Raw genomic sequence first — 230,686 nt, 5'->3', positions numbered from 1 at the left:
GATTAACGTTTGCCTCCACGGTCAGCCAAGGAAAAAGGCGGTGATCCTGAAACACCATGCCGACCCTCGCGGGGGCGGCGCCCTTCGACCCTCGAATGATAGAGCCGTGAAAGTCCGTGTCCAGGCCCACTATCAGCCTCAGGAGCGTCGACTTACCACAGCCGGAGGCGCCGATGATCGCCACAATCTCGTTACGTCGGACGTGGAGGGTGATGTCCTTGAGAACCGGACGTGCCGCGCCGTCGAGAGTGTACGACTTGCTGACATGCTCGATGGAGAGCGAGTGCATTAACGTTTCCTGTTCCAGGGAGAGAGTTTGGTTGTGATCCGCTCTACGACCGCGGATAGCAATACCCCGCCGCCCGCCAAAGCGAACACCCCCGCGATGACGATATCCATGCGAAATTGGTCTCGGGCGCTTGCGATGTAGCTGCCGAGGCCGCGACCGTTTCCAATCGCATATTCCGCCCCGATCGTACCGATCCAAGCCGAAAGCGCCGCAATTTGCAGCCCGACGTAAATGCTGGGCAGCGCGGCAGGAAGATAAAGCCGGTGGATGCGGGTCCAACGACGAAGGGAAAGGGTGTGTGCCACTTCGATAAGGTCAACGGGCGTCCGGCGGATGCCCTGTTCTGTCGCCAAAAAGAGGGGAAAGAACGTCGAAAGCGCCGTGAAAACCAACTTTGTGCTCTCGCCATTGCCGAACCATGCGGTCAGCAGCGGTATCCAGGCAAACAAGGCGACCTGGCGCGCCGTGTGGATCGTTGGCGCAAGCCCCAATCCGGCGAGACGATACATCCCTGCAAGGTAGCCGAGAACCAGTCCGATCAGGCCTCCCACGACGCCACCGGCGAGAACTCTGACTGCGCTGGCAAGAAGCGACGCCCACAGCTCGCGTCCGGAGACATCAAGGAAGGGCGCCTGGATAACTTGCAGGGGAGTGACGGCCATCGGACCGTACAACAGACCTCCAGACGACGAAATCCACCACAAAGCCGCGGCGACAAGCGGAACCAGCGCGCCTCGAGGCAACCTATCCCTCAGACTCTGACGTTCAGCCATTTGCTGCACTCCCGGCGCGGAAGAAAGCTTCCGCACGCTTGAGCAAGAGGTCGAGCAGAAACCCGACCGCCCCGACGACGATCATGCCGACAATGACGATGTCGAGTTGAAATAGGGTTCGCCCCCAGACCATCATATATCCGAGACCGTCCGTGCCAGCGAGCATCTCTACGACTATGAGGGATACGAATGCTTGGCTGAGCGATAGTCGGACGCCGCTCGCAATGAAGGGCGCCATTGCCGGGATGGTGAGCTTGAGGAACCGGGTTTTTGCTCGAAGGCCGAGTACATCAGCGACCTCATTCAAGCCCGCCGGTATGTTTCTGGCACCCTCTGCCGTGCTGATGGCCATTGGGACGAAGCACGCCTTTGCAAGGATCACGATCTTAAGACTTTCCTCGATACCAAGGAGAAGGATCAGGATCGGCAGCCAGCCAAGGGATGGGACGGCTGCCAGTGCGCGAAAGGTTGGCCCCATATAGGCGTCGGCCGCAGGCGAGCGGCCGATCAGGAGTCCGAACAAAAAGCCAAGCGTGGCGCCGATGACGAAGCCTTCCGCAATACGTCGGAAGCTGACGACGGCCGCGCTGAGAATATCGCCACTCGCCAAAAGGTCGAGGAATGTCTGAAGAACCCAGTCCGGTTGGGGCAGCACCTGCGGTGACACCCAACCGTTTACCGATGCGATCCACCACAAAGCCAGCAATGCGGCAGGTCCGATCAGTACGAGCAGGCTGTTGGAGACAAAAGCCCCGGCCCTCGCGGCCCGTACGTTCGGAGCGCGATGCGCGACGCGAAAGTCGTCCTCGGCACCGAACGTTGCCATAACTCTCTCCGTCAGTTCTGGAGGCTGCCCGTGGCTGATCGATCAGGCCACAGTGCTTGAAGTTTCAACGACGAAACGGCGTTGTCCACGAAGCTGCGATCCACCCAGGCGTCGAGATCGACATCCCGGCGGATGAGCTTTTGTTCGCGGTCGAAGGCGATGCCGCTCTGATATCGTGCAACAAAGAAGCCATCGAGACGCGGATTGTACTTCGCGCCAAGGAGGCTGCCGGCATTCGACTTGCGAATGATCTCGATCGGAGTTCCGGCCCGCGCCCAGATCTTGAATGCCTCCTCGCGGTTGTTATCGTCGGCAAGCCACTGCGCTGCCTTCACGAAGCCCGTGACGACTTTCTGGGTTGCTTCGGGATAGGCCTTGCGGAATTTGTCTGTGACCAGGAACGCACCGAAGCCATCGCCTGTCGCACCCGCGTCGGAGGACTTGTAGAAGATCTTGGCTACGCCCTTGTCTTCCAGGGGAAGAACGAAGTCAGCACCGAAGACGGCATCGACGCTTTTCGCCGCGATGGCGGCGAGCTGATCGGCGTTTTTGAGATCGACTATCGTGATGTCTTTTTCGGAGAGACCCGCATTCTTGAGTGCACTAATAAGGCCCCAGTGGATGATGGTTGCTTTCTGGATTGCAACCTTTTTCCCCTTGAGGTCCGCGATGGATTTGATGTCGAGGTCCGGTCGAGCGGCGCCGAAGATCGTCGTGCCGCCATAGGATGCCAGGATCACGGTATCGAGGCCGTTCGCCTTGCCGATTATGTTTGGAACGGCTCCATAGGAGGCGAAGTCGAGCTGTCCGTTCGAGAGCGCCTCATTGATCGCCGGTCCCGTTCCAGTGAAGTAGGTGAACTCCAGCTTCGTGGGCGTTCCCTTGAACTCCTCGGCAATGAAACCCTTCGCGTCGGCAATGGCCTGGAGACCGACGCCAAACGGCGTGCCGAAGCCGAAGCCGACGTCTCCGAACTTGATCGTGGCGGGTGCGTCTTCGGCGTGCGAGGGAGCTGCTGTGAAAGCAACGGTTGCCGCCATCAGCAGGGTCGAAAGAAGTCGTCTCATTGGTTTCTCCAGTTAGGGTATAATCGTGCCGGTCTCGAAGATCCGGTAGCTCATGTCGCTGGCAGTTCCGCGCGGCTTGGCGTTCTTCCAGCCCATCTCGCGACGGAAACTGCCCATGACCCCTCGCGCGACGAGTTCGTGTTCATGTGAACCCTCGATCGCTTCTGACAGCGGCGACACGTAGAGTGCGTCGGTCGGACAGAAGAGTTCGCACAGAAAACACGTCTGGCAGTCCGATTGTCGGGCAATGACAGGGATCCCGTCTGGAACGGCGTCGAACACATTGTCGGGGCAGGCTTCGACGCAAAGGTCGCATTTGACGCAGCGATCCTCGCTGACAATTTCAATCATGATGCTGCACTCACTTGATTTTCGGACTGAAACGCTGCCCAGAAACTTTCACTACTCCCCGAATCGATCGGTCGTGCCAGAGCGGGGTTCGCGTCGGGGAAATCTGTCCGTCGTTGGAGGCCACGGCTTTCTTTTCGCAGAATCGCGCTCTCCGTTGCCCAGCGCGCCGTCGCAATTAGCGCCTCCGCCTCGCGGACCTTCGCCGTGCGCTTTGATCGCCAGCTTTGGTCCTGCCAAAGGTCAGCCAGTTTGCGCGATGCTTCCGACAGTGTGGCCCTGTCCCTGAAGAAGCCGCCGTTCAGCGGAAGAATCTGCTGCTTGGCGATCTCCAAGACTTCATGGACGTCGCTCGGGTTGCGAACAGGGTTCACATTCGAATGTTCGTTTGCGGAGTGTATTTTTCGCCCGCGCCGATTCGCACCGAGGGAGCGCACGAACTTCGCGGCGTCCTCGCCGGCCCATGAACCCGTCGCCATCGCCCAGCTTGAATTCGGCCCGCCGCCGCCGGTTGTCGCTCCCGACATGCCTTGACGGGTCGCTGCGTCGCCGGCCGCAAACAGACCTTGCACTGTGGTTGTCGCGCGATCGTCGATCTTCAGGCCGCCGGTTCCGCGAACGGTACCTTCATGGCGAAGAGTTATGGGAAAGCGCTGCGTGAACGGATCGATGCCCAAGCGGTCGAATGGAACGAAGATGTTTGGCTGGCCACGGCGAAAACCTTCTTGCAGGCGAGGAGAGGCCTTGTCCAGAATTGCGTAGACGGGGCCGCTGATCAGTTCCCTCGCAACGACGATTTGCCGATCGCCCTGTTCTGGTAGGACATTGCCTTGCTCATCGCTGAACGTGCCCCAGAAATAGACGACACCCTTGGTGACGCTCGAGTATGAAGGCGAGATGCCATACTGAGCGGAAAATTCCATTCCGGAGAGGACAGCCCCAGCTTCTGCAGCCATCAGGTAGCCGTCGCCGGTCAGGTTGTTGGTTCCAAGCGCGCCGCTGAGGAACGCGCAGCCGCCCGTGGCAATGACAACAGCACCGGCGCTAATCTGCAGCGTCTCGCCGGTACGCCTGTACCTTGCGAGCGCGCCGGCAACTACGCCATCCGAAACGAGAAGTTCTTCCACAGGACAGTGATCGATGACCTTGACGCGCGCCTTGATAAGCTTTTGGCGCATGAAGCGCAGATAGTCCGGCCCACGAAGCATTCCCCGGTAAGGTCGACCGTCTTCGTAGCTCGGAAACTCATAGCCCCATTCGGCAAGCAGATCGAGGTTCTGACATGTGCGGTCAAGGACGCGCTCGATGCGTTCGGCTTCAGAAAAGCCGTGTCCCAGGCGCACGCGCTGAGCCACAGTAGCTGCCCGTTCTGCCGTGCCACGACGTGTGTAAATCGTGGTCGTATTTCCCGCGGCGGTGGCGCCGCTCGTCCCGACATAGCCCTTCTCGATAAGCACGACATTCATGCCGTTCAAAGCGGCGTTCCAGGCCGCCCAGCAACCAGCCGGACCTCCGCCAACGACGAGAACGTCCGTTTCGACCTGCATTGCTGAATTGCTCATAGTCCCTCGCTTCGGTGGAAAGACTACAAATATTATAGAGTTAATCGAGAAAAGTTTCTCCCGAGTGCAATGCTGTCGTCGGAATAGTTTTTCCTAACGGGAGGCTTGCATGCAAAGCCATCTCGGTTCTGAACTTGCGTCTCTGTAAGCCAGCTCAGATAACCAGCGGGGCGCAACTGCTGTGGCGCGCGCAGGGCGTTGACCAACTCAGTGCGTTGACTGACCAGCTGCTTCCATGGTGTTGCGTTCTACGGAGGTCGAATTGCCAAATTCTGCATGGGACGTACCAGTGAACGTAAATTTTCCGCACCAAGATAGTCAGGTCGTGCGTGGCCATTTGAAGCCATGACGTGCCTTACGGATCGGTGGCCAAACATGAGTGGCCTGAAGTTCCTTCGCGCAAGGATGGCATGCAAGGCGGCTTTGGATGGCAGGCTGTCCGCCAACGATGCTCGGGCCGTATTCGTCGAAGCGGTCGGAGAGGCGGGCGGTAACGCTCGCTGACATCGGGGTGAGACAGATAGCGTTCGTTATCCGAGCGGGAACATCATTGATAGCGTTGAAGCCGTCAGCCTGCTCAGCGCTCCATGCCGTTGTCGTCAATGCGGGTTATGTCCGCTAGGGAATTCGCCGACTTGAGCCTGGCGCAGGGCGATTGGCAAGTTTGTTTGCAGCATGTGATCAGGCATTCGACCGCGCAGATAACGGCAGCTTTGGTCTTTCATCCGCTCGAGACTGCTGGGTCGACGTGACCGCCAGAACTGCGGCGGCTGTTGAGGAAGATGCGAGGGCGCGCTCGCAGCGCGCTCGACACGATCAACCGAGAGAGTTCGGGGCATGGAGATCTCTCAGCTGAGGATGGCCGAATGAGGGGAACGCGACGATCGAAGCTCGACCGGACCCAGGCCCCCATCGGAAACGGGAGCCGTTCTTGTTCTCACTTACCGCTGCTATCCCTTTCCCATCGCCTGCTGCTGCAGAAAATACTGATTGGCATCTGGCTCTCTCGTGAAAAACCGTTCCTGAACCAAGACACCGTTGCAATTGTAGGTGACAATGCTCCATCCGTCGTCGGTCTGCTTTTTGACGATTGACGGTTTTGTGTCTTTGGGAAAGTCCATGCCGTCCTCCAATCGTTGTCAGATGCTGCCGGCGTTGAGGCTCAATGCCGAAGCGATTATAGTTGCCGCAGTTGATCCGGCCCGCGGTCGCAAACCTTTGGTGGTTATCGCAGCGGAGCAATGGCAAAAAAGGGGGGAGACCTGTTGCCGCCCCCAAAAACTCGAGAGCGCCTAACTACCCGAGTCATGCCATGGAGTGGCTGACAGCAAGCTGTCGCTGCCTCCATTTATACTCTACCATATTACTGGATTATTGCCAGCCCGTTTCGTCGAGCTCCCAATTGTAGGAGTTCACAAAGCCGCCGTGCAACTGCTTGTGACGGACGTGCCGGTGTAATCTTCAAGGGGCCTTGAACGTCGAGGCGGTTGTCCTGCTGCGGCCGATGCTCAGCGTGCGATCCCGTTGCCGAAGGATCTCAACACCTACGAGCGCGCGGCGCATGAGGCGTCGTTGAGGGCGACAAAGGCCAAGATGGCTGTCGGGCTTTCGATGTCGGCGGTGAATCGTCCACCCAGTGGGAGTAAATCTCGATCGCCACGGGCGCAACGCGAGAACGATCGCCTCGCATATCCTGTTCCTTACAAATCGCTTGCGTTGGCTGTCACGAGCTGAATGGCCTCGATCTGAGGAAGAAGGGTCGCTTCGAGACAAAGAACGCAGGAAGCCTGTTGGCTGACCGAGACTTGATGGCCCGGGGGGCAGCCTGTTGAACGGCCGCCGGATTTTTTTTCTCACTTCGCCGCGATAATCGCAACGATCGGACCTGATGAAAGACCAGGCTGCGGAGTAAGTTGCTCTTGCTAGCGTGCGGCGCTCTGCCGGGTTCAACGCGCATATAAAATATAATCAGGAGACTAAAATGTTGCTGCAATCTTGGCGGGGAGCGCTTCTTGGCGCCGTATTCAGCCTTGCGCTCGGCCCGCTTGCCGCTCACGCCGAAACCCCGAACGACACGCTCGTCGTTGCCCAGTCGATCGATGACGCGACGAGTTTCGATCCGGCCGAGGGTTTCGAGCTGACGACGGTGCAGTCCTTCAACAACCTCTATCAGCGCCTCGTGCAGTCCAACCGCGACGATGGCACGAAGATCGAGCCGGCCCTTGCCGCTTCCTGGAAAGCCGGTAGCGATGGCAAGAGCCTGACCTTTGCGCTCGCCGATGCCAAATTCGCATCCGGCAATCCGGTTCGTCCCGAAGACGTGATCTTCTCGCTGACACGCGCCGTCAAGCTCAACAAGTCTCCGGCCTTCATCCTCAACGAACTCGGCTGGAAGGCCGACAATGTCGACAGCGCCGTGACTAAGGCTGACGACAAGCACGTGAAGCTGACCTGGAGCGCCGATGTCGGTGCCGGTTTTGCGCTTTCGCTGCTAACCGCGCCGATCGCCTCGGTCGTCGACGAACAGACTGTCTCTGCAAACGTCAAGGACAACGACTTCGGCAATGGCTGGCTGAAGACCAATTCGGCCGGCAGTGGAGCCTATTCGATTGCCGCCTACACGCCCCATGAAGCGCTCGTGCTGCAGGCTAATGCCAATTCGTCGGACAAGCCGAAGCTCGAAAACGTCATCATCCGCAACGTACCTGACGTCGGCGCCCGCCGCCTGCTCGTCGAGCAGGGTGATGCCGATATTGCCCGCGGCTTGTCTGCGGATCAGATCGAAGCGCTGAAGGACAAGAGCGGCATCAAGGTTCTCTCGGTACCTTCTGCCCGCACCGACTATATCCTGCTCAATACCAAGGCGAACCCGACGCTCGGCAACCCGGCTTTCTGGGAAGCTGCACGCTATCTGGTCGACTATGACGGTATCGCCAAGAACCTTTTGCGCGGCCAGAGCAGCGTCCACCAGTCCTTCCTTCCGGTTGGCTTCCCGGGCGCGCTGACCGATACGCCGTTCAAGCTCGATCCGGAAAAGGCGAAGAAGATCCTGGCCGACGCCGGCATCAAGACGCCTTTCAAGATCGAATTCATCGTCTTCAACGATCAGCCCTATCTCTCGATCGCCCAGTCGCTGCAGTCGACCTTCGCCGAAGGCGGCATCTCGCTCGACATCCAGCCGGGCGTGGCGAGCGATATCTACGCCCGCGGCCGTTCCGGCAAGTTCGAGATGACACTACGCTATTGGATCCCGGATTATTTCGATCCGCATTCGAACGCCAGCGCCTTTGCGATCAACAAGGACAACTCCACCAACACCGCGGCGAAATATGCCGGCTGGGTTATCCCGGAACTGACGGACGAGACGCTCGCTGCCGTCAAGGAACAGGATCCGGCCAAGCGCATCGCGCTCTATCAGGATCTGCAGAAGAAGGTCCAGACGAGCTCGCCCTTCATCTTTACGCTTCAAGGCAACGATCCGGTCGTGCTAAGCGACAAGGTGAAGAACTATGCGCAGGGTCTGAATGCAGACCAGGTCTATTACGACAAGGTAGAAAAATAAGTGCCGCAAACGGCAACGAACAATAGTGCCGGCATGACCGACTCCCGTCAGCGAAATAGCTGGCGGGAGTTGTCTTTGATCTTGCCTCTTTTCAAGTGGTTCTGGTCATTCGCGTTGACCCTGTTCGGTCTGGCGCTGGTGACGTTCGCGATGACGCGGCTTTCGCCGATCGACCCGGCGCTGCAGCTCGTCGGCGATCATGCGAGCAAGTCGACCTACGAGCAGGCGCGTGTCGAACTCGGGCTCGACAAGCCGCTGCCGCTGCAGTTCCTGCGTTATGTCGAGACGGCGCTGTCGGGCAATTTCGGGCTGTCGATCTCTACGGGCCAGCCCGTCGCCAAGGATATCGCCCGCACCTTTCCCGCAACGATCGAGCTAGCGACAGCGGCCATCGTCATCGGGGCCGTCGTCGGACTATCGCTCGGGATCGCGGCCGCCATGCGGCGGGGGACGTGGGTGGATAGCCTGGTGCGCTTCGTCTCGCTCTTCGGCTACTCCGTGCCGATCTTCTGGCTTGGGCTGCTGATGCTGCTCCTGTTCTACGCTCGGCTGCATTGGGCGCCGGGACCCGGCCGGGCCGACGTCGTCTTTCAATATACTGTTAAGCCGGTCACTGGTTTTGCCCTGATCGACACATGGATGTCAGGCAAAGCGGGCGCCTTTCGCGATGCGCTCGCGCATCTTGTGCTGCCTGCGACAGTACTTGCCTTCCATGCGCTTGCCGCCATTTCGCGGCTGACGCGGGCTGCCGTGCTGACCGAGCTTGGCCAGGAATATGTGACGACTGCACGCGCCAAGGGTGCAAGCCTGCGCCGGATCGTCTTCGTCCATATCCTCCCGAACATCTCAGGAACGCTGCTGACTGTGATTGCTCTTTCCTATGCCAGCCTCCTCGAAGGCGCGGTGCTGACCGAAACCGTCTTTGCCTGGCCCGGTATCGGCCGCTATCTGACGACGGCGATGTTCTCCGGCGACATGCCGGCCATCCTCGGTGCCACTCTTATCGTCGGTGCATCCTTCGTGCTGCTAAACGCGCTGACCGATCTCGGTGTGGCAAGACTGGAAGCGGGTAAGAAGCGATGAGCGAAGCCGTTCAACTGCCGCCTGGCGGATCCGTCTTTTTCCAGCGCGTTCTGCGCTCGCCTGCTGCTGCCACCGGGTGTCTGGTCGTCATTGTCATCTTGGGGCTTGCTCTCTTCGCGCCGTGGATCGCCCCCTACGATCCGAACTTGCAGGAGACCGCCAACCGGCTGATGCCGCCGAATTCGGCGCATTGGCTTGGCACCGATGGTTTCGGCCGGGATATCCTTTCGCGCATCATCTACGGCGCGCGCCCGACACTGTTGCTCGTGCTCGTCGTTGTGCTGCTGATGGCGCCGCTCGGCATCCTTGTCGGCATTCTCGCGGGTTTCTTTGGGGGCATCACCGAGCGCGTCCTGATGCGGCTGACCGACATCGTCATGTCCTTCCCGCGGCTGCTGCTTGCCTTTGCCTTCGTTGCGATCATGGGGCCGGGGCTCATCAACGGCGCACTTGCGCTGGCGCTGACGAGCTGGCCCGCCTATGCGCGTCAGGCCCGCGTCGAGACGGCGGCGTTGAGGCGCAGCGATTACCTGGCCGCCGCCGAGATGGTCGGCATCCGCGGTACCAGGTTGCTTTGGGGACATATCCTGCCGCTCGTCCTGCCATCGGCCATCATCCGCCTGGCTCTCGATCTCTCGGGCATCATCCTCGCTGCCGCGGGCCTCGGCTTCCTCGGTCTCGGTGTGCGTCCGCCGACGGCGGAATGGGGGTCGATGGTTTCCGAGGGCACGCAGGTGATTTTCGACCAGTGGTGGGTGGCCGCCGTGCCCGGCATCGCTATCCTCATTACCTCTTTTGCCTTCAATTTGCTGGCCGATGGCCTGCGCGACATTCTGGATCCCCGCCATGACTGAACCCTTGCTTCAGGTCGAGGATCTGTCGATCTCCTTTCCGTCGGCAATGGGGCTGGTGCGGATCGTCGATGATATTTCCTTCTCGGTTGGCCGCGAGGTAGTAGCACTCGTTGGAGAGTCCGGTTCCGGTAAATCGATGACAGGCCGGGCCATCATGGGGCTGCTGCCGTCACGGGCAAAGGTCGCGGCAGCGCGCCTGTCATTCGATGGTCACGACTTGACGGCGGAAAAGGGCTGGAACAGCCTGCGCGGCAGCGGCCTGGGGCTGATCCTGCAGGACCCGAAATACTCGCTGAACCCTGCACACCGGATCGGCCGCCAGGTCGAGGAAACCCTACTTCTTCATACCAGACTCTCGGCCGCCGAGCGCCGGGAACGGGCACTCGACATGCTCGACAAGGTCGGTCTGCCGGATGCAAGCCGCATCTATTCCAGTTATCCCGCAGCACTCTCCGGCGGTATGGGGCAGCGCGTGATGATCGCTGCCATGCTGATCAACCGCCCGAAGCTCCTGATTGCCGACGAGCCGACTTCTGCGCTCGATCGCGAGCTGCAGGATCAGATCCTCACCTTGCTGCGTTCGCTGAGCGAGGAGCTCGGCATGGGGCTGTTGTTGATCAGCCACGACCTGCAGCAGGTCTCGCGCTACGCCGATCGTGTGATGGTGATGCGTCGCGGGCGGATCGACGAACAGATGGCTTCCGCCGATCTGGCAAATGCCAGGTCGGATTATACACGCGCCCTTTGGGCTGCCCGTCCATCGGCCGCGACCTACGGAACGAGATTGCCCGTCTACGGAGAACAGCCATGAGCGCGCTGTCCGTTTCCAATCTCTCCGTGACGTTTCAGGGTCGCGATAAAGGCTTTTCCGCGGTGCGCGACGTCAGCTTCGATGTCGGCGTGGGCGAGACGTTTGGGTTGATCGGCCCATCGGGTTGCGGCAAGACGACGGTGCTCCGCGCCGTCGCCGGTCTCAACACCGCCTGGCAGGGCACGATTTCGGTTTCCGACGAGCCGCTTCAGCCGGGTCGGAAAATCACCGGCGCTCTCCGCTCCAGTGTCCAGATGGTGTTTCAGGATCCCTATTCGTCGCTTCATCCGCGCCACCGGATTTTCCGCATCCTCGGCGAGCCGCTGTCGCTGCGCGGCGAGCGCAATGTGGACGGGGAGGTGCGGACCGCGCTCGATCGGGTCGGTCTTCCGGCGGCTGTCTCGGACCGCTATCCGCATCAGCTTTCCGGCGGCCAACGTCAGCGTGTAGCGATCGCCCGGGCCCTGCTACTGAAACCGAAGCTGCTTCTGCTGGACGAGCCGACCTCGGCGCTCGACGTTTCCGTACAGGCCGGAATCCTGAATCTGCTGAATGATCTCAAGTCATCCGAGGGCATGACATTCGTCCTCGTCAGCCACGATCCAGGCGTGGTCGCGCATATGTGCGACCGGGCCGTCATCATGGATGCGGGGCGCATTGCCCGCGCGATGGACCGGGCGCAGATCGCTGCATGCTGGAGCGACGCTGCGACGGCTGGATAGAGAGGCTGGCGGCTGTCGCTCTCGCCGTCGCGTGGCAGAAAATCATGAAGGCTGATGCTTCGTGATCATCGGTCTCGATGCGCATGTCGCCCATGGGGAGCGCTATGAGCGTGCCCGCGAATTCTACGGTGTCGTGACCGGCTTGTGGGACAGTTTCGACGATGACGCCTTCATCCGCGACGTAGAGAGCGGCGCTTTCTTCGATCCTACGAAGATGCATACCCTGAACCACAAAGGTCGCGAGTTGTCCGTGCGGGGGCCGCTCAACATCGCTCGCCCGCCTCAAGGCTGGCCCGTCATCGTTCAAGCCGGTCAATCAGAGCCGGGCCGTCAGCTTGCAGCCGAAACAGCCGAAGTCGTCTTCTGTTCGCGCGCGACCTTCCCTCCGGACGGGCGCTCTATGCCGACATCAAGGGACGGATGGGCAAGGCCGGACGTGACCCTGAGCATCTGAAGATGCTGCCAGCGGCATTCGTGGTGATCGGAGATACGCTGGAGGAAGCGAGGGCGAAGCGTTCTCGTCTCGACAGCCTTGTGCATTACGACAGTGCCATTGCGTCGCTATCAATCGCGCTCGGTCAGGACGCCTCGAAATTCGATCCCGATCAGCCGCTTCCCTATGTTCCTGAGACCAACGCCAGCAAGACCGGCCGCGAGCAGGTGCTGCGGCTTGCTGAGCAGGAGCGGCTGACCGTTCGCCAGCTCGCACAGCGCTATGGCGGCTATTCAGGGCTGGCTTTCGTCGGAACGCCGCAGCAGATTGCCGACGAAATAGCCGAGTGGCTTCACGAGAAGGGTTCCGACGGCTTCAATGTCGTCTTCCCCTACCTGCCACAAGGCCTTGATGATGTCGCCGAGCGGTTAATTCCGGAGCTCCAGCGGCGGAGGCTGTTCCGCACTGACTATCAGGGAACAACGCTGCGCGACCATCTCGGGCTGCCCCGGCCGAAAAGCCGCTATACTTAAAGCGCCGTCGCGAAAACCTGATCCTGTCCGGGGCGTGTTTGCCTTGCGCATGCGAAGGATACGAAGATCTACGATGCGCTACTGGTTGGGCGCGGCTTATCGGCGATCGCGAAGCTTTACAATCTGATCGAGATTCGTCCCACATCAGCGGCCGTTGCCACCATCGGTGACGAACCGCGCTTCGGCAATGCCGGGTGGGCCAGACCGCGAGGACACTTACGCCTCCACTGATCCTCCGGACGATAATTTCGCCGCCGTGGTTTAATTGACCAACCGGAAGGCGCCTCGATTTGTGAAGGCGTAATCCCTTCTAGCAGAAGCCTTGCAGCGAATCGCCCGTCGCACCATGTTCATCCGATGGACCAGCCAGAGCGATATTTCTCGAAGTGGACGCCTTACACGCACAGGGTCTTTCCAGGAGACTTGGCTGAGCAGGTAGGGGCGCTTTGCTACCGGAAAGCTCTCCGCGGTATCGAGATACTTCTCATTACGACCCGTCAAACTAAACGGTGGGCCATTCCGAAGGGATGGCCCTGTGCCGATCTAAAGCTGTATGAGGCCGCGGAACGCGAAGCGTGGGAAGAGGCTGGCGTCAGGGGAAAGATCAAGAAAAAGGCCTTTGGTCATTTCACCTATACGAAGTACCTCAAGGACAACGAGCATGTGACTTCAATCGTCAGCGTTTATCTGCTCGAGGTAAGACGCGAGCGTTTGCAGTTTCCAGAGCGGCACCAACGAGAGTTGATTTGGCGGCATCCGAGAGAAGCGGCCATCCTGGTGAAAGAGCCAGAACTGAAGAGCTTGATCTTAAAGCTGGGGCGGAAGTGGAAGGCCTAAACCAGCCGCAGTTTTTAAGGTGCGACCGCCTTCAAGTCCCCCGGCTCAGTGAATCGGGTCGGTCTCAGCCTAGCGTAGTCAGCTTAGCCGGTTCCAACCACACTTCTCTCAAAATGTGCCGCCAGGCGGCGCCGAAAAAACCACTGTCTGCTTGAGGCACTTTTGATTATGACCGATGCACAAGGGAAATCGCGCACGGGTCGCTGCCGCGACGCCAGCCGGGGATATAACTCTGTCGTCGCGCGGAGGTACTGCAAACCTGGCCTGGTGATCAACCTGCGAATTTCCAGCATTGGGTAGCAAAAGCCATCAAACCTGAAATGGGATCCCGACTACCCTGGTTCCGGTGAGAACGGAGCCTCGAATGAGTGTAGCGTACGAGTTGAAGCGTAAGCGGGTCGCGTTGGTCGAGAGGTTGCAGCAGATTGCGACGATGCGATCCTCGGTCTTGTTTTCAGGACGGATGTGGCCGCCAGCGTACTTGCCGTCAATCTTGCCTCGCCATCGAGCACCATCTCCTCCCTGCGCCATGCGATGGCCTCGCGCAGCTTCATCAGGAGGACCCAGGCGGTCTTGTATTGGACGCCGATCTCGCGCGAGAGTTGGAGCGCCGCCTTGCCTTTCACCGAGTTCGCCGAAAACCAGATGGCGATGAGCATCTTCTTGAAGCTCAGCTTGCGTGCATGGAACACCGTGCCGGAGCGACATTGAACACGGCCTTGCAGTGAGCTTCCGGCCGAGGTTCGTCATCCAAACTTCACAAGGTTGAGTGCGGGGAGCGGACCGCCGGGAAACTGCACCAGCTTTCCACCGATCGAGACCGGACCCAGATCGATCCCCGCGAAGCCCAGCTTGGCGATCAGTGCGCCCACTTCGGCCTTCGACCGCACTTCGTCTCCCGAATAGAAGAGGACTCGGCTGCCACCTTCGGCGCGTGGATCACCAGAAAGCAGATGCGGAGGGAGATGGTTGAACGCCTTCACGACACGGGCACCTGACACCAGACTTGTGAAGACTTCCGTCGACAGTCGGCCATTGAGTTCGGCCGGCCGGAAAAGCGGACGCTCGATCGGGTTGTTGGCGTCGATCACGATGCGACCGGCCCATTCGGGAAGCCCCACCAATGCCTTCGGCAACTTCGACCAGGGTACGGCGACCAGCACGAGATCGGCCTTGGCCGCTTCTTCGATCGTGCCTGCCGTGATGTGTGGCGTAAGTTCCTGCGCGAAGTCCCGAAGCGTGTCTGGACCGCGGCTGTTGGAGATCGTCGCGGCGATCTCGTTCCGGGCAAGCGCGCGGGCGAATGCGGAGCCGATCTCGCCGGCTCCAATGATGCCAATAGACATTGGTGGTCTCCAGGTTGGATTGATGATCAGGCGGTGAAGCCGCCATCGGCGACGATGTCAGCACCTGTCACGAAGGCGGCCTCGGGGCTGGCGAGATAAGCCACGACACTGGCGACCTCGTAGTCCTTGCCGTAGCGGCCGATCGCCATGCCGGGGCCGACGATCTTCGAGACAGGACCCCCATCGGGATTCATATCAGTGTCGGTCGGGCCGGGGTGCACGGTGTTCACGGTGATCCCCTTGGGGCCGAGGTCGCGAACAAGGCTGCGGTTGAAGCCGGCGACCGCTCCCTTCGTCAGCGTGTAGAGAGAGGCCGTCGGAAACGCTGCATAGCGGACCATCGACGAGCCGATATGGATGATGCGACCGCCCGACTTCATGCGGCGTGCAGCCTCCTGCGTGCCGACGAACACACCGGTCACGTTGACTGCGATCATCCGCTCGTAGTCTTCGAACTTGATGTCCTCGATCGGACCACCGAGTGCTATGCCTGCATTGTTGACGAGGATATCCAGGGAGCCGAAGGTTTCCTCAGTCTTGGCCACGGCGGCCCGAACCGATTCAGGATTTCCGGAGTCGGCATGGACGGCGATGGCACGTCCGCCTGCGTTTTTGATTTCCTCTACGACTGAGGCTGCTTTTTCAGGCGAGGCGCTGTACGTGATGGCGATTGCGGCTCCATCTGCCGCGAGGCGCTTTGCGATGGCGGCACCGATCGAGCGCGAACCGCCTGTGACGAGAGCGGTCTTGCCGGAGAGTTTCAGAGAGATGTTGGTCATTGTGGTCACTCCATTGCTTGGTTTCGATTGGAGTGAATATCGCCCTCCTATTCCCCTATTATTAGACAGTATTGGCTGTTATCAATTTCAAGCAATCATTGAAAGATGCGTCATGGAAACACTGGCTAATCTGGAATCCTTCGTCCGCAGTGCCGAGCTTGGAAGCTTCTCTTCAGCGGCCCGAAGGCTGGGGTTGACCCCAGCAGCGGTCAGCAGGAACGTCGCGATGCTCGAATCCAACCTGAAGCTCAGGCTCTTCCAGCGCAGCACGCGAAGTTTGACGCTTACTGAGGCTGGCGAGCGCTTCCTTCATTCTGTTCGTGATCACGTGGAGAGCCTTCAAGGAGCGATCGCCGAGGCATCCAATGGCCAGAGCGAGCCGACAGGCGTGCTGAGACTCAGCATGAGTCCTACGTTTGGGGTTGAATACATTCTTCCGACATTGCCAGAATTCATGCGTCGATACCCGCTGATCAGGCCTGAATGGATGTTTGAAAACCGTCAGGTGGATCTGATCGCCGAGGGGTACGATGCGGCAATCGGTGGTGGCTTCGAACTGACACCGGGCATCATCGCGAAGACGTTAGCCTCGGCCCACATCATCGCGGTTGCCTCGCCTTCCTATTTGGAGGGTCGTATTTCTCCTCATGACCCGTCTGGCCTCGTCGAGTTGGACGGCATCGTCATGCGTTCGATGCGGACAGGTCGAATTCGACAATGGCAGATGCGAGACGTTGCAGGTGAAGAGCAGCCCGCAACGTTAAAAGAAAGGATTGTTGTCAACGATCCATCCGCAATGCGGTCCGCAGCGGTTCTCGGGCTTGGCGTCGCCATGATCGCCAAACCTGACGCACTACCTTACCTCGAGAAAGGCGAACTGGTCCGGCTGATACCTGCATGGTACGCAGACGCCGGGCCGATTTCGATCTACTACGCGAACCGGACCTTCCTACCAGAAAAAACTCGCCTGTTTGTTGATTTCATCAGCGAGGCTTTTCAACGTGAGAGGTGGCCAGAGCGGTTCGCAGGAACACTGGGATAATCTCCACTGTCGGCTGCGCTCTTCGCACGAGGTCCGGCTGTAAGCGAGGGCTGCAATTAAACGCGGACGACGTCTGCACCACTTCGCAAGTTAGGGAATCTCTGGAATTGCTCTTTTAATTCCGTGGCGTAGGACAACTTTGGTGGACTTTTCTACCCAATGCCGCGAATTTCACGCCGATCACCCTGCAAGAATAAGGGCGATACAGAGAATTCTCGCCATCGCGACGGGATCCCAAGCGAGCCGATGCATCGACATATCAGTATGTGAGGCACCGGCGTCGAGATCATACCGCATCACCGTATCGCGCGATTCCGGCGCTTGCAAAGATCGCTGGATAGACAGTGTCCGCCGCGACGGGAAACTGTCGCATTGTTTTGCCGGCACGCCGAACCAGCCTGCAGATCAACCGAACGACGAAAAACGGACCCGGGAGAATAGCCGGTCAAGGTCAGAGCCACGTGTCGAATCCAGCGTCACGAACAGCTTCATCGCAACTGCGCACAGCTCTCCGGCTCCTACTCGCCCGCCAGCTGGGCCCGAAACGACCGTTAGGCCCGAGAGAGCCTTCTTTCAGCTCGGAACACGAGCGCCCTTGAGGGAGCCATTCCGTCTCTTTGGCGACGCTCACACGAACCAGTATTTCTCAGACCCGCATCTGCCAAAGGGGATACCTAATTAGGCAAATCGTTAATGTCCTGTATGGGTCGCACGGGATGGCTTTTTCACCGTTCGCCCAAAATGAGCACCTTGTTCTTTATGATAGTCTATAAAATAGATAGATTAAATGCATAACGACAGGCGATCCAAAAATGAGCTTTTCACTGAGCCTCCTCGACAAAAGCCCCATTCCCCATGGGAAGTCCGGCGCGGATGCATTTCAAAATACGCTCAGCCTAGCGAGGCGAGCAGAGGAGCTTGGCTTCAAGCGATATTGGGTCGCTGAGCATCACGACATGCCGAACCTGGCGAGTTCCGCGCCGGAAGCGCTGATCGCGTTCCTTGCAGCGAAAACCAACCGGATCCGAATTGGCTCGGGCGGGATCATGCTACAGCATTACAGTGCTTACAAGGTCGCAGAAACCTTCAACGTGTTGTCGTCTTTGGCGCCGGGTCGCATTGATCTTGGTGTCGGTAAGGCTCCCGGCGGCTTTCCATCAAGCACAAGAGCTCTGCAGGCGCGATTCGATGCTGGCCGCAAGCCGAGCTTCGCGGAGCAGCTTGAGGATCTGAGGACTTACCTCGACGCCGACGGCGATCGCGATCGCCCGCACGCTTTGCCCCGGCCTCCATTTGCGCCGGAACGCTTTCTTTTGGGCGCATCGCCTGACAGCGCAATCCTTGCGGCCGAAAAGGGATGGAAGTTTGTCTTTGCCGGTCACTTGAATGGCGATCCCGACAACCTTCGGCATTCTTTCGATGCGTACCAGCGCGCCACGGGTGGCGGCACCCCAATCCTGGCGCTCAACGCTTTTGCCGCCGGATCTGAAGAGCAGGCGAGGGAGCGGATCGGGGATCTTCGTATCGTGAAGGTTTTCCTTCCGGGCGGCCAGACCGTAAGTGTCGGAAGTGAGGAGCAGGCCGCGGAATTCGCGCGCCAGGCAGGCGTTTCCGATTACCGCACGGAAGAGAAAATACCCAGTGTTCTTCATGGAACCCCTGCGACCATCCATCACGAACTCGAGAAGTTTCACCGCCTCTACGGCGTTGAAGAGTTCATCCTCGAGACCCCCGCGCTATCGCCAGAGGAAAGATTGACCTCGATCGAGCTGATCGGAACGACGGCAGCCGAGGCTGGCCTCCTGATCAAGGCTGCATAAGGAGAAAGACATGTCGAAAAACGTTACTTTCGGGGTCATGTTGCAGGGACCGGGAGGTCACATGAACGCCTGGAAGCATCCAAGCGGTCCGGCAGATGCTAGCACGAACTTCGATTTTTTCGTGAAGACCGCAAAGAAGGCAGAGGACGGTGGTATCGCCTTTGCGTTTGTCGCAGATGGGCTCTACATCAACGAACAGTCGATCCCGCATTTTCTCAATCGTTTCGAACCGATTTCGATCCTTTCGGCGCTGGCGGCTTCCACGTCCAAAATCGGGCTCGTCGGCACCGTTTCCACCTCGTACAGCGATCCTTTCACCGTCGCGAGGCAGTTTGCAACGCTCGACCTGATTTCAGGCGGACGGGCAGGGTGGAACGCAGTGACCTCCCCGCTGGAAGGCTCCGGGCGCAACTACAGCCGCGAGCATCCGGAACACGAACTGCGTTACGAAATTGCAGAAGAGCATATCGACATCACCAAGGGGCTTTGGGACTCCTGGGATGATGACGCCTTTGTTCGTGACCGCGAAAAAGGCGTCTACGTCGACAAGGAGAAAATGCATCGGCTGGATCATCGCGGTCGCTTCTTCCGCGTCGAGGGGCCGCTAAACATCGGCCGGTCAAAGCAGGGGCAACCTGTCGTGTTCCAGGCGGGTTCGTCGGATTCCGGGATACGGCTGGCCGGTAAGCACGCAGATGCAGTGTTTACGAACGGTGGACCCTTCGATGATGCGCAGATCTTCTATAAACGAGTGAAGCAGAGCGCGATCGCCCAGGGCCGTTCATCGGACGAGGTGCGCATTTTCCCAGGAATCGGACCGATCGTCGGCAAAACAACTGGCGAAGCCGAGGAAAAGTATCAAGCAATACGGAACCTGGTAACGATTGAAGAGGCACTCCTCTATCTCGGTCGCTTTTTCGATCACCACGACTTCAGCCAATACCCGCTCGACCAGCAGTTCCCTGACATCGGCGACGTTGGTCGCAACAGTTTTCGCGCGACCACGGATCGGATTAAGAAGACAGCGCGAGAAAAGAACCTCACGCTGCGAGAGATCGCGCTCGACGTGGCAACACCCCGAACTGCCTTTATCGGGACGCCGGAACACATCGCGGACGAGATCATCCGGTGGATCGATGGCGATGCTGCCGATGGTTTTATCCTCGGGTTTCCCGTCATCGCCGAAGGTCTGGACGATTTCATCGAACATGTACTTCCTGTCCTTCGCCGCAGGGGCTACTTCGATGACTATCTGAAGGGCGAAACCCTTCGCGACCACCTCGGGCTGCCTTTCCACGCCAGCCGCTATGCGCCATCGACAGGGCAGAATGCTGCCTCCAAGACCGTTGGTACCTGATATCCGATGGACACTCTGGACCTCACAAGCGCTGAGCGAGTGGAAGGAGGAATCGGCGCCTTCCTGGATGAATTCGTTCAACTCAGGCGCGACCTCCACCAAAATCCCGAACTCGCATTTCAGGAGCACCGAACGAGCAAGCTCGTCGCGTCCAAGCTCGCCGCATGGGGATACGATGTCGCCACCGGCATAGCCGGCACGGGTGTGGTGGCAACGCTCAAGAGAGGGCAGGGCGGCAGCAGGATTGGCGTCAGGGCCGACATGGATGCGCTTCCGATCGAAGAGCAGACAGGACTTCCGCATGCCAGTCGCAACCCCGGCGTAATGCACGCATGTGGTCACGACGGTCACACGGCGATCCTCCTTGCTGCAGCCCGGTATCTGGCAGAGGCAGGCGAATTCAACGGTACCCTTCGCCTGATCTTTCAGCCAGCCGAGGAAATCGGCGCGGGCGCGCGCAAGATGATTGCTGATGGCCTCTTTGAACGGTTTCCCGTGGATGCGGTGTTCGGTCTGCACAACTGGCCGTCCGAACCGACCGGAAGCTTTGGGTTTGTTTCGGGCCCGGCAATGGCGTCAGTCGATCTTGCTCTCATAAACATTGTTGGTAGAGGCGGCCACGGCGCGGAGCCCCATCGAGGCGTCGATCCGGTCCTCGCTTCTGCGTCGTTTATCACCGCGCTTCAAAGCGTGGTGTCGCGCAATGTCGATCCGCAGGAAATGGCGGTGGCGACCGTTGGTTCGATCCATGCAGGCTCGGCCTCGAACGTCATTCCGGAAAGCGTCGAAATGAAGCTCACGATGCGAGCCTTTTCTGAAGGGGTCCGTCAGCAGCTCAAGGAGCGAATTCCAGCAATTGCACGTGCGCAAGCCGAAAGCTTCGGCGCTCGCGCCGTTGTCGATTACCGCCTCGGCTTTCCAGCACTCATCAATCATGCCGCAGAAACCGAATTTGCTCGCGAGGTTGCACTTTCGACGTTCGGGCAGAAGCGCGTCGCCGAGACGTTCCGGCCAAGAACTGCCAGCGAGGACTTCGCATTCATGCTGCAGGAGCGTCCTGGCAGCTACCTCTTTGTCGGCAATGGCGACAGTGCCCCACTGCACAGCGCGAACTACGACTTCAACGACGAAATAATTGCACCGGCTGCCCGCTACTGGGTTCGGTTGGTCGAGACATACCTAAGCGAAACCAGGTGAACACGATATGAGCGATACGTTCCTCTATACGACGCCCCTCGATAAGCGCTCCAAACCACTCATCGACGATCTGATCCACGAGTACGATAGCCGGTACGGAACTTACTTCAGTCAAGAGGGCGCGGCGGAACTCAACCGGTATCCCGCTGAAGCATTTGCACCGCCCGTCGGCAACTTCGTTCTGTTGATACGCAACGGCGAAACGATCGGCGGCGGTGCGTTCATGCAATACGATGAACGGACGGCCGAATTCAAACGGATCTGGACGCGTTCCGACCTTCGACGGCAGGGCCTTGCGCGAAAGATCCTGGTCGAGCTTGAAATTCAGGCGGCGCGTCAAGGCTATTCACGCGTCTATCTTACGACCGGATTTCGGCAGCCGGAAGCCGTGGGACTCTACCTGAACAACGGCTACACAGCGCTTTTTGATACAAACGTCGATCCGGAAATCTACAAGACGTTGCCGTTCGAAAAAGACATCGGCCTTCTCGGTATCGCCGATCGGCCGTCGCGTGAAAACGCGGCCTAATGGGCCAGTCTTCGTCCCAAAAGCTAAGGGGAAACCACCATGGCAGCAACGATCGACTTCCGCGACAGCGATGAACGAGGACGAGCCGGGCCGGCTAACGAATACGCCAATTTCAGGATTGTGCCTGCCCGTCATCCCGGTCGGACGCTCGGAACGATCTTCGCCGCTCTTGTCATTGCAGGGGTGCTCTATTCCGTCCTGACCAATGAGCGCTGGGGATGGAGCGTATTCGCGGAGTGGTTCTTTTCCGAACCCGTTCTTGCAGGTCTTTCCAGAACATTGCTTTTGACCGCATTGGCGACTGTGTCCGGATCGATCCTGGGGACGGGATTGGCTCTCGCAAGGGTGTCGCGGTCGCCGCTGCTGGGAGGTCTCTCCTTTGGCTACATCTGGCTCCTGCGGTCAATTCCACTGATTGTCCTTTTGCTGGTGCTCAACAATCTGGGTTATCTTTATGAAACCATCTCGCTGACGGTGCCGTTCGCAGGCAAAACGGTTTTCAGTTATCCGACCACGCAGCTTCTCACCCCCTTTGCGGCCGCGTTCATCGGCCTGACATTAAACCAGTCGGCATTCTTCGCAGAGATCGTTCGCGGTGGCATTCTCGCTGTCGACCAGGGTCAGTTGGAAGCAGCGGCCGCACTTGGACTGCCCAGCAGGCGCCAGGCATTCCGCATCGTGCTGCCGCAGGCCATGCGTTCCATTTTGCCGACGGGCTTCAATGAGATCATTGGTCTGGCCAAGAGCACCTCGATGGTCTACGTCCTGGCGCTCCCCGAGCTCTTCTATACGGTTCAGGTTATCTACCGTCGCAATCTGGAAGTCATTCCCCTGCTGATGGTGGCGACGGCCTGGTACCTTGTGATCATGACTGTGCTGTCGATCGCTCAGCACTACATCGAGCGTTATTTCTCGAAAGGTGCCTTGCGCAATCCGAAGCTCCTTCCGCTACAGGCCTATTTCAACCGCCTTAGGGCAAGCAAAGCGACAAATGTTCCGGTTGCCAAGGCTGCGGTATCGGTTGGGTTCAAAGATGTCGCGCGGCTCCGGGAAGGCGGCAGCGTCCGCATTCATGGTGTGTCGAAGAGCTTTGGATCTCACAAGGTGCTCGACAACGTCGATCTGACACTTGCCGCAGGCAGTGTCACTGCAATCCTTGGGCCGTCGGGTTCGGGAAAATCCACACTGTTGCGATCAATCAACCACTTGGAAAGAGTCGACAGCGGCTTCATTTCGGTAGACGGCGAATTCGTGGGTTATTCAAAGCATGGTGATACGCTCTACGAACTGAAAGAGAAGGACGTCCTCAAGCGGCGCGCCGACATCGGCATGGTGTTTCAGAACTTCAATCTCTTTCCCCATCTCACAGTGCTTGAAAACCTTATCGAAGCACCGATCCAGGTTCGGGGCGCTGACAGGCAAGAGGCGGCAGTTGAGGCTACCGAATTGCTGGTCAGAGTGGGACTTCAGGACAAGCTTCATGCCTATCCACGCCAACTTTCAGGAGGCCAGCAGCAGCGCGTGGCAATTGCTCGCGCACTCGCCCTTCGCCCCAAGGTCATCCTGTTTGACGAGCCAACCTCTGCGCTCGATCCGGAGCTTGTTGGCGAGGTGTTGGACGTCATTAAGGAACTGGCGCGCACGGGCACGACCCTGGTCGTCGTAACCCATGAGGTTGGGTTCGCACGGGAGGTCTCCGATACTGTTGTCTTCATGGAAGGTGGTCGCGTGCTCGAGGTAGGATCGCCAGACCAGGTCTTCTCCCAGCCGAAGCATTCGCGAACAAAGGAATTCCTCGCCAAGGTACTCTGACGGCGAAGGGCAATGCCGGGCCGCAGCGGCTGCCTGCGGAAATGTCCACAATCACAGATTGAATAGGAGAGAGAAAATGTCCCGTCTTAGTGTTTTTGGCACGGTGGTTGCCGCTACGATCGTCGCCGGTTTGCTGCTTGGTAGCGCTTCGGCAGCAGAAAAATTCAGCCTGAGCCCCGATATCTCGAACAGGGTCCGGGCGTCGAAAGACGAGGCCGCAATCAAAGCAATCTCACCCGATTTCAAGTTCGTCACCCCAGGCAAGTTCACGGTTGCAAACAATCCGTGGGATCCTCCGATCGCGACCTATGCCACTGACGCAAAGACGGTGGTTGGAGCCGATCCGGACCTTGCCCAACTGATTGCGGATGCCCTCGGTCTTCAGTTGGAACTGGTGCCTGTTGCGTGGGAGGACTGGCCGCTTGGCGTGTCGTCTGGAAAGTACGATGCGGTCCTTTCGAATGTCACCGTCACGGAAGCGCGCAAGGAGAAGTTCGATTTCTCCACGTATCGCCGAGACGTCCTCGGCTTCTACGTGAAGTCCGACAGCAAGATTGGCTCGATCAAGGAGCCCAAGGACGTAGCCGGACTGAAGGTCATAACCGGAGCAGGCACCAATCAGGAAAAAATCATCCTCGAGTGGGATCGCCAGAACGTAGCGGCCGGTTTGAAGCCGATCGAAGTGCAGTACTATGACGACCGGGCGGCTGCAGACCTTGCGCTGCAACCCGGACGTGCAGATGTCGAGTTCAATCCGAATGCGACCCTTTCCTACAGTTCAGCTATCAAGGGCGGGACCAAGCTCGTCGGCACCGTCAGCGGCGGATGGCCTCTGACGGCGGAGATTGCGGTAACCACCAGGAAGGGCGCAGGCCTCGCCGACGCCGTCACCATCGCCATCAACGATCTGATCAAGGACGGGAAGTACGGCGAGGTTCTCAAGCGTTGGAACCTCGAAGCAGAGGCTGTCGAGCAGTCGGCCACCAATCCGGCAGGCCTTCCGAAGAGCGGATCCTAATTGTTCCCTCGGCCCCGCGACCATGCGGGGCCGCAATCCAATTCGGTCGCGGAGTATTTTCGTTGAGCATCAAACATAGTCAGAAACTGGCACTTGCCGCCGTAACAGCGGTCATGGTGTCGGCACCTGCGGTCAAGGCAGATGGCTTTGACCTCTCTCCCGAACAACCCAACCGCGTTCACGTGGAACGGAGCGGGCCTGCCGCAAAGGCCATCCCTGATGGCTTCAGGTTTGTGACGCCAGGTACCTTCACCGTTGCCGTCAGCCCCGGTGGGCCGCCACTGGCAACCTACGCAACCGATGCCAAAACAGTGGTCGGTGCAGATCCCGAATATGCATCGGCCATCGCAGAGACGCTCGGCCTGAAGCTGGAACTGGTGCCGGTTGCCTGGGCCGACTGGCCACTCGGGCTGACCTCCGGCAAGTATGATGCCGTCATCTCGAATGTTGGCGTGACAGAGCAACGAAAGGAAAAGTTTGACTTTTCAACCTACCGTAAGGGCCTTCACGGGTTTTTCGTCAAATCGGATAGCCAGGTCAAATCCATTGTCGAGCCCAAGGACGCCGCCGGATTGCGGATCATCGTGGGTGCAGGGACCAACCAGGAACGGATCCTCTTGAAGTGGAGCGATCAGGATGTTTCTGCCGGTCTGAAGCCGATTGAACTGCAATACTATGACGACGACGCAGCAAGCTTGGTGGCGCTTCAGTCCGGACGGGCCGATGTTATCGTTCAGCCGCACGCCCAACTCGTTTTTATTGCCGAGCGGGACAAGAACATCAGGAGGGTAGGGACGCTAAGTGCCGGTTGGCCCGACCGTTCCGATGTTGCAATCACTACCCGCAAGGGAAGTGGTTTGGCCGATGCCCTGAGCCTTGCAACCAACGAACTGATCAGGGACGGCGCCTACGCAAAAATCCTCGCGCGCTGGCGTTTGTCGGAGGAGGCGCTGCCTGCTTCAGAGACGAATCCTCCAGGCCTACCGAAGTTTTAGGTTGCAGATGGGCTCGCTTGCAATAACCCATATAGGGTTCCTGTCCCCGGGGAACTACGCGCACGACAATCCGTTCGACGGATTGGACGAAACGTTGAAGCTTTTCGAGTTCGCCGAGGCGCTTGGCTTTGATAGCGGATGGGTTCGCCAGCGCCATCTCGAGCCTGGTATTTCCTCAGCGGCCGCCTTTCTGGGCGCCGCAACCCAACGCACCAGGAGGATCCAACTTGGAACGGCGGTCATTCCAATCGGTTACGAGAGCCCGTTTCGGCTTGCCGAGGATCTTTCGACCGTTGACGTGCTTTCGAAGGGTCGACTGAATGTCGGCTTGAGTGCCGGGCGTCCGCTGCATGCCGATCTCATGGGCGCCCTGGTGTTCGACGGCGAGTGGGAAAAGCACGATTTTTCGCACGAAAGAGTTCGCCGTTTCGTGGCAAATCTTCAAGGGGAATTCCTGGGAGCTGATGACAGGCGGATCGCCACGCCCTTTGGTCCCCAGAGGCCGCGTCTGCAACCTTTCGCGAAGGGGCTTCACGAGCGCGTATGGTATGGAGGAGGATCGCAGCGATCGGCTGCCTGGGCGGGCGAGCAGGGCCTCAATCTTCTGACCGGAAACGTCATAAGTGGAGAAGACACTGATGATTTCTTCACCGCCCAAGTTCGGCTGATCGAGACATATAGGCGGGCGGGCAACGGCGGCCGGCGCATTGCACTTGGACGCGTCATCGTCCCGTTCGATGGGGCCGACGAGGCGACGAGGCGACGGTACAGCGCCTACGCGGCAGAACGCGACGTTCGCACGCTTCGACCCACCGGTGAGAAGAGGACACTGTTCGCAAAGGATCTCGCAGGGACATCGGCAGAAATCCTGGAGCAGCTCTACGCAGATCCGGTGCTGCCGCATGTTAACGAACTGAGGCTCGAACTGCCCTACGAGTTCGAACCCCAACAATACCGCCAGATACTCACCGACTTTTCGAGGAACATCGCTCCACGCCTTGGCTTTGTCGATAAATCAAAGACCAAGTAAGCCTCTAGCGATTGCCCTCTTGATTGCGGTGGCCTGTCGGTCTTTTCCCGGAGATTTTTTTCCTTCGCTTGCCTTCGGAAAGATCCTCATTTCTGTAGTGCATAATTTTTATAGACAATAGTGTCGCAGAGATTCCGGATGGGTAGCGACATGCCAAATCAGAGCAGACATACATCACCAGGTGGTCCAATGACGCTGACGCAGGAACTGGTGTTGCTAAGCGTTCGAACGGAGGAAGACCCGGGTGCAGATCCGACACGAGTGCCTCTCAGTGAAGAGCAGTTGTCTGAGTTGGCCAAGCGACTCCACGATGAAGCTGCAGATGAACCCCTGTGGATCTTTGCCTATGGATCACTGATCTGGAAACCTGATTTCGATGCCATTCTCTGGCGCAGGGGACGCGTCAGGGGGTGGCATCGCTCTTTCTGCCTTCGAATGACGCGCTGGCGCGGTTCGGAAAAACAGCCAGGTCTGATGATGGCGTTGCGTCGGGGCGGGCAATGTAACGGAATTGCATACAGGCTGGCCGACAGTGATCGGATAGGCCAGATCCGCCGAATGATCCGAAGGGAAGTCGGAACGCTGGAAGACGCGTCTACGATCCGCTGGATAACCGTTGAGACCGACGACGGCCCGCTGCGCGCATTGGTTTTCTGGGCAGGTCCAAAAGGCGAGCGAGTTGTTGCCAACCAATCACTTTCAAACGTCGCAAAGATACTTGCGCGCGCTTGCGGACATATGGGGTCATGCGCCGAGTATCTTTACCTTACCGTCCACCACCTGGAAATGAAGGGGATCCGGGATCGTAACCTCTGGCGCCTTCAGGAAATGGTAGCAGCCGAGATCAAGCGCATTCATGGCATCCCCGAACTAGCTTGACTGACAAGACACATATTCGCCTGGAGATTTGATGTCCGAAACCGAACGCCCCTCTCTTTCGCTTGGAGAAAACACACGGCTGGTACGAGCCGGCTACGACCCTTTCGATCATCACGGGTTCATCAATCCCCCGGTCGTACACGCGTCAACGGTCCTGTTTCCAGATGCCGAGACGATGGCCAAGCATGATCAGAAGTACACCTATGCCACGCGCGGCACGCCAACAAGCGATGCGTTGACGGATGCCATCAACGAGTTGGAAGGGGCGACGGGAACCGTCCTTGTTCCGAGCGGGCTGGCAGCGGTCACGGTAGCACTTCTGGCGTACCTATCGCCCGGCGATCATGCGCTAATCGTGGACTCGGTCTATGGCAACGTAAGGCACTTTTGCGACACGATGCTGGTGCGATTCGGTGTCCAGGTGGAGTATTACAACCCGGCTATCGGCTCCGAGATCGAGAAAATGTTCCGTCCGAACACTCGGCTCGTTCATCTGGAGGCGCCCGGCTCGAACACGTTCGAGATGCAGGATGTGCCGGCAATAGTTGCGGTTGCGCGCCGGCACGAGGCGGTTGTGACGATGGACAACACCTGGGCAACCCCACTTTTCTTCAAGCCACTCGATTTCGGCGTCGATGTCTCCATCCAGGCATCCACCAAATATCCGGCTGGACATGCAGACATCCTACTGGGCTCGATTTCTGCCAACGAACGCACCTGGAAAAGGCTGAAGCAGGCAAATGGGGCTCTTGGTTTCTGCGCCGCACCTGATGATATCTACCAGGTCCTGCGCGGGCTGCGCACGATGGGCGTCAGACTCGAACGGCATCAGTCAAGCGCACTCGCAATCGCCGAATGGCTCGAAGCGCAAGCAGAGGTCGAACAAGTTCTATATCCGGCGCTACCAAGCTTTGCTGGCCATTCGCTCTGGGCGCGCGACTTCAAGGGCGCGAGCGGGGTACTATCGTTCGTGTTATCGACCGCGGGCGAGAAATCTGCCCGGCGAAAGTCTCATGCCTTCCTTGACGGGCTGAGACTGTTCGGGCTGGGTTATTCCTGGGGAGGGTTCCAAAGCTTGGCGCTTGAAGTTGATCTGTCTGATCGCACGGTCCTTGCGAATTCATATGGGGGACTACTCATTCGACTCCAGGTTGGACTTGAGGATGTCAAGGACTTGATCAACGACCTAAAGCGGGCCTTTGAAGCGGCAAAGGGAGCATAGGCCTGCCGACCCGCGCCATACAAGTTACCATAGGCTTTCCGATGGACCGAATAGATCGTAAAATCCTGCGCATTTCCTGCAAGATGACGTGACGCTTACGGTATCCGATATCGGACGGTTGGTTGGGCTGAGCACGACGCCGTGCTGGCGAAGGATCCAGAAGCTGGAGGAGGATCGCGGTAATCCAGAGAAGGGTCGTCATCCTCGACCCGGCGAAGGTCAACGCCAATATGACCCTCTTCGTCTCAATCCAAACCGCTTCACATTCGGTCGAGCGGCTCAAGCGCTTGTCTGAGGCTGTGGCAGAATTCAATGAGGTCATTGAGGTTTATCGAATAAGCGGAGATGTCGATTACCTTATGCGCGTGGTCGTCTCCGATATACCCGCATGCATGCCTTCCATCGACGGTTGATTGCCAAAATTGAGGTTCTCAATGCTATTCCGGCATTTGCCATGGAGCATCAAATATACGACCACACTGCCACTCGAACACATGCCGCTCTCACGGCACAACAACGACGGCTAGCCAGGAAGGAGGCTAGCGGCCTATTCGCTACCGTGGCGGGGGAAACGCTTTTCGAATCGCGATCGTGCTTTAGTCTTGCGTGCCTATAGTCCATAAGTTTTATGGAGTAATATTGCAAAGTTCGCGAGATGAAGGAGACAGGCAGTGAGCGCCTCAAGACATTGCGCGCGGCTTTCGCAGATTCGAGACCAACTCGAAGGCCAGCTTCTCTTGCACGAAGCCAGACATTGTTTCGATGAGCACGATTGCGACGGCGGGACCGAAGCGGACCTGCGCAATCGCATAATCGAAATCGGCAACGAAATCGCCATCATTTGCGGAGGGCCTGATTATCGCCATCGCCGTCACATTGAAAATCTTGAGCCCAGACCCGGCTTGATCCAACGCGCCCTGTTGTCGTTGACCGCGTTCAAACCAATGAGCTTCCCCACGAAGTGAAAGGAAAAGCAATGCTGCGATCACTTACACGCTGGCTTTGGTTGCATCCCACAAAAACCAAAGAGATTCGCCAGTCGTTGAACCACCGGGATTGTTCAATCAACGCCTATGAAGACGAGCGGCATTTGGCTCGATCCTACGAGCTTTATTACTGGGGCGCGGTGCCCGGACCGTGGTACTAGCGCCAACCGCGCGGGTTCCATTTACGCTGTAAGAGACCATGGACATTCCCGACCATCGAGAGACACTGACGGCCGAGGAGCTTATCCAGGCGTCCGCTCATCTAGCGGAAACGGACTCCAAACAACGGCGCATGCTTGTCACGCGGTTGGTCAAATCGCTTCTCGAATACACCGTCGTGCTGGAGGATGCGCCGTCACAGCAGTCGGCGGTCGCGCATCTCTGCCAGACACTTCAGGCAATGGCGGAAAGCGTCGCGAACGCCGATGACGCCACGTTTGCAGCGATGCTGTTGGAGGCGGCCATTCTTTTGCGGAAGCTCGACGTACTCGGCGCACGCCGTACGCCGCTTTTGCCGCATTGAACGATAGTCAACGCGGCGACTGAGCGACGCTGGGTGACTGCAGATCAGTCTATTCGAATCCTGAATCTTGGATAGTCGGGGAAACAGTTTGGAGGGAAGGCAACCTGCCGGCTGGCGACACATCGCATGAACCCATCCGATATTGCCTAGCCGGCCATAGCATTATGGGCGCACGTTGTGACCTGCCACTGAACTTTCATCCAGTGGCTATTAGAGCCCCGGCGGTTTTGAATACGCCAAGTGGCGCGGTGTGAGCAACCGGCGGAAACGCGAAGCTTTCAATTTGCGCAGCGTTGGAGCCGGTTGCGGCGATGGACCCGGCATAGTCGGCCGGGGTCTGATATCCGAGCGATGAGTGCGGCCGGAAATTGTTGTAATCTTCAGCCCATTCAGCGATGGCGCTGCGGGCATGATCGAGGCCGAAGAACAGACTTTCGTTGAGCAGTTCGTCACGCATTCGCCCGTTGAAGCTCTCGACATAGCCGTTTTGTCATGGGCATTCCCGGCGCGATGTAATGCCACTCGACCTTGTGATCCTTCGACCAGGCAAGGATGGCATTCGAGGCGAGTTCGGTGCCGTTATCGGGGACAATCACTCCGGGCTTGCCGCGTCGTTCGATCAGCATCGTCAGCTCCCGTGCGACACGGCGGCCGGAGATCGAGGTGTCTGGAATTGCTGCCAGGCATTCACGCGCCACATCATCGACGATGTTGAGCACCCGAAACCTCCGTCCGCAGGCGAACTGGTCGTGGACGAAATCCAGCGACCAGCGGGCGTTTGCCTTCGCTTCGACCAGGATCGGAGCACGCGTGCCGACAGCACGGCGTCGGGCCTTCCGCTTGCGTACTGAAAGCCCTTCCTCGCGATACAGCCGATAGATGCGATTGACGCCGGACGGCTCTCCCTCCCGGCGAAGCAGGACGAACAGTCGACGGTAGCCGAAACGCCGTCGCTCATTAGCCAACTCGCGCAGCCTTGCTCGCAACCCGGTCTCCACCGGTCGGTTCGACTGGTAACGGATCGTCTTGCGATCGGCAGATATGATCTGGCAGGCCCGCCGTTCCGAAAGCCCCATGACGGTCTTCAGGTGCGTGACGGCTTCACGCTTGGCGGCGGGCCCTACCATTTTTTTTGGAGCTCGCGGAGTGCGGCCGCATCAAGCATCTGTTCGGCGAGCAGCTTCTTCAGCCTGGCGTTCTCGTCCTCAAGCGCCTTCAGCCGCTTCGCCTCAGAGACCTCCATGCCGCCGTATTTGGCTTTCCAGTTGTAAAACGTTGCTTCTGAAATTCCATGTCTGCGGCAAAGGTCGGCCGCCTTCGCGCCAGCCTCCTGCTCCTTCAATACCGCAATAATCTGCTCTTCCGTAAATCGCTGCTTCTTCATGCGTCCGTCCTTTAATGGGCCGGACTCTAATCCATTCTGGAGGAAATGCGCAGTGGCAGGTCAGTTGGCCTAGCATTCGTGCCTCTCCACAACCGGGTTTGGCTGCCTTGGTCCACAGGCGGGAGATCGTCGCCGGGGACATACGCGCGGCTTTTCAAGATTGGACCGATCCGTCGGTAGTCGCCAAGGCCGTGAATAATGCTTTGAAATTGTGAGGCGGCAGTTCCCGGCATGCGGCGATAAATGCGGCCATATGCGTCGGATTCCCGTCCCGGAATAACAAATCACGCGTGCCTGCGGAGGCGGCGATTCGGTTATAGCCACGGTGTCGTTTATGGGCGTCGGTGGAAATCTTGGGGCTATTGCATCTTGAGCGCCGCGAGGCGCAGTAGATGGACTACATTGCGCTTTTTATCTTTTATGCGTGCATCATACCCTGGGCAAACCGAGTAGCGCAAATATCATGACCGCAAGCATGCAGGACAATTTGCGCTATTGGCGAACTTCACTGGCCGACGGCGCGCTTGGTGAAGGAAAATTCACTCGGTCTGATCGCAAACGATTTGTTGAAATCCCCACGGCGGCGCTGAAAACCGGCTTGTTGCCCGAAGAGGTCTTGGATCAAGTGTTCCGGGGCCAGACCTCGGTCAAGGCGGTCGCCATTCGGTTCTGGCCTCTAATTACGGCGCGAAAGTCCTCACACGGGGCAGCGCGAGCGGGCGGGTTGCCGGATATTGTTGCGCCTGTCGTGACAGAGGCGACAGTTGATCGGGGCGGGCAGATCACACCTCTGCGCAATGCGCTTGCTCGGGATCTGTTGACGCCCCTTCTATCTGGTGAGTTTGCTATCGGGTCGGTTGATGCCTTGGATGCATTCCTAACCGAAACGCCTCTTCCTGATATGTCGGGTGACGACGCCTGGGAAAATTACCTTGGGCATTGCCGCAAGATGGTGGATGCCGTTTCGCATGGCTGGCCGCGCGGGGATGCAGACTATCAGCCGATCGGTTCCGGATTTCTGGAATTGGCCGAGGATGCGAATGCGACAGTCCGGGCGATCCTCGACCTCTATGACAAGCTTCTGGCCGAGCAACCCGACACGCCTTTGCTAAAGCAGATTGCACAGCCTGAGTTAACTGTCGCGGACCCAGACCATCGGATTGAGCAGGAGTTTTCCCGGCGACTTGGTCACTCAAATCCAAACTTCCCATTGGCTCAACAGCAAAGGCAGGTTCTGGCTTGGCTGGATGCCTCAGCGCCGGGAGAGGTGATCGCCGTGAACGGTCCACCTGGGACCGGCAAGACCACCATGCTGTTGCCGGCCGTTGCGGGCCTCTGGGTGCGTGCAGCGCTTCGTGGTGAAGTCTCGCCGGAATCGTGGCGGCGGCGCCTGCATGGCGAGCCGCCGCTACCCCGGCACTTAGCGTAGGAGCGTCTTGCCGAGGCGGTGGATATGGGCAGCACCGATGCCGCAGCAGCCGCCAATGATCGTAGCGCCAGCCTCGGCCCAGGAGCAGGCAAAACGCGAATAGGCGTCGTCATTCAGGTCATCGCGAGTCTCGTGCAGCCCCTCATTGGCAGCCGTCTCGCCCTGGTCTCCTTCAAAAGCATTGGCATATACGCCGATTTCGATCTGGGCGTCTGTCTTTCGGAACACCCTCGCTGCCGTCTCCACCGCTGCCTGCATGACCTCGGGCTTGCTGCAATTGAACAAGAAGGCCTCCGCACCCGATGACGCCGCCCAGGATGCCGCGTCCTCGACCCTTTCGCTGGAGCGGAGCCTCGGTTCGCCGCCCTCTATGGCTGCCTCGTCATCCGCCACCGTGAAGGAAATCCAGAACGGCTTGCCCGATGTCGCCACCGCCTCACGGACAGCCTCTGCCTCGTCAATCAGGCTCAGTGTCTCACCGAGCCATACATCGACGAAGGGGCCGAGGTTTTCGACAAGCACGTGCAGATAGTCCTGTACCCGCGACGGCTGAAAATTTTGCGGCTCGTAAGAGCCGAAGATCGGCGGCAGTGAACCCGCGACCAGCACCTTGCGATCGGCAATGGAATTGGCCGCCTCGCGCGCCAGGCGGCCTGCAAGACGGATCAGCGCCGGCCCTTCCTTCCAAAACCGGTCTTCGCCAATATGGAACGGCACCAGCGCATAGCTGTTCGTCGTTATGACCTGCGAGCCGACGGCGATGAATTCCTTATGAACCTCACGTACGATATCCGGCGAATTGATCAGCGCCAGGGCCGACCATTCCGGCTGTTTCAACTCGGCGCCTAGCCGCATCAGCTCGCGACTCATGCCGCCGTCAAGAATTCGCATAGTGCTCATGAAGAGGTCTCCATTCGGGCGCCGCGCCGTCACCAGCAGGCGGTATTTCGTTACAAAAGGTGAGGTGTGCTTTGTTCGCTTCGACAACTCTTTCCGATCGGCCTAACGACGAACCGGCACCTGCGCTTCGAGACCTCGAAAGACGCGGGCAATGACTGCGGTCAGGGCGAGATAGAAGAGTGTGACGACAAGTAAAGGCTCATAGACTAGCAGCGTGTCCTGGCGAACCTTGTTCGCAACGGCATAGAGATCTATCACCGTGACCGTGAAGGCAAGCGGCGTCGCCTTGAGCTGCATGACGATCTCACCGGCAATGGTCGGCAGGGCGATACGGATGGCGCGCGGCAGCCAGATACGGCGGATCAGCTTCCAGGGTGACAGGCCGAAGGCCCGGCCTGCTTCAAGCTCGCCCTTGGGCACGGCAAGTAGAGCACCGCGCAAAACTTCCGCCTCATAGGCCGCATAGTTCAGCGTGAAGCTTACGGTAGCGAAAAAGAAGCCTTCGCGCAGGATCGGCCAGAAGAGGCTCTGGCGGATGCCGGGGACCATAGGCAGCAGCGAGCCGACGCCGTAATAGAGAAGCCACAGCTGGATCAGCAGCGGCGTGCCGCGGAAGAAGGTGCAATAGCCGCGGGCCAGCAGCCGCGTCAGCCTGCGGCCGCTGACCTGCGCGAAGGCGAGACCGACGGCGATCACGAAGCCGAACGCGACGGAGATGACCAGCAGCGACACGGTCTGCCAGGCGCCGGTCAGAAGAAGCAGCCAGTAGGAGGAGATCCAGGTGAAACTCATGGGGCGCTTTCTTCAGGCAAGGCGCGGCTGCCCCCGCCGCACCCGCCCTTCGATCAGCTTGAAGGCGACGTTAGAAACGAGCGTAATGGCGAGGTAGAGAAAGGCCGAAGCGAGGAAAAACACGAAATAGTGTTTGGTGCTTGCCCCGGCGAGGCGGGTGGCGAGCGCCAGCTCCTGGTAGCCGACGACCGCGACCAGCGCGCTGTCCTTGGTGATCGACATCCACAGATTGGCAAGCCCCGGCAGCGCGTTTGGCAAGAGCGCCGGCAGCAGGACGCGGCGAAACCGCAGCGCGGGCCCCATGCCGAAGGCCTTGGCCGCCTCCATCTGACCGGTGGGAATGGCGAGAATCGCGCCGCGAAGCACCTCCGTCATGTAAGCACCCTGAACGAAGCCCAGCACCGCGACGGCCGCGATGAAACCGTTCACATTGACCGGCGGCAGTTCCAATGCCGCCAGCAGCCGGTTGAGGCCATCGGTGCCGGCATAATAAAGCCCAACGATCAGGATCAGCTCCGGAACGGCGCGGATCAGCGTGGTATAGAGATCGAGCAGAAGGCGGAGCATGCGATTGCCCGAAAGCTTTCCAAGCGCACCGCCCGTCCCGAGCAGCAGGCCGATCGCGAAGGCGCAAGCCGAGATGGCGACCGTGGAAACCGCCCCTGCCAGAAGAACGCCGCCCCATCCCGGAGGATAAGGAGACAGCAGCTCCAGAATATCTTGTTGGGCGGTCGCCATTGTCAGGACTGCTTACTTCGCGCCGTAGATGTCGAAATCGAAGTACTTCTTGGTAATGGCGCCATACTGGCCACTGGCCTGGACTGCTGCGATGGCCGAGTTCAGCTTGGCTTTCAGCTCCGTGTCTTCCTTGCGCAGACCACCCGAAACGCCGGCTCCAAGAATTTCCTTGTCGTCGGCGACGTCACCCATCTTGGCGCAGCAATCCTTGCCGCCATCGCTCTTGAGGAAAGCGTCAAGCGCCAATGAATCGCCAAAGACATAGTCGATACGGCCGGAGGCGAGATCCTGAAACGCCTCGTCGAGCGTCTGGTAGGTTTTTTCTTCCGCAGCTACGGAAAAATACTTCTTGTAGTACTCCGATTGGATCGTCGACACCTGAATGCCGATGGTTTTGCCTTTCACGTCGTCGGCAGTGGCGCCCGGCTTCTGGTCCTTTCGACCGATCAAGGTGCTCGGCGTGTTGTAATATTTGTCGGTGAAGTCGATCACCTTCGAGCGTTCCGCAGTGTTCGACATCGACGACCAGATAACGTCGAACTTTTTGCTCTGGAGAGCCGGAATGAGACCATCCCACGAAACGTCGACGATCGAGCATTTCTCCTTCATCTCCTCGCATACGGCATTCATCAGGTCGATTTCCCATCCCTGCCACTGGCCCGACGCGTCCTTGGCGAAGAAGGGCGGATAGGATTCGTTCATGACGCCGAAGCGAACTTCGGCCTGTGCGGCAACAGCGGAAAGCACAAATGCAACGCCGGCGAAAAGGGTAGGGATCAGCTTCATTCGCAGGATTCTCCTGGTTTGTGTTGTCGATGAGACTTCGGGCGTCAGCGGGCGCTGAGACCGGTAAATTCGCGGCAGCGGGCGCTGACCGGCGCCCCGAATACCTGGTCCGGTGGACCCTCCTCCTCGATCCGTCCTTGATGCAGGAAGAGAACACGGCTCGAAACATCCCGGGCGAAGCGCATTTCATGTGTGACGATCAGCATGGTCCGCCCTTCTTCCGCGAGATCACGGATGACTTTCAGAACCTCGCCGACCAGCTCTGGATCAAGCGCCGATGTTGGCTCGTCAAACAGCATGACATCAGGGTCCACGCAGAGGGCTCTTGCGATTGCCGCCCGCTGTTGCTGACCACCGGATAAGAAAGCGGGATAGGCGTCGCGTTTGTCGAAGAGCCCGACTTTATGAAGCAGGGCCTCTCCCTTCTCGATGGCCTCGCGCCGCGAAATGCCCATGACGTGGACCGGCGACTCGATGATGTTTTCCAGCACCGTCCGATGAGCCCAGAGATTGAAACTCTGGAAGACCATCCCGAGCCCGGTCCGCAGCCGCTCAATCTGCCGCCAGCTGCGCGGCTGCAGCCGTCCTGCCCGCCCCGTCTTCAGGGCGATCTCCTCGCCGTTTACGGTGATCCGGCCGCGATCCGGAATTTCCAGGAAATTGATGCATCTGAGGAAGGTGCTCTTGCCGGAGCCCGACGAACCGATGATCGAAATAACATCGGACTTGCGGGCCTCAGTCGAAATGCCCTTGAGAACCTGTTGCGTGCCGAAGCTTTTATGGAGATCTTCGACACGAAGAGCAGGAAAGGGTTGATCCGACATGCTTGGTTCCGACTGGATGAATTTGCGAAGGATAATGATAAAATAGCGCGAGTTTTTCGCGCAATTTTCATCTATTCTGCATATTTCATGCAAAATAATCTTTTCCGCGCGGCGAATGCGGCAGAATGCCGCCGCGCGGATAGTTCGAATTTGGACAGGACAATGCAACAACTGGATCGTTTTGACCGCGACATTCTCGATATCGTTCAGCGCGACTCCCAGCTGAAGGCCGAAGCGATTGCCGAGCGAATCGGCCTGTCGGTCTCGGCAGTGCAGCGGCGGTTGAAGCGGCTGCGCGAGGATGCGATCATCAAGGCCGAGGTTGCCGTCGTCGACAGGAAGGCGACGGGTACATCGATGGTGTTCATCGTCGGCCTGGAGATCGAGCGGGACAATTACGACGCGCTCGCGAAGTTTCGTGTTTGGGCGGAGAAGCAGGATCATATCCAGCAGGTTTATTACGTCACCGGTGCGGTCGATCTGATCGCGATCGTCACAGCCCGCGACGTCGAGCATTATGACGACATCGCCGCCCTAATCATGGCGGAAAACCCGCAGATCCGGCGCATGCATACCAATGTGGTGCTTCGGGACATTAAGCTCGGCTTGTTCGTGCCCCTAGCCGCGGATCCTTAAAGCTAAAAGGTTCGGCTGATGTCTGGGCCAGGTTCGTTATGGAAGGTGTCGAGGCTCGCATTACAGATCAACGAGAGGAGCGCGACTATGGTGTCCACGGCCGTATACATCCAGGCGGGAATCGCGTGAATGTTCTTGCGCAGATCCAGGATGATTGCCGGGTCTAGAGGACGAGGTTCACTATCGGCGTTCGGACGTCTATCGCTGGGAGGAAGCTTGATCCACCGATAAGGCGCCCAACCGCATTTGACCGCTTCAAGGCGTGACGACGGTAGTGTAACGCTGGTGTTGCAGGGGCCACCGTTCGATTCCCATATGTGGACGGCCCCCGACTCGCAAGATATTTCGAGATAATTTGATCTGATCGCTTGCGTTCATATGTCCGGCCTGTTGTTGCGTTCGCACATGAACGCTGGCCAAGATGGTTTCCGCGACACAGGTCCCAAACATCAAGGCGGCCTTGACGGGCCAATGGGAATCTCGGATCGATCGATCATACCATCTGCTATTATCTTGCAAGTTGTAGTAATGCCAACACGTGGTGAAGATCAGGATACCCTGGTTCTTGAGTGCGACAGCTGCCAGTTTAGGCGGCTTGCGCTTGAGCAGTTCCGCCAACCATCGAGAAGCCTTGCCAGATCGCCGCGCGTGATGAATGACAGCGGTTGCTCCATTCACCAGGATGGCCCGCAGAGCTTCATCGCCGGCTCGCGTGATACCACCGAGCCTGAGCTTGCCGCCGGTCGAGTGATCTTTCGGCGTCAGCCCTATCCAAGCTGCGAACTGGCGGCCGGATTTGAAGAGCTCTGGAGCGGGAGTCTTTCATTATCAAAAGAGCCGAGCCGATTGGTCCAATGCCGGGAATGGTGTTGAGACGTATGCTGCGTTCGTCGTTACGCTGCCATGCCTTTACCTTGGCCTCCACATCCGCAATCTTCTTCTCCAGTTCAGCGTATTCCTCGGCCTGGCTTATGAACAATTCCTGTGCGAGCTCTGGCACATTTTTCTCAGCTTGCACCCTCTCGAGCAGCATCGGAATATGTGCTAGCCCCTTAGCGGCGGAAATGCCGAATTCATTGGCGTAACCCCGTATAGCGTTGGCGAGTTGGGTTCGGTTGGGTATCAGACGGGTACGGACGCTGATCAGCATGAGTGCTGCTTGCTCATCAACTGTCTTGGAACAAACCGCATCGTTGGGCGGCTTATAGCCTCGCACAGCCCTTCGGCGTCGGCAGCGTCATTCTTGCCGCGTTTGACATAAGGCTTGGCGAGCTGTGGTGCGATCAACTTCACTTCATGTCCAAATGAGGTGAGTAAGCGCGCCCAATGATGCGAACCACCACAGGCCTCGATCGCGACCAAAGTGGGCGGGCAGGTCGTGAAGAAGTCGATCATCTCCCGACGTCGGATTCTCTTACGCAAGACCGGCTTCTCTCCTGCATTCACGCCGTGCAACTGAAAGACATGCTTTGACGTATCCATGCCAATACGAATAATCTTGTCCATGGGCGGCCCCCTTCGATTGAGATCTTAACAGCTCATTCTGGCACATTTCGATGCCGTTCAGGGCCGTCCAACATCAAGGCGAGAGACTTTCCCTTGCGCTTAGCGCGACAACTCGGCGAGATCATAGACGCGAGGAATAAAGTAATCTATATTAGCGACAGGTATTACCGTTGACTAAGGAACTGATATGGCATCACCTACCTCGCTCAAGCTCGATGACGAGCTAAAAGGCCGCGTCCAACACTTGGCCGAAGTTCGTCGCCGCTCGTCCCACTGGATCATGCGCGAAGCGATTGAGCAATATGTGGAACGTGAAGAGAAGCGCGAGGCGCTGCGGAGTGAGACCCTCAACGCCTGGGATGAATTTCAGACGACTGGTCTGCATGTGACGGCGGAAGAGGTCGAAAAATGGCTTACGACGTGGGGCACCGACGACGAGCGCGCTGCACCTGAATGCCACAAATAATCTTCTCCCCGGCCGCCATTCGTGATCTCGATAGGCTTCGGAAGTTCTTGCGACCGAAGAACCCCTTGGCGGCCAAGCGAGCGAGCGAAGCCATTCTCAAAGGTCTACGAGCACTCGGCTCGCATCCCCAAATGGGACGGCTCGTTGAAGATCTGCCCGATCAGTATCGGGAATGGCTCATTGAATTCGGTGACAGCGGATATATTGCGCGCTACCGTCTCGATGAGGATATCTTGACGGTCCTCGCGGTGCGCCATCAGAAAGAGGTTGGCTTCTGATGGCACCGTAGTTATCGGTTTCCGGCAATGCTCATACAGCCAGAAGCTTCAGTTTGCGACATAGCGGGGTCGTCGGCGGTTCATCTCCTGTCGACCGCAGCATCATCCTCAAGTTGGCGGCGGCGGCAGCCGCAGCCGGACAGTCACCGGTCACGGCGTTTGTCGCGACTTCCGATGGCACCTATCTCGTCGCTGCCGGAGCGATTCAGCCCTACACCAGCGAGCCCACCGATGCAGCGCTCAATACGCTGATATTCGCCAAGCTGTTGAGCCAGGATGTCGTCGCAGAGCTCGACGATACCATCGATATCGAGGGGCTGAAACTGGTTGCCTTGCCTGAACGTACTTGGCTGAGCACACCCCTTTTAGGCCTGGATGGCCGGGCCGTAGCCTATCTCGAGTGGCCGAGCCGGACCCCCCGGCACACACATTTTCCAAGCAGTCCACAGCTACCTGTTGTCAGCCGCGGCCCTGCTCGTCATCTTCCTGGTTGCCATCATCATGACGGGTGTTGCCCTCATTCGCGGTCTTCAGCGCGATACGGCGATCGCGCACCACAAAGCGACCCATGATGCTCTCAGCGGACTCCTGAACCGAACTGGCCTTCTCGAGGTCATCGGCACGTCGCCCCCCAGTCGGTCGCGGCCTTGCTCTCGGAATGATCGACCTCGATGGTTTCAAGGATGTCAATGACGCCTGGGGTCACGCGATCGGGGATGAACTGATCATGAGCACCCACATCACCTGGTGATCTCAGACTTCAATATGCCGAAGATGGACGGGCTCGGCTTCCTCAAGGCAGTATGTGCCAACCCATCGACGAAAAAGGCTGCCTTCATTATTCTCACGTCACACGGCGACAGGGCGCTTGTTCAGAAAGCAGCCCAGCTGGGAGCTAACAACGTGCTTTCGAAGCCCTTCACAATCGAGAAGATGAGGGCGTCGATCGAGGCGGTTTTTGGACCCTTAGGCTAAGGCTAGATATGTCGCTAGGCTCCTGATCTAGGACCTTTGTCTGCGGACTACCTTTGCGCGTGAGCAAAGCGTCACAACCTTCGGGGAGGGACACGGTGAGAGGCTTCGAATACGGACTGCAAGAGGACGTGCCGACAGGGACACTGAACACATAGGCGATCAGGGAAAGACCGGTCCCCAGGTAGATGAGACCTACGACGAGATCCTGAAGGAGGCGCGCATCCCGTGGCTTGCGTTCAAAAATGAGGAACAAGTGAACACAGCTGATCAAGACCATCGCTCCGCCGACCCACCAGACGGCCTTGGCGAGCCCGATGAAAATGCGCCGCGATAGATCTCCGGCCCGCGTGTCCGGCGCATAGGGCTGGATACCGTAGTAAAGGAGTAGCGCCGTGAGGGCAATCAAGAATACGATGTGAGCAATCAACCGCCAGACGGGATGCCCCCGAAGTACCAGCCGACTGACCAGCAGGCCCAGAACGGCGAGAACAAAAAGCTGGACAATCGGATCGGTCCAAAAAAGCGGAATTCATTGGTTCACCGTCCCAGGTCGGCCACGTCTCAGGGCGGACGCGGTCAAGCCGCACACCGGGCGCTGTCATGACGCGACCGTCGACTGCCTGCTCCTAGTTTCGAGCAGGATCGCGATTGCTGTCAACGCCAGCGCCCACAATATCAAGAAGGGTTGGCGAACATACAAAGCCATTCTCGCCTTGCTGACCCACGACGTCCGATAAGGCAAGCTTATCAGTCATTTTAAGACGATAACATGCGGTGCAGTTTGGTGCGCCACTGGCAAAAGACCGCATGTTTTAAAATGCTTGGGAAAGGTACTCCTATCTCCCCGACCGGCAAATTAGTATTTGTTGCGAGGGCGTGCGCGACCCAGCCTGCCGACGACTGCGGGTAATTGAAAAGCTGGCGGCGTCCGGCTGGATATGTTGCCACCGGTCCTGTAGGTGACTCTGCCGCGTATTGGATAATCGTTAGCGATAGCAGTCCGAAAGGGAGACCGCACCGGTTTAAGAACAATCACCAGACTTGTGGACTGGATTTCGGTTGGAGCGACGTGTCAAATCCCCCAAAAGCACGGGTTCTCGCCTCCAGGCCATCCGCCAACTGCTCGGCCAGCCTCAATCCGGCGCGGAGTTCGGAATTGGCGAAATACGTCAACATCCCGGCCGCGAGATCCGCTTGACTGGCATCGAGTAGCATGGACGCTACCTTTTGCATGTTTTCGGCGAGCGCCATCAGCCGCGCTTCATGGGCAACGAAGATGCGCGCGAGTTCGGGAAGGCTGGTCTCCGCATCGCGAAGCGCCAGATAGAGAAGCCGCTTGCAAATCGCCACGGCCGAGCGCGACGCTTCGACCCCCTGCGGTACAATGGAAACCTCGTCGGCTTGCCCCCCGAGCGCATGGCGCATGTCCATGAATCGGGCATGCTCGCCCGATGTCAAATAGCGGTGCTGACGATATTCCTCGGCGATTTCGGTCATGCCAAGGAACACGGGCATGAAAGGGGCGGCTACGGCGCCGACTGGCGCATGCCAGAGCATCCTCAGAGCTGGATGTGCCGGGTGGACCAGCGGCACGACCTGGCCGTAGCCGGCGGTATCGCCGGTCAGCTTCGGCGTGCGGATGGCCCAAATCACGTCTTCAAGGGTGATCTTAGCTGGCGTTTCGGCGCGGCGCGCCATTTCCGCTTCGATCCAGCGCGCGCCCTCCCATGGGCCGCGGCCGTCGCCGTAGACCATGTTGACATTGAACTTGTCGCCATCACGGTGCCAGCCTTGGCTGACTGCGAACTCGATGAAATGGTCCGGGAACAGGAAATCCTTGTCGGGCGTACCTGGAATTTCGCCGATATAGCCCGGCCGGGATGCGCGGATACTATTTTCCCCGAGCCTCTCGGCCACCCATAATTTTTGCCCGCCGGCGCATTCGATGACCACCCAGGCCTCCTGCGGATCGGCGACGATGTGGGAATTGCCGCCATAGGTCGAATAGCCGTAACGGGCGATCAACTGGGCGATCAGTTCGACGCCCTCGCGGGCGGTCCTCGCGCGCTCCAGCACCAGTTTGGCCAGATCGCTGTAATTGGGTCCGGTTTGACCGGCGGGAGTAAGGGCGATCAATTCGGCCCGGGAGGTCGACCAGATGTCGCGCACCGCCACTCCATGCTCGTTGAGGCCGCCATTGCTCAGGGGGGCGGGCACGCCCTTGTAATGGGAATAACAGACGCGGACATGTCTCGCCGTCACCGGCGCTTGCGGGACTTCGCTCAGCTTGCCCGGTAGATCGGCTTCCGGTGTGACACCAACCGTGATCGTCGATCCGGCCGCATGATGGGTTTCGGCGATGATTTCGAGCCAATGGCTCGAAGGCTCGTCGCCGTAGCCCGCCAGATAGGCGTGGCCGGTGGCCGTCAGGTTCTTGCCAATGTAAAGGCCGTAGCTCAATGTCTGCCTCGTCGCATGTTTTGGTGATACCGGCGAGAGGCTGTGTTCCATCCGCCGGTGAATTGTCGAGGAACATATCGCAAGATTGAGGCCGGTGCTCGCGGAACGCGCCCCGTTCGCGTCGGATTTCGGCCATGTGCAACCCGCGGCTGGAAGAGCATTCGGTCAATGAGAACGTGCAACAGAACGCCTTCACCAAACGGCTTTGAGGATTTTATGAACCCGGCTCTCCCCATTGCGAAGCGGAACCAACCAACGCCTCCGCAAGCTGGAAGGTGGCCGGTAATGCACGGGCTGGGTCGGCGCCAGAGCCGCCGTCCCAGGTTCCTCTAGGGTGGCGTCAAACCTGTCGTCATTGCCCCTCGCCAGTAGATCGGCCGTTGCGGCTAAGTGAATCTGACGAAACGGGCAGGGAGTGATCTCGCGCAATGCAACCGCGATCCTGTCAATGGTTCCATAAAAACGACGAAGCGATCACGTCCGCGCGTAGGTTTTTCGAATTATCGGCCGCCGCGGCACCCCCATGACTACCTCATGACGACGGGAGGAGCCATTGGATGCGGGATACCTCTCGCCACTGGCGCGGCAATCGCATGTCCGGGCCGGAACGTAATCAATCCACAGGCCGACGGAAGCGCGATGTATACGATCCAAGGTCTCTGGACCCAGGCCCGCGAGAACCTCGATGTGGTGACCATCATATTCGCCAACCGCGCATACGCTATCCTCAACGCGGAGATGAGGAATGTTGGCGTTGGACCAATCGGAACAAACGCTCGGAGGATGTTGAACCTTGATAACCCGGCTTGGAATTGGGTGGCAGTTGCAAGAGGAATGGGGGTCGAAGCTGCGCGGGCGCATCCTTCGAGGAGTTCAGCGATCTCCTCGACAACGCGTTGCTGCGCAGCGGTCCGTTTCTTATTGAGGCAGAAACGGCAGAAGAATGATGCCGCCGATGCGGAGGTAGTCGTCATTGCGGCTCGTCAACCCGAAATGCGCTTTGTCGAGCCAAAGACTTGATCAGCAAGCTCGAGCGGTCCTGTTCTGGCGCGTGAGCGTATTGTTCATCAGCGAACAGATTGGTGAACCCTCTGCGCGCCATTCTCTGCGAACATGGACCGGTGATTCCCCGCCGGTTGCGACGTTCCTGGTCTGATGAGTTTCAGGTCGACGCTGTTGAGGAGGCTTTCAAGCCACGAGGGAACATCACCGATGTTGATCGCTTGCCGAGGAGGCCCGCACAGCCGTATATGGCGCGATGACGTCTGATTCAAAAATTTTCGTTGGCTTGCGCTCGATCCGCAAAAAACCTGTTCAACATCGGGAAGCGACCGGCCCGAAGTGCCAATGGGAGGGCTGCGAGGCGCAAGGCAGCTATCATGCCCCCGTCGGAGCCGGTGCGGAAGGACTATATCTGCTTTTTTGTGCCAAACATGTCAGTGAATACAGCAGAGGCTACAATTTCGTGACGAAGCACTCCGACCCCGTAACGGCCCGCTATCAAAGGGAAGCCGCAAATGGCAGCCGCCCGACCTGGGGAACACGGATCGATGAGGTTTCTGCAACGCCGCTTCCGTCTTCGGTTCGCTCTGGGACCGCAAAGGCGGTCAATGCACAGAAGAATGCGGCCCAGCGCCAGGCAACAAAAGCGGATCTTAAACGGCGCAAACTCAGGGTCCTGGAGGCAAAAGCCTTTGAAACTCTCGGCCTGTCAGAAGATGCAACGCCCGAGGAGATAAAGAGCCGCTACAAGGAGCGGCTTAAAATGCACCACCCTGACGCCAATCAAGGCGATCGCGCATCAGAGGAACATCTTCGCGCAGCGATAGACGCTCACAAGATCCTTAAACTCAATGGCTTTTGCTAGGCGATCGCGTCGTCGCACGGTAGCTGCGCCGATGGCTCGCACCATGAGCGAGCTTCTTGGGACTCCAGGGAGCGTTACCCTGGCATCGAGCTTGCGATCGGTCTCAACGACCGACGTGTGGATCTAGTCCAGGAAGGTGTCGATGGTGTCATTCGAACAGGTCCACTTGCCGACTCCACTCTAATCGCGAGGAAGCTCGGTTCCTATCGTTGGGTAACGTGCGCCGCGCCGACGTACATCGCGGAACATGGAACGCCTGTTGAACCTTCTGATCTCACCCGGCGTCTCGTTGTTGGTTATTTTTCCGGAAGCCCCGGGCAGGAGCGATGGTCGTTTGGCCAGGAGGGTGAAGCGCAAGAAACGGTCATGGTATCGAGCGAGATATCGGTGAACGAGACGTCTGCGTATCTCAAAGTTGGCCTTGATGGCTTTGGCATAATTCGTCTGCCGGACGATATCGTAGATCCCTTCATTCGGTATGGACGTTTAATTGAGATAATGGGCGATCGGATCAGGTCCCGATTTCGCTCCTCTATCCCACCTCGCGGCATCTCTCGCAGGCCGTTATCCAAGCACGGATCTTATGGCGTGTACTGCATTCGTTACAATAATGTCCGCTTCATCCTTTGTCAGACACAGCGGTGGCGCGAAGCCGAGGATATCGCCCTGCGGCATAGCACGGCCGATGACGCCGCGCTCGAGCAATGCAGCGGCGATTTGCGGCCCGATCTTTCGGGAGACGTCGAAGAACTTGCGGTCGTCCTTATCCTCGACGAACTCGATCGCCGCCATCAGGCCGTCGCCGCGCACCTCGCCGACATGCTTGTGATAGCCGACAGCCTTGGCGAGCTCGCTGCGGAAATAGGCGCCGGTCTTGCCGGCATTCTTCACGAGATCGAGCTCGTCGACCAGTTCGAGATTGGCAATACCGGCCGCCGCGCAGATCGGGTGCGCCGCATAGGTCCAGCCATGGCCGATCGCGCCCATCTGGTCGGAGCCCTGGATCAGCACCTGCCAGACCTTGTCGGAAACGATGGTGCCGGAGAGCGGCGCGTAGGCCGAGGTCAGACCTTTGGCGATGGTGATGAGGCCGGGCTTCATGCCGTAATGGTCGGAGCCGAACATGGTGCCGAGGCGGCCGAAGCCGGTGACGACTTCGTCGGCGACGAGCATCACATCATACTTGTAGAGAACCGCTTGGATCTTCTCCCAGTAGCCCTTCGGCGGCGGCACGATTCCGCCCGTGCCGAGGATCGGCTCGCCGATGAAGGCGGCAACGGTATCCGGGCCCTCGGCGAGGATCATCTTTTCCAGCTTGTCGGCGCAATATTGCGAGAACTGCTCCTCATCCATCGAGCGGTCAGGGCGGCGGAAGTAATAGGGCGCTTCGGTGTGCAGAACCTGCGCACGCGGTAGGTCGAAAGCCTTGTGGAAGAGCTCGAGCCCGGTCAGCGAGCCGGTCATGACGCCAGAGCCGTGATAGCCGCGCCAGCGTGAGATGATCTTCTTCTTCTCCGGACGGCCGAGGATGTTGTTGTAGTACCAGATCAGCTTGATGTTGGTCTCGTTAGCATCCGAACCCGACAGGCCGAAATAGACGCGGCTCATGCCTTCAGGCGCCCGGTCGATGATCATCTTCGACAGCGTGATCGAGGCTTGGGTGCCGTGGCCGACATAGGCGTGGTAATAGGCTAGGTTCTTCGCCTGGTTAGCGATTGCATCGGCGATTTTCTGGCGGCCATAGCCGACATTGACGCAATAGAGACCGGCGAACGCATCTAGACTGGTGCGGCCGTTAGTATCGGTTATGTAGACGCCTTCGCCGGACGAGATGACGCGCGTCGGCGTCTCGCCTCGGGCATGCATGCCCATATGCGTCGAGGGATGGAAGAAGTGGTTGCGGTCCCAGGCGTTGAGTTCGTTGCTTCTGTCGAGCATGGCTGATGTCCTTGATGTCTTGATTGGGAGGGCCGCGTCAGGCGGCGGTGTCGATGCAGAGATATTTGAGTTCGGTGAAAGCCTCGATACCGTGGCGCGAGCCCTCGCGGCCGACGCCGGATTGCTTCCAGCCGCCGAAGGGAATCGGCCCGCCGGTGATCTTCACACGGTTGATGGCGACCATGCCGTATTCGAGCGCCCGGGCGAGCCGCATCTGGCGCGCGCCATTGGCGGTAACGACATAGGCAACGAGGCCATATTCGGTATCGTTCGCCCTTGCGATGACTTCCTCTTCGGTACCGAAAACCACAATGCCGGCGACCGGGCCGAAGGTTTCCTCGCGCATGATCAGCGCGTCGGCGGGAATGTTCGAAAGCAGCGTCGGCTCATAAAACAGTTTACCCGCCTTGTGGCGCTTGCCGCCGGTGACGAGCTTGGCTCCGCGCTCCACGGCGTCCTTGACCTGCTCTTCGACCTTGGCGACTGCGCGCTCATGCATGAGGGGACCGATCGCCGCATCTGCCGAGAAGCCGTTACCGACCTTCAGCTGGCGGATGCGCGATGCGAAAGCCTGCTCGAAACGCGGGGCGATGGAGTGATGCACGAAGATCCGGTTGGCGGCGAGGCAATCCTGGCCTGACGTCGCGAACTTGGCATCGATGGCGATCTTCACCGCTTGCTCGATATCGGCGTCCTCGAAGATGATCAGCGGCGCATGGCCCCCGAGCTCCATGACCAGCCGCTTCATCGTCGGCGCGCATTGCGCCGCGATCAGCCGGCCGATGCAAGTCGAGCCGGTGAAGCTGACGGCCCGCACGCGCTCGTCTTCGCAGAGGCGTCCGACGATGGTAGCGGCATCTCCCGTGACGACGTTGAAGACGCCGGCAGGAATGCCGGCACGCTCGCCGAGCTCGGCAAGTGCTAGCGCCGAAAGCGGCGTCTCCGAAGAGGGGTGGGCGACGACGGTGCAGCCTGCGGCAAGTGCTGCTGCTGCCTTGCGGGTGACCATGGCAGAGGGGAAATTCCAGGGGGTGACGATCGCGGTGACGCCGAGCGCCTCGCGCCACACGATCATCTCGGCGCCTGGAAGGTGGCTCGTGACATTCTCGGCATTCAGCCGTTTGCCTTCCTCGGCATACCACTCGACGAAGGATGCAGCATATTCGATCTCGCCGAGAGATTCGGCGAACGGCTTGCCCTGCTCGAGTGTCATGATCAGCGCCAGATCATCCTTGGCGGCGAGCATCAGCTCATACCATTTTCTGAGGATGCGGGCACGCTCCTGCGGCAGCAGTCCGCGCCAGGCGGGCAGCGCTTGGGAGGCGGCATCGATTGCCGTGGTGGTGTCACCGGTGCCGAGGCTTGCGACCCAGGCAACGGTTGCGCCGCTTGCCGGATCGGTGACCTCGAGGCTCTTGTTATCGGCAGCGGACGTCCAGCGCCCATCGCAATAGGCGAGGTCGCGCAGAAGATGCCTGTCCTTGAGGCGCGAAAGCGCCTGATGAAAATCGGGGCGGGCAAAAACCGCGGTCATGTCCTGTCTCCTCGTTATCGACACCGAAGTCTTTCACGGGAGTGGGCGAGATCTTGTCTTTTCGGGGCGGTTCAAATAGAGAGATTGTCTAAGGCCGAGCGCCCGGCCGTATGATCTCTCTATGCGTCTTTCGAGGCCTCGCCGGGCTGTACGAGAGCGGCGACCGGCAGCACGGTCTCATCCTTGACTGTCTTGGTGACGATATAGGTGAAATAGCGCTCGATCCCGAGTTCGCGGTCGAGCAGACCATCGATCAGGCGCTGGTAGGCATCGATATCAGGTGCGGCGATCCGCAGGAAATAATCGACACCACCGCCGACGGACCAGCAGCCGACGATCTCAGGGATACCCGCGATTGCGCGCTCGAAGCGCTCGAAATCGCTCTGCCGATGGTTGGCAAGTGTGACCTCGACCATGACGCTGGCGACCGGGGCGATTTTGCGAAGCGCGATGCGGGCATGATAGCCTGTGACGATCCCTGCCTTCTCGAGCTTGCGCAGCCGCATCCAGCAGGGGGTCGGCGAAAGGCCGGCCTTTTCTGCCAAGGCAAGTTTGGTAATGCGGCCATCGCGCTGAATCGCATCGAGAATTCTGAAGTCGATGGCGTCTAACTTCATTGTCCTAGCCCTTGGCGGCCTTTTCGGCTTCCATTTCGGCAATATCCTGGAAACGATCGGCGATGCGGGCATGCGCCCGGCCGCCATCGGCGGCGCCGATCGCCACGACTATCTCGTCCAGGCCGGGTGCATCAGCAATCAGGAAATTAGCGGTCAGGAAATGCGAGCGCTTGCCGCTCTCGCTCTTGTGCATCATCGGCAACGACAGAAGCGCTCCCGGACCGTTGCGGGTATTGGCGAATTCGAGGTAGTTGGTACCGCCGATCGCTTCGCGGAACGGATTGCCGAAGCGCAGCGTGTGGATCATTGCCGACGCGTGTTCGATCTCGCCGTTGATGCCGACCGCTGCAGCCTTGCCACAGGCCTCGATCTTCTCGGCATCCATCTGGCGCAGCAGCCGCGCTGTCATCTCATGGCTGAGGTCGCCGGCGATGCGGATGATCTCCGGCCGGAGGTCCTCGACGAAGCCTCGTCCGGCCCAAGGGTTCTGGATGACGGCCGCGACGACGACCATGGTCACCGGCCGGGGCGCCGCCTTGCCGCCTTCGACGTGCATTTCTTCGAGGAAGGTGGAAATCTTTCTGATGCCGAGTGTCATGCCTTGCGCCGATACGAAATGTTGAAACTCGCAAAAGCCTAGCGGCTAAACGGCGAACGTCTTCCTCCGATCGGAGGAATGGCACGGCTCCGGCTTCCATCAAAACGGAGTAGATTTCCGCCGAATGCGCACGCATGATGCGGGCCGCTGGAGGAGCGAAGCAGTTGGATCAGAAGTCTCAGATATTGGCGCTCCGCGACATCGCAAGCCAGATCAATAGTGGTGGCGATCTACAGACCGTGCTGCAGCATTTGATCGTGGCGGCCTGCCGCCATGCCCATTGGTCGCTCGGCTCGATCATGGGGATCGATGCGGCGCATGGCTATGCATATGTCATCGTCCGCTATGATCCGACGCTGATCGAGCGGCAGCTTCCGGACAGGTGGGAGTTGGCAACCAGCCCGTCGCTGATCGCCCTGCAGCGCAACGAGCCCGTCTATATCCGCGACGCCCGCGAGTCCGTCGAGTTTCCCGGCTACCGCAAGGAAGCGTTCGAGCGTGATTACCGCACCGTTGTCGTCATGCCGATGAACTGCAAGGACGCCGAGGGCCGGCCGATGGTGCTGAGCGTCATCTCGCGCCAGATCACCGAAGTCTCCGAGGACGACCTCGCCTTTCTCGGCGCCATCATCCATATGGGTGCTATCGCCGTCGAGCGCGAACACCGGCTGGAGGTCCAGAAGCTTGCGGCGCAGCGGCTCGAACGGGCGCTGCAGGCGCATACCTCGCTGCTCGAACATGTGTTGAGTGACGGTGCCGTCGCGCCGCTTTCGGCGATGGTCGGCATGATGCTGCCCAACCCGACCGTCGTCGTCGATTTCACCTCCAATCAGGTCATCGCAGGGCGTCCGCCGAATGCACTTTATGATGAGGCCTCCTGGCATGAGGCGGCAGCCACGACGCTCGCCCGGCCGCTGATGAAGGCGGCCCGCGATGCGATCGAGCGCGGCACGACGGATGCCGCCAGCCTGTTTTTCGATGACGGCGCGCAACGCTTCAAGATCTCTGCGCGTATCCAGCCGCTGACGGTCGACAATCATCTGGTCGGCGCATTGATCATCTTCCCGACTTCGCGCGAATTCAGTGATCTCGATCTGCTGATGCTCGACAGCGCCAAGTTCGCGCTCAGCGTCCAGATGATGCGGAGCTTCATCCGCTTCCGGTTTGAGACCCGCACCCAGACCGAACTGTTCTTCGAGATCGTCGAGGCCCGTTGGCGCAATGCCGGCGATGTCGCCCAGCGCGCCCAGCGGCTGGGGCTGAATTTCTCGGTGCCTCAGCAGATGATCGTCGTCGATTTTCCCGACAAGACGAAGGCTTTCGGCGGCGCTTCCGTCGATGTCGAGCATACGCTTGCCCGCATCATGCAGCAGGCTTCGCTGCAGGCAAATTTCATCGCCATTGATGGAGGCGTCGTTTGCCTCGTGCCTCATGATGCCAGCAAAAGGCAGGAGCGGACGGTCAAGCTAACACGGCGCATCGCCGAAGAGCTCGGCCGCTATTTCGACGAACCGCCCGTCGTTGTCGCTGGCAATCGCTGCGCGGCACTTTCCGATTATCCGGCCTCCTGGGAACGCTGCAGCCGGATGATCCGCATCGGCCGTTCCTTCGGACTGACGGGCGCCGTCTCCGCCCAGGATTTCGGACCGCTGCCGATGCTGGTTGCCGCGTCCGAGGCAGGTGACGTGCGCAACTTTGTGCAGGAAAGCGTCGGCGCCATCGCCGAGCATGATCGCGAGAACGGCACGCCTTATCTGGAAACGCTCTCCACCTATCTGCAGCAAGGTTGCCGCAGCCAGGCCTGTGCCGATACGATGGGTCTGCATGTGACGACACTGCGCTATCGCCTGGCGCGCATCCAAGAGCTTTTCGGCGTTGATGTCGAGACGCCCGAGAAGCGCTTTGCCGTCGAGCTTGCCATCCGCCTGCACGGCGTCATCGACAATCGCGTCAGCGCCCAAAAGTAGCCTCCGACAGCCGGTATCCGCGGTTTTATAGCGCATGCTGCCGGCCGTTTTTCATCTCCTACGGATCGCAGCAGAAGTTTTCCGCTCGCTCCGTCGAAGCCAAGGAAGAACCACCGGGCGGGCAGCGATAGCCTCCTCCTCAACAAATGGAGGAGGCACGAAAGCATGGCGGAGACAGCGGCAAAGGCGGATGCGCCGATCGACCCCATCGCCCTACGCCGGGCATTTGGTACCTTCGTGACGGGCGTCACCGTCATCACCACCCGTGACGAGGACGGAACGCCGCGCGGCATGACCGCGAACTCCTTCACCTCTGTGTCGCTCGACCCTCCGCTGCTTCTGGTCTGCATTGCAAAGTCGGCATCCAGCTATCAGGCCTTCACCGGTGCCGGTTGTTTCGCCGTCAATATCCTCCACGAGGGGCAGGTCGGCGTATCTGCGACCTTCGCCTCGAAGTCGCCGGACAAGTTCCAGTCCGTTACCCACGATCACATCCATACCGGCGCACCGGTGCTCACCGACAGCCTCACCTGGTTCGACTGCACGACCTACAATACTGTCGACGCAGGCGATCATGCGGTGCTGATCGGCGAAGTCCGGGCTTTCGGCACCAGCCCGACCGCGCCGCTCGGTTTCTGCCGCGGCCGCTACGCCAGCGTCAAGGATCCGCTGCCATCAGGCTGGCTTGCTTCACACGGGATGATCATCGGCTATCTCATCGAAGCCGGCGATGGCCTGCTGCTGCGGTCGGATGGCAAGGGTGGCTGGGTGCTCCCCTCGGCACGCCGCCGCAAGGCCGACAGCCAGCTCGTTGTCGAAGGCGGCGAGGCGCTGAGCCTCATGCCGGAGGAAACCTTCCTCTACTCGGTCTTCGACGTCGCCGACAGCGATCCCGGCTATCTCGTCTATCGTGCTCGGCTAGCTGGCGAGGGTGCGGGTGTCAACCTGCCTGCTGACCTCCGCTTCTTCGCCATCGACGATCTGCCCTACGAGGCGATCTCCACCCACGAACTGCGTTCGATGCTGCGCCGCTACCTGCGCGAGCGGCAGGCCGGCCGGTTCGGCATCTATATGGATTCAGACGACGGCGGCCGCGTCGCGATGATCGACGGCGAAGCCCGCGCCTGGATCCAAGCCTCCCAAGACCAAGGACAGTGACATGAAGACGACAGTGAGCTCCATCGAAGGTTCGCGCCAGGGCTTGTTTATCAACGGCGAATTCGTGGCGCCTAAGAATGGCAACTATATCGCCAGCTACGATCCGACCACCGGCACGCCCTGGTACAAATTCGTGGAGGCCGACGCTGATGACGTCGCGGCAGCCGTGGCGGCCGCAAATGCCGCCTTCCGCAATCCGACCTGGCGGCGCATGACGCAGACAGACCGCGGCGTGCTGCTTCGTAAGCTCGCAGAACTCGTCCGCGCCAATGCCGATACGCTTGCCGAGATCGAGACGCGCGATAACGGCAAGCTGCTCAAGGAAACCCGGGCGCAGATGGGCTCGATGCCGGACAGCTATCATTATTTCGCCGGCATGGCCGACAAGCTGCAGGGGGACACCATCCCGATTAACCGGATGGATACGCTAAACATCAATCTGCGCGAACCGCTCGGCGTCGTCGGCATGATCACGCCGTGGAATTCGCCGCTGATGCTTCTGACCGGTACGCTGGCGCCGTGCCTGGCGATCGGCAACACCGTCGTCATCAAGCCGTCGGAACACGCGACTGCCTCTACGCTGGCGCTGGCCGAACTCATTCATCAAGCCGGCTTCCCCGCAGGCGTCGTCAATGTCGTCACCGGCACCGGCAAGAGCGCCGGCGAAGCGCTGACCCGCCATCCGGGCGTCGCCAAATATGTCTTCACCGGCAGCACGGCGACGGGCCGCCGCATCGCCGGAAATGCGGCGCAGAACCTCGTGCCCTGCTCGATGGAGCTCGGCGGAAAGTCGCCGCATGTGGTCTTCGGCGACGTTGAGATCGAGCATGCCGTCAACGGCGTCGTCTCCGGCGTCTTTGCCGCTGCCGGACAGACCTGCGTTGCCGGTTCGCGCTGCTTCGTCGAGGCCAGCATCTACGACAAGTTCATCGACGCATTGATTGCCCGCACCGCCCGCATCCGCGTCGGCCTGCCGACGGTCGATGATACCGATATCGGTCCGCTGGCGCTCGCCGACCAGCTTTCCAAGGTCGAGGGCTACGTCACTTCTGGCGTCAAGGAAGGCGCCAAGGTCGCAGCCGGTGGCCGCCGTCCGCAGAAGGAAGGTCTTTCGAGCGGCGGCTGGTACTACGAACCAACAGTGATGGTCGATGCGCAAAACGACATGGGCTTCATGCGCGACGAGATTTTTGGCCCCGTGGTCGGCGTCATGCCGTTCCGCGATGAAGCGGAGATGATCGCACTCGCCAATGACAGCCATTACGGCCTCGCCTCCGGCATCTGGACCAAGGATATCGATCGTGCCCTGCGCTTCGCCAGCCAGATCGAAGCCGGCACCGTCTGGGTCAATACCTATCGTTCGGCCTCCTTCATGTCCGCTAATGGCGGCTTCAAGGAGAGCGGCTACGGACGGCGCGGCGGCTTCGAGGTGATGCATGAATTCTCGCGGTTGAAGAACGTGATCATCGATTACTCCGGCGCCATGCAGGACCCCTTCGTCATCCGTCTGAAGTGACGGAACGCAAAGAACTGAACCCGCAAGGGAGGCAAACAAATGAAATTCGCAGTATCGCTGACCATGGAACGCTTCTCGCCCGATGTTCCGATGTCGAAGGTCAAGAACAACCTGCTGGAACTGGCCCGCATGGCCGACGAAGGCGGTTTCGAGGCTTTGTGGACCGCCGAGCACCACACGATCGAGTGCACGATTTCTCCCAATCCATTCCAGACGCTGGTCTGGTTGGCGCAGCATACCCAGCATATCCGCCTGGGCACCTCGACGCTGGTCGCGCCCTACTGGAGCCCGATCCGGCTCGCCGGGGAATCCGCGCTCTGTGATCATCTGACCAACGGCCGCCTGGAATTCGGCATCGCCCGCGGCTCTTACCAGTACGAGTTCGACCGGATGGCTGGCGGCATGCCGCAGCAGGAAGGCGTCGCCTACATGAAGGAGATCGTCCCGGCCGTGAAGAAGCTCTGGGCCGGCGATTACGCCCATGACGGGCAATACTGGAAATTCCCGGCCGCGACCTCGGTGCCGAAGCCGCTGCAGCAGCCGCATCCGCCGATCTGGGTCGCTGCCCGCGATCCCGGCTCCTTCGACTGGGCGATCGCCAATGGCGCCAGCATTCTCTCAACGCCGCTTTCGCAGCCGGCAGCCGAGATCCAGGTTCTAGCCGACAAGTTCAACAAGGCGGTTGCCGATCATCCGGAGGTACCGCGCCCGCGCTTCATGATGCAGCGCCGCACCTGTGTCTACGACAGGGCCGACGGCTGGGAACTCGCGGTCAAGCACAGCGTGGACTACGGCCGCTCCTTCGAAAACCTGATGCAGAATATCGGCGCCGTTCGCGATGGCTTCCCGGAAGCGGTGCCCTACGAAGCCGTCAGGGGCAAGGACAACTACAATCCGGACAATATCCGCAAGAATCTGATGTTCGGCACCCCTGACGAGGCGATCGAGAAGCTGCTGGTCTACGAAGAAGCCGGTGTGGATCAGTACTGCCTCGGCCTGACCTTCAACCTGCCCTTCGAGTTGCAGAAGCGGACGATAGAGCTGTTCGTCAAGGAAATCATGCCCTTCTTCGCCGCGCGCGAAAAGGACAAGCATCGCAAGGTGGCGGCAGGCTGACATGGCAGAGGCACAGCGCCATACCGTCGGAGACGTGACGCTCAACTACCGGATCGACGGTCGCGGCGATCCGCTGATCTGCATCCACGGCGTCGGCTCCTATCTCGAAGCATGGTCTGGCGTCGTCGAGCGCCTGAAGGACAGCTTCACGATCCTGACCTTCGACCTGCGCGGCCACGGCCATTCCAGCCGAGTGAAGGGCCACTACGAGATCGACTATTTCGTCAACGAGGCGCTGGCGCTGGCCGACAAGGCAGGCTTCTCGACCTTCAATCTCGCTGGTTTTTCGCTCGGCGGGCTTATCGCCCAGCGCCTGGCGCTGACCCACCTCGACCGGCTGCGCAAGCTGGTGCTGCTCTCGACGGTGGCCGGGCGCACGCCCGAAGAGCGCACGCGGGTTCTGGAGCGCCTGGCGGCGCTGCGTGCGGGTACGCCTGCCGACCATCACAATGCCTCGCTGTCGCGATGGCTGACGGAAGAGTTCCAGGCCGCGAACCCGGCGGTGATCGCAGGGCTACGGCAGCGCGATGCCGAGAATGATCCGGAGTGCTATGCGGCAGCCTACCGTGTGCTGGCCGAAACCGACTTCGGGGGGTTCCTCGATCAGATCCGCTGCCCGACGCTGATTGCGACGGGAGAAGACGATGCCGGGTCTAACCCGCGCATGGCCCGCTACATGCACGAGCGCATCCCGGGCTCGACGCTGTCGATCCTGCCGGGCCTGCGCCACTCCATCCTGATCGAGGCGCCGCAGACGGTGGCGAATCTGATGCGTGATTTCCTGACCACTAAGGAGGCGAACCTTGGATGAAGCACTTAGAAAGAGCGGTGAAGCCGTTCGCCGCAAGGTGCTGGGTGACGATTATGTCGACCGCGCCATCAATGGCGCCGATAGCTTCTCGGCACCGTTTCAGGACGTGCTCAACGAATATTGCTGGGGCACGGCCTGGACCGATGACGGCCTGGACCTTAAGCAACGCAGCCTCCTGAACCTCGGCATGCTGGCGGCGCTCAACCGCATGCATGAATTCGGCATCCACTTCCGGGGCTCGATCCGCAACGGGCTGACCGAGGATGAACTGCGCGCAGCGCTCGTCCAGATCGCCGTCTATTGCGGTATTCCGGCCGGCGTCGAAGCCTTCCGGGTTGCCCGCTCCGTCCGCGACGAGATGCGGCAGAAAGGAGAGCTCTGACTTCCATCGTTTCAAGGAAGCGACCGTCCTGCGGCTGCTTCAGATCGCCGGAAGACGAAAAGGCCTCTTCGACATCAAGATTGCATGACGGTACGGGAATTAGCCCGGGCCAAAACCAAGAATGACAATAAAGGGAACCATTGCATGAACAGACTGAGCAAGATTTCCGCAGCGGCAGCATCGCTCGCCGTCGCCCTCGCCGCCCTCCCGGCCAATGCGGGTGCGGTCCTCGACCGCGTCATGGCGGCCAAGGACCTGAAGGTTGCGACCGACGCCAACTGGGCGCCGCAATCCTTCATGAACGAGAAGAACGAACTCGACGGTTTCGATATCGATGTCGCCAAGGATATCGGCAAGCGTCTCGGCGTGAAGGTCGAGTTCGTAACCCCGGGCTGGGACATCATCACTGCCGGCAACTGGGCAGGCCGCTGGGACATGCATGTCGGCTCGATGACGCCGACCAAGAAACGCGCCGAGATTTTCGACTTTCCGGCCGTCTACTACTACACCCCGGCAGCGGTTGCCGTTCACAAGGACAGCAAGGCGACCAAGCTTTCCGATCTCGACGGCAAGGTGGTCGGCACGACGGCGACTTCGACGTTCGAAGCCTATGCCAACGGCGACCTGACGCTTGATGCTGCCGGTGCGCCTCCCTTCAAGTACGAGTTCAAGCCCAAGGAAGTGAAGTCCTACTCCAACTCGACCACCGCCTTCGACGATCTGCGTCTTGGTGATGGCACCCGTCTCGATGCCGCCGTCTCGTCGCTGCCGAGCATTCTCGATGCAGTGAAGGCCGGCTATCCGATCAAGCAGATCGGCGACCCCGTCTTCTACGAGCCGCTCGCCGTTGCGATCGAGCATGGCGACAAGGAATTCAACGCTAAGATCGCCGAAGCCGTGAAGGCCATGCAGGCCGACGGCACGCTGAGCAAGCTCTCCGTCAAGTGGTATGGAGTAGACTACACGGTCGTAAAGTAACCACCGCCAGAAGCAGACGGCCCGGGCAACCGGACCGTCGATTTGCCGCAAGGGACAAGAGATGCTTTATCCCGATACCGTCGAGTCTGAAGTGCTCGTCCATAAGCCGTGGTTCATCGCGACGATGTTTGCGGTCGTGCTGGCTTTCTTCCTGATGTTCAACATGACCGGCACGGCGGTGGGCGAATTGATGCGTCCGGTAATCGGGGATCCCTTTGCCAGTGGCCTTTACGGACGCTTCGCGATCGCCTTTGTCATCGCCGTCATGTTCGTGCTCAATGTCGTGCTGATCGGCTTTGCGCCGCTCAGGGTGCAGATCGCAGTCGTCTGGCTGGAGCTGCTGCTTCTGTTTCTTGCCTTCTTCGCGACATTTCACCTGAGCCTGCCGTTCATGGTCGAAAAGCTGCCCTTCATGATCACCCAGGGCCTGGTGACGACGATCTATGTCTCCGCCGTTTCGATCATCATCGCGTCGGCGATCGCCATCCTGGGCGCTGTTGCCAAGCTCTCGACCAATGGCTTCGCCTATGCGATCGCCAGCTTCTACACCTCGTTCTTCCGTGGTCTGCCGCTGCTGATGCAGGTCTACTTGATCTATCTCGGCCTGCCGCAGCTCGGCTTCGTGATCGATGCGGTACCAGCCGGTATTCTCGCCCTGTCACTCTGCTACGGCGCCTACATGACCGAGATTTTTCGTTCGGGGATCCAGAGCATCGACCGCGGCCAGTGGGAGGCATCACGCTCGATCGGCTTTGGCTTCGGCATCACCATGCGCAAGATCATCCTGCCGCAGGCGTTGCCGGTCATCATCCCGCCGACCGGGAACCAGTTCATCTCCATGTTGAAGGACAGCTCGCTGGTTTCTGTTATCGGCGTTTGGGAGCTGATGTTCCTCGCCCGCACGCTCGGCCAGAAGACCTTCCAGCACATGGAAATGCTGATCTCGGCCGCCATGCTCTATTGGATCATGTCGATCTGCCTGGAGCTCATCCAATCCCGCATCGAGCGTCATTACGCCAGGAGCAAAGTCCGATGAACGGCGACAAGATCATCGAAGCGAAGAACGTTTCCAAGTGGTACGGCACGTTTCAGGTGCTGAAGGATATCAACCTGACGGTCAGCAAGGGCGAGCGAATCGTCGTCTGCGGTCCCTCGGGCTCCGGCAAGTCGACGCTGATTCGCTGCTTCAACCGGCTGGAAGCGCATCAGGAAGGCGAAATTTCGGTCAACGGCATCACGCTGCACAACAAGATGCGGAACGTCGGCGGGGTCCGCAAGAATGTCGGAATGGTGTTCCAGCATTTCAATCTCTTCCCGCATATGACGGTGCTGATGAACTGCATGGTCGGGCCGATGTGGATCAAGGGCGTGCCGGCGGCGGAAGCTAAGAAGACGGCGCTGAAATTCCTGGAGCGCGTGCGCATTCCCGAGCAGGCCAACAAATACCCGATCCAGCTTTCCGGCGGCCAGCAGCAGCGCGTTGCGATCGCCCGCTCGCTCTGCATGGAGCCTGCCGTGATGCTCTTCGACGAGCCGACCTCGGCGCTCGACCCGGAAATGGTCTCGGAAGTTCTGGAGACGATGACCGGCCTTGCCAAGGACGGCATGACGATGGTCTGCGTGACCCATGAAATGGGCTTCGCACGCGCCGTCGCCGATCGGGTCATCTTCATGAATTCAGGCCAAATCGTCGAGGAAGGCAAACCGAAAGACTTCTTCACCAATCCCCAACACGAGCGGACCAAGCTGTTTTTAAGTCAAATCTTGACACATTAGTTTTTTCTGCCGGCGTTCAGCTGAAACTAATGATCCATGGCTTTGCTCGTGAGACATCTGCAACTCGTTGCAGGCGCTTGCCCCGGGGCCACGTCGAGTACTTCTCGATCGCGGTCGGCAATGGCGCCGACGAGGCCGAAGCGCTCGCCACGGATCCTAAACTCGTCGCGGCGACGGGATTGTTTCCGGGCAGCTACGGAAAACTACCTCATTCAGATCGCGCTTTCGTCACTTGCCGGAAAAGAGGTTCCGGAGGCCACCTTCGTCACCCATCAGGAGCGTGGCATCATCATTCGAGAGTTCGCCGCCAAGATGGCCCGGGGTTTACCGCGCGCGATGGTCCCTGGCTGACGCTGGAGGTTGGTGGAGTGCGCCGGGAGTTTTTCGATCACAGCGCGCGCGGGGCGCCGTTCGGACCGGACGACGGGACTCTCCTTGGGTCGTTGTGGCGTCCCTGCCATTTGCGCCCGAAATTGTCATTCCAACTGTCCTCAACTGCGGCAGCCTGAATCTCGGGATGGCGCGGCTTTACGGGTTCAGGCCATCGTTCAACCGAACATTCAAGGTTGCGGACAGTTCGACCGGCTGGCGGATAAGCCCCTGCCACTTCGGCAAGCATGAAGATATGATGACAGTCGATAGGAGGCTGACGATGACGAATGCCACTCTTTCAACCGACGATTATCAGGCAAAAGCCGCTCCGCTGGGAGCCGACGAACTGCGCTTGATGGACGCCTACTGGCGCGCATCGAACTATCTTTCGGTCGGACAGATTTATCTGCTCGACAATCCGCTCCTGAAGGAGCCGCTCAAGCGTGAGCACATCAAGCCAAGGCTGCTTGGCCACTGGGGAACGACGCCGGGCTTGAACATGCTCTACGTGCATTTGAATCGCGTGATCAAACGCGACGACCTCAACATGATCTATGTGATCGGCCCCGGCCATGGTGGGCCGTCACTTGTCGCGCATGCCTATCTGGAAAGGACCTACAGCGAGTTCTACCCGAATATCGGCGAGGACGCCGAAGGGATGAAGGCCCTGTTCAAACAGTTCAGCTTCCCTGGTGGAATTCCGAGCCACGTCGCTCCCGAAACGCCTGGAAGCATCCATGAGGGCGGCGAACTGGGTTACGCCTTGAGCCATGCCTACGGCGCGGCTTTCGACAATCCCGACCTGATTGTCGCTTGCGTCGTCGGCGACGGCGAGGCGGAAACCGGCCCGCTCGCCACGGGATGGCACGGTAACAAGTTTCTCAATCCGGCCCGCGATGGATGTGTGCTGCCGATCTTGCACCTCAACGGCTACAAGATCGCCAACCCGTGCTTCCTGGCGCGCATTCCCGAGCCCGAACTGAGGAAGTTCTTCGAAGGGATGGGCTATGCGCCGCTGTTCGTCGAGGGGCATGAGCCCGACAAGGTGCAGCAGCAATTGGCTGCCGCCATGGATACAGCCGTCGCAGAGATCAAGCGGATCTGGGCGGAGGCGCGCGAGAAAGGCAATCTGAAGCGTCCGGCGTGGCCGATGATCGTCTTCCGGACGCCGAAAGGCTGGACCTGCCCAAGCGAAATCGATGGCAAGAAGTGCGAGGGTTACTGGAGAGCACACCAGGTCCCGATGGGCGAAATGGACAAGCCCGAGCACATCAAGATTCTGCAGCACTGGATGAATACTTACAAACCAGAGGAACTCTTCGACGAGGGCGGAAAGCTTCGCGCCGAAGTCGCCGCGTTGGCCCCGACGGGTCATCGCCGCATGAGCGACAACCTGCACGCAAACGGTGGGCTGCTGCTGCGAGATCTGAAGATGCCCGACTTCCGCGATTACGCCGTCTCGGTGCCGAGCCCCGGCGCGACAACGACCGAATCCGCGCGAGTCATGGGTAAATTCCTGCGTGACGTCATGAAGTTGAACCTGAACAGCAATAACTTCCGGTTATTCAGCCCCGACGAGAACAACTCCAACCGCTGGCAGGACGTGCTTGAGGTTACGGACCGCTGCTACATGGCGGAGATCTACCCTGAGGACGATCACCTGTCGCCCGACGGGCGCGTCATGGAGGTGTTGAGCGAGCATCAGTGCCAGGGCTGGCTGGAAGGCTACCTCCTGACTGGACGGCACGGCTTCTTCTCCTGCTACGAAGCGTTCATCCACATCATCGATTCGATGTTCAACCAGCATGCCAAATGGCTGAAGGTGTGCAACGACATCCCATGGCGGCGACCGATCGCATCGCTTAACTACTTCCTGAGCTCGCATGTCTGGCGCCAGGATCACAATGGCTTCAGCCACCAGGATCCGGGTTTCATCGACCATGTGGTCAACAAGAAGGCCGAAGTGATCCGCGTTTATCTGCCGGCGGACGCCAACACGCTGCTTTCCGTCACTGACCATTGCCTGCGCAGCCGCAACTACGTGAATGTCGTCGTTGCCGGCAAGCAGCCTTCACCGCAGTGGCTGACGATGGATGAGGCGATCAAGCATTGTGCGGAAGGCCTCGGTATCTGGGAATGGGCCAGCTCCGACAAGGGCAGCGAGCCCGATGTCGTCATGGCATGCTGCGGCGATGTTCCAACGCTGGAAACGCTGGCCGCGGTGCAGTTGCTCCGCGAGCATTTGCCGGATCTGAAGGTCCGCGTCATCAACGTCGTCAATCTCATGAAGCTGCAGCCGTCGAGCGAACATCCGCATGGGCTGTCCGACCGCGATTTCGATGCTTTCTTCACCAAGGACAAGCCGATCATCTTCGCGTTCCATGGGTATCCCTGGCTGATTCATCGCCTGACCTACCGGCGCACCAACCACGACAATCTGCATGTGCGGGGGTACAAGGAGGAGGGCACGACCACGACACCCTTTGACATGGTCGTCCTGAACGAGCTCGACCGCTTCCATCTGGTTGAGGACGTCATCGATCGACTGCCGCAGCTTGGCGCCAGTGCCGCCTACTTCAAGCAGGCGATCCGCGAAAAGCTGATTGAACACCGGCAATACATCCAGAAGCATGGCGATGACATGCCCGAAATCAGCGGCTGGAAATGGGGTGTCAAGAGCACGGCCGAATTGAGAGGGGCCACCTCCACTGAAGGTGACAACGCATAGATGGTATGGGCCGGTGCCTCGATCGAGAGTTTGTCCGATGGTCTGCTTTGACTGGGGAAAATTCAAGACGGGTGCGCCCCCGGGGTGGTAACAGGAGGTTACTGGTCATGGCGTCTGCAATACACCGTCGCATCCAGATCCCTCGTCGCGACAGGCTTGGCCTTGTAAGCCTGTCCAACGACAGCGGTCTTTCCATATCCCTCCTGCCAAACGGCACGTTGTTTGCGATCGAATACAACGATGACTTTGGTGCAATGATGGTCAACCAGGTGTTTGGATCGCCAGTCTATGGAGGAATTGGTAGACTCTATCTGAGGATCGGCGGCTCGCAAGCAGGGGTTTTCGAAATCGTGGGGCCGCGTGCCAGGATCTCGTTCAGCCGGGGCGAGACTGCCTTCTTCTGGAATGGCCAATCGGGCGATATCCGACATTCCGTTCAGCTTGAGTTGCATTCCACCGAGGCGACATGGTTCTGGCAGGTTACGTTGGAAAACCTCTCTGGAGCCGCGCTGGAGGCCGACCTAGTCCTAGTGCAAGACGTCGGCATTGGAAACCATGGCTTCTTAATGGGGAGCGAAGCTTATGCCTCCCAGTACATCGACCACACCATTGCCAACCACCCGGTTTTCGGGCCTGTAGTGATGAACCGCCAGAACCTCAAGCAGCCAGGCGACCGCAATCCTTGGCTCGCTCACGGTTGTGCCACGGGAGCTGCGGCTTACGCGACAGATGCGATCCAATTGGTTTTTCCAAGGCAACCTTGCCACGCTGCGATGGTCCCGGATTTCGGCAACAACCTCCCCGCAGTCCGTCGACAGCATGAATTGGCTTGTCCGGCCATACAATCTACGCCGCTCTCCATCGGTCCAGGAGTAAACGCAACAGCAACATTTTTTGGTCTGTTTGTCCCCGATCATTCCGAACCTTCAAGCGACAAGGACATCGCCAGGCTAGACGGCATTCAGTCTTTCAAAGCCGGTTCTTCGGGCTCTAAGCTTGCAAGTGTTTCGCGCAGCTTGCTTCAGGACATTTCAGAAGCTGTGTCACTCGAACTTGACGATAAGCAGGTGGAAGAACTCTACCCCAGGCGATGCCTGGAGGAACGAATGGAAGGCAAGCTCTTATCCTTCTTCATTGAGGACGGTTTGCACAACCGCCATGTTGTCCTGCAGGGAAAGGAGATCGCCTCCATCAGGCGCCATGGCGCGATCGTGCGTAGCGGCCAGAACATGCTTCCGGGCGACAATACTCTTGCCGCCACATGCTGGATGCAGGGTATCTTTGCTGCACAGCTCACAATCGGAAATACCTCCTTCCACAAACTCTTCTCAGTTTCCCGTGATCCCTACAATCTGACGGTAGCAAACGGCCTAAGAATCCTGGTTGACGAAGGGGATGGTTGGAGGCTCCTGGGAACCCCTTCCGCTTTCGAGATGGGACTTAGCGATTGCCGATGGCTCTACAGGCTGCCAGGGCGCACTATTACTATTATGGCAGCCGTGTCCGGAGAGGACCCGGCGATGCAGTGGCAGATAACAAGCAAGGGTGCTCCCTGCCGATTTCTCGTCTTCGGACATCTTACGCTGGGTGAACGAGAATTTGAGAGTGCGGGCCGTGTTGATGTCAACGTCACAGGTAGACGCATAACCTTTAGTCCTGACGCCACCAGCCTCTGGGGACAGAAGTATCCGGCCGCCGCCTATCATCTGATCACGTCAATGCCCGAGCTCGTCGAGGCTATCGGAGGGGATGAGCTCCTATATACCGACCGCTTAGCGCGCGGGGGGCCATTCATCGTTCTCGAGATTCGTGAAACACACCTCTTCCGATTCGCAGTGACTGGATCGATGGTTGACGCGAAACAGGGCGAAGAACTCGCCAAACGCTATGAAGTCGGTGTCGATCTGTTGGAAATGCTTACCCCCGCCGCTGCTTTCTGGAACGACGTGACGCGGAACATTGTGGTACAGGGAGATGGGCCTGACCTTCTCGCCCATACAACGTTCCTGCCTTGGCTTGCCCATGATGCGATAATTCATGCGAGTGTTCCGCATGGTCTCGAGCAGTTTACCGGCGCTGCCTGGGGAACACGCGATGTTTGCCAAGGCCCTGTAGAACTCCTCCTCGCTTTCGAGCACGACAACGAGGTTCGAGACATCCTCCAGATCCTGTTTGGCGAGCAGTTTCAGGACCGGGGCGACTGGCCGCAATGGTTTATGCTCGAGCCCTATTCAAACATCCGCGCCGGGGAAAGCCATGGCGACATCATTGTTTGGCCGCTGAAAGCACTTTGCGATTACATTGAAGCCACAGGGGACATTGCTATCCTTGAAGTAGCGGCGCCCTGGCGAGCCGACGACACCTTGGAGCATACCGAGCAAGAGGCGACGATCTTCGGCCATGTTGAAAAACTGTTCCAAATAGTACAAGAACGCTTTATCCCCGGCACAAATTTGGTCCGCTACGGCGAAGGAGACTGGAACGACTCCCTGCAGCCCGCCGATCCGCACCTTCGTGACTGGATGGTAAGTAGCTGGACCGTCGCACTACTGTACGAGCAGGTGGCGCGGTACGCGGTCATTCTTGCCGGCGCTGGACATGCAACTGAGGCTGCCGCGTTTCAGAGAACGGCCGCTGCCATGCGACAAGATTTCAATGATCTCCTGATCCGCGATAACGTAGTCGCTGGCTACGGTATTCTAGATCCAGATGGGAATGTCGAGTTACTGCTCCATCCAGATGACCGGCGTACTGGTCTCCACTATTCATTGATTTCAATGACGCAGCCGATCCTCGGTGGGCTGTTTACGCCCGAGCAGACCGCACGCCATTTGACGGTGATTAAGGAGAATTTGCTCTTTCCCGACGGCGCAAGGCTCATGGAGAAGGCTGTGCGATATTCGGGCGGGACTGAGAGATTGTTTCGGCGCGCTGAATCATCTGCGTTCTTCGGGCGGGAGATAGGACTGATGTATACGCACGCGCATCTTCGTTATTGCGAAGCGCTGGCACTGCAGGGAGACGCCGATGGTCTGTGGAAAGGACTAGCACTCGCCAATCCCGTTGCGATTTCCAACCGCCTGCCACAGGCCTCGCTGCGGCAACGAAACACTTACTTCAGCAGCAGTGATGCCGCGTTCAGCGACCGTTACAAAGCTTCCTCTGATTGGAATGACCTCCGTTCGGGCCGAATTGCGGTTGACGGAGGATGGCGGATTTATTCGAGCGGCGCAGGGATCTTCACGAAGATTCTGATCGAAAGGGCGTTCGGTTTCAGACGAGAGTTTGGTCAACGGGTTCACAGGCCCTTGTTGCCAGAAGCGGTTACCGCTCGCGCGGCCTTTGGTGGGGCCGTCGAGCGACCTTAATATCAACCCGTGAAATGCGACTGCAATGGTACGGTCCTGTCCGAAGCGCGAGGCGGTCGCCCCCGCCGCAAAGAGTTCGATTCGCAGAGAGGATTTTCTCCAAACGCGTGGGTGCAAGCCACACTTGCCGGCATCTGGGAGGCGATCAGAGCTTCTCAGTTGGAAGATGGCGATCTAATCGAAGTAAACATTCGCGACGCGGTCGCTGGTGTGTCCCATGAACCCGATAAGAGAGCTATGTGAGAAGTACCACCGCCTGCGAGACGTTGTACCGCCGTGTGCCTCAAGCGGTGGTGGTCCACGGCTCTGAAGTTAGTTCCTCTGACAATTCAATAATCGGGTTCGGCCGCTTCAGCGTCCTTGCGCTGCCTTAGCAACGATGACGTCACAGCAGCTACGCGCTGGTTGACACGCCGCCCAGCGTGAGGGAGGCCACAGGGTAGGTTACTGCAAAACATCCCCTCCGCTGCGGCTCGCCAATATCCTCCCAGGAGAAAGAGGACTGGGAGAAAGTAGCCCGGCTCTGGCCCTCGGCAAACGGACTTTAGTATGGTCACCACTTGCCGTTCGACGATGTACGGACGTCATCTGCTGGGGGTGACATGGAAGCCATTCTCGCGCCTGTATGGTCAGACTACCATTGTGGAGATCGCGGGCTGCTGGGCTAGAAGGTCAGCCAAAATCCGGAGGGCGCGTGTAAGTTCCTCCAGGTTCACCGGAGCGCCAAGCGCAAGTCGTATGGCTTCGGGCGCGGAGTCAATTGCAAAGGCGTCGCTGGTGACGACACCGATCGAACGCAAGCTGGAAACCAGTTCTCCTCGCGTCCAAGGTTCGGGAACCTTCAGCCACACGTGGAAGCCGCCCGGAGAGGATTCAACATCGAAGGGAAGGATTGCCTTGAGTGCGTCCAGGCGCCTCGCCGTCTCCTTGACAATTTCCCCTCTGACAAAATCCGCTACTCCCGTCTCGATCCATTGAGACGCTAGAGCACTCGAGAGCGGAGACACAATTGACGCTGAAGCCCGGATCGCGTTGGCCAACCTATGTGTACGACCTTCCGGTAAGGCGACGTATGCGACTCGAAGGGCGGGAGACAAGCATTTGGATAAGCTGGCCACATGATAGGCCGCCTCGGGCAGCAGCGCAGCAAGTGGCGGTGGCGGGGCGGAGACAAGGGCGCTATACGCGTCGTCCTCGATAATCGGCACGCCGTATGTCCGCGCAACATTGACGAGATCGTGCCTTCTCTGAACGGGCAATGTCCGTGTAGTCGGATTGTGAAGCGTGGGCATACAGTAGAGTGCTTTCGGCTTCGCCTCCCTGCATACATGCGCGAAGGCATCCGGAATGAGCCCCTGATCGTCCATTGGGACGGGAGCCAATTTGAGCCTGAGATGAGATGCGATCGAGCGGAACCCAGGGTAGGTGAGTTCTTCTGCGCAGACGACATCGCCGGCGTTTGTCAGTACGCTGAGAATGGCGTGGAGCGCCCCCTGCGCGCCTGAGGTGACTACGACCCTATCAGGCGATATCCCCGGGAGCCGCCTTGAAAGCCAGGACGCAGCGACGATACGATCCTTCATGATGCCGCCGGGTTCCTGATACCTTAGCAGGAGGTCTAAGCCCTGCTCCTGAAGCTGTTTCGCGCCATCCCACATTCTCTGCTCCAGAACGGGATCGAGAAACCTCGGCGGCAGGTTCATGCTCATGTCGACGAGGCCAGCGGGCTGCTGTGGTAGTCGCGCCCCGCGCTTTGCTCGCACGTATGTCCCTTGACCCACCTTGCCCTCAATCAGGCCGCGGCTGCGGGCCTCCGAGTAGGCTCGGCTGACCGTGGTAAAGTCAATGCCGAGGTCATCAGCCAGTTTTCGCTGCGTTGGTAGTCGCGCCCCTTCAGCCAATCGACCACTGGCAATGTCATGGGCCAAAGAATCCGCAATCGACAAATAGATAGGCCCGTCACGGGTGCCAAGCTGAGGGGTCCAAGATGTCGCAGCCATAAATTTTCCAGTAATTTGCATTCAATGCAAGTATTATAGGGAGATTATATGAATAGCAACTGAGGCCGGTTGTCAAGAATTGGAGCCTTGAGTGAACGGAGTGTCACCGCAGACAGGTGCGTTGCAGCAAGCTCAAATGCGCACTCTGCGACAATTTGTAAGATGTATGTTTTGAAGGATAATTGTATGTAGAGAGGCATTCAAGCAATCTTAGAAAGATAGGCAATGACCCAGGAATGGCCTCCATTACCGCCGATCCAGACTGGACTGCGTGGGTTATGCCCCCAGTGCGGACAAGGGCACCTTTTTGATGGCTTTCTGACGGTGAAGGCGAAATGCGAAGTCTGTGGCCTGGACTACTCTTTCGCGGATCCAGCAGATGGGCCGGCGTTCTTCGTAATCTGCTTCACATGCGTACCGGCAGTGGCGGTGGCGTGCTGGATCGAAGTTACCTATTCCCCCTCGATGTGGGTGCACCTCTTTACATCCCTCCCGCTGGTACTTCTGGCTTGTCTTTTGCCTCTTCGGCCGCTGAAGGGTTGGCTCATCAACAGTCAATTCTTCTTCAAGGCGGAAGAGGGAAAGATCGACCGCGACTACGTTCGACCGAAGTAGCGTGGCAGTTTTCCTCGCGATTGGACCCGTCAAGTAATAGCCTCGGAACTCTTCAAGATGGATTGGTTCATTGTCGTCTTCCTTCCGTTCAAACTTCTTGTGTTAGGCGCGGGCATGTTCTTCGCCATCAAGTGGCATCACGATCAAGGGGAGAATGAGGAGAGGGCCGCGGTGCTTCGCACGGGCGGGAAGATGGTCGCAGTCTTCGTCCTAGCGCTCTTATGCGTGGGGCTCTTCGCCTTCGTCCTTAGCCGGATGGTCGGTTTGGACTTGAGCTTCCCATGATCGGAGCCCAGCCCCCGGGCTACCCAAATTTTTAGAAACGTTATCGCGTTTTTAAGACGGGCCGATCGGACCAAGTCGTTGTCCAAGGTTTGACGCGCAGTAGCCTCGTACCGGAGATTGATGCTTTTGCGGCGGCGTTCGCGAGAACATAAGAATGGTGATCAATCGCTGCGATATCGCTCCCGGCCCATAGCACTTCCACTAACTGATTTCGGGACCCGAAGCTGACGTCGCTCGCTCGGCCAACGGCGAGCGCGTGTCTGACCTGCATTCAAAGATCATGAGCTACCAGCGTGATCGGGCTCTCAATGCCAAGATGATCGAGCAGCGCCTTGATGTCGCCGGCCATTGTCTGCTTGTCGCAGCCTCCCTCGTGCTTCGGTGAACCGCCAGGAGGCCCTGCGCCAGTCCCTATGGCGACGGCATTCACCCTGGCAAACGTGCTCCCAGTCACCACGAAAATCTCGGCAATCACACCTGCAAACACCACTCTCGGCCTGCTGGGGCTGACAAACGTCGCTGCGATCGACGGCCCGCCGGAAGATCCGACACACAAAACCCCATAGCTCAGAGAATGCCGACCGCGGGTTCCTGCATGAGAGGCTTTCGTACGCCTGACGGCACCCGAAACCCTTAACCATATTGGTCATTGAGCCACAGCTTGTTGTCTCAGCAAAGCGGACATTGCGCCGTGACAACGCGGCGCTGTTGCAGTAACGCGCATTGCTATTTTCGTAGCGTCGCCAGATAGCGCTCGAGCGCTTTAATCGCCTTCTCACGATCGGTGCCTTTCAGAGCGGAGCCTATATCCGACTGTAGGTCGTACTCGCTGCTTGAAGGCACGTGTTCCAGCGGTTCTTGGGTAATGCGAGAGCCGATCACCCGGTATGTCTTGATGGGATAGGCAAAGCCCTTGACGGTCAGGGGAGGCAACTCCTCGGCTTCAATTGCGTCCTTGACCAGGGCGTAGGTCTCGTCTGCTAGCAGTACGCCGCCCAGGTCGGCATGGCTCTGCAGCCTCGAGGCGAGGTTCACCTCGCCGCCGATGATTGTATAGTCCATCCGATCCTCGCTGCCGAAATTGCCCACGGTGCAATAGCCGGTGTTGATGCCGATACGAAGATGGAATGGCAACGCAAAGCCGGCTTCGGCCCAATCCGCCCGCAGATCCCGCATCCTCATTTGCATCGCGATCGCCATTCTGACGCAGGCGAGAGCGTCTTCCCTGATGCCCTTGGTCTCGGGATCGCCGAAGAACACCAGGATCGCATCGCCGATGAACTTGTCGATCGTCGCACCGTACTCCAGCGCAAGCTTGGCCATCTCGGTCAGATAGTGATTGAGCAAGTCAGTCAGCTCCTCCGACTCGAGTTTGTCGGTCGTCGCCGTGAAGTCGGCTATGTCGGAGAAGAAAATGGTTAGCTTCTTTCGGGTGGAGGAAATTTCAACGTTTTGCCTGCCGGAGAAGATCGAGGCAAAGACCTGGGGCGAGAGATACTTGGACAGCTTGCTCGAGACAGCTTCCAGGGCCCGGTTTTGCTCGCCGATCCGTCTGCTCGCTTCCTCCGCCTCACTCTTGGCCGCTTCCGTTGCGGTATGCAGTCGTGCGTTTTCCAGAGCGATCGAGGCGAGCTGCCCGAAGCGATTGAGAAGCTCGACTTCTTCCGTGCCGAATTCGAGCGCCGAGGCATCGTCGTAAGCAATGCCGAGCACACCGATCACCGTCTCGTCGGATTTGAGCGGTACGGCCATGATCGCCCTGATCGTCACGTCGAGCTGGGCCGCAGCAGCCGCCCGCCCTGGCCAGGTCGGGTATTCGTTGATGACGAGCGCCTCGCGCGTATGCCAGACCGTCCCCGCCACGCCTTCCTTGTTCTCCAGTTTCTGACCGGCGGCCTGTCCCGCATAGACACCGACGCCGACCATGCGCTGGAGTGTCTCTGCGGCTTCGTCCACAAGATAGACGTAGCCATGCTGCGTGCCGAGCAGACTTGCGGCGCGCGTCGTCAAATCCGACAGGAGTTCGGTCAGGTCCAATCTCGCGATCAGGCCGAGCGACGTATCGTGCAGAGCGCCCAGGTATTCGCTCTGTCGGCGAAATCGCAAGGCGAGCTGCTCCTGCTCCCTTCGGCGGTTTTCGAGGTCACCGAGATTGGAACCCAATTGCGCTGTCATGTCGTTGAATGTTGTCGCCAGCGTGCCGATCTCATCGCCCGACTCGACCTTGGCGCGTGCGGCAAGGTCGCCCTGCCGAACCCGGTCGGCAATTCCCGTCAGGCGCTGGATCGGCCCGGCAATGCTCTCCCGAAAGATCAGGCCGAGGATCAGGCCGAGAGCCGCGGCGGTGACGCCACCGAGTAGGATAACGCGCTGCGCGGTCTCGAGCTGATCACGGCCGCTGCCCAGATCCGCCTGCAGCCGGTGTTGTTCCTCCCTGGCAATGTCGTCGAGAATGCCAAGCATGCCTTCAGCCAGCGGGACCGCATGTGTGCGGAAGACATAGAGATCCTCACGCGCGTGTTCGCCTTCGACCGCGGCAAACATCTGTGGGGGGAACTGCAGGAAGGCCTCCCGCGTCTTCGACAGCTTGTCGATCAGCATTTCCTGGTTCGGCGTAAGGGCCGCGTTGGCGTCCGCTATCTTCTTCCAGGCCGTGTCGTTGATGGTGAGGTTCGCCTCGTATTCGTACTTAAAGCCATCTCGCTTGGTCGTCACATAGCCCCGCAGGCCTGCGACCATCGCATAGAAGGAGCTCTGGAACGACGCGAGGTCGGCGAGATACGCCATGTTTTGAGGTGTAGCGTCCCGCTTCTGTTGCGCCAGGATCAGCGCCGTTGCAGTCCCGACAATCGTCGCGATCATCGGGTTTGCATCCGTCACCAGCAGCTTGAGAGCGGGTTCGCGTCGAAGCTGGTCGTTACGCAATTCGAAAAGCTGGTCCGTCAGCGGCTGCCAAGAGGCGAGTTTTTCGTGGAGCAGTGTCATCCGCTTCTCGACGTCGGCGGCGGGGCCGGGCTGCGGACCGATTCTCTCCTGGAGCAGACGTTCAAGCGACTGTATGTCGCCAAGAAATGCGGCTTTCGCCGAAGCATAATCGTCGCGGTAACTCTCCTCGTCCAGCGCAAGATAGCCGCGAACGGCGCTCAGCATCCGTAGCAAGTCGGCCTGCGCCCGCGCCGAGGCGACCGCGCTCGGGGCGCTCAGGTTGGTCGTTCTGTTGATGCTTCTGACTGCATCTAGGCTACCCAGATAGTTCAAGCCGACAACGAGCAGCGTCAGCGCCGCCAGAATGCCAAATCCGACGGTGAGCTTGCCGCCGATGTTCAGATTTCTGAGAGCCGGCGAAGCTGCGCGGACGAGCGCGCGCAGCGGAGCGGTATAGAATGGACTATTTCTTGCGACCACAGACTCCTCGTGTTCCGTGCCTCTAGCTTTGGTCGCTCATGGCGTGCGCCGCCAGTCCGCGATGTTCCACGTCTCGGAATCCCAGGGCGTGGGATCGAAGCCGACGATATCGTTGCGAAGACCGGGGACGTTTGCCCACTCGACAATGGGAGTGACCGCGGAGTCAGCAATCAGGAGGTCGTTCATCTCCACGAACAGGCCAATCCGCTTTTCCGGATCGATTTCCGTTTCCGATGCGCGGAACAGCGCATCGTACTTGTCGCTGCAATAGCGGGACTCGTTCAGCCCGGACCAGTTGTTGCTTTTCTGAGCGGCCTCCGCGCAGGTCCACTTGACCATATAGCTTCCCGGATCGGGGCTCTTGTTGCCGGTCGCGAACTCCTCAAGATCCGCGTAGAAATGCTGGCTGGTATTAAGGATATCCGGTGAAGGCGAGAAGAAGACGCTCGAATCGATCTGCTTGTCCTCGACCTTAATGCCGATCGCAGCCAGATCGGCGGCGATGATCGCCTGGGTCTTCTGGCGAACCGCGTTGACCGAGGTCTGGAAAAGAAGGGTCAAGGGAAGACCGCTCTTATCCCGGATGCCGTCGCCGTTGGTGTCGCGCCAGCCCGCCTCGTCCAAAAGCGCCCGAGCCTTGTCGGGATCGAATTCCCAGGTGGTGTTGCGAGAATTATAGAGAACGGGGGCGACCAGGAGGTTTGCGGTTGGCCGGCCAGTCCTCCCGTAAAGCGCGGCGATCTTGTTGCGGTCGACAGCTTTCGCCAAGGCGAGCCTCACTTTGGCATCGGCAAGGATCGGGTTGGCGAACTGCAGGCTCGCCCGCTCGCCGTCCGAAGTCTCGCGGTTCGGGTCGGTGAAATTCAGCATGAGGCGCTCGACGTAGGAGCCAAAGTAGAGCGCCACCTTGCCGATGTGCTTGGCTTCCTGTTCCTGCAACTCGGCATCGCCGATCTGCAGGTTCCACGCGTAGTCGACGACGCCCGTGCCGAGCACCGCCTTGGCGGCCATCTTGGCATCGCCGCCACCCTGCAAAGTCACTTCGTCAAATCCCTGACGCGCCCGATCGCGGTATTCAGGATTGGGCTCGTAGATGATCTTCACCGTGTTGACGACATCGTCGCCTATCAGCAGAACATCTTCCGTGCGGAACTCCTTGAGACGATACGGCCCGGTCCCGATGGGCTTCAGGTTGGGCGGAGCGTCCACGGCTGCCTTGTTGTTGTAGGGGGCAAAGACATGCTCCGGGAGGATGGTGCCCTGTATGCCGACAAAGGGCAGCGCCCAGGCGGGATCGACGTTCTTGAACGTCACTTTGACCGTCAGATCGTCAAGCGCTTCGACCTTGTCGACCGACTTGTAGGTCCCGACGCTCGATGAGCCGACATCGGGATTGGTGATGTAGGAATAAGTGAAGACGACGTCCCTGGCGGTGAAGGCAACGCCGTCGGACCATTTCACGTTTGGTTTCAGCTTCCAAATAACCGACCTACCGTCTTTTGCGACCTGACCGTTGGTCAAGGATGGGACATCCGCCGCGAGAAACGTAACCAAATGTCCTTCGCTATCGAAACTCGCTAATGGTTCATAGATGATGCGGCTGGCCGTCTGATCCTTCACACCGGGGGCCAGATGCGGGTTGAGGATGCTGGGGGCCTGCCAGAGCAGGAGCTTCAGGGTCCGGTCAGTCGAATGGGAAGGCTGCGGGACAGCCGCCAACAGCAGAATTGTTGCCAGAACGACAAGGCGTTGCGCTATACTCATATTCGCATGTGCCCCCTCACTTGCGATGCCAATCGGCGTGTCGCCGAGAAGCGCTGCACCCAGGCTGGTTCGACGTCCTTGAACGTCACCCGCGCGGTGCACCGAGCCTACCCTCCTCATCGCGCCCCCAAGATGATGTTGCGCGAACCCGCCGCGCCACTATCCCCTCCATCCATCTCGGCAGATGCTATCTTGATCTCATCAAGATCGGTTGGCAATACCGAAGGCGGCAGAGTGCGGAAGCCTAAATTTGGCATTTTTCGGCATTGCCCTACGGACAGAATTGCCGCGGAGTAGTGGCCGCAACGGGCCGCTTCCTGGCCTCGACGGCAAGAATCCCGGCGTCCGCTATTCGTGTTGGGGTTTCCTCCGAGGAGATGGTGGGGAATCGGCCCCAAATCGATCATTCGACCAAGCAAAGCCGACGTCCGTGACCAACGAATTTCAAACTGATAGCTTTTGTAGCAACAGGGTCGAGGGTTCTGATCCGTTCAAGAGCGCCAGAGGCGAATGACGGGACCCAGATTCCGCTCCCATCAAGGCGGGGACCTTTGCTCCGTCATAGCTCAACTCTCCGTTGTTACCTGATTATCGTCTAGTGGCCTACTCGCACGCCGGGCGAAAGCATTGATCATCACGCAGTATCGTCTACATACTGGCGAGGGCTAACCGACCCCATAACCGAATGAGGAGTAGAAAAATGGCCCGGCTTACGGACACTGTAGCAGTCGTAACCGGTGGCGGTAGAGGAATTGGTCGGGAGATCGCACTGCACCAAGCGCGGGAGGGCGCCAAGATTGCCGTGCTTGCGCGAACAGCGACTGAGATCGAGGAAACGGTCGCGCTGATTGAAGGCGAGGGCGGGCGAGCGATCGCCGTGACCACCGACGTTACCGAGTATAGCGCCGTCGAAAGCGCTTTTGCCCGGATTGTGTCCGAATTGGGTCCAGTCGATACACTGGTCAACAACCATGGCTCGTTCCAGGCTTTCGGTCCGGTATGGGAGTGTGATCCGCTCGTCTGGTGGCGGGATGTAGAGATCAATCTGCGCGGCACCTTCCACACTTCCCGCGCGGCATCTCCAACAATGTTGGCGCGCGGCAAGGGCCGCATCGTCAACCTGGTCGGTGGTGGAACAGGCAACAGCTTTCCAAATGGCTCCGGTTATGCCGCCAGTAAAGCTGCGGTAATGCGCCTGACCGAGTGTCTCAACGATACGACGATTGCCCAAAACGTGCGCGCCTTCGCGGTAGACCCGGGGCTTGTCCGAACCGCGATGACCGAAATGCAGCTGTCGTCGGAGGCTGGCAAAACCTATCTACCAGGCATTCAGAAGCTCTTCGACGACGGCGTCAACGTCGAGCCTTCTCGTGCTGCACGTCTGATAGCGGACATCGCTTCCGGCCGTTACGATGCGCTTGCTGGTCGTCTGTTGCGGGGCATTGACGACCGCGACCAACTCGAAAGGGAGATGGACAGCTTGGTTGCGACTGATGGAAGGGCATTGCGCTTCACCGCGGTCGAGCAACACAAGCTCTGACGCTGGGTCGACGGGATTTGCAAGTTCGCTCGAGTTATGGCTCTTTTTCCACACCCCCTACAGGGCAGGGGTACCTTGTAAGCACGCAGCGACCGGACGGTGATGCAGATAGGCGCGACCAACAAGGGCTTCGTCCGGATCGGGCCCGAATAACCAGATATTATCCTTCCTCAATCATATCGAAAGGGTCGATGGCACCCGATCTTTCCGGCCCATTGACGAGCATCTGATGCCGCAGACACCCTTTATCACGTCGAAGGAGGACGATAGTCTCGGATTGGGGTCCAAACTTGGCGCTGTGGCTTTCCGAAGCCCGTCAGATGCTAGAGCGCCGTACGTTTAATCGAACCCATAGCCTGCGGCTGTAAAATAGTTTCGACATTCTTGGCTATTGAAGAGGTTGCAGATTGATCCGAGCGCATTTGAGAGTGCGTCAAATGTGCGAGCGGCGGCGGCTCTGAGATGGGCCTTAATTTTGGCGAAGGCCATTTCGATCGGATTCAAATCTGGCGAATAAGGCGGCAAAAACAGGAACCACGCGCCAACCTCCTTGAGGCAGGCGTTGGCTTTATCGCTTTTGTGAACGCGAAGATTATCCAGGATGACGACATTGCCTGGTTGGAGTGTCGGCGCAAGCTGGGTCTCTATGTAGGTGTCGAAGATTTCCCGGTTCATCGGCCTGTCGATAATCCAGGGCGCAGTAAGACCGAAACAGCGCAAGCCTGCAATGAATGTCTGTGTCCCCCAATGGCCAAAGGGAGCATCCGTGATGAGACGCTCGCCGCGCGGGGAGCGCCCGCGCAGCCTCACCATCTTTGTGTTCACTGAGGTTTCGTCCAAGAAAACAAGTCGATGCGGTTCAAATCGCATCCGGGGTTGGCGTTTCGAAATCCAGACATCACGATCGTTTCGGATATCAGCGCGAGCGCGTTCCGACGCCAATATTTGTTTTTTTATATGTGTATCCCTGCGTTATCAGAAACCGCGACAGGGACGATGGTGGAATGACCAACCCATGTTCATCGTCAAGGCGACGGGCAAGCTCTGGCATGGTGATATCCGGTTTGCCTTCGACCTGTGCGACTAGGAAATCGCGAAACGCCGACAGTTTCCCGGCACCTGGTGGCCTTCCTTGACGCGCGGGGGTTATCAGCCCGGTCCGCTCCCGGCGTTGCAGCAGTTTGATCGCACTGCTGTCGCTAATTGCGAAATGACGGGCAGCCGCTCGCCGTGATTGGCCGCTAGCGACCATGGAAACAACACGCTGACGAAGATCAACAGAATGAGATTTACCCATGTGATTCACCTCCAACCGCAGTGAATCACACCGATACCCTCGTGAAAACCCCACTCGATTCTCAATTCAAGTGCGATGCTCTAGACTTCAACCTGAAGCGTCTGGTGCACAGAGCACGGTCCGGAAAGCTCGAAGGAGTTCGTGTTGAGGCGGGAAATTGGATCTCACACCAACCGCCGGCGGAGTCCCGGTGGCCGTCGAGGAATTGAGTGCCTAGATCACCGAGATGTATCCGCTGGTGGAAGTTTGCTGCTGAGAGAAGTGCACGAGTGGACAGGCTTTGCAGATTTGTTCACGCATGTTCGCATCACCTGTATTCGCGAGCCGTTCCACCACGTTCCACAGCCGTCTCGCTATCACGACGTCGAACACGGGTTCGAGCTTCAGATCGCCACCGAACTCTCCAATCAACGGGCTGGTGTGATTGAGGACGGGTTCCTCCCCTCAAACGGCGTTTCCATTCGGACCGTGCAAAAAGCGACCTGCTGAGGTCCGATGCTTTTGACGGTCTGTGTCCTCGTGGCGCTGCCCAACCGCTCACAGTGCACCAATACCAGTCTGTCGCGCCGGCCCTCGCTTGCTCCGTAGAACGGGTGTAATCTGCGTCGAGAACGCTCCCATGGCCGATAAGTCAGTCCCTTGGAACGAAAACTCGCCGCTATCCTCACATCCCGACGGTCGAACTGGAGAAGAGGCGTCACATTTTGGTCCGCCGAACACATCTGAAGCCAACGTGGCTGGTGGACGTATCCTCCGGTTCCGCATGGCGGGCGGCGGGACGGTAGCGTCGGCAGTAGTTCGGCGCACAAAGATGCGATCCGCCTTTCAGCACGCGCCTTGGAATTCGTATTTCCGGTTCACGGGTATCGAAGCTCGCCTCCCGCTCTCCACCACGAGGGTTGTCGGGAATGCAGCAGGATTTCGCCGCAGGCTCTGGATGGCGCGTCGACCAGTAGTCCGCCGTCCACTCCCAGACGTTGCCGATCATGTCATGGATACCATAGCCGTTCGACGGGAATGACCCAACGGGCGATGTCCTGTCGGCACCCACGGGCTTTGTGCTCATCGTGGGAAACCTGCCCTGCCACGTGTTGGCCATGATTTTTCCGTCTGGGCTCAATTTGTCGCCCCAGGCGAATTCGGCGTCGTCGAGGCCGCCACGGGCGGCCAGCTCCCACTCGGCCTCGGTTGGGAGCTCCATTCCCGCCCAGTCCGCATATGCTTTGGCGTCGCTATAGGCGACATGAACGACCGGATGATCTAGCTTTCCGCGTATATCGCTACGTCCACCGTAGGGATGTCGCCAGTCGGCGCCGAACTTGAACGACCACCACTGTGTGATTTTGGGCCCGACGGCTGTCTTGGGTTGAGTAAACACCAGAGATCCGGCCCGCAGCATTCTGGGAAGCGCTCCGGGATAGTCGGCGGCCTGTGGCGTCTTTTCCGCGACGGTGACATGGCCTGTGGCTTTGACGAAGGCGGCGAATTGGCGGTTGGTTACAGGCGTCGCATCGATCCAGAAGCCCTCCACCTTGACCGGATGCGCAGGGGCTTCCTCCGGATAGTGCTTATTCGACCCCATGATGAACGTTCGTCCTGGTACCCAGGCCAAGCCTTCAGATCCGGCATCGTGTGCGTCCGCTGCGCTCATGCCCTGCTCATTGCTAGAACGTGCCCTTTGTCAGCATCTTATGACACGCGGCGTCGGCCACTGCCTATTGCCCTTTAGGGAGGTCATGATTCGCTCGATGGGCATCCCGCTCGTCACGGCTGATTCCCCAAAGGGCAATATCTGCTGACGCTAATACAATGTAGAAAATGGATGGAAGAGTGGACATGCCCTCTTCGGCAAGTCGAGGGCGACCGCGCGCGGGTCGAGAGCCGCGTCTCTACCCAAATGATGTATCCAATTTGCCAAATCGGACGTCGCCGACAAACCCTCTTTTGCTTCTACTTTTTTCAACCAACCTTGATCGTCCATGTGGCGACCGCTTGAGGGAGCATTCGAAATGAGACGGACTACAAAGTTCATAACAGCAGCAATGGCGGTCGCCGGCAGCCTGTTGGCGAGCACGGCGGCAATACATGCGCAGGAGAGCAGGAAGCCCAACATCCTGTTCATCATGGGTGACGACATCGGCTGGATGCAGCCGAGCATCTATCACCAAGGTCTCGCGGTCGGTGAAACACCCAATATCGACCGCATTGGCCGCGAAGGGGCGAAGTTCATGACTTACTACGCCGAGCAGAGCTGCACGGCAGGGCGGACCGCGTTCATCACCGGCATGCAGCCGGTCCGCGTCGGCATGGTTCTGCCGGAGATTCCCGGAAGCCCGTCCTACCTGCGGGCCGGCACGCCTCACCTCGCCAAGTTCCTGTATGATCTCGGCTACTCCACGGGTGAGTTCGGCAAAAACCATCTCGGAGATACCACCGAATCCCTGCCGACGGCACACGGGTTCCAGGAATTTTGGGGCTACCTCTATCACCTCGACGCCATGCAGGGGGTGAGCTTCCCCGACATCAACAAGACATCAACCGAGCAAGGGATCGCACCACCCTGCAGGAACACGCCGATCCCCGGCTTAACGGAAGACCCGGCGTCCGTGGACCCGAAGACCACTACTTGCCTGACGCCCCCGCGTCCGATGCTTTCGTGCATATCGTCCGACGGATCCCCGGCGAATCAAAGCTGCAAGGACGAAGGGCCGCTGACGCTCGAGCGCTCCAAGACGATTGACGAAGAGATCTCGGGCAAGGTCATCGATTTCCTCGACAGGAATGACCCCGAGAAAACCAAAAAGCCGTTCTTCGTCTGGTACAACCCAGCCCGCATGCACATCACGACGGTGCTGCCCGACAAATATCTGAACATGGTCGGCGAGCCCGGCGGCAAGGACTGGGGCGTCAACGAAGCCGGCATGAAGCAGATGGACGACAACATCGGCTACGTTTTGAAGAGGCTCGAGGAGATGGGAGAACTCGACAACACCATCGTCGTCTTCACGACCGACAACGGCGCCGAGACGATCACCTTCCCAGATGGCGGCACCACCCCGTTCAAGGGCGGAAAGCTCAGCACCTGGGAAGGCGGCATGCGTGCGCCGCTTGTGGTTCGCTGGCCTGGGCACATCGAGCCCGGTACGGTCAAGAACGAGATGTTCTCGGCGCTCGACTGGCTGCCGACATTTGTGAATATCGCAGGCGGTCCGAAGGGCGACGGCCTGAAGAAAGAGATCGAGGCGGGCAAGTATCCGGGAATCGTCAAGACGACGCTCGACGGTATCGACCAGCGCGACTTCCTGGAAGGCAAGTCGCCATCCGCGCGCGACTCTTTCTTGTACTATTCCGGCAAGGAGCCGTCGGCGGTCCGCTACAAGAACTGGAAAATGTACTTCGCCATGGTGTCCGACGACCCGGCGGGCTTCATCACCGGAGTCATGCCGTACGCCTGGACGCAGGTCGTCAACATCAAGCGCGACCCGTTCGAAACCTCGGTCGGACAACAGTTGAAGACGCTCTTCGGTACAGGCGGCGCCATCGCGTCACCGTCCACCGCCTATGTCTATGACTGGAACATCCTTCCCATCGGTCAGCAGTTGTGGCTGAAGCATCTCGAGACCTACATCGACTTCCCGCCGCTTCAGAGCCCTGCAAGCTACAATCTGGAGCAGGTCATGCAGCAGGTTCGGGAGATGAAGACAGGTCACGATTGAAGCGCGCAGTAACGACGTCAGAGCGGACGCCCTTCGGGACGTCCGCTTCTTCAGCATCTCTAATGGCACTAAGGGCGGGACGATGAGCGATGTCATCCAAGCAGGTCGTGACGAACCTCGATGGTCTCCGGTGGTGGCGATACTTTCAGTGTTCGCCCTCCTGGAGGTGCTGCCACATCACGTCTATGCCATGCCACGCTGGGTGTCATACGCGGTTTTGGTGGTGGCTATCGTTCCAATGATCATGGTGACGCTGGCGACTGACAACGCTGCCTGGCTGCGTATCGAGCGGCTCGCGATCATGCTGCTTGCTAGCGTTTACGCAGGCAATACGGCAGCGGAACTCGCAGATATGATCGGGATCATCACCGTGCACCCGCCCGAGACGCGATCAGTATCGTTGTTGACGTCGTCATTTACCATCTGGATCACCAACGTGCTCACCTTCTCGCTGCTCTATTGGCAGATTGACGCCGGTGGCCCATCGCGTATTGCGCGTGGCATAGCAAGGAGACCCGACTGGCTCTTTCCTCAGGCTTCAACTCCCGACGTCGCGGCGCCAAATTGGCGACCGCTTTACATCGACTATGTGTCTCTCGCGTTCAATACGGCGACCGCTTTCAGTCCCACCGACGTGCTGCCACTCACCCAACGCGCGAAGGCGCTTATGATGCTGGAAAGCGTGATTTCGCTCCTGACGCTCGTCCTCGTGGCCGCGCGCGCAGTCAATGTCATTCCATAAATGGCTTATCCGGTCCACCATGGGCATACCAGTAATGGCGTTGGAAAAGCGCCCTGTAAGCGGAGGCGGAAAGCCATATGCGGGGGCCAGCTTGATAACGAAAAAGCCCCGCCTGGATCAAGCGGGGCATAGACGAGAGTCAGAGGAACAACGGGGAAGGGCAAGCCCGTTCTTCCGGCGCCCAAAACAAAGCACAAAGGACTTTGTTCCAGAGTTAGGTCAAGAACAGATTCAACACAATACTTGGCTGAGGATCTGTGACCCTGCGCCGCGATTAACCAACCCGTGCACGACGCCCAGAAATGATGGCGTGTGCGGTGGCGAAAACATATCCGTAAAATGTCTCATTTTTCCAGGTCATCCACGAAAAAGCCCCGCCTGACACGAATCAAGCAGGGCGAGTTCGGGATATGGAAACAGAAGGAACAGGATGACGGCCTGCTCTTTCCGCGTCTCCAACAAGGGCGGCCCAGCTTTTGTTCCTTGAAAAAGAGGACTTCGATCACAACCAGGCGGGATCGCGTCCAGCCCGAGCCTGTGCCCCGGTTCATCCTCCAGTGCCGGCGGCAGTGAGATAACCTTCAAGTTCCTCTTCAAGCTCAAGGCACCTTGCCTCATACTCCTGCAGAAGGCCCTCGTTGTCACCGTCCGAGCGCAGCTTGTCGCGAGCCTTGATTGCCACGGCGTATTCTTCGACGGCGTCAGGCCACCAGTGCGCGATTTCCCTGTAACAACGAAGATACGGTCGCCGAACCAATAGCAAAGCGAGACCATACCGGAATGGATCGTATGATGCGTCTTGCATATCAGCCTCTGGAGCTAAGTAGCGCTTTCCTCCAACACTGCAAATGACCATCGAAGGGTGTACCGTGACCGGCCTGAAGTAGGTTGGCATGCCCATAGAAAAAAGCCCCGCCGATGCTGATCAAGCGGGGCAGGTGGTGACTGAAAAGAAAGAGGGTGTACGCTTCTCTCTTCCGCGCGCCAAACCTGCCACCAAAGGTTTTGTTCCCGTCGCCTGCCGGACAAATTAGAAGAACCTCGTAAAAGCGTCTGACTGGCCAGATTTGTTGCCACCTGATTCGGGCCGGAGGTGACGAATGGCGCAATACGTCGGCGACTTTCCCCGTTAGAGACTGCCTGGTGTGCGTCGAGAAGCGCAATGGGACATCATCTATCGATGCGCCGGCACTCAACCCTTGCCGATCTGGCTTATAGCTTGCTCTACCGCTGGCCAGACGATCACAAAAGCGAGGATTGGGTAGTGGCTCAGGCACTGTGCCTCGAAGGCATGAAGGGCCGCGAGATCCAGAGCAGGCGAGGGCCGCCTTCGTAGCCGCGGCTATTGCTGCCGAGATGCTGATGATCAAGGAACCGTACATTCAGGAGCGGCCCGAGAGGCGTCAGAAAAAGACAAAAGGAAGGGATCAACCCTTTGCTAACTAAACGGGTCTCACTAGTCCTCTCTGTTGCAATATGTTCGGGGCTCGCGTGGGCGGCGCGTATGCCAACCCTACTGACCGGCATGACATTCGAAGCTGACACTTCTGCCGGAGGCCAGCTTCAAGCCGTTCTCCGTCGACAAGGACGCTCGTCGGTGCGTCCCGCCAGAGCGGTACGAAGTCTGGTTTAGCGGTACGCGGCAGTTGTTCAACATCTATCAATCCAGTTCAAAGAAACGGCGGAACAAATTTCCGACCGGCGCTTTTTTCGGGAAAATAGCAATAAGCGCACACGGAAATGCGCCCCTCGCAGCATGACCGCATAGGAGGATCGGTCGATGATAAGATCACGTGGAGCCCTCGAAGGAAAACCGATACTCGTCGTCGAAGACGACTATTATACCGCGACGGCACTTGCCTTCAGTCTCAGGCAACAGGGTGTCGAGGTGGTGGGGCCGTCGCCAAGTATCGACGATGCTTTCAAGAAGATCAGGCAAACCACCGATCTCGCCGGCGTCGTACTCGATGTCAACCTGGGCGGCGAGATGGTTTTCCCAGTCGCCGACGAGCTCCACCGAATGAACATCCCGTTCCTTTTCGCCACTGGCTATGAACCGAATATCATCCCTGCACGGTTCCGCGACAGGATCTTACTCCGCAAGCCGCTTGAAGACGATGCCGTTATCGCTGCCCTTCTGTCGACCACCAGTCCACAATCAGCCTCTCGCCATGATGTTTTGAGGAATAAAGTTCTACGGCTGCTTCCGCAACGGGAGCTTTCGGAACTGCTCCCCTATCTTCGCAAACTTCACCTGCCCCGTGGCGCTGTGCTTGAAACTCCGAACCAGGTCGTCGAGCGCATCCTGTTTCCCCTCGATTGTGTTCTCTCTCTCACAACCGTGGGTGCTGCAGGGACGAGTTTCGATATTGCATTTGTCGGCAACGAGGGCATGACCGGGAGCGGGATTGCTCTTTACGACGACATAACACCATACGAGCTGATCAACCGCGTCGATGGCGATGTCCTAGCAATATCTGTCGATGACTTCCGCATTGCTCTGGAAACTTCCCCGACGCTTCGAACGACATCCGCCCGCTTCGAGCGGTCGATCTGCATACAAATCGGTCAGGCGGCCCTCGCCGCCGGGCGGTTCGAGATCCCGACCCGCCTCGCCAGGTGGATTCTTATGATCCAGGACCGCTCGGGGAGGGATTCGCTTGAGGTCACCCACGATACCGTGGCGGCGTCTCTCGGCGTCAGACGACCCTCCATTACCGCCGCCATGCACATCCTCGAAGGAGAGTTGCTCATCAGGTCAACGAGAAGCACCGTACTCATTCGCGACCGCGATGGTCTTGTTGAATTTGCCGGGGAAGCTTACGGAACGCCTGAGGCTGCGTATCGGCGCCTGTTGCCTGTCGCTAAATCTAACGGCTCGGACGATCCTCCAGCCGACTCTAATTTTTCCGAACACGAGCGATCCTGCGCGCGCATCTGACATCGACAAGTTTCTCGACTGAGTGCAGCGCCTCCTGAAAGTCGCCTCCGGGGCTCAGCTCACCGCTTTAAGATGACGACTGAAAACGGCTGGCGTGCAAGCGTGACGCAGGAAACGTCACTAACTCCGTTTCCGCGTCTCGTCGGCACGCTTCCCCACATCCGACTGGCCGATTCGCAATAGTGAGGGTCGCCTCCTATTCTCACCAATTGTTTGAGCTGCTCGTTCGCTCGCGCAGTCTCACGGTTTGTCCTCGGGCACCCGCCTGTTTCCTCGCGGCGAGGATGAGTTCGCAGTTTCCTATCTTTACGCGATATTAACCCGTTGCGCTGGACACGATTATGAGGCACCCCTGCCAACGGGATGCTATAATAAGGCAGGTGGCGTCTCCTCATTGTCAAAGGTGCGCGAAAATGGCCGACGATAGCGATTATTCCATCAAGACGGCCCAGCAATTCATTCCTGTTTGTGCGATTGGAGCCTCGGCCGGCGGGGTTCAAGCATTGCAAACTCTGTTCCGGCTCTTGCCGACGGATCTTGGCCTCGCTTACGTCGTCATCGTACACCTCGCACCGGATGAGCCAAGCTCGCTAAGCGAAATCCTCTCCGTTTGCACCCGGATGCCGGTCCACCAGATCGAAGACACACCGACGCTTAAAGCCAATTGCGTGTTCGTCATCCCTCCAGACAGGGAACTCGCGATCGACGGTGACAGTGTCGCCGCCCGGCCCTTCAGCGAACCCCGGGGTCAAAGGGCTCCTATCGACATGTTCTTTCGCTCTGTCGCTGCAGCGCGAGGAGACGGTGTTGCAATCGTCTTGTCCGGAGCTGGATCGGATGGAGCGCTCGGCGTCATGGCGGTCAAGGAGGCTGGCGGTGTCATAATGGTGCAGGAGCCGGCTGAAGCAAGCTTCAACTCGATGCCCCAAAATGCGATCGCAAGCGGAGCGGCCGACTTCGTGGCGCCAATTGCCAGACTGGTTGAACGGCTGTCCGAAGTGGCTCGCAGCAAGGAGGCGGTTCGCTCTCTTGACATGGCTGGTGCGGCCAACGACCTTCGACGGATCGTCGCCCTTTTACGGGCTAGAACAGGACATGACTTTTCCGCCTATAAACGCGCTACTGTAATGCGGCGGGTTGTTCGCAGAATGCAGGTTTGCCGTACGGACACACTTGCTGACTACGCCGACTATCTTTTAACGACGCCAGAAGAGGCACAGAACCTTTTTTCGGATCTGCTGATCTCCGTGACGATGTTCTTTCGCGACGAGCAGGCCTTCGAAGCACTGGCGCGACAGGCCATCACGCCGCTCTTCGATGCGTTCGATATCGAAAGCGAAGAAACTATTAGGATTTGGGTTGTTGGATGTGCAACCGGCGAAGAGGCGTACAGCGTTGCGATCCTGTTGCATGAAGCGATGGCTCGAAAAAGAGTTAAGGTTCCGATCCAGATCTTTGCAACAGACCTGGATGAAGGCTCACTTGCGACAGCCAGGGAAGGACGCTATCCGCGAGCGATTGAGGCCGATGTCTCGGAGGAGAGGCTTGCCCGCTATTTCATCGACGAGGGGACGCATTTTCGCGTTCGAAAGGAAATTCGCGAGAGCATTCTGTTTGCCAAGCACAGCGTTTTGAAGGAGCCGCCTTTCATGCGGCTCGATCTCATCACGTGCCGCAATCTGCTGATCTACCTGGAGCGCGCCCTGCAGGCACAAGTCTGCTCGATCTTCCACTACGGGTTGCGCCCAGGCCGATATCTGTTTCTGGGATCGGCTGAAACGGTGGATGTCGCGACCGATCTGTTTGCGCCGGTCGATCGGCAAGCTCGAATCTACAGCGCTCGTCCACATGCAGGCGTCCTTCTACCCATACTTCCGCAATTTGCAGCGCCCGAATATTTCCGGAGCCATGAACGCCCGGCTCCGAGCGCCGCAGACCGGTCAGCACTTCCCGCGGCGCTTCATGTCGCAGCGCTCGAGCACAACGCGCCAGCCAGTGCGCTGGTGGATGACGGGCAAAACATTCTGCATCTGTCACCGACGGCCGGTCGGTTTATCCTTCACTCAGCCGGGCCTGTTTCGAAAGCGCTTACTGCAGTCGTGAGGCCAGAACTACGTCTTGATCTCGGCATAGCTTTATCTCGTGCGTTGGAGAAAGGGGAGCCCAGCGTCACACTTCCGACCATCGTCGCTTTCGATGTGGGCAGGCGGCGTGTTTCCATGCAAGTCACTCCGATAACAAGCGAGGCTCCAAAGGCTGCGCAAGCGCTCGTGTTTTTCCTCGATGGCGGCGTCGTTCAAGACAGCGACGATCTCGAACCAGTTGCCGATGCACGGCCCGACGAGGTAAGGCGCGTTTACGCAGAACTGAAAGCCGCGCAGGAAGCCCTCATGGTCAGCCGCAATGGTCATGACGCTGTGGTGCAGGAGCTTCGGGCCGCCAATGAGGAACTCCAGTCGATGAACGAGGAGTATCGCTCTACCGCGGAGGAGCTTGAAACATCGAAGGAGGAACTGCAGTCCATCAATGAAGAGCTGCACACCGTCAATGCCGAACTGAAGAGCAAGCTCGAGAGCATATCGGCGGCCCACAGCGACCTGCAAAACCTGTCGGCTGCAACCGAGATTGGCACCCTCTTCCTGGACCAGGACCTGCGCATCAAAATGTTCACGGCGCCGGTCGCCGAGTTGTTCAACGTTACCCGGCACGACATCGGTCGGGCCATCACTGATTTCACCCATCAGCTCGACTACCACGATATCGGCAGTGACGCGCGGAAGGTGCTGAAAGATCTCATTCCCATCGAAAGGGAGGTCACCAGCCGGCGTGGTCAGCAATATTCGATGCGCCTGCGACCATACAGGACAGTCGAAGACCGGATAGACGGCACGGTCGTGACATTCGTAGACATTTCCGATCGTGCCCGCGCCGAACACGCGCTGCGCGTAAGCGAGGACCGACTGCGTCAGTTTGGTGAGGCCTCGCAGGATATTCTCTGGATCCGTGACGCTGAGACGTTCCAGTGGACATATCTTACAGCAGCATTTGAGGCGATTTACGGCCTTAACCGTGAAGCTGCGCTGGGAGGTGATAACATGTCCGGCTGGCTTGAGCTGATCTTGCCTGAAGATCGTGATCGTGCCGCGGAAAACCTATCCCGAGTGCGGCATGGAGAATGGGTGACCTTCGAGTACCGTATCCGGCGACCGGCTGATGGTGGCATCCGCTGGCTTAGAAACACAGATTTTCCGATCAAGGACGAGACGGGCAAGGTCACGTATATCGGTGGCATCGGACACGATATTACCGACATCAAGGCTACAGAGGAGGCGCTGGCGGGCGCCGAGCTTCGTCAGCGCGCCCTGCTTGAAGGAATTCCTCAACTCGTTTGGCGCGCAGTCGACGATGGAAACTGGACGTGGTCAAGTCCGCAATGGACGAAATATACGGGCCAGCCAGCAGAGAAGAGCCACGGTGCCGGTTGGCTGGAGCAGGTGCATCCCGATGATCGGGAAATGGTTCAAGCACAATGGTCGAAAGCGGTAGAGGCTGGAGGTGTAGAGGCAGAATATCGAATCCGACGCGCAGATACTGATAGCTATCGATGGTTCCATACGCGCGCGACGCCAGTTCGCGACACTGGTGGTACAATCATCGAATGGCTTGGCACGTCGACTGATGTCGACGATTTGCGCAACATGCAGTCACGTCAGGCAATACTGGTATCGGAGCTTCAGCATCGCACGCGCAACCTGATCGGCGTCATTCGTTCCGTGGCTGACAGAACAGATAGCGCAAGCGACAATCTTGAAGACTTTCGCCACCGCTTCCGGGGCCGGCTGGAGGCGTTGGCACGTGTCCAAGGCTTGCTCTCGAGATTGAACGATCACGATCGGGTTAGCTTCGATGAGATTATTGATAGCGAACTTTCCGCTATGGACGGCAATGCCGCGCGTGTCACTCTGAAGGGCCCCCGGGGTATTCGCCTGCGATCGTCCACCGTGCAAACTCTGGCGATGGCGCTGCACGAACTGGCGACGAATGCGATAAAGTATGGCGCTCTTGGTCAACCGGCTGGCACGCTTTCGATCACTTGGTCACTCGAGGAGGAAGGTCCGGACGGGCGCCCATGGCTCCACATCGATTGGCGCGAGCGTGGCGTGAAAATGCCGGCGGATAGGCTCAAGCCTAACGGAACGGGGCAGGGGCGGGAACTGATTGACCAGGCCTTGCCCTACCAGCTTGGCGCCAGGACCAGTTTCGTCATGGGCAAAGACGGGATTCATTGCAGCATCTCGCTACCGGTCTCTGCAACCAAGGCCCCCGTGGAGTAGGATGAGGAGTGATCAATCATTGGTGACCGTCATATCCTCGTGGTCGAGGACGAATACCTGCTGGCCGACGAAATTCGAAGATCTTTGATAGACGCGGGGGCCGCCGTTGCTGGTCCGAGTGCGACCGCGAGCTTATGGCCCCCGATAAAGAGGCGACGTTTCATTTCATCCGGCGATGTCTATCTAAGGCTAGCTGCGAAGCGCGCCGGGTATCGCTCTCGCTGGAAGACCTCGATGGCGAACTCAATGAACACCCTCGTCTTGGCCGGAAGCAGGTTTTTACTCGCATAGTTCGATGTCCGCCGGATTGAAGGTGCTGTGATCGTAGAACCGCTCAGCCATGAAGGCCAGATCTACGCAAAGCGATGGCCCTTCCTGGCCGCACGCGCGGCGGTATGGAATGGTATCGCACCCTCACCGCTGACCATGTGGCCGCACTCGGGTACAAAAAGCAACCGCTCGAGATACCGGTGTTAGGTCTCGGCGGGGAGCGGCGCTTCGGTGCGCATATGGTCCCGAGCACTCTACATCTTCTGACGGCCAGGACAGCTCTACCGTCTGCACAGTAATCCGGAATGGCGCTCGATCGGCAAGGCCGTATCTTCGGGCTGCGTGCACCTGCTCGACCAGGACATCATCGACCCCTACGATCGCGTCCCTACCAAGGCGCCGATCGTCGAGCAGCAAGGCATGGCTTTCGTCTCTCCCTGGTCAGGGGGGAGACATGTCCATCGGGCAATTCTCAAAGGCTGAGTCATCCCCAGAATGCATGCGCGTGCCGAAAGCCTCTGACATGTGGGGTGCTCGCACACGGATCGAGACCGACCCAGTCCTCGTACAGAGACCGTTAGGCGGTCAACAAAAAGCATATTCATGAAGCAGCGAGCAGCTAAGGCTTGCCGCGAGTGAATCAATATAACGCTAATAATCACACCACGGCTCATCGGTCGGAAGGAAGCGGCCGAGGATCTCTGTATCCGCAAGGCGCCGTTCTCCTTATTGGTCTCGCCCGGCAAGATCGGCGCCTACCACGTTCCCGGCATCAAAGAGCATGGACCGGGGAGCAATCGCGCGGGTTATTACTTCACTGAAACAAGCTTGATGGCGGCTCCGGGTGTCGATCAAGGATTTCGCTGACAAATACGGGCACGACATGCTCGAAAACTACATCGCGCCTGTCGATGCGACGCTTCTTTCCTACATCGACTTGGAATTCGAAGCCGTACCGATGAACATGGTTTTGTCTGCTATGGAGCGGCAGACGCACGTGAACCTGGTGTTCCTCGATGCCTGCCGAGATAATCCACTTGCGGTCAATCTCGCCCGGTCTATGGGCACCCGCTCCTTTTCGATCGGCCGAGGCCTGGCCAAGGTCGGGAGCGGTATCGGTTCACTCATCGCCTTCGCTACCCAACCCGGTAATGTCGCGCTCGATGGAGTAGGGCGAAACTCGCCGTTCACCGCCGCCCTCCTGCGTCATCTTGGAAAGCCAGGGCACGATATCACGCGTGAGTTGATAGACGTTCGCCGGGATGTGCTCGAGGCCACTGACGGCAAACAGGTACCTTGGGATAGTTCGTCGCTGACCGGTGAGGTAGTGCTAAAGCCGCTAGTAGAGCAGGAATCAACAACAGGCAACGATCCTAAGCACGACAATGCGGCCGAGCTTGTCTTCTGGGAGACGATCAAGGCATCGTCTGACCGCAATGAATTCGATGCCTATCTCCAGCAGTACCCGAACGGAGCATTCGTAAAGCTTGCAAAGGCAAAAATAAGAAACATTGAAAAGCTTGCTTCCGACGAGGCGGTCGCCAAATTGGAAACCTCTCCAGACGGGGCCGCCCAACCGCAAACTCCAGGGGTGGGTGTACCCGCTTCTGCGGGTCGAGTTGCTGCGCTTAATCCGCAACCAGATGAATCGGATGTTGAGCGGGATCGTGATCTGGCGCGTTCGATTCAGAAAGAACTCAATCGGGTCGGCTGCAGAGCAGGCAATGAGGACGGTCTCTGGGGCGCCGCGAGTCGAAGGGCTCTCTCACAATTCGCCAAGAATAGGAGGTTCGAAATTGCAGCGTTGGAGCCATCAGTAACTCTCCTTGAGCAACTTCGCATGCAGAAGATCCGGATCTGCCCGCTCATCTGCGACTCCAATCACCAGGAACGAGATGGTCGTTGCGTGGCGATACAAGCACCCGCAAAACGCACGATTCAAACCCCGGTCACCCCACCAACAAAAACTCAAAAGGCAAGCTTAGGTACCTGTCCGACGGACGCTCACATCGCTGCCCGCGAGGCAATTCCGCGTGGCAGTGGACGTGGGCGAACTGCAATGACCTTCACACATTCCTGTGGCCGGGACCTTAGCTGTCGCCGTCCTGGGCGCGGAATGCGCTGGTCTTGCAGTTGGCTTTAGGCCGGCAGTCGTAAAAAATTCGAGTTTGCAACACAACTCTCTAGACCTCGGTATAGCCAATAGCCGCGATCAGATCTTGGTTCGCTGGTCGGCTAAGGCCACGGCGAGCGGCGATGTCGAGTTTGATCAAGCCTCAACCCGTTCAGGAGCATTTGCGCCGATGTCGCTGGAGGCGGAGCCAATGACGAATATGAGCTGCCCAACACCGTGGTTTTTATGCGAAGAGGTCTGACCTAGAATCGAAAATGAATGTGGCATGGCACATTCGTCGAAGAACCAAGAAGGAACGGGCACGTGGCGGAATTTCCAAGCAAGGCAAAAGTCGTCATCATCGGTCTCGGCGGCATCGTCGGCGCTTCGATCGCCCATCACCTGATCGAGCGCGGATGGGACGACATCGTCGGCATCGACAAATCGGGCATTCCGACCGACATCGGCTCGACCGCCCACGCCTCCGACTTCTGCTACACCACCAGCCACGACTATCTCTCGGTCTGGACCACCCAGTATTCGATCGATTTTTACGAGAAGATGGGCCACTACTCCCGCATCGGCGGCCTTGAAGTCGCTCGCAAAGGCGATGACTCCTGGATGGAAGAGATCAAGCGCAAGCTCACCTCCGCCAAGGCCTTCGGCACCAACGCCCGCTACGTCTCGCCCGCGGAGATCAAGGAAATGTTCCCGCTGATCGAGGAAGATCAGGTCCAGGGCGGCATGTTCGATCCCGACGCCGGCCTCGTCATCCCACGCTCGCAGACCGTTGCCGGCAAGCTGGTTGATGCAGCCGAGAAGTCCGGCAAGCTCAGGGTATTTGGCAACACGCCGGCCCAGTCGCTGATCGTCGAAGGCGGCCGCATCAAGGGCGTCGTCACCCATCGCGGCACCATCACGGCCGACCACGTCATCGTCTGCGCTGGCCTCTGGGGCCGCCTGATCGCCGAGATGGTCGGCGAGGACCTGCCGGTCATGCCGGTCGATCACCCGCTGACCTTCTTCGGCCCCTACAACGAGTTCGAGGGCACGGGCAAGGAAATCGGCTTCCCGTTGCTGCGCGACCAGGGCAACTCGGCCTATATGCGCGACACCGGCGACCCGAAGACGACAGAGGGCGGCCAGATCGAGTGGGGCTATTACGAAACTACCAATCCGCGCATGTGTCATCCGCGCGAACTGCTCGAGAAGCATGAAGCGCGCCTCTCGCCCTCGCAGCGCGACCTCGAAATGGAGCAGATCCTCGAGCCGCTCGAAAAAGCCATGGAACTGACGCCGATCCTCGGCGAACTCGGCTATAACGAAGGTCACTCCTTCAATGGCCTGTTGCAGGTCTCCGCCGCCGGCGGGCCCTCCTGCGGCGAGAGCCAGAAGGTGCGCGGCCTCTGGTACTGCGTCGCGATCTGGGTCAAGGACGGCCCCGGCTACGGCAAGCTCATCGCCGACTGGATGACCGACGGCCGCACCGAGATCGACCACAACTCGATCGACTATGCCCGCTTCTATCCGCACCAACTGACTGAGGAATTCATCGCCGGCCGTTGCTACGAGGCCGCGCAGAAGATCTACTTCCCCGCCGTTCACACCCGCGAGCCCTACGCCTCCGGCCGCAACGCCAAGCGCTCGCCCTTCTACGAGCGCGAGAAGGAGCTTGGCGGCTACTTCATGGAGTTGGGCGGCTGGGAACGCGCCCATGGCTACAAGGCCAACGAGCACCTGCTGGAGAAATACGGCGACCGCGTTCCGGTGCGAGAAAACGAGTGGGACAACCGCCACTTCTGGCGCGTCTCCAATGCCGAGCACCTGGCGATGAGCGAGGATTGCGGCATCGTCAACCTCAGTCATTTCCATATGGTTGACCTCGAAGGCCCAGACCATGTCGAGCTCTTGGAATGGCTCTGCGCCGCCAAAATCGGCGGTGACGGCAACATCGGCAAGGGCATCTACACCCACTTCCTCGACGATGAGGGCATGGTTCGCGCCGACTTCACCGTTATCCGCATGACCGACCGCTGCCGCTTGATCAACGGCGCCGACGCCGGCCCGCGCGACTTCCACTACATGAAGCGAGTGGCCGAGGATCGCGGCCTTAACGTCACCATCACCGATGTCTCGGAAAAGTTCATCACCATCGGCATCTGGGGTCCGAACGCCCGCGACACGCTGAAGAAGGTCGTGGCCGATCCGGCTGCGCTCGACCCCGAAAACTTCGCCTTCGCGGCCATCAAGCCGGTCGAGATCGCGGGCAAGACGGTCACCGCCTTCCGCATTTCCTATGTCGGCGAGCAGGGCTGGGAACTGCATATGAAGTACGAGGACGGCCTGGCCGTCTGGGACGCGCTGCGCGCCACTGGCGTCATGCCGTTCGGCGTCGAGACCTACGCCAACTCGCGCCGCATGGAAAAGTCGCTGCGTCTGCAGAACGGCGACCTGCTCACCCAGTATAACCTGCTGGAAGCCGACCTCGCCCGTCCGAAGGTCAAGGAAGCCGATTTCCGCGGCAAGGCTAAGCACCTGGAATACAAGGCGCGCGAACACCAGCCGGCGATGCTTTGCACGTTAGTCATGACAGAGAACACCGACAGCAAGGGCGTCAAACGCTACCCCGTGGGCTCGATGCCGGTCATGGACCCGGAAACCGGCAAGACGCTGGTCGATAGTGTCGGCCGCATCTCCTACACCACCTCCGTCGCCTACGGTCCATCGGTCGGCAAGAACATCGCGCTCGCCTATCTCCCGCAGGAATACTGCCAGGTCGGCCGCAAGCTGAATGTCGAGTATTTCGCCGAGACCTACCCGGTTGAAGTCATCAGCGTCGGCTACAAGCCGATCTACGACCCGGAAAACCTGAAACCGCGCACGTGACTGCGAGCCGCCCTCGCGGGGGAAATGACAAACAGTAAGCGGTCGGTCAAAATAGTTGAGGGAAGGTGCGGCGAGGCATTCATCAATGGAAGTGCCGAGCTCTTGGTGTCCTCGCCTCCTTGGCAGCTTTTCTTCAAGCAAAATCGAAAATACTGGGTCAACGTCAGTTTTGACAAAAGTAAATCGCAGCTCACGATCGCATATAGCGAAAATGGCTTAGCATTCCCAGAACTCACGTTTGATGCGCTTTTAACCCTCGCCAAAAGCAACACTTGCAATATCAAGGCAATGTGATCGCTGGACTGAACCTTCCCGGTTTTACGAGGCGGTTGATGAGATGACCAGTTGCGCCAACGCGCTCAAACTCTATCCCCAACACGATGGGACTGGACCAGCTGACGTCGATGATCGAACCGGATCGGCTGACGAAGCATCCGTCACACCTCCGCTTCAACGGCAGTCACCTTCCGAGGAAAAGCCGCTCCTCCGTCTGCCGGCTCCTTCTCCGGCCAGACCGCCTGTCCCAGAGCGAGAACCGACACCAATCGACCTATAGGGCACCGCCAACGGCAGCCGGCATTGCGTGCGTCTAGGCTGAAAGCCATGTTAGCGGAAATCGGCGACCTTTTGACGGTACCACGTGGATAGTGGGCAATAAATCAATCACCTTGACTGTTGGTCTTCTTCCATCGTTCATGTCCGGAATGGCTTTGGGATCCCACAGGCGGTCCGTAGGTAAAACCAAATCGATCGAAGTCCGCTGTTTGATTTATGCGAAGGAATAATCTCAGCCGAGTGAAGATATTTCGAATTCAGATATCGTGAACCGAAACCCTTCCCGCGCGTTTCTGCGCGCGAAGGAGATGTTCGTCATGCTGGTAGCATTTGTCAATCGCGCTGGCCATGGCGGGTCCTCGGCTCGAGGATGCGCATTTATCGGCGACGAGAGATTCTCGACGACGTGTAGGGAGCGGTAAGGACACAGTGACGAGAGTTGTTCATGACTGATCGATCTCCACAACGACCACCTGATCATCTCCCTGGTGCGAACCGGAAATCCCTGACCGATTATGTTTGGAAAGTTGTGGGCATTGCCGCTCTGGTGGTCAGCGTGTGGCTCCTTTCCCGGGAACTGCGAAGTTTGTCCTTTGCCGAGATTGGCGCCAAACTGGCCTTGCTACCACCTGCGACCTGGATCGGCAGCGGGCTCTCCGGGCTCGCCGCTTACGCTATGCTGGGCCTCTACGACAGGCTCGCCTTGAACTATCTTGGCCGGAAAGTCAGTCCGCTTTTCGCTCACGCCTGCGCTGCCGCGACATACGCCTTCGCGCACGTAGTTGGCGCCTCGGTCTTTTCGGGGGCGGTCATAAGGTATCGCGCCTACACGTCGAAGGGTTTGACGGGGGGTGAGGTCGCGGTGCTTGTCGTCTTCTGCGCATTCACGTTCGCACTCGGGGTCGTAACCGTCATGGGCGCCGTACTCGTCTGGCAGCCCTCGATCGTTGACCTTTTTCTAGATACCTTACCGGTTGAGCTGAGCAGCGGCGCGGGCATTATCCTGCTCGGCTTCGTCGCGCTATTTATGCTGATATCTCTGGTACCGAAGAAGTCGTTCTCTATCCGCTCGACGGTGATAAATTATCCATCGTTTCCCGTCGCCGTCGGACAAGTCATCGTGTCATCCGCGGAAATCGTCGCCGCTACCCTTATCATTTATCTAGCGTTGCCCGTGTCGTCGAATCCCGGACTCCCCGTTGTTGCCGGCGTCTTCGTCTTTTCTTTCGCTGCCGCTATTATCTCGCATTCTCCGGGTGGGCTGGGCGTATTCGAATTAGGTTTCATCACCGGCCTGGCAGATGTGCCGGAGGTAGACGTTCTGGCAGCCCTACTCGTCTTCAGGCTTTTCTATTTCATCCTGCCATTCATGTTTTCGCTGGCCGTCATTTCCGCGTTCGAACTGCAGCGAAAACGGTGACTGGCAAGATCGGACATTAATCACCCTCATTGTACGACACCGGCCTTTCGTAGCCCCTCCATGACAAGCTCGAAATCGGCGGGGTTTTTGAAGGGCAGGACTTTGCGACGGTATTCCAAGGAGTAGTCGGGATTGACGCGCAGTACCTCTTGCCATGTCGCGCGAGCCGCTTCGAAACGGCCGAGGTGCCCGTAACAGGCGGCTAGAAGCGCGCGCGAGACATCGGTAACGGGGTTGCGACGCACGCGCTGCAGCAACAGTTCGACGGCCTGTTCGTACCTTGCCAGTTGAAACAAAGCCGAGGCCTGAAAGTGAAGAACGACATCCGGAAAGTACGGGTTCAGGACCCTCGCCCGATCGAAATAGGCGAGTGCCGCCTCGGACCTACCTGAATAGACAAGTGCCTCGCCGAGGCTGACGTGGCCTTCGGCGAAGTTCGGATTGAGGACGATCGCACGCTCGGCCTCACTGATGGCGCCATCGTGCTGTCGCAAGTAGAGGTTGACCAGACTCAGCGACCAGTGCGCCACGGGATCGTTACCATCCCGCGCTACCGCCAGCGTCGCGGCCTCTTCGGCTTGCTCGAGCGAGTGGTGCGGCAACGCGCTCCACCGATTAAGGTAGTCGAGCCCGTGGGTAAGGGCGAGGAAGGCGTGCGCCGAGGCGAAGGTCGGTTCCAGTTCGACGGCACGTTGCAAAAGGTCGCGGGCGTCACTGTTCGTTTGCTTCGTCAGCCGGTGCCACAGCTCCCGGCCACGCAAGAAGCAGTCGTACGCCTCGGGGTTCCGGGTCTGGACCGGCGTAAGCTTTTGCCGGTCGCCCTCTGTCAGGTTGACCGCCAGCGCGCTGACGATCTGTTGCGTGACATCGTCCTGAACCGCGAATATGTCGGTGAGGTCGCGATCGAACCGTTCAGCCCATAGATGCCCGCCGGTGGTCGCGTCGATGAGCTGCGCGGTGATGCGTACCCTGTTCCCCGATTTGCGTACGCTGCCCTCAAGTACGTGTCGCACGCCGAGCTTCGTGCCCACCTCCTGCACATGGACGTTCTTGCCCTTGAAAGTGAACGACGAATTGCGAGCAATGACGAAGAGCTGCGACAGCTTCGATAGCGCCGTGATGATGTCTTCCGAGATGCCGTCGGCGAAGTAGTCCTGTTCGGCGTCACCGCTCATGTTGGCGAAGGGCAGCACGGCGATCGACAGCTTGGGCGACGTTGCCGTCGCCGGTTGGCTCGTCGTGATTTGCGGGGTCGCGGCTAATTGGGTCCCTGCGCTGCCGACTTGCAGTGAATAGACCCGGATCGGCTCGGCGATGTTCTTGAGCTGTGTGCTGCCGAGGTCGCTGACCGAGAGGTCGAGCCTCGCCTTGACCTGGCGATAGGCATCCTCGGACAGGCAGATCGCTCCCGCCGCGGCGACGCCCTCCAACCGCGAGGCGATGTTCACGCCGTCGCCCATAAGATCGCCATCGCTTTCCTCGACGACGTCGCCCAAATGAATACCGATCCGGAACTCAATGCGACGGTCTTGCGCGACGCCGTGATTGCGCTCCACCATTGCGTTCTGCACCTCAATGGCACAGCGCACGGCGTCCACCACGCTGCGGAATTCAACCAGCGCACCATCGCCGGTGCGCTTCACCACCCGGCCATGGTGCACGGCGATCGTCGGATCGATGAGATCGCTGCGCAGTGTCCGCAACCTCGCCAGGGTGAGGTCCTCGTCGGCGCCGGCAAGCCGGCTGTACCCAACCACGTCCGCGGCCAGGATTGCGGCCAGCTTTCGGGTCTCGCTCATGGCGCTGTCTCCTAACTTCACGATAACAGGGAGACGGAGGGCAAGAAAGAACTTTCAGCCGCTGCTCAGAGCACTTTGGCTGAGGTCGAGTTGACCATGGCTCATGTGGACGCAGCCGACGTTCTAGCCCACGCGATGACTGGTCCGTGATGTTTCCGGCCGTAGAATGCGGCTGTTCTGAAAGCCCACTCGGGGTCAGGTCACGCCGATGTCCACACCCAGCCGAATGCCCGCTTTTTGGAAAACGGCGTTTCCGGGAGAACGAGAACGCCGGGCTCCGCATCGAAGCACGCCTAGCTGACGGCGGGTGACGGGCGCTATCGGATTTCAGAACGTCCATGGAAGCGCCTCGAAACCGCATTGCTATTCCTATTGATTTTAGAACGCTCTGTCGCGCGCTTTACACCGCCGAACGAGGGGTATGTCGCCCGCTTGTGTTGTCAGCCTATCCGGCACACGGTTTCTTCCCGCCCGGCGCAACGCTGTGCCCGGTCGCGCGGGCGTTCGATCAGCCAACGTCCCGCCGGGCCGGGAGGCGCGCCCGATCCGGTGGACGGCACACACACACACACATTGCATCGGCATCTGGTTACCCTGCGGCCAGACCCCTTGATCGACGTTAAGCTCGACGAGGCTGCCGGCGGCAAGGTCGGCCTTGATCATCCAGGTCGGCATGCTGCCCCACCCAAGTCCGGCTTTCAGGAAAGCGTGTTTCGCGCCGAGGTCGGCGATGCGCCAGGTCTTGGCGGCGAGAACCCCGAACTGCTTACCATCGGAAAGGCTGGACCTGTCCGTCAGCACCAGTTGGATGTGCTCGGCGAGCTGCTCGGGCGAAATCGCCTCCGCCAACTGTGCGAGCGGATGCAGCCGCGATGCCACCAGTGTCAATCGCACCGCAAGAAGCCGTTCAAGATCAAGTTCAGGAGGAAAAAGCGCGATCGATCCCGCGGTGGCAAAGGAGCAGCGTCCTTCGAGCGTCGGCTGGATAACAGCGGCCCGTCGGACCTCGGGCACTGTCTCAAGCCTTCGTCTTTCTTGGTCGGATAGATGCGGACACTTTGATTGCTCGCGGCGTCAACAGTCATCCGCATTCCGGCCTCGCGACTGTCACCGTTCTTCCTGAGGGCGACCTATTTCGAAAGGGCGACTGGGGCAACGGCGTGCTGGACTATGGCGGCGTGGAATGGATGCAGGCGGGCCGCGGCATCTGGCATCAAGGCGAAGGATGCTGATGAAGCTCGGCAGCATCGACGCCGCCACCAGCCAATAAGCGAACGAAGGGAAGGCAGCGAAGCCAGGATCTGGGGTCAGGCAATCGTTCGGCCGAGATGTCGATCGTGGGCTCTAGAGCGCTGGCTATCGGCCTCGAAAGCCGCAAAGATTTCGGCGTTCAGTGGAAGCCGAACTCGCTGAGGAGCTCCTGGCGCAGCTTCACGAACCTGCTGTCGCTCCTGTTTCGCGGGCGCGGCAAGTCAATTTCGATCTCGTGCGTTCGCGCCTTATCCTTGGAAAGGATCAGAACCCGGTCCGCGAGGAAGACGGCTTCCTCTAGATCGTGCGTTACCAGGATCATGGTGACTGCTTCCTCGCTCCAAATGCGGGCAAGTTCTTCCTGCATCGAGATCTTCGTCATTGCGTCAAGCGCACCGAACGGTTCATCCAGCAACAGAATTTCGGGCTGGACGGCCAGCGCTCTGGCAATGCCGACCCGTTGGGCCATACCGCCGGAAAGCTGTGATGGTAGAGCCTCTGCAAAGTCGGCAAGATCGACGAGTTTCACATATCGCGCGGCGAGTTGCCTCGCCTCGGCTTTCTTTACTCCGCGGTTCTCGAGCGGGAACGCAACGTTGTCGAGAACCGAAAGCCAGGGCAGCAGTCTCGGCTCCTGGAAAATCACGGCGCGGTCATTGCCTACGCCACGGATCGGCTGGCTGTCGACCGAGACCTCACCACTATCTGCATCCTCCAGACCGGCCAGCACCCGCAGGAGGGTTGTCTTGCCCGAACCGGACGCGCCGACGATTGCGAGGCACTCGCCTGGGCTCACCCGATTATTGACGCCGCTCAGCACATTCAGCGGGCGTCCATTGATGGAGTAGGATTTCGAGAGGTTCTTGATCGAAACTTCACCGCGGGGGGTCACATCAGCGAGCGCCATTTTGCTGATCCTCAATTCGCGGCGGCAAAGTTTGCCGGGTCGTACAGAATGTCTTCGGCTTTCAGCTTACCAGCTGGTAGCGTTCCACCACGGACAAGGATGTCGATCCAGAACTGAAGGTCGCGGGGAATTGCCTTGCCACCTTCGCGAACGCCATAGCCAGTGAAATATTGCGCGATATCCGCGTTCTCGCCGCGAGCGGCCAGAACCTTGGCGATCGCTGCCTTGGTCTCGTCGGGATGAGTACGGGCAAATTCCAGGGCTGCCTGTGACTTCTCTACGAAGACCTTGGCCGCCTGTGGGTGCTCCTTGATCCAGTCGCGGCGCAAGACGACGAAGCCGCCAGAGATTTCGCCGAGCACGTCGGTGTCACCGAACACCTTCTGGAGCGGGCCATTCTTGAGGGCGGCGCCTTCGAAGGTCTTCTGCCAATAGCCGAAGGCGGAGATGTCTACCTGCTTGGAGCGCAGAACCTGTTCCAGTTGCGGGCCTGGTACGACGACGAGCTTGGCGGCGTTCTCCTTGAGGCCGACGGAATGAAGCGCCTCGCGGACGGTGTAGTCCAAGTGCGCTCCAAGCGTATTAACGGCGATCGTCTTGCCTTCAAGGTCCTTGATGGACTTAATTGGGCTGCCTTCGAGGGTATAGAATATGCTTTCGGTCGTCTTGTTGATGCCGTTCGAAGCGTAGGCTGCAACGAAGTCGTTGCCTCCGGCGATGGAGTTCAGGACGGCGGCGGTCGCAGCGCTCCCAAGTTCCACGTTGCCAGATGCGAGAGCAAAGAGAGACGCTGGTCCGCCCTGCGCATAGCCGACGTCCTGCAGGGTGATCCCGGTCCCCTTGAAATATCCAAGAGCATCCGCCAATTCGTGGCCGGAAAGGCCCCCTTGACTTGCGAGATACCGGATCGTCACTTCCTCGGGCTCCGCAGCAAACACGACGCCTCCGGGAATAGAGATGTAAAGCGTTGCCAGAGCCGCGGCCAACCCGGCGAATGAACGGCGTGAAATCAACGTCATTGTTTGAACTCCATCGAGAATTGGATTGGTGTGGTTTTGGAAACTAGGGCCTGGGTTTGGACCAGCGGCAGAGGCGGGCTTGCAGCAGTTCCAGGACGAAGTTGGCTGCAAGCCCGAGCAGCGCCAGCAGCAGGATCGCCGCGAACATTAGCGGAATCTGGAAATTGTACTGGGCGTTCATCACCTGGAAGCCGACGCCGGAATTCGCCCCGATCATTTCCGCAGCAATGAGCAGCAAGAGCGACGTGGTGGCGCTGAGCCTCAGGCCGACGAAGATCTGGGGGAGGGATGCCGGCAGAACGACGCGGCGAAAGATCGTCAGCGGCTTTGCCCCGTAAACCCTCGCCATCTCGAGAAGCTTCGGATCGACCTGCTTGACGCCGCCAATGGTGGCAAGGAGGATCGGAAAGAGCGTCGCCCAGAAGATCACGAACATCTTCGATGTTTCGCCAAGGCCAAGTAGCAGGATAAACACCGGATAGAGAGCCAGGGCGGATGTCTGCCGAAAGAGCTGCAGGATTGGATCGAGGCTTCGCTCGATCGGCTTGACCTGTCCCATGAAGAGGCCGAGCGGAATGCCGACGATCACGGCCGCCCCAAAGGCGATGCCGGCCCGCTGAAGACTGATGGCGATATCGTTCAAAAGCGGGCCACTGCTGAGGCCAACCCAAAGTGCCGTCAGGATCGAGCTTAGGGTCGGCAGGACAGCCTGGTTTGTCCATCCCATCGAGGGTGCCATCTGCCAGAGCACAGCGAAAGCGATGAGGAGCCCCCAACGAGACAGGAATTTTCCTGTTCCAGACAATAGGGAGTTCGTCGGGAAGTCGCGCGATGCGAGCGTCTCGCTAAATGTGGGGACGTATCTCTGTTCGGTTTCGAGCGACATTGTTACCTCCTTACTCGGCGGCTTCGTTAAAGTCGGATACCCAGCGCGTTTGCGGGAAGGGGAGTCCAAGGTTTTCGCGAAGCGTCTTGCCCTCGTAAGCGGTGCGGAAAAGCCCGCGGCGTTGTAGTTCGGGCACCACCAGTTCGACGAAATCGGTCAGCCCCGTCGGCAGCCAGGGCGGCAGGATGTTGAAACCATCGGCCGCTTCGTTCTCGAACCATTCCTGAAGTGTATCGGCGATCTGGACGGCTGATCCGACCACGGTGAAATGTCCGCGAGCTGAGGCGATCCACTGGTAGAGTTGGCGTATGGAGAAATTGTTCTCGTCGGCGATCCGCCTGATGAGCTCCTGACGGCTCTTCATGCCTTCTGTCGGTGGCGCCGGCGGCAGGGGGCCATCCAAGTCGGCACCAGCGAGATCAAGCTCACCTCCGCTGAGCGCGTTAATCAGCGCGAGACCGTCTTCTTCGATAATCAGACTCGTTAGCCGATCGTACTTCTCGCGGGCCTCTTCTTCGGTGCATCCGACAAAAGGAGAAACGCCCGGCATGACAAGGATGTGGGACGGATTTCTTCCGATCGCGCGCGCCCGGCTCTTGATGTCCCTGTAAAATTCCTGAGCAGTGTGCAGTTTCTGGTGAGCCGTAAAGATGACTTCAGCCGTAGATGCAGCGAGACCACGACCGTCTTCCGATTGGCCGGCCTGCACGATGACCGGATGTCCCTGCGGCGATCTCGGAACGTTCAAAGGGCCTTCGACTTTAAAGTGCTCGCCCCGATGGTCGGTACGGTGGACCTTATCCACATCGAAGTAGACGCCGCTTGCCCGATCCCGGATGAACGCGTCGTCCTCGAAGCTCTCCCAGAGTTTCTTGACCACCTCGACATGCTCGGCCGCGCGTCGGTATCGGGCCGCATGCGGCAGTTGCTGATCCAGATTGAAATTCTTTGCGGCAGCTTCGGTGGCGGTGGTTACGACGTTCCACCCAGCGCGTCCGTCGGAGATCAGATCAAGCGACGCGAACTTGCGGGCAACCGAGTAAGGCTCTTCGTAGGTTGTGGATGCTGTCGCGATGTAACCGAGGTGCTCGGTAAAAGGGGCAAGCGCCGAGAAAAGCGTGACCGGTTCGAAACCTGCCACTTTGGCGTTTCCGCCTTCGACGCCCCCGCCAAACGCGACGGCCAGCCCGTCCGCGAGGAAGTACGCATCAAACAGTCCACGTTCGGCAGCTTTCGCCAGCTCGATATGAAACTTCAGATTCACCGCGCCGTCGAGTGGCTGGTCGGGATGGCGCCAAGATGCGATATGCTGCCCGCCTCCCGGCAAGAAGGCACCAAGTTTGATCTGTCGCGTCATTGCGTCCTCCACTTTTTGGGCTCCTGGGCCCCAAGTGACTTAATGCTGCTATGAAATATATAGAATTTATAGCTTTCATTTTTCGGCGCCGTCGATTGAGGTGGGAATTTCTTTCTGAAAACGTGGCGTATGCCGACATTATCGACCGAAGCGCTGGGAAGACGCATAGGCGCGGTCGCGTTGGTCGTGGGCGCGATCCTTATTTCCCAAACCGCGCGTAAAGGGAGGGCCGGCCTATATGTCGCGCAGCTAAAGGCTCCCCAACCCGTCGCTGAAGCCTGTTGAGTGCGGCGTCTACGATTGGCATTCGCGTCTACGATACCCCCCAACGGTGAAATGATGGAGGGGCCAGGCGGCGCGTCGATCGCTGAACTGCGGATCCGGGATGGCAGGCGAGGGGCCGTGTTCGGATCCTATGTACGTCCGCTCATGTCGCGACCGAACCTGACGGTGCTGACCGATGCTCTGGTGACGCGCCTCATCATCGACGGAACGAGAGCGACGGGCGTTGAAGTTTTGATCGACGGCCAGCGTCGACGGTTCACCACGCGCTGTGAGACAGTGCTGTCACTGGGAGCGATTAACACGCCGAAAGTCCTCATGCAGTCGGGCATAGGCCCGCAAGAGGAACTACAATCGCACGGGATTCCCGTTTGCAGCACCTACCCGGGGTTGGTCGCAACCATCAGGATCATCTCGCATTTGGCTTTACCGGGGCCCACCGGAAACAGGAGGGCATCGGCGGCGGCTGAGAAGCAAAACCTTACTGGAAGAGCGATTCGTGTCTGGTTCAGCCGGACATTCTCCAGTGCCAGTTGGAATTCGCTGTGCCTTCGCCGACCGAAACCGGCCTCGAAACGCCGGAACATGGCTGGACGATGTTCAACGGTCTCGCCCAGCGCAAAAGTCGTGGTCGATTTCGGATCTCCGGCCCGAACCCAAATGGCCCCATCCTGATCGAGCCAAATTCGCTCAGTGAGCCGGAAGAAGACATGGCTGCTGTTTTGGTCGCAGTGGAGCTATGCCGCGACCTGGGAAACAGCGAGGCATTCACGCCGCTGGTCAGCGGAGAGACTGCGTCAGGCCGCGAGATCGATCGGGCATGATCGATTTTATCCGCAACTCGGCCGTCGCTTACTGGCACCAATCCTGCACGGCCAAGATGGGACGAGATGGCATGTCAATGGTCGATAACGAGCTTAAGGTGTACGGTATCGACGGCCTTCGCATAGCGGACTCCTCGATCATGCCTCGTATCACCACCAGCAACACGATGGCGCCTTGCGTGGTCATGGGGTGCCGGGCGGTCGATCTGATCCGGGAGACGCACGGTTTTGCGGGCCGGAGTGGAGGTCTCGCCCGATCCATCTGACGGTAGATTAAAAGGTTCGGTGGCCGGCAGGCGTGGCCGCCGATCTTCTTTCAGCTAGTAGTCGGGCTCAAGACCAGCTGTCTTGGTCAGGTCGATTGCTCACAAGCCCCACTCTTAACTTCCAAGGCTGGCCTTTCAAATGCGGTATCGCAATGCGTCCAACAGGAGGGCGAACGCCCGGGAGTGCTGACGCCTGCTGGGATAGTAGAGATGATACCCTGGGCACGGCAGACACCAATCCGACAAAACCCGCACCAGCCTTCGCCAAAAGCGAGCCTGATTGGCGCGACTTTTAGCGAAATGAATGTCTGCCGCAAACGCTATCGATTGCTCGGAAAACTAAGGGTCAATTATCGCTTTTGGCTCGCCGCGAACGACCAGTCCCAACCGCGGCGGCCTGCCTCGCCCGCCTGTCGCGGATGCCGGCGAGAGCGCTGTCGACGAGCGGTGCGTCGCTCGAAGGGACGGTGCCAGCTTGGTCGGCTGGCTTCTCTGACGACGGGCGATCGTCCTCTCGCTTTGGTTTATCGATTTTCGGCATATGCGGTGTTTCCTGCGATTTCACAGCGTCTTCAAGAGACGGAGAGGGGCTATCATTTCAACAGGCGTTCCTCGCTTGAACGCCATAAACATCGGCTGCTAGGAAAGGAGTCCATAAGCCTTCGCAGGTTGGGCCTCGAATCCGTTCGAAGAGCTTACTTTAGTCGACGCCCTCTGGACTAGATTTATTCTAATTAAAAAGTACTTCATCCGCGATCCTCCGTTGCCAGACGCCTGATCGCCGGCCAATGATCTGAAATGACGAATTCTGAAAGCATCGAACGCGTCGTGATAATCGGGGTAGGCCCTGGGCTTGACGGCAGCCTACGTCCTTGCACGCGACGGGATCAGGGCCCGCATATTGGAGCGAGAAGAAAGGTCGGCGTCCCCTGGAGCAAGCGCCACCCCCAATGCGTCCGTGGTTGACGTCGTCAAGTCCGCGACCGAAAAACTGGGAAAGGACACGGGATCAAGACCGGTCTTGTCGTCGTGGTCGTCGACGAGGATCCGGCCAGCCATGCCGCCGACCGTTGGGACAGGACCGGCCTCATTCGGCAACAGAAATCGACATCGGCAGTGCTTTGCCTATCACTCTCGGGGAAACCTGCAGTTATAGATCAATCAAGATTCCCCCATTGTTGAATGATTGTCCCGGCCTGGATTAAATTAGATAGAAGCTCGCTCGCCTGCCGAACGTGATCACCAGAACGAAGAGCCGTCGTCGAGGTAAGCCCTAAAATCAGGGCTGTCGCCTGTGGGTTCGCTTGCTACGACCACGCACTCACGGACGTCGGCGCCGACGGTATCCGGGAAGACGAGCTGCTGAATGCCCCACCGCCTTTTGTGGGCCTCTTCGCCAACACCTAAGAAGAGAACCTTTCAAGCTCGTAGAGCTGGTCCATGCTCAATGTCGCGATCTCGGAAAAACGGGTTTGGTTCTTGACGCGGCCACCCTGGAGTATGACGACTTCGTCGCAGAACGAGATGGTGCTGCGGTGATGGCTGATGACGATTGTCGTGCGGCGACCGGCTCTTGATTTCAGGGTTTCGACAATCGCTGCCTCAGACAGGCCATCCATGGCGTTCGTGGCCTCGTCCAAAATGAGGATTTCCGGATCGCGCACCAGGGCCCTGGCTAGCGCGATACGCTGTCGCTGACCTGCCGAAACGGTGGCTCCCCTATAGCCGACGACGGTCTCATATCCGTCAGGTAGCTTGTCGATGAATTCGTCTGCCTCAGCAAGTTTGGCTGCACTTCTGGCCTCGGCAAGCGAAGCGTTGTGACCATAGGTAATATTTTCAAGAATAGTACCATCGATCAACTCAAGATCCTGGCTGGCGAGCGCAATTTGTCTTCGCCACTGAATCGGATCCATTTGATCGAGTGGGATGTCGTCGACCAGAATGCTCCCCTCATCAGGCTCGACAAATCGACACAGCAGATTGACGACCGTCGTTTTTCCGGCGCCCGATCGCCCAATTATTGCCGTCGAACGACCCTTGCGAATGTCGAAGGTCGCGGCGCGCAGCACGACGGGTCGCGAGCCGGAGCCCGGATACTTGAACGTCACGCCCTCAAATTTAATATGCTGGCGGAGTCCTTGAACCGGACCATCGCCCGCCGGCGGCTTCGGCTTATCAGACGAATCCAGGAGCCATCTGACTTCTTCCAAAGAACCGCTCCAGCCTTGCACGGCGCTCCATGCCATTTGCAGCGCACGCACATGTGGCTGCAGCCGATAAAGCAAGACTACGAAAGCCACGATAATCGGAAAACTTACGCCCGAAAGCCAGGCGCTGACGACGACCGCCAAGAAAAGACCTGAATGCAACACCTCCGTCAGTGGCGGCAACACGGCCTGGCGGGACTGCAGAACCAAGCCCGCCTTTCTGACAGAATCTGAAGAGAAATCGAAGATTGCTTTCTCGCGCTGTTCTTGTCCGAAGGCGCGGATGAGCCGCCCGGCATGTACGAGATGAAGCATCTTGGCAGCCAGTTCACTGTTGAACGACGTGACGTCGCGGCTCGGGCCTTTGAGGCTGGCTGAGAGCAGCGCGTGAAGAGCCTGGATCAGCACGAGCCCCAGAGCAACGCCGAGTGTCATCTGCCATGAAAGAAGCAAGAGAAAGGCGAGCAAAATGACGGTGGCCGATGCGTTTACGATTGCGGCAAGGGTGGTCTGTATTGCGTCCGAGGCCCGCCAGGACTCGTTGGAGATGATATTGAGCAGTCGCCCGGGGCTTTGCTGGAGGAAAAATGGGTATCCAATCGTTAAAAGCTGGCCGGCAAGAGAACTGCGCATGGCATGGCCAGCTCTGCCGTAGATCATATTGGTGAGCACGGCGTTGGCAAATGAAAGTACATTCTTCAGTGTGATCAATCCGAGGACGGCGGCTGCAATCGCAATCAGCCTTGACCGGTCATCCAACCCGGCGCCCACTTGCTGGAAGACCGCCGAGAGCCCGGCCATCCCCGACGGTTCCTTTTCGCCGGCGATAATGCCAAGCATTGGGATGATGAGACCAATGCCAGTGCCTTCAAGGACAGCAGTACTTAGTCCCAAAATGACGACAACCAAAAGTAGGCCTATCTGTCGGCCCAGCGCCCGACGCAATAGCCGAAAACTCAACTTGCAGAATTCTAGCATGGCGGCTGTTGCCTCGGCGAGTGATAGGCGCGTGTTCGTGCGAATTCGCGGTACTTCCCAGCCATCATGCGAGCCCCTGAAGTGGCCGTACAGTTCTGGCAGGCACCGATTGATAGTACCGCGCCATGAGATCCATGCGCCGGGTCGCGCCATCTGAAAACCTGCACAGCCATGGTGCATAAGCGGCGGATAGAAGGCCGTATCGCTCTCGACGCCGGATGAGCTGCCACTTTCCCGTCTGCGTGAGAAACGCGTGTGTGAGCTCTGGTCGCTGCTCATCAATGATGAGCTGATACAGGAAATAGAAGAAGCATAAGATCCCGTGCGCATAGCTGGAGGATGATCGGCCTGATTGCTCGGCGATTTTTCTTTCGATCGTTAGAATGCAATTGGCAGCACGGCGTACTGTCTCAGGGGTGACCGCCACACCAATGTCATGAAGGGCGCCGGGATCGTCGCAGAGAGACTGCCGTTCGAGGTTCTCCGCCACGATCTTCAGGTGGGTTCGGCGCATTTGCCGTTTGTGCCTGCTTGAGACGCTGTCGCTGTGAATACGATAGGCAACCAGGCTCTCATCGATCATCGCCGCTGGAAATTGTCGCGCAATTCGCCCGAACAGATCAAAATCCTCGGCATGGACGTAGCCTGCGTCATATGCCAGCATGTCTCCAGGAATGACGTTGCGGTTGTACATCACCGTCGAGTGCAAGAAGATAGTAAAGAACATCGACAATATGTGCCAATCGCCAGTCTGATAGATCGGATTTGGTCTGCCACGTACCACCCGATTGCCGAGAAGCTGATCGATGCCGGTACCACTGATTGCGAGCTGAGGCTGCTGTGCAAATAGCGCGACCTGGCGCGTGAATCGGGATGGGTAGGAAATATCGTCTGCATCCATTCTGGCGATAAGATCGCCTTTCGCCAAGGCGACGCCCTCGTTCAAAGTCGCAATCAGTCCGCGATTCTCGCGTGAGACGATACGGATACGATCGTCGCCATTTCGATATCGTCGGAGGACCTCCAGCGAGCCATCGGTCGACCCGTCGTCAAGCGCAATGACTTCAAAGCGCCTGTAGTCCTGGCGTAGAATGCTCTCGAGTGCGGCGGCAACGTGGCGTTCGCCATTATAGACCGGCAGCACGACGGAGATCAGCGGAAAAGACATTCTTCAGCTCCCACGTTCATCGCGGTTGGCATAGCTGGGGCGATAGGCTGAAGCGTCATACTCCCGCGCGTCGGCCTTGTTCAGCTGGATCGGCGATGAGGTGTGGGCTTGCGCGGGGCTGATATAGGGGAAGTAGCGTTTGAGCTGGTTGAGCGGCCTCTCGAATGTCAGCCAGGAAATCGAAGCCAGCATCAATGTGGCCGCGGTCGCAATCACAAAACGACCCGGACCCTGCTCGGAGACGTTGACGGGGATCCAGGGCTGAGCCTTGACGACCAGCGAAAGCACAACTGGATGAAAGAGGTAAACACCGTAGCTGATGCGTCCGATGGTGGAAATCGACCGGCGTTCCAGGATGCGGCCGAATGCCCCGCTCACGCCAGAGGAACAACATCCAACCAGCACGACGAGTGGTATCACGGGAAAAACCTCCGCACCGATCCACGTCAGCCATTCTAGGGCTGGTGTCATGGGCACTGACTTCAACCAAAGGAACATGATAGCGGCGGCGGTCAGAGGGGCGAGGCTTAGGCCAATCCATCGGGGCCAAACCTCAGTTCTTCTTCGATGGACGGCCAGCAGGGCGCCGGCCACGAGCGCATCCACGGATGCTGGAGGAAGAAGGTCACGCGCGAGGGATGGTGTGGCGGTAAATGGCCAATAGAATCGATAGGCCAGCGAGAACGCTATGATGGCGACGCAGATCGATGCAATCAACCGGCGCGGAGCCAAGAGAATCACCAGCGGCCAGGCGACGTAAAACTGCTCCTCGATGCTCAAGCTCCACGTGTGACACAATACCCAGGGCGTCCATTCGTTGCAAAGCGCGTACCAGAAGTTTGATAGATACAGCGCGTGCCACTTGATGCCGTCCCTAGCTCCTTCAAGGTTGACGAGGCAGATGAAGCCCAACATCGCGAAGTAGGGAGGAAATATCCGCAATGCACGGCGAATGTAGAACGCTTTCAGCACAGTATCAGGTTGATAGTCGACGGTAAAACGCGCCTCTAACAGGAGCCGTGTTATCAGGAAGCCGCTAAGGACGAAGAACAAACGTACCCCGAGATGACCCAGAACTGATCCATCGACTGCGAAGAAATGGTGGTAGAGGACCATTGAGACGGCAACAGTCCTAAGTCCGTCCAGTTGCCGGTCGCGTGCAGGTGACATGTATCCCCTCGGCCTATTAGGACACTCTCCTTGCCAGAGCCTTTCCCGTTGGCATTCTTGCAGCGGATTTTGCTGCTAATTGTTCCGTCCCGGACGAGACGGACTGAAGTATCGACGCAGGCGCAAAAATTCTGGCGGATTCGGGCCAAACTGTGACCCCGGCGCGCGATCAGACTTTGGTCCGATGCCCGCGCCTCAGCGCTGACCGCGATCTGATGGAAAGGCGCTTATCTTTCCCGAACCTCCGCACTGATTGGGCACGCTAGGTTGATGTCCGCGAGTTGCCGCGGAACTGTCTGAGTTTGTTGAAGAACCTCTCGAACAGCTTGCGTGATAGACCACGCGCTTAAAGGATGCTGGTCAACGACTTACACCTGTCGGGCCACAGGCAAAAAGCGCTCAACGTTGGTTTTCACCGGCAAGCTGGCGCCTGAACATGATCGTTACAGGGACGCGGGAACGGCTACGTCATTAAGCCAGTCAATTATTGAACCTCTGCGGCATCACCTTCCGGGACAGATGGGAATGTCACACACGTGATCCGGAAACAGATCAAGTCGTCATAAACGATCCGGAAAAATATCAATTTCGATTGCTTGACGGGGATCCATCCTCTCGCGCAGAAATGCCATTGCTATTCAGAAATCCGTGTATTGCACGGATTTTCCACGTTCGGAGTTTGCTCATGTCCTTTGCCAGCCTCGCCATGTATGTCAGCCCACCGCCGATCGCGGAGGCGACGCATCTATTCTGGGAGGCACTCAGCAAACGCATTCGCGGGCTGGGAGTTGACGCGCCGGACAGCCTGGACGATGACATTCGCTACGACGAGGCCTGGGTCAGGCCGGACCTGTTCTTCGGCCAGACATGCGGATATCCCTACGTGCAGCATCTCCGGGGCAAGGTGCAGCTTGTCGCTTCGCCGGTCTATGGGCTTGCGGGCTGTGACGGTCCGCTCAAATGCAGCTTCATCATCGTCAATGCCGATTCAACCATTGCCTCCGTCGAGGACCTCCGAGGCACGCGGGCCGCGATCAACGAGCCGGGGAGCAATTCCGGCTACAATCTCTTTCGCCATTTCATCGCGCCGCATGCAATTGACGGGCGCTTCTTTTCCTTGGTCCTCGAAACGGGCGGGCATCGCGAAAGCATCGATGCGGTGACCCGCGGCGAAGCGGATGTTGCAGCGATCGACTGCATCACCTTCAGCAATACGCTGCGCTTCGATCCGGAACGTGTCGCCGGCGTGCGCGTTCTGGCGAAAACGGCGAAAGGACCGGGCCTGCCGTTCATAACGGCCGCATCCACGCCCGCGAAAGATCTCGTGATCCTGCGCCGGGCGCTTGCCGAAACGATCGCGGACCCGAACCTTGTCGCAGTTTGTGACACGCTCTCCCTGCGCAGCATCAGCCTGCTCGGCGATACCGAATACGAGAGGCTGGCGGAACTCGATCGACAGGCTGCGCGTCATGGCTACCCCGCGATCGCTTGAGGAGTGATGACAGGCGCCGTTGCCAGCGGGGATGGCATGCGCAGCTACGATTTCCCGGTCCGGCCTGAAGCACGGGGACCTCGCTTGCGCATCGCTGCTGAGCAAGCGGGCAGCGCGTATGAAAGCGACAACCGGAAGGCGGCCTGCTGGGAATCGGTAGCTGCCCGGAAAGCAGGATATGTTTGCCACGCCGATCCGCATAGAGCGTGAGATTGGCTGAAAGAAGAGCCTGCGTATAGGGATGCGCGGCGCTCGAAAAAGTGCGGCCGTCGGACCGCTTTCAACGACCCCAAGATACATCACCGCCACGCGATCCGTCACGCGGCCGATGACATTGAAATTGTGGGAGATCAGGAGATAGCTGTGGCCAAGGCGGGTCCCGCAGCGGTACCGCAGTATTCGCAGCATGTTTAGAAGATTGCCCTTTACGGAAATAATGAGGCCGGCCGCTCGTCTGAAACGACGATCGACGGTTCAGCGGCAATCACGTGCACAAGCACGACGCGGCGCACAATTTTGGTGAAGTTTAGCCGAAGCGTACTTTGTAATATGGCGAGGTGTACCGCGGTAAAAGCGGCTCGAGGAAAATGCTATATTCTGTTTCGACATTGGGTCGCACGCCGATTTTCTCAAAACGCTTTAAAATAGACATACTTTATTTTCTTTGCATTCGCCGACCCCTACGCTCATGCCGTTGTTGGGAATCATGCATGCAGGGCAAATGGCGGGCAGCGCATATCGGTCGGCGAGTTCAGTCGAATGGCCGACGGTATTTCTGGCGGTAACCATTTATGGCGGGTTTTTGCCGTTACGTGGTGGTGGCAGTCCTTGCCGCTGATTGTGGTGATGATTGCGGGTGGCTGGCTGGTTGCTGGCATGGATCTCTTCAGCATGAGGTCATTCACGGTCATCCCACGCGGCATCGTTGGATCAACGATGCCATCGGTGGGTCCCACTCTCACTGTGGTTGCCGTATCCGATCTACAAGGAGACCCATCTCGACCATCACCGGGATGAATATCTGACGGACCCGATCGAGGATCCGGAGTCCTACTACTTTACGACCACCGTGGCGCCAGCTGGGCAAGACTGGTCGGCGGCTGGCGCAATGGAACACCACCTTGTTGGGACGGCTGACGATCGGCCCTGCCATCATGTTGTTGAGTTTTCTGACGCAGGAGTGGCGTCTTCTACGCGATGGTCGGCGGAAACGGCGCTCCTCATGGGCGTGGCATGGCCTCGGTGTGGCCTGCGTCCTGTTCTGGATCGTGGTCCTTTGCGAGATGCCACTTTGGCTCTATTTCCTCAGCTTCGCCTATCTTGGGGCCGCGCTTTCACGATTGAGATCCTACGCCGAGCATCGTTACGCGGATCACCACGAAGAGCGCACGGCGATTGTGGAGAATAGTTACCTCTTCGGACTGCTGTTTCTCCATAACAACCTGCACGTCCTGCATCATCGCCGTTATTATCTTAGTGGTTAAGTGTCTTCATCCGAATTCCCGCTCGAGGTTTGACGCTTTCCGGGCCAGGCGGTGAGTGCGATGTCAATCAGCCGCTTCAGCCGCACATTGCAGGCGCCGTCGCAAGCTTGAGCAGACATGCCCTGGATGATCGCACCATAAAAGCGCGCGAGCGTGTCGGTATCGGTTTGCGCCGGCAATTCGCCATTCTCGACGGCACGGTCGAAGCGGGCTTTGAGGGTCTGCATTGACGCCTCACGCAAGGCTGCCGTGATACGCGCGACGGATGCATTTTCTTCCGCATGCTGCAAGACGGCCGTTGAAACCATGCAACCTCGCGGTTTACCTGGCTGGGTATCGCCGTCAGCGATATCGTAAAGGTAAAGGCGCAGGGCTTCGTCGATCGGGAGACGGGATTGCAGGATTTCCATCCGGCGACTGTTTTCATGAGCAATGCTGAAATCGAGCGCCTGACGGTACAACTCTTCCTTGGAACCGAAGGTCGAATAGAGGGTCGGCGGATTGATCCCCATGGCCTTGGTGAGGTCGGCGGTCGAGGTTCCTTCGTAGCCGCGTTCCCAGAACAGGCGTGCCGCGATGTCGAGTCCGACGTCGCGATCGAGCACGCGTGGTCTGCCTCGTTTGCGGGCTGGCTCAGTCATTAAAATAGTGACCCCTATTAAAATATTGGCAGTCGTTCCTTCACCCTTATTGTAGGGATCACTATTTACTTTAGCAACGGAGTGAACGATGTCCCAACGACTCCCTGACAAGATAGCCCTCATCACCGGAAGTTCGCGCGGTATAGGCCGGGCCGCTGCCCTTGCGTTTGCGAATGAGGGTGCCGCGCTGATTGGCGTGCACTACACCGCTAATACGGATGCAGCCAATGCCACGGTACGGGACATCGAGGCGCTCGGCGTCAAGGCGGTCGCCGTAAAGGCCGATCTCAGACACGGCAAGGAGGCGGCTGACAGCCTCTGGGCGCAGTTCAGCGAAGCTGCGCGTAAGGAGAGTGGCTCGTCGGTTCTCGACATTCTGGTGAACAACGCCGGCATCGCACCCGCTTTGCCATTGAAGCATACGAGCGAAGCCGCCTTCGACGAGGTGATGACGATCAACTACAAGGCTCCGTTTTTCCTAATCCAGGCAGTCGCCGACCACATTCGCGACAACGGCCGCATCATCAATGTCTCGACCGGGTTTACGCGGATAGCGGCGCCGACGCATCCGGCCTATGCGGCTTCAAAGGGAGCGCTAGAGACGTTGACTTTAGCCCTGGCACCTGGGTTTGGGGCTCGCGGGATTACGGTCAATGCCGTGCTCCCGGGTGTGACGGAGACGGATATGAATGCCGAGTGGCTGGCATCGCCGGACGCGCGTGCCGGTGCGGAAGCACTCTCGGTCTTCTCACGTGTCGGCCGGGCGGAGGATGTCGCCGATGTAATCGCCTTCCTCGCATCGAACGATGCGCGTTGGACAACGGGCCAGATGATTGATGCGACGGGTGGCGCCCGGATCTGATCGATCCCGACGCTCCGCTATGTTTGCAGCCATTCAAACCAAGCGGCATAGGGCATATTCTTGACGAGGTGCCGGTTGAGGTCCGGTTCCCCGTCAGGCCACCAGACCAGATCGCGCTCGCTGAGCGCGTTCTTGCCTTCATCGACCCGGCGGCGCGCTTGCGCGAAGTTGGCGGGATCGTTCCTCACATCCTGAATGGCTCGCTGCGCCGACATCAACTCATCGACCAGACGCTGCCTGGGCTCGTCCTCCAGCGCTGAATTGCCCTTTCCCCAAAGGCGGCCGCGCACCAGGGATTTGTTTCGCAGAGACTGAATGCCGTGCCATGGGTACAGATCTTTCATGCGTTTATTTCAAATGCTCGCTAAGTTATTTCTTCGGAACGGCTTTCGGCTTCGGTTGATATATGCCTCGCTTGACGTTTGAGCGCAGAGCATTGCGAAGATCCTTGTTGGCTATTGAAAAGCCGAACCATTCCGCATCCAAGTAGCCACCGCACCACCGAATGGTTTCGGCATATTCGGGATCTTCCGGGTCGGCGATAATTTCTTGAAACCGCTCATATCCCGACACGCCACCAACATCTTCGGGCGGTCGCGCCCTTTCGCCGGCGACGCAGGTCCCGTGTTTGGGCGTAGCAGTGAGCGTCAAGAACTCCTCGACCGCGACGGTGTGCCGCCAGCCATCCCCAAAATCATACTGGTAGCTGAAGACGGCACCTCTCTCGAAGTCCAGCAATTGAACCTCCCTCTGGTCGAAGACCCGACGATCGTCGTCGGTCGCATCGTCCGTCAGTGTCTCGACATCCCCATATCGCAGACCGCCGATGCAGAACTCATAGAAGTGATAGTTCCACCAGTTGAATGCGGCCTGAATTCCAAGATGCAAATGCTCCAGGTTCCAATGGACCGGCAGAACCAGACGGCGCCAGGCGTTCGGCTCGATCTCGTCGATGGAAACTCTGATTTGGACTGGTTTGCGGCTTTTAACATCGCAGGAATAAACAATTGTCACCGTTGGATTGGATCGTGGACCCCATCGACGTCAATGCGGTCGATGGGCTTGGCAACAGCGCCTTCTGGGAGGCTGTGACCACAGTCCGGGGGTGTCTCTCCGACCAAGGTCTTACCTAGGGAACTGGCCTTTAATTTGCCCGTTATGTGGCCACGGCCTAATAACCGCTTCAAAAGAGGTTCAAATGCTTCGCAAGATTAGCGTAGGTGCGGCTGTGTCTGCAGCGTTGATGTCAGGTTCGACGTCCGCCCAGTTGTCCACTGTCAGTGGCGATCCCGGCGGCGCTGTCACGGGTGAAATCGCAGGAGGCCCGGTCGGAGCTGCCGTCGGCGGCGTTGCAGGTGCAGTCGATGGCAAAGCCATCGATCGGCCTTCGCAGAAGGTAGTGACTTGTGTGCGGGATGCTCCGACACCCTCGACCAGCGTCGTTGTCAACGCTGTATGAGTTCACCTGACAGTTTTCCTCCGACCGCGATCCCGAACACCGCCATTGACGCAATGCGAGTTTTATCATTGAAAAGCGTGCGCGGCGCTCTAGGCGGCGAGACGACAAAAAATAGGGAAAATCCAATGCCGGAACTGCTTCAACCGTCGTCCAATATATGGCGGGCGGAGCAGGCTGACGAGTTTGCAATAATAATTGACGCAGACGACTATTTCGCCGCTGCCCGGGAGGCGATGCGATCGGCCCGAAAGTCGATTTTCCTCGTCGGCTGGGATTTCGATGCCTCGATCACCCTCGGCCGTCCAGGGGATCGATATGAAGGGCCGAGCCACGTCGGAGATTTTCTTCTATGGCTGACGAGGATGAACCCGGAACTTGAGATTCGGCTTCTCCTCTGGAATCCCGGTTTCCTGTCGAGCTGGGCGAAACTGTCGAACCTTCCGTATCTCCTGCGATGGAAGATCCATCGCCAGATCACTGTTCTTCTGGACGGCAACCATCCAGTCGGCAGTTCGCATCATCAAAAGATCCTGGTCATCGATGATGCGATCGCGTTCTGTGGCGGGATCGACGTCACGGCAGGGCGATGGGATACGCGCAAACACCTGGATGATGATCCGCTTCGCAGGCGGCCGAATGGGGTGTCTTACGGCCCTTGGCATGACGCTTCGAGTTTCTGCGCGGGCAGGCCGCAAAAGCGCTTGGCGACCTCTGCCGCTCTAGATGGAAATCGGCAGGGGGAGAGGAATTGGCACCGGTCGATTTTCCACATCTGCCGCCATCCATCGAGGGCGCCATTTCGTTCGGACCTGTGAACCTGGGAATTTCTCGCACAAGTCCAGCATATGGCGACCAACCGGGCGTCACGGAGATCGAGCGACTTTATGTTGACATGATCATGTCAGCCAAGAGGGTAATTTACGCCGAAAGCCAGTATTTCGCGTCCCGAATTATCGCTCAAGCTCTTGCCAAACGTCTCGAAGAAAATGACGGCCCAGAAGTCATTCTCATCAACCCGGTCAAGGCTGACAACTGGCTTGGCGAATTGGCGATGGACACAGCGCGGGCACGCCTGCGGGAAGCTCTGCGCCTTCATGATCCTCACAGGCGGTTTCGGATTTATCACCCGCTAACCGCTGATGGCGTGCCGATCTACGTTCATTCGAAGTTGATGATCGTCGATGATAAAGCCATGCGCGTTGGCTCCTCGAACTTCAACAATAGATCCATGCGGTTCGACAACGAGTGCGACGTTGCTTTCGAGGCCGGACAAGACGATTATCTGTCACGCAAACTTGTCCAGCTGCGCAATAGTCTGCTTGCCGAACACCTCGGCGTCGACCCTGATGAAGTCACACAAACTATTGGCCGCGCGAAATCGGTTATTGCAGCGATCGAGGAACTGAGGGAAATTCGGACGGTGGATCAGCCCGGAAACAGACCGACCCTCGTCCCCTATCACACCCCGGCGATATCCGACTTGGAGCAATGGCTGGCGGACAATGAGATCCTTGACCCGGAAGGTCCGGAGGCGGTGATGGAGCCGATGGAAAGGCGGGGTCTGTTCCGGGGACACCTGACAATTCCGTCAAAGAAGAAGTTCAAATCGGCGATAAGAGGAAAAAACTGAGGGAAGTTGCACTTGTGTGCCCTGCTCAACGATGGTGCGCTGGCGCTACGCTGCGGCTGCCCGCAAGGCGAATCTGGCTTCAAGCTCCCGAACCAGGGAGAGTAATGCTTCCCGCTCCCGCTCACGATCGGCTTCGACCACTTCCAGCTTTTTCACCAGCTGCTGATTCAGGATGTTGAGTCTCCTGATCTCGTTGATCACGTCGAGAATTTCAGAAACCTTGCCAAGTAACATGTGATCCATACACAACCTTTGATAGTCGAGGTCCCGCCTCAGAACCGAAGCTCGCGCGGCGGGGCTGATAATATGCGGACAGTCGATGGGGGGTCGCGCCGCTTCGCTTTTAGGTTCAGGCAACAAGGACACAACCCGCCGATCTATCTATCGGCGGGCTGTGGGGACCTCTAAAAGTATCCGTAGATGCCCACGGGATCCTTAGATACCCCGGGTGTTCCGGTAACGACCGCGTTCCTCCTCGACTTCCGCTGACGTATAAGGATCAAGCGTCGGATCGAATGATTTCCATCCTCCTTGCACGTAGGCATTTCGGCGGGCGGCGATATCGACGCGCGGCGACTTAGCGAGTATATCCTCTGCTGCACCGACTTGCGCATCGGGGACACGAGCTGTCACCAGGGTGCCGCCGCGACGAACGCCCTCAGCATAAACATGAGCGTCCCTTTCATCGACGCCGGCATCCGTAAGGGCCCCGATTAGTCCGCCAGCGGCGCCCCCGACAACCGCACCGGTTGCAGCGCCGGCCAAAGTCGCAGCCAGCCAGCCAGCAGCTACCACGGGACCCACGCCCGGTATGGCCATGATGCCAAGGCCGGTGAGGAGACCTCCCGCGCCACCGAGCACGGCGCCGATGCCAGCGCCTTTGCCCGCATCTTCGGCGGCATCATTGTCGTCCGCGCTGATTTTGTGGCGGCTGTCGCTGTTGTTGGAAACGACGCTGATGTCGTCGTGATCAATGCCGAGCGATCGGAGCTGGGAGACAGCGGTCTCAGCATCAGCATAAGAGTCGAAAAGTCCTGTTACGGTTCTCATTTAAATCTCCTTCATTTTTGGAACGATGAGTGTGCTCTGGCTACTTAGCGACGACGTTGCCCTGGTAGTCCAAACCGACCATCACGGACTTCGCACCCTTTTTGGCGCTGGCTTGCCAGATGCCTTTTTCATCAAGCTTCAGCCCCGTCACGTCGGAATAGCCAGCGTCTTCGATCCGCGACTTGGCCTGGCTTTCGGTAAAGCTGTTGGCCCCCTCGACCGGAGCTGTTGGGTTTGTCTCCGCAGGCGTTGCGACGGCCGGTGTTTTCGGATCCGTCGTCGGCTTGGGCGCGGTTTGCGCCAGTGCGGATGAAGCAGCAAGTACGGTGGCGAATGCCGCGAAAATCATTTTGTTCATCAGGGTTCCTCCGGATCTTTTCATGATGACGACGGGTAAGGAACTCTCCGCAGCTCTATAGGTTCCGTCTGCACTCGGCCCCCGGACTTTGGTCTGAGTCCTTGTAATTTCAGACAGTTAGAAGCTTATGATGTACGGGGCACTCCGCCTTGACGTTAAGCTAGTGGACGCCATCTCGTCCGCGGTCCTGGCGATTCCAGGCCGAATGGCCCCGTGGTGCATAGGACTCTGTTCCAACCCTCATGGAGCTCGTGGTCGCCGTCACCGAGACGCGACCGGTGTACCAATCGGCACGTTAAGCGAACTGAACGGCGCGGCGAGCATGGTATGTCCGAAGTTCAGGATATGAGCTTGAGACGCTCGAATGGCTCGAGATCCTCTGTCAGAACGAGTTGTGCAGCCAGGTATCGGCGGTGAGTTGCTGCACGACGAAATCGGCGACATCGGCGCGCGCGACCGTCCCGCCAGCACGCCCGAAAAGCTCGGTCAACCCCGAGACCGCGGCAAGCCGGCTTGTCGTTGAGCCCCTTTGGTCGGACGATCGTCCGATCGAGTGCGCTGGCCCGAATCGCATCCTCCTAATGGCCGGCAGCAGGGCGTTCGTGGTCGTCATAGACCGCATCAGGGGCAGGAAAAGCTGGTCATAGAAAAAGCCGCCATGACCACGGCTGTTGCCCGCACCCAACCAAGCGCCGGACATGTTGCGCCGCCATTGCCCCTGACGAGCGCCTGCGTCGCTGTCGACGGCATCCTCAGCCCCCGGAACGGGTTCATCGCGGTGCCCAAGGAATTGATGAAGGCATCACAGCCCGCAGCGGTACTGGCCAATGCGGCGGTGCCGCTGGCGTCACCTTCGATCAAGCGGTCCAGCAAGGTTGCTGGCTTCGGCCTCGAGCGCACAAGGGCCACGAGGCCGAGCCCGTTGGCCAAGGCTTGGCTGACGCTCAGCCCCGCGACGTGATGGATAGGCAGCTCTTATCCCACGCACTCCATTGCCCAAAAAACAGCCATCTAGCAATGAATTTAAAGGACCAATGCGCATGACGCATGGGTGCAATGAGCAATTGTCGCTGTTTTAAACCGATTGAAATGTCTATATTCCCATTATCGAAACGACGCCGGAACCAACCAAGCTGCCGACGTCCTAAGCCCTCGGAAAGGGGATTGTCATGAACGTAGCACGCTCTTTCAACAACTGGCGCAAGTTCCGGCAGACCGTCAATGAACTTGGTCGCATGTCAACCCGTGAACTGCAGGACCTCGGCATTGACCGCGCCGACATCCGCAGCGTGGCGCGCGCATCGATCGCGCGCTAAACTGCACAGCAATACAGTCTAGTGCTCAACGCCCGCTGATGACGCGGGCGTTTTTGCGAGGGTCCATTATGTCGGGGATCGGCTTGCCCGCTTGTTCCATCCCGAACCTTTCAGCCTTGTACTTTTTGCATAGGTGCAATGCAGCATACCGCATTGGCACTGCCCAAGTTTAGTGTACGATGACTCTTATCGAAGCGATGCACCTCCTCCCGCAAAGCTTCGTGTTTCAGACGGCCCACTCCTCCTCCCGGGGGCGTCTGCAGGAACAGCGGCACTCCTCCTCCCGGTCGCTGTTCGGTTCTTTTGGAAAAGCCTGCCGCACCTCCTCCCGCGGCAGGCTTTTTCGTTTTCCGGCGCATTCTGGGGTCAGTTCGGTGGCCGCTAGCGCGCGATCATGCTCGAAGCTTACCATCAGTTTGTCGCAGCCATGTCTTTGAGGCCGCGTTTGACGTTGGTTATCGCAGATGCCTGCCGCGGCCTGGTGAAGCATTACCGATCATCTGCCTGATGTTCACTTGTAGCGCTGTATGGTTCATGGCGTGCCACTGCCGGGCTGAACACCAGGAGGCTGAGGATCTCGAACAGAACCTGAGCGCCAGCGTGCGCCGTATTCGTCGTGCTGTCATATTGCGGCGATACCTCTACAAGATCGGCGCCAACGAGGTTCAGCCCCTTTAATCCGCGCAGCAGCTCCAATGCCTCGCGACTGGTCAGGCCGCCGATCTCGGGTGTTCCTGTGCCGGGAGCAAAGGCAGGGTCGAGGCTGTGGATATCGAAGGAGAGGTAGGTGGGGCCGTCGCCAACGACCTGCCGGGCCTTCTGGACGATCGCCGAAATGCCCATCGCTGATATTTTCTCGGCATGAATGACCGTCATCCCGGACTCGTATGAGAACTCCCAGAGGTATTCGGCTGACCCGCGGATGCCTATCTGAATAGTCCTCGTCGGATCGAGAACGCCATCCAGCACCGCGTTTCGCATGGGGCCACCGTGGTGGAATTTCGTCTGGTCGAAGGGTCCACCCGTATCGCAATGGGCATCGATGTGGATTAGACCGACCGGTTCCCTGGCGCCGACCGCCTTGAGAATAGGGTGCGTGATCGAATGGTCGCCGCCGACCGAAACCGGAATGACGCCAGACCCGACGACCTTGCTGATCATCGCCTCGATATTTTGATGACATTGTTCCAGTCGGTAGCGACTTTGGAACGGCAGGTCGCCAATATCGGCGACGCGCAAATCGTAAGCTGGGGCGCAGTCCAGGACGTGATTATATGGACCGATGCGCTCGATGGCGCGAACCGCCCGCGGCCCGAAGCGGGAGCCGGGGCGGTTAGTAACGCCGAGATCCATTGGCATGCCGATCACAGCCACCTGCAGGTCGCCGAAGTCAGGGGAAACGAAATTCACTTGCTTGTAAGGAAGTGCTGCGAAGGTCGAAATCCCGGAATAAGGAGCCGCCCGTGTGCCGCCCTTGAAGATCTTATCAGCTACCCTTCGGAAGCGAGGATCAAAGAATTCGGTACTGTCGGCAAACTTCCGGCGTAGATCTTCGAGATGCTTTTTTAATTCAACCATCGTTCGTCCCCTAATTGCGTGCGTCGTTGTGTAGATTTGAATTGCGTCAATGCAGATGACAACTGCTTTTGCCGTGGGCGATCGTAATCCATACCCGCTGTCTCTTTGTGCCGCCTGCCGATTGAGCATTATGAAAAGTTGGGCTTGCGCGAAAAGCAGCAGGAACACAGATTGAGCCAACATCAAGCAAAGGGCGGGAACGATGAGTGGCAATTTTTTTTTAACCGGTCGATGCTGCCGAAGTTCCGCGCTTTGCCGGACATTCAACCTTCATGCGTCTGCCCGCTGTGCAGACCGCGGTCGGGCTTGATGTGGCACTTGTCGGCATTCCCTGGGACGGCGGGACGACGAACAGGGCGGGCGCCCGTCACGGGCCGCGGGAGGTTCGCAATCAGTCGAGCCTCATGCGGCGCGTCCACCATGTCTCGGGTACCGCACCCTTCAGCATCGCCAACGTCGCCGATGTCGGCGATCTTTCCGTGAACCCAATCGACCTTGCCGACGGCCTCGATCGCATCAGAAAGGGAATGGATGCGATTGTCGCCGCCGGTGCCATTCCGCTATCGGTCGGGGGAGACCATTTGACGACGCTGCCCGTGCTACGTGCCGTGGCAAAAAACAGACCGGTCGGACTGATACATTTTGATGCGCACTCTGATACCAACGATCGCTATTTCGGCGACAACCCTTATACGCATGGGACGCCGTTCCGGCGCGCGATCGAGGAGGGTCTGCTCGACCCGAGACGGATCGTTCAGATCGGAATTCGCGGGTCGATCTACGATTCGGGGGAGCACGACTGGGCGAAGGAGCAGGGCATCCGGATCATCTACATGGAGGAGTTTGTCACCCGCGGCGCAGACGACGTGATGCGCGAGGCGAGAGAAATCGCCGGTGACCTGCCGACCTACGTTACCTTTGATATCGACTGCATCGATCCATCCATGGCCCCGGGAACCGGAACACCCGAGGCAGGCGGCTTCACGACCCGCGAGGCGCAGCAAATGATCCGCCTGCTGACCGGAGTTGAGATCGTGGGCGCCGACGTTGTTGAAGTCTCGCCGCCATTTGACCTGGCCGGCATGACTGCGCTTGCCGGCGCCACGATGATGTTCGAACTTCTCTGCGTCATTGCCAAACAGGTTGGTATTCGGCGCAATGCTGCCGGCGCGCCCGATCGTTGATTAGCCAGTGGTTTGCGCTTTGGCGAAACGATTGGTCGGAACCGAAAGGCCGAGGTTCTCCCGTAGCGTCTCACCCTCATATTCTTCCCGGAAGAGTCCGCGCCGGCGCAATTCCGGCAGAACGAGTTTCACAAAATCGTCGAGGCTGGACGGCAGCGTCGGGAACATCAGGATGAAACCATCCGCCGCACGGGTGTCGAACCACTCTTCCATGAAGTCGGCAATCTGTGTCGGCGTGCCGGTGATGCCATTGCCTGTGTGCTTCTCGGCGTAGTGGCGGACCAATTCACCGACGGTGCGACCGCTCTTGACGAAATCGGTGAGTTCCTCAAACAGCGCCCGCGACCCCTTTGGTTCCGTCGGCAATCGATCCATCGGAAACGGCTCATTCAACGGGACGCCGCGCAAATCGGCTTCGAGGAATTCGGAAAGCATCAAGCGACCGACATCCGGGTGCATCTTGTCGATGAGGTAGTTGACCTTGGCCTGCGCCTCGGCTTCCGTTTCGCCCACGTTCAGCACGACGCCCGGCATGATCTTGAGGTCGTCAGGATTACGTCCGAAGGCCGGCATCCGGGCCTTGACGTTTTCATAGAATGCGCGGTTTCGCTCGATGTTCGAAGCGAGGCTGAAAACGATCTCGGCCGTGCGCGCTGCCATGTCCATCCCGGGTTCCGATCCGCCGGCCTGCGCAATGACTGGCCGGCCCTGCGGTGAGCGCGCAATGTTCAGCGGTCCGCGCACCTGGAAGTGCTTGCCTTTATGATTGAGCGTATGGTGTTTGGTCTTGTCATAATAGACACCGCTCTCCCGATCGAGCAGCAAGGCGCCATCCTCGAAGCTGTCCCAGAGACCGAAGACGACATCCACAAACTCGTTTCCGCGCTCATAGCGTAGTGCGTGCGGATCCAGCCCCTCGCGGTTGAAATTGTAGCCCGTCTCGTCGTGGTCCGAAGTGACGACGTTCCAGCATACCCGCCCGTGGCTCAAATGGTCGATCGAGGCAAATAGGCGGGCGACGTTATAGGGTTCATAATAGCTGGTCGATACGGTGGCGACGAGACCGAGCTTCTCCGTCGTCACCGCAAGCGCGGCGAGCAGCGACAATGGCTCGAAACGGTTCATCTTGGTGGGAACGCGCGCAAGAGCATCCGGGTCGCCGACAGCGGCGGCTGGAGAATCGGCCATGAACATGAAATCGAGTTTCGCCGCTTCAGATCGTTTGGCAACATCGAGCAGGTGGCTAAAATCGTTGGCGCCGTGAACGTCGCTTGCCGGATGCAGCCATGAGGCCGGGTGAAAGCCGAACGTATAGACGAATGTACCCAATTTCATCTTGTCGGTACGCGTCATCCCACTCTCCCGTTGGATTAGAACTTCGATTGGCCAAGGTAGCGCCACGCGGCTTTCCTCATCAATATCGCAACGCTGACTTCCGCTTTAGTTTTTCTAAAAAGTCGCAGGCGCGGAGATTTGCGCCTGCCGCCGCGAGATCGCCATGACCCAATCGCGAAACTCCGAGCCATAAGGCTTTTGCAGCGCCGAGCGGTCCCAAGCGAGGAAGTAACTCTCGCGCAGCGGCAACCTGATATCCACCGGTATGATCAACGTGTGCGCTTCCAATTCGTCCGCGATCATCGACATCTGCGCGAGTACGATTCCGCGCTTGTTGACGGCGGCGTCGATGGCGTTGCTCGACAGGGTAAACGCGGCGCTCCTGAGTTACGCAGGTTTTTCAGCCGGATGAAAGATGCCGGCAAACTGAAAGCGATCTCCGGGATGCGTGATCTCGACATACGTCACCATGCGATCACTCTGCCACGTCTGACGAATGAGGTTCAGGCAGGGCTCCCCACGATCGATCTCAAGAATGCGTGCAGTCGCAGCATCGGCGGAGACTGCCCGGATCACATGTTTGGCCTTAGACCACGGCACTTGGGAGAGGAGCCATTTTGCCGGAGGCGCGGTCGCAAAGCTCTCGTCTCTTGCAAGCGGTACTGTGTCCAGCAATATGATACGCCGCTCGACTGCGGTGGGCTTCCCATCGACGATATGCAAACATTGGATCCTGAGAACTTCGGCTCCCGAGCTACTGTTCACCTGTGCGGCTTCGAGCGAGCCCAAGGTCTCGATCTTTCGTGTCAGTATCTCGTAGCGATGCTCAAAGCCCGCCAAGGTTGCCTCGGTGCCGATATCCTGGATATCCACGACCGTGCGGTCGATCTGCGGCGAGGCGACGAATGAGCCGGCTTTGCGCTTGCGTACGACAAGCCCGCGGTCGACGAGTGCCGTCATCGCCTTGCTTACCGTCATGCGGGAACAGCCATAGTCATCGACGAGGTCATGCTCTCTTGGGATCCTATGACCCGGACGCCAGTCCCCGGCCAGGATCTTCGCCTCGATATCCTTTAATATCCTGAGATAAATTGGCTCCAATACGCGACCCCACCATGTCGCCGGCAAAACGATACACACGCGAAACTCGCGCTCCCGTGAAGCCGTTCGGCACAAAAATTGCTTTCGTCGAGTTTGACGTTGACACCTTAGGCTAGCGCATATCTATTTGTATAGTCAAAAGCGGATCATAGAAATCCGTGCGACGGGACTGAAATCGGGAACTCGAACGCATCTATGGATGCGAAACTGGAGAGATGACAATCATGATCGCACGTTCACTGCTGAAGGGCCTCGTCGGTGCTGCCTTTTTGGTCGCGACGACCCTGTCGGCGCATGCGGCCGATACGCTTGCCGCCGTCAAGGAGGCGGGCACGCTGAAGGTCGGTACGGAAACCGCCTTTGCGCCCTTTGATTTTATCGATGCTGGCGAACATGCTGGCCTGAACGTTGATCTTTTTGCGGAGATCGGCAAGGAACTGAGCGTTAAGATTGAGTGGGTAGCGCTTCCTTGGGATGGCGTGTTCCCGGCTCTCGAAGCCGGCAAGTTCGATGTTGTGGCCGGGCCTGCGACCATCACCAAAAAGCGCATGGAGCGTTACCGCTTCACGCCGCCGATCGCCGAAGCGACCATCGCGATCCTGAAGAAAGCCGGTGACACGACCATCAGCAAGCCGGACGACATCGCCGGTAAGACGATTGGTGTCGGCAAGGCCACCTCGCAGCTCGATCAGTTGAAGGAATTCGCGGCAATGCTGCCATCCAAGGTGGATGTACGCGAATACCCCGCTTTTACCGAATCTTATGCGGATCTCGCCGCCGGTCGTATTGCCGGTGTCGCCAACTCCCTGCCGAACATCGCCTTCGTCGCCAAGCAGCGTGAGGGAACGTTTGAAGTCGTGTTGCCACCATTTGGCAAGAAGTCATACTTCGGCTTCATTGGCTTGAAGGATGCCGACCATGCGCCGCTGATGGACGCGATCGATGCAGCGCTGCTGAAGATCAAGGCTGACGGGCGTATGGCCGAGCTCCAGAAGAAATGGTTTGGCGCCACCTTCGAAACGCCCGATGCCGTCAAGGATCCTGCATTCTGATATTAGACGATCGCAATTTGCGCCCTTTGCGGGGCGCAAATTGCGACGCCAACGTGCCTCCATGACAGCCAGGCGGGCAAAAAGCCGGATATGTCCATCAAACTCTTTGAATTGCTTCTCTATGCGTCGATCTACACGGTGCTGATCAGCGTCGTCTCTATTTTGATCGGCTTTGCCATCGCGATCTTTCTCTCCGGCATGCTCCTGTCGAGGAGAACTGTCTTCGTTGTTCCTGCACAAATCTTCATCAGCTTTTTTCGCGGTGTGCCGCTTCTTGTGCAACTGCTGCTGATCTACAATATGTTGCCTGCGATCGGGCTGAACGTACCAAGCATCGTTGCAGCCATCATCGGACTCTCGCTTTGCACTGCGGCCTATCAGGCGGAAAACATGCGCGGCGGATTTGCCAGCGTCCCTGTCGGTCTCGTGGAGTCGGCTGAAATGGTCGGCTTGACGTCGGGGCAGATCTTCCGCCGTATCAAGGCGCCAATCGCACTAAGGCTGACGTTCCCTGCGTTGGTCAACGAGGCGATCCTGATCCTCAAGGCTTCCTCACTGGTTTCCGTCGTGGGCGTCGTCGAATTGACGCGCATGGCGCAGGATCTCGCAGGCAGCACCTTCCTGCCATTGCAGATCTTTGCTGCTGCGGGCCTCATCTATCTTGCAATCAATTGGATGGTGGCTCTTTCCGGCGACATCATCGAGCGCTCTCTTCCGGGATTACCGCGATGACCTTTGACATCAACGTTATCCTCGACCAATTGCCAGCGATCACAAGGGGCGCCGGCGTCACGATCCTCATTTGGATTGTCGGCACGATTGCCGCGGCGATCCTGGGATTTTTCGTCGCTGTGGGTCGGCGCTTCGGCGGAATGCTTCTCGACAAGGCGCTCGGCTTTGTCGTCGCGGTCTTGCGCGGGACGCCGTTCCTCATCCAGATCTTTCTGGTCTACTATGGAGGACCCTTCATTGGTTTGTCTCTCGATCCCCTGCCGGCGGGCTTGATCGGCATCTCGATTTACGGCGCCGCGTACTATAGCGAGATCTTTCGATCCGGCTTCATGGCGGTTCCCAAGGGCCACATCGAGGCTGGTGAATGCGTAGGCCTGACGCAGTGGCAGATCATCCGGCGTATCCTGTTGCCTGAGATGACCATGCTCGTGCTCCCTCCGTCTTTGAACATGGCAGTCCTTCTGATGAAGGAAACGGCCGTCCTTTCGATCATTACTGTTGGGGAGTTGACGGCAACACTGAGCGCGATCGGAGCACAGCAATATGCCTTCGTCGAAGCTCTCTCGGCACTTGCACTCTTCTATTGGGTGCTCGTCGAGATCACCGGCCGGCTTGGCCGCCTTGTAGAAACGAAATACGCCAGATTCAGGTTTCACAACGCATGACCTTCCCAGCGATCGCAGTCAAAAATCTCGTCAAGAAGTTTGGGGATACGACAGTCCTCCAGAACATCGACCTCGAGATCCCGCAAGGCCAGGTCTCCTGCCTGATCGGCCCATCAGGCTCCGGCAAGAGTACACTTCTTCGTTGCATGGCCTTTCTCGAAGAAGCAACGTCTGGAACCATTACGGTCAACGGCGAAATCCTGGGCTTCACCGAAAACACCAAGGGGCTGCGGGAGCGCGTCGCTCCTGCCGCTAACCGTGCGATCCGAGCCCAGGTCGGCATGGTGTTCCAACAATTTAATCTCTGGCCGCACATGACTGCGCTCGGAAATGTGAGCGAGGCGCTGAAGACCGTCCGGAAGATGAGCCGCAAGGATGCTGAAGAGCGAGCCATGGCGCAACTTGTAAAAGTCGGGCTTGAAGCCCGGGCAGGACACTATCCGTCGCAGCTTTCCGGTGGACAACAACAGCGCGTGGCCATCGCCCGAGCGCTTGCCCTCAAGCCGAAAATCATGCTTTTCGACGAGCCGACATCCTCCCTCGACCCGGAATTGACCGGGGAAGTGCTAAACGTCATGCGCGATCTCGCCACCGAGGGAATGACGATGGTCGTCGTGTCGCACGAGATTGGCTTTGCGGCCACCGTCGGGCAGCAGATCGCCTTCCTTGACCACGGCAAGATAGTCTTTACAGGCCCTCCAAAAGAGGTCTTCAGAAAGCCGCGCAATGCGCGTCTTGAGCAGTTTCTCGACACTTACCTGGATCGCGGCGCGTCGATGTTGCTGTGAAGGCACCGAACCCAAGGCGCCTGATATCGACCACTCTTCGCGCCGCCGTGAGGGCGATCGGGTCTCGAGCTCAATCCAACCCGTCAATTCAGGCCGGCACGGGCAAGTCCCTCGATCAGGCGCGCCCGATCCTCGGTACGGACGAAAGAGGATGTCGCTCCGAGCGCCTCCCGTGAGATGTCAGGGACCAGGGACTTGAGCCGTCCGAGCAAGTCCGTGGCAGCCTCGTGGTTGTTTAGAAGTCCAGCACAGGCGGTGCCGACAACCAGCGGAACCGCGTGGCCGGGCCGCAAGCGATGCGCCTCCAGTGCATAACTCAATCCAAGCTCGTAATTCGCGCCCTGGAAGTAAGCCATGGCGTAGTAGAACTGGAAGTCGCCGAGAAACGCCTCGCGCGGGCTCAATTTGAGCGCGTAATCGATGCAAGGAATGGCGTCCCCCGCACGGCCCCCGTTGGCATGCGCAAGTCCCAACTGGCCGTGTGCAAAAGCGGAGTTGGGGTTGATCGCGACAGCCTGGCTGATCGCTGCCGTCGCCAGGATATTGTCACGCGTCGCAAAGGCTATCATCGCCTGCGCAAGGTAAGCCCACGGTTCCTTGTCGTCCGCGGCAATGGCTTGTTGAACGATATCCCTGGCAAGGGTCAGGGCGCGTCCCATGTCCTCCCACCCCTGAAATGCGCGCCATATCGTAATCCAACCTTTCATGGCGAGCGCCTGGGCATAATCGGGAGCTAGTCCGATTGCCCGATCGAGCAGGGGGAGCATCTTCCGGCTGCTCTCCTCAGACAACTGGGAACACAGGAACACCGCCCGCACGACACATTCCCAGGCATCAAGGCCATGATGCGGCTTGGGGCTTTCGCGGGCATGCTCTGCCGCCAAGAGTTCCGGCCCGATGCGGCCGACGACGCTTGCCGTGATTTCGTCCTGAATGACGAAGATGTCGACGAGGTCGCCATCGTACCTCTCGGCCCAGAGATGGGCTTCAGAGGTCGCATCGATGAGCTGCGCGGTCACCCTCACGCGGTTGCCGGACTTACGGACACTCCCCTCGAGAACGTAGCGGATCCCGAGTTCGCGCCCGATGGCCCGCACATCCACGGGTTTTCCCTTGTAGGTGAACATCGTGTTGCGAGCAATCACGAAGAAGCCCCTGAGCTTGCATAGCGCGGTGGTGATGTCCTCGGTGAGCCCATCGCAGAAGAAGTCCTGCTCGGGGCCCATGGCGTTGAACGGCAGCACGGCAATGGATGGTCGCTCCGGAAGTGCGGGCCTGGGCGATGCCGTTCGTGCGGTCGTCCCTTCCAGAAGGGCGCGGTACAGTCGTACGGGCCGCTCCATATTCTTGAGCGCGCGTTCGCCCAGGTACTCGTAGTCGCAGTCAAGCTTCCCCTGTAGGTGATCGTACGCTGTGCCGGAAATGCAAATGCCGCCTGGATCCGCCAACGTCTGGAGACGGGCCGCGATGTTGACGCCATCGCCGTAGAGATCCCCATCAACCTCGCGGATCACGTCACCGAGATTGACGCCGATCCGGAAGATTATGAGTCGCTCCGTTGGGATGTCAGCCTGGTCTTTGGCAACGCCCCTCTGGATGGCGATCGCGCAGGCGACGGCATCGACGACCGAGCCGAACTCCACGAGCGCCCCGTCGCCCATCAGCTTGACAATACGGCCCTGATGCTCGGCCAGCAGCGGATCGATCACCTCCCGGCGCAGAACCTTCAGGGCCGACAACGTCCCAGCCTCGTCATGTTCGACGAGGCGGGAATAGCCGACGACGTCAGCGATCAGGATCGCGGCCAGCCGCCGCTCTGCTCTTGCAGGTGCCATGGCTGTCTCCCCCTCAGGAGATCCGCCGTGAAGCCCAGGCGAGGGACACGACATGCACCATCCGGCTGCGTCAACACCGCGACCGTGCTGTTTCATGATACCACTGAGACGGTCATGTGGCGACGCTTCACGAGAGTGCCGCCCTCAACAGGAGAACGATCTACGAAGCGGTCACTGCAAGGGGCCTGCTGCAGTCAATAGAAGGTCGGTGTCATTCGAAGTAAGGGGCCGCCTCCTGGCGGCGAGTCCATCTGCGACCTGGGGCAACGAGGTCACCGTTGAACTTGGAAAGATCCGAAGGTTTGATCCGGTTAACCTGATCTACATGCTTGCCTTTAAGTCGCTTTGTCGCCGAGATAGAAGGCGCGAGAACCAGACGGGCTAGCTGGCCCGGTGTCAGACATGGAGACGCATGACAATATCACGCCCATGGTTTCCAAATCCGCGGCCGAAAATATTAACGCCGCCGGTGTGAATGGCATTATCCGCGATGCCGACTCTAAGCCGAATAGAAGAGTGTTGGGCCAGTGCGAGATCGCTGAGGGTCACGCCCGATGCGGCTATGCCGTCAATAGATGTCCCTTGCGGGGATATTCGCCAGGTTTTCATGGCTCCATATTGCGATCCCTCGAGCTTCCACCACGGTGGAGTGAACGTACCGCGCTTGTCGCCAAAATCACCCGGTGATGTCCAGGTTCCAATAGCTATGCCATTGACCCAAAGCGTGATGTCCGAGGGCCAGTCGGCATTGGTGCCTGGCACTTCTGAAGAGAGTTCCAAAGAAAATTCGGCAGCACGGATGTCCTTGTTGAGGACCCTGGCGTTGTTGGGAAATTTATATTCCACATACCCCCTGCCGAACCAGATGAGCCCTGCCTGCATGCGCTGTGGGTCAAGAAAATAGTCAGGGACATCGAGGGGCCCTATGACGCTCTCGGTGGAACAAAGACCACAAGGTGCATGGACGTCGCAACTCGTATAAAGGCCGACTGGCATCTCGACTTCGATAGTATCGTTGGCCCTCTGGGCAGCAGTTTCTTCAAAGCTGATGAGAATCTCGCTGTAGAGCGCAGAGCAGATTTTTTGGTTTCCCTTGCGGGCTTTGGCCAAGCGCGCCTCGACCAGGCCCGCGTCTTCCAAGATTTGGACCCCGGTCGCAACGGTTGACTGTGGCAGGGAAAGAGTGCGAGCGATATCGTTGATATTCATCGGGCCTCTGGCGCAAAGCAGCTTCAGCATCTCAATTCGCACGGGCGCCGACAGGGCGCGGATCGCGTCTTTGTTCTCACCCGCGGCAATCGTCAAAAACGCGCGTTCCATCAGCCGTCCCCTTTTCCCGTTTCAGATGTATATCGGAATTTATGATGCAGCAAGTGACCGCGCGAGTCGGCAGGCCGCCAACGGCTACGATGGCCGGTGTAGATCGCCAACCGTTGAATTAGATATACAGTCGACGATTTAGCAGCAGAACAATCTCATTTCGCGGGAATGGTTATCTCCGGTGGCCGCGATTAAGGCTCTATTGGCCCTAAAGGTGCCTGTCAGCCTTTGCTCGAGGATCACAAGTGTGGGTTTATCTGCCGATCGGCAAGCTTGGTTGTTAGAGGTCTGCGTACCTCCGGATGTTCCACGCGAATTGCTGCAGGGCCTTCGGGTGCGAAACCAGAGTATCTTGACTTCTGGTATATACCGGGAAGAATGGTTCAATAGCGGGAGGAACCAATGGCTGAGATCAAGCTTGAAAATGTCTCTAAAAGCTTCGGCAACGTTAAGGTCATCGAGGATATATCACTCACAGTAGGATCCGGGGAACTTGTCGTTTTTCTCGGGCCTTCGGGTTCGGGAAAATCCACCTTGCTGCGCATGATCGCGGGTCTTGAAGCCATAACCAGTGGAACGCTGAGTATTAACGGTGTGCGGAGCGAGAGGCTAGCCCCAGGCCAGCGCGGCCTGGCCATGGTTTTTCAGAACTATGCTCTTTATCCTCACATGACCGTTAGAGAGAATATGGCGTTTGGCCTGCGAAACATTGGCATCTCGAATAGCGATATCGATGTGCGCGTCGCGGAAGCGGCGAGGATGCTCGAGATGGAAAACCTGCTTGGACGCCGTCCCGCTCAGCTTTCAGGTGGCCAACGCCAGCGCGTGGCTATCGGTCGTGCGATCGTCAAGGATCCGACAGCGTTTCTCCTTGACGAGCCGCTTTCCAATCTTGATGCCGCACTGCGGGTTCGCACTCGCGTCGAACTAGCTGAGCTTCACCAGCGTATGAAGACAACAATGATCTATGTGACGCACGATCAGACTGAGGCGATGACGCTTGCCGACAGGATCGTCGTACTCAACAATTGCCGAATTGAACAGGTCGGTACGCCGATGGAAGTCTATCTCAAGCCGGCATCGCGCTTCGTCGCCGGATTTGTCGGCAGCCCAGCGATGAATTTTCTTCCCGTCGATGTCTTATCTGGCGGACAGATGCGGCTGGGAGACGGGACCGAGCTGGAAACTGCATCGCATCCGCTCGGCCCTGGCCGATTTGAACTTGGCGTCAGACCGGAAGCGATACGAGTTGGAGGAAATGCAGGTGCAAGCGCACAAGTCTGTGAGGCTAAGGTCGGCGTCGTCGAACGGCTTGGTGATCGAACGCTTCTCTATTGCACCCTGAAAGACGGGACCGATGTGATTGCCCAAGACGCAGGTCGCTGCAATGTCCAGCCGGGTGACATGGTTATAATCTCCTTCGATACGAGCTCGGTGCACCTCTTCGATCAGGAGGGCAAAGCTCATCACTTGCAATAATGAGTTCTTCCCAAGATCGCAGAGGAAGCTACCGGACAACTTTATCCCTTTATGCCGGCCGATAGGGTGATGGCTTCTGTCACTCGGCGCTGGAACACAAGATAGGCGATCGCGACGGGCAGGCCGGCAAGCACAGCAGCAGAGAGTTGTCTGGCATAATAGACACCGAATGCGTCATTGACCTGAGTGATACCTACGGTGATGGTCATCAATTCAGTCTGCGTCACGGCCAGAAACGGCCAAAGAAACGCATTCCATGACCAGATGAACGTGACGATGGCAAGTGCCGCCGTTACCCCCCAGTTCATCGGCATGTAGACACGCGTCAGAATACGCCACTCTGAGGCATTGTCCATGACGGCGGCCTCGCGGAAATCTTTTGGCACTCCGTCAAAGAACTGCTTGTAGACGATAATTATCACCGGATGGATCAATTGCGGAAGGACGATGCCGCTCCAGGTGTTCAGAAGCCCGAGGCTTGCCATCAGTTCGAAGTGATTGACGATCATGGTTTGCATGGGAACCATGAAACTCGCCAGGATTAGCCACCAGAGTGGTCGTCGGAGCGGAAACTCGAGTTGCGATATGGCATAGCCGCAAAGCAAGGATGAGGCCACGGTCAGCACCGTAATTGCGGAAGCCGTGACAATCGAGTTCAGGTACCAGGTGCCGATCTGGGTCTGTGTTAGCGCGAAGACATAATGTGATAGAGTGAATGTATCGGGCCACAATTCAATATACGGCCGCACCACCTCATCTTCCGGTTTCAGTGATGAGATGACTCCCCAGTATAGCGGAAATGCCCAAAGCAACGCGATGATCACGGTTGACAACGTAATGGCGAATCCCGCGAGATTGAGCCGATTGGCCGTCGCCAGGGTCATCGCGCACCTCCTTTTGACAACCGTGTGAGTTGGAAATTGATCACAGACACGCCGATGACAATAATGAACAGGACGACGGCCGCTGCGGCCGCGCGCCCACCCTGGTCGGACTGGAAGGCCCGCTGGAAGACATAGTAGACAAGAACGAGGTTGTCGTTTGGACGGCCACCCGTCGAAAACAGATAGACCTGGTCAAAGATCTTCATTTGCAAGATTAGCTGGATGGTGAGGACGAGTGCCGTGATCGGCCACATCAACGGCCAGGTGATACGACGGAATGTTGCCCAGGTACTGGCATTGTCGAGTGCAGCCGCTTCGTAGATTTCGGCGGGAATCGCGCGAAGACCCGCAAGAAACAGGAGAATGGAGAACCCGGCGGTCCACCAAATGGTAATGAAGGCAACAGCTGGCATGAACCAGCTTGTTGACTTAAAAACCGGTACCCGGCTTATCCCCAGGATGTCGAAGAGGTACATTGCAATGCCGAATTGGAAATTCAGGGTCCAGTCCCAGATCAGGTAAACAACTGATACGGGGAGGATATAGGGAAGAAAGAAAAGCGCGAGCACGAATGCCTGTAGCCGTCCTTGAAGCCGATTTATGCCGAGCGCGATAGCAAAAGCAGTGAAGGTTCCAGGCACGACCGTCAGCAAAACAAAATAGGCCGTGTTCCACAATGCAACGTTGAAGCGTCGTTCGCCCCAGAGACGCGCGTAGTTCTCGAGACCGACAAAGGACCCGCGGCCTATGAGCGGTGCATCGGTGAAGCTGATCATAAAAAGTCGGATTGTCGGGTAGATGAAGACCAGACCATAGATTGCGACAAAAGGCGCAACCAACATGGCGGCCATCAAAGCCTCACTTCGTTTGTTCCTTAGCATGATTGTCGCAAGCTTCCTGCGTTCAGATAAAATCGCGAGCCTTGCCGTCAGGTCGCTGCATCGCCGCGACCTGACGCAGGACCGATCAAAGATCGTTGAGTTCGGACTTTATTTCCTTGACGGCTTTAGCCGGATCCATCTCGTTGTTGAGGGTGGGGACGAAGTAAGTCGACATCACGTCGAAGATCGGGCCTGCCACGCCGGCAAGAGGGGTCTTCGGATCGAAGATCATGTTGGCTGTCAGCGAAGAATAGCTGGCGTTCGGCTCCATTGCCTTGTATTCCGCACTTGCCGTGACGGGGCCGTATGCTGGGATGTGGCCGGCACTTGCCCAGTACAGCGAGTGCTTCGACAGCCACGAAATAACTTCAAGGACCGCCTTTTTCTTCTCCGCCGTCATTTCCTTCCCTTTGTTGGCTGGAATCGCGAACGTATGGCTATCTGCGTAGGTTGACGGATGTTTGAAAAGCACCGGAAGCTCGACAGCGCCCCATTCAAACAGTTTGCCCTGCTTCTTGAGGTCAACCATGGTTGGCACTTCCCAAACCCCGTTGATCATCATCGCGGCTTCGCCTGAAGTGAAAAGTGCGACAGTCGCGGGATAGTCGGTATAGGAGGACTGCAGGCCGTCTTTGGTCCAGCCCTGCAGAAGGGCGAGCGCGTTTTGCAGTTTTTCCCCGTTGTCGCCAGCGAGGAATTCGCCGCCGGTTAGAAGCTCTCCATCCTGCTGCCCCATCAAGGAGTACACTGTTCGGAACATGAAGTTGCCGTCAGCGGTCACGGATCCAAGCGGGAATTTTACCCCGGCGTCCTTTAACCCTTTCAAGGTCGCCTCGAAATTCGCGGCGCTGTCCAGCCCTTTGGGCTTGCCAGCCTCGGTCAGCAGCCCCGCTTTGGCCAGGAGATCCTTGTTGTAGTAGAGCACGATCGGATGGGTGTCGAAGGGGACTGCGTATTGCTTCGAGTCGATTGATACGGCATTCCATGTCGTGTCGGCATAGTCACTCTTCGCCAGACCCATCTTCGTCCAGTCATCCGGGGTAATCTCTTGAAGGATCCCCTGTTTGACGGCCAGCGGAATGCGGCTGGCATGATAGGTCATGATGTCAGGCGCTTCCCCTACCGATGCAGCCGTCTGAACCTTGGAATAGAACGGAGTGCCCCATTCCAGCGTCGTCGCCTCGATCTTGATGCTCCCCTCGTGGGCTTTGTTAAAATCTGAGATAAGCTGCTTCATGCGTACTCCGTCACCACCGCTGAGGAAATCCCACCAGGCGACGGTTTCCTGTGCATGGGCAGAGGACGCGAGCAATGACGTTGCGACCAGCACGCACTTCGCAAATCTGAGCATTCTAGGCATCATATTCTCCTCCCGTTCGCTCACGGCCTCCCGCCGCGCGCTAAGCCTCATTCCGAAATCAAAGCTTAATCCTGATCATCGAATAAGAGTATGGAGGTATGGTAACCTCCACGCCCTTATCGGAGATTTTCGCACCATCAATCTTGATCGGCGTTACGGTGTCCGGCGCCTCCTTGGTATTGGATGCTTCAAGATCGTCGTTCTTGATAAGCGTATGCTCTACGTTGCGGGCTTTGCCGAAACCTTCGATAGACAAATCAATTGTCATGGCTTCTTCGCCATAGCGGTTGATGGCAAAGAAAGTCAGCGTGCCGGAGTCTGCGTCATGAACGCCGGCGATGTCCAAGTAGGATACATCGGCGGCGACATCGGCGTCGTAACGCGGGCAATCGACATCGAGACGAAGAGCGGTTCCGCGTCCATGGTTCGACGCAAACTGGAACGGATAATAGATGGTTTGGCGCCAGGCAGCGCCACCCGGCGCCGTCATGATCGGTGCGATAACATTAACCAGCTGGGCTATACAAGCGATCCGAACGACGTCTGCCCGGCGGATAAACGTGTTGAGGATACAGCCAACCTGTAGCACGTCCTCGAAATTGTAGACGTCTTCCAGCAGAACCGGCGCGTGCGGCCAATCCCATTGCTTCATGCGCTTTGCGTCGCTGCGACGCTCGTGATACCAGACGTTCCATTCATCAAATGAAATACGAACGGTCTTCTTCGAGCGCTTTTTCGCCTTCACGTAGTCGATGACGCCACTGACCGTGCCGATATAACGGTCAAGTTTTTCTGGCAAAGCCAGAAATTCCGACGTCTTTTTCTCGTAGTTCTCGAAATACATGTGCAGGGAGATGTAGTCGACCTGATCGTAGGTTTCTTCTAGAACCGTAGCTTCCCACTGCGGGTAAGTCGGCATGTCTGAATGCGAGGAGCCGCAAACGACAAGTTCCAACTTATCGTCAAAGGCGCGCAGCGCCTTCGCTGTCTCGTTCGCGAGATGACCATATTCCGCAGCAGTTTTGTGGCCAACTTGCCAAGGGCCGTCCATCTCGTTGCCGAGACACCAAAGCGTGACATTCCAGGGATCAGCCTGTCCATTCTTGCGGCGAAGGTCGGACCAGTAGCTGCCCCCCGGATGGTTGACGTATTCAACGAAGTTGCGCGCTGCATCCAGGCCGCGCGAACCGAGATTGACGGCAAGCATCATCTCAGTTTCGGCAGCTTTTGCCCAATCCGCAAATTCGTGAATACCGACCTGATTGGATTCGGCCGTGCGCCAGGCCAGATCGAGGCGGGTCGGACGGTCACTCTTGCGGCCGATGCCGTCTTCCCAATTGTAGGCCGAAACAAAATTTCCGCCTGGATAGCGGCAGATTGGCGTGTTGAGATTACGAACCAGATCGAGAACGTCCTGGCGCATGCCGTTCTCGTCAGCGGTCGGGTGACCAGGCTCGTAGATGCCCGTATAGACAGCGCGACCAAGATGTTCGAGAAAGGAACCGTATAATCTCTTGTCGATATCACCAATCGTGTAGCGCGCGTGCGCTGTTACTTGAGCCTTCATGCTCCCCCCAAGCGTTTGTATCAGAAAGTTTGGTTTATATCCGTTCGTTGCATAGTAAATGCTCAGCAAGACGCTCTCGTCAAGGGGTATCTTGCCCCTTTCTACAGAGTGCGGTTTGAGATCGATGCATCACACGTAATCGACTAGCGACAAATGACGTTGCCAGGATGGGGCTACCAACATCGAACAGATGCCGATACTCCGAAGTGCCGCGAGAAAGGCAACCGCAAAGACCGCGTCTCAGAGATTGCCCGCTGGCTCGCTAATGAAGGCGCGATTGTCATCACGGGCGCGACCGGGCTAAGACGGAAGGCGTCGCCGCGACTTCTCAGGGAGGGCCGGGTCTTTGCGGCGACCGGCGCATCTCACGAATGACTGCGAGCAGGTGAGGGCTGTATCGCAGCCTCACTTTGCCAGAGCGAGGGCCCCTTTTCACTCGTTGTACTGCGTTGGGCGAAAATCATTGCGCCCCTTGATTGGGAAATTGCTTGTTTAAACAAGGCAGTCTAGCTGCCCACGAGATCCTGTATCAACTCACGGATCCAATGATGGCCTTGATGCCCGTGGGTGCGCTCGTGCCATATGAGCTCCACCTGAAACCGTTCCGAGAGCCATGGAACGTCCATCCAATCGAATTGGGTCAAACGGTTCAGCATCAGTCGTCGCGGCACTAATGCAACAAGGTCACTGCTTGCTACGATGTCTGGAATAGCGAGGAACGACGCGGCAGAAGCAACAATAGCGCGGTGGTAACCAAATGCCTCCAGGGTGACGTCGACCGGAGTTGCGAACCCGCCACCTGAAGGAGAGACGATTACTTGCTCCAGTCCGGCAAAGCCCTCGGCTGTCATCCCGCCCTCGATCCGAGAGTGACCTTTTCGGCCGATCAGGACGTAGGTCTCTTCAAACAGGTGCCGGGTGCGCAGATGTGGCTGATAGGGGTCGGGAGTGGCAATGGCCAGATCGACGTCACCATCCGCCAATTGCTGAGCTAAACTTGCCGGGGCTAGGCGATGAACTGCGACGCGTATCTTGGGAGCTTGCCCGCGCAATGCTACGATCAGAGGCGTCACCACGGCAGCTTCGACATAGTCCGTGCAGGCGATCGATAAAGTCAGCTCAGTCGTCGTCGGTGAGAAGCTATCATGGCCCTGCAGCGTGCCCCGGAGCTGGTCCAACGAGGTCCGGAGCGGTCCCAGCAGGTCAAGCGCCTTGGTAGTCGGAATCATGCCACGATGCATCGGCAGGAGCAGAGGATCCTTGAACAGGTCACGAAGACGGTTCAGCTGAGCGCTGAGCGCCGGTTGGCTCAGACCAAGGCGAGCCGCGGCCTTTGTGACGTTCCGCTCAACAAGCAAAGCTTCAAGGCTGACAAGAAGATTGAGATCGACGCGCTTCATATCCATGGCATGGATAGTAGCGGAAAAATGAATAGATTTCACGTATAGTCTGAATTCTGCGATTTACTTTCTGGGAGCGCCATTCAGGCCGCTTCAGCAGATCATGGAGATCGCATGTCATCCGAAAGAAAGCCTGTCATTGTCGTCGCAGGCAGCCTCAGCAAGCAGGGCCGTAGCGTTGCACAGTCATTATTGGGAAGTGGACGTTACCACGTCCGCGCCCTTACAAGCCGTATCGACTCGCCTGCGGCACTGAGGTTGGCCAAACAAGGTGCAGAACTCGTCGCCGTTCCGCTTATGATCAACCACAAGAAAGACTTCGTTAGAGCATTCCGGGGGGCTATGGGCGCGTTCCTGATGACGCCGGGGGTCGCTCCACCGGCAACCTACGAGTTCGACATCGGGAAGGATCTGGGAGACGCCGCCGTGGAGGCGGGCGTCAATCACGTGGTCTTCAGCACACTTGAGAACGTCGAGCATATCACCGCAGGCACGAAGTTCGCGCCGCATTTCACCGACAAATCGCGCGTAGATGCATATATCCGGGAGCTTCCCATTCAAAGCTCATTCATCGAGCTTGCATTCTTCTACACCAATCTTCTTGAATATTATACGCCGCGTAAGGAGGGGGACACGCTCGTGTTTCCCATTTATTTGCCCGAGCATTTTCGAGCGCCGTTTGTTGACCCGCTGTCGGCAACAGGACCCGCCGTTTTGGAAATCTTCGATCACCCCGACACCTATGTTGGGCAGACGCTTCCGATTATCGGCGACTTCATTTCACCGGCCGAGATGATCGCGACGTTCACACGCGTTACGGGCCGGAAGGCTGTCTATTCCTCCGCCTACAGGGCGTACGACTTGGTTCGGCACTTTCCGGACTTCGCCCAAAATCCCGACCTAGTTAGAGAGATTATCGGGATGGCGGAATATGCGGTGGAATACGGATACTTCCAGAATGATCGAGACCTAGAGTGGAGCCGGCGGATCGATCCCGCCAGTCCGAGCTGGGAGCAATTCGTGAGAAGAACGGCGTGGGACGGCGGCAAAAGAGCGTTCAGCTTCAACTAGTCGACGCGCGGAGGCGAGACGAGGTCGAGCTGAATAGGTCCGACTTCGTCAATCCTGAGATTGAGCCACGGGAGTCGACATAGGCTTTCAGGCGCGGCAAGGTGAGATGGATTTCAGATATCCGCCGAAGGCTCTTCCATAGCCGTGCGCACGTTCAAGCACGTCGCACATCCAACGTACAAAAATGGGTTTGCCGACTTTGACGGGTACGAGAAAGGACGACTGCTCTACATGGAATACGGCTTCCAGCCTCTCCCGACAGAGGCGATGCGGATGTTCATCTCAATCGCGACGAACAAAAAGATGTTCGACTAAACCCCTGCCGCTTATGGGGATCTCGAAGGGGCACATGCGATCAGGATTGGAATTGGTTGACACCACTGCTCACAAACGGAGGCTGCAAATGGCGACATTGATGAATGTCACACGAATGCTGCCTAAATTTTCTTGCTGTTCTTCAGGGCGTCGGCGATTTCCGCTCTTGCGACGCCAATCAGTATCTCCATCGCTTTTCTAGCGGCTGCGGGATCACGAATGCGAATGGCCTCCAAAACATCTCGATGCTTTTTAATGGCTTGTTCGTGAGATTGGCTCGCACGGTTTGTTAAGCGAAAGCTGGCGAGCAAGGCGGCTCGGATTGCGCTTGCAAACTGCCGGTAAACCCAATTTCCACTGGCATTGATAATCGCCGTATGAAATTCCAGGTCGGCCCGGCTCCACTCTTCATTGTCGCGCGCGTTGGCATCAACCATGTCTTCAAAAGCCTGCGCAATGCGAGCCAGTTGCTTCGCGGTCGCGTTCCTCGCTGCATGCTCGGCGGCAGCCGGTTCCAGCAATTGACGCGCATCGATCAAGGACGTGTAAAAAGATGCATCTCCGCCAAGGGAAAGCATCACGTCAAGAAGAAGAGGGTCCAGATAACTCCAATTCTCTCGGGGAAGGATCGTGGTCCCAGCGCGAGTTCGCGATCGCACCATTCCAATCGCTGAAAGATACTGCATGGCCTCGCGCAGACTGGTTCTGCTGACACCGAACTGATCGGTCAGCTCCGCTTCGTTGGGCAAGGTCGAGCCCTCCGGAAGTTCGCCGGAGACAATTTTCTCGACCATCTTCGACAAAAGAGCTTCACGCACCGACCGCTTCCCGCGTGATGCGATTTCTTTCCCGCCGTCTGTAAGTTTCCACTCGCTACGTGCGATTGTCACTAGCTATCTCCCCAGCTGCGCCTGCGGCTTACCCAAAATCCAATCAGAACAGAAGCCCCAACCTTCCGCAATTGCACACTCCACTTGTAGCAAAAATTGCAGCGATGTGCCACATCTTTGAAAAAATAAATCATATTTATATTGACAATAATACGACGCTGATTATTGTCCACTTGTCCGTCGGCTCTGACCTGGAGCCGTCGTCGGAGATAGGGAGGGAGCAATGAAGCTCATCGTACGCGCCGCGATCTTGGCGCTCACCACAATTGCTGGATCACACGTCACAACGGTTTTTGCCCAGGACAAGGACCTGAAGGTCGGCGCCATCTACATGGATGCCCAGGGCTTCTACGCCGGTGTTCGCAAAGGTATTCAAACCGGCGCAAGCGATGCCGGCCGCAAGCTCGATGTCGTTGAGACGAACGCGCAAGGCGATGCGAGCAAGGAATCGTCGTTCATCGATACCCTGATTTCGTCTGGCGTCCAGGCGATCATCGTCTCGCCGGTTTCGGCTGACGGCTCATCGCGAGCAATCCGCCGCGCCCATGACGCTGGGATCCCGGTTGTCTGCTACAACACATGCCTCAACGATGCCGACATGAAGGAGTATATCTCGGCGTATGCGGTCGGCGACCCCTATGATTTCGGGCACAAGTTGGGCGACGCAGCCGCGGATTACTTCATCGCCGAAAAGAATGAAGCTCCGAAGATCGCCGTCCTGAACTGCGAATTCGTCGAAGTATGCATCACCCGCCGCAAGGGCTTCGAAGAAGCTCTCAAGGCGAAGGTCGCCGGCGCTAAAATCGTCGCGAACCAGGAAGGCGCGACGCTCGACAAGGCTGTCTCGGTCGCAGCGACCATGCTGACGTCCAACCCCGATATTGACGCCTTCTTCGGTGAAGCCGGTGGTGCCACGCTCGGCGCAGCTCGTGCAGTCAAAAGCCAGGGCAAGACCGGAAAGATTGTCGTCTTCGGAGGAGACATGACGACAGAGATCGCCCAGGAACTGGCCGACTTCACGGTCATCAAGGCGGTGGTCGACATTTCCGGCCAGGGTCTTGGAAAGCTGGCGCTCGCCCAGGCCATCAAGTCGATCGACGGCCAGCCGCCGGAAGGCATCAAGGTCGCCTATGACATCGATCTCTACAAATCTTCCGAAGACGGGAAGGCATGGCTGAAGGCCCATGCAGACGGCATTCCGTGAGGTCGCCTCCCAAGTGACGAAAGCCGAGGCCGCCGGGCGACCGGCGGCATCTTTTCGAAGGTGGAAATCGAATGACACAGACATTAGGGAGGCCTGACCTTGCCTCGCCCCAGATCGCATCGATCGAGGGATGCACGCGTCAATATCCTGGCGTCCTCGCGCTCGACAATGCGACATTCGCAGTCGCGGCCGGGGAAGTGAGGGCGCTGCTGGGCAAGAACGGTGCGGGGAAGTCCACGCTCATCAGGCTTTTGACCGGGGCAGAGAGACCCGATAGCGGCACCGTTCGGATCGACGGCGAAGAGCTTCAGCACTCGGGATCCAGTCGCGCACAGGATGCCTTCGAAAAAGGCGTGCGGGTTGTCTACCAGGAACTCAGCCTCGTTCCGGGCATGACCCTTGCCGAAAATCTCTTTCTCGGGCGATGGCCGCGCAAGGGCGGCGTGATCCAATACGCCAATATGGAAGCGGAGGCGTCACAGGCCATGGGGCGGCTTGGGCTCGACCGGGCTCCCAACACCCTTGTTGCCAGTCTCAGTCCCGCCGAGCGACAGCTTCTGGAAATCGCGCGGGTCCTGCTTGGGAAACCGAAGCTCGTGATCCTTGACGAGCCAACAAGTTCGCTCGCGGCCGCCGAAGCCGAGAGGGTAATGGCAGCTGTCACCCGCATCGCCTCTGAAGGTATTGCAGTCGTCTATGTCAGCCACCGCATGAACGAAATCCGCCAGATCGCTCATTCGGCGACGATCATGCGGGATGGACGCATCATCGACACCGTCGACGTCAAGGGTGCCGATACCCGCGAGATAGTCCGTCTGATGCTGGGTGCCGAGGCATCGAAAGCGGCCGCACTTGACAATCGAAGCCAGAAGAACACCGTCCTCGAAGTCCGCGACCTGGCGCTGGCGCCAAAACTGAGTTCCGTATCCTTCCAGCTCAAGGCGGGGGAGGTGCTCGGCATCGCCGGCCTGCTCGGGTCAGGGCGCACTGAACTACTGCAGGCCATCATGGGTGTTCGTTCGCAGGATCGCGGCGAGGTGCTGGTTGACGGGGCGGCCGTTAAGTCAGGCCGATACAAGCAGATGATCGCCAAGGGATTTGGTTACACTCCTGAAAGCCGCAAGGAGGAGGGGATCGTTCCCCTTCTTGGTGTCGATGAGAATACCCTGTCGACAAATTTTGCGGGCGTCAGCCACTATCGAATCCTATCCGCCAGGATGATGCAGGATGCCACACGGAAGGTGGTCCAGCGCCTGCATATCAAGACAGCACAGACGGATACTCCGATCGGTACACTGTCAGGGGGCAATCAGCAGAAGGTCGTCATCGGGCGGTGGGTCTACGCAAACAGTCGCGTTCTCCTGCTCGACGAGCCCACGAGGGGTGTCGACGTCGAGGCCAAGGCTCAGATCTACGCGATCATCCGCCAGTTGGCCGCAGAAGGCCGAAGCATGATCTTCGTGTCGAGCGAGATCGAGGAACTTCCGCTCGTTTGCGACAGAGTGCTCGTCCTCAGGGATGGCACCCTTCAGGAAGAATTCAAATCACCAAACATCGATCAGGACGCCTTGATGGCAGCCTGCATCGCTGGACATTGAGGGAGGCACAAGATGTCACTCGACCAGACTGCAAAGTCAGCATCGACGCAACGATCCAGATCTCGATTCACGTTCTCACGGCACATGAACGAACTGAGTTTGTTTGTTGCAATCGCAGTGCTTTATGTCGTCTTCACGTCGACGGCCAACGGGTTCCTCTCCTTCAACAACCAGATCAACATTCTTCGCGATGCCGCAACCATCGGCATCGCGGCCTGGGCCGCCACGCTTATTATCATCGCAGGTGAGATCGATGTCAGCGTCGGCCCAATGGTGGCCTTCATCTCCGTCGTGCTTGCATTTTTTCTCCAATGGGGCATTCCCACGCCTCTCGCATTCGCGCTTGCGATCATCGTTGGCGCTTTGCTCGGCTCCATTCCCGGCGCTCTTCGTGCTTATTTTGACGTTCCGTCCTTCGTCGGAACCCTTGGTCTGTGGAGCGCGCTGCGTGGCACAGCGCTGTTCGTCACGGATGCCCTGCCGGTTTCCATCGGTCGCAATGATACGCTGGATGCTCTGGATCGTTCATTTCTTAACATTCCTCCTGCCGCCATTGTCATGCTGGTTTTCTTTGTGGTGTTCACCTTCGTCAGCCGAAAGACAGCGTTCGGACGCTCGGTCTTTGCGATCGGCGGCAACGCTCATGCGGCGCTACTGAGCGGCATAAATGTCTCGAAGATCCGCGTCGCGCTTTTCGCTATTGCCGGTGCGATGGCAGCGATCTCCGGCATCCTCCTGGTCTCTCGCCTTGGATCCGGCAATGCGACAGCGGCCACCGGCCTAGAATTCGACGTCATTGCGGCAGTTGTGGTGGGCGGCACTTCGTTGTCCGGTGGCCGCGGGTCGATGCTCGGCACGCTTCTCGGCGTGCTGGTCATTACGCTTATCGGCAATGGCCTGGTGCTCCTCGGCATCAATCCATTCTTCCAGCAGGTCGTGCGTGGTCTGATCATCGTGATTGCTGTGCTTGCCAACATTCAGGCAATCAAGCGTAGCATGTCCCGGAACAAGGGCTGAGTCATGACGGTCGCGGATCTCGAAGCAGGCCCATTGTCTGTGCGCGTCTCGACCAAAGGCGGGCTCGTGCTTGGCTTCTGGCGGGACGTCGGAATGGGAAGGACGGCGCTGCTGCGACAAAGCGCGTCTCAAGATGTCGATGCGCTCGGCTCGTCATGCTATCCACTCGTCCCTTTCGGCAATCGGGTGAAGGGAAACGCCTTCTCGTTTGGAGGGGCCGAATATCGACTGAGGCCAAATACCGACTGGGACAAACACTACCTTCACGGCGAGGGCTGGCAGAGTGACTGGTCAATCGTGGGGCAGACGCCGGCGTCGGTGGAGATGAGTTTCACGCACAGCGGTGGCAACACCCCGTATGTCTACAAGGCACACCAGCGCTTCGCACTCGATGAAGCAGGATTGACCATGACCCTGATGGTCGAGAACCGCGGCGAACACGCAATGCCGTTCGGGATAGGTTGGCATCCCTATTTCCCGATGACGCCGAACACGACGCTGCTGGCGTCAGCCCGCAAATTCTGGACGGAAGTCGAGGATTGGCTGCCGGGCAAGCAGACAGCGATCCCCGAGAACCTCGATTTCAGCTCTCCGGCGCCGCTTCCGCATCAGTGGGTCAATAACGGCTTCGAGGACTGGAGCGGGGAAGCGCTCATCACCTGGCCGGAGTGGAATACCTCGCTTCATTTGACGGCTGACGCCATTTTCAAGCACGCCTTTGTCTTTGTGTCCGATACGACCTTCGATCCGACCTTCAAGCGGGATTACTTCTGTTTCGAACCGATGACCCATCTGGCGAACGGACACAATATGTCTGGACTGGGGGACCTGACGGTCCTTGGATCGGGTCAGAGCATGTCGGGCGGCATCCACATGCGTGCCTCAAGCATTTGATTTTTTGAATACTGGAGTACTCAATGTCAGCGAATGGCCGTTACGACTACATAATTGTGGGTGGAGGAAGCTCCGCCTGCGTGGTCGCGGAAAAATTGGTGCGCGACGGCAAGGCGCGGGTTCTGCTGCTGGAGCGTGGACCCGCAAAGGCCAACCCTATCATGAGCTTCCCGGCCGGATACATGAAGTTCCTGGCCAAGGACACATATCTCGCCATGCATCAGACCAAGCCGCAGCCTCAGTTGGATGGCCGCGGTCCCATCGTTCCGCAAGGCAAGGTGCTCGGCGGTGGCAGTACCGTCAATGCAATGGTCTACATGCGTGGCCAGTCCGCGGATTTTGACCTGTGGAATAAACTGGTTACACCGGAAGGGTCCAATGACAACGCCTGGTCCTACGGTGATCTGCTTCCGTACTTCAAAACGCAGGAGGACAACGACCACCTTGCGGGCGAGTTCCACGGTGTCGGCGGGCCTTTGAAGATCTCGCACCTCGGTCATACAAGCCCGATGACCCGCACCTATGTGAAGACGCTGCAGGGAATGGGAATACCTTATAATCCTGACTTCAATGGCGCACGCCAGTTCGGCGTCGGCTTCATGCAACACACCATCGACTGGAAGACGAAACGACGGTCGAGTGCCGTCGACGCGTTTCTTGCTCCGGTCATGAACAATCCGCTTCTGACCATCGAGACAGGGGCGACTGTCACGTCTATCAGGATGGACGGCGATCGCGCCGCTGGTGTCGACTATGTGCGGAATGGGAACCGGGAGTCCGCGAGCGCGGGCGAGATTATTCTTGCTGCAGGAGCCTACCAGACGCCAAAGCTGCTGATGCTCTCCGGCATCGGTCCTGAAGACGAACTGAGGAAACATTACATCCAGAGAAAGGTGGTGCTTCCGGGCGTCGGCAAGAACCTGCAGGATCACTACGAGTGCCCCGTCGTGGCTACCACCAAGGGCTCCTTCGGCTATTACGGAACTGACAGAGGCTGGCCGATGATCAAGGCCGGCCTCCAGTATCTGATGTTCAAATCGGGCCCGGTGTCGACCACGGGCGTCGAGACCTGTGCTTTTTACGACCCGGATGGCAACAATGATCGCCCTTCCATTCAAATGTTCTGCGTGCCGACGGTCTATCTGGACCGCGACGTCATGGGGACCGAGCCGGGCGACGGGGTCACGATCAACTCGCTTTTGCTGCGTCCGAAGGCAAGGGGCTCAGTCACCTTGGCCTCCTCCGATCCGTTTGATAATCCAATCGTAGACACGCAAATCTTTGGGCACCCCGACGACCTGCGGCTGACAATGGCAGGCTTTCGATTTGCCCGAACGGTGTTGGATGCATCGCCGATGCGCGATCTGATCGACAGGGAAATCTTCCCCGGGGCAGAAGTGACCAGCGATGAAGCTGTTGCTGCACATTGCAAGCGCACGGTAAAAACCGGCTATCATCCTGTCGGAACCTGCAAGATGGGTAAGGACACCGACCAAGAAGCGGTGTTGGATACCAACCTTAGGGTTCGGGGCACACACGGTTTGCGCGTCGTGGACGCGGCCCTGATGCCGACGATCGTCAGCGGCAACACCAATGCCGCCGTCATGGCTGCAGCAGGCAAGGCTGCCTGCCTCATTCTCGCATAGATTGGGCACATTTCATGAAGATCACGAAGCTCACGACCTATATCGTTCCGCCTCGCTGGCTATTCCTGAAGATGGAGACCGACGAGGGCATCGTCGGCTGGGGTGAACCGGTGGTCGAAGGTCGGGCGCTGACCGTAGAGGCCGCCGTCCACGAACTCGAGGACTATCTGATTGGCAAAGACCCGTTCCTGATCGAGGACCTCTGGAACGTCATGTATCGTGGCGGATTCTATCGCGGCGGCGCCATCCACATGAGCGCGATATCGGGGATCGACCAGGCACTGTGGGACATCAAGGGCAAGGCACTCAACCAGCCGATCAACTCATTGCTCGGTGGTCAGGTGCGCAACAAGATCAAGGTTTATTCCTGGATCGGCGGTGACCGTCCCTCTGACGTTGCCAACAATGCCAAGGATGCTGTCGCCCGCGGTTTCAAGGCGATCAAGATGAATGGCGCCGAAGAGCTTCAAATCGTAGACACCCATGAAAAACTGGACGCGATCATTGCGAACATAGCGGCAGTTAGAGAGGCTGTAGGTCCGCATATTGGGATCGGCGCCGACTTTCACGGGCGCGTCCACCGGCCCATGGCCAAGGTTCTGGCCAAGGAACTGGAGCCCTATAAGCTTTTGTTCATCGAGGAGCCGGTCCTGTCGGAAAACCATGAAGCGTTGAAGGAAATCGCCAACCACACATCAACACCGATCGCACTTGGAGAGCGATTGTACTCCCGTTGGGATTTTAAGCGTATCCTGTCAGAGGGTTACGTGGACATCTTGCAGCCTGACCTTAGCCACGCGGGGGGTATTACAGAGTGTCGAAAGATCGCCACCATGGCAGAAGCCTATGACGTGGCACTGGCGCCGCATTGCCCGCTTGGTCCGATCGCATTGGCGGCTTGCCTGCAGATCGACGCCGTCAGCTACAACGCCTTCATCCAGGAACAAAGCCTGGGAATACACTACAACAAGGGCAATGATATCCTCGACTACATCTCCAACAAGGAGGTCTTTCACTATGCCGACGGCTTCGTCGACATTCCGCAGGGACCGGGGTTGGGTATCGAAGTGAACGAAGCTTACGTCATCGAACGCGCGAAAGAGGGCCATCGCTGGCGCAATCCGCTTTGGCGTCACGAAGATGGCAGCGTCGCTGAGTGGTAGAGGAGGCGAAAATGGCCAGCCGTCTCACAGGCAAGCGCATATTGATTACGGGAGCAGCCCAGGGGATTGGTCTCGCCATCACCAAGGCTGTGTTACGGGAAGGCGCAAGTGTCTATCTTATCGACCGCGATGAGGTCCTTCTTCGGCAGGAGGCTGAAAAACTGAGAGGGGAAGGGTATCGCGCTGGCTATGTGGGCGCCGATATCACTGATGCCAAGTCCATTGCGGCCGTTGTCGAAAAAGCTAAATCCGAGATCGGCCAGCTCAACGCCCTCATCAACAACGCGGGCGTCAACGTTTTCTCCGAGCCGCTGGAGACAACGGATGAAGAGTGGAACCGCTGCTTCGACGTTAACCTGAAGGGCGCCTGGAACTGTTGCAGGGCAGTGTTGCCCGACCTGATTGATCAGCGCGGCGGCGTCATCCTGAACATCGCATCGACGCACGCCTTCACGATCATACCGCACACATTTCCATATCCGCTCGCCAAGCACGCGCTGCTTGGCATGACCAAATCCCTGGGATTGGAATATGCACAAAAGAACGTCCGGGTGAATGCGCTCGCACCCGGCTACGTCGCGACCCAAAAGGTCATCGACTACTGGAACAGCTTTCCGGATCCAGTGGCAGCAGAGGCTCAGACAATGAAGCTGCATCCAGGTGGGCGTATTGCAACACCGGAGGAGATCGCGCTGGCCGCCGTGTTCATGATCTCCGACGAATGCCCGTTCATGAATGCGACCTGCCTAACAATCGATGGCGGTTTAGGCGTGCAGCAGCATCAGGTTTAGGTGCGTATTGTTAGTTTGAGATGAAAAACGCATTTCCGGTACAGAAAAAGGCCCGAAGGGCTCGATGCCAAGTTACCTGCCGTTTGGGGTCGGTAACCCCTCTTGTTATTTGACGACGATCGAAGGACTGGTGCTATGGATGGCCAGCCCGACTGTTGCAGTCAGATTGCAGAGCGGCGATGTAGCACAAGACAAAAAGCACCGTCCTCTGGATAATTGATCAGTCGATATACGTGGCGAGACTAGCAATATCGCCAAGAGAATTTGATTGTCGAAGTACAAGGCAAGACTACATTCTGTCCTTCCAAATTCATCCATCTCAATTCGTGATCTTAGGGGGCAAGACCATGCGTTATCTATCGATTGGAAGCTTGGCTTCGCTCGTTTTTTTTGGCCTCGCAAATGTTTCGGCTATCGCCGCCGAACAATGCGGGGACATATCTGCGTCATCGGCCCTGCCGGGTCATGTGCAACAATGCAGCGCGACTTCTAAGGTTAAAATCGTTGACAGTTTTCATGTAGCGGATGCCAGCGAGCAGAAAAGCTGCGTGTCGGAATGCGTGCAGGTATACACTATGTGCAAGACCAGCAGGGGCAGGGACTGTGGCCAGGAATACAGGACCTGTTCTTGGAAATGCTGAAATGTGCGCCCGCGGCGTCCAGTGCAGCAGGCTGTCTTTTTCCTCCTCTTTCAGAGGAGGTCTGCGGCGGCCTCGAGCATCCGTGCTATCGAATCTCCTATCGCCGACGGCAACTATCTGTTCCATGGTAGGAAGACCGCAAGCTCCCGTGCCACGGTTTCCGGGTCCTCTCGCTGCGGGAAGTGCCCGACATTCTGAAGGACAATCCTGCCGAAAGGCCCGGAGAACTTCCTATGGAGGTCTTCGGACAATTCGGGCGGGTTGACGCCGTCTTCAAGGCCTTGGAAGTATATCGTTGGAAGCGAGAGGGACTTCGTCTCCCTTATGCGGTCTTCAAGCCATCTGCTTGCCGGGTCAGGCTCGGCCTCGCCCCACCGAACCTGGTAGCTATGCAGGGTGACCGCCACCCAGTCTGGATTGTCGAAGGATTTCGCCACGGCATTGAAGGTCGTCTCGTCGAACCAACCGTCGGGGCTCCAGTTCTCCCACTGGATCCGCGCGAACCCGTGTGGATCTCTGCCAATGGCCTCCGCGCCACGCCCTGTCGCCATGAACCAGTGATACCAATACCGTTGCGCCTGCCGAAAGGACGGGGTCTTGAGCCCGCCCATGCGCGGCAACGAAGACAGCAGGGCCATTCGGTCGACACGGCTCGGCCATCCGATGGCCAGGGCTTCGGCGATGTTCGAACCCCAGTCGTGACCGACGACGGAAAATTGCTCGATGCCGAGACCGTCCATCAGGGCGATCGCGTCCATTGCGAGCACGGCGCCGTTGGCAGTGCGAAGCGCCTCGTCGTTACGGAACACAGTACCACCGAAACCGCGCAGGTATGGAGAGATGAGGCGCAGGTTGCGGTCACTGAGGTTCGACAAGACGGCGCTCCATGTGGAAGCATCGTCGGGCCATCCATGCAGGAGGAGAACCGGATGGCCATGCTGCGCGCCGGTCTCGGCGAACGTTATGTGCAGGTCATGGGTATCAAGGTGTGGCATGACGAGACTCCTTGTTCGATGACGCAACACGAAACGCCCGTTCCCGGTTCCATGAAACGGAACAGCTAGCAGCGACCTTCGTTGGTGATCTGGGCAGCATCGCCGCAATTCTCAAGGGCGCCCCATTATGCCCGCAGCGGCACGCTGATCTTCCCGGCCCGGCCGGAGAGGACGGTGGCCGGGGTTGTCACCTACACCATTGCTAGGGCACGATCCGCGTTGGCCTAACGGACGCGAGCTATGTCCCGGCCGCGAAAGTGCAGCAGCCTTTCGAGCCCACGCTTATAGGTTCAAAGTCCACGCTTATGTGCGATGCAGGACAGAGGGATCTCATTCGGCAGCAGTCATTGATAACTCAGCTGACGAGCTCATCTTAAGGGATAGGAGGTGCGCGTCATGGAGTGCAGCGATAAGACGGTTTGATGAAGTCCTCAGTGTTGGCGGTAGCTGAAAGGCGTGGCCTTATCGAACATCTTAGATCGGTGATTGCAAATCTTGCGTATGCGCTTGCGGCCGACGGACAGTTGGAACTCGTGCCGTTGATGCTGGAAATAAACGAAGTTCTCGGTGATTTGACGGATGAGATTTCTCAAGCAGATGCGGTTTACTCCGACGAGATTATCGCGGGCACGGTTCGTCTCATCAGGACATCCCACGCTTTGCTCGGTGACCAGGCCACCGCGCAGACCATCCATTGAGAATGAAATCCGCGACGCCGCAGCATGCCCCCTAACTGAACAGCCTTCGGCCGCGATAATGTCGCGCGCTTTTGCGAATCCTGCGCTCTGGATGTCAGTGGTTCGAAGGTCAACTCACACTCATTTTCAAGGATGACGAGATGGCGCTTAACTTTCCCAACAGAAGCCGCTCTTTCGATAGAGCGAGGAAGGGTGTCAGCTTCATCGGTTACGACGGCATGTTTGAAGTCAGATTCCTAATCGAAGCAGCAGCACTCGGAAACTCCGGCATGGCGAACACTTCGGAAGCGGCTTGCCTCGATGCCTTTGACGCCGCACGCGCTACAATCCAGGAAGCCGCCTGCAGAGCCTATGCCAGTCGACGCGGAAATAGTTTCACGCTCACCGCTCACGATATTCGCTGATCGTAAAAATGCGTAATCGCGCCTGACGCGGCTCCAGCGGATCTGAAGGAACTCGATCGCGCCTTTCCGCCGCCGACAGTGAGAAGCCCGCTCGGGTCGGTTCATGAAAGCTTGGCTACAATAACGTCGATCATTTCGATCTGAGGTGGGATGCGAAAAAGCTCTTCCGCGCGTCCTCAATACATCCGAGAAGGAGAATAGGCGGAAAAGATGCCGCCAAGCCTTGATAGCCGTCAGTATTGATGCAGCGTCTGTGGGCTTATTGACTGTTGAGAGTTGCCATTCGATCGTTGGGCTTGTCCCGGAACAGCTAATTCCCGATGGGCAACTCTCAAAAACTGAATGCCGATGAAATGGGGTCGTTGATGGAGGTCAATGCCTCAGCCGATCCCCGCGCTTAGGCTGGAGTTCGGGCAATGCGGCGCGACGGGACGCTGCCAAGCAGTCCCGGTGTATCGCGCTTGCGATCCTTGCGGGTTCGCCGGTGCTTGCCAGTTCTGGAGTTGCAGGCGCGAAATAATTTCAGGACCTCACCGCCAGATGGACCGAGATTCGATGCGTGCCAACTAGCCGCGGTCGTACGGGGCACCGCCCCGATGATCGTGATCGTGAAGCGAACGGCAAGCGCGCGAAGGCTGTGGCGACCGACCTTCGTTGTGAATCCCAGCTTTGTCCCAAGACCACGATTCGCTGACGACGCCGGTTTTTACCCTCAAATCATTGGCAGTCCGCGGCAATGTGGACCAAGCGGGAAGGCGGCATCGATCCGCGCGACCTCGGCCTGCGACAAGATTATCTCGGACGCGCCGGCATTCTCTTCGACATGTTCGACGCTGGACGCCTTGGGGATCGCGAAGACCGACGGCCGCCGCGTCAGAAATGCGAGCGCGATCTGGTGCGGGGTTGCATCATGCACCTTTGCGATATCCGCGAGCACTTGGCCGCCCGGCGTTTGAGTGCTTGGAAAATCGCGGTGCCCGAACGGACTATACGCGGTGATTGCGAGCTGGTGCTGCTCGCACCAGGGTAGCACAGCATGTTCTATCGCGCGTTCCTGCAAATGGTAGAGTACCTGATCGCAGATAACCATCGATGCGCCGGCAATCTGCAATGCCTCTTCAAGATCCGGCACGTCGAAGTTGCTCACGCCATAGGAGAGTATTTTGCCCTCGTCACGGAGCGCCTCCAAGGCCGCAAACGTGTCCTCCAGCGGATACTGTCCCCGCCAGTGCAGCAGGTAGCAATCCAGCCAGTCGGTCTTGAGGTGGGTCAACGTTCTCTCGCAAGCGATCTTCGTCCCAAGTCGGGAGGCATTCTGTGGCAGCACCTTGGACACCAGAAATACCTCATCGCGCCGGTCCGCGATGGCGCGGCCGACCAGCTCCTCGGCGGCACCCGCGCCATACAGCTCCGCGGTGTCGATGTGGTTCATTCCAAGGTCGATGCCTCGTCGCAAGGCGGTAATCGCGGAGGCGGGGTCACCTTCCTCGATGTACCAAGTCCCCTGGCCGATGATGCCGACCTCGCGCTGCAGCGGTCCGAACCGCCGCTTTCGGACGCTGGTCCGCGCACTGCGCCTGGAATTATGTGGCATGACGTTGCCCGCGTCCGCCGCTGAAGAGCTTGATCGTTTCCCGGTTGAATGCGGGGATGTCATCGGGACTGCGGCTCGTGACCAGGCCCTTGTCCACAACCGCTTCCTGGTCCACCCAGTCCGCCCCAGCATTGTTGAGGTCGGTCTTGAGCGAGGGCCATGAGGTCATGCGTCGGCCGCGCGCCGAGCCGGTCTCGATCACTGTCCAGGGACCGTGGCAGATGGCTGCAACCGGTTTTCCGGCATCGAAGAACGCCTTCGCGAAGGTAATCGCATTTGGCTCAATGCGGAGTGAGTCCGGGTTGATAACGCCGCCCGGCAGCAGCAGCGCGTCGAAATCTTCCGGCTTGGCCTGATCGAGCTCTACATCGACCGGCAAGTCTATGCCCCAGTCCGTCATATTCCACGCCCGTACGCGTTGATGTTTGGGTGATACGATCTTGGTCGTCGCACCGGCTTCGTCCAGAGCTTTGCGTGGCTCTGTGAGTTCGACCTGCTCGAAGCCGTCGGTGACCAGGATGGCCACATTGAATCCTTGAAGGGTGTCTTTTGCCATGATGGTAATCCTAATGTTAAGGAGCGCCTCGTCCTGGTGTGCTGAGAGCCGGTTTGTAGGTGCAGTGGCGCACGCTCCCGATCTCGGGAGCAGTGTCGCGGATCACCGCCAGCGCTGGTCGACGCTGGCCCTCGGTTGTTCGCCGCGATCCTGTGCGAGGGACGGATAGTCGGTGTAGCCCTTCTCGCCGCCGCCGTAATACGTCGTCGGATCGTCGACGTTCAAAGGCGCGCCAACGCGCAACCGCTCCGGCAGATCGAGATTGGCGATGAACTTGCGACCGAAGCGATCAGGTCTGCCTTGCCTTCGCGAAGCCACTGTGCCGCGGTGTCGGGCTGGAAACCACCCGCCACCATCAAGGTTCCCTTGAATTTCTTCCGGATCGTCTCGACCATGCCTAGCGCCGGCGGACTTGGCTCTTTTCCCCTTTGCATCTGCTCAATCGCGGGGTTGACGATATGCAGATAGGCAAAGCGGTAGTCGCTGAGGCGCTCGGCGATATAGCCAAAGGTTGCTTCTGGCTGGTCGTCGTGGATGTCGTTCATCTTGCCCATCGGCGACAGCCGCACGCCGATTCGATCAGGCCCCCATATCCGCATCAAGGCCTCGGCGACCTCGAGCGCGTCAGTGGCGCCATGACGACGCGATGCCGCAGATTGAAGGGACCAAGCCGGTACGCCTGAAAAAGCACGTCCCTGTCCCGCGCCTGAGCGGCGTTCGGGCTGAGTGTATTCGTAGCTGCCTCGTCCATATTCCCTCCTTCAGAGGGTGGAATTGACGGCCCCTGGACCGTCCTCGCCGAAATATTAGCAGCAATGCGACCTGCCTCAATTGACGCCCGTCAATGCGGTCAAGATTCGAGTTAGCTAGTAGGTCCACCTTTGCAACGCCGATTGGAAAGGGGCGGGTGCGAGAAGTACCGAGGGAGTCGCTTCAAGACTGCTGCTCGTGGCGCCATGCGGCGGGACCGACCCGATCACAAAGGACGCCGGTTCGATCTCCGTGAGCGGGGAGCATCGCAAATCACCTAAAAGCTGTTTGTTCTCTTTAAACCCAAAGGCGACCGGGTATCCGGAGTTTCGAAAATTAGGTCTGTGAGACGATATTCGAGATTGGCGACTCGCAGACTGGAGCTGACCCCGCCTGCAGCATCTTCATGCATTTGGACGCTTCTCCTGCTGGCGAATCCGCGCTGCCGTTCAGCAGGGACCGGATCCGCGAGGCTTCATACAGGTCAGGGCTCGCCAGTCACTAATCGGGCAAGAAGATCTCCAGCCTCAGAGCCAAGGATACCGAGGTCGCGGACCGAGTCCATGTGGTTCCGACCTGCCACGACCCTCAGGAACGCCGGCAGCCCTTGCTCTCGCAACGTAGACAGGAACGCATTGGATTGCGCATGAAAGGGATGGGTCTCTTCTGCTCCAACTGCCAGGATCACGCGGCAGTGCGGGTCGTGGTGGTGAGAAAGAGGTGTGAAGCGTGCCACCTCTTCATCCGTCAACGCAATCTCATCGCGGAGAAACGAGCGTTGCAATGGAGCCAGGTCGTAAAGACCACCGAGCAAGAACGCACCTTTGACGCTGGAGGGCACAGTGCTCTCGTGGAATAAGAAGCTTGCCAGGTGTGCACCTGCCGAATGCCCGCTCACGGTTAGGGTCGAGGGGTCGCCGCCATACTCTGCAATTTGGCCAATTACCCATCGTTTGGCACGTGTGACTTGATCGACAAGGACCTCCATCCTGTGCGCCGGCATCAGTGCATAATCGATGATGACCGCGATCGCGCCCGCCTGGGTGACGGTGTTCGCGACACAGGAATAGTCGCGCTTGGAGAACATGCGCCAATAGCCCCCATGGATGAACATGTGAACGGGAAGGTTCTTTCTTGTCCGCTCCGGATAGAAGATGTCCAGGGTTTCAGACGGACCGTCACCATAGGCGACGTTCCCGGACATCGACAGAGTTTCGCGAGTGCTTTCACTAGCTTGGACGATATCGCTGACAATGCTGTCGAAGTGCGCAACATGATCACGTATGCGAAATGGATCAATTTCCACGATTGCCCCCGGCTCAGAAACTTGTTGCGATATATTTCGCTTCCATGAACTCGGCAATTCCGTGGTGCTGACCACCCTCGCGGCCGAGGCCACTTTGCTTCACACCGCCGAACGGGGCTGCAGGATCGGATACAAGGCCACGGTTAAGGGCAATCATACCCGCCTCGATGCCGTTGGAGACCCGCAGCCCGCGTGCAAGGTCGCGCGTATAGACGTAAGCAGCCAGACCATACTCCGTGTCATTGGCTCTACGGACCGCTTCTTCCTCGGTTTCGAAGCGATAAAGCGGTGCGACCGGCCCGAAGATTTCTTCTTGCGCCATCTCTGCCTCAAGAGGGACATTCGCCAGAACGGTCGGAGGATAGAAATAGCTATCACCTGCCGGGACGTCGCCGCCACAGAGTACACGCGCTCCTCTCGCCTTCGCATCGTCCACAAGGCGTGCGATTTTGTCGACCGCCTTGCGGGTGATCATTGGACCACATTCCGTGTCCCCGGAAACTCCCGGCCCCACCTTGAGCGCGCTCATACGCCTTGTGATGCCGTCGGCAAATGCGTCGTATATTCCAGACTGAACGTAGAACCGGTTGGCTGCGGTGCAGGCTTCGCCTGCGTTTCGCATCTTGGCGATCATTGCCCCGTCAAGGGCGGCTTCCAGATCTGCGTCGTCGAATACTATGAAGGGTGCGTTGCCGCCTAACTCCATGGAGCAGGAGATGACGTTCTTCGCAGCCTCGGCCAAGAGGTGACGCCCGACACCGGTCGACCCTGTAAAAGAGAGCTTTCTGACACGTGGATCCGCGAGAACCACTGCCGTTAATGGTCCGGGGCTGGTCGTCGTCAGGACGTTTACGACACCATTCGGCACTCCGGCCTCCTCGTAGATTGCAGCCAATGCGTAGGCAGTCAGCGGTGTCTCGCTGGCGGGCTTGAGTATGACAGTGCAACCAGCTGCAAGCGCAGGCGCAATCTTCCGGGTGGCCATCGCCGCTGGAAAATTCCACGGCGTGATCAGCAGGCAAATGCCAATCGGCCGGTAGTCGACAATGATGCGATTGGTGCCTGATGGCGCTATGCCGAACTCGCCCGTAATGCGGACAGCTTCTTCCGCATTCCAGCGGAAGAACTCGGCTGCGTAGGCTACCTCACCACGCGCGTCGCGCAACGCCTTGCCGTTTTCCATCGAGATCAGTGTTGCGAGCATCTCGGAGCGCTCGATCATCAGCTCGAAGCAACGGCGCAGGATCTCAGAGCGTTTGCGGGGTGGCGTAGCGCGCCAGCCGGGCGCCGCGGCCGATGCTGCCTCAATGGATGCGCGGGCGTCCTCGATCGAAGCATCCGGTACGGCCGCGAGAACCTCGCCCGTCGACGGGTTCACGACGTCGATTAGGCGACCCGAGTGCGATGGCTGCCATGCTGCATCGATGTAGAGGCCGCGCGCGGAGGCCGAGAGGTCCGGCATTTGGTGGTCGACTTGCTGTATTTGTTGGGCAATGGTCATTTTGCTTCCCCGATTCTTAAATGGCGGATGCGGCGAGATCGCCGTCGTAGGCCGCTCTGACAAGACGCTTCATGGCGTCGAGGTCAAAGGGCCTTGGATTGTTCTTTATGAGCCGGTCGATGCCGAAGGCTTGTTCGGCAGTCCAGTCCAGCTTGTCGGCTGCAAGGCCCAAATCCGCAAGCGTCCGTGTGATGCCGATCGCTGCAAAGAGCCTACGAATCTCTTCGATGGCGGCGACTGCGAGTTCTTCCTCGTCCCCGTTCGCGTTGTCGAGGCCGAGCGCGGTACCGATTTCCGCCATCTCGGCAGCTGACGCGGATCTGTTATAGTTCATCACATAGGGCATCATGGTTGCGACACCGAGGCCGTGTGCTGTGTGGGTCAGCGCTCCAGCCGGATACTGGATTGCGTGGGCCGCAGCGGTCCCTGCAGTCCCGAAGGCGCATCCGGCCGCTAATGCGCCCATCATGACATCGGCCCGTGCGTCCTCATCGGAGCCATCCTTGCAGGCCTTCTCGAGGCTGCGGCCGAGAAGTTTGATCGCCAGCAACGCGAAATGATCGGTGAGGGCGCTTTTGCCGATGAATACATGCTTCTGAGCAAGCAGCGGATCGTTGCCGCGTCGCGCTGCCGTGAAAGCCTCGATCGCGTGGGTGAGGGCGTCGGCCCCCGCAACAGCCGTCAATCCGGGCGGACAGGTCATCGTAAGCTCCGGATCGCAGATGGCAGTCGTTGCGATCAAATAGGGACTGGATATCCCGACCTTGAGCGTGCGTTCCGAATCGGAAATGACGGCGACGGGCGTGACTTCCGACCCTGTCCCGGCCGTCGTCGGCACTGCGATGATCGGAAGCGTCGGGCCGGGCACCTTGTACTCGCCGTAGTAGTCCTTCAACTGACCGCCATGGCTGAGGAGCAAGGCGGCGCACTTTGCCATGTCCAGGCAGCTTCCACCGCCAATGCCGATCACCATGTCTGGATGGAAGGTTCGTGCTTCCTGGACGCAGACGGAAACTGTCTCGCTGGGAACGTCCGGCTGGACACCGTCGTGGATCAGAACTGCAATCGAGGCGGCCTCGAGCGTCTTTACAATATCCGCAAAGACGGCTGTACCAGCGAACCGCTCGTCAGTGCACAGCAACGCGCGCTTGCCCAGCCTTTCGGCAATATGGGGGAGGGCGTGACGCTGTCCTTTACCGAACAGGATTTCCTGGGGAAGCCGAATGGCAGCGAAAAGGGTCATTGTGCAATTCCTTTGACAAGTGCCTCGTTCGAGCGAGAAAGTGCTTTCAATTCGTCCCAGAGGTTTCCGGAAATCTCGAAGCCGTCGTTGAGCGCCCGCTCGCGGCGCGACCGCGCGCCATCGCCGGGTACCGTGACTGGACGCATAGGATCGGCTGGCCGTGATTGCCGGATGCGATCAAGATAGCTGCTGAAGCATGCCAGAACTTGGGGCTGCCTGCCGACGTCGACAGCAATCAACACGTCTCCCTTGTTGCAGACGGCGTCGGCGTCCAGCGTTCCCCGGACCTCAGGCGCGAGAGATGAGCCCGCAATCGAGGCCACCAGCAACTCAAGTGCCATACCAAGAGCGTATCCCTTGGCGTCGCCAAAGGGGGCTATCGACCCCTTCATTGCATTGGCGGCGTTAGTCGTCACTCCTCCGTCGCTGTCGCGTGCCCAACCCTCCGGGATCGCACTCCCGTTTGCCGCATGGTGATGGATCTTCCCCATTGAAACCACAGAGGTCGCGAGGTCGACCACCAGCGGTCTGTCCGAAGTCGGCACGGCAATCGCAAGGGGATTGGTGCCAAGGAGGGCCGTCGTTCCGCCATATGGGTGGACGAGTGCCTCGCTCGAAGACAGAGCAATTCCGATGATGCCTTCGTTCGCTAGGCGCTCCACGTAATAAGCCAGCATGCCAAGATGGTTCGAATTCCTGATGCCAGCAACAGCAACACCCGTCGAAGAGGCCCGTTCAGCAAGTATAGCGCATGCCTGAAGCGCGACCACTGGGCCTAGTCCGCGGAGGCCGTCGACGTCCAGGAAGGACGGCGTTCGCCAGTGTGATTTACCCCGGGTACGTGGATCGATCAGACCCTTGTCGATTCTTGTGAGGATTCTCGGCAGCCTTTGAAGGCCGTGCGATGGGTGGCCTCTCAACTCTGCTTCCACGAGAACCTCGGCCTGTTGCAAAGCGTGTGCGTGTGGGGTCCCTTTCTCCTCGAGAAGGTTCCTCACTAGGCCCGCGGCTATATCCCCCTTCACCCTCACGACAGCTCCGAATAAAATCCTATAGGATATGGTATTGAATATCGGCGAGCATCGTGGTAGCGGTTGGTTCTGTCAAGAGGCAATAGAACATGCAGACCAGAACGCCCACGATCCACACCGAGGCGCCCGACACGAGCGGGTTCATCCCACGGTCCAACAGTTTGGCGGGGAGCGTCTATGAGGCGATCTTCGCCCAATTGATGGCTTTGAAAATTCCGCCGGGTGCCCGTATCAATGTCGATCATCTCGTGCGCGAACTGAATGTCTCACAGACGCCCATCCGCGAAGCCCTTGGCCGACTGGAAGGGGAAGGGCTCGTAGTCAAGACCCACCTCATAGGCTATAGCGCCGCGCCACAGATCGCCCGGCGCCGCTTCGACGAGCTCTATCAGCTTCGGCTTTTGCTTGAGCCCGACAGCGCGGCCAGAGCGGCGCTTTCGATGGACGATGAAAAGCTTGCAACGCTTCGCGAGGCAGCCGGAGTGATGGGGCGACGTGATGGAACTGATGAGCGCCTTCGCTATTCGACCTTCGCGCGACAGGACGCAATGTTCCACGACTGTATCCTTGCATATGCGGGCAATGAGCTCATCCGCGAAACGCTCAATCACCAGCACACGCATTTCCACATCTTCCGTCTGATGTTCCACTCGCGGGTAACCGAGGAGGCTCTCGACGAACACGAAGCATTACTAACGGCATTTGCCGCGGGCGACGCTTCCGCCGCCGAGAAGGCGATGCGCGTACACCTTGAGCACTCGCGGGACAGGCTGCTCCCAGCTTTCGATTGAGGAACTTCGATGTCGAGTGTCGTCAGCATTCAGAGAGATGGAAGAGCGCCCGTGGTTCGTCCCGATGACCTCGCACGCCAGCCGGTGCTCCGCGCCGAAAACCTCTCCAAGGAATATGGTCCCGTTACCGTTCTTTCGGATGTGACACTCGACATCCTACCCGGCGAGATCCATGCCATCATCGGCGAGAACGGCGCTGGCAAATCAACTTTCATGCGGCTTCTGTCCGGCTACGCCGAGCCTACCGCAGGGTCGCTGAGCATGGACAAGGGCGAGGTCCGTTTTGCCAGGCCGGAGCAGGCTCAACAGGCAGGAATTGTTCTGGTCCACCAGGAAATTCTGCTTGCCGATGCCCTCACGGTCGCAGAGAATCTTTTCCTCGGCCGCGAGCTGATGCGAAACGGAGTGGTCGACGACCGAACGATGCGCCGCCTCGCTGCTGAAAAGCTGGCCGACCTCGGAAGCATCGTTTCCCCCAATGCGCTGGTGCGAAACATCTCGCTTGCCGACCGTCAGCTTGTCCAGATTGCTCGGGCGCTCCTGGATGACTATAAACTGGTGATCTTCGACGAACCGACAGCCGTTCTTACGGGCGAAGAGGTCGAGCGATTGCTCTCGATCATCTTGCAGCTGAAGGCTCGCGGGATTGCCATCCTCTATATCAGTCACCGTCTCGACGAGGTGCAGCGCATTGCAGACAAGGTAACGGTGTTGCGCGACGGCAAGATGGTTGGCACGCACCTGGGCCACAGCCTCAGTCAGATGGACATGGCGCGTCTGATGGTCGGACGCGAACTCGCGACGCTCTATCCGGAAAAGTCACCCGCCGCCGCTTGCGAAAAGATGCTCTCGGTCCGGAAAGTGTCAGTCCCGGGTTTTGCAAGGGATATCACCTTCGACGTTTATAAGTCCGAGATCCTCGGGTTCGCCGGAATGATCGGGGCAGGTCGGACGGAGCTATTCGAAGGGATCATGGGGTTGAGACCAGCAACTGGCGCGGTCGAACTCGAAGGCAAGCCAATCAACATTCATTCGGCGCGGGCGGCGATCGACGCCGGTATCGGTTACTTGACCGAAGACCGAAAGGGAAAGGGCCTTCTCCTCCAGGAGCGTCTTGCCCCCAACCTAACCCTTTCCGCGCTTCAACGGTTTCATCCCGGCCTGTTCATGCGGCGACGCCGCGAACAGACCGCGTTGACAGAGGCCGTCGATCGATACGACATCCGGCTGAAGACTTTGGGTGTGAAAGCAGGACAGCTGTCCGGTGGTAACCAACAGAAGCTTCTACTTGCGAAGGTGTTGTTGACCGCGCCCTCGGTCGTCGTCATCGACGAGCCGACGCGTGGCATCGATATCGCCAACAAGGCGCAGATTTACGCATTCATCCAGCGGCTCGTGGCGGAGGGGAAGGCGTGCGTCGTGATCTCCTCCGAAATGCAAGAACTCATCGGGATCTGTGATCGGATCCTTGTGATGAGAGAAGGGCACATCACAGGCGAGGTCTCAGGGGATGAAATGACGGAACACAATGTCGCACTTCTGGCGACGAGCGATGTCGCCGGGGGCAGCGGCGAGGGAGGAAATAGATGACTGTTATCACTGGATCGACCTCGGTCAGGCCGGAGCGGGAATGGAATTTCGAATGGAGGGATGTCGGTCCGTTCGTGGCCTTAGCCGCCCTGATGGTTATCGGCTTCGCGATCAATCCGGATTTCCTTTCGGCGACAAACCTCGGCAACGTCATCACGCGTAGCGCCTTCATTGCGATCATTGCGGTCGGGGCAACCTTCGTCATCTCGTCGGGTGGTCTTGATCTTTCCGTCGGCTCGATGGCGGCGTTCATCACCGGGATCACGATCATGTTCATGAACCGGATGGCGCCCGACTGGGGAGTTTCGGCGATCCCGGCCGGAATGGTTGTAGCGATTGCGGTAGGCCTTCTCTGCGGCCTGATGAACGGGCTGATCGTCACCGTCGGGAAGATCGAACCATTCATCGCCACCTTAGGCACAATGGGCATATTCCGGGCCCTCATCACCTATTTGTCGGACGGCGGCACGATCCCGATCGATCGCAGCCTTCGCGACGCCTACCGCCCTGTTTATTTCGGTACTGTCGTGGGCATACCGTTACCGATCGTGATCTCGATCGCCGTGGCGGTCGTCGCCTCTTTCATTCTCTACAAGATGAAGTATGGCCGGAAATGCGCGGCAGTTGGCGCCAACGAAGACGTTGCCCGCTATTCGGGGATCTCCATCGTCAAGACACGGACCATAGCCTACACGATCCAGGGCGCGTGCGTGGCAATCGCTGCGATCTGCTACGTGCCTCGCCTGGGGGCCGCGACCCCCACCACTGGTGTTCTTTGGGAACTGCAGGTCATTACTGCTGTGGTTATAGGCGGAACGGCACTCCGCGGCGGGAAGGGCCATGTCTGGGGTACGGTCGCAGGTGCGGTCATCCTCGAGCTGATCGCCAATCTCATGGTGCTGTCCGACTTTGTTTCAGAATACCTCGTGGCAGGCGTGCAGGGCGTTATCATCATCATCGCGATGCTCATTCAAAGGTTCTCAAAGTAAACCGCGACCGGACCGCGCGGGAGCTCCATTTGTCGGTCTAATTCTGGGAGGAATGCATGTTGAATAGGAAATGGGCTGCGGCGCTTGCCGTCAGCACGGTGCTGCTTGCGGGCCAGGCTTTCGGAGCCGATAAGAAGGTTGTCGCTGTGTCGATCCCCGCGGCCGACCACGGGTGGACGGCTGGCATCGTCTACCACGCGCAGGCTGCCGCAAAGGAGATCAATGCGGCCTTTCCGGATGTTGAAGTCGTCGTAAAGACCTCGCCCTCCGCTACCGCACAGGTCAGCGCACTCGAGGATCTATCGGCAGGGCGCAGGCTTGATGCTTTGGTCATCCTGCCTTACACGTCCGAAGAACTGACAACCCCGGTCAAGGCGGTGAAGGATGCGGGGACATTCATCACCGTGGTTGATCGTGGTCTGAACGACCCGACGATCCAGGACCTTTACCTCGCGGGCGACAATATCGCGGTCGGCCGCAACACGGCGAAGTTCATGATCGACAAGCTTGGCGGCAAGGGCAACCTCGTTGTTCTGCGTGGCATCCCGACTGTCATCGACGATGAGCGTATCCAGGGCTTTCAAGATGCGATCAAGGGCACCGACCTGAAGGTCCTCGACATCCAATACGCCAACTGGAATAGTGACGAAGCGTTCAAGCTGATGCAGGACTATCTTGCCAAATACCCGCAGATCGACGCGGTCTGGGCGAATGACGACGACATGTTGCTCGGCGTACTGGAGGCAGTCAAAGAGGCGGGGCGCAAGGATATCAAGCTGGCACTCGGCGGCAACGGTATGAAGGACATCGTCAAGAAGGTCATCGACGGGGACGCAATGACCCCGGTCGAGACGCCCTATCCCCCGGCCATGATCAAGACTGCGATCTATATGACGGTCGCGAACCTGGTCGGTCAGGCTCCCATCAGAGGCAATGTCAAACTCGACGCACCGCTTATCACCAAGGCGAACGCCAAGGAATACTATTTCCCGGATTCGCCGTTCTGATCATTCAAACTGGGGTGGCGGCATCGCCACCCCGCAGCATGAAGAAAGAGGAGTAAATCATGCCAGGCAAGAAGATACTGATGCTGACCGGTGAATTCACCGAGGAGTACGAAATCTTCGTCTTTCAGCAGGCGATGGAAGCAGTCGGTCACACGGTGCATGTCATCTGCCCCGACAAGAAGGCGGGTGACCTCATCAAGACGTCGCTCCACGACTTTGAAGGCGACCAGACCTACACCGAGAAGCTCGGTCACTTCTTTACTATCAACAAGACGTTCTCCGAAGCCGAGGCTCAGCTTGATCAATACCATGCGGTCTATGCCGCAGGTGGACGGGGTCCTGAATACATCCGCACAGACAAGCGGGTACAGGCGATTGTTCGTCACTTCCATGAGAAGCAGAAGCCGATCTTCACGATCTGCCATGGAGTCCAGATCCTCATTGCGGTAGATGGTGTCGTTCGCGGCAAGAAGGTCGGTGCACTCGGCGCCTGCGAACCGGAGGTCACGCTCGCTGGCGGTACATATGTCGATCTGTCGCCGACCGAAGCGTATGTGGACGGAACGATGGTGTCGGCCAAAGGATGGACGGCGCTCGCATCCTTCATCCGAGAGTGCCTGAAGGTACTCGGGACGGAGATTCATCATCGGGACGATGTGGCTCAAGCAGCATGATGCTGGCGTAGGTTCAAAGACCACCAAAGGTTTGGGCTGTCACCGCGACAGCCCATCATCTTTTCGTTTGAGCGCCCCGTCAGTGCCGCGACGATGGCATTAAGAAATTCCGATCGCAGCTGTCAGTCACGGGCGCCGTCGTCTCCGAGCAGGGCATGGCGTAGAACCTCTGGGGTCGATGACAGCTTGGCAAAGCCGCTTGAGCAAAACGTTCCCAATGGACGGGAGGGAAGGTCGCTTTTTACGGGACCTCCAGACAATTTCGACTACATCCCATGTTGGAAATGCGAGGAGCCGGAATTTGCAACAGCCGCTGTTCAAGGATGTGGATTGCGTATTGCTTCGCGTGCCAGACCTCCAATCCGCCCTTCCATTTTATGAGGAGTCGTTGGGGCACCAATTGATGTGGCGAAGTGATGTCGCAGCCGGATTATCAATCATAGGATCGAAGACGGAACTTGTCCTTCACACGAAGGCGGGACCGGAAGTTGACATGCTGGTGCAAGATCTGGATGAAGCTGTTAGGCGCTTTCGTGAGGCGGGCGGCACCGTCCTTAACGACCCATTCGATTTACCGATTGGGAGGGCAGCGGTGGTGCAAGACCCGTTCGGAAACGTGCTGGTGTTACTCGATCAATCGAAAGGCAAGCTTGTGACGGATCACGATGGTCGTGTCACGGGAACCACCGGCGTATGAAGTCCCTTTCTCAAAAGCTTTCTGATTTCAGCGCGCAGTGAAAAATCGGCGTCTGTCGCCAAAGGCCGCGTACATGCTGGAGGGCGTAAGCCCTCTTGCATCCTGACACCTTGCGGGTCGCGGTTGCCGCATAGCCCTGGTCCCTCAAGCGTTCGCTACATCGAGTGCCGCCTGCTTGACTTCGCGTGGTCTGGCCATGGGTACCATCGGCAGTGTTGGGAGCGATTGCTCCGTACGGAGCAGAAGTATGAGAGCAACAGCTTCATAATGCCAACCGGGTGTTGATGCGGAAGGAATGTCCGCCGGGGGGATCAACGAGGGCGCGCTGACTACCTTGCATTCGTCCACTGCGATTGGAGCATGAGACGGCTGAAGTCCCTGCGATGGAATTTGGGATCCTTGTAAGCGAGCACATCGGCAAGACCGCTACCCTGTGTGGTCTCAGGTCGATGTTTGAGGCTGCCGTAAAGAGCCTGCAAAAATGCATCCGCGAAGTGAGGCGGGTGCGGATGAGCTGTTTCGATGGTGTCCCGCTGGTCGGTGTGAAGTCGCTATAACCCGCGCCGACAAGATCCATGTTGGCTCCTTCCGCAAGTAGTGCTGCGAGTGGGAATAGTTGAGCCGAGATGCCGTTTGTCGTGTGCAACGCGATCGCGAGCCATGGATGATTGGCTGTTGATGCCTGTGTCGCCGCAGCAGCTGGCGCAAACGCCAAGCAGAAATCAAAGTCGGCTGAAACGCAAGCATTGACAGAGCGGACAATCCATTAAGCTACCTCCATTACCGCTTCAGCGGTCGGTTGAAGTGGGCATGTCTTGGTGCTTCGAAGTGATGGTTGTTTCAAGCATTTACCGGCCCGCTTCCTCGTTGCGCTGGGCGGTAATGACGAAGTCGGCAATCATGATCGGAATCTTCTCCAGCCGAGCAATAGAACAACGGCAATCAGCGCGAAAGGGTACTGTAGCGACCAGATGCTGCCTAAGGGACGATCTAGCGCGCTAAATCAGCTCTTGCCGCATATCGGCGCCATGCGCTTGGTGTGGTCCCGGTCGCGCGACGGAAAACGCGCGAAAGATGCGATTGGTCGGCCAAACCGCAATCTAAAGCAATCTCGCAGAGGGAGGCGTTGGTTGTCAGCATCCTGCGCTTGGCATGCTCGACTCGGCGCGAAACGACGTAGCTGTGTGGCGTCATGCCAAAGCTAGTCTTGAACGACGCGGCAAAGTAGCTTGTGCTCAACCGAACCAGAGCGGCGAGGTCCTCAAGTGAAATCGGGCGGGATATCCTGTCATCGACGAAGCGCTTCAAACGGTTGATCTGCCAAGGGGCAAGGCCGCATGTTGAGCCTTTTTCGTTTTCAACGCCACTAATTCCGAAAGGCCGCAGCAAGGTAGAGGCCTTCTTCACTAGATTTATGGTGATGGCCTCATCCCGGTCAACATATCTCACGGCGTGCAGCAGCAAGCGCGAGACTTCGGTCGAGATCTCATGGCTGGCGTCCCCGAGCTGAAAGGAGCGCGTGTGACGAGTGAAGGGGATGGCGCTGTCGGGCATCGGTGATCTCCTGGGATTGTTCCGTTGGTCCATAGTGAGGTGCGGGATGTCGGCAATGAATTGTACGATCGGTGTATTTCACTGGACGATGGTATGACCCCACTAAGCCTCGGGCATAGATGTGAAACAAGATGGTGAACGCGAACTTTGTTCGCGAACGGAGGAGCGCCGTTGTATCCCCTCGTACCGCCTCCTCAATGCCAGAGGTTCGTTTTTGAGAGGTCGAGCAATTCGTCTCCGCGCCCGCTAAATACTGCCTTCAGCATGTACAGAGTGAAGCCCTTGGCCATTTCGACGCTAATGGAAGGCGGAATCGGCAACTCCGTGCGCGCGACCACAGCATCGACAATCACGGGCCCGTCGTGGGTGAGCGCTTCGCGGATGCCCCGTTCAACATCGGCCGGATCTTCGAGCCTGACGCCTTTTATTCCGATCGCTTCGGCCATTGCGGCAAAGTTCGGGTTCGATAGGTCCGTGCCAAATGGAAGAAACCCTGTCGACTTCTGCTCGACCTCGATGAAGCCGAGTGCCGAGTTATTGAAGATGACGATTTTCGCCGGAAGCTTTAGCTGCGCAAAGGTCAGGATATCACCCATAAGCATTGAGAAGCCACCGTCGCCCGACAGCGAGATAACTTGGCGTTCCGGGAAAGTCGCCTGAGCGCCGAGCGATTGGGTCATCGCATTGGCCATCGAGCCATGCCAGAACGAGCCGACCAGCCGGCGCTTGCCGTTCATTGCCAGATATCTTGCTGCCCAGACGGTTGGCAGCCCAACGTCACAGGTGAAGATCGCATCATCCGATGCGAGATCGCTTAGTGCCTTGGCAACCTGTTGTGGATGTATAAGCCCGGTACCGGGCTTTGCTCCGGCGAGGGCGTCAAGTTCCTTGCGCGTGTGCGCGACGGCCTGATCGAGATGCTTCCTGTTGCTGCGAGGTTCGATCCGCGGCAGGATCGACTTGATCGTATGCTTGACGTCGCCTACGATTCCCAGATCGACAGGAGCCCGCCTGCCGATGTTGCCAGGTCGTATGTCGACCTGTGCGATCTTCACCCCGTCGCCTTTCGGGTAGAACTGGCGATAGGGGAAATCCGTTCCGAGCATGAGCAGAACGTCGCAGTCGAGCATCGCATAGTAGCCCGACGAGAACCCGATAAGGCCGGTCATCCCGACATCATAGGGGTTGTCGTACTCGATATACTCCTTGCCCCTAAGCGCGTGAACGACTGGCGCCTTCAGCTTCTCGGCAAGTGCCACAATCTCTTGATGCGCCTCGGCGCAGCCCGAACCGCAGAAAATTGTTATGCGGCCATCGCCATTCAAAAACGTCGCAAGCGCATTGACGTCATCGGCAGACGGCACGACGTGAGGTGCACGCGGAAGCAAAGCAAGTGGCCGGGGTTTAGTCAAGGACGCTGCCGGTTGCAGCTGGACGTCTCCGGGGATCACGACGACCGCGACACCCCGGTTGCCTACGGCTTGCCTAATTGCGATCTCCAATGTCCGGGGCATTTGGCTTGCCTGTGAGACAAGCTCGCAATAATCGCTGCATGCCTTGAAGAGTTCCTGCGGATGAGTTTCCTGGAAATATCCCGAACCGATCTCTGCGGAGGGAATGTGCGCGGCAATCGCCAGAATCGGAACGCGGGAGCGGTGCGCATCGAACAGGCCGTTGATCAGATGCAGATTTCCCGGGCCGCAACTTCCGGCACATACTGCCAGGGAGCCCGTGAGGTGAGCTTCCGCACTCGCAGCAAACGCTCCCGACTCTTCGTGTCGCACGTGAACCCACTCGATCAAGCCCTGACGGCGAATGGCGTCAGTAAGACCATTGAGGCTGTCTCCGACGACACCGTATATGCGGCGGACGCCCGCGGCAGCGAGCGTTGTGGCAAATTGATCGGCAACTTTTTCCACCATGAGTTTTCTCCTTCTTGAGAGAGGCGGACTGAAGGAACAGCGTACGGGGAGATCGTGTGTCCCAGCTTGAAAAAAGACTTGGCCATTGATGGTTCGCCGGTCGGCTTCACTGCCTCCTCGCGGTCACTTGGATCCGGTTCACGCCGACATGTGCGATGGAACAATCGCGGTTCGCCAGTCCTGAATACGAGTACCCTTATCCAGTGACCTGATCTGGACGGCTCGGTTTCTCTGGCGTGGGCGTCCGTCGATAGTCCCACATGGACCAATACCGGAGTGGGTGAACCTGATCGACTATACCAAAGTGTATTCTGAACGTGGATAGCGAGAACGCGGCTGGTTTGGCCGATGCCGCGAAGGCTTATCCTCGGGTGCTGCGGGGCTCACCGCGGAAATGACGACCGAGATGGCTTCGGGGACGGTGACACTCGCTTACTTCGAAAGCTGCCGGGTGGCTGGGGCTGAACCGGGCAATGTCGCTGACGCGGCGCCAGAATGCTTCAACCGCATTGTTGCACCTTTCTCGCCATTCTGCGCAAAACCACAGGCGAGAACCACAGCATTCATTCCACCCGTTGAGGTACCGGTAATACTTGAAATTTCGAGCCTCGGCTCATCGACGGTCCGCTCTATCACTTGGCCTGAGCCGATGCCATATTGGCCCGAGAATGCTGCTTGATATTGGTGGCATGGGAACCTTCCCAATTCAGCGTCTCTACTTTACGGGGAGTATTGCGGCCCAGCAATAGGCAGGCGGTAAGATCCTGCACCGGGATGCAGGTATTAAGACGACCACTCAAATAGATCCATTCATTGTTAACCAACGCGAAAAGTTACAATTCTAATTAACTGAGCATTTGCATTTCAACTCTTAGTTTTGAAAAAACCAACGAGGAAAAAATGCGCGGCCTTATCCCTCCCACGGCATATTTTTTCGGTCGAGATTTCAACCGTCGGATCGTTTTTCCTATGGCTGGGATCCTCATTGTTTCAATTGCGGTTGTGATAGCGATTGTTGTCCTATCTGGGCGTCAGCAAAATATTCTGGAAGTCCAAGCTTCCACCAAGCTTGCAACCACCGCCCTTCAAGTCAAAGCTCGCGAGGTCGCACGCAATCTGAGGGATTATGCAGTCTGGGAGGACGCATACAAGAACCTGCACGAGAAGCTCGACGTGGAGTGGGCGGCAACCGACGGGAATATCGGGGCAAACATCTTTGAAGGTCTGGGTTATGAGATGGCCTTTGCGGTCGATCCCAATGAAAAGACGGTGTACGCCGTCGTCGAAGGCGTGCCGCAGAGTGTCGATGCGCTCCAGCTGATGCCACGCGGATTGCGTGATCTCTTGCACGTCGCCGCGATCCAAACAGATCCGGTCACGAGCTTGATCAAGTCCGGAGACAATGTATTCCTGGTTGCGGCCAGCGCTTTGTTGCCCGCCTCGATTGATCGATCGACGGTAAAGCCGCGAGATCTTACGATGCTCGCCTTCGCAAAGCGGCTGGACCAGAAATTTCTTGATCGCATGGGGCGAGACTACCTTCTCTCCGACTTGAAGATCTCGCTTCACGAGGCTAGCGATGCTGAAGCGTCGATACCGTTGCTGACGCAGGACAGAGTCTTCCTCGGAGCCATAACCTGGTCACCCGCAAAGCCGGGGTACCAGCTGCTCCGGTTTATTCTGCCCCCGCTATGTCTGGTTCTTGCCGTCCTGGCGGCGTTTTCAGCTCTTGTCGTACGCAATGCCAGGCGTTCGACAAAAGAATTGGCGGATTCCGCTAAAACCGTGGAAGCCTACGCCCAGACCCTGAAGGAAAGCGAAGTAAGGTTCAGGGACGTCGCGGAAGCATCGTCCGATTGGATTTGGGAAACTGACCATTCGCTCAAGTTGGTCTACTTCTCGACACGCTTCACCGATGTCACCGGGCTGCCCGCCACTGATGTTCTCGGCAAGACACTCGGTCAGTTCTTTTCGAGCGACGCTGACTCCGACGGGTGGAAGCGGCTCGTCGAGGGGTCCCACGACCACGTGTCGTTCAGGGATCTTCGCTGCTGCTATCGCGATGCGAAGGGCCACACTCGCATCTCCAGATTGGCCGGACGTCCGATCCTTGGGGCCGCGGGGGAATTCCTTGGCTTCAGGGGAACGGCAACAGACATCACCGAAGAAGTAGAAGCCCAAGAGCGCGCGAGCCATCTGGCGCACCATGATGCCCTGACGGGCCTTCCCAACCGGGTCCTATTCCGGGAACGCCTGAATGTAGCCCTTACATCCAACGCGGAGCAGACCGCGAGAGTTTCGGTGATTTGCCTTGATCTCGATCACTTCAAGGAAGTCAACGATACCTTGGGCCATGGTGCAGGCGATTTGCTACTCCAGCAGCTTTCGGGCCGGCTGAGGGGATGCGTGCACCCAACTGACACCGTTGCCCGGCTGGGCGGTGATGAGTTCGCTATTATTCAGATGGGCATCAACCAGCCGCTGGAAGCCGAGGAACTCAGCCGAAAACTTATCGATGTGGTGCGCGCTCCGTTTACCATTGAAGGTCAAGAACTTCATGTCGGTGTGAGTATCGGGATCGCAATTGCAAACGTCGACGATGGAGATCCGGAGCGACTGCTTAAGAGTGCGGACATCGCGCTCTACCGAGCTAAGCAAAGCGGTCGGGCAACCTATCGGATTTTCGAGGCCCAAATGGATGCCGAACTCCAGGAGCGCAAGGCACTCGAATATGATCTTCGCCAAGCGGTCCTGAAGGACGAACTCGAGGTTCACTATCAGCCTTTGATCGATCTCGTCCAGCACGACGTTGCAGCCGTGGAAGCGCTGGTTCGATGGAGACATCCCGTCCGCGGTCTGGTGTCTCCGGCTGACTTCATTCCGCTCGCTGAGGAGACCGGCCTCATTATTTCGATGGGCGAATGGATCCTCGAGACTGCCTGCCGCCAAGTCATGGAATGGGACGGACTTCGGGTCGCGGTAAACCTTTCGCCCGTGCAGTTCCGTAACAGGGAGCTTGTTGAGACAGTTCGCGAAGTCCTGGTTCGCACAGGGCTCGATCCTTCGCGCCTGGAACTCGAGATCACGGAGAGTGTTCTTATCAACGACTCCTCGGCGGCCCTGGAAATTCTGAATGGCCTCAAGGGCTTGGGCGTCAAGATTGCCATGGATGATTTCGGCACGGGGTACTCGTCGCTCGGCTACCTGAATTCGTTCCCATTCGACAAGATCAAGATCGATAAGTCGTTCATCGGGGATATGAGCAGCAAGGATAAGTCGGGTGCCATCGTGAAGTCCGTGATTAGCCTCGGCCAAAGCCTGAACATGACGACGACTGCAGAAGGCGTTGAGACTCCGGAGCAGGCCGCTTTCCTCGCCCAGGAGGGTTGCGACCAGTTGCAGGGGTTCTACTTCAGCCGACCCGTGACAGCACCGGAGCTGTCGGCCTTCATCGCGCGCTGGAGTTCCGGCAAAAAAACTGGCGAACAAGCCGCATAGCGTTCAAACAAGAAGAATAATCAAATCAGGTCAATAAAGATGAATGCCTATGCTCCTTCGGCCGAGCACGTTCTCGGCCGTGACGCGCGACATCTGCAAGGTCAAATTGAGACCGCCTTTTCGGCGGTCGGCAGGGCAGTCCCGCCCGCGCAAAATACGCTCAGAAATTTTGCAAGCGTGGACGCGATGGTTGCCGAGCTTATGCCGTCAGAACCCGTCTTCTGCATCTCACCTGAAAGGCTGCGCAGTGCTGCGGCGAGCTTTTCCTCGTTTCCTGGGCAATGCCTATATGCCGTCAAATGCAATCCCCATCCGTTTGTTCTGGAAACTCTGTATCAGTCTGGAATTACGAACTTTGACGTTGCCTCTCTCCACGAGGTCGAGCTGATTGACAGCTTGTTTGGAAGCCAAGCCGGGAAGTTCTACAACAACCCGGCAAAGACGCGCCGTTCAATCCGGTTGGCAAATGATCTGCACGGCATTCGCTTCTACACTGTGGATTGCCTGGAGGAGGTGGAGAAAATAGCAGAGGAAGCCGGTGGTAGCGAAGATCTCGTGATTGCAGTCAGGCTCGCTACAAACGGTTCCGACGCTCGCTATGTTCTCTCGACCAAATTCGGAGCGACGCCGGACAAGGCGATCGGCCTGCTGCGCGAGATTCACCTGAAAGGGATCAAGGTCGGGATTTCATTCCATGTGGGGTCGCAATGTCTCGCACCAGCCGCGTTTTCAAATGCTGTGGAACTTGCCGCAGATGTTGCTAAGCGGGCAGGAGTGGAGCTCACGGTTCTGAATGTCGGGGGTGGGTTTCCTGCTCCCTATCCCGGCGATGACGTTGTTGGCCACGGGCACTATTTCAAGAGCGTCGCGCGCGCCCTGCGCAATGGCAACGTTCCACACTCTTGCACGATCTTGTGTGAGCCAGGGCGAGCACTCGTCGCTACCGCCGGGACGACGCTGGTCCAGGTGGTCATGAGGCGCGATCGTAATATCTTTCTTAACGACGGAGTATTTGGCACGTTGCAGGAACTCGGGCATCCGAAAGAACGCCGGCCAGTGCGTCTCATTCCGAGCACCTCGCGGGCATGCGCGACATACACCGACTTTAGGGTCTGGGGGCCGACGTGTGATTCAAATGATGTCCTCGGCGCACCTTTCAACCTTCCGGATGACGTCCGCGAGGGGGACTGGATCGAGGTGGGTATGATGGGAGCTTACAGTCTTTCCATGCGTACGCACTTCAACGGCTTTTTTGCTGGCCATATCGTGACCATCGGAGCGTAGGAGCAGGTTTCGAGATGAACCGATTGGCTGCTTCTGCGCTCGGAGCCCTGGGGATCGTGCTTTGGGCGAGCGAGACCATGCTTGTAACCTACACGACGGCCATCCCTCCGCTGCAGACCGTTTCGATTGCGTTCCTCTTCGCCGCAGCTCTCTCACCGGCAATATGGTTGCTCACCGGAAGCCATCCGCTTCAAGCGTTCCGGCAGCCGATACATGTTTGGCTTCTGTCGGTGACGTCCCTTGTTGGGTATCATGGGTGCATTTATTACGCGACCCAGAAGGCGCCGCCGGCAGCAGCCGCGTTGCTTCAAGGTACGACCCCGCTCATGATCGTTCTTGGCTCCTGTCTTCTGCCGGGCGAGAAACTCAGGTGGTGGCACGTCGCCGGTGTCGTTGTCGGATTATGTGGCGTGCTACTGCTTATCGATCGAGGCGGTGAGGCCTCGATTTACGAGGGGGCACCTTTTTACCTGGCGCTCATTGGCGTTGCGGCTGCGTTGTGGGGCCTGTATTCGGTCCTAACCCGGACACTGGCGGCGGTTCCAACCTCCGCTCTTGGCTGGTTCTACGCAGCGTCTGCGGCCGTTTCCTTCTCGGCTCATCTCGCGTTCGAAAGCTGGGTTCGGCCGAACGTGGCAGAGTGGTCCGCGATGGCAGCACTCGGTGTTCTGCCAATGGGCCTTGCCATCTACATGTGGGATCATGGAATGAAGCGGGGCGACATTCAGGCGCTTGGCGCCTTCTCGTATGTCGAGCCTTTTATCGGAGCGGTGCTGGTTGCCATTTTTACATCCGCGGTGTTGGACGCTTCCTTGTTCTGGTCCGGCTTACTGATTGTGGGAGGCGCCGCATTGGCGAGTTGTGGCCTTTGGACGTCGGGCTCGAAGGAAAAGGAAGCGGGCTTGATCAGTCCACGAAATCCCGTTCCCGGTCGTTCGATTCTGCAATCCCTTGTCGAGGCAAATTCAAAGCATGAGCTTGCTTCCGTCAACAACCGGCTTCTAGAGCGCCTCATCGAGATTGGTCGGGACTATAGCGATCCCCGCAAACACGACGCAGAGCTTGCGGAGCTGCTTCACGCCTTGGGTGTTTCGGTGGCGATTTGGGACCAGTCCAGCATCGAGACTGATACCGGCGAAATTGCCGCTTGAAGCTTGTAGTCGACAAGTTTGACGGTGCTGGACCTACTCTTCGGCGCATCTCCTGGGGCGTGAACGCGTCGATTCTCAATTCGTCATGGCCTCATTCGTCGTATGCACTGCATCAATGAGTATTCTTGGTGAAAACGACGCTCGAACGAGCAGGACTACGGTTGAACTGGAAGTAGTCGCAATTCCGGTTGCCGACGTAGATCGGTCGAAACGTTTTTATTCCGATTTGGGTTGGCGGCTCGACGCTGATTTCCCGGTCGGGAATGACTTCAGGGTAGTGCAGTTCACGCCGCCTGGTTCACCGGCGTCCATCCACTTCAGCGTCGGCATCACCAACGCCGTTTCCGGCTCGGCTGCAGGACTCTTTCTCGTCGTCACAGACATCGAGGCGGCCCCACAATTCTCGTGAGTGGCGGGGCGCCGGTGAGCGAAGTCTTTCATCGGGACGGGCCCGGGCAACCTCCCATCGATGGCCGGGATCCCGCCGGGCGAAGCTACAGGAGCTATGCGACCTTCAAAGATCCGGACGGGAACGCTTGGCTGCTGCAGGAAGTCACCCAGCGGCTTCAAGGAAGGCAGGGCACCGAGATTATTTTCGCCTCATCGGTAGAACTCGAAGGCGCCCTCCGAAGGTTGGCTGCCGCTCATGGTGAGCATGAGAAAATCACCGGAGAACACGACGAGAACTGGCCTGAATGGTACGCGGAGTTCATAGCTGCCGAGCATTCCGGTAGGCCGTTGCCACCTTAGGATCGGAAACGGGCTAACGGTTGCACGCCCTCTGGTCCTGGTCGACCTCGAGGAACGTCCGGCATCGAACGGCAGGGTAGATTGAAAGGCAAAAACTCGACGCAACCGATATTATTCGCCGCGCTTGAAAGCGAGTAGCTCAGGAGGGAGGCGAGACAGGTAATGCTGTCGCAGTGCCAACCAGATGCCTGGAATATCGCCTAATCGTCAGCGAATAGCAATTTGGTGAAAACGAAAGCATTGAATAAAGCCAATGAGATAGAGGAGGAACTTCTACGTTAGATTCGTGGCGTGTGGCCTTTCGGGCCGGTGCACAACCGACAGCATGGAGCATTTAGGGGTTGCCGAAGAGGTGGCAGCGCGTAAACTTGGCCGTGTTTTCCGTTGCCGGAGATATCTCGCAATCCAAAGGAAGGCACTGACCTTCCACGTGCTCGCTCGTGAGATGTCGGCTGATCGCGGGTCGTTTCTAGTCACCCACAATGAGATCGTAAGAGCGAAGATTTGCCGGCGTGATCTGCCGCAAGATGTGAAAAAGATCGATATGATCCCTTGAGGGGATTTCCACAATTTTGCGTCTTCAGTGACAGCATCACCACTTGCCGACAGCGAGAGGTGAGCATCGTCAATCTTGCCATCAGAGCCAAGATAATTGATCTTGGTAGCCGCCCGCTGGGATCGAAGACCACTACTCGATGGGGCCAAGCTCGGCCCCCAGTCCCAGAGCACTAGATTTCGGTGTGACGGGGTCTGCGCCGGGTGCAAAGCTCGGAACAACAATGCCAGCTACCCCCTCGGCCGCAAACCGGTCGTAGATTGACCAAGAGGCCGGCCGAGTGCCGTTCGCGAGCGCCATTGCCCATGCGCAGCTTATGTCCGCCAACGTCACCACAGGATTGGTTCGGCCTTCATCGGCGGAGAGATCGCAGTCTATTTCATAGGAGCACAACACGCAGGGGGTCGACACGGCGACCGAGACCTTGGTTGGCCATCTTTGATGGCGGTGAGGATGCTCAATTCTAGATATAGCGCCGGTACGCCTTGGTGATTGAAGCGAGCGCCAAGGATCGCCGCACCGTCACCGGACACCGGTTTGAATGACCAGCGTGAATCATGGGCTCGATAACAGGTCGAGGCACCTCACGCAAAGCCACCAACCGCCATGTGATCGAGATCGTCTCTTACGGCTGCAGCCTTGCCGTCCTTGACCAGCGCTTCTGCTATTCGTCCGCCAAACGTCGGAAGCGGTTGAGCAGGTACCATGCCATGGCCTGTCCTTGCCACCTGCCCAGTCACTGACACGGCTGATGACTTCAAGCATTTCCCGTAGGCGTCCCGGCGCTTTTGCTGCTCCGCTCCGCTCTGCTCGGTATAGCGTCTCACGGCACAATCCGGGCGGCAAGCCGGCCCTTGGACATTCCAAAACCGTCTGCAACCTGCAATGCCAATCTTGCCGGACCTGTCCATGTGCGGCAGAATTAATAGTTCACTATCAGCGGGTCGCTTAAGTGCCTGGCCGATCGTCATCTTTCCAAGTTAGATGCCATATTTTCTGTGCAAAATATATGACATCCTTCGGCTTCGTTCAGGAGGCGTCGCGGAGGGCACGAGCGGGATTCAGACGGTCGAGTTCGCAATCCTGAGTCTTCATGGCAGCTATCAGCCATGTCCATCCCACGAGCGCGAGGGGCGGGATCATCTCCGTTAGCGCCAGCGTCACAAGGGACGACCATGGCCAACCGAACCTCCACCAGAGATATTCCGGCCGTCCGCTCCCGGTGACCAATTAAACCGGGGCGATTTTACGTGACCTCGCGCAAAAGCCAGCAGCTGCAGCCAGCACGTCATCCCGCCGGGTCCACACAAATTCATCCAGCCACGACATCGCCCACGCTGGTGCCGCTGCTGCTAGCCTGGTTGCAGCCGCCAAGTCCGGATTTCGAACGGCATGATATCTGCAGGTCCAGCACGTTCAATCGGCTCTTCGAGGATGTTCAACGCTCCTGAAGCCTTCCACTCCGGCGGCAAGGTCAGTGATAGGCGTCCGCGTCGGCCTGCGGGCTCGTAAAGCCGCAGGATCAGACCCTCTCCCTCCTCGGTTGGCTTCAATCCTGATATGGCGACAGGAATCCCCTCCACGCCGAGAGGCGATAGTGTGCCTGCCGATAGGCCGCCCGCCAAGATGGTGACGAGGGGCTGATTAAGATCGATCGCCTCTTGCAGAACGCCCCCGTCATGCCAGGCGCCCTCGTGCGGCATCAGTGCATAGGTAAAGCTTTGCTCGCCTTCGTCGGCAAGTGGATCGGGATAGATCGGTGAGCGCACGAGGCTCATACCTATGACATTGCCGCGCGCGCTGTGCCCATATTTAGCGTTGTTGAGCAAAGCGACGCCAAAACCCGGCTCGCTTAGATCGACAAACCGATGCGCGACAGCCTCGAACATCGCTTGTTCCCAAGAGGTGTTCGTGTGCGTTTGCCTCTCGACGACGCCGAAAGCGCATTCGAAGGTTGCGGTGCGTGAGCGCACAGCGACCGGGTTCAGCGTCCTCAGAAGCGTTCGCCGGTCATGCCAGTCGATCGTCGTCTCGACGTCAAGCCGTCGCGCGTTTGCCGTCAGCACATAAAGCTGCGTGACCGTCGAGTTTCGGTACCGGTAGGCGACACGGATCGCGGCACGATGCGGGCCCTGTTCGACAAGGGTAATGCTCTCAGGCTTGTCGAGGCGAACAGCCTTTTCGGCATAGTCGGCGTCAATGTCCCAGGCGTCCCAATTGCGCGGCTTATCGGCCGGATAGACCCATAGCTGATTTGCCGTGCCGTCGATCGCTTCCCTTCCCGATGCCTTGTGAGTAAGGTTTGAAACGGCGCCATCCTTGCCGATGACGACCGACAGATGCTCGTTTTCGAGACTATGCGCGCTTGCTTTCAGCATGCCCGCGGGCCGGAGTGTGTTGCGACCAAAAATTGCGACGGAAAGAGGCGCGACGGGATCGGCACAGGACAGGACTGTTCCGTCGGAGAGTTTCGCTGTAAGTGGCCGTGGTGCAAGTGACGGATTGACCGCAATCAACGCGTCCGACACTTCACCTGCCGGAAGATGGGCGGACAGTGAATTGAGAGCCCTGGCCTGCTCCACCTTGGCATTGCGTATGACCCCGTCGAGCTCCTGCTCAGCATCGATATAGACCTCGCGGATGCTTGAGCCTGGCAATATGTCATGAAACTCGTTCTTCAGGACGACGCGCCAATCCGCCTCGAGGCTCTGAGGTCTGTCGGCGCCGAGCAGGTGAGCGAGTGAGGCGAGCGTCTCTGCTGTTATCAGCGCCCGTTCGGCCTGGCGGTGCTTGCGCTTGACGCCGCTTTGCGATGTCAGAGTTGCGCGATGGAGCTCAAGGTAGATTTCCCCATCCCAGACTGGAAGGTCCTTTTTCGCCGCAACGCGGTGGGCATTTTCGTAATAGCTCTTCACTGTACCCCAACGCGCCTTGGGGACGGCAGGAAAGTCACGCAGTTGCACCTCCCGTTCGACCATCTCGGGGGTAACGCCGCCACCGCCATCGCCATAGCCGACCGCCAGCAGAGACGTATCGTGCTGCGTCTTGCCGCGAAAATTCTTCCACGTTGGCACGAAGCAATCCGGCTGCACAAAACCATTATAGCCATGCATGGGATTGTCGAAGGTATGGGTCAGTACTTTGCTTCCATCCATTCCCTTCCACCAGAAAAGATCGGACGGAATTTGATTGGTCTCGCTCCAGTTCACCTTGATCGTGAAAAAGCTTTCGATACCTCCAAGCCGCAAGATCTGCGGCAATGCTCCGGAAAAGCCGAAGCAGTCTGGCAGCCAGCAGACTGTGTGGCGCACGCCAAAGTGCTTTTCAAAGTAGCGCTGTCCATAAAGCACCTGTCGCGCGAGGCTTTCACCGGTCGGCATGTTGGTGTCAGGTTCGACCCACATGCCGCCAACAGTTTCCCATTTGCCCTCGGCGACCTTCTTCTTGATCCGCTCGAGAAGTTCGGGATCATCCTCTTCCATCTGCGCGTAGTAATGGGCAGTTGATTGGTTGAACCGAAAATCGTCCGACCGCTCCATCAGCGACAGCGCGGTATTGAACGTGCGTCGCATCTTCCGACGTGTCTCGCCGTAGGGCCAAAGCCAGGCGAGGTCGATATGGGCATGGCCGGTCAACAGCAACTCGCCGTTCGGCGGAAAACGCGTCTGAAGCTCCTTCAGCCGTGCGATCAGCGCATCAAAAGCAGCGCCAGCCAAAGCGCTCTGCACTTCCGTCAGGCCCGCCGGATTTTCCCGAAGCTCCGGCAATTCCCAAATCTTTTGCTGCATCACCGCATCGGATGAGCGCGAAATATAGGATGGTGTGTCCGAAGGCCAGTCGAGGCTGCAAAGCGCCTGTTCGGCCGCATCAATCAGGTGCGGCACCACGTCATGGCTTTCTAGCGCGTCCGCAGCCTCACCGATCTGTCGCAACAGAAGGTGAAGTTTGTGGACCGGCTCATCCAGCCAGATCAGCCGCGCCTTGTTGAGGCGCGGTGCTCGGTTCGGCTCTCCAAAGGGAAAGCGCGCGACGCTCTCCGTGGCAATAGAGAATTCCCTGCCTTTAATCGGGAACTCCTGATGATAGGGGTCGAGCCCGAATGTCTCGGATTGGCTGCCAGAATAGTGCAACGTGATCAAGCTCTCACCGCCAAGATCGAGCTGCAGGCGAATCTCATCGATTGGCCAGTCGCGCGGCGCCGCCGCCGCAGTCGCGAAACGAACTGTCCCCTGGCGGTGTGGCCAATCCTGATGATGAGCAATCGGCTCACCGTCAAAGGTCCACCCGTCGATCAGGATGCTTTGCCTGTCGCGCCAGTGGGCGAGCTCGGTTGTACGCACCTTCAAACGATCAAGACGTTGGGCAATCGTGAGAGACATGGGGGTCCTATCGGAAAATCACAAACTAAGGGCGGGGAGAATCTGGTGGTGCAATGATGCCGCATGCACCCCGGTCCGTCTCCTCCAATCGAAGGGACTCCCGTTGAAGACTGCGAATTATTCCGATGCACGATGCCGTCCACCTGTTTGCTGAGCATGAACGGCGGATCACTGCAGGTCAACCGGTGTTGACTTCAGCCATAATCGCCTAACGCAGCGAAGTCGCTACGGCAACTGATTTCTAGAGAACCAGGTTTCTCCTGATTTGTTCGAGGGTAGAGCCTTTACAGATCTGCCGGATAATTCTGGGATGAGCCCCGGAAACGAGTGAGGAGCAGTTTGATCTGTTTGCCTAAAGTGAGACGCCTTCCGCGAAAGGAACTGCTCCATTGCTTGCGAAGCGCGGTTTCGCTGTGCAAGATGGGCGCCAAGCAGGCACTCTGCTCCCAAGCTTGGCGAGCGCCTCGAACACTACAATCCCAGGTCCGAAAGACCAGGATGATCGACCGGTCGGGGGCCACCACGATCCCATCTGTACTTTCGCTCCTCTTCTTGGATCGGCAGGTCGTTGATAGAGGCGTGTCGACGCCGCATCAGGCCATTTGGTGCAAACTCCCAGTTTTCGTTGCCATAGGATCTGAACCAGTTGCCCGAGTCGTCATGCCATTCATACGCGAAACGTACTGCGATCCGGTTCTCTTGGGCCGCCCAGAGTTCCTTGATCAGCCGGTAGTCGAGCTCGCGCGCCCACTTGCGGGTGAGGAATTCAACAAGGGCTTCGCGGCCAGTCATGAACTCGGCGCGATTGCGCCACTGACTGTCCTGAGTATATGCAAGAGAGACCTTGTGTGGATCGCAGCTGTTCCATGCGTCTTCGGCGGCCCTCACCTTCAGAGCGGCACTTTCCATCGTGTAGGGAGGGAACGGGGGGCGTTCTTCATGCATTGGCATTCCTTTCAGCTGGATTGGTGATTGCCTGATCAGCGTTTGTTCCTTACCAGTTCCGCCAATACATGAGGCTTTGGTCTTCTGTCGGCCGCGGGTTCGACCGTGAAAGTCGTGCGTCGCGATAAACCATGGGCTTCCGCAGATCGGGCGACGATGGCTATTGATACGCAATGGGGGAGGAAGAACCAATCATCAGATAGTATCACCCTCATTGAAGTCGGTCGAACGTGAAACCTCTTTGTTCACACTGAAAAGAGCGGCATCGTGGACTGCTGCTTGGATTCCATCCCATTATGACCGCGAATTGAAAATAGATCTTAGAAACATCCGGCCGGAACTCGGATTTTATGTCCATCGAGGTCGTCAGTGCCTGCCGGTCAAATAGCAGGCGTCCAGGAGACACCGGCGCCGTTGGTAGGGGCAACTCGCATCGACAATCTCGACGACCAGTTTTTCATCGTTGTACGCCGCGCGCTCGAGACGGATGCGCTGCAGTTGGTGACTTTCGACAAGTCCATGATGTTCAGACTGACCGATTGCGTATCCGAATATGACTTCCCGCAGTACCGCTATAACAACGACGAATTCCAGCTCAGGTACTACAAGCCTGCCCATGACATTCTGATGAAGCAGGAAGGTTTCCCCGAGCTCGTTGGTACGCACGAGTGAGGCCGCTGTGACGAAGGCGTTACGCGTTCTATGTGTGCCGGCCTTGTGGGTCGCGACTGCCGTTCAGGCCGTCGCTACCCAGTTGGCGCCTGTTGCCGTCCAACCGTCAGGACCGGAGGTGCCAGCCAACCTGTTTCGCATCTCCCTGGTGTTCGCTCGGCCTGTCGGCGAGACCGTTCTGCCACGGCTAGAGCTTCGCCGCGCAAAATGGCGATGCCATCGAGAAGCCGTTCCTGGAACAAGAGCTCCGGTCCCCAGTGGCAAGATCTTGACAGTGCTTCTGGATCCGGGGCGGGTAAAGAGCGGGCTCATCGCCCATGACGCACTCGGAGCGGTACTTCACGCCGACAGCCTAGTGGTGCCGACGTTGAACGGCCATGAAATCAACCGTTGGAGGGTGATTTCGGACGACCACGAAGGCCCGCGCCCGTCCGGCTGGAACGTTGGACGCGTCCTTGTGGGCACTCACCGGCCGCTGGTCGTGGAGCTGGACGCGCCCATCGACGGTCGGCATGCGGACTACCTCGTGGTTGCGAATTCGACAAATCACCGAATACAGGGGCGCCCGGCTGGATGTCGGCGAAAAGAGATGGACGTTCACGCCCAACATTCCCTGGACTGAATCGCGGTACACGCTGGCCGTCTTTGGCAACCTGGAGGATCCATCGGGCAACCGGATGAACGGTCCCTTTGAGTCTCCGGGAGTGTGCCTGAGCTGGCCCCTGCCGACGTCTACATTCCGCTGAGGATTGGTCGAATGCCGGCGACGGCTAAGCGGCGTTTACAGTCTGAGTAGGCGACTGCGTTTGAACAGCTGTTATCAGTTCGGCTGCACCCACGGTCTTTTGTGACCAGCCTCGCCAAAGGGCCGACGCCTGTGCTGGTATGAGGCAGGTCCAATCTGAGGACCTGCATATCCGCTCCCTCCGTCGCGGGATTGAGAAATCAAGGAAGGCTCGCAGCTTGAGCGGTACCTTGCTCCGGCTAGGATAGATCAGACTGAAGGGAAGGATAGGGGGCTGGTTAGGACCGGCACGAGCAAACCCGAACAAGTGAACAGGTTTGGCGGATACGAGGGCGTGCGGCGACGACAGCGCCGGCACCTCGGTCGCGGTCCGGCCTCCGAGCTGGTCACGATTTGTCGTGACCAAGGGCCAGAACTGGTCGAGCCCGTCAAGCGTAAACGACTTCGACACGAATTCGTGGTCTGACCCACAGTTACGCGAGACGGCTAGCTCTGACCGATCGTTCACGATTACGGCCGCACGATCAGCGTTTCCGGGAAAGATGGCATTCGCGTAACCTTTCGAGTGACTCTTCTCCGGGCGTTAATGAACAGTGGGCCTACTCGCCCCGGCACGCCGGCATTTTTTCCCCATTGCAGGGGTCTGAGAATGCCTTTCTCAGCAAGAGACCACCGATCATGCGAGATACCCCGAAACGCCGTCCCACAATAACTTCATCGCTGTCACGATCAGCAATCCGTGGCAGATGCGGTAGATCTGACGCTGGTCCAAGCTTCCGTGAAGCCGCCACCCGAGTGACACACCAGTTGGTACGGCAAACAGACAGATCGCCATCAGTTTCCAGAGACCTGGCGTAGGCGTTATCAGCAGCATCCAAGGAACCGCCTTGGTGGCGTTGCCGATGGTGAAGAAGAGGCTCGTCGTGCCCGCGTAGATGTCCTTGCTGAGACCAAGGGGCAGCAGATACATCGCGAGTGGCGGCCCGCCGGAATGCGCGACCATGGTCGTGATGCCCGAGCTCAGGCCGGCAAGGATCGCCTTAGGGGTCGAACGGGGACGGGTGGTTATCTCGCCGCCGTTCATTAGCCATAGGCCAACGAAGATCAATGTGATCGCCGCCATCAGGATCGCGATCATACGGTGGTCGAGAACCCGAAACAGCAAATAACCGAAGCCGATGCCGAAGAGAAGTCCCGGCAGGAGGAGCGCCAGATCTGGTCTCGACCACGTCGTGCGGCTGAAGTAGCGCAAGGCGTAAAGATCCATTGCGATGAACAAGGGCGCAAGCAGCCCTCCGGCCGTAACGGGATCCATCACCAAGGAGAGGAGAGGGATTCCGATAATGGCGAAACCGCCGCCGAACGCTCCCTTGAGGAAGCAGATCACGAACACTCCGGTAAAGGCGACGACGATTGTGGTAACGGTCAGTTCCATGTGACTTGCCTTCAAAACAGGCGCACGGCATTTTCTTCCCGGTTGCCGTGCGGACGGACGGTTAAACGCAGAAGCGGCCTCTTGGTTGATGGTTCTCGCAAGCGGGGCGTCGGCTCTAATTCACCCGCTTAGGGTCCATGAGGCCACTCGCCGCCGCCTCGACCTCGGATCGGGCCAGTCCGATATCCCTCAGTCTATCGTCATCCAGTTCTCGAAGGCGAGCAATGGCAGCGTGACGGTCGAGAAAGCGAGTGAACCTGACCCAATGACGCAGAGCCGTTCTAAGGTGCCGAGCGAGGTTCGTTTCCGGTTCAAGGTGAGGGGTAATTGCAGAAAATGCAGACATTTGTTTTGTCTCCTTTGCTTGGTCCGCGGCAAAAAGCCGGTGCCCGCATGCTGTTGGAGCACGTCGGTAGCTAATGTCGCGATCTATGGGGCAATGCTTTTGACACGCATAGAATGTTCCGATAGAATTCTCGGTGCAATCAAAACATTGCACTCGGAGCAATAATGTCAAAAGCCGAATACCTCAGTCTAGCCGACGTCATCGCTGCAGACATAGCCGAAGGGAAGCTCAAGCCAGGCCAGCGCTTGCCGCCGCAGCGCACGTTCGCCTACGAACGGAAGATTGCCGTCTCGACGGCAAGCCGCGTTTATTCCGAACTGCTGAGGCGCGGCCTGGTTGTCGGCGAAGTAGGCCGCGGCACTTTCATATCCGGAGAGGCGCGCAGCGGCCTAGCGGCGCCTAGCGAGCCGCGCGGCATCCGCATCGACCTTGAGTTCAACAATCCGATACTCCCTGAACAGAACGCGCTGATCGCAAAAAGCCTCGGCGGGCTGGCGGAAATGCCGGCCCTGGACACGGCCCTGAGACAGGCGACAAGTATCGGAACCCGGACGGCGAGGAATATTGCGGCCGCGCACATGTCCAAGGCGGGATGGTCGCCAAACCCGGAGCAGCTCGTATTCACCGGCAAGGGGAGGCAGAGCATCGCCTCAGCGCTCGCAGCGGTCGTTCCGACGGGGGGTCGCTGCGGCGTGGAGGCTCTGACTTATCCCTTCGTCAAGGGGATCGCAGCCCGGCTTGGCATTCTTCTTGTGCCGCTGGCGATGGATGAACACGGTATCCTGCCCGACTCGGTACAAAAGGCGCACCATGAAGCGCACCTTTCGGCCATCTACATTCAACCGGCGATCCAGAACCCGTTGGGCATGACGATGCCGTCAGCGCGTCGCAACGAACTGGTGCGGGTGGTGCAGCAACTCGGCCTTCCCGTCATCGAAGACATCGTCTACGCCTTTCTCGACGACGAGCCGCCGCTTGCCGCTCTCGCACCGGACACCTGCATCGTCGTCGACAGCCTCTCCAAGAAGGTCGGACCAGGGCTTACTCTCGGCATCGTGGTGACACCATCACGATTGCGGGAGAGTGTGATGGCTTCGGTACGCTCGGGGGGCTGGACGGCCTCCGGGTTCGCGTTTGCCGCCGCCGAGAGGTTGATGGGTGACGGGACCGCTGCGGAGCTGACCAGGCTGAAACGCGCCGATGCGGTCGCGCGCCAGAAGCTCGCCGCCGAAGTTTTTTCGGGTTTCCAGGTCCAGACCAATCCGAAATCATATCACCTCTGGCTGACGTTGCCGCCGCATTGGCGATCGCAGAGCTTCGTCGTGGCGGCTGCGCGGCGCGACATCGCGCTGACACCTTCGACGACCTTCGCTGTCACGGCTGGCCACGCGCCGAACGCAGTCAGGATCGCCCTTGGCGGACCGACCACGGAGCATCTCCATGTGGGACTGCGCACGCTTGCCTCGATGATGGATGCGCGAGAGGAGGACTTCTACTCGACGGAATGAGCAGGTGCCGTGATGCTAAGATGGAGATCATCCGAGGGCTGGAAAGGAAGGACCCTGCGTCCTAAGCCGGCCCGACCAAGGGCGCTTCTGTGCGCCCAGCCTTGGTATTCCCAAGGATTGTATGACTTCCAGCCCAGAGCATCAAATGGCCGGCGAAGCAACTGCCTTTTCGCTGCACCGGGGATCGAGAGGCAGGGATCGAGACTATGGAGCCGCGCTGTACGAGGATGATGGCCGAGGTGAATGCTCGAAGGAAGCGAAGCAAAAGTAAGAGGACAACAGAGGCGCGTAAAGCGGGCTCAATTGTCCTCTACATCGCAAATTAGGCCACCGTCATGTTTTATCGTGGTGATGTGTGCAGAGCGGTCACCAAATTCAACCGCCTCCGGGCGGCACGTTAATTCCGCCCCGATGTGCACCCCAGATCGGGAAGGCGGCTATTTTTTCTTGAGAGAAGTCTCTGAGTTTTTGACCTGACTGCCGAGTGTGGCCGGCTTCGCTGGGGCTCCCTTTTCTTTCTTTGGCTTGCGCGTCTCTTTGTTACTACGAACTTGCCCCTTAGCCATTGCATCCTCCTGAGTTGGTGCCTGTACATAACCGGCACAAGGCGTTGAGAAAGCAAGCGGTTTCTTTCTCTTTCGTGAAGGGCCGTTCACATTAGCATTAGGTTCGTTTAAAATACTACAGGACACTGTTTGGCACGTTAGCCTGTCGGACGCACGTGGTGATAAAAATGAGAAAGCTCACAGTCTTTCTACTATCTCTGATTGGGGTGTGTCCGAGTGTGATGCCGGCTCAGGCGTTCCCGTCGTTAAACCCCTCCACGATACAAGCCCCGCATGTTCATCTGATCCAATATCGCCGGGACTACAGCGGACATTACGGCGGATCGTGGGGAGGCTATAGGAACTATGGTCGGAGCTATTACGGAGGCTATCGGCCTTATGGCGGTTACCGCTACGGACGCTATGGGGGCTACTACGGTCGCGGCTACAATGGCGGCTATTATGGCGGTTACAACGATTACGGGTTGCTTCTCGGAGGGCTGGCGACAGGAGCGATTATTGGGGGCGCGCTTGCTCAGCCAGGGTACTATGACCAGCCCGAGTACTATGAGCAGCCACGATATTACGGCAACTCTCATGCTAGCTGGTGCTACTCCCGGTATCGTTCTTACAGGGCGTATGACAATACGTTTCAGCCCTATTACGGCCCCCGGCGGCAATGCCTCGGACCTTACTAAGATCCGTTCCCTATCGCCAGTGGCTCAGGATGAGGCGGTACTCATAGCTGCAAGATCCTCTGGCTAATATTGTTGCCTTCCTCGCCAGCTGCAGCCGTGCCAACCGCCTGACCAACAGCTTCTAGCAATGCCGAGGTTAAACGCGGATCGTAGCTCGGTGGTAAACTATCGTCGCAAGCTCTTGGAGCGAAAGACCGCCTATGGGATCGACGGCAGGCGGCGGTCGCGGTGTTCCCAGCCGGTCTGTCCGGCACGCTTCGCTTTAGCAATACCCCGTCCTACGGAAGTTCGATCTCACCCTCCACCACGTGGTTGAGGCCGGTGCCTTCTGCCGTTAGCGTTATCCGGACCTTCAGGTTCTTACCGCCGATCTGCCTGTCGCGCACCGTCTCCTCGATCTTGCGCTGTGAGGTGACCCCGACTTCCTTCAGGAACTTGCGGATCGACATGTTAAAGGCTTCTTCGCTCATGGCGGTGCTCCCCTGTATCTGGAAGAGGATTGTAAGAGAAGGCAAGCCGTCAGGGAAGCGTGACCGGGCGGTGCCCCCGTCGCAATGGTGAACAGCAAATTGCTCGTGGGTTGGATCGACAACCTCTTGGTGAGAGTGGTTTCCATCAGCGGCGGCAACTTCGAGACCGATGAAGCTGGCACCGAGCACGACGGCATGTCGTGCACCGCCGATATCAGCGATGATGCTGCGGCTGTCAGCCAGCGAGCGCAGCGTGTGGACATGAGGCAGGTCGGCGCCGGGGATGGTAAGGCGCACGGGTTCGGCGCCGGTCGCGAGCAGCAATTTGTCGAGACCTATCAGTTCTCCCTTGGCGAGGGCGACTTCGCTGGAACCGATATCGATGCCGGCAACCTTGGTGCCGAGACGCAGATCGATGCCATTCTTGGCGTAAAAGCCTTCGTTGCGGAGCGGAATCCAGTCCTCAGGCGCCTTGCCCGAGAGATAGTCCTTTGAAAGGTTGGGGCGGTCGACGGGCGGTGCCTCGTCGTCGCTGATCATGACGATGCCGCTCTGATATTGCTCGTGCCGACCGCGCCACCTCCGACGATGATGATCCGCTCTGGAGCGACCCCTGGCTTGCTTTCCCGCGGGTTGGGGACAGCTTTTGGCGCTTCTCGCCAACAAATATCCTCGCGTCGCGGTGCTCGACCGACCAACAAGCGAGTGGCGACAGAGCCGGCGCGCGCAGAGCCTCTCCGGTGTTCAGATCAAAGCAGGCATGATGCCAAGGACAGCGAACGGTATCAGCGGCGACGAGACCGTCCAGGAGCGGCCCACCATAGTTGGGGGAGTTGGCAGCAACCGTAAAAATCTCTGCCCCGCGGCGCACCAGAAGCACCAGGTCGCCGTCGCGATGACCGACCAGCTTGCCCCCGTCTGGTAGATCGGCGATTGCGATTACCGAGGGCCAGATCGGGACCTTTTGGCTCTGAATATTCGGCCATTTTCAACTCCCTGAAGGGCCGCATCCGTTATCGTGCCGTTGCGACACTTGGCTGCTCAGCAGGCAACTCCCGTCAATTTCCCGCTATTCCATGAATTCGGCCGTGGACGCCGTGCCCTACGGGCGGCAATCCAGGTTTTCGTCGGCAATACTATGATAGTTCGCTATTCGAAGCTACGGAGTGGCACCCCCTCGGGTGTAAGAGGTTCGCAACAGATCCAATTTACGCGACAAGACGGTTAGAGCCGATTGTCTCGATACTATTTTCATGTGACGCAGCCAATCGTGTCCACGCATCGATGGCTCTTTCTTCAACGACGTCGAACCGCGAGATCACGCGCCAACAATGGACAGGGTCCGGTCAGATCTGAAAGCCGCGTCCGGCTTGTCCTGGACGTTCCCAAGATGCTCAGGGTTGGTAAGGGCTATGGCCCCGCCTGATCGACAGGGCCTAATTTAGCGCGCTTAGAGGAGGCTGACGTTTTCAGCCTTCGACTTTCCAGTCTTGCGGTCTTGTCCCAACTCGTAGCTGACCTTCTGGCCCTCTTGAAGCAAACCGCCGAAACCCACGGCTGAGATATGAACGAACACGTCAGGACCACCGTTGTCCGGTGTAATGAAGCCGAAGCCTTTGTCCTGAGCGAAGAATTTTACGGTACCAGTTGCCATGATGTCCTCGGTTACTGAAAGCGATAGTTATCGCATAGCGCTGGACAGCCCTTATCACAAGGCCTGAGTTCGTGCCTGGGCTCGTTTTGGGCATGATCAATTGAGACCCCACGCCCGTCTTGCCCGTATGGATATGTCCACGCGTCGGCATAGATGATTTGTGACCGCCCGATCGGCCCGCCTGCCGGAAAGACCTACACTTGATGGCGGAACCTGGATATCTCGATGCGAAGCGCTTAGCGGCGACAAGCATGCCAGCACCTTTGTCCAGCAAAGGCAGTGGGTTCAATTGATCGCCGCAACACACTCAGCAAATGTTTCCACAGTTCGCCAACCGCCGTCCGGGCGACCTTGGATTCAGCGAGCGACATCGAGCAAACGTGTTTGAATGACGAAGCCGTTGCCTTGCGGGCGGTGGCCGACGTCGCCCGCTAGTCTCCTCGTCACCGCATATGCCCAAATTCGGTGCCTCCTTGGGTGATCATCTGCCGTTCTTCACGAGCCACTCGGTCATTTTGGCCATACTAATGAAGCGCTGCCCCCGATGCGAGCAAACTGAACCCTTGTCACCGCCTTTAGGAAAGGCCTTTCTGCGCATTGGGACGAGTATGAAATGGCAAAAAGGGTGCGATTGCATGTCATTTTAGCGATTTCCCTAGCGCTTGTGAATTTCCGAGCCACATTTATACAATTCTGGCGATTGGGGCGTTCGGTGACATTTCGGAGATTGAGACGATACAGGGCGTCGCGGGACGGCGCCACCGCGGTCGGATTCACGATCATAGCGCCGGCGCTGATCTTCATGACCTTCGCCATCGTCGAGTCAGGCATCGCCTTCGCGGCCGACATCCTCCTCAAGAACGCCACCTACGACGCGGCCCGCACGGGACGGACGGGTTTCGTCTCCGACGGGTCGACGCAAGACGCGACCGTCAAGGCGAAGATCCGATCGCAGGCGGGAGTGATGATGGACGTCGACAAGCTTGTCATCACTAGCCTGTCTTACAAGGGCTTCGACGTCCTGAAGAAGCCGGAGCCCTTCACGGACAAGAACGGCAACGGGGTGCGCGACGACGGCGAGAATTACACCGACGTCAACGGAAACGGGCAATACGACGTCGACCAGGGCGCGAACGGCTACGGCGGGACGGCGCAGCTCGTCCTCTACACGGTGACATATCCGTGGACCTTCCACACTCCGTTTCTCAAGCAGATCGTCGGCAACGACGGCACCGTCGTACGAATTCCTCGCCGAGGACGACGGTGTCGCGGGCATTGAGATGGCGATCATCACGCCGGTCCTACTCGTGCTTCTGTGTGCCCGGAGCGAGATTTGTCTCTACGGCAGGTCGCACTTCCAAGCCTCCCAGATGGCCTCGACGGTCGCCGACGCGGTCTCCCGCTACGAGGCGGTTACGTCGGCTGACATCACGTCGATCTTCTCGGTTTCCTCGCAGGTGATGGGCACCGAGGATTTCAAGGACAACGGCTACGTTATCCTGTCGTCGGTCTCCCGGACCGGCGGTGCGACCCCGAAAGTCGCGTGGCAGTGCAAGGGTGGCGGGCACGCGAGCACCAGCAGGATCGGCGCGGTCACCAAGGACGCGACGCCACCAGGTGGCCTGGTGCTCGACGCGATGGACGATGTGATCGTCGCGGAGGTCTTTTACAAGTACTCGCCGCTCTTCGCCAACGCCGTGCCCGGTCTCAACGACGAACTCTACAAGACCGCGGTCTTTCGCCCCCGCCTCGGCAGCCTCACAAGCGCTTCCAGGCTGCTAGCCCCATCGGAAGGATGATCAAATGACCCTGCGATCCACGATCTCCCGCTTCTGCAAGGACGATACGGGCGCGGCGCTGCCGTTCGTCGGCGTAGTCAGCATCGCGCTTATCGGCGCGACGGGATTCGGCATCGACGCGGCGCGGATGATGCTCCTGCAATCCAGCCTGCAGCGCTCCATCGACGCCGGGGCGCTGTCCACCGTGGCGCGGCTCGACACGAAGACGATCGAAACGCAGTTGCGCAAATTCACCGTCGCGAATTTCAACGACGGACAGATCGGGGCGACGCTCGAGAGCCTTACATGGACGATCAGCAGCGACAACAAAACGCTCACGGTCAATGCCACGGCAAGCGCTCCAGCAACCTTGATGAAAATCCTGGGCGTCCAGACGATCAGCGTGAGCGCGGAAAGCGTGATCGAACGCTCGACGAGCGGTCTTGAATTGGCCCTCGTGCTCGACAATACCGGCTCGACGGTCGGGGCTCCGCTCACATCCCTTAAGGCAGCCGCCAACACCCTCGTCGAAATCCTCTACGGCCTCCAGACAGTTGCTGAAAACCTCTATGTCGGCATGGTGCCGTTCTCCCAGAGCGTGAACGGCGGCAACGCGCATACGGACTGGCTGAAGAGCGGATCGCTCGCCGCTCTCGATTGGGGAACGACGACGTCGTGGGGCGGCTGCTTCGAGGCGCAGAGCCGCGCGGACGACATGTCTGACACCGTTCCGTCCGACAAGCCGACCACGCCCTACTACTGGCCTGACGGCAGCAACAACGACTGGATCAGCATCAGCAAAGACGGCACGAAAAACTATGCCAAGGGCCTCGGCTCCGCCTTGGGGCCAAACAAGAACTGCCCTGCGGCGGTGACCCGCATGACGCCCGAGAAAGCAAAGGTCGTTTCGGCCATCGCCTCGATGAAGGCGGTCGGCAACACCCATATCAACTTCGGCGCAGTCTGGGGCTGGCGGATGCTGTCACCGAAGTGGCGCGGGCTGTGGGGCGGCGACATGACGACCTACAAGCTGCCGCTCGACTAAAACACGAATAATATGAGCAAGGCCGCGGTCATCATGACGGACGGCGAGAACACGATGACGGACACGGTCTACACGGCCTATGGCTGGCTCGCCGACAAGAAGCTCGGGACGAGCAATGCGACGTCCGCGGTGGCCGAGCTCAACAGCCGGCTTAGCAAGGTCTGCACAGCGACGAAGAATGCCGGAGTGATCATCTACACCATCGCCTTCAACGGCCCGGAAGTCAGTACGCAGAACCTGATGAAAGGCTGCGCCAGCCAGGACGCGTTCTTCTTCAACTCGTCGACAAGCGCGGCCCTGCAGTCCGCGTTCAAGGAGATCGGCGTCTCGCTATCGAACCTGCGCGTCAGCAGGTAGCGCGTAATTTGCCAGTTGCTGCGTGCGGCGGGGACGCTAGCGCGGCGCTGCGCGAACTCCTCGCTGTTGCCGATTTCCTCAGGGATCACAACCTGCACATGACGTTATGCTGTTGAACCAAGGTATCGGTCGTGGCGCGTCCTGTCATCAGACGGAGTCATGCTGAGTGCGCAGATTGGTGACGACGCGCCGGTTCTGCACCTTGCAGGAGCGGCTCGTGCAGTCGCGAACCTCACGGTCATTGCCGTAACCCTTGGCCCATACGCGACTGACGTCGACACCCCTCGAGACGAGATAGGCCATTACCGCATCGGCGCGTCTCTGCGACAGCGTCGTCATCGCTGAACCGGAGCCGGAATCGTCTGCAAACCCCTGTAGCTTGACCAGCCACTGCGGGTTGCTGTTGAGCCAGGTGGCTTGCTTGTCCAGCGTTGCCTTGGCCACGGGATCAAGCGTGGCGGAGTCCTGCGTGAAGTAGGTCCGTCGGCCGATGTTCAAGATAAAGTCTTCTTCACTCCCAGCTTTGACATTCTCGAAGCCGGGCGCTGGATCGTTGGTTTGCCCGGTCATCGGCGCCACCGTGGGTTCCTCGATCTCGGCGATATCGGTGGTGCTGCAGGCGGCAAGCGTCAGGAGGATGGCCGCAGAGACAAGCAGCCTCGAATATCCGGTTAAAGCAGACATCAGGGGGATTTTCCTCATTCGACCGGGTTGGCCTGGCTGATCTTCGCGGCACTTTCAGCCTGGTCGGCAATGTGCGGCAGGACTTGTACCGCGGTGCCGATGGGGCAACGCTGATAGAGATCGATCGCATCTTCGTTGAACATGCGGATGCAGCCGCTGGAGGCATCCTTGCCGATGCTGCCCGGCTCCAGAGTGCCGTGGAAGCGATAGCCGGTATCGACGCCGTCGCGAAGCAGATACATAGCGCGCGGACCAAGAGGGTTCTTCGGTGAGCCTCCATCGACCGATTCCGGCAGCTCCGGGTGGCGCTGACGCATCTCCGGTGGCGGCGTCCAACGCGGCCAGAGTGCTTTCTGGTCGATCGTGGCGCGGCCATACCATTTGAAGCCCTCACGCCCGACACCGACGCCGTAGCGGATGGCAGTCTTGTTCTCCATGATCAGGTAGAGAAAATGATGGGTGGTATCGACAACGACGGTGCCGATCGGCTCGCTGCTGAAATACTTGACGACCTGGCGCTGCCACTTCCTGTCGATCCTGGCAAAGTTCGTGCTTCGAAACGTCACGGCATTGTCGACGCTGGTGCCGGAAAAATAAGATGACGCAGCAGCGAATGTCGGATTGCTAACTGCCGCAGCTCCAAGTGAAGCCAGGCCACCAAGCACAAAATCCCTGCGCGTCCATACCATTGGCAGTATCCCCCATTGCCAAGAAGCCAGCGCAGTAAACCAGATTTTTTTATCGTCACAACAAAAATCTACGCGCGCCTCAGAATGAGAGCGCTCAATGCATATCGCGCCAAATAGCGGAGTGGAGGTCGCCTCCAAAGGCAGTTCGTTCTCCTCCAGACCAAAAAAGTCAAATACCGCTTCGCTGGTCCGAGGGAAGTTCCAGCCAGGCAGATGCGGGAAGGGCGTGCAGGGGACAGCAGCGCGTTTCCCAATGAGCGGAACCGCGATCCTGCAGTATGCGCGAAAGCTCGAGCGAGAGGCCGCAACTCGTTGATTGATGATATCGGGTCAGGGTGACGCTGTCTCGTGTCTCGGGGGTAGCAAGTTGGAGTGACTATCCTATTTCTGACAGCCCCAAAGGCGTCAGTCGCTTGGTCGACACCATATCATACAACTTGACTAATGAGATATTATGACAGATAGTATCACCAGTCGATCGGGAGTCGGCAATGGAGGTTTTTCAAATGTATCACCTGAAGGCAATGATTGCGGCAGCGGTTATCGGAGCAGCAAGCTGGAGCGCACCGCTTCACGCGGAAACGCCGCAGAACATGCTCGTCGTCGGCTTTTCGATGAACAATATCTTGACGTTGGACCCGGCAGCCATCACCGGCAAGGAAACGGTCCAGGTTCTCGCCAACATATACGATAACCTGGTTTCACTAGATCCCGCCAACAGATCTGAGGTCACACCTCAGCTCGCGGAAGGCTGGGTGGTCAGCGATGATAAATCGAAGATTACGTTCACATTGAGAGACGGGGCAACCTTCGCCTCTGGTCATCCCGTCACGTCCGAGGACGTCGTCTGGTCGCTGAAGCGGTTGATGTCGCTGAACCTGGCGCAGGCCTCGTTTCTCAAGACCCATGGGTTCAGCGCCGACAAGGCCGACGCGAGCTTTACCGCTCCTGACGCTAAAACCGTTGTCATCACGCTTCCCAAGAAGGTTGATCCGGAACTTATCATCATGACCTTGGGCATCGTTGGCCCGGGATCGATCTACGACAGCAAGACCGTGCTGGAAAACGAGAAGAGTGGCGACAAGGGTGCTGCCTGGCTGACGACACATTCGGCGGGATCGGGACCCTTCGTGCTTAGCGAATGGCGCTCGAACGAGCGCGTCGTTCTTGATCGCAACGACAACTACTGGGGCGACAAGCCCGCGATGCGTCGCATCATCATGCGCCATCTGGCAGAATCTCAGAGCCAGCGGCTGATGCTGGAGAAGGGCGATATTGACATTGCCTTCTCGATGTCGGCCGCCGATCTCAAGTCCCTGGAGTCCAACAAGGACGTCAGGATAGAAACGATCGGTGGCAGTGGCTTCTATTACCTTGCCGTGTCGATGAAGGACGAGAAGTTCAAGAACCCGAAGGTTCGTGAGGCGCTTCGTTACTTGATCGACTACGAGGGTCTCGACAAGACGGTTCTGCCGTATTTCGGCAAGCTTCGTGATCGGCCGATTGCGAGTGGCATCTTCGGTGCGGCGCCTAATGCGGGCTACAAGCTCGATGTAACGAAGGCAAAGACATTGCTGGCCGAAGCGGGCTATCCGGATGGCTTCTCGACGACGCTCCGCGGTATTTCGGATGCGCCGTTCCTGAACCTTGCAACCGCGCTGCAGGCAACACTTGCTCAAGCTGGCATTCGCGCCGAAGTCATTACCGGATCGGGCGACCAGATCTACGGCGCGATGCGCGAGCGGAATTTCGAGCTTCTCGTTGGTCGCGGCGGCGGCGGTCAGTTGCCGCACCCTGACTCCAACCTGCGCGCGATCGCTTATAATCCAAACAATTCGGACGAGGCAAAACTGACGAACTTCCAGGGCTGGCGCACCTCGTTCTTCGACGAAAAACTGAACAGCATGATCGATGCTGCGCAGGTCGAAGGGGACAAGACCATTCAGACCAAGCTCTACGGCGACATCCAGAAATATTATGCCGATGTCGTGCCGGCAATCCAGCCGTTCTCCGAGGTCGTGGACACCGTAGGCGTGCGCGCCGACATCAAAGGGCTTGCGCTGAACCCGTCCTGGTCGACGCAATTGCGCACGGTCACCAAGGGCCGCTGATCCGCCAGAGGGTGCGACGGGCGTCCCCCGTCGCATCGACTTTTCCGTGGTTATGAAAGATCCAGCAATGAGCCATGATCGCATCTTTGCCATCGCGCGGCAGACCGGCACCATTATGGTCACCCTGGTCGGTCTCCTAATCCTGACGTTCTGCATCGGTCGTCTGATGCCGGTGGATCCGGTCAGAGCAATCGTCGGGGAAGAGGCGGATCGCGCCACCTATGAGATGGTCGCGGAACGGCTGGGCGTCAATCTGCCGCTTTACACACAGTTCATCCGCTATGTCGGGGATGTGGTGCGCGGCGACTTCGGGGTGTCTATCCGCACGGGACAGCCGGTCATCAGCGACATTGCCCATGTCATGCCAGCTACGATCGAACTCGCGACCTTCGCCATTCTCGGTGGCGCCGGTTTCGGGGTACCTCTCGGCATCTTCGCGGCGATCAATCGCAATCGGCCAGCAGATCACATCATCCGCTTCCTGACGCTGATCGGACATTCCATGCCGATCTTCTGGACGGGGATGATCGGCCTCATCGTTTTCTACGCCATGCTCGGGCTCGTCGGCGGCGGCGGGCGGCTTTCCGATTACTATATCGGCCTTGTGCCGGAGACTACAGGCTTCATGCTCATCGACGCAGCGATCGCTGGCGATTGGGAGGTTTTCGGTGATGCGCTGAACCATCTCATCCTGCCCGCAAGCATTCTCGGCTACTCGTCGATGGCCTATATCACCAGGATGACGCGCAGTTTCATGCTCGACCAGCTTGGGCAGGAGTATGTTACGACGGCGCGCGTCAAGGGCCTGTCAAAGAGCCGGACCATCTGGCACCATGCCTTTGCCAATATCCGGGTTCAGCTCGTGACCATCGTTGCCCTGGCATATGGCAGCCTGCTCGAAGGTGCAGTGCTGATCGAGACAGTGTTCTCCTGGCCGGGCTTCGGACAATACATCACCAACAATATGCTGATCGGCGATATGAACGCGGTCATGACCTGCGTGCTTTTGGTGGGCGTCATCTTCATCGCGCTGAACCTGCTCTCAGACGCACTTTACAAGATCTTCGATCCAAGGACGCGGTGACATGGCATCAGGGCATCTTGAAATGAATAATCTTGTTGTGACCGAGCGCCGCAACGGACCTGTCGTCATGGCGGCCAGGCGACTTGCCGGGATCATCGGCGAGTTGCTGAGGAATCCAACGGCCGCCTTCGGCGTCATCGTCGTCGCAATCCTGTTGTTCACGGCTCTTCTTGCTCCCGTCCTTGCCAGCCACGACCCCAATGTCGTCGACCTCGGCAACGCTCTGAGCCGACCGAGCAGTTTTCATTGGTTCGGAACGGACGAGCTCGGAAGGGACGTCTATAGCCGTCTCGTCTATGGATCCCGTATAAGCCTGACATTTATCTTCATCGTGTCGATCATCGTCGGCCCGGTCGGATTGCTGGTCGGAACGACTGCTGGGTATTTCGGCGGCTGGTGCGACACGGTGATGATGCGGATTACCGATATCTTCCTGTCTTTCCCGAGCCTGATCCTGGCGCTTGCCTTCGTCGCAGCGTTGGGCGCGGGACTCGAAAACGCGATCGTCGCCATTGCGCTCACCGCGTGGCCGCCGATTGCCCGTCTGGCGCGTGCCGAGACGCTGACATTTCGCGGGGCGGACTATATTGCCGCGTCGAGGATGCAAGGGGCCTCGGCGCTGCGCATTATCGTAAAGTCGATCATGCCCATGTGCCTGCCCTCGGTGCTCGTCCGTATTACCTTGAGCATGGCGACGGTCATCCTTACTGCTGCCGGCCTCGGCTTCCTCGGTCTCGGGGCACAGCCGCCCTTGCCCGAATGGGGTGCGATGATGGCGACAGGTCGGCGCTACATGCTGGACAACTGGTGGCTCGTTGCGTTCCCAGGCGGCGCAATCCTGCTCGTCAGTCTTGCCTTCAACCTGTTGGGCGACGGTCTTCGCGACGTGCTCGACCCGAAGCAGAAGTGAGGAACGTCATGGCCAATCTCCTCGATGTCCGCAATCTGCATGTCAGCTACCGCGGTCGCAAAGGCGACAACCCGGTTGTCAAGGGAATCTCGTTCTCGCTCGGTCAGGAGCGCCTCGGTATCGTTGGCGAATCCGGATCGGGAAAATCGACCATCGGTCGGGCGCTGCTGAAGCTTCTTCCGACGGCCAAGATTGCGGCCGAGCGGATGCAGTTCGGTGAAACCGATCTGCTGGCCTGCCGCGAGAAAGAGATGCTGCAGGTTCGCGGACGTCGCATGTCGATGATCTTGCAAGATCCGAAATTTTCTCTCAATCCAGTCCACCGGGTCGGCGATCAGGTTGCGGAAGCCTATCGCATACACAACGGCGCTTCACGGAGCGCGGCCAAACAACGCACGCTTGAAATGCTGGAGGCGGTGCAGATCCGCGATCCGGAGCGGGTGTTCGGCCTCTATCCGCACGAGGTCTCGGGCGGAATGGGGCAGCGGATCATGATCGCGATGATGTTGATCCCCGAGCCTGAGCTCATCATCGCGGATGAGCCAACGTCGGCGCTCGACGTCACGGTACGAATGCAGGTGTTGAAGATCCTCAACGACCTGGTGATCAGCAAGGGCATCGGGCTGATCATGATCAGCCACGACCTCAACCTCGTGCGTAACTTCTGCGACCGCGTCCTTGTTATGCGATCGGGCGAGTTTGTCGAGGAAAGGGAGGCGCGCGATCTGAAGAACGCCGAGCATCCCTACACGCGTGGATTACTGGCAGCGCAGCCCCACATCGGCGGTGACCGCCGCCCGCTGCCTGTCTTGAGCCGCGTCCAGACAACCAATGTCGCAACGGTGGAGGGTGCGCCATGACCGCGATCGAGATAAAGGATCTTTCCATTTCCCTCGGCCTTGGCGTGCACATTAAACGCATTCTCGGCGGTGTGACCTTCAGCGTCGCCAAGGGCGAGTCCTTTGGCCTTGTCGGCGAGTCGGGATCGGGTAAATCGACAGTCCTGCGGTGTGTCGCCCGCTTGCTGAACGCATGGGATGGCAGGATTGCCATCAACGGCAAGGACGTCCGCGACACGCCTCTGGACGAATACTGCCGCACCGTCCAGATGGTTTTCCAGGACCCGTACGGATCGCTTCATCCCCGTCAGTCGATCCGAACCGCGCTGCAGGAGCCGTTGCGTATCCAGCGCATGGATCGCCATCAAGAGCGCATGGAACAGGCGCTGATCGACGTCGGGCTCACCTCAGCCTTTCTCCAGCGCTATCCGCATGAACTCTCCGGGGGGCAACGGCAGCGCGTTGCCATCGCGCGCGCGCTCATCCTCGATCCTTCCGTCCTGCTTCTGGACGAGCCGACTTCGGCCCTTGATGTCTCCGTTCAGGCCGAAGTGCTGAACCTCCTCTCCGAGCTGAGGACACGCAAGGGGCTAACCTATCTGTTCGTCTCGCATGACCTCGCGGTGGTCGACCATATGTGCGACCGGCTGGCGGTCATGCAACATGGGCAGATCGTCGAGATCCTTGACCGCGCAGTTTTGGCGACGGGACAGGCGTCGGATCCCTATGCAAGGGAACTGATCCGGGCCAGCGTCGAGTATGATCAGGCGTTTTGAAATTCCGCCGGGTGAAATCGCTGAACGCTTCGCATGCCGGGGGAAGCGGGGGTGAAGGGTGACGATCGATCGTGACAACCTCGCCCCCATCGCGCGAAGGCAACGCGACGCGCTACGTTTTCCGTTGAGCTTTGGCGCTGCTGCAACCGATTTTGCGACGTGGCGTTCCTCGACGTTGGCCTATATCGTGCAATCGATCGATGCCGACGCATGCCACGTTGACCGGGTTGAAACGACGCAGCAGTGGCAATGCTCCTCCTACGAAGGCAAACGCCTAAGCCTTCGCTTTTCCAATGGCGAGGAGGCACAGGCCTTTCTTCTCCTGCCATATCGACAGACGCCGGCGCCGGCCTTGCTGATGTTACATGATCACGGCGCAACCTTCGATATCGGCAAGGAAAAGATGATCCCTCCGCCATTCGGCGATCCTGTCCAGGACGCAGCGCAGGTGTGGGTAAAGCGTTTCTATGGAGGGCGCTTTCCCGCAGAGGAGGCGGCGGGGCGTGGTTACGTCGTTCTCAGCGTCGATGCGCTCGGCTGGTCAAGTCGTTGCGGCAACGGGTACGAAGCCCAACAGGCGCTAGCCGCCAACCTGATGCAGTTCGGTGTCTCGCTTGCCTCGGTCGTTGCGATGGAGGATATAGCGGCCGCCCGATTTCTTGCCGACCTTCCAGAGGTCGATCGCAGACGCGTTGCGAGTTTCGGATTTTCCTTCGGTGGCTACCGCGCCTGGCAGGTCGCCGCTCTTTCTACCGACATCGCCGCCTTTTGCGCAATCAGCTGGATGGGCACATTAGAGGGTCTCATGCAGGCGGGTGGCAACCAGCTGCGTGGGCAATCTGCCTTTTACATGCTGCATCCACAAATCGCGGGCAAGCTGGACTATCCTGACTTTGCCGGCCTCGCGGCGCCGAAACCGGGGTACTTTCTCAACGGGCGCGAAGACAGGCATTTCCCAGCCGCTGTCGTTGAGGCTGCCTTTGCGCGCATGGGTGAGCTCTGGTCGGCGGCACAGGGAATACAAAATCTGAACATGGCCACCTGGCAAGGCGGCCATGAGTTTCCAGTCATCGAACAGAATGCTGCGCTCAACTGGCTCGACACCGTTTTGAGGGGCTGACGAAATCTCTTTGTCAGCCCCTCCAAGTTCATGCCATCAGGTTTGCCTCAATGAAGGCGAAGTTGATGTCTTCTCCAAGGCCAGGCTTATCGGAGAGGTGGACGTAGCCATCCTCATCCATCGGATCGGCGAGAGCGTTCAGATATTCGAAGCCGTCGTCATATTCGAGGAACGGATGCAAGAGGCCGCGCTCGTACCACTTGGCATTCTTGCTGCATGCGGCGATGATCAGGTTAGGCGCACCATTGCCATGGATTTCGCAATACATGCCGAAGGACTCTGCGAGGTGCATCGACTTCATCGCAGGGCTGATGCCGCCGACATCGTGCACGCCTGTGCGCAAGATATCGCAGGCATTCGACGTAATCCACTCGGCGCGGCTGAAGTGTTTTCCTCCAGCGCTTTCCGGGCCGAGAACGGGAATATCGAGATTAGCGGCAAGCCAGGCGTAGGAGGCCGAGCTTTGCTCGTCCATCGGCTCTTCGATCCAGTCGAAACTCAGCTTCTCCAGGCCCTTGCCGAGTTCGAGCGCCTCGGTGCGGCTATACCAGTGGAAAGCATCGATCATCAGGTGGATATCGGAACCAACGGCTTCCCGAACCGCCGCGCAGGCTTTCAGGTCCATTTTCACGTCAGGTGCCCATGAGACCGGTGGCATCCAGGTGTGCAGCTTGATACCCTTGTAGCCGCGCTTTACCAGCTTCTCCGCAAAGCGGCCGTAATCCTCCGGCGTCGCAAGGCCACCTTCGAGCTCGTCGCCGCACATGATCGATCCATAGGCCCGCACCTTGTCGCGATAGCCGCCGATCAGCTTGTGGACCGGGATGTTAAGCTTGCGTCCGGCGAGATCCCACAGCGCGCAATCGACGATAGCAAGCGTCCGGTCGGTCAGTTGCGCAGCACTTCCGCGCTGCCAATGGGCGAGTTCCTGCCAAAGCCTCTCGCGATCGAACGGATCTTGACCGATCAGGACCTTCTTGACGAACTTGTCGAGGACATGCGGGCGGACAATTTCGGGCGGGGAGAAGCAGTAGCCCTCGGTGCCATCGTCCGCGACGATCGTCAGCAGCGCATGCTTGACCTTGTGAGCAGGCCCAGGATGCGCATGCCCGGCGGTGTCTGCGTGACGATAGGTCGTGTGCGCAAAGACGCGCACGTGAATGTCGACGATTTTCAAGTGTTCTCCTCCAGGTTCTTTCTGTGTCCGACCGGTGGTCGAAGATGCAAATGTCGAAGGTGTGATCCGCAGCCTTGTCGCTATATCGGCGGGGCCGCTTCGGTCGCTGACGCGCACGGCCATTCCTTCGCCGAAGGCTCCGTATGCTAGCTTGTAATACGGCGTCGATAATGTCATAATATGTCTGACGCGTTCTGGTCAATCGGTTTTTGCGATCTCTTGACCAGACAGGCGTAGTTCGGGATGTCTAGATCGACGGAGAATGGGGATAAATATGGGGCGCGGTGTGGTTCAACAGTCGGGGCAGGAGCAGCGGAAAAGTGGCGAGACGCTGGTAGAGATGGTGGCGCGCCGCCTGCGCGAGTCGATCGTGTCAGGCGCCTTGAAGGCTGGCGATCGGCTGCCAACGGAAGGCGGTTTGACACAGGAATACGAGGTCAGCCGCACAGTGATCCGCGAGGCGATTGCGTCGCTTCGCGCCGACGGACTGGTCGAAGCGCGCCACGGCGTCGGCGTCTTCGTTCTGACGCCTCCGGCCGGCGCTTATGACGGTTTCAGAACCGCTGATCCCAGCAAGATATCGTCATTGCTCGAAATGCTTGAGCTGCGGGCAGCGATCGAAATCGAAGCCGCCGGCCTCGCCGCAATACGGCGTTCGCCAGCGCAGGAAGAGGCAATCCTTGAGGCATATGACGAGATTGAGCGACTGAAGCAGGATCAAAGGCCGACGGTCGAAGCGGACAGGGCTTTCCACCTGGCGATCGCCGATTCCACCAGCAATCCACGATTTCGCGAGTTTTTACAGCTGGTTGGCAAGCAGATCATTCCAAGGGGGGTTTTGGCCGAGGGTGATACCGAGCGGTCCTCGGAAGAGTACCTGCTGCAGATCCAGGCCGAGCATTTGGGAATTGCCCGCGCGATATCCGATCAGGATGAGGCTGCCGCTCGTGAGGCAATGCGTCTTCACCTCAAGGGCAGCCAGCAGCGCTACCGCAATTTCATCAAGCGCGGATGATTGTCTCAATTATTGTATGATGAGTTATTGACAGTCATAATATCTCTGCTAGTTTCACCGCCATCGACTTTCGCTATGTCCGGAGGATTTTCATGGCATTGGACCCCCTTGCTCTGAAGGCTGCGCTTGGCGCGGGCCTTCTTTCTTTTCCCGTCACCCCCTTTAACGCCGACGATCGGTTCAATCGGCCTGTCTATGAGGACCATGTCGGCTGGCTGTCCGGCTTTGGCGCGAGCGTTTTGTTTGCCGCCGGTGGCACGGGCGAATTTTTTTCACTGACGCCGGACGAAATCCCGGAAGTGGTGCGTGCTGCCAAGGCGTCTGCGGGCACGACGCCAATCGTGTCGGGATGCGGATATGGCACGAAGATGGCCATCAGGATTGCCAGATTGGCCGAAGAGGCGGGCGCCGACGGCATTCTGCTGTTGCCGCAATATCTTATCGATGCCAGCCAGGACGGTCTCTTTGCACATGTGAAGGCAGTCTGTGACGCCGTCGACATCGGCGTCATGGTCTATAATCGCGACAACGCCATCCTCTCGGCTGACACTCTTGCAAGACTTTGCGAGGTTTGCCCCAATCTGGTCGGCTTCAAGGACGGTTCGGGCGAAATCGGGTTGGTACGGCAGGTCACCGCAACCATCGGCGACCGTCTCACCTATCTCGGCGGCATGCCGACGGCCGAGCTCTTCGCCGATGCTTATCTCGGCGCAGGCGTGACCACTTATTCGTCAGCGGTGTTCAACTTCGTGCCGGCTCTGGCGCAGGAGTTCTACACTGCTCTGAGGGCCGGGAAGACCGAAACCACCAACCGCATCTTGCGTGACTTCTTCTTCCCGTTCATGGAGATACGCAACCGTCGCAAGGGGTACGCCGTGTCTGCCGTCAAGGCGGGCGTGCGCCTTCAGGGCTTTGATACCGGCCCGGTGCGCGCGCCCTTGACCGATCTTACAGCGGCCGAGATCTCGATGCTCGAGAAGCTGGTGGAACCGCACCGCAGATAGGAAGCGTCACTGACGTCCTGAGCAACAAAACAGATGGAGGTGGCTGATGATCCACACTGATTATACCAATCGCTTTGCGATCGACCCGAAGACTGCGGCAAAGTTCAACACGGCGGAGCTGCGCGAGAATTTCCTGCTGCCGCCGCTGTTCGTGGCCGGACGCATTCAGCTCCACTACACCAACTACGACAGGATGATCGTCGGTGGTGCAATGCCGACTTCAGGGCCACTGGAACTGGAAACGATCAAGCCTGCCGGAACCGAGGCGCTCCTGGCCCGGCGCGAACTGATCGCGGTCAACATCGGCGGTGCGGGCATCGTTACCGTCGACGGCGAAGAGTTTCAGGTCGGGCCCCGCGACATGGTCTATGCCGGGATGGGAAGCAACGTGGTCTTTCGCTCGGTCGCGGCCGAAGAACCGGCAAAGTATTATCTGCTGAGCGCCCCTGCACATATGCGCCACCCCTCGAAACTGATCGGCATCGGCGATGCCAAGCGGGTCGATCTCGGTGCGCAGGCGACCAGCAACGAGCGCTCGATCTTCCAGTTCGTCCATCCGGAAGGCGTCAGGACCTGTCAGCTCGTCGTTGGGATGACGACGCTTGCGGCGGGTTCGGTTTGGAACACCATGCCCTGCCATGTGCACGACCGACGCATGGAGGCCTATCTCTATTTCGATCTTCCGGACAAGGCCCGTGTCGTGCATCTGATGGGCGAGCCTCAGGAGACGCGTCACCTCATCGTCAAGAACGATGAGGCCATCCTGTCGCCGGGCTGGTCGATCCATTCCGGCGCCGGTACGTCGAACTATGCGTTCATCTGGGCAATGGCTGGCGACAATGTCGACTACACGGATGTCGATCTCGTTTCCATCGAAGACCTGAAGTGAGGACGCGCCATGACGGAAAGTGATCTGTTCGTATCGGCAAAGGGCGCAGCGTGGGTCAGTCCGGAGCCGGGCGTGACCCGTCGCATCATGACCTATCTGCCTGAAATGATGATGGTCGAGGTTGCCTTTGAAAAGGGGGCGGTCGGTGCGCAGCATTCGCATCCGCATATCCAGGCAAGCTATGTGGCGGAAGGCAGTTTCGAGGTGACGATCGACGGGCGCACCGAAAGCCTTGAGGAGGGTGGAAGTTTTATCGTTCCACCCAATCTTGTCCACGGGGTCAGGGCGCTGGAAAAGGGCCGGTTAATCGATATCTTCACGCCGCACCGCGCCGAATTCCTGAAGTGAGCATGAGATGACCATGTTTGACCTGTCAGGTCGGGTGGCTGTTGTCACCGGCGCCAATACCGGCCTTGGCCAGGCGATCGCCGTGGCGCTCGCCGTAGCCGGAGCTTCGATCGTCGCAGTCGGTCGCTCGGCGATGGATGAAACTGAAGCCGCGGTTCGCAAGGCCGGCGCGCGCTTCCACGCCATCAGCGCCGATCTTGGTTCGATCGAGCCGGTCAAGGCAATTGTCAACGAGGCGGTCAAGACGTTCGGACGGCTCGACATCCTCGTCAACAATGCAGGCATCATCCGCCGTGCCGACGCCATCGACTTCACGGAAGCCGACTGGGATGCGGTCATGGACGTCAACCTGAAGAGCGCCTTCTTCCTGTCGCAGGCCGCCGCCCGCCACATGATCGAAAGAGGCAGTGGCAAAATCATCAATATTGCCTCCCTGTTGTCGTTCCAGGGCGGCATCCGCATTCCCTCCTACACAGCCTCAAAGAGCGGTCTTGCCGGATTGACAAGGCTGCTCGCCTGCGAGTGGGCCGCAAGGGGCGTCAACGTCAATGCCATTGCCCCGGGCTATTTCGTCACCAACAACACGACTGCGCTGCGCGAGGATGCCGATCGCAGCGCTGCCATTCTTGCCCGAATTCCAGCTGGTCACTGGGGTAATCCAGACGAGCTCGGCGGAGCGGCCGTCTTCCTGGCGTCGCCAGCGTCCGACTATGTCCACGGCATCGTCTTGCCAGTCGATGGAGGATGGCTGGCGCGGTAGCCAATCGGTGACCGTTCCCCAAACGATACCGCGGGCTCGCAAAGCTCCGTTTCGGCGGCTGGCGCTGACGGTCCCAATCGGTAGAATTGGCGGAACATTCTTTGCGAGGCTGTTGAAGCCGACAGTCGCGGGCATGCGGTGGTTGGAATTCCGTTGCGAGATTTGAAATGGGACACGCAAATTCCATTGCTGCAATGGCAAATCGCTGGCTTGGGAACTGCCGGCATTGTCGTGTGGCACGTGCAAGCGCCGTCTCGGCCGATCGTCATTGTCCAGATCGCGCTTTTCGCGGCAAAGACCATGGTTCTGGCTTACGCTCGGGCCTTCCCCCGTCCGCTCTGAATCGGGAGGCCTCGAAGGAGCCAACGCATTATCCTTTCAGCGACGATCCACTGGTGGTCAATTTTCATGGGCCGCCATCGGTTTTATTCCGATCTGTATCGTTCTCGATTGTCGTCCATGAGAGGCCCAATCCAAGACCCGATCGTCGCGGTCGTCGATCTCGCCGTGCTGCTTTTGATCCAGGGTTCCGCAACTAGGGGTGACGCCTCTCATCCTCGGCAGAATACCCCCGGTGATGCAGGAGATCCGGGACGCCACGATCCAGCGCGTACGACTCTTCCTGGATCGCTCAACCGAATAGGCTGAAGTTCCAGGCGCAGGAACGTCAACACCTTAGCCAAGTCCCATTGACACGACGGCTCGATTGCACGCGAATGCTACGTGACCGTCCTTCAGTGCGCTTATTGCCCTTAAGGCAATAGTTGGGAGGCTCAAATGCCTGACTCCGGCAGTTCAAAACACCCTCTTGCAACCGTCTACATCATCGATGACGACGCTCGCCTGCGAGTTTCGCTTCAAGACTTCTTCGATTTGGTAGGACAGCGGGCAAGGGCATTCGAAAGTGCATTCGACTTTCTCGAACAATCCGATCTGACGCAACCCGGCTGCATTCTCCTCGACATCAGGATGCCAGGAATGACTGGCCTCGAGCTCCAGGCAAAGCTGACGGATCAGGGCTATCCGCTTCCGATTATCTTCATGACGGGAAACGCAAGTGTTGGTACGAGCGTTAGCGCCATGAAGGCCGGCGCGTTTGACTACCTTTTGAAGCCGTTCAGCTCGGAAAGTCTCATCAAGGCAACGAACCTTGCGTTGGACCGCAACGCGGAAGAGCGTGGCAAGTCTGCGGCGCTACAACATGTCAGAGACGGCGTCGCCAGTCTGACGCCGCGTGAAGCGGAAGTGTTTGGGTTCGTCTCCAAAGGGTTGATGAACAAGCAGATCGCACACGAGATGGGAATAAGCGAGATCATGGTCAAACTGCATCGCGGTCGGGTTATGAAGAAGCTGGAGGCCCGTTCTGTCGTAGACCTGGTGCGGATTTTCGACGAGGCGCACCAGCAGGGCTCGAAGTGAGGGGCAAGCATGGCGCTAACCTTCGTATAGCTATCTCCTGCATGCCGCCTTGCATACGATCCCCCGCGTAAACTATCGTATCCAAGAGGAGAAGATCGATGCGAACGCTCGCCTTTGGCTTGCTATGCGCTGCGATGATCGGGGTACCCGCCGCGGCGGCGGATAAACCGTACAATGCCAGTGTCACCGTTGTATTCGACCAAAAGCTTGCGAACGTTCCAGGCAAGAGCATGCGCGGAGTACTCGTTGAGTACGGCCCTGGCGGCCACAACCCTTCGCACATGCATCCTAAGAGCGCCTTCATCTATGCCACCGTCATCGAGGGTTCAATCAAGAGCCAGATAAACGGGGGGGAGGTAAAGGTCTACAAGACCGGCGAGAACTGGATGGAAGTTCCGGGAGACCACCACCAGGTGAGCGCCAATGCGAGCGAGACCGAGCCCGCGAAGTTGCTGGCAGTCTTCGTCGTCGATACGAATGAAACCAAGCTGGTATTTCCCGACGATTGAGACTGTTTATGTGGGGCTGTGGAACCTGGCCGGTGCTTCCACTGCTCTTCCAGTATGATTCAAGAAAGATATCGACAAGGATCAAGCTCATGAAAATCGTCATTATTGGAGGCACGGGCCTCATCGGAACCAAGGTTGCCGCTCTCTTGAGAGACCAGGGACATGACGTGCTGCAGTCCGCCCCCTCGACAGGGGTGAACACGCTGACGGGTGAAGGACTTGCGGGCGCATTGGCGGGTGCCGAGGTCGTAATTGATCTGGCGAACTCGCCGTCGTTCGCGCCTGCGGACGTACTCTCGTTCTTCCAGCAGTCGACCTCCAATCTCATTGAAGCCGAGAAGGCGGCGGGTATCCGCCATCACGTCGCTCTCTCCATCGTCGGCATCGAGCGCTCCCCCGATAACGGCTACTTTCCAGGAAAAGTTGCTCAGGAGGCCGTCGTCAAGAAGGGCGGCGTTCCCTACACCATTGTCCGCTCGACACAGTTCATGGAGTTCCTGGGCGGGATTGCCGACGCCGGAACCGTCGACATGATAGTCCACGTGTCGCCTGGCGCATTCCAACCTATCGCGGCAGATGACGTCGCTGGCTTCGTTGCCGACGCTGCCACTGGCGCTCCGGCAAACCAGACGATCGAGATCGCAGGTCCGGACAAGAAGCCGATGAGCGACTTCCTGAAAGGTTACCTTTCCGCAGTTCAGGACGAGCGGACTGTAGTTGTCGACAAGGAGGCCAGATATTTCGGATCCGTCGTCGACGATCAGTCCCTGGTGCCGCTCGGAACGGCTAAACTCGGCAATTTGGACGTCAAGACCTGGTTTGCGCGGCGGAGCCAGGCGGCAGCTTGAATTCGAGAATGGCGACCCAGAGCTGGAACAAGGCGTTTCTCGGCTGTTGAAGCAGGAGCACCCGAGCATCGGGTGCTTCCTTTTGATTTCCTCGCTCGGGCTCCAGACGATCGACGTTCCTCAGATCCAAGGCGTCATTCAAGATGAGGCTCGGCAGCAATTGTGCAACGCCGGGCGGGGGTTCAGAACGCCCCGGGCTTCGCTGGCTGAAAGCGAACGTCGGGGCAGTCTAGCGGTATTTCAGATGCAAACCACAACCAAGGGAAGATTTACCCGCTCGACGCAAACGGATACATTCCTTTGAGACCGATTGTCGCCTGATTTGTGCGGGCAAACGCATCATGAGCAGTATTTCAGCCAAGCCCACGGCCTCTCATAGGCGAGGGATGCTGGTGATAGGTGCGATTTCCGCCCAAGTCATCGGGGGGCTTTTTGCTCAGATGTCTCCATTCGTCGTAGCAGGCCTGATGGGCGGCCGCTTAGAATTGTCCGAGCGCGAGGCAGGGCTCGTAACCTCGATCGAACTCCTGACCCTTGCGATCACTGCGATAGTGCTGGCACCGTTATTGCCTCGACTTCCGTACCGACGGATCTGTGTCGCCGCGGTCGCCCTCACATTCCTGGCTCAAGTCCTATCGATACTCGCAAGTGGATGGACTGCCTTGGTCATCTTGCGATCCATTGCCGGAGTGGGTGAGGGGGCGCTCTATGCTCTGTCGCTCAGCATCGTCGCGTCGTGCGCCAACAATCCGGAAAAGATCTTCGGCTACTTCCAGGTAGTTTGGGCGGTTGGTAGCGTTCCGCTCTTCAGTGCAGGGGGAGAAATCACGGCCGCCTATGCTGATCGAGGCATTTTTACGCTGCTGGCTGGGATCACCCTCGCGCTTGCACCGCTATTGCTCCTTCTTCCAAATAACAGATCTCCCGAAGATAAGAGCGTCGGGTCGGAACACCAGACCTCGTCTTCTACGATCGGGGCGATGCTTCTAGCCGGTATCTTTCTCTATATTGCTGTTGCGGCGGCTCTATATGCCTTCAGCACGTCAATGGGAAAGCGGGCAGGGCTCGACACGGTTGCCGTCGGTTATACATTGACTGTCGCCACGCTCGTCGGTCTCGCAGGGGCGGCTGCTGCCACTGCACTCAACGTGCGGTGGGGAAGGGCATTACCGATCTCGGCCTTCTGTTTCACCTCCGCTGTCGTGGCTGTGATGCTCTGTCTCTGGCAAAATTCAACCGCCTTTGTGATCGCTGTAGTTCTGGCGGCCATCCTCTGGTATTTCTCACTGCCTTATCTCTTCGGTCTTGCGGCCGCGATCGACCGAAGCGGGCGATGGGCGGCGGCTGCTGGATCAGCCTATTTGTTGGGATACGCCGCCGGGCCGTTCCTGGGCGGCGCCGTGATAGCATCATCAGGATACACGTTTCTTGCCGTCGTAGTCGTTGCGCTGACGGCCGCTTCCTGGGTTCTCCTCATGGTCGTGCTAAACCGGAGCATGGCTGGTCGCACGGGCGTTCTCCTGAAAGCGTGAGCTAATTCATGACTCCGACTAGGCGCGCGCAAGGTCCGCAAATGGGCCTTATGCCTCACCTCGTATCCATAGCAGCTTAGGATTTTCGATATATGCAAGCGCGCCGAGTCACGGGTCAAGATCCCTTGACGAGCAACGAGGGGAGTTCGTTCGATGAACTACGCGGCGGCTCCTTCCCGGTCATACATCCTCTCAATCGAGAGGCTGTCGGCGTTGGCATGAATTTCCACAATGGAAGGAAGCCTACGAAACCGACCGGGTCACGATTGGGTCGAGGATTTCGGCTCACGCACGGTCGCCGAGTGAACTGTAATGGATGCCTTGCTCTTTCGGATAGGTGGCATGGGATGGCGTTGTTCCGCCGGCATTTAAACCCTCGAGGTTGTCAGTCCATTTACATTCCCTTCCGGTATAGGTGCGAGATCTCTCCAACCATGGTAGACGGCCGTCCTCCACTACTTCTCGCTCACCCATCGAGCGGCTGCGACAGACCGAAGCAGCGTGCGGCGGCCTCCGATCGGCCACCCGTTGGGAGATGCCGGCGGAACGCAATGTGGGTTACAACGTTGCGCTAACGGCCGTCGTTTGGGGCCTGCTCATGTCGTCGTGAACCGGGGCTTGGGTCGCCGAATAGGCGTCAGCCTGCGATGCTGTTAACCGGTTCAGCCTCGATCGGAAGCGTGAAGCCCACCGTCGCACCGCCGCCTTCATTGTTGGCCACCCAGAACCGGCCACCATGGGATTCGATGATGGAACGGCAGATCGACAGTCCCATTCCCATGCCGTTTTTTCTCGTCGTAAAGAATGGCTCGAAAATGCGAGTAATGTCACTGAATCCGCTACCCGAATCTCGAATCTCGATGCGGATCGCCTCGTGTCCTTCCCGCCAGGATACGATGTGTAACACCCGCTCGTTTTTATCCGTCCTGTCCATCGACTGGAGAGCGTTACGGATCAGGTTCACCAGAACCTGTTGGACTTGGACACGATCGATTGCGATTGATGGCGGATCCATGTCGAAGTCCGTCGTGATCCGCGCCGCGTGCGCGCCGATTTCATCGACCATGACGCGGCAGACCTCGTCTATCAGAAGGTTTGCGTTCTCGAGCGTTCGTGGTTGCGAGATATGTTGGAAAAGGGCTCGAATTCGTCGGACGATTTCGCCCGCTGAAACCGCGGCCGTGGTGATGCGTCCGGCGGCGATAATCGCCCGTTCTACATTCGGGGGCTCCAGGGAAAGCCATCGGGTACAGGCATCGGAATCTGTCGCGATAGCGGACAGTGGCTGGTTGACCTCATGGGCTATGGACGCGGAAAGTTCCGCCAAGTGTGCGGCCTGGGTCGCTTGCGCCAACCTCTCTGCTGTCCGTCGGAGATTTTCCTCGGCCTGGACCTGGTCGTGGATATCGTGGCAGAGGCCGAACCACTGGACGATCTGTCCGTCCTTATCTCGCATCGGTTCAGCGCGGCCCGACATCCACCGATATATTCCATCCTTCCGCAGAAGCCGGTATCTCATGGCGAAGCTGTCCCCCGTTATGAGACATCTGCCCAGTTCGTTTCCGACGGGTGCGGCATCGTCCGGATGAAAGATGGTGTCCATAACGGTCTCCATCGTGCTCTCGTCCAATATCTCGCGACCAAGGAAGTCCGCCATGTGTTTATTGACCAGCGTCGTCGTTCCATCCGGCGTCAGCCGCCATAGATTGCTAGGGACCATGTCGACGACAATGGATAATTCCATGATCCGGTTTAGTAGATTTTCTCTGGCGAGCTTCTCGTCCTCGATATCAATGGACTGGCCATGCCACGCGGCAATATAGTTTCGGTCTCCTCGAAATGGGCGACCGGACACATGAAACCGTCGGAATTGGCCGTCGCTACGGCGCAAACGAAGCTCGCTGTCGAACGGCTCCCCAGTTCGAAGGCTGTGTCGCCATATGGCCACAACCCCTTTACGGTCGTCAGGGTGAATGTACGCGATGGGCTGGTCTAGTCTCCCGCCGAAATAGGTTTGCATGCTGCGATTTGTGTATGTCATTCTGCCTGACGGATCGGCCGACCATAGATGAGTCGGCACGTTGTCTGCGAGTTGCGCGGCGAGAGTTGAATCGGTTTCAAGGGGCCTTGTAAGAATTGACCGTGCTTGTGCTTGTCTACTCGACATACGATCCTCCGCGTTGTCGGTGACGGCCAGCTTGCAATCGGTACCGCTGACTGGCGTGCCGTGTACACATCGATCGATTGCCGGATCAGCTGCGAACACGCGCCTTAGAGTTTAGCGCCACTTCAAGAAAAAATGCAGCCCATATTCGCACGTACGAAGAGCGAGTACCGAAATTAAAGCGATGCGCAATCTGAAGTTATGTGTTGCATTCTCATCGGTGCAGCGGGGCGGCAGGTTGGACTTATGCCGCGACCACAAACGTTTCCGGCGTGAAGGCGCACTCAGCATCTTTCGCATGGTGGCCAACGAGAGACCACGCCCCCCAAGCTCCGTTGTTTTGGAGATAAAGCATGTAGATGTCTCGGACGACGATGGGGCAGGGTCGGTTCTGCCCTAATCTTTTTCCTGCTGCCAACAAGAGCAGGGTAAACCAAGGTTTACCATCACTTCGGCCTGTCGTCCTGCTAGATTAGGTGCGCTAGAGGGCTAGGGACATCGTTGTCGGTTGTACGTCGACATCTCTTGCGACCTGCCACTGGCTGTACATTCAATTTGACTCGATGACCTATACGGAGGATCGTCCATGGAAAAGAATTTATCGAAGTCGGACTCGATCCCCGAGCCTATTGTCTTTGTCGTCGATGACGACAAGGATTTGCGCGATGCCCTGCTTGATCTCTTCCTGGTAACAAATAGACGGGCCTCAGCCTTTTCGAGCGGTTCTGAATTTATGCGGACGGCGGATACGACCGCGGCCGGTTGCGTGGTCGTTGACCTTAGAATGCCTGGGGGAACCGGCCTGGATGTCCAAAGCGAACTCATCTCGCTCGGAAGCAAGATACCTGTCATTTTTCTGACCGCCCATGCCGACGTTCCGGTCAGCGTGAGGGCGATGAAAGCCGGGGCCACCGACTTTCTTATAAAACCGTTCGTCACGCAGGATCTTCTGGATGCGGTGGATCAGGCTATTCTTATCGACAGCGAACGCCGAAAATCCGAATCCGAATGTAACCGCGTGCGTATGCTGGCGGACACGCTGACGCCGCGAGAGCGAGAGGTGATGTTCGCTGTCACCAGTGGTCTTATGAACAAACAAGTAGCTTATCAACTCGGCATCAGTGAGATGACCGTGAAGCTGCATCGGATGAGCGTAATGCGCAAAATGCAAAGCCGCTCCCTCGCCGATTTGGTTCGCAAGGTTGAAAAACTGCAAAGCAACTAACGAGCAAATTGCTGGTCCGTCAGCGTGGAAGCAGCATCACGATCCTCTGATCTGGAACATCGTGGCAGATCACCGGTCCCGGCGCGGCGCTCTTTTGCAACAAGACGGTCCCGCGCGCCTTCTTCATTTGACCGCGACTTCGATCGCCGCGCGAAGTTGATTGCCAACAAACGGTTTGGACAAGCAGATCCCCGCCCGCTTCGCTTCATCAATAAGCCCGTCCTGCGCGTGGCCCGTCATGAATACGACGGGGACCACTATTTGTCGGCGGTTTAGTTCTTTATATAGCTCGACACCGCTCATGCCGGGCATAGAGATGTCGAGAAGCACGCAATGCATTTCGGGAATCCGGGGTGAGGCCAGGAAATCTCGTGCAGACGCGAATGTCACGGCCGAGTATCCAGACACCTCGAGAAGATCGAGTAGCGATTCACGAACCGCTGGGTCGTCATCTACGATGGCAATCAGCATCGGAAGCATCTCCATGTGATGTCATGCTTCTTTGCTCTGGAGGGACCATCGGCAAATTGAAGCCCGCACCGCTGAACCAAATGCAGGTAGTCGTTCCGAGCATCGCCTTCGATTTCTGCGTTCAAGGGACACAATCATCGACCTATGGGAGCACTAGCGTCAATCCAAACCTAAGTATGCTGTCAACCTCCCGGAAATTCCCTAATTGTCGCGCGGAATACGGGGAAGGGTAATGATCGAGAAAGAGAACCCGTTCCCACCATTCTCAGGGACGAGAAAATCTGAACCCGACGAACCTGTACGGCCACCCAAATTTTAAATTGCAAATAGCGTCGACAACTCATTTTTCGCCTGTGCGGAGAACGTCCCGTGGGCTGCCGGCGGCAACCACTGCGGGCGACCTTCTCCCCATCGGAGGCGCGATGCCACCCTTTTTTAATTCAGAAAAGTTTGATCCCGGTCAAGCGTCCCAGTGTTTGCACAAGTGTGTTTTGATAGTCCGAATCTGTGACTTCCGCAGCGGGCTTCCGCTGTTCCCCATGGTACCAGTAGCCGCCGCTGCTGTCAGCACCTTCATCGCTGCTCGTGGCCAGCCATACCTGTGTCTGATAGCCTTGATGAAGATCGTCGGGGGCACCGGCACCGCCCATCTTAGTGGGCACCCAGCCGGGATCAACGGCGTTGCTAGACACTTTTGGCCAGTAGCGTGCGACAGTAGCAGCAAGCGCAGCGACATGAAGCTTGCTCTCGGAATAGGCGCGGTTAGTGTTCCATTGCCGGCGTCTCCAGTCGATGTCGTCAAGTTCGCCGCCGCCGCTTTGATGCATCCCGCTGCTGAGGTAGACGAGGCGTTTCGGCCGCTCGATCAACGCCGTCAAGATGTACGGCGCGAGTGTATTCACCGCTAGGATTTTCGGATGTCCTTCGGGGGTGTCGCCGCGGGCCGGCTCGGAATAGATCCCCGCATTGTGAATCACGGCGTCCATTCGGCCAATCGTGTTGACCTGATCGGCAACCGACCGGGTTTCGGCACCGCTCGAGAGGTCGCCCACTACAACACCAAGAGACTTTGGAGCGAGTCCACTGATTGCCTGTGCGCGTTCAGAAGATCGAGCGTGTAGCACCACTTCATGGCCATTTGCGATGAGTTGTCGTGCCGCTGCAAGTCCTAGGCCATCGGTCGATCCGGTGATGAAGACACGGCTCACGTGGCGGCTCCCGTCTGTTTATTCTCGCAAAGCAGATAGGCGACGCGGCCTGGAAGCCAAGTCCAGCTAGATGATCGATGCTACCTTGAGAACGAAGGGCTAACCAAGGACCAGCGTGTCATGGCCCCGCGCAAAAGCCAGTCAAAACCTCTGCGGTTCTCAATTTCCCCGTACGCTTCACTCGACGTTAATTACCGCGTGTTCCATTTCGCGCTGCCCAAGATCAAATTGGCTTGGAGCGTGGCTTCGAAGAGCGATTTATCAAAGTGATTACGACGCCTTCAAAAATGCAGGTGTATTCGATCGTTTTCTGCTCCAAGCCTTTAGGCAACAGCTCATCGAATTCCTTCTGGCCCTTTGACGTGGTCCAATAGTCCGTCGGTTTGATATCCTGAGCATCGCGTTATGCCCTATGATGGCTTGCGTGAGGCGGCGGATCGTCCGCCGCGATTTGAGTTGGTGACTTTGTCCGAGGTAGCAACGCAGGTTCGAGTACTGCCTTTGGGTCTATGTCTGCTTGGACTTGGCGGGATCATCGTCTGGCACGTTCAAGGACGGTCGCGGCCCACGGCTGATCGTTCAAATTCTGTTTTGTTTGGCGACTTGCACCGTACGGGGAACCGCTTTTCTTTAACAAGCGGATGTCAGACTACATGGGTTTCGCGCTTAACGATTTTGAAGGGTCCTCGCTTTCCCCCTTGAAGACGATGATTGAGAGGAGCATCCATCCGGACGATATCGAAAGCTTTACACACGGGCTTCGCATTCCCTGGAATCGGGTACGAGTTCCAGTGCCCGCACGGTTGCTGGCTGAAGACACGCGCCCTTTCTAAGCAAGGGCGTCACCGCTGTCTGGTCATGCACCGGGGGGCGCGTCACTGGCTACCAATCGTTTGGCTCCCACCGCTGGGGCCGCCGGTTTTGCAGCACTCTCCTGCGAGGATGCTCTCAGGCGTGGATCGCTTTGCTGAATTGCGCTACGCTCCGTATTCCGCGAAAGCGCGAGGTCCCAAATGTCGGATGCGAGTTTGCTTGAGGCTCGGCTAATCGAGAGTTTCGCGCCACCGTCGCTGAGGTTCTCCGGGAAACAGCACGACGCGCCGCCCGATCGCCGCATGGCCCTGTTGTGGCTCGACGTTGTCGGCTTCACCCGGATTACCGCGAACTTCCTGGCACGGGGACCGGCTGGCATCGAAGATCTGGCAAACCTCCTGGAACTGCATTTCGCGGGGCTTATCGATGTGATCGTGGCTCATGGCGGCGAGCCGCTGATGTTTGCGGGCGATGGCCTGCTTGCCGGCTGGTCGTGCGCGGGCTGGACACCTTCGGAGGCACTTCTTCGCGCGGCTGCCTGCGGCCATCACATTCTTGCAGCGTCGAAAGCGACCTTGCCCACTGGGGAGCCGATCGAGCTCCATGCCGTGCTCGCCTTCGGACAGTGCCACACTGCGGAGATTGGAACGGGAAGCCTGCGCCTCCACGTTACAGTGGGAAATGGGCTTGCAGACCTGCAGGCAGCGAGCACCACACGGGCCACGGGACAATTGCTGGTATCGGCCGCCGCTCGTTCAATACTCGGTGAAGGAGTTACCGTGCATTCGATCGGTCCCGACGCGACGGTCCTTTCGTCCTTGCACGATCCACCTGATCTCATTCCACTGACCATTCCGCCCATGACGCCGAAAGCGCGCGAGCGACTGACCGGTCACGTGCCGCTTCCTGTCGTGAGCCGCCTTAACAGCCGGCTTCTTGATTGGACAGCAGAGCTCAGGCGCATATCCGTCGTGTTCGTAGCCCTTTCCCGCCTGGATCACGCGTCGCCCGATATTCTGTCCCGGCTGGAGTCGGTCGTTGCTGCAATCGAACCCAAGGTCGCCGAGCAGGACGGTTTCATACAACAGCTTCGCGTGGATGAGCGCGGCGCAAATCTTCTGATCGTTTTCGGGGTTCCGCCTGTGGCACACGCGGATGATCCTGTCCGGGCTGTGCGATGTGCCATCGACATGCGTGACGCGCTGCGCGGCATAGGCCAGCCGAGCAGTATCGGCGTAGCGACCGGGACGGCATTCTGCGGACTGATCGGAAACGACGTCTTCCGGGCCTGGACCACCTATGGGGAGGCGGTCAATCTCGCTGCCCGGCTCCAGGGGTTGCAGCAGGGTACAATCCAGTGTGACGAAACCACGGTCCGCGGGGCGCAAGATGCCATCTCCTTCATCCCGGTTGGTCACAGCCAGGTGCGTGGGTTGGATCTCAATGTTCCCGTATGGACACCGAGGCGCCGGGATCGCGCCGGGTTCGACCATGTGATGCATGGGCGCGAGAACGAATTCGAACGCATCTTGAAGGCATTCGAAGAAGCGACCCGCTCCGGCATTTCTCGGTTCGTCCTGGTCGAGGCGGAATCCGGGATGGGCAAATCACGCTTTCTGGCCGAACTGCATCATCGGCTCGCGATCGAACGGACTGCGACCCTAGCCGGTGGCGCGGACCGGATCGAGCATCGTGTCCCTTATCGAGGCTGGCGGGACATACTCACCCAACTGCTCGGGATCGATGTCAAGCAGCCGGAGTTACAACGGCGCGAGGCCGCTTTGAGCGCGCTTGGCCCCGGGCTCGCGTCGCGCGCAGCCCTCCTCAACCCGATATTGCAACTCGACCTTTCCGAATCGCCCGAGGTTGAAGCGATGAGCGCGCCTCAGCGTATGGAGGCTCGGCTCGATTTGCTTGCATCTCTTCTCCGCCGCTTTGCTTCCGCCGGCTCTTTGCTGGTAACGATCGACGACGCCCAATGGCTGGACGACGAAAGCTGGGCGGTGGCGGCAGCGGCTGTTCGTGCCGTGCACGGTCTCTGTATTGTCATGGCCATGCAGCCGATGGAGGACGATACCCGGATCGAAAGCCTGTCAGAGGGCGGTGCACTGCGATTGAAGCTGGACGGTCTGTCGGACGAGGAGCAGGACAGGTTGGCATTGACCCGGCTCGGTGCAGACCGCATCGCACCTGAACTCGCGAATTTGCTGCGAGCGCGCGCCCGCGGGCACCCGTTCTTCTGTCTTGAACTCGCGCGCGCACTCCATGACGATGGCTTGATCGAGGTGGTCGATGGGACCTGTCGGATCGCGCATCATCTGGCTGACGATCGCTTGCCGTTGCCGGATTCGATACACGCTGCGGTGGCGCGCCGGATCGACCGTCTTGATCTCGAAAGTCAGGTGACGCTCAAGGTCGCAAGCGCCGCCGGCCTGCGTTTCCCGACTGCCCTTGTGACCGCCGTTCACCCGACGGCGAACGCCGAAACGGCTGTCGTCGACCGCCACCTGTCGATGCAACACCGGGCGGGTATGCTGCAGCCGGAGCACATCGATGAGCTGGACGGCTACAGCTTTTGCCATGGCATTATGCGCGATGTTGCCTATGAATTGATGCTTTACGGACAACGCAAGCAATTGCATCGGGCCATCGCCGACTGGTACGAGCAAAACAGCGTCCTCGACATATCACGCGTCTACGCGCTCATCGCCCATCACCTGGAGGCCGCGGGCGAACCTGTTCGGGCGGCTCACTATCTTAGGCTCGAAGCCGAGCGTGTGTTTGGTCTCGGATCCGTCCGCCAATCCCTCTCGATCGGCCTCCATGGGGCGGCACTCCTCGGCTCACAAGTGCCTGTCGATGGCTCGGAGCTTCAAAGGGCAATCGGCCATGAGATGGAGCAGATCGCAGCGCTACTTGGCGACAGGCGACCAGTGGATCTCCTCGACCTGCCAAAACTTGAGGACGAGCATGTCGCAAGTCTTGTCCCGCTGTTGTTGAGCATCGCGCCCTACGCCTACCAAAGTCAAAAGCCGGAATTGTTCGCGCTTCTGGGGGCGAGATGCCTGCGATTGACGCTTGCTCATGGCCAGGCGGATTTCACGCCTGATGTCTACGCGATGTATTCGGTCGTCCATGCAGCAATGACCGGTGACCGGCGAACGGGTGCAGCATGGAGCGATCTGAGCCTGCAATTGCAACCTGCCGTCAAAGATGCAAGCTTTGCCCGCTGCGCCTTTATCAATGTGTGGTTCCACAATCACTGGGTCGGAAATCTGGAGGACGGAATTTCCCGGGCGCAGGCGGGCGCCGAAGCAGGCCTTGCGAGCGGCGAAATTGTCTACGGCTGTTTCAACCTCACGACGGTTGTCGTTCTGCTCGTTGCGGCCGGCCGGCCAATCGATGTCGTGATATCGACAGGTACCGAGCTTCTCGCACAAAACGCGGGTCGGGTGCGCAATTCCGCCTTCACGCTCCTCGTGGAATTGCAGTCAGCCCGCGCGCTGGCGGGCAAGACCCGCGCGTTCGACCAGCTTTCCGATGCGACTGTAGACGAGGAGGCGGAGTTCTCCTCCATGCTACAATCGCGCTTCAGCAATCAGGTTGCCTGCTATTACACCGCCAAACTCCGGTTGGCCGCGGTTGGGGGAGACTGGCAAAATGCGCTCTCCTGGGCAGAAAAGGCACGCGCTCTGTTGCCATTCTTCGCCGGACAACCGTCGGAAGTCATGCTGGTCCACTATCACGGCGCTGCGGCGCTGGCGCTTGCCGCCTTCGGCACCCCTGAGGATGCTAAGGCTCTGCGTGCCGAGGGGTGGGACTGCGCGGACCAGATGCGCAATTGGGAAGGTTTGAATGAGGCCTGGCTCGGCCCGAAGGCAGATCTTCTTGAGGGTCTCCTCGAAGCCGGCGCAGGTCACACAGGGGCAGCGGAACGGCTCTTTCGCGCGGCGGTGGAACGCACGGCCCAAACGGGCCACCTCGAGGACCATGCCTTCGCCCTGGAATGCCTGACCCGGCTACAGAAGGGGGCCGGCGAAATCCCCACCGCGCTTCCCGAGGCGCTGGCTGCTTACCGGGCATGGGGCGCCGAAGGGAGGCGCGCACGCCTCGCCGACGAATTCGGCTCAGCTTGATATCTGACCGCTCGAGACGATGACCAGAACTACGGCGTCGAATGCGCAAAAGTGTCTGGCCGCACGCAAGCGCGCTGAGCCCAGCTATTGTGTTATTGTGGGTGATTCAGACCACCCGCTGCAAAAGAACGGCGTGTGCATGCAGATCGAGGCCGAGGGCGAGGAGCAGGGCGTATGGCGTTGTTATGTCCTCTTCGCGAGCAGCCAGCGTCACGGCGATGCTTGCCACGGTCATGTTCCCAAAATCTTTGATGGTGGTAAGTGCCGGCCCGGTTTTCAGTGCGCTGGACCAGGCGTCTAAAAGCAACGTCGACGCTTGATGGCCGATGAGAGTGATATCGCTGCCGGAAAGCCCCTGGCGCTGCAATAACTGTTGTGCCGCCATCGAAGCGGTCTGAACACCAAAAGACTTGAAGGCTTGGAAGCCGTCCGCTGTCATATGGAAATATGGACCGCTATATTGCTGGTCTTGCGGCTGCCCGTCGGTCTTTATGGGATTACCGGCAACAAACATCGCACCGTAGAGATCGGATTTGACAAGAGCCTGCTGGTCGCGGACGACCCAGCGTATACCGGCCGTTGCAACACCAAGCACGGCTGCCGCTGCACCGTCTCCCGCGCTGACCGACGGCCCCGCGTTATAGTCGACAACTCGCGTCCAGTCGCAGCCTGCGACGACGAGGACCCGCCGGACCCGACCGGCCTTCAGCAGGGCATCGGCAATGACGAGCGATTGCGTGAAGTTGGAAAAATCGTTGCCGAGCGGCAGTGGCATGGCCCGCTGCGGGAGACCAAGACCTTTATGCAAGTCACCGAGATCGCTCGGCACGATAAAGCGGCTGACCGATGCGCAGCCGATTAAAAGGTCGATGTCATCGGACGTAACACCCGCGTCGATCATCGCCTTCTTCGCGGCAGCCACCATGATCGAGACCAGCGTTTCGTCGGGTCCGAGGACGTGACGACGCTCGAAGCCTTGAAACAGCGCCAGGATATCCTTTTGCGCGTTGTTCCTCTTCAGTGCGTCGAAGATAGGATCGTCGTTAAGCCGCACCCCTGTTGGCAGCTGGTAGCCGAGCCCGATAATCCCCAGATCGCTCTTAACCATCCTGCCACTCGCCTTTCGGCAAACCAAGCCGTTGCTGCAGGACGATCTCAGCCGTCTGCAGGGCTCCCTCTGCCCACGTCTGATTGGTCGAATACGCCTCTCCGCAGATGTAGCACGGGAAATTTTCGACGGGCTGGGTCATACGCGTGAGCATGACGTCCGACTGGACATTGACGTTCCAAAGATGGACGCCGCCGCCGAAGGGGTCGCGCGACCAGTCCATATAGGCGGCATCGATGGGATAAGGCGCGCTGTCCTTGCCGTGCATTTGCATGAGTTCGCGATGGAGTTCGTTCACCATCTGTCGGGTGGCGGGATGCTGATTCCAGTTGTCGGTGAGCCGTTTGGCGAATGGATCATCAGGTGATTCCGCCATCATTTCGGGTTTGCTTGGCTCGAACATCGGCCAATGGTGGCCGTGGCTTCTGAGGTGCAGCGGCAGGCCGGCCTTGTGGACTTCCGCTCGCTTGTCCAGTCCCTCCCAGAAACTCACGTTCAGGAGATCATCGTACACCATGACGAGGCCAGGTGCGTCACGCTTGGGAATGGTCGCGCCTTCGTTCCCCGCGGGCCAATAGTAGCATTGTCGGATGGGCATGTCGGTGAGAGAACGGCCGGAGCTGACCCCTGAATCCTGCCACCAGCAGTTCGGATAGAGCAAAAAGCACTTGAACAAAGGGATCGGAGAAACGGAGGCGAGGTCCTGCCGAAACTGGACATTTGCCGGGCCGAGGACCTCGCCTACCGGATCCAGCAGTTCGATGGAGCGGCGCGGCATGGCGAGCACGATGGCGCGCGCCGTCTTTGTCGTAGCGTCCTGGAAACGAAGCGCGATGCCCTCGGAGCCATCCTCGAGCGTGGTTCCACTAAAACCAGCAAGCCAGTGGTTGAACTGGATCTCACCACCGGCCGCCTGGTAACGGCGCTGGAGTTCCCATGGCACCGTCTCGTAGCCGCCGTTGACCATACGGTAGCTGACGCCCGGCGTGAAATCGAAGTACTCGGAGGTGAGGTCAAGCGCGTTGGTGTTTCCGCCGAGGCAGTCATATCCGACCGTCGCTCGGGCGGCTGCATATCCGTCCGCACTGAGGTGCTTGGCCAGAATATTCCAAAGGCCGTGCTGCCATAGTGGCAATCCGTCGATCTCAACGGTATCCAGATACTGGCGCAGTGTCCCGGCATTGAGATGGATCATCAGGTCAGGCATCAGGCGTGTCAGAGCGCGCCCGATCAGCGACGCCGGACTTCCTCCTGTGGCCGCCATCCATGCCGCCTCCGCTGGATCGAGCCAGTAGGGGAGAGCTGCCGCATTGCCGAGGTCGCTGGTGCGTAGAACCCTGCCGCGCAGGAAGGCAATATTGCCGGGGAGATCGACAACCTGGGTGTGGTAGGGCAGTTTCAGGACGCACTCTACCAGGCCGGTGACGAGTGTCTGCGCCGGCGCGACATAGCGCATGCCTCCGACCTCGGCTGTCGTATCGGGCATATGCGGTGAACGGGCAGAGAGCAGCCTCCCGCCGATGCGGTCACTCCCTTCGAAGAGGGAGACCTTCAGTTTTCCGCGCGCAGCCTCCCAGCCGGCAAGGCCGGAACCCGACAGGCGTGATGTCAGCATCCGCCATCCGGTATAGATGCCGCCCACCCCGCCACCTACGATCGCAACGTCGATATCCGGCAATGCAACCATGTTTTTTCCTCCCTCAGTCGACCATCTTTTGCCAGTAGGGCGCGCTCCAGTATGGAGGAGCGGCTTTGGGGTCGATATGCGCGACGATCACCTGTGGCCGACCGCTGTTTGCTGCATCGATAATCGTCTGCCAAGCATCCCGAAGGTCGCCGGGCCTGACGACATCGACCGCATCGGCGCCGAGCCCTTCCGCCACCTTTACGAGGTCCGCCGATCCCAGGCTGTAGGCCTCGCTGAAGCCGCCGTCGCTCGGAAACATCATTTCCATTCCCTGGGCCACCATGTTCAGATCATCATCCTTCAAGACGACCCAGATGGCGCCCACCTTATGGGCAGCGGCAGTGGAGAGCTCGCCGAGCTGCATCAGGAAGGCTCCATCTCCAACCAGGGCGATGGAAAGGCGATCGGGCCGTCCCAGCCTGGCGCCAATTACACCGCAGACGCCAAAGCCCATGGGGCCCATCGCCAGGGCGCTATGGAATTCCTGCTTTCGGTCAACGATCAGGGAATGCAGTCCCCAGCCGACACAATTGCCGCAATCGATGAAAATGAAAGCATCGTCTGGCAGCAACTCGTTAAGCGTCCGGCACAGGGCGGCCGGCTGGAGCGGCGCCTCTTCCGCGTTGTAGCTTTCAGGCGACGAAAAAGGCGAGTTGCTGGCCTTGATCCCGGAGATCTCGGCCTTTCGTGCTGCAACCAGCGCGGGGGTGGCCGGCCAGGTCGGCGCCTGATCCCAGAGAGCCAGGATGAAGGCACCAGCCTCAGCGACAACCCCGTCGGTAACTGGGAAGCCTCGTCCAATCATCGACTGATCGATATCGACCTGGATGAATGGGCCATTCGGCACGAGCATTGGGTTCCACCGGTAGGTTGCAAGCTCGCCGAGGGACGAACCGATGACGAGCAGGGCATCATGGGCGACAGAACCGTCCTTGCCGATCATCCAATATTGCGGCCATTCGCATCCGGCAAACCCGTAGGAGCGGAACGACAGGTCGTGGGATTCGGGAAAGACGCCCTTGCCGTCCGACGTGGTCATGACCGGAACCTGCCACCACTCCGCCAAGCACCGAAGCGCATCGGCAGTGCCTGGGTCCCGAACCGCTTCACGGCAGCCGTTGCCAACCAGGATAAGAGGTCGTTTGGCGGTCGACATTACCCCAAGCACCCGCCGAACGCCGTCTGCCGGCGCGCTCACTGGCAGCGAGCGATAGGTGGAGGCAAGGGCAGGAGGTCGCGGCGCTACAATCTGAAAAGGGTCTTCGTCATCTATTTTTGCAGACGCTACGCTATCTGAAATGCCGAGACGAACCGCGCGCCGGGGGATTGACAGCATGTCGCGCAGGGCCTGTTCGATAACGATTGGCGCGCCGGCCGACGCTGCGATATCGGCGCTGTAGCGCGTTCCCGCAGCGTAGATGTCACGGATATTCAGACCGCAATCGGTGCCCTCCTGGAGATAGCCCCGGCCAAGGAAGTTTTGTTGCACCTCGCCAGTCAGTGTCATGACGGCGGAACCGCCAAAATTGGCGTTCGTCGTGCCGGTGAGCGCGTTGGTGGCTCCGGGGCCGCTGGTTACCAGCACCACGCCGGGCTTGCCGGTCGCCCTGAAATAGCCGTCAGCCATGTAGGCAGCCGCGGATTCATGCCGGCACACGACGTAGGTGAATTCCGGTCGTTGCCTGATCCGTTCCAGCAGGTGCGCAATGCCGGCGCCGGGAACGCCGAACATCAGCGTCGCCCGTTCAAGAACCAGGTAGTCGAGAAGCTGGTCGGCAACGGTGCCGCCTTGCGAAGACGTAGATGCAGCCATCGTCATGAACTCCGCTTCATCGTTAGATTATGGCAGAAGAGCTATGAACGCGATTTCAGGGGACTGTATTGCGAATGCAGATGCTACATGCAGGCAAGGTACGCATCTTGCCTGAGGTCCGGCCGCATGTCGAGTGCGGAAGCCCATTACCCCCGATTCGGCTAGCTATAGTGTGGCAAAGCAAAAGGATCGTGATCCACTCGCGAGTATCCGCCGATTTAGATCGAAAGGCGTACAGTGTGTTTCATTGGTTTTCGACTATACTTGGCAATCCTCTATAATGAACGATGCTCATTGATTTGATCTTGGTAATTTTGCGAGGGAGCAGACATGGATCGCAAAGCTCGCAGATGGGCCTCCGGCTCAAAACTGATCGATTCCTGGGTCCCTAAGTGGCTGGCCGCCACCCGAAAATCAAAGCCCCGCAACGCTGCCCACAGGGAAGAAAGCTACTCCCAACTGGCACTCGCTGCACAAGTGGCCGAGGGCGCGAGTTATGGTGTTGTGGCCGACCGCCCTGTCGAAGTCGCCGCGGTGTATGGAAAGGATCATCAGAACCTTGCGGCGGTCTGCGACGCGCATGGTCAGGTGAGCAGCGACTTGGCACTGCCATCGTTGGCAAACAGCAATGGAAATGGACTTTGGGGCGGTAATGTTGCCGCGCCTCGCTCCGTCGCCGGGGTGTGGGATCATTTCTCGAGCCGTTGGGATGGACAATCGTTCGGGACGACAGGATGGTCGCTGCATGCCAGCCAGAGCATGCTTGGAAAAATGTCCGGGCAGTCCCCGGCCATATTGGCGGGTGGGCAGGCCGCTTCAGGCAGGTTCGTCACGCCAGAGACAAGTCCGTTGGCCCATCTGAGCGCGCATGGATCTCGTTCATTCCAGGCGCTTGATCTGCCGAATGGCGCCTCGGGCACCGACAAGCTTGATGACCTGTCCCGATTGTCAGGTTCTCGTGGAATCGCACGTTTGACCGGTTCAACGGTCACGAGCGGATCTTTATCGAGTGGCGGAGAGCCCGGGGCCGGAGGCGCCACCTCCAAGAGCGTCATGCTTTTTGCCCTACCGGTAGCCGATCTGGGGGGCAATGAGAGTGCAGCAACCCAAAGTCTTGCGGCAGCCGCGGCGGTCAGCAACGCGATCGTGGCCGAAAACCAGAAGCAAGGCAATCCTGAGAGTGAATGGGGCATCACCGGGGCCGGGAGCTCGAACATCGAAGGTTTTGCCACCGACATCAGTGTTGATCGCGGCCAGACGGTCAGCTTCAAAATCAATACGAACTCCAACAACTATCGTATCGACATCTATCGCCTCGGCTATTACGGCGGCATGGGAGCGCGCAAGGTCGCCACTATCCAGCATACAGGCGTGCAGACCCAGCCCACTCCGTTGCGCGATAACGCTACCGGTCTGGTGGACGCCGGCAACTGGTCAGTGTCGGCGTCTTGGGCGATTCCGGCCGACGCAACGTCGGGGATCTACTTCGCCAAGCTTGTGCGGCAGGATGGCACCTTCGGTGAAAATCAAATCCCGTTCATCGTACGCGACGACAGCGGTCACAGCGATGTTATCTTTCAAACCTCGGATGAGACGTGGCAGGCCTACAACCCCTGGGGTGGGGCCAATCTGTACCAAGGCAATGGACCAGGGGCAGACTCAGCCCCGGGTCGGGCATACGCTGTGAGCTACAATCGCCCGATCACCACACGGGGCGGCGGCCTTGCAGGTGGACCGCAGGATTATATTTTCGGTGTCGAGTACCCCGCTATTCGGTGGCTCGAGAAGAACGGCTACGACGTTTCGTACATGGCTGGATTGGACTCCGATCGCCTCGGCAGTCTGATCCAGAATCACAAGATGTTCCTGAGCGTCGGCCATGACGAGTATTGGTCGGGACAACAGCGCGCTAACGTCGAGGCAGCGCGGGATGCCGGAGTGAACCTCTCCTTTTGGAGCGGCAACGAGGTCTACTGGGAGACTCGCTTCGCTCCCAGCATCAGTGCCGGTGCCCAACCGTATCGCACTCTGGTCAGCTACAAGGAGACAAGGGCAGGCCCGATTGATCCGGATAATCAATGGACCGGAACCTTCCGGGATCCGCGTTTTGTCTCGCCGACCGCGGTTGGGGGAGGACGGCCCGAAAACGCACTGACTGGCACCATGTTCCAGGTCGACTCCTACCGAAGTGATGCCATTGCCATCCCGTATGATGACGCCAATCTGCGCTTCTGGCGCGATACCAGCGTGGCAAACCTCCAGCCGGGCCAGACGGCAACCCTTCAGCAGAACTATCTTGGATATGAATGGGATGAGTCGCCTGACAATGGATTTCGTCCTGCTGGGCTTATCGAGTTGTCGTCGACGACCTTGCCGGTAAGCGAATACCTGTTGGACTACGGCACGACGACCGGTACGGCAACCGCGACTCACAACCTAACGCTTTACCGGGCGCCGAGTGGAGCATTGGTGTTCGGCGCCGGCACGGTCTACTGGGCATGGGGGCTTGATGAGAACCATGATCTAGAGGCCACCCCGGTGGACCCGCGTGTGAAGCAGGCGATGGTGAATCTGCTGGCTGACATGGGCATCCAGCCTGGGACGCTGGAGGCGGGACTTGTCGCGGAACCACAGTCAACGGATACCACAAAGCCGGTATCATTGATCAGCGGGCCGAATGACGGGACCCCCCTTAAGGTAGGCAACGCCGTCACCATTAGCGGAACCGCTTCCGACGTCGGGGGTGTCATCGCGGCGGTCGAAGTCTCGACCGATGGCGGCACAACGTGGCACCGGGCCGCGGGAGATGAGACCTGGACATATAGCTGGGTCGCTCCGAGAGCCGGTACGTTCACTATCAAGACCAGGGCGGTGGACGACAGCCTCAATCTGGAAATTCCCGGCAGTGGCAGAACTGTGACTGTAACCGGCAACAACTTCTTTTCCGCTTCAGCGATACCGCCCGCCGTGCCGGACGGCGATGCCAGTCCTATCGAAGTTGGAATGAAGTTCCAATCTTCAGCGGCCGGCACTGTAACCGGCGTGCGGTATTACAAGAGCGACTTGAACATCGGACCACACACGGGGTCGCTTTGGTCGAGTACAGGAACCAGGCTGGCGACGGTCACCTTTACCAACGAGTCAGGGGTTGGCTGGCAGGCTGCCAGCTTCTCCAATCCCGTCGCGATCGTTGCCGGCACCACATATGTGGTGTCCTATCACACCAACTACGGACATTATGCGGCAACGGGAAACTATTTCGCGTCCCAAGTAACAAACGGACCACTCACAGCGCCGTCGAATGCCGGTGTCTACGCCTACAATTCGGCCAGCGTTTTTCCAAACAACACCTTTAACAGTGAGAACTACTGGGTTGATGTCCTATTCAACCCGGGGACGGCAAACAATGCTCCGCCGGCCGCGGTTGCCGATGCCGGCGATGCGACCGAGAAGGGCGGTGTTGCCAATGGTTCGGGCGGCGTGGTTGCGAGCGGCAACGTTTTGACCAACGACACCGATCCGGATACCGGCGACACCAAGACAGTGACGGCGATCGTCTTCGGCACGACGACAGGCACGCTCGGCACGGCGCTTGCCGGCACCTATGGCAGCCTGCTTATCAATGCGTCGGGCGCTTATAGCTATACGATCAACGAGAACAATAGCGCGGTGCAGGCGCTGCGGCTGTCGACCAACACGGTGAGCGACGCCTTCAGCTACACCATGCGTGACACTGCCGGTGCCACCGCCACGGCGTCGCTGACCATTACCATCCACGGCGCCAACGACGCGCCAGTTCTTGCGGCCCAGACCACCACCCAGAACGCCACGGTCAACACCGCCTTTTCGTTCGGGCTGCCGGCCGGCACCTTCACCGATGTCGACACCGGCGACACGCTTGCCTACGTGGCAACATCTGCCGATGGCACGGCGCTTCCCACCTGGCTGAGTTTCAATGCCACGACGCAGACCTTCAGCGGTACGCCCACCGCAACCGGCACGTCAGGCATCAAGGTGACGGCAACGGACCTTGCCGGCCTTTCCATCAGCGAGACCTTCAACATCTCCACCACGATTCCGGGCAACACGACGCCGACAGCTGTCGCCGATACCGGCGATGCGACCGAGAAGGGCGGTGTTGCCAATGGTTCGGGCGGCGCGGTTGCGAGCGGCAACGTTTTGACCAACGACACCGATCCGGATGCCGGCGACACCAGGACGGTGACGACGATCGTCTTCGGGGCGACGACAGGCACGCTCGGCACGGCGCTTGCCGGCACCTATGGCAGCCTCGTGCTCGATGCGTCGGGTGCCTATAGCTATACGATCAACGAGACCAACACCGCGGTGCAGGCGCTGCGGCAGTCGACCAACACGCTGAGCGACGTCTTCAGCTACACCATGCGTGACA

The 230,686-nt window shown here is 58.5% G+C and carries 186 protein-coding genes and 22 pseudogenes (1 of these 208 cut by a window edge); 118 read left to right on the top strand and 90 right to left on the bottom strand.

Features of this window, described 5'->3' with window-relative positions; translation table 11 throughout:
• The 6 genes in view from RGCCGE502_RS31260 to RGCCGE502_RS31235 are tightly spaced (at most 12 nt apart) and all read right to left on the bottom strand, a layout consistent with a single transcriptional unit that may run on beyond the window.
• On the bottom strand, positions 1-289 hold the beginning of the coding sequence (locus tag RGCCGE502_RS31260) for an ABC transporter ATP-binding protein (protein ID WP_016558236.1). 446 nt of this gene lie to the left of the window's left edge; 289 of the gene's 735 nt are visible here — the first part of the coding sequence; the start codon lies at positions 287-289; its stop codon lies beyond the left edge, outside the window.
• On the bottom strand, positions 289-1,062 hold the full coding sequence (locus RGCCGE502_RS31255; RefSeq protein ID WP_040676013.1) for an ABC transporter permease: 774 nt from the start codon (positions 1,060-1,062) through the stop codon (positions 289-291). Before RGCCGE502_RS31255 ends, RGCCGE502_RS31260 begins: the two co-directional genes overlap by 1 nt.
• Positions 1,055-1,888 carry an ABC transporter permease gene (locus RGCCGE502_RS31250; protein WP_016558234.1) on the bottom strand — a complete coding sequence of 278 codons (834 nt, stop codon included), beginning with the start codon at positions 1,886-1,888 and terminating at the stop codon, positions 1,055-1,057. The genes RGCCGE502_RS31255 and RGCCGE502_RS31250 overlap by 8 nt, the downstream gene beginning before the upstream one ends.
• An 11-nt stretch (positions 1,889-1,899) precedes the next feature.
• Entirely contained in the window at positions 1,900-2,955 is a 1,056-nt protein-coding gene (locus tag RGCCGE502_RS31245) for an ABC transporter substrate-binding protein (protein WP_016558233.1), read from the bottom strand.
• A 12-nt stretch (positions 2,956-2,967) separates the two neighbouring features.
• The gene (locus RGCCGE502_RS31240) at positions 2,968-3,306 is read right to left on the bottom strand and encodes a 4Fe-4S dicluster domain-containing protein (RefSeq protein ID WP_016558232.1); all 339 of its coding nucleotides are present in this window, start codon (positions 3,304-3,306) and stop codon (positions 2,968-2,970) included.
• Positions 3,303-4,865: an FAD-dependent oxidoreductase gene (locus tag RGCCGE502_RS31235; protein ID WP_040676012.1), complete on the bottom strand. Its 1,563-nt coding sequence runs from the start codon at positions 4,863-4,865 to the stop codon at positions 3,303-3,305. Before RGCCGE502_RS31235 ends, RGCCGE502_RS31240 begins: the two co-directional genes overlap by 4 nt.
• A gap of 345 nt (positions 4,866-5,210) precedes the next feature.
• Between RGCCGE502_RS31235 and RGCCGE502_RS39335 the strand changes: the two genes are divergently transcribed.
• The gene (locus tag RGCCGE502_RS39335) at positions 5,211-5,369 is read left to right on the top strand and encodes a DUF982 domain-containing protein (RefSeq protein ID WP_439332355.1); all 159 of its coding nucleotides are present in this window, start codon (positions 5,211-5,213) and stop codon (positions 5,367-5,369) included.
• A gap of 446 nt (positions 5,370-5,815) precedes the next feature.
• Here RGCCGE502_RS39335 and RGCCGE502_RS37620 read toward each other — a convergent pair whose 3' ends face one another.
• Positions 5,816-5,986: a globin family protein gene (locus RGCCGE502_RS37620; protein ID WP_019280455.1), complete on the bottom strand. Its 171-nt coding sequence runs from the start codon at positions 5,984-5,986 to the stop codon at positions 5,816-5,818.
• Between the two features lie 860 nt (positions 5,987-6,846).
• Here RGCCGE502_RS37620 and RGCCGE502_RS31225 point away from each other — a divergent pair.
• The 8 genes and pseudogenes from RGCCGE502_RS31225 to RGCCGE502_RS36935 all read left to right on the top strand — a co-directional run bounded on the left by RGCCGE502_RS31225 (position 6,847) and on the right by RGCCGE502_RS36935 (position 14,411).
• Positions 6,847-8,427 (top strand): ABC transporter substrate-binding protein, encoded by a 1,581-nt coding sequence (locus tag RGCCGE502_RS31225; RefSeq protein WP_016558229.1) that lies wholly within the window; start codon positions 6,847-6,849, stop codon positions 8,425-8,427.
• Positions 8,428-8,460: 33 nt separating this feature from the next.
• The gene (locus tag RGCCGE502_RS31220) at positions 8,461-9,510 is read left to right on the top strand and encodes an ABC transporter permease (RefSeq protein ID WP_040676073.1); all 1,050 of its coding nucleotides are present in this window, start codon (positions 8,461-8,463) and stop codon (positions 9,508-9,510) included.
• A complete protein-coding gene (locus RGCCGE502_RS31215) occupies positions 9,507-10,364 on the top strand; it encodes an ABC transporter permease (protein WP_016558227.1) in 858 nt (285 codons plus the stop codon). Before RGCCGE502_RS31220 ends, RGCCGE502_RS31215 begins: the two co-directional genes overlap by 4 nt.
• On the top strand, positions 10,357-11,175 hold the full coding sequence (locus RGCCGE502_RS31210; protein WP_016558226.1) for an ATP-binding cassette domain-containing protein: 819 nt from the start codon (positions 10,357-10,359) through the stop codon (positions 11,173-11,175). Before RGCCGE502_RS31215 ends, RGCCGE502_RS31210 begins: the two co-directional genes overlap by 8 nt.
• Positions 11,172-11,897 (top strand): ABC transporter ATP-binding protein, encoded by a 726-nt coding sequence (locus RGCCGE502_RS31205; RefSeq protein WP_016558225.1) that lies wholly within the window; start codon positions 11,172-11,174, stop codon positions 11,895-11,897. Before RGCCGE502_RS31210 ends, RGCCGE502_RS31205 begins: the two co-directional genes overlap by 4 nt.
• Before the next feature lie 70 nt (positions 11,898-11,967).
• Positions 11,968-12,863, top strand: a pseudogene (locus RGCCGE502_RS31200) (NtaA/DmoA family FMN-dependent monooxygenase); the annotation flags it as partial.
• A gap of 423 nt (positions 12,864-13,286) precedes the next feature.
• Positions 13,287-13,700, top strand: coding sequence for an NUDIX hydrolase (locus RGCCGE502_RS31195; RefSeq protein ID WP_016558224.1), 414 nt, complete (start codon positions 13,287-13,289; stop codon positions 13,698-13,700).
• A 465-nt stretch (positions 13,701-14,165) separates the two neighbouring features.
• On the top strand, positions 14,166-14,411 hold the full coding sequence (locus tag RGCCGE502_RS36935; protein ID WP_141652446.1) for a hypothetical protein: 246 nt from the start codon (positions 14,166-14,168) through the stop codon (positions 14,409-14,411).
• Between the two features lie 35 nt (positions 14,412-14,446).
• Here the strand turns inward: RGCCGE502_RS36935 and RGCCGE502_RS31185 are convergent, their stop codons facing one another.
• Entirely contained in the window at positions 14,447-15,046 is a 600-nt protein-coding gene (locus RGCCGE502_RS31185; RefSeq protein ID WP_016558222.1) for an NADPH-dependent F420 reductase, read from the bottom strand.
• A 26-nt stretch (positions 15,047-15,072) separates the two neighbouring features.
• Positions 15,073-15,825, bottom strand: coding sequence for a 3-oxoacyl-ACP reductase family protein (locus tag RGCCGE502_RS31180; RefSeq protein ID WP_016558221.1), 753 nt, complete (start codon positions 15,823-15,825; stop codon positions 15,073-15,075).
• A gap of 112 nt (positions 15,826-15,937) precedes the next feature.
• On the opposite strand from RGCCGE502_RS31180, the gene RGCCGE502_RS31175 reads away from it, so the two are divergent.
• The 12 genes and pseudogenes from RGCCGE502_RS31175 to RGCCGE502_RS31115 all read left to right on the top strand — a co-directional run bounded on the left by RGCCGE502_RS31175 (position 15,938) and on the right by RGCCGE502_RS31115 (position 29,253).
• The gene (locus RGCCGE502_RS31175) at positions 15,938-16,867 is read left to right on the top strand and encodes a LysR family transcriptional regulator (RefSeq protein ID WP_019280451.1); all 930 of its coding nucleotides are present in this window, start codon (positions 15,938-15,940) and stop codon (positions 16,865-16,867) included.
• An 812-nt stretch (positions 16,868-17,679) separates the two neighbouring features.
• Positions 17,680-18,687 carry an LLM class flavin-dependent oxidoreductase gene (locus RGCCGE502_RS31170; protein ID WP_016558219.1) on the top strand — a complete coding sequence of 336 codons (1,008 nt, stop codon included), beginning with the start codon at positions 17,680-17,682 and terminating at the stop codon, positions 18,685-18,687.
• A 10-nt stretch (positions 18,688-18,697) separates the two neighbouring features.
• The gene (locus RGCCGE502_RS31165; RefSeq protein WP_016558218.1) at positions 18,698-20,044 is read left to right on the top strand and encodes an LLM class flavin-dependent oxidoreductase; all 1,347 of its coding nucleotides are present in this window, start codon (positions 18,698-18,700) and stop codon (positions 20,042-20,044) included.
• A 6-nt stretch (positions 20,045-20,050) separates the two neighbouring features.
• On the top strand, positions 20,051-21,241 hold the full coding sequence (locus tag RGCCGE502_RS31160; RefSeq protein WP_016558217.1) for a M20 aminoacylase family protein: 1,191 nt from the start codon (positions 20,051-20,053) through the stop codon (positions 21,239-21,241).
• A 7-nt stretch (positions 21,242-21,248) separates the two neighbouring features.
• Positions 21,249-21,770 carry a GNAT family N-acetyltransferase gene (locus tag RGCCGE502_RS31155; RefSeq protein ID WP_016558216.1) on the top strand — a complete coding sequence of 174 codons (522 nt, stop codon included), beginning with the start codon at positions 21,249-21,251 and terminating at the stop codon, positions 21,768-21,770.
• Positions 21,771-21,809: 39 nt separating this feature from the next.
• Positions 21,810-23,582 (top strand): amino acid ABC transporter permease/ATP-binding protein, encoded by a 1,773-nt coding sequence (locus RGCCGE502_RS38855; protein WP_016558215.1) that lies wholly within the window; start codon positions 21,810-21,812, stop codon positions 23,580-23,582.
• Positions 23,583-23,658: 76 nt separating this feature from the next.
• Positions 23,659-24,600 (top strand): ABC transporter substrate-binding protein, encoded by a 942-nt coding sequence (locus RGCCGE502_RS31140; RefSeq protein WP_016558214.1) that lies wholly within the window; start codon positions 23,659-23,661, stop codon positions 24,598-24,600.
• A 113-nt stretch (positions 24,601-24,713) separates the two neighbouring features.
• The gene (locus RGCCGE502_RS31135; RefSeq protein WP_051158754.1) at positions 24,714-25,595 is read left to right on the top strand and encodes an ABC transporter substrate-binding protein; all 882 of its coding nucleotides are present in this window, start codon (positions 24,714-24,716) and stop codon (positions 25,593-25,595) included.
• A 7-nt stretch (positions 25,596-25,602) separates the two neighbouring features.
• Positions 25,603-26,625 (top strand): LLM class flavin-dependent oxidoreductase, encoded by a 1,023-nt coding sequence (locus RGCCGE502_RS31130; RefSeq protein WP_016558212.1) that lies wholly within the window; start codon positions 25,603-25,605, stop codon positions 26,623-26,625.
• 189 nt (positions 26,626-26,814) lie between these two features.
• Positions 26,815-27,504 (top strand): gamma-glutamylcyclotransferase, encoded by a 690-nt coding sequence (locus tag RGCCGE502_RS31125; protein WP_016558211.1) that lies wholly within the window; start codon positions 26,815-26,817, stop codon positions 27,502-27,504.
• Between the two features lie 31 nt (positions 27,505-27,535).
• Positions 27,536-28,726: a cystathionine beta-lyase gene (locus tag RGCCGE502_RS31120; protein ID WP_016558210.1), complete on the top strand. Its 1,191-nt coding sequence runs from the start codon at positions 27,536-27,538 to the stop codon at positions 28,724-28,726.
• A 41-nt stretch (positions 28,727-28,767) separates the two neighbouring features.
• Positions 28,768-29,253 (top strand): annotated as a pseudogene (locus RGCCGE502_RS31115) (Lrp/AsnC family transcriptional regulator).
• A gap of 153 nt (positions 29,254-29,406) precedes the next feature.
• On the opposite strand, the gene RGCCGE502_RS37615 reads toward RGCCGE502_RS31115, so the two are convergent.
• Positions 29,407-29,592 (bottom strand): hypothetical protein, encoded by a 186-nt coding sequence (locus tag RGCCGE502_RS37615; protein ID WP_176705742.1) that lies wholly within the window; start codon positions 29,590-29,592, stop codon positions 29,407-29,409.
• Between the two features lie 319 nt (positions 29,593-29,911).
• Between RGCCGE502_RS37615 and RGCCGE502_RS31105 the strand changes: the two genes are divergently transcribed.
• The gene (locus RGCCGE502_RS31105; RefSeq protein WP_016558207.1) at positions 29,912-30,235 is read left to right on the top strand and encodes a hypothetical protein; all 324 of its coding nucleotides are present in this window, start codon (positions 29,912-29,914) and stop codon (positions 30,233-30,235) included.
• Positions 30,236-30,431: 196 nt separating this feature from the next.
• On the opposite strand, the pseudogene RGCCGE502_RS36930 reads toward RGCCGE502_RS31105, so the two are convergent.
• Positions 30,432-31,619: pseudogene (locus RGCCGE502_RS36930) on the bottom strand (IS3 family transposase).
• Positions 31,620-32,082: 463 nt separating this feature from the next.
• On the opposite strand from RGCCGE502_RS36930, the gene RGCCGE502_RS31090 reads away from it, so the two are divergent.
• Positions 32,083-33,048, top strand: coding sequence for a P-loop NTPase family protein (locus RGCCGE502_RS31090; protein ID WP_016558203.1), 966 nt, complete (start codon positions 32,083-32,085; stop codon positions 33,046-33,048).
• Here RGCCGE502_RS31090 and RGCCGE502_RS31085 read toward each other — a convergent pair.
• From RGCCGE502_RS31085 to RGCCGE502_RS31065, 5 genes are all read right to left on the bottom strand, one after another.
• Positions 33,040-33,948, bottom strand: a complete 909-nt coding sequence (locus RGCCGE502_RS31085; protein WP_016558202.1) for a homocysteine S-methyltransferase family protein — start codon at positions 33,946-33,948, stop codon at positions 33,040-33,042. The genes RGCCGE502_RS31090 and RGCCGE502_RS31085 overlap by 9 nt on opposite strands.
• A 102-nt stretch (positions 33,949-34,050) precedes the next feature.
• A complete protein-coding gene (locus tag RGCCGE502_RS31080) occupies positions 34,051-34,740 on the bottom strand; it encodes an ABC transporter permease (RefSeq protein WP_016558201.1) in 690 nt (229 codons plus the stop codon).
• A 12-nt stretch (positions 34,741-34,752) separates the two neighbouring features.
• Entirely contained in the window at positions 34,753-35,478 is a 726-nt protein-coding gene (locus tag RGCCGE502_RS31075) for an ABC transporter permease (protein ID WP_016558200.1), read from the bottom strand.
• A gap of 12 nt (positions 35,479-35,490) precedes the next feature.
• Complete coding sequence (locus tag RGCCGE502_RS31070) at positions 35,491-36,264, bottom strand: transporter substrate-binding domain-containing protein (protein ID WP_016558199.1); 774 nt, start codon at positions 36,262-36,264, stop codon at positions 35,491-35,493.
• A 44-nt stretch (positions 36,265-36,308) separates the two neighbouring features.
• Positions 36,309-37,088, bottom strand: a complete 780-nt coding sequence (locus RGCCGE502_RS31065) for an ABC transporter ATP-binding protein (RefSeq protein ID WP_016558198.1) — start codon at positions 37,086-37,088, stop codon at positions 36,309-36,311.
• 162 nt (positions 37,089-37,250) lie between these two features.
• Between RGCCGE502_RS31065 and RGCCGE502_RS31060 the strand changes: the two genes are divergently transcribed.
• Positions 37,251-37,724: an Lrp/AsnC family transcriptional regulator gene (locus tag RGCCGE502_RS31060; protein WP_016558197.1), complete on the top strand. Its 474-nt coding sequence runs from the start codon at positions 37,251-37,253 to the stop codon at positions 37,722-37,724.
• Positions 37,725-38,282: 558 nt separating this feature from the next.
• Here the strand turns inward: RGCCGE502_RS31060 and RGCCGE502_RS31055 are convergent.
• Positions 38,283-39,230: pseudogene (locus RGCCGE502_RS31055) on the bottom strand (IS110 family RNA-guided transposase); the annotation flags it as partial.
• A gap of 187 nt (positions 39,231-39,417) precedes the next feature.
• Here RGCCGE502_RS31055 and RGCCGE502_RS31050 point away from each other — a divergent pair.
• From RGCCGE502_RS31050 to RGCCGE502_RS31040, 4 genes and pseudogenes are all read left to right on the top strand, one after another.
• On the top strand, positions 39,418-39,696 hold the full coding sequence (locus RGCCGE502_RS31050) for a CopG family ribbon-helix-helix protein (RefSeq protein ID WP_016558196.1): 279 nt from the start codon (positions 39,418-39,420) through the stop codon (positions 39,694-39,696).
• Positions 39,684-39,974 (top strand): type II toxin-antitoxin system RelE/ParE family toxin, encoded by a 291-nt coding sequence (locus tag RGCCGE502_RS31045; protein WP_016558195.1) that lies wholly within the window; start codon positions 39,684-39,686, stop codon positions 39,972-39,974. The genes RGCCGE502_RS31050 and RGCCGE502_RS31045 overlap by 13 nt, the downstream gene beginning before the upstream one ends.
• 658 nt (positions 39,975-40,632) lie before the next feature.
• Positions 40,633-40,725, top strand: coding sequence for a diguanylate cyclase domain-containing protein (locus tag RGCCGE502_RS39330; RefSeq protein ID WP_016558194.1), 93 nt, complete (start codon positions 40,633-40,635; stop codon positions 40,723-40,725).
• Positions 40,704-40,949, top strand: a pseudogene (locus RGCCGE502_RS31040) (response regulator); the annotation flags it as partial. The gene RGCCGE502_RS39330 and the pseudogene RGCCGE502_RS31040, both read left to right, overlap by 22 nt.
• Before the next feature lie 1,032 nt (positions 40,950-41,981).
• Here the strand turns inward: RGCCGE502_RS31040 and RGCCGE502_RS31035 are convergent.
• The gene (locus RGCCGE502_RS31035) at positions 41,982-43,409 is read right to left on the bottom strand and encodes a C69 family dipeptidase (protein ID WP_016558192.1); all 1,428 of its coding nucleotides are present in this window, start codon (positions 43,407-43,409) and stop codon (positions 41,982-41,984) included.
• A 464-nt stretch (positions 43,410-43,873) separates the two neighbouring features.
• Between RGCCGE502_RS31035 and RGCCGE502_RS36005 the strand changes: the two are divergent.
• From RGCCGE502_RS36005 to RGCCGE502_RS39130, 3 genes and pseudogenes are all read left to right on the top strand, one after another.
• Positions 43,874-44,356: pseudogene (locus RGCCGE502_RS36005) on the top strand (thiamine pyrophosphate-dependent enzyme); the annotation flags it as partial.
• A 311-nt stretch (positions 44,357-44,667) separates the two neighbouring features.
• A complete protein-coding gene (locus tag RGCCGE502_RS31025) occupies positions 44,668-45,276 on the top strand; it encodes a J domain-containing protein (RefSeq protein WP_016558190.1) in 609 nt (202 codons plus the stop codon).
• Positions 45,277-45,279: 3 nt separating this feature from the next.
• A pseudogene (locus tag RGCCGE502_RS39130) lies at positions 45,280-45,759 on the top strand (LysR substrate-binding domain-containing protein); the annotation flags it as partial.
• 81 nt (positions 45,760-45,840) lie between these two features.
• Here the strand turns inward: RGCCGE502_RS39130 and RGCCGE502_RS31020 are convergent.
• The 4 genes from RGCCGE502_RS31020 to RGCCGE502_RS31005 form a co-directional block, all read right to left on the bottom strand.
• Positions 45,841-47,214, bottom strand: a complete 1,374-nt coding sequence (locus RGCCGE502_RS31020; protein WP_016558189.1) for an aspartate aminotransferase family protein — start codon at positions 47,212-47,214, stop codon at positions 45,841-45,843.
• Between the two features lie 37 nt (positions 47,215-47,251).
• Positions 47,252-48,748: an NAD-dependent succinate-semialdehyde dehydrogenase gene (locus RGCCGE502_RS31015; protein ID WP_016558188.1), complete on the bottom strand. Its 1,497-nt coding sequence runs from the start codon at positions 48,746-48,748 to the stop codon at positions 47,252-47,254.
• 119 nt (positions 48,749-48,867) lie between these two features.
• Positions 48,868-49,365, bottom strand: coding sequence for an Lrp/AsnC family transcriptional regulator (locus RGCCGE502_RS31010; RefSeq protein ID WP_016558187.1), 498 nt, complete (start codon positions 49,363-49,365; stop codon positions 48,868-48,870).
• 4 nt (positions 49,366-49,369) lie between these two features.
• A complete protein-coding gene (locus tag RGCCGE502_RS31005) occupies positions 49,370-49,963 on the bottom strand; it encodes an amino acid synthesis family protein (RefSeq protein WP_016558186.1) in 594 nt (197 codons plus the stop codon).
• Positions 49,964-50,127: 164 nt separating this feature from the next.
• Between RGCCGE502_RS31005 and RGCCGE502_RS31000 the strand changes: the two genes are divergently transcribed.
• The 12 genes and pseudogenes from RGCCGE502_RS31000 to RGCCGE502_RS30945 all read left to right on the top strand — a co-directional run bounded on the left by RGCCGE502_RS31000 (position 50,128) and on the right by RGCCGE502_RS30945 (position 66,135).
• A complete protein-coding gene (locus tag RGCCGE502_RS31000) occupies positions 50,128-51,930 on the top strand; it encodes a helix-turn-helix domain-containing protein (protein ID WP_016558185.1) in 1,803 nt (600 codons plus the stop codon).
• 165 nt (positions 51,931-52,095) lie between these two features.
• Entirely contained in the window at positions 52,096-53,088 is a 993-nt protein-coding gene (locus tag RGCCGE502_RS30995) for a flavin reductase family protein (protein WP_016558184.1), read from the top strand.
• Between the two features lies 1 nt (position 53,089).
• On the top strand, positions 53,090-54,604 hold the full coding sequence (locus RGCCGE502_RS30990) for an aldehyde dehydrogenase (RefSeq protein WP_016558183.1): 1,515 nt from the start codon (positions 53,090-53,092) through the stop codon (positions 54,602-54,604).
• A 39-nt stretch (positions 54,605-54,643) separates the two neighbouring features.
• Positions 54,644-55,720 carry an LLM class flavin-dependent oxidoreductase gene (locus tag RGCCGE502_RS30985; protein WP_016558182.1) on the top strand — a complete coding sequence of 359 codons (1,077 nt, stop codon included), beginning with the start codon at positions 54,644-54,646 and terminating at the stop codon, positions 55,718-55,720.
• Between the two features lies 1 nt (position 55,721).
• Entirely contained in the window at positions 55,722-56,531 is an 810-nt protein-coding gene (locus RGCCGE502_RS30980; RefSeq protein ID WP_016558181.1) for an alpha/beta fold hydrolase, read from the top strand.
• The gene (locus RGCCGE502_RS30975; protein WP_016558180.1) at positions 56,524-56,913 is read left to right on the top strand and encodes a carboxymuconolactone decarboxylase family protein; all 390 of its coding nucleotides are present in this window, start codon (positions 56,524-56,526) and stop codon (positions 56,911-56,913) included. The genes RGCCGE502_RS30980 and RGCCGE502_RS30975 overlap by 8 nt, the downstream gene beginning before the upstream one ends.
• A 144-nt stretch (positions 56,914-57,057) precedes the next feature.
• The gene (locus RGCCGE502_RS30970) at positions 57,058-57,891 is read left to right on the top strand and encodes a transporter substrate-binding domain-containing protein (RefSeq protein WP_016558179.1); all 834 of its coding nucleotides are present in this window, start codon (positions 57,058-57,060) and stop codon (positions 57,889-57,891) included.
• Between the two features lie 61 nt (positions 57,892-57,952).
• Complete coding sequence (locus RGCCGE502_RS30965; RefSeq protein WP_016558178.1) at positions 57,953-58,927, top strand: amino acid ABC transporter permease; 975 nt, start codon at positions 57,953-57,955, stop codon at positions 58,925-58,927.
• Positions 58,924-59,667, top strand: coding sequence for an amino acid ABC transporter ATP-binding protein (locus RGCCGE502_RS30960; protein ID WP_016558177.1), 744 nt, complete (start codon positions 58,924-58,926; stop codon positions 59,665-59,667). The genes RGCCGE502_RS30965 and RGCCGE502_RS30960 overlap by 4 nt, the downstream gene beginning before the upstream one ends.
• A 320-nt stretch (positions 59,668-59,987) precedes the next feature.
• Positions 59,988-60,280 (top strand): annotated as a pseudogene (locus RGCCGE502_RS38450) (glucoamylase family protein); the annotation flags it as partial.
• A 39-nt stretch (positions 60,281-60,319) separates the two neighbouring features.
• Positions 60,320-62,767 (top strand): phosphoketolase family protein, encoded by a 2,448-nt coding sequence (locus RGCCGE502_RS30950; protein WP_051158753.1) that lies wholly within the window; start codon positions 60,320-60,322, stop codon positions 62,765-62,767.
• Between the two features lie 107 nt (positions 62,768-62,874).
• A complete protein-coding gene (locus RGCCGE502_RS30945; protein ID WP_016558174.1) occupies positions 62,875-66,135 on the top strand; it encodes a GH36-type glycosyl hydrolase domain-containing protein in 3,261 nt (1,086 codons plus the stop codon).
• Between the two features lie 629 nt (positions 66,136-66,764).
• Here the strand turns inward: RGCCGE502_RS30945 and RGCCGE502_RS30940 are convergent.
• Positions 66,765-68,135 carry an aminotransferase-like domain-containing protein gene (locus RGCCGE502_RS30940; protein ID WP_016558173.1) on the bottom strand — a complete coding sequence of 457 codons (1,371 nt, stop codon included), beginning with the start codon at positions 68,133-68,135 and terminating at the stop codon, positions 66,765-66,767.
• Between the two features lie 225 nt (positions 68,136-68,360).
• Between RGCCGE502_RS30940 and RGCCGE502_RS30935 the strand changes: the two genes are divergently transcribed.
• Positions 68,361-68,750 carry a DUF983 domain-containing protein gene (locus tag RGCCGE502_RS30935; protein WP_016558172.1) on the top strand — a complete coding sequence of 130 codons (390 nt, stop codon included), beginning with the start codon at positions 68,361-68,363 and terminating at the stop codon, positions 68,748-68,750.
• A gap of 57 nt (positions 68,751-68,807) precedes the next feature.
• Entirely contained in the window at positions 68,808-69,035 is a 228-nt protein-coding gene (locus RGCCGE502_RS30930) for a hypothetical protein (RefSeq protein ID WP_016558171.1), read from the top strand.
• 271 nt (positions 69,036-69,306) lie between these two features.
• Here the strand turns inward: RGCCGE502_RS30930 and RGCCGE502_RS36925 are convergent, their stop codons facing one another.
• The 3 genes from RGCCGE502_RS36925 to RGCCGE502_RS30920 form a co-directional block, all read right to left on the bottom strand.
• Positions 69,307-69,525 carry an alpha/beta fold hydrolase gene (locus RGCCGE502_RS36925; protein ID WP_141652445.1) on the bottom strand — a complete coding sequence of 73 codons (219 nt, stop codon included), beginning with the start codon at positions 69,523-69,525 and terminating at the stop codon, positions 69,307-69,309.
• A 236-nt stretch (positions 69,526-69,761) separates the two neighbouring features.
• Complete coding sequence (locus RGCCGE502_RS30925; RefSeq protein WP_016558170.1) at positions 69,762-72,440, bottom strand: adenylate/guanylate cyclase domain-containing protein; 2,679 nt, start codon at positions 72,438-72,440, stop codon at positions 69,762-69,764.
• Positions 72,441-72,476: 36 nt separating this feature from the next.
• A complete protein-coding gene (locus RGCCGE502_RS30920) occupies positions 72,477-74,204 on the bottom strand; it encodes a peptide ABC transporter substrate-binding protein (RefSeq protein ID WP_040676064.1) in 1,728 nt (575 codons plus the stop codon).
• Between the two features lie 700 nt (positions 74,205-74,904).
• Between RGCCGE502_RS30920 and RGCCGE502_RS30915 the strand changes: the two genes are divergently transcribed.
• Complete coding sequence (locus RGCCGE502_RS30915) at positions 74,905-75,744, top strand: SDR family NAD(P)-dependent oxidoreductase (protein ID WP_016558168.1); 840 nt, start codon at positions 74,905-74,907, stop codon at positions 75,742-75,744.
• Between the two features lie 339 nt (positions 75,745-76,083).
• Here RGCCGE502_RS30915 and RGCCGE502_RS35990 read toward each other — a convergent pair.
• Positions 76,084-77,041, bottom strand: a protein-coding gene (locus RGCCGE502_RS35990) for an IS630 family transposase (RefSeq protein WP_114712961.1) whose coding sequence is annotated in 2 segments (ribosomal slippage) — positions 76,084-76,689 and positions 76,691-77,041 — 957 coding nt in all. Because the reading frame shifts where the segments join, the coding sequence is not laid out codon by codon here.
• Between the two features lie 80 nt (positions 77,042-77,121).
• Between RGCCGE502_RS35990 and RGCCGE502_RS38445 the strand changes: the two are divergent.
• Positions 77,122-77,347: pseudogene (locus RGCCGE502_RS38445) on the top strand (hypothetical protein); the annotation flags it as partial.
• A 391-nt stretch (positions 77,348-77,738) separates the two neighbouring features.
• On the opposite strand, the gene RGCCGE502_RS30900 reads toward RGCCGE502_RS38445, so the two are convergent.
• Positions 77,739-78,692, bottom strand: coding sequence for a formylglycine-generating enzyme family protein (locus RGCCGE502_RS30900; RefSeq protein ID WP_016558166.1), 954 nt, complete (start codon positions 78,690-78,692; stop codon positions 77,739-77,741).
• Positions 78,693-79,083: 391 nt separating this feature from the next.
• Between RGCCGE502_RS30900 and RGCCGE502_RS30895 the strand changes: the two genes are divergently transcribed.
• Together RGCCGE502_RS30895 and RGCCGE502_RS30890 are read left to right on the top strand one after the other, a co-directional pair.
• Positions 79,084-80,757, top strand: a complete 1,674-nt coding sequence (locus RGCCGE502_RS30895; RefSeq protein WP_016558165.1) for an arylsulfatase — start codon at positions 79,084-79,086, stop codon at positions 80,755-80,757.
• 82 nt (positions 80,758-80,839) lie between these two features.
• Positions 80,840-81,499 carry a hypothetical protein gene (locus tag RGCCGE502_RS30890; RefSeq protein ID WP_016558164.1) on the top strand — a complete coding sequence of 220 codons (660 nt, stop codon included), beginning with the start codon at positions 80,840-80,842 and terminating at the stop codon, positions 81,497-81,499.
• Between the two features lie 547 nt (positions 81,500-82,046).
• Here the strand turns inward: RGCCGE502_RS30890 and RGCCGE502_RS30885 are convergent.
• The gene (locus RGCCGE502_RS30885) at positions 82,047-82,304 is read right to left on the bottom strand and encodes a hypothetical protein (protein ID WP_019280442.1); all 258 of its coding nucleotides are present in this window, start codon (positions 82,302-82,304) and stop codon (positions 82,047-82,049) included.
• 975 nt (positions 82,305-83,279) lie between these two features.
• On the opposite strand from RGCCGE502_RS30885, the gene RGCCGE502_RS30880 reads away from it, so the two are divergent.
• The 8 genes and pseudogenes from RGCCGE502_RS30880 to RGCCGE502_RS30855 all read left to right on the top strand — a co-directional run bounded on the left by RGCCGE502_RS30880 (position 83,280) and on the right by RGCCGE502_RS30855 (position 96,018).
• Positions 83,280-84,440 (top strand): helix-turn-helix domain-containing protein, encoded by a 1,161-nt coding sequence (locus tag RGCCGE502_RS30880; protein WP_016558162.1) that lies wholly within the window; start codon positions 83,280-83,282, stop codon positions 84,438-84,440.
• Positions 84,441-84,853: 413 nt separating this feature from the next.
• Positions 84,854-88,774, top strand: coding sequence for a chemotaxis protein CheB (locus RGCCGE502_RS30875; protein ID WP_016558161.1), 3,921 nt, complete (start codon positions 84,854-84,856; stop codon positions 88,772-88,774).
• Between the two features lie 359 nt (positions 88,775-89,133).
• Positions 89,134-89,292 (top strand): annotated as a pseudogene (locus RGCCGE502_RS38435) (alpha/beta fold hydrolase); the annotation flags it as partial.
• 31 nt (positions 89,293-89,323) lie between these two features.
• Positions 89,324-89,461 (top strand): annotated as a pseudogene (locus RGCCGE502_RS38430) (L,D-transpeptidase); the annotation flags it as partial.
• Positions 89,462-89,888: 427 nt separating this feature from the next.
• Positions 89,889-91,187: a caspase family protein gene (locus RGCCGE502_RS34785; RefSeq protein WP_016558160.1), complete on the top strand. Its 1,299-nt coding sequence runs from the start codon at positions 89,889-89,891 to the stop codon at positions 91,185-91,187.
• Between the two features lie 294 nt (positions 91,188-91,481).
• On the top strand, positions 91,482-94,043 hold the full coding sequence (locus RGCCGE502_RS30865) for a GcvT family protein (protein ID WP_016558159.1): 2,562 nt from the start codon (positions 91,482-91,484) through the stop codon (positions 94,041-94,043).
• Between the two features lie 24 nt (positions 94,044-94,067).
• Positions 94,068-94,337, top strand: coding sequence for a hypothetical protein (locus tag RGCCGE502_RS30860; protein WP_016558158.1), 270 nt, complete (start codon positions 94,068-94,070; stop codon positions 94,335-94,337).
• Between the two features lie 706 nt (positions 94,338-95,043).
• On the top strand, positions 95,044-96,018 hold the full coding sequence (locus tag RGCCGE502_RS30855; protein WP_081647336.1) for a lysylphosphatidylglycerol synthase domain-containing protein: 975 nt from the start codon (positions 95,044-95,046) through the stop codon (positions 96,016-96,018).
• Positions 96,019-96,044: 26 nt separating this feature from the next.
• On the opposite strand, the gene RGCCGE502_RS30850 is transcribed toward RGCCGE502_RS30855, so the two are convergent.
• Together RGCCGE502_RS30850 and RGCCGE502_RS30845 are read right to left on the bottom strand one after the other, a co-directional pair.
• Positions 96,045-97,817: an adenylate/guanylate cyclase domain-containing protein gene (locus RGCCGE502_RS30850; protein ID WP_016558156.1), complete on the bottom strand. Its 1,773-nt coding sequence runs from the start codon at positions 97,815-97,817 to the stop codon at positions 96,045-96,047.
• A 378-nt stretch (positions 97,818-98,195) separates the two neighbouring features.
• Positions 98,196-98,831, bottom strand: coding sequence for a substrate-binding domain-containing protein (locus tag RGCCGE502_RS30845; protein WP_016558155.1), 636 nt, complete (start codon positions 98,829-98,831; stop codon positions 98,196-98,198).
• Between the two features lie 44 nt (positions 98,832-98,875).
• Between RGCCGE502_RS30845 and RGCCGE502_RS35970 the strand changes: the two genes are divergently transcribed.
• The gene (locus RGCCGE502_RS35970; RefSeq protein ID WP_016558154.1) at positions 98,876-99,049 is read left to right on the top strand and encodes a pirin family protein; all 174 of its coding nucleotides are present in this window, start codon (positions 98,876-98,878) and stop codon (positions 99,047-99,049) included.
• 158 nt (positions 99,050-99,207) lie between these two features.
• Here the strand turns inward: RGCCGE502_RS35970 and RGCCGE502_RS30840 are convergent, their stop codons facing one another.
• From RGCCGE502_RS30840 to RGCCGE502_RS30825, 4 genes are read right to left on the bottom strand one after another with little or no spacing between them, the layout of a single operon-like run.
• Positions 99,208-99,975: an ABC transporter ATP-binding protein gene (locus tag RGCCGE502_RS30840; RefSeq protein WP_016558153.1), complete on the bottom strand. Its 768-nt coding sequence runs from the start codon at positions 99,973-99,975 to the stop codon at positions 99,208-99,210.
• An 11-nt stretch (positions 99,976-99,986) separates the two neighbouring features.
• Entirely contained in the window at positions 99,987-100,994 is a 1,008-nt protein-coding gene (locus RGCCGE502_RS30835; RefSeq protein ID WP_016558152.1) for an ABC transporter substrate-binding protein, read from the bottom strand.
• Between the two features lie 43 nt (positions 100,995-101,037).
• Complete coding sequence (locus RGCCGE502_RS30830) at positions 101,038-101,880, bottom strand: ABC transporter permease (protein ID WP_016558151.1); 843 nt, start codon at positions 101,878-101,880, stop codon at positions 101,038-101,040.
• Positions 101,881-101,890: 10 nt separating this feature from the next.
• Positions 101,891-103,237 carry an LLM class flavin-dependent oxidoreductase gene (locus RGCCGE502_RS30825; RefSeq protein WP_019280438.1) on the bottom strand — a complete coding sequence of 449 codons (1,347 nt, stop codon included), beginning with the start codon at positions 103,235-103,237 and terminating at the stop codon, positions 101,891-101,893.
• Between the two features lie 214 nt (positions 103,238-103,451).
• Between RGCCGE502_RS30825 and RGCCGE502_RS39325 the strand changes: the two are divergent.
• Positions 103,452-104,609, top strand: a pseudogene (locus RGCCGE502_RS39325) (GMC family oxidoreductase); the annotation flags it as partial.
• Between the two features lie 135 nt (positions 104,610-104,744).
• Here the strand turns inward: RGCCGE502_RS39325 and RGCCGE502_RS38410 are convergent.
• From RGCCGE502_RS38410 to RGCCGE502_RS30795, 5 genes and pseudogenes are all read right to left on the bottom strand, one after another.
• A pseudogene (locus tag RGCCGE502_RS38410) lies at positions 104,745-104,870 on the bottom strand (LysR family transcriptional regulator); the annotation flags it as partial.
• Between the two features lie 603 nt (positions 104,871-105,473).
• Complete coding sequence (locus tag RGCCGE502_RS30810) at positions 105,474-105,668, bottom strand: hypothetical protein (RefSeq protein ID WP_141652444.1); 195 nt, start codon at positions 105,666-105,668, stop codon at positions 105,474-105,476.
• 344 nt (positions 105,669-106,012) lie between these two features.
• The gene (locus RGCCGE502_RS30805; protein ID WP_016558147.1) at positions 106,013-107,797 is read right to left on the bottom strand and encodes an ABC transporter ATP-binding protein; all 1,785 of its coding nucleotides are present in this window, start codon (positions 107,795-107,797) and stop codon (positions 106,013-106,015) included.
• 64 nt (positions 107,798-107,861) lie between these two features.
• Positions 107,862-108,965, bottom strand: coding sequence for a glycosyltransferase family 2 protein (locus tag RGCCGE502_RS30800; protein ID WP_016558146.1), 1,104 nt, complete (start codon positions 108,963-108,965; stop codon positions 107,862-107,864).
• A gap of 3 nt (positions 108,966-108,968) precedes the next feature.
• Positions 108,969-110,135, bottom strand: a complete 1,167-nt coding sequence (locus RGCCGE502_RS30795; protein ID WP_019280435.1) for an acyltransferase family protein — start codon at positions 110,133-110,135, stop codon at positions 108,969-108,971.
• Positions 110,136-110,820: 685 nt separating this feature from the next.
• On the opposite strand from RGCCGE502_RS30795, the gene RGCCGE502_RS30790 reads away from it, so the two are divergent.
• The gene (locus RGCCGE502_RS30790) at positions 110,821-111,627 is read left to right on the top strand and encodes a phosphate/phosphite/phosphonate ABC transporter substrate-binding protein (RefSeq protein ID WP_016558144.1); all 807 of its coding nucleotides are present in this window, start codon (positions 110,821-110,823) and stop codon (positions 111,625-111,627) included.
• On the opposite strand, the pseudogene RGCCGE502_RS38405 reads toward RGCCGE502_RS30790, so the two are convergent.
• A pseudogene (locus tag RGCCGE502_RS38405) lies at positions 111,542-111,832 on the bottom strand (oligopeptide/dipeptide ABC transporter ATP-binding protein); the annotation flags it as partial. The gene RGCCGE502_RS30790 and the pseudogene RGCCGE502_RS38405 sit on opposite strands and share 86 nt — an antisense overlap.
• A 516-nt stretch (positions 111,833-112,348) precedes the next feature.
• On the opposite strand from RGCCGE502_RS38405, the pseudogene RGCCGE502_RS30785 reads away from it, so the two are divergent.
• A pseudogene (locus tag RGCCGE502_RS30785) lies at positions 112,349-113,093 on the top strand (fatty acid desaturase); the annotation flags it as partial.
• 14 nt (positions 113,094-113,107) lie between these two features.
• Here the strand turns inward: RGCCGE502_RS30785 and RGCCGE502_RS30780 are convergent.
• Positions 113,108-113,752: a TetR/AcrR family transcriptional regulator gene (locus RGCCGE502_RS30780; protein WP_040676011.1), complete on the bottom strand. Its 645-nt coding sequence runs from the start codon at positions 113,750-113,752 to the stop codon at positions 113,108-113,110.
• A gap of 88 nt (positions 113,753-113,840) precedes the next feature.
• Between RGCCGE502_RS30780 and RGCCGE502_RS30775 the strand changes: the two genes are divergently transcribed.
• The gene (locus RGCCGE502_RS30775) at positions 113,841-114,614 is read left to right on the top strand and encodes an SDR family oxidoreductase (protein ID WP_016558141.1); all 774 of its coding nucleotides are present in this window, start codon (positions 113,841-113,843) and stop codon (positions 114,612-114,614) included.
• A gap of 17 nt (positions 114,615-114,631) precedes the next feature.
• Here RGCCGE502_RS30775 and RGCCGE502_RS30770 read toward each other — a convergent pair whose 3' ends face one another.
• Both RGCCGE502_RS30770 and RGCCGE502_RS30765 read right to left on the bottom strand, forming a co-directional pair.
• Positions 114,632-114,958, bottom strand: a complete 327-nt coding sequence (locus RGCCGE502_RS30770) for a hypothetical protein (protein ID WP_016558140.1) — start codon at positions 114,956-114,958, stop codon at positions 114,632-114,634.
• Between the two features lie 25 nt (positions 114,959-114,983).
• Complete coding sequence (locus tag RGCCGE502_RS30765; protein WP_016558139.1) at positions 114,984-115,628, bottom strand: plasmid pRiA4b ORF-3 family protein; 645 nt, start codon at positions 115,626-115,628, stop codon at positions 114,984-114,986.
• Positions 115,629-115,812: 184 nt separating this feature from the next.
• On the opposite strand from RGCCGE502_RS30765, the pseudogene RGCCGE502_RS30760 reads away from it, so the two are divergent.
• Both RGCCGE502_RS30760 and RGCCGE502_RS30755 read left to right on the top strand, forming a co-directional pair.
• Positions 115,813-116,061: pseudogene (locus RGCCGE502_RS30760) on the top strand (hypothetical protein); the annotation flags it as partial.
• A 137-nt stretch (positions 116,062-116,198) separates the two neighbouring features.
• A pseudogene (locus tag RGCCGE502_RS30755) lies at positions 116,199-117,703 on the top strand (phospholipase D-like domain-containing protein).
• A gap of 45 nt (positions 117,704-117,748) precedes the next feature.
• On the opposite strand, the gene RGCCGE502_RS30750 reads toward RGCCGE502_RS30755, so the two are convergent.
• The 4 genes from RGCCGE502_RS30750 to RGCCGE502_RS34780 all read right to left on the bottom strand — a co-directional run bounded on the left by RGCCGE502_RS30750 (position 117,749) and on the right by RGCCGE502_RS34780 (position 119,724).
• Positions 117,749-117,946 (bottom strand): hypothetical protein, encoded by a 198-nt coding sequence (locus RGCCGE502_RS30750; protein ID WP_016558137.1) that lies wholly within the window; start codon positions 117,944-117,946, stop codon positions 117,749-117,751.
• Positions 117,947-118,138: 192 nt separating this feature from the next.
• Complete coding sequence (locus RGCCGE502_RS30745; RefSeq protein ID WP_016558136.1) at positions 118,139-118,753, bottom strand: general stress protein; 615 nt, start codon at positions 118,751-118,753, stop codon at positions 118,139-118,141.
• Between the two features lie 40 nt (positions 118,754-118,793).
• On the bottom strand, positions 118,794-119,111 hold the full coding sequence (locus RGCCGE502_RS30740; protein WP_016558135.1) for a hypothetical protein: 318 nt from the start codon (positions 119,109-119,111) through the stop codon (positions 118,794-118,796).
• Positions 119,112-119,493: 382 nt separating this feature from the next.
• Positions 119,494-119,724 carry a hypothetical protein gene (locus tag RGCCGE502_RS34780; protein WP_141652443.1) on the bottom strand — a complete coding sequence of 77 codons (231 nt, stop codon included), beginning with the start codon at positions 119,722-119,724 and terminating at the stop codon, positions 119,494-119,496.
• Positions 119,725-119,769: 45 nt separating this feature from the next.
• Here RGCCGE502_RS34780 and RGCCGE502_RS34775 point away from each other — a divergent pair, with 45 nt between their 5' ends.
• Both RGCCGE502_RS34775 and RGCCGE502_RS35065 read left to right on the top strand, forming a co-directional pair.
• Complete coding sequence (locus tag RGCCGE502_RS34775) at positions 119,770-120,072, top strand: hypothetical protein (RefSeq protein ID WP_141652442.1); 303 nt, start codon at positions 119,770-119,772, stop codon at positions 120,070-120,072.
• Between the two features lie 208 nt (positions 120,073-120,280).
• Positions 120,281-120,427, top strand: a complete 147-nt coding sequence (locus tag RGCCGE502_RS35065; protein WP_016558132.1) for a DUF1127 domain-containing protein — start codon at positions 120,281-120,283, stop codon at positions 120,425-120,427.
• Between the two features lie 489 nt (positions 120,428-120,916).
• Here RGCCGE502_RS35065 and speB (RGCCGE502_RS30725) read toward each other — a convergent pair whose 3' ends face one another.
• Positions 120,917-122,005, bottom strand: coding sequence for an agmatinase (gene speB / locus RGCCGE502_RS30725; RefSeq protein ID WP_016558130.1), 1,089 nt, complete (start codon positions 122,003-122,005; stop codon positions 120,917-120,919).
• A 272-nt stretch (positions 122,006-122,277) separates the two neighbouring features.
• On the opposite strand from speB (RGCCGE502_RS30725), the gene speB (RGCCGE502_RS30720) reads away from it, so the two are divergent.
• Positions 122,278-123,189, top strand: coding sequence for an agmatinase (gene speB, locus RGCCGE502_RS30720; protein ID WP_016558129.1), 912 nt, complete (start codon positions 122,278-122,280; stop codon positions 123,187-123,189).
• Here the strand turns inward: speB (RGCCGE502_RS30720) and RGCCGE502_RS30715 are convergent, their stop codons facing one another.
• The 3 genes and pseudogenes from RGCCGE502_RS30715 to hutC form a co-directional block, all read right to left on the bottom strand.
• Positions 123,190-124,542 (bottom strand): LLM class flavin-dependent oxidoreductase, encoded by a 1,353-nt coding sequence (locus tag RGCCGE502_RS30715; protein ID WP_016558128.1) that lies wholly within the window; start codon positions 124,540-124,542, stop codon positions 123,190-123,192.
• Positions 124,543-124,638: 96 nt separating this feature from the next.
• A pseudogene (locus tag RGCCGE502_RS30710) lies at positions 124,639-124,899 on the bottom strand (type 2 periplasmic-binding domain-containing protein); the annotation flags it as partial.
• A 12-nt stretch (positions 124,900-124,911) separates the two neighbouring features.
• Positions 124,912-125,625, bottom strand: a complete 714-nt coding sequence (gene hutC, locus RGCCGE502_RS30705; RefSeq protein WP_016558126.1) for a histidine utilization transcriptional repressor HutC — start codon at positions 125,623-125,625, stop codon at positions 124,912-124,914.
• A 224-nt stretch (positions 125,626-125,849) separates the two neighbouring features.
• Here hutC and RGCCGE502_RS30700 point away from each other — a divergent pair, with 224 nt between their 5' ends.
• From RGCCGE502_RS30700 to RGCCGE502_RS30685, 4 genes are all read left to right on the top strand, one after another.
• A complete protein-coding gene (locus tag RGCCGE502_RS30700) occupies positions 125,850-126,677 on the top strand; it encodes a transporter substrate-binding domain-containing protein (RefSeq protein WP_016558125.1) in 828 nt (275 codons plus the stop codon).
• Between the two features lie 90 nt (positions 126,678-126,767).
• Complete coding sequence (locus RGCCGE502_RS30695) at positions 126,768-127,409, top strand: amino acid ABC transporter permease (protein WP_016558124.1); 642 nt, start codon at positions 126,768-126,770, stop codon at positions 127,407-127,409.
• The gene (locus tag RGCCGE502_RS30690; protein WP_016558123.1) at positions 127,406-128,074 is read left to right on the top strand and encodes an amino acid ABC transporter permease; all 669 of its coding nucleotides are present in this window, start codon (positions 127,406-127,408) and stop codon (positions 128,072-128,074) included. Before RGCCGE502_RS30695 ends, RGCCGE502_RS30690 begins: the two co-directional genes overlap by 4 nt.
• Complete coding sequence (locus RGCCGE502_RS30685) at positions 128,071-128,862, top strand: amino acid ABC transporter ATP-binding protein (protein WP_016558122.1); 792 nt, start codon at positions 128,071-128,073, stop codon at positions 128,860-128,862. Before RGCCGE502_RS30690 ends, RGCCGE502_RS30685 begins: the two co-directional genes overlap by 4 nt.
• Before the next feature lie 83 nt (positions 128,863-128,945).
• Here RGCCGE502_RS30685 and RGCCGE502_RS30680 read toward each other — a convergent pair whose 3' ends face one another.
• Both RGCCGE502_RS30680 and RGCCGE502_RS30675 read right to left on the bottom strand, forming a co-directional pair.
• Positions 128,946-130,697, bottom strand: coding sequence for an adenylate/guanylate cyclase domain-containing protein (locus tag RGCCGE502_RS30680; protein ID WP_016558121.1), 1,752 nt, complete (start codon positions 130,695-130,697; stop codon positions 128,946-128,948).
• A gap of 396 nt (positions 130,698-131,093) precedes the next feature.
• Entirely contained in the window at positions 131,094-132,017 is a 924-nt protein-coding gene (locus tag RGCCGE502_RS30675; RefSeq protein ID WP_016558120.1) for an ArsR/SmtB family transcription factor, read from the bottom strand.
• Between the two features lie 402 nt (positions 132,018-132,419).
• Between RGCCGE502_RS30675 and RGCCGE502_RS30670 the strand changes: the two genes are divergently transcribed.
• Positions 132,420-133,496 (top strand): ABC transporter ATP-binding protein, encoded by a 1,077-nt coding sequence (locus RGCCGE502_RS30670; protein ID WP_016558119.1) that lies wholly within the window; start codon positions 132,420-132,422, stop codon positions 133,494-133,496.
• Between the two features lie 41 nt (positions 133,497-133,537).
• Here the strand turns inward: RGCCGE502_RS30670 and RGCCGE502_RS30665 are convergent, their stop codons facing one another.
• The 5 genes from RGCCGE502_RS30665 to RGCCGE502_RS30640 all read right to left on the bottom strand — a co-directional run bounded on the left by RGCCGE502_RS30665 (position 133,538) and on the right by RGCCGE502_RS30640 (position 139,588).
• Positions 133,538-134,380, bottom strand: a complete 843-nt coding sequence (locus tag RGCCGE502_RS30665; RefSeq protein ID WP_016558118.1) for a carbohydrate ABC transporter permease — start codon at positions 134,378-134,380, stop codon at positions 133,538-133,540.
• On the bottom strand, positions 134,377-135,261 hold the full coding sequence (locus RGCCGE502_RS30660; protein ID WP_040676008.1) for a carbohydrate ABC transporter permease: 885 nt from the start codon (positions 135,259-135,261) through the stop codon (positions 134,377-134,379). Before RGCCGE502_RS30660 ends, RGCCGE502_RS30665 begins: the two co-directional genes overlap by 4 nt.
• Positions 135,262-135,346: 85 nt before the next feature.
• A complete protein-coding gene (locus RGCCGE502_RS30655) occupies positions 135,347-136,621 on the bottom strand; it encodes an extracellular solute-binding protein (protein ID WP_040676042.1) in 1,275 nt (424 codons plus the stop codon).
• Between the two features lie 58 nt (positions 136,622-136,679).
• Positions 136,680-138,188 (bottom strand): arabinosylfuranosidase ArfA, encoded by a 1,509-nt coding sequence (gene arfA / locus RGCCGE502_RS30650; RefSeq protein ID WP_016558115.1) that lies wholly within the window; start codon positions 138,186-138,188, stop codon positions 136,680-136,682.
• 506 nt (positions 138,189-138,694) lie between these two features.
• Complete coding sequence (locus RGCCGE502_RS30640; protein ID WP_016558114.1) at positions 138,695-139,588, bottom strand: LysR family transcriptional regulator; 894 nt, start codon at positions 139,586-139,588, stop codon at positions 138,695-138,697.
• 114 nt (positions 139,589-139,702) lie between these two features.
• Between RGCCGE502_RS30640 and RGCCGE502_RS30635 the strand changes: the two genes are divergently transcribed.
• Positions 139,703-140,659: an NmrA/HSCARG family protein gene (locus tag RGCCGE502_RS30635; RefSeq protein WP_016558113.1), complete on the top strand. Its 957-nt coding sequence runs from the start codon at positions 139,703-139,705 to the stop codon at positions 140,657-140,659.
• Between the two features lie 437 nt (positions 140,660-141,096).
• On the opposite strand, the gene RGCCGE502_RS30630 is transcribed toward RGCCGE502_RS30635, so the two are convergent.
• On the bottom strand, positions 141,097-141,864 hold the full coding sequence (locus RGCCGE502_RS30630) for a FadR/GntR family transcriptional regulator (RefSeq protein WP_016558111.1): 768 nt from the start codon (positions 141,862-141,864) through the stop codon (positions 141,097-141,099).
• 223 nt (positions 141,865-142,087) lie between these two features.
• On the opposite strand from RGCCGE502_RS30630, the gene RGCCGE502_RS30625 reads away from it, so the two are divergent.
• From RGCCGE502_RS30625 to RGCCGE502_RS30595, 7 genes are all read left to right on the top strand, one after another.
• Complete coding sequence (locus tag RGCCGE502_RS30625) at positions 142,088-143,068, top strand: substrate-binding domain-containing protein (RefSeq protein ID WP_016558110.1); 981 nt, start codon at positions 142,088-142,090, stop codon at positions 143,066-143,068.
• A 71-nt stretch (positions 143,069-143,139) separates the two neighbouring features.
• Positions 143,140-144,666: a sugar ABC transporter ATP-binding protein gene (locus RGCCGE502_RS30620; RefSeq protein WP_016558109.1), complete on the top strand. Its 1,527-nt coding sequence runs from the start codon at positions 143,140-143,142 to the stop codon at positions 144,664-144,666.
• 12 nt (positions 144,667-144,678) lie between these two features.
• The gene (locus RGCCGE502_RS30615; protein ID WP_016558108.1) at positions 144,679-145,683 is read left to right on the top strand and encodes an ABC transporter permease; all 1,005 of its coding nucleotides are present in this window, start codon (positions 144,679-144,681) and stop codon (positions 145,681-145,683) included.
• Between the two features lie 3 nt (positions 145,684-145,686).
• The gene (locus RGCCGE502_RS30610) at positions 145,687-146,577 is read left to right on the top strand and encodes an aldose 1-epimerase (RefSeq protein ID WP_016558107.1); all 891 of its coding nucleotides are present in this window, start codon (positions 145,687-145,689) and stop codon (positions 146,575-146,577) included.
• Between the two features lie 23 nt (positions 146,578-146,600).
• The gene (locus RGCCGE502_RS30605; RefSeq protein ID WP_019280427.1) at positions 146,601-148,223 is read left to right on the top strand and encodes a GMC family oxidoreductase; all 1,623 of its coding nucleotides are present in this window, start codon (positions 146,601-146,603) and stop codon (positions 148,221-148,223) included.
• A gap of 14 nt (positions 148,224-148,237) precedes the next feature.
• A complete protein-coding gene (gene dgoD, locus RGCCGE502_RS30600) occupies positions 148,238-149,386 on the top strand; it encodes a galactonate dehydratase (RefSeq protein WP_016558105.1) in 1,149 nt (382 codons plus the stop codon).
• 11 nt (positions 149,387-149,397) lie between these two features.
• Positions 149,398-150,177: an SDR family oxidoreductase gene (locus tag RGCCGE502_RS30595; protein WP_016558104.1), complete on the top strand. Its 780-nt coding sequence runs from the start codon at positions 149,398-149,400 to the stop codon at positions 150,175-150,177.
• A 754-nt stretch (positions 150,178-150,931) separates the two neighbouring features.
• Here the strand turns inward: RGCCGE502_RS30595 and RGCCGE502_RS30590 are convergent.
• Entirely contained in the window at positions 150,932-151,813 is an 882-nt protein-coding gene (locus tag RGCCGE502_RS30590) for an alpha/beta fold hydrolase (protein ID WP_016558103.1), read from the bottom strand.
• 434 nt (positions 151,814-152,247) lie between these two features.
• On the opposite strand from RGCCGE502_RS30590, the gene RGCCGE502_RS30585 reads away from it, so the two are divergent.
• Both RGCCGE502_RS30585 and RGCCGE502_RS30580 read left to right on the top strand, forming a co-directional pair.
• Positions 152,248-152,511: a hypothetical protein gene (locus tag RGCCGE502_RS30585; protein WP_244441827.1), complete on the top strand. Its 264-nt coding sequence runs from the start codon at positions 152,248-152,250 to the stop codon at positions 152,509-152,511.
• Between the two features lie 140 nt (positions 152,512-152,651).
• Entirely contained in the window at positions 152,652-152,915 is a 264-nt protein-coding gene (locus RGCCGE502_RS30580; protein WP_016558101.1) for a DUF1488 family protein, read from the top strand.
• A 712-nt stretch (positions 152,916-153,627) separates the two neighbouring features.
• On the opposite strand, the gene RGCCGE502_RS30575 is transcribed toward RGCCGE502_RS30580, so the two are convergent.
• The 9 genes from RGCCGE502_RS30575 to RGCCGE502_RS30545 form a co-directional block, all read right to left on the bottom strand.
• The gene (locus RGCCGE502_RS30575) at positions 153,628-154,509 is read right to left on the bottom strand and encodes an aldo/keto reductase (RefSeq protein WP_016558100.1); all 882 of its coding nucleotides are present in this window, start codon (positions 154,507-154,509) and stop codon (positions 153,628-153,630) included.
• Complete coding sequence (locus RGCCGE502_RS30570; RefSeq protein ID WP_016558099.1) at positions 154,499-155,065, bottom strand: type 1 glutamine amidotransferase domain-containing protein; 567 nt, start codon at positions 155,063-155,065, stop codon at positions 154,499-154,501. The genes RGCCGE502_RS30575 and RGCCGE502_RS30570 overlap by 11 nt, the downstream gene beginning before the upstream one ends.
• A 102-nt stretch (positions 155,066-155,167) precedes the next feature.
• Complete coding sequence (locus RGCCGE502_RS38850) at positions 155,168-155,290, bottom strand: hypothetical protein (RefSeq protein ID WP_019280426.1); 123 nt, start codon at positions 155,288-155,290, stop codon at positions 155,168-155,170.
• Positions 155,287-155,664: a beta/alpha barrel domain-containing protein gene (locus tag RGCCGE502_RS30565; protein WP_051158749.1), complete on the bottom strand. Its 378-nt coding sequence runs from the start codon at positions 155,662-155,664 to the stop codon at positions 155,287-155,289. Before RGCCGE502_RS30565 ends, RGCCGE502_RS38850 begins: the two co-directional genes overlap by 4 nt.
• Positions 155,664-155,816, bottom strand: a complete 153-nt coding sequence (locus RGCCGE502_RS37795; protein WP_016558098.1) for an NADH:flavin oxidoreductase — start codon at positions 155,814-155,816, stop codon at positions 155,664-155,666. The genes RGCCGE502_RS30565 and RGCCGE502_RS37795 overlap by 1 nt, the downstream gene beginning before the upstream one ends.
• 483 nt (positions 155,817-156,299) lie before the next feature.
• Complete coding sequence (locus RGCCGE502_RS30560; protein ID WP_016558097.1) at positions 156,300-157,121, bottom strand: alpha/beta hydrolase; 822 nt, start codon at positions 157,119-157,121, stop codon at positions 156,300-156,302.
• Between the two features lie 13 nt (positions 157,122-157,134).
• On the bottom strand, positions 157,135-158,583 hold the full coding sequence (locus RGCCGE502_RS30555) for an NAD-dependent succinate-semialdehyde dehydrogenase (protein ID WP_016558096.1): 1,449 nt from the start codon (positions 158,581-158,583) through the stop codon (positions 157,135-157,137).
• 55 nt (positions 158,584-158,638) lie between these two features.
• Complete coding sequence (locus RGCCGE502_RS30550) at positions 158,639-159,865, bottom strand: iron-containing alcohol dehydrogenase (RefSeq protein ID WP_016558095.1); 1,227 nt, start codon at positions 159,863-159,865, stop codon at positions 158,639-158,641.
• On the bottom strand, positions 159,862-160,896 hold the full coding sequence (locus RGCCGE502_RS30545; protein WP_081647334.1) for an Ldh family oxidoreductase: 1,035 nt from the start codon (positions 160,894-160,896) through the stop codon (positions 159,862-159,864). Before RGCCGE502_RS30545 ends, RGCCGE502_RS30550 begins: the two co-directional genes overlap by 4 nt.
• Before the next feature lie 89 nt (positions 160,897-160,985).
• On the opposite strand from RGCCGE502_RS30545, the gene RGCCGE502_RS30540 reads away from it, so the two are divergent.
• The 6 genes from RGCCGE502_RS30540 to RGCCGE502_RS30515 all read left to right on the top strand — a co-directional run bounded on the left by RGCCGE502_RS30540 (position 160,986) and on the right by RGCCGE502_RS30515 (position 166,644).
• Positions 160,986-161,687, top strand: a complete 702-nt coding sequence (locus RGCCGE502_RS30540) for a GntR family transcriptional regulator (RefSeq protein ID WP_016558093.1) — start codon at positions 160,986-160,988, stop codon at positions 161,685-161,687.
• A 9-nt stretch (positions 161,688-161,696) separates the two neighbouring features.
• Positions 161,697-163,277 carry a sugar ABC transporter ATP-binding protein gene (locus tag RGCCGE502_RS30535; protein ID WP_439332354.1) on the top strand — a complete coding sequence of 527 codons (1,581 nt, stop codon included), beginning with the start codon at positions 161,697-161,699 and terminating at the stop codon, positions 163,275-163,277.
• Positions 163,274-164,266: an ABC transporter permease gene (locus tag RGCCGE502_RS30530; RefSeq protein WP_016558091.1), complete on the top strand. Its 993-nt coding sequence runs from the start codon at positions 163,274-163,276 to the stop codon at positions 164,264-164,266. The genes RGCCGE502_RS30535 and RGCCGE502_RS30530 overlap by 4 nt, the downstream gene beginning before the upstream one ends.
• A 56-nt stretch (positions 164,267-164,322) precedes the next feature.
• Positions 164,323-165,273: a substrate-binding domain-containing protein gene (locus RGCCGE502_RS30525; protein ID WP_016558090.1), complete on the top strand. Its 951-nt coding sequence runs from the start codon at positions 164,323-164,325 to the stop codon at positions 165,271-165,273.
• Between the two features lie 59 nt (positions 165,274-165,332).
• Positions 165,333-165,947, top strand: coding sequence for a DJ-1/PfpI family protein (locus RGCCGE502_RS30520; RefSeq protein ID WP_016558089.1), 615 nt, complete (start codon positions 165,333-165,335; stop codon positions 165,945-165,947).
• A 301-nt stretch (positions 165,948-166,248) separates the two neighbouring features.
• The gene (locus RGCCGE502_RS30515; protein WP_040676032.1) at positions 166,249-166,644 is read left to right on the top strand and encodes a VOC family protein; all 396 of its coding nucleotides are present in this window, start codon (positions 166,249-166,251) and stop codon (positions 166,642-166,644) included.
• A 329-nt stretch (positions 166,645-166,973) separates the two neighbouring features.
• On the opposite strand, the pseudogene RGCCGE502_RS38400 reads toward RGCCGE502_RS30515, so the two are convergent.
• From RGCCGE502_RS38400 to poxB, 3 genes and pseudogenes are all read right to left on the bottom strand, one after another.
• Positions 166,974-167,305, bottom strand: a pseudogene (locus tag RGCCGE502_RS38400) (HD domain-containing protein); the annotation flags it as partial.
• Between the two features lie 329 nt (positions 167,306-167,634).
• Positions 167,635-168,198 (bottom strand): AraC family transcriptional regulator, encoded by a 564-nt coding sequence (locus RGCCGE502_RS30510; RefSeq protein WP_016558087.1) that lies wholly within the window; start codon positions 168,196-168,198, stop codon positions 167,635-167,637.
• A 194-nt stretch (positions 168,199-168,392) separates the two neighbouring features.
• Positions 168,393-170,120: a ubiquinone-dependent pyruvate dehydrogenase gene (poxB, locus tag RGCCGE502_RS30505; protein WP_016558086.1), complete on the bottom strand. Its 1,728-nt coding sequence runs from the start codon at positions 170,118-170,120 to the stop codon at positions 168,393-168,395.
• A 969-nt stretch (positions 170,121-171,089) separates the two neighbouring features.
• On the opposite strand from poxB, the gene RGCCGE502_RS30500 reads away from it, so the two are divergent.
• The 4 genes and pseudogenes from RGCCGE502_RS30500 to RGCCGE502_RS30485 all read left to right on the top strand — a co-directional run bounded on the left by RGCCGE502_RS30500 (position 171,090) and on the right by RGCCGE502_RS30485 (position 176,803).
• Complete coding sequence (locus tag RGCCGE502_RS30500; protein WP_244441822.1) at positions 171,090-173,618, top strand: bifunctional diguanylate cyclase/phosphodiesterase; 2,529 nt, start codon at positions 171,090-171,092, stop codon at positions 173,616-173,618.
• 186 nt (positions 173,619-173,804) lie between these two features.
• The gene (locus tag RGCCGE502_RS30495) at positions 173,805-174,902 is read left to right on the top strand and encodes a type III PLP-dependent enzyme (protein WP_244441821.1); all 1,098 of its coding nucleotides are present in this window, start codon (positions 173,805-173,807) and stop codon (positions 174,900-174,902) included.
• Positions 174,903-174,916: 14 nt separating this feature from the next.
• Positions 174,917-176,053 (top strand): DMT family transporter, encoded by a 1,137-nt coding sequence (locus tag RGCCGE502_RS30490; protein ID WP_016558083.1) that lies wholly within the window; start codon positions 174,917-174,919, stop codon positions 176,051-176,053.
• Positions 176,054-176,168: 115 nt separating this feature from the next.
• Positions 176,169-176,803 (top strand): annotated as a pseudogene (locus tag RGCCGE502_RS30485) (VOC family protein).
• 637 nt (positions 176,804-177,440) lie between these two features.
• Here the strand turns inward: RGCCGE502_RS30485 and RGCCGE502_RS35940 are convergent.
• The 4 genes and pseudogenes from RGCCGE502_RS35940 to RGCCGE502_RS30465 all read right to left on the bottom strand — a co-directional run bounded on the left by RGCCGE502_RS35940 (position 177,441) and on the right by RGCCGE502_RS30465 (position 182,683).
• Positions 177,441-177,892: pseudogene (locus RGCCGE502_RS35940) on the bottom strand (RES family NAD+ phosphorylase).
• Between the two features lie 51 nt (positions 177,893-177,943).
• Positions 177,944-178,324 (bottom strand): annotated as a pseudogene (locus tag RGCCGE502_RS30475) (XRE family transcriptional regulator).
• A 387-nt stretch (positions 178,325-178,711) separates the two neighbouring features.
• Positions 178,712-181,738 carry an alpha-mannosidase gene (locus tag RGCCGE502_RS30470; RefSeq protein WP_016558080.1) on the bottom strand — a complete coding sequence of 1,009 codons (3,027 nt, stop codon included), beginning with the start codon at positions 181,736-181,738 and terminating at the stop codon, positions 178,712-178,714.
• Positions 181,739-182,209: 471 nt separating this feature from the next.
• On the bottom strand, positions 182,210-182,683 hold the full coding sequence (locus tag RGCCGE502_RS30465) for a nuclear transport factor 2 family protein (protein WP_016558079.1): 474 nt from the start codon (positions 182,681-182,683) through the stop codon (positions 182,210-182,212).
• Between the two features lie 414 nt (positions 182,684-183,097).
• On the opposite strand from RGCCGE502_RS30465, the gene RGCCGE502_RS30460 reads away from it, so the two are divergent.
• Positions 183,098-183,355 (top strand): hypothetical protein, encoded by a 258-nt coding sequence (locus RGCCGE502_RS30460; RefSeq protein ID WP_016558078.1) that lies wholly within the window; start codon positions 183,098-183,100, stop codon positions 183,353-183,355.
• 7 nt (positions 183,356-183,362) lie between these two features.
• The gene (locus tag RGCCGE502_RS30455) at positions 183,363-183,977 is read left to right on the top strand and encodes a hypothetical protein (protein WP_141652441.1); all 615 of its coding nucleotides are present in this window, start codon (positions 183,363-183,365) and stop codon (positions 183,975-183,977) included.
• A gap of 799 nt (positions 183,978-184,776) precedes the next feature.
• Here the strand turns inward: RGCCGE502_RS30455 and RGCCGE502_RS30450 are convergent.
• Positions 184,777-185,535, bottom strand: coding sequence for a sulfite exporter TauE/SafE family protein (locus RGCCGE502_RS30450; protein ID WP_016558076.1), 759 nt, complete (start codon positions 185,533-185,535; stop codon positions 184,777-184,779).
• Positions 185,536-186,045: 510 nt separating this feature from the next.
• Between RGCCGE502_RS30450 and RGCCGE502_RS30440 the strand changes: the two genes are divergently transcribed.
• Positions 186,046-187,389: an aminotransferase-like domain-containing protein gene (locus RGCCGE502_RS30440; protein WP_016558074.1), complete on the top strand. Its 1,344-nt coding sequence runs from the start codon at positions 186,046-186,048 to the stop codon at positions 187,387-187,389.
• 733 nt (positions 187,390-188,122) lie between these two features.
• Entirely contained in the window at positions 188,123-188,632 is a 510-nt protein-coding gene (locus tag RGCCGE502_RS30435) for a BA14K family protein (protein WP_016558072.1), read from the top strand.
• A gap of 278 nt (positions 188,633-188,910) precedes the next feature.
• Here the strand turns inward: RGCCGE502_RS30435 and RGCCGE502_RS39020 are convergent, their stop codons facing one another.
• From RGCCGE502_RS39020 to RGCCGE502_RS30425, 3 genes are all read right to left on the bottom strand, one after another.
• Positions 188,911-189,642 (bottom strand): DUF6494 family protein, encoded by a 732-nt coding sequence (locus tag RGCCGE502_RS39020; RefSeq protein ID WP_019280420.1) that lies wholly within the window; start codon positions 189,640-189,642, stop codon positions 188,911-188,913.
• Positions 189,566-190,009 carry a Rieske 2Fe-2S domain-containing protein gene (locus tag RGCCGE502_RS39015; RefSeq protein WP_341875058.1) on the bottom strand — a complete coding sequence of 148 codons (444 nt, stop codon included), beginning with the start codon at positions 190,007-190,009 and terminating at the stop codon, positions 189,566-189,568. The genes RGCCGE502_RS39020 and RGCCGE502_RS39015 overlap by 77 nt, the downstream gene beginning before the upstream one ends.
• A 543-nt stretch (positions 190,010-190,552) precedes the next feature.
• Positions 190,553-190,756 (bottom strand): cold-shock protein, encoded by a 204-nt coding sequence (locus RGCCGE502_RS30425; RefSeq protein WP_016558069.1) that lies wholly within the window; start codon positions 190,754-190,756, stop codon positions 190,553-190,555.
• Between the two features lie 727 nt (positions 190,757-191,483).
• On the opposite strand from RGCCGE502_RS30425, the gene RGCCGE502_RS30420 reads away from it, so the two are divergent.
• The 4 genes from RGCCGE502_RS30420 to RGCCGE502_RS30405 are packed head-to-tail and all read left to right on the top strand — an operon-like array spanning position 191,484 to position 193,936.
• Entirely contained in the window at positions 191,484-192,035 is a 552-nt protein-coding gene (locus tag RGCCGE502_RS30420) for a TadE/TadG family type IV pilus assembly protein (RefSeq protein ID WP_016558068.1), read from the top strand.
• 1 nt (position 192,036) lies between these two features.
• Entirely contained in the window at positions 192,037-192,555 is a 519-nt protein-coding gene (locus RGCCGE502_RS30415; RefSeq protein WP_016558067.1) for a hypothetical protein, read from the top strand.
• Between the two features lie 4 nt (positions 192,556-192,559).
• A complete protein-coding gene (locus RGCCGE502_RS30410; protein ID WP_019280419.1) occupies positions 192,560-193,579 on the top strand; it encodes a TadE/TadG family type IV pilus assembly protein in 1,020 nt (339 codons plus the stop codon).
• 12 nt (positions 193,580-193,591) lie between these two features.
• Positions 193,592-193,936, top strand: coding sequence for a vWA domain-containing protein (locus tag RGCCGE502_RS30405; protein WP_019280418.1), 345 nt, complete (start codon positions 193,592-193,594; stop codon positions 193,934-193,936).
• 147 nt (positions 193,937-194,083) lie between these two features.
• Here the strand turns inward: RGCCGE502_RS30405 and RGCCGE502_RS30400 are convergent, their stop codons facing one another.
• Positions 194,084-194,638, bottom strand: a complete 555-nt coding sequence (locus RGCCGE502_RS30400) for an OmpA family protein (protein WP_040676003.1) — start codon at positions 194,636-194,638, stop codon at positions 194,084-194,086.
• Positions 194,635-195,309, bottom strand: coding sequence for a L,D-transpeptidase (locus RGCCGE502_RS30395; protein ID WP_016558065.1), 675 nt, complete (start codon positions 195,307-195,309; stop codon positions 194,635-194,637). The genes RGCCGE502_RS30400 and RGCCGE502_RS30395 overlap by 4 nt, the downstream gene beginning before the upstream one ends.
• Positions 195,310-195,815: 506 nt before the next feature.
• Between RGCCGE502_RS30395 and RGCCGE502_RS30390 the strand changes: the two genes are divergently transcribed.
• From RGCCGE502_RS30390 to RGCCGE502_RS30365, 6 genes are all read left to right on the top strand, one after another.
• On the top strand, positions 195,816-197,420 hold the full coding sequence (locus tag RGCCGE502_RS30390; protein WP_016558064.1) for an ABC transporter substrate-binding protein: 1,605 nt from the start codon (positions 195,816-195,818) through the stop codon (positions 197,418-197,420).
• Between the two features lie 67 nt (positions 197,421-197,487).
• Positions 197,488-198,504 (top strand): ABC transporter permease, encoded by a 1,017-nt coding sequence (locus RGCCGE502_RS30385; RefSeq protein ID WP_016558063.1) that lies wholly within the window; start codon positions 197,488-197,490, stop codon positions 198,502-198,504.
• Between the two features lie 67 nt (positions 198,505-198,571).
• A complete protein-coding gene (locus RGCCGE502_RS30380) occupies positions 198,572-199,414 on the top strand; it encodes an ABC transporter permease (RefSeq protein ID WP_051158751.1) in 843 nt (280 codons plus the stop codon).
• A gap of 8 nt (positions 199,415-199,422) precedes the next feature.
• Positions 199,423-200,274, top strand: coding sequence for an ABC transporter ATP-binding protein (locus RGCCGE502_RS30375; RefSeq protein WP_016558061.1), 852 nt, complete (start codon positions 199,423-199,425; stop codon positions 200,272-200,274).
• Positions 200,271-201,029: an ABC transporter ATP-binding protein gene (locus RGCCGE502_RS30370; RefSeq protein ID WP_016558060.1), complete on the top strand. Its 759-nt coding sequence runs from the start codon at positions 200,271-200,273 to the stop codon at positions 201,027-201,029. Before RGCCGE502_RS30375 ends, RGCCGE502_RS30370 begins: the two co-directional genes overlap by 4 nt.
• 58 nt (positions 201,030-201,087) lie before the next feature.
• A complete protein-coding gene (locus RGCCGE502_RS30365; protein WP_016558059.1) occupies positions 201,088-202,149 on the top strand; it encodes a dienelactone hydrolase family protein in 1,062 nt (353 codons plus the stop codon).
• A 28-nt stretch (positions 202,150-202,177) separates the two neighbouring features.
• Here RGCCGE502_RS30365 and RGCCGE502_RS30360 read toward each other — a convergent pair whose 3' ends face one another.
• Positions 202,178-203,326: a mandelate racemase family protein gene (locus tag RGCCGE502_RS30360; protein ID WP_016558058.1), complete on the bottom strand. Its 1,149-nt coding sequence runs from the start codon at positions 203,324-203,326 to the stop codon at positions 202,178-202,180.
• Positions 203,327-203,600: 274 nt separating this feature from the next.
• Between RGCCGE502_RS30360 and RGCCGE502_RS30355 the strand changes: the two genes are divergently transcribed.
• The 9 genes from RGCCGE502_RS30355 to RGCCGE502_RS30310 all read left to right on the top strand — a co-directional run bounded on the left by RGCCGE502_RS30355 (position 203,601) and on the right by RGCCGE502_RS30310 (position 211,650).
• Entirely contained in the window at positions 203,601-204,341 is a 741-nt protein-coding gene (locus RGCCGE502_RS30355) for a FadR/GntR family transcriptional regulator (protein WP_016558057.1), read from the top strand.
• 98 nt (positions 204,342-204,439) lie between these two features.
• On the top strand, positions 204,440-205,345 hold the full coding sequence (gene kdgD / locus RGCCGE502_RS30350) for a 5-dehydro-4-deoxyglucarate dehydratase (RefSeq protein WP_016558056.1): 906 nt from the start codon (positions 204,440-204,442) through the stop codon (positions 205,343-205,345).
• A gap of 46 nt (positions 205,346-205,391) precedes the next feature.
• Positions 205,392-206,234 (top strand): 5-dehydro-4-deoxy-D-glucuronate isomerase, encoded by an 843-nt coding sequence (gene kduI, locus RGCCGE502_RS30345; protein WP_016558055.1) that lies wholly within the window; start codon positions 205,392-205,394, stop codon positions 206,232-206,234.
• Between the two features lie 9 nt (positions 206,235-206,243).
• The gene (locus RGCCGE502_RS30340) at positions 206,244-206,582 is read left to right on the top strand and encodes a cupin domain-containing protein (RefSeq protein ID WP_016558054.1); all 339 of its coding nucleotides are present in this window, start codon (positions 206,244-206,246) and stop codon (positions 206,580-206,582) included.
• Between the two features lie 7 nt (positions 206,583-206,589).
• Positions 206,590-207,342, top strand: coding sequence for a 2-dehydro-3-deoxy-D-gluconate 5-dehydrogenase KduD (gene kduD / locus RGCCGE502_RS30335; protein WP_016558053.1), 753 nt, complete (start codon positions 206,590-206,592; stop codon positions 207,340-207,342).
• Between the two features lie 777 nt (positions 207,343-208,119).
• On the top strand, positions 208,120-208,761 hold the full coding sequence (locus RGCCGE502_RS30330; RefSeq protein WP_016558052.1) for a response regulator transcription factor: 642 nt from the start codon (positions 208,120-208,122) through the stop codon (positions 208,759-208,761).
• A gap of 98 nt (positions 208,762-208,859) precedes the next feature.
• Positions 208,860-209,270, top strand: a complete 411-nt coding sequence (locus tag RGCCGE502_RS30325) for a cupin domain-containing protein (RefSeq protein WP_016558051.1) — start codon at positions 208,860-208,862, stop codon at positions 209,268-209,270.
• Positions 209,271-209,359: 89 nt separating this feature from the next.
• Positions 209,360-210,118 (top strand): SDR family oxidoreductase, encoded by a 759-nt coding sequence (locus RGCCGE502_RS30320; RefSeq protein ID WP_016558050.1) that lies wholly within the window; start codon positions 209,360-209,362, stop codon positions 210,116-210,118.
• A gap of 341 nt (positions 210,119-210,459) precedes the next feature.
• Positions 210,460-211,650 carry an MFS transporter gene (locus RGCCGE502_RS30310; protein ID WP_019280413.1) on the top strand — a complete coding sequence of 397 codons (1,191 nt, stop codon included), beginning with the start codon at positions 210,460-210,462 and terminating at the stop codon, positions 211,648-211,650.
• Between the two features lie 637 nt (positions 211,651-212,287).
• On the opposite strand, the gene RGCCGE502_RS30305 is transcribed toward RGCCGE502_RS30310, so the two are convergent.
• Positions 212,288-213,817, bottom strand: a complete 1,530-nt coding sequence (locus tag RGCCGE502_RS30305) for a PAS domain-containing sensor histidine kinase (RefSeq protein ID WP_040676000.1) — start codon at positions 213,815-213,817, stop codon at positions 212,288-212,290.
• 583 nt (positions 213,818-214,400) lie between these two features.
• Between RGCCGE502_RS30305 and RGCCGE502_RS30300 the strand changes: the two genes are divergently transcribed.
• Positions 214,401-215,039, top strand: a complete 639-nt coding sequence (locus tag RGCCGE502_RS30300) for a response regulator transcription factor (RefSeq protein ID WP_016558046.1) — start codon at positions 214,401-214,403, stop codon at positions 215,037-215,039.
• Between the two features lie 123 nt (positions 215,040-215,162).
• Here the strand turns inward: RGCCGE502_RS30300 and RGCCGE502_RS30295 are convergent, their stop codons facing one another.
• Together RGCCGE502_RS30295 and RGCCGE502_RS30290 are read right to left on the bottom strand one after the other, a co-directional pair.
• Positions 215,163-215,510: a response regulator transcription factor gene (locus RGCCGE502_RS30295; RefSeq protein WP_019280411.1), complete on the bottom strand. Its 348-nt coding sequence runs from the start codon at positions 215,508-215,510 to the stop codon at positions 215,163-215,165.
• 440 nt (positions 215,511-215,950) lie between these two features.
• Entirely contained in the window at positions 215,951-216,718 is a 768-nt protein-coding gene (locus RGCCGE502_RS30290) for an SDR family NAD(P)-dependent oxidoreductase (RefSeq protein ID WP_016558044.1), read from the bottom strand.
• 1,013 nt (positions 216,719-217,731) lie between these two features.
• On the opposite strand from RGCCGE502_RS30290, the gene RGCCGE502_RS30285 reads away from it, so the two are divergent.
• Positions 217,732-221,667, top strand: a complete 3,936-nt coding sequence (locus tag RGCCGE502_RS30285) for an AAA and adenylate/guanylate cyclase domain-containing protein (protein ID WP_016558043.1) — start codon at positions 217,732-217,734, stop codon at positions 221,665-221,667.
• Between the two features lie 106 nt (positions 221,668-221,773).
• Here RGCCGE502_RS30285 and RGCCGE502_RS30280 read toward each other — a convergent pair whose 3' ends face one another.
• From RGCCGE502_RS30280 to RGCCGE502_RS30270, 3 genes are read right to left on the bottom strand one after another with little or no spacing between them, the layout of a single operon-like run.
• Positions 221,774-222,775: a 3-oxoacyl-ACP synthase III family protein gene (locus tag RGCCGE502_RS30280; RefSeq protein WP_016558042.1), complete on the bottom strand. Its 1,002-nt coding sequence runs from the start codon at positions 222,773-222,775 to the stop codon at positions 221,774-221,776.
• The gene (locus RGCCGE502_RS30275; RefSeq protein ID WP_016558041.1) at positions 222,768-224,462 is read right to left on the bottom strand and encodes a flavin monoamine oxidase family protein; all 1,695 of its coding nucleotides are present in this window, start codon (positions 224,460-224,462) and stop codon (positions 222,768-222,770) included. The genes RGCCGE502_RS30280 and RGCCGE502_RS30275 overlap by 8 nt, the downstream gene beginning before the upstream one ends.
• A gap of 13 nt (positions 224,463-224,475) precedes the next feature.
• A complete protein-coding gene (locus RGCCGE502_RS30270) occupies positions 224,476-226,275 on the bottom strand; it encodes a thiamine pyrophosphate-binding protein (RefSeq protein WP_176705741.1) in 1,800 nt (599 codons plus the stop codon).
• Positions 226,276-226,605: 330 nt separating this feature from the next.
• Here RGCCGE502_RS30270 and RGCCGE502_RS30265 point away from each other — a divergent pair.
• A partial coding sequence (locus RGCCGE502_RS30265) for a N,N-dimethylformamidase beta subunit family domain-containing protein (RefSeq protein ID WP_016558039.1) occupies positions 226,606-230,686 on the top strand: 4,081 nt, incomplete at its 3' end.

Source organism: Rhizobium grahamii CCGE 502, assembly GCF_000298315.2.
Lineage (GTDB): Bacteria > Pseudomonadota > Alphaproteobacteria > Rhizobiales > Rhizobiaceae > Rhizobium > Rhizobium grahamii.
This window is presented reverse-complemented; position numbering and strand designations above follow the sequence as displayed.

Coding starts and splice junctions, on each gene's coding strand:
- RGCCGE502_RS31255 (WP_040676013.1), bottom strand. CDS start 1,062: ATGGCTGAACGTCAGAGTCTGAGGGATAGGTTGCCTCGAGGCGCGCTG.
- RGCCGE502_RS31250 (WP_016558234.1), bottom strand. CDS start 1,888: ATGGCAACGTTCGGTGCCGAGGACGACTTTCGCGTCGCGCATCGCGCT.
- RGCCGE502_RS31245 (WP_016558233.1), bottom strand. CDS start 2,955: ATGAGACGACTTCTTTCGACCCTGCTGATGGCGGCAACCGTTGCTTTC.
- RGCCGE502_RS31240 (WP_016558232.1), bottom strand. CDS start 3,306: ATGATTGAAATTGTCAGCGAGGATCGCTGCGTCAAATGCGACCTTTGC.
- RGCCGE502_RS31235 (WP_040676012.1), bottom strand. CDS start 4,865: ATGAGCAATTCAGCAATGCAGGTCGAAACGGACGTTCTCGTCGTTGGC.
- RGCCGE502_RS39335 (WP_439332355.1), top strand. CDS start 5,211: ATGACGTGCCTTACGGATCGGTGGCCAAACATGAGTGGCCTGAAGTTC.
- RGCCGE502_RS37620 (WP_019280455.1), bottom strand. CDS start 5,986: ATGGACTTTCCCAAAGACACAAAACCGTCAATCGTCAAAAAGCAGACC.
- RGCCGE502_RS31225 (WP_016558229.1), top strand. CDS start 6,847: ATGTTGCTGCAATCTTGGCGGGGAGCGCTTCTTGGCGCCGTATTCAGC.
- RGCCGE502_RS31220 (WP_040676073.1), top strand. CDS start 8,461: ATGACCGACTCCCGTCAGCGAAATAGCTGGCGGGAGTTGTCTTTGATC.
- RGCCGE502_RS31215 (WP_016558227.1), top strand. CDS start 9,507: ATGAGCGAAGCCGTTCAACTGCCGCCTGGCGGATCCGTCTTTTTCCAG.
- RGCCGE502_RS31210 (WP_016558226.1), top strand. CDS start 10,357: ATGACTGAACCCTTGCTTCAGGTCGAGGATCTGTCGATCTCCTTTCCG.
- RGCCGE502_RS31205 (WP_016558225.1), top strand. CDS start 11,172: ATGAGCGCGCTGTCCGTTTCCAATCTCTCCGTGACGTTTCAGGGTCGC.
- RGCCGE502_RS31185 (WP_016558222.1), bottom strand. CDS start 15,046: ATGTCTATTGGCATCATTGGAGCCGGCGAGATCGGCTCCGCATTCGCC.
- RGCCGE502_RS31180 (WP_016558221.1), bottom strand. CDS start 15,825: ATGACCAACATCTCTCTGAAACTCTCCGGCAAGACCGCTCTCGTCACA.
- RGCCGE502_RS31175 (WP_019280451.1), top strand. CDS start 15,938: ATGGAAACACTGGCTAATCTGGAATCCTTCGTCCGCAGTGCCGAGCTT.
- RGCCGE502_RS31170 (WP_016558219.1), top strand. CDS start 17,680: ATGAGCTTTTCACTGAGCCTCCTCGACAAAAGCCCCATTCCCCATGGG.
- RGCCGE502_RS31165 (WP_016558218.1), top strand. CDS start 18,698: ATGTCGAAAAACGTTACTTTCGGGGTCATGTTGCAGGGACCGGGAGGT.
- RGCCGE502_RS31160 (WP_016558217.1), top strand. CDS start 20,051: ATGGACACTCTGGACCTCACAAGCGCTGAGCGAGTGGAAGGAGGAATC.
- RGCCGE502_RS31155 (WP_016558216.1), top strand. CDS start 21,249: ATGAGCGATACGTTCCTCTATACGACGCCCCTCGATAAGCGCTCCAAA.
- RGCCGE502_RS38855 (WP_016558215.1), top strand. CDS start 21,810: ATGGCAGCAACGATCGACTTCCGCGACAGCGATGAACGAGGACGAGCC.
- RGCCGE502_RS31140 (WP_016558214.1), top strand. CDS start 23,659: ATGTCCCGTCTTAGTGTTTTTGGCACGGTGGTTGCCGCTACGATCGTC.
- RGCCGE502_RS31135 (WP_051158754.1), top strand. CDS start 24,714: ATGGTGTCGGCACCTGCGGTCAAGGCAGATGGCTTTGACCTCTCTCCC.
- RGCCGE502_RS31130 (WP_016558212.1), top strand. CDS start 25,603: ATGGGCTCGCTTGCAATAACCCATATAGGGTTCCTGTCCCCGGGGAAC.
- RGCCGE502_RS31125 (WP_016558211.1), top strand. CDS start 26,815: ATGACGCTGACGCAGGAACTGGTGTTGCTAAGCGTTCGAACGGAGGAA.
- RGCCGE502_RS31120 (WP_016558210.1), top strand. CDS start 27,536: ATGTCCGAAACCGAACGCCCCTCTCTTTCGCTTGGAGAAAACACACGG.
- RGCCGE502_RS37615 (WP_176705742.1), bottom strand. CDS start 29,592: ATGGCGATAATCAGGCCCTCCGCAAATGATGGCGATTTCGTTGCCGAT.
- RGCCGE502_RS31105 (WP_016558207.1), top strand. CDS start 29,912: ATGGACATTCCCGACCATCGAGAGACACTGACGGCCGAGGAGCTTATC.
- RGCCGE502_RS31090 (WP_016558203.1), top strand. CDS start 32,083: ATGACCGCAAGCATGCAGGACAATTTGCGCTATTGGCGAACTTCACTG.
- RGCCGE502_RS31085 (WP_016558202.1), bottom strand. CDS start 33,948: ATGAGCACTATGCGAATTCTTGACGGCGGCATGAGTCGCGAGCTGATG.
- RGCCGE502_RS31080 (WP_016558201.1), bottom strand. CDS start 34,740: ATGAGTTTCACCTGGATCTCCTCCTACTGGCTGCTTCTTCTGACCGGC.
- RGCCGE502_RS31075 (WP_016558200.1), bottom strand. CDS start 35,478: ATGGCGACCGCCCAACAAGATATTCTGGAGCTGCTGTCTCCTTATCCT.
- RGCCGE502_RS31070 (WP_016558199.1), bottom strand. CDS start 36,264: ATGAAGCTGATCCCTACCCTTTTCGCCGGCGTTGCATTTGTGCTTTCC.
- RGCCGE502_RS31065 (WP_016558198.1), bottom strand. CDS start 37,088: ATGTCGGATCAACCCTTTCCTGCTCTTCGTGTCGAAGATCTCCATAAA.
- RGCCGE502_RS31060 (WP_016558197.1), top strand. CDS start 37,251: ATGCAACAACTGGATCGTTTTGACCGCGACATTCTCGATATCGTTCAG.
- RGCCGE502_RS31050 (WP_016558196.1), top strand. CDS start 39,418: ATGGCATCACCTACCTCGCTCAAGCTCGATGACGAGCTAAAAGGCCGC.
- RGCCGE502_RS31045 (WP_016558195.1), top strand. CDS start 39,684: ATGCCACAAATAATCTTCTCCCCGGCCGCCATTCGTGATCTCGATAGG.
- RGCCGE502_RS39330 (WP_016558194.1), top strand. CDS start 40,633: ATGATCGACCTCGATGGTTTCAAGGATGTCAATGACGCCTGGGGTCAC.
- RGCCGE502_RS31025 (WP_016558190.1), top strand. CDS start 44,668: ATGACGTCTGATTCAAAAATTTTCGTTGGCTTGCGCTCGATCCGCAAA.
- RGCCGE502_RS31020 (WP_016558189.1), bottom strand. CDS start 47,214: ATGCTCGACAGAAGCAACGAACTCAACGCCTGGGACCGCAACCACTTC.
- RGCCGE502_RS31015 (WP_016558188.1), bottom strand. CDS start 48,748: ATGACCGCGGTTTTTGCCCGCCCCGATTTTCATCAGGCGCTTTCGCGC.
- RGCCGE502_RS31010 (WP_016558187.1), bottom strand. CDS start 49,365: ATGAAGTTAGACGCCATCGACTTCAGAATTCTCGATGCGATTCAGCGC.
- RGCCGE502_RS31005 (WP_016558186.1), bottom strand. CDS start 49,963: ATGACACTCGGCATCAGAAAGATTTCCACCTTCCTCGAAGAAATGCAC.
- RGCCGE502_RS30995 (WP_016558184.1), top strand. CDS start 52,096: ATGGCGGAGACAGCGGCAAAGGCGGATGCGCCGATCGACCCCATCGCC.
- RGCCGE502_RS30990 (WP_016558183.1), top strand. CDS start 53,090: ATGAAGACGACAGTGAGCTCCATCGAAGGTTCGCGCCAGGGCTTGTTT.
- RGCCGE502_RS30985 (WP_016558182.1), top strand. CDS start 54,644: ATGAAATTCGCAGTATCGCTGACCATGGAACGCTTCTCGCCCGATGTT.
- RGCCGE502_RS30980 (WP_016558181.1), top strand. CDS start 55,722: ATGGCAGAGGCACAGCGCCATACCGTCGGAGACGTGACGCTCAACTAC.
- RGCCGE502_RS30970 (WP_016558179.1), top strand. CDS start 57,058: ATGAACAGACTGAGCAAGATTTCCGCAGCGGCAGCATCGCTCGCCGTC.
- RGCCGE502_RS30965 (WP_016558178.1), top strand. CDS start 57,953: ATGCTTTATCCCGATACCGTCGAGTCTGAAGTGCTCGTCCATAAGCCG.
- RGCCGE502_RS30960 (WP_016558177.1), top strand. CDS start 58,924: ATGAACGGCGACAAGATCATCGAAGCGAAGAACGTTTCCAAGTGGTAC.
- RGCCGE502_RS30950 (WP_051158753.1), top strand. CDS start 60,320: ATGACGAATGCCACTCTTTCAACCGACGATTATCAGGCAAAAGCCGCT.
- RGCCGE502_RS30945 (WP_016558174.1), top strand. CDS start 62,875: ATGGCGTCTGCAATACACCGTCGCATCCAGATCCCTCGTCGCGACAGG.
- RGCCGE502_RS30940 (WP_016558173.1), bottom strand. CDS start 68,135: ATGGCTGCGACATCTTGGACCCCTCAGCTTGGCACCCGTGACGGGCCT.
- RGCCGE502_RS30935 (WP_016558172.1), top strand. CDS start 68,361: ATGACCCAGGAATGGCCTCCATTACCGCCGATCCAGACTGGACTGCGT.
- RGCCGE502_RS30930 (WP_016558171.1), top strand. CDS start 68,808: ATGGATTGGTTCATTGTCGTCTTCCTTCCGTTCAAACTTCTTGTGTTA.
- RGCCGE502_RS30920 (WP_040676064.1), bottom strand. CDS start 74,204: ATGAGTATAGCGCAACGCCTTGTCGTTCTGGCAACAATTCTGCTGTTG.
- RGCCGE502_RS30915 (WP_016558168.1), top strand. CDS start 74,905: ATGGCCCGGCTTACGGACACTGTAGCAGTCGTAACCGGTGGCGGTAGA.
- RGCCGE502_RS30900 (WP_016558166.1), bottom strand. CDS start 78,692: ATGAGCGCAGCGGACGCACACGATGCCGGATCTGAAGGCTTGGCCTGG.
- RGCCGE502_RS30895 (WP_016558165.1), top strand. CDS start 79,084: ATGGCGGTCGCCGGCAGCCTGTTGGCGAGCACGGCGGCAATACATGCG.
- RGCCGE502_RS30890 (WP_016558164.1), top strand. CDS start 80,840: ATGAGCGATGTCATCCAAGCAGGTCGTGACGAACCTCGATGGTCTCCG.
- RGCCGE502_RS30885 (WP_019280442.1), bottom strand. CDS start 82,304: ATGCAAGACGCATCATACGATCCATTCCGGTATGGTCTCGCTTTGCTA.
- RGCCGE502_RS30880 (WP_016558162.1), top strand. CDS start 83,280: ATGATAAGATCACGTGGAGCCCTCGAAGGAAAACCGATACTCGTCGTC.
- RGCCGE502_RS30875 (WP_016558161.1), top strand. CDS start 84,854: ATGGCCGACGATAGCGATTATTCCATCAAGACGGCCCAGCAATTCATT.
- RGCCGE502_RS30860 (WP_016558158.1), top strand. CDS start 94,068: ATGACAAACAGTAAGCGGTCGGTCAAAATAGTTGAGGGAAGGTGCGGC.
- RGCCGE502_RS30855 (WP_081647336.1), top strand. CDS start 95,044: ATGACTGATCGATCTCCACAACGACCACCTGATCATCTCCCTGGTGCG.
- RGCCGE502_RS30850 (WP_016558156.1), bottom strand. CDS start 97,817: ATGAGCGAGACCCGAAAGCTGGCCGCAATCCTGGCCGCGGACGTGGTT.
- RGCCGE502_RS30840 (WP_016558153.1), bottom strand. CDS start 99,975: ATGGCGCTCGCTGATGTGACCCCCCGCGGTGAAGTTTCGATCAAGAAC.
- RGCCGE502_RS30835 (WP_016558152.1), bottom strand. CDS start 100,994: ATGACGTTGATTTCACGCCGTTCATTCGCCGGGTTGGCCGCGGCTCTG.
- RGCCGE502_RS30830 (WP_016558151.1), bottom strand. CDS start 101,880: ATGTCGCTCGAAACCGAACAGAGATACGTCCCCACATTTAGCGAGACG.
- RGCCGE502_RS30825 (WP_019280438.1), bottom strand. CDS start 103,237: ATGACGCGACAGATCAAACTTGGTGCCTTCTTGCCGGGAGGCGGGCAG.
- RGCCGE502_RS30810 (WP_141652444.1), bottom strand. CDS start 105,668: ATGGCTGGCCGGATCCTCGTCGACGACCACGACGACAAGACCGGTCTT.
- RGCCGE502_RS30805 (WP_016558147.1), bottom strand. CDS start 107,797: ATGCTAGAATTCTGCAAGTTGAGTTTTCGGCTATTGCGTCGGGCGCTG.
- RGCCGE502_RS30800 (WP_016558146.1), bottom strand. CDS start 108,965: ATGTCTTTTCCGCTGATCTCCGTCGTGCTGCCGGTCTATAATGGCGAA.
- RGCCGE502_RS30795 (WP_019280435.1), bottom strand. CDS start 110,135: ATGTCACCTGCACGCGACCGGCAACTGGACGGACTTAGGACTGTTGCC.
- RGCCGE502_RS30790 (WP_016558144.1), top strand. CDS start 110,821: ATGTCCTTTGCCAGCCTCGCCATGTATGTCAGCCCACCGCCGATCGCG.
- RGCCGE502_RS30780 (WP_040676011.1), bottom strand. CDS start 113,752: ATGACTGAGCCAGCCCGCAAACGAGGCAGACCACGCGTGCTCGATCGC.
- RGCCGE502_RS30775 (WP_016558141.1), top strand. CDS start 113,841: ATGTCCCAACGACTCCCTGACAAGATAGCCCTCATCACCGGAAGTTCG.
- RGCCGE502_RS30770 (WP_016558140.1), bottom strand. CDS start 114,958: ATGAAAGATCTGTACCCATGGCACGGCATTCAGTCTCTGCGAAACAAA.
- RGCCGE502_RS30750 (WP_016558137.1), bottom strand. CDS start 117,946: ATGGATCACATGTTACTTGGCAAGGTTTCTGAAATTCTCGACGTGATC.
- RGCCGE502_RS30745 (WP_016558136.1), bottom strand. CDS start 118,753: ATGAGAACCGTAACAGGACTTTTCGACTCTTATGCTGATGCTGAGACC.
- RGCCGE502_RS30740 (WP_016558135.1), bottom strand. CDS start 119,111: ATGAACAAAATGATTTTCGCGGCATTCGCCACCGTACTTGCTGCTTCA.
- RGCCGE502_RS34780 (WP_141652443.1), bottom strand. CDS start 119,724: ATGACGACCACGAACGCCCTGCTGCCGGCCATTAGGAGGATGCGATTC.
- RGCCGE502_RS34775 (WP_141652442.1), top strand. CDS start 119,770: ATGACCACGGCTGTTGCCCGCACCCAACCAAGCGCCGGACATGTTGCG.
- RGCCGE502_RS35065 (WP_016558132.1), top strand. CDS start 120,281: ATGAACGTAGCACGCTCTTTCAACAACTGGCGCAAGTTCCGGCAGACC.
- speB (WP_016558130.1), bottom strand. CDS start 122,005: ATGGTTGAATTAAAAAAGCATCTCGAAGATCTACGCCGGAAGTTTGCC.
- speB (WP_016558129.1), top strand. CDS start 122,278: ATGCGTCTGCCCGCTGTGCAGACCGCGGTCGGGCTTGATGTGGCACTT.
- RGCCGE502_RS30715 (WP_016558128.1), bottom strand. CDS start 124,542: ATGACGCGTACCGACAAGATGAAATTGGGTACATTCGTCTATACGTTC.
- RGCCGE502_RS30700 (WP_016558125.1), top strand. CDS start 125,850: ATGATCGCACGTTCACTGCTGAAGGGCCTCGTCGGTGCTGCCTTTTTG.
- RGCCGE502_RS30695 (WP_016558124.1), top strand. CDS start 126,768: ATGTCCATCAAACTCTTTGAATTGCTTCTCTATGCGTCGATCTACACG.
- RGCCGE502_RS30690 (WP_016558123.1), top strand. CDS start 127,406: ATGACCTTTGACATCAACGTTATCCTCGACCAATTGCCAGCGATCACA.
- RGCCGE502_RS30685 (WP_016558122.1), top strand. CDS start 128,071: ATGACCTTCCCAGCGATCGCAGTCAAAAATCTCGTCAAGAAGTTTGGG.
- RGCCGE502_RS30680 (WP_016558121.1), bottom strand. CDS start 130,697: ATGGCACCTGCAAGAGCAGAGCGGCGGCTGGCCGCGATCCTGATCGCT.
- RGCCGE502_RS30675 (WP_016558120.1), bottom strand. CDS start 132,017: ATGGAACGCGCGTTTTTGACGATTGCCGCGGGTGAGAACAAAGACGCG.
- RGCCGE502_RS30670 (WP_016558119.1), top strand. CDS start 132,420: ATGGCTGAGATCAAGCTTGAAAATGTCTCTAAAAGCTTCGGCAACGTT.
- RGCCGE502_RS30665 (WP_016558118.1), bottom strand. CDS start 134,380: ATGACCCTGGCGACGGCCAATCGGCTCAATCTCGCGGGATTCGCCATT.
- RGCCGE502_RS30660 (WP_040676008.1), bottom strand. CDS start 135,261: ATGCTAAGGAACAAACGAAGTGAGGCTTTGATGGCCGCCATGTTGGTT.
- RGCCGE502_RS30655 (WP_040676042.1), bottom strand. CDS start 136,621: ATGCCTAGAATGCTCAGATTTGCGAAGTGCGTGCTGGTCGCAACGTCA.
- arfA (WP_016558115.1), bottom strand. CDS start 138,188: ATGAAGGCTCAAGTAACAGCGCACGCGCGCTACACGATTGGTGATATC.
- RGCCGE502_RS30640 (WP_016558114.1), bottom strand. CDS start 139,588: ATGAAGCGCGTCGATCTCAATCTTCTTGTCAGCCTTGAAGCTTTGCTT.
- RGCCGE502_RS30635 (WP_016558113.1), top strand. CDS start 139,703: ATGTCATCCGAAAGAAAGCCTGTCATTGTCGTCGCAGGCAGCCTCAGC.
- RGCCGE502_RS30625 (WP_016558110.1), top strand. CDS start 142,088: ATGAAGCTCATCGTACGCGCCGCGATCTTGGCGCTCACCACAATTGCT.
- RGCCGE502_RS30620 (WP_016558109.1), top strand. CDS start 143,140: ATGACACAGACATTAGGGAGGCCTGACCTTGCCTCGCCCCAGATCGCA.
- RGCCGE502_RS30615 (WP_016558108.1), top strand. CDS start 144,679: ATGTCACTCGACCAGACTGCAAAGTCAGCATCGACGCAACGATCCAGA.
- RGCCGE502_RS30610 (WP_016558107.1), top strand. CDS start 145,687: ATGACGGTCGCGGATCTCGAAGCAGGCCCATTGTCTGTGCGCGTCTCG.
- RGCCGE502_RS30605 (WP_019280427.1), top strand. CDS start 146,601: ATGTCAGCGAATGGCCGTTACGACTACATAATTGTGGGTGGAGGAAGC.
- dgoD (WP_016558105.1), top strand. CDS start 148,238: ATGAAGATCACGAAGCTCACGACCTATATCGTTCCGCCTCGCTGGCTA.
- RGCCGE502_RS30595 (WP_016558104.1), top strand. CDS start 149,398: ATGGCCAGCCGTCTCACAGGCAAGCGCATATTGATTACGGGAGCAGCC.
- RGCCGE502_RS30590 (WP_016558103.1), bottom strand. CDS start 151,813: ATGCCACACCTTGATACCCATGACCTGCACATAACGTTCGCCGAGACC.
- RGCCGE502_RS30580 (WP_016558101.1), top strand. CDS start 152,652: ATGGCGCTTAACTTTCCCAACAGAAGCCGCTCTTTCGATAGAGCGAGG.
- RGCCGE502_RS30575 (WP_016558100.1), bottom strand. CDS start 154,509: ATGCCACATAATTCCAGGCGCAGTGCGCGGACCAGCGTCCGAAAGCGG.
- RGCCGE502_RS30570 (WP_016558099.1), bottom strand. CDS start 155,065: ATGGCAAAAGACACCCTTCAAGGATTCAATGTGGCCATCCTGGTCACC.
- RGCCGE502_RS30565 (WP_051158749.1), bottom strand. CDS start 155,664: ATGCGGATATGGGGGCCTGATCGAATCGGCGTGCGGCTGTCGCCGATG.
- RGCCGE502_RS37795 (WP_016558098.1), bottom strand. CDS start 155,816: ATGGACGAGGCAGCTACGAATACACTCAGCCCGAACGCCGCTCAGGCG.
- RGCCGE502_RS30555 (WP_016558096.1), bottom strand. CDS start 158,583: ATGCCGGACCTCTCGGCCTCCGCGCGCGGCCTCTACATCGATGCAGCA.
- RGCCGE502_RS30550 (WP_016558095.1), bottom strand. CDS start 159,865: ATGACCCTTTTCGCTGCCATTCGGCTTCCCCAGGAAATCCTGTTCGGT.
- RGCCGE502_RS30540 (WP_016558093.1), top strand. CDS start 160,986: ATGCAGACCAGAACGCCCACGATCCACACCGAGGCGCCCGACACGAGC.
- RGCCGE502_RS30535 (WP_439332354.1), top strand. CDS start 161,697: ATGTCGAGTGTCGTCAGCATTCAGAGAGATGGAAGAGCGCCCGTGGTT.
- RGCCGE502_RS30530 (WP_016558091.1), top strand. CDS start 163,274: ATGACTGTTATCACTGGATCGACCTCGGTCAGGCCGGAGCGGGAATGG.
- RGCCGE502_RS30525 (WP_016558090.1), top strand. CDS start 164,323: ATGTTGAATAGGAAATGGGCTGCGGCGCTTGCCGTCAGCACGGTGCTG.
- RGCCGE502_RS30520 (WP_016558089.1), top strand. CDS start 165,333: ATGCCAGGCAAGAAGATACTGATGCTGACCGGTGAATTCACCGAGGAG.
- RGCCGE502_RS30510 (WP_016558087.1), bottom strand. CDS start 168,198: ATGCCCGACAGCGCCATCCCCTTCACTCGTCACACGCGCTCCTTTCAG.
- poxB (WP_016558086.1), bottom strand. CDS start 170,120: ATGGTGGAAAAAGTTGCCGATCAATTTGCCACAACGCTCGCTGCCGCG.
- RGCCGE502_RS30500 (WP_244441822.1), top strand. CDS start 171,090: ATGGCTGGGATCCTCATTGTTTCAATTGCGGTTGTGATAGCGATTGTT.
- RGCCGE502_RS30495 (WP_244441821.1), top strand. CDS start 173,805: ATGGTTGCCGAGCTTATGCCGTCAGAACCCGTCTTCTGCATCTCACCT.
- RGCCGE502_RS30490 (WP_016558083.1), top strand. CDS start 174,917: ATGAACCGATTGGCTGCTTCTGCGCTCGGAGCCCTGGGGATCGTGCTT.
- RGCCGE502_RS30470 (WP_016558080.1), bottom strand. CDS start 181,738: ATGTCTCTCACGATTGCCCAACGTCTTGATCGTTTGAAGGTGCGTACA.
- RGCCGE502_RS30465 (WP_016558079.1), bottom strand. CDS start 182,683: ATGCATGAAGAACGCCCCCCGTTCCCTCCCTACACGATGGAAAGTGCC.
- RGCCGE502_RS30450 (WP_016558076.1), bottom strand. CDS start 185,535: ATGGAACTGACCGTTACCACAATCGTCGTCGCCTTTACCGGAGTGTTC.
- RGCCGE502_RS30440 (WP_016558074.1), top strand. CDS start 186,046: ATGTCAAAAGCCGAATACCTCAGTCTAGCCGACGTCATCGCTGCAGAC.
- RGCCGE502_RS30435 (WP_016558072.1), top strand. CDS start 188,123: ATGAGAAAGCTCACAGTCTTTCTACTATCTCTGATTGGGGTGTGTCCG.
- RGCCGE502_RS39020 (WP_019280420.1), bottom strand. CDS start 189,642: ATGATCAGCGACGACGAGGCACCGCCCGTCGACCGCCCCAACCTTTCA.
- RGCCGE502_RS30425 (WP_016558069.1), bottom strand. CDS start 190,756: ATGGCAACTGGTACCGTAAAATTCTTCGCTCAGGACAAAGGCTTCGGC.
- RGCCGE502_RS30415 (WP_016558067.1), top strand. CDS start 192,037: ATGGCGATCATCACGCCGGTCCTACTCGTGCTTCTGTGTGCCCGGAGC.
- RGCCGE502_RS30410 (WP_019280419.1), top strand. CDS start 192,560: ATGACCCTGCGATCCACGATCTCCCGCTTCTGCAAGGACGATACGGGC.
- RGCCGE502_RS30405 (WP_019280418.1), top strand. CDS start 193,592: ATGAGCAAGGCCGCGGTCATCATGACGGACGGCGAGAACACGATGACG.
- RGCCGE502_RS30400 (WP_040676003.1), bottom strand. CDS start 194,638: ATGAGGAAAATCCCCCTGATGTCTGCTTTAACCGGATATTCGAGGCTG.
- RGCCGE502_RS30395 (WP_016558065.1), bottom strand. CDS start 195,309: ATGGTATGGACGCGCAGGGATTTTGTGCTTGGTGGCCTGGCTTCACTT.
- RGCCGE502_RS30390 (WP_016558064.1), top strand. CDS start 195,816: ATGTATCACCTGAAGGCAATGATTGCGGCAGCGGTTATCGGAGCAGCA.
- RGCCGE502_RS30385 (WP_016558063.1), top strand. CDS start 197,488: ATGAGCCATGATCGCATCTTTGCCATCGCGCGGCAGACCGGCACCATT.
- RGCCGE502_RS30380 (WP_051158751.1), top strand. CDS start 198,572: ATGGCGGCCAGGCGACTTGCCGGGATCATCGGCGAGTTGCTGAGGAAT.
- RGCCGE502_RS30375 (WP_016558061.1), top strand. CDS start 199,423: ATGGCCAATCTCCTCGATGTCCGCAATCTGCATGTCAGCTACCGCGGT.
- RGCCGE502_RS30370 (WP_016558060.1), top strand. CDS start 200,271: ATGACCGCGATCGAGATAAAGGATCTTTCCATTTCCCTCGGCCTTGGC.
- RGCCGE502_RS30355 (WP_016558057.1), top strand. CDS start 203,601: ATGGGGCGCGGTGTGGTTCAACAGTCGGGGCAGGAGCAGCGGAAAAGT.
- kduI (WP_016558055.1), top strand. CDS start 205,392: ATGATCCACACTGATTATACCAATCGCTTTGCGATCGACCCGAAGACT.
- RGCCGE502_RS30340 (WP_016558054.1), top strand. CDS start 206,244: ATGACGGAAAGTGATCTGTTCGTATCGGCAAAGGGCGCAGCGTGGGTC.
- kduD (WP_016558053.1), top strand. CDS start 206,590: ATGACCATGTTTGACCTGTCAGGTCGGGTGGCTGTTGTCACCGGCGCC.
- RGCCGE502_RS30330 (WP_016558052.1), top strand. CDS start 208,120: ATGCCTGACTCCGGCAGTTCAAAACACCCTCTTGCAACCGTCTACATC.
- RGCCGE502_RS30325 (WP_016558051.1), top strand. CDS start 208,860: ATGCGAACGCTCGCCTTTGGCTTGCTATGCGCTGCGATGATCGGGGTA.
- RGCCGE502_RS30320 (WP_016558050.1), top strand. CDS start 209,360: ATGAAAATCGTCATTATTGGAGGCACGGGCCTCATCGGAACCAAGGTT.
- RGCCGE502_RS30310 (WP_019280413.1), top strand. CDS start 210,460: ATGAGCAGTATTTCAGCCAAGCCCACGGCCTCTCATAGGCGAGGGATG.
- RGCCGE502_RS30305 (WP_040676000.1), bottom strand. CDS start 213,817: ATGTCGAGTAGACAAGCACAAGCACGGTCAATTCTTACAAGGCCCCTT.
- RGCCGE502_RS30300 (WP_016558046.1), top strand. CDS start 214,401: ATGGAAAAGAATTTATCGAAGTCGGACTCGATCCCCGAGCCTATTGTC.
- RGCCGE502_RS30295 (WP_019280411.1), bottom strand. CDS start 215,510: ATGCTGATTGCCATCGTAGATGACGACCCAGCGGTTCGTGAATCGCTA.
- RGCCGE502_RS30285 (WP_016558043.1), top strand. CDS start 217,732: ATGTCGGATGCGAGTTTGCTTGAGGCTCGGCTAATCGAGAGTTTCGCG.
- RGCCGE502_RS30280 (WP_016558042.1), bottom strand. CDS start 222,775: ATGGTTAAGAGCGATCTGGGGATTATCGGGCTCGGCTACCAGCTGCCA.
- RGCCGE502_RS30275 (WP_016558041.1), bottom strand. CDS start 224,462: ATGGTTGCATTGCCGGATATCGACGTTGCGATCGTAGGTGGCGGGGTG.
- RGCCGE502_RS30270 (WP_176705741.1), bottom strand. CDS start 226,275: ATGGCTGCATCTACGTCTTCGCAAGGCGGCACCGTTGCCGACCAGCTT.